218 protein-coding genes, 1 other RNA gene and 1 pseudogene (1 of these 220 only partly in view) are annotated in these 224,914 nt (G+C 63.1%); 100 read left to right on the forward strand and 120 right to left on the reverse strand.

The features are described from left to right. Positions 1-67: 67 nt before the first annotated feature. From WF331_RS07800 to WF331_RS07810, 3 genes are read left to right on the forward strand one after another with little or no spacing between them, the layout of a single operon-like run. On the forward strand, positions 68-1,189 hold the full coding sequence (locus WF331_RS07800) for a glycosyltransferase family 4 protein (RefSeq protein ID WP_016498114.1): 1,122 nt from the start codon (positions 68-70) through the stop codon (positions 1,187-1,189). After that, the gene (locus tag WF331_RS07805; protein WP_340622789.1) at positions 1,182-1,946 is read left to right on the forward strand and encodes a DUF2334 domain-containing protein; all 765 of its coding nucleotides are present in this window, start codon (positions 1,182-1,184) and stop codon (positions 1,944-1,946) included. Before WF331_RS07800 ends, WF331_RS07805 begins: the two co-directional genes overlap by 8 nt. Then, positions 1,943-2,935, forward strand: coding sequence for a lysylphosphatidylglycerol synthase transmembrane domain-containing protein (locus WF331_RS07810; RefSeq protein WP_016498112.1), 993 nt, complete (start codon positions 1,943-1,945; stop codon positions 2,933-2,935). The genes WF331_RS07805 and WF331_RS07810 overlap by 4 nt, the downstream gene beginning before the upstream one ends. A 187-nt stretch (positions 2,936-3,122) precedes the next feature. On the opposite strand, the gene purU is transcribed toward WF331_RS07810, so the two are convergent. Then, complete coding sequence (purU, locus tag WF331_RS07815; protein ID WP_016498110.1) at positions 3,123-3,974, reverse strand: formyltetrahydrofolate deformylase; 852 nt, start codon at positions 3,972-3,974, stop codon at positions 3,123-3,125. A 285-nt stretch (positions 3,975-4,259) separates the two neighbouring features. Here purU and mvaT point away from each other — a divergent pair, with 285 nt between their 5' ends. Next, positions 4,260-4,637, forward strand: a complete 378-nt coding sequence (mvaT, locus tag WF331_RS07820; protein WP_016498109.1) for a histone-like nucleoid-structuring protein MvaT — start codon at positions 4,260-4,262, stop codon at positions 4,635-4,637. A gap of 73 nt (positions 4,638-4,710) precedes the next feature. Here mvaT and sbcB read toward each other — a convergent pair whose 3' ends face one another. The 3 genes from sbcB to WF331_RS07835 form a co-directional block, all read right to left on the reverse strand. Then, positions 4,711-6,144, reverse strand: a complete 1,434-nt coding sequence (gene sbcB / locus WF331_RS07825) for an exodeoxyribonuclease I (RefSeq protein ID WP_041167573.1) — start codon at positions 6,142-6,144, stop codon at positions 4,711-4,713. A 42-nt stretch (positions 6,145-6,186) separates the two neighbouring features. Next, positions 6,187-6,546 (reverse strand): PilZ domain-containing protein, encoded by a 360-nt coding sequence (locus WF331_RS07830; RefSeq protein WP_016498107.1) that lies wholly within the window; start codon positions 6,544-6,546, stop codon positions 6,187-6,189. Between the two features lie 123 nt (positions 6,547-6,669). Next, positions 6,670-7,056, reverse strand: a complete 387-nt coding sequence (locus tag WF331_RS07835) for a tetratricopeptide repeat protein (RefSeq protein ID WP_340622790.1) — start codon at positions 7,054-7,056, stop codon at positions 6,670-6,672. Positions 7,057-7,236: 180 nt separating this feature from the next. Between WF331_RS07835 and pyk the strand changes: the two genes are divergently transcribed. Next, the gene (gene pyk, locus WF331_RS07840; protein WP_016498105.1) at positions 7,237-8,691 is read left to right on the forward strand and encodes a pyruvate kinase; all 1,455 of its coding nucleotides are present in this window, start codon (positions 7,237-7,239) and stop codon (positions 8,689-8,691) included. Between the two features lie 35 nt (positions 8,692-8,726). Here the strand turns inward: pyk and WF331_RS07845 are convergent, their stop codons facing one another. Then, a complete protein-coding gene (locus tag WF331_RS07845) occupies positions 8,727-9,647 on the reverse strand; it encodes an iron-sulfur-binding ferredoxin reductase (protein WP_259140738.1) in 921 nt (306 codons plus the stop codon). A gap of 375 nt (positions 9,648-10,022) precedes the next feature. Between WF331_RS07845 and WF331_RS07850 the strand changes: the two genes are divergently transcribed. Then, entirely contained in the window at positions 10,023-11,546 is a 1,524-nt protein-coding gene (locus WF331_RS07850; protein ID WP_016498103.1) for a fumarate hydratase, read from the forward strand. 43 nt (positions 11,547-11,589) lie between these two features. On the opposite strand, the gene WF331_RS07855 is transcribed toward WF331_RS07850, so the two are convergent. Beyond that, positions 11,590-12,462 carry a carbon-nitrogen hydrolase family protein gene (locus tag WF331_RS07855; RefSeq protein WP_284360575.1) on the reverse strand — a complete coding sequence of 291 codons (873 nt, stop codon included), beginning with the start codon at positions 12,460-12,462 and terminating at the stop codon, positions 11,590-11,592. Beyond that, positions 12,459-13,049: a GNAT family N-acetyltransferase gene (locus WF331_RS07860; RefSeq protein ID WP_016498101.1), complete on the reverse strand. Its 591-nt coding sequence runs from the start codon at positions 13,047-13,049 to the stop codon at positions 12,459-12,461. The genes WF331_RS07855 and WF331_RS07860 overlap by 4 nt, the downstream gene beginning before the upstream one ends. Before the next feature lie 115 nt (positions 13,050-13,164). On the opposite strand from WF331_RS07860, the gene WF331_RS07865 reads away from it, so the two are divergent. Next, positions 13,165-13,563, forward strand: coding sequence for a nuclear transport factor 2 family protein (locus WF331_RS07865; RefSeq protein WP_340622791.1), 399 nt, complete (start codon positions 13,165-13,167; stop codon positions 13,561-13,563). A 126-nt stretch (positions 13,564-13,689) separates the two neighbouring features. Here the strand turns inward: WF331_RS07865 and WF331_RS07870 are convergent, their stop codons facing one another. The 6 genes from WF331_RS07870 to WF331_RS07895 form a co-directional block, all read right to left on the reverse strand. Continuing rightward, entirely contained in the window at positions 13,690-14,268 is a 579-nt protein-coding gene (locus WF331_RS07870) for a DJ-1/PfpI family protein (RefSeq protein ID WP_016498099.1), read from the reverse strand. 44 nt (positions 14,269-14,312) lie between these two features. After that, positions 14,313-15,470 carry a phospholipase D-like domain-containing protein gene (locus WF331_RS07875; protein ID WP_284360572.1) on the reverse strand — a complete coding sequence of 386 codons (1,158 nt, stop codon included), beginning with the start codon at positions 15,468-15,470 and terminating at the stop codon, positions 14,313-14,315. A gap of 1 nt (position 15,471) precedes the next feature. Beyond that, positions 15,472-16,053 carry a YceI family protein gene (locus WF331_RS07880; protein ID WP_016498097.1) on the reverse strand — a complete coding sequence of 194 codons (582 nt, stop codon included), beginning with the start codon at positions 16,051-16,053 and terminating at the stop codon, positions 15,472-15,474. Between the two features lie 44 nt (positions 16,054-16,097). Beyond that, entirely contained in the window at positions 16,098-16,403 is a 306-nt protein-coding gene (locus WF331_RS07885) for an amidase (RefSeq protein WP_284360570.1), read from the reverse strand. Then, positions 16,400-17,482 (reverse strand): serine hydrolase domain-containing protein, encoded by a 1,083-nt coding sequence (locus tag WF331_RS07890; RefSeq protein ID WP_284360568.1) that lies wholly within the window; start codon positions 17,480-17,482, stop codon positions 16,400-16,402. Before WF331_RS07890 ends, WF331_RS07885 begins: the two co-directional genes overlap by 4 nt. Before the next feature lie 188 nt (positions 17,483-17,670). Then, positions 17,671-18,558, reverse strand: coding sequence for a hypothetical protein (locus WF331_RS07895; protein WP_016498094.1), 888 nt, complete (start codon positions 18,556-18,558; stop codon positions 17,671-17,673). 157 nt (positions 18,559-18,715) lie between these two features. Here WF331_RS07895 and olsB point away from each other — a divergent pair, with 157 nt between their 5' ends. Both olsB and WF331_RS07905 read left to right on the forward strand, forming a co-directional pair. Beyond that, entirely contained in the window at positions 18,716-19,471 is a 756-nt protein-coding gene (gene olsB, locus WF331_RS07900) for an L-ornithine N(alpha)-acyltransferase (protein ID WP_284360566.1), read from the forward strand. Continuing rightward, positions 19,471-20,259: a lysophospholipid acyltransferase family protein gene (locus tag WF331_RS07905; RefSeq protein WP_016498092.1), complete on the forward strand. Its 789-nt coding sequence runs from the start codon at positions 19,471-19,473 to the stop codon at positions 20,257-20,259. Before olsB ends, WF331_RS07905 begins: the two co-directional genes overlap by 1 nt. Positions 20,260-20,391: 132 nt before the next feature. Here WF331_RS07905 and WF331_RS07910 read toward each other — a convergent pair whose 3' ends face one another. Beyond that, positions 20,392-20,973, reverse strand: coding sequence for an acyl carrier protein phosphodiesterase (locus WF331_RS07910; RefSeq protein WP_174370232.1), 582 nt, complete (start codon positions 20,971-20,973; stop codon positions 20,392-20,394). Between the two features lie 150 nt (positions 20,974-21,123). On the opposite strand from WF331_RS07910, the gene WF331_RS07915 reads away from it, so the two are divergent. Further along, positions 21,124-21,426, forward strand: a complete 303-nt coding sequence (locus tag WF331_RS07915; protein ID WP_016498090.1) for an ArsR/SmtB family transcription factor — start codon at positions 21,124-21,126, stop codon at positions 21,424-21,426. Between the two features lie 17 nt (positions 21,427-21,443). Further along, on the forward strand, positions 21,444-22,493 hold the full coding sequence (locus WF331_RS07920; RefSeq protein ID WP_016498089.1) for an alkene reductase: 1,050 nt from the start codon (positions 21,444-21,446) through the stop codon (positions 22,491-22,493). 87 nt (positions 22,494-22,580) lie between these two features. On the opposite strand, the gene WF331_RS07925 is transcribed toward WF331_RS07920, so the two are convergent. The 3 genes from WF331_RS07925 to WF331_RS07935 form a co-directional block, all read right to left on the reverse strand. Beyond that, positions 22,581-23,450, reverse strand: coding sequence for an ATPase (locus tag WF331_RS07925; protein ID WP_340622792.1), 870 nt, complete (start codon positions 23,448-23,450; stop codon positions 22,581-22,583). Positions 23,451-23,537: 87 nt separating this feature from the next. After that, positions 23,538-24,533 carry an NAD-dependent epimerase/dehydratase family protein gene (locus WF331_RS07930; protein ID WP_016498087.1) on the reverse strand — a complete coding sequence of 332 codons (996 nt, stop codon included), beginning with the start codon at positions 24,531-24,533 and terminating at the stop codon, positions 23,538-23,540. A 49-nt stretch (positions 24,534-24,582) separates the two neighbouring features. Further along, positions 24,583-25,473, reverse strand: coding sequence for a LysR family transcriptional regulator ArgP (locus WF331_RS07935; RefSeq protein WP_016498086.1), 891 nt, complete (start codon positions 25,471-25,473; stop codon positions 24,583-24,585). A gap of 99 nt (positions 25,474-25,572) precedes the next feature. On the opposite strand from WF331_RS07935, the gene WF331_RS07940 reads away from it, so the two are divergent. The 9 genes from WF331_RS07940 to WF331_RS07980 all read left to right on the forward strand — a co-directional run bounded on the left by WF331_RS07940 (position 25,573) and on the right by WF331_RS07980 (position 39,219). Next, positions 25,573-26,172, forward strand: coding sequence for a LysE/ArgO family amino acid transporter (locus WF331_RS07940; protein ID WP_016498085.1), 600 nt, complete (start codon positions 25,573-25,575; stop codon positions 26,170-26,172). Between the two features lie 238 nt (positions 26,173-26,410). Then, positions 26,411-27,007, forward strand: a complete 597-nt coding sequence (locus WF331_RS07945; protein WP_012312902.1) for a superoxide dismutase — start codon at positions 26,411-26,413, stop codon at positions 27,005-27,007. Between the two features lie 330 nt (positions 27,008-27,337). Then, a complete protein-coding gene (locus WF331_RS07950) occupies positions 27,338-29,392 on the forward strand; it encodes a putative bifunctional diguanylate cyclase/phosphodiesterase (RefSeq protein ID WP_016498084.1) in 2,055 nt (684 codons plus the stop codon). Between the two features lie 158 nt (positions 29,393-29,550). Next, positions 29,551-30,888, forward strand: coding sequence for an imelysin family protein (locus tag WF331_RS07955; RefSeq protein WP_241799585.1), 1,338 nt, complete (start codon positions 29,551-29,553; stop codon positions 30,886-30,888). A 277-nt stretch (positions 30,889-31,165) separates the two neighbouring features. Next, a complete protein-coding gene (locus WF331_RS07960; RefSeq protein WP_016498082.1) occupies positions 31,166-32,593 on the forward strand; it encodes a di-heme oxidoreductase family protein in 1,428 nt (475 codons plus the stop codon). A gap of 20 nt (positions 32,594-32,613) precedes the next feature. Then, complete coding sequence (locus tag WF331_RS07965; protein ID WP_284360557.1) at positions 32,614-33,678, forward strand: imelysin family protein; 1,065 nt, start codon at positions 32,614-32,616, stop codon at positions 33,676-33,678. A 2-nt stretch (positions 33,679-33,680) separates the two neighbouring features. Beyond that, entirely contained in the window at positions 33,681-34,778 is a 1,098-nt protein-coding gene (locus tag WF331_RS07970) for a DUF1513 domain-containing protein (protein WP_049273256.1), read from the forward strand. A 235-nt stretch (positions 34,779-35,013) separates the two neighbouring features. Continuing rightward, positions 35,014-36,162 carry an efflux RND transporter periplasmic adaptor subunit gene (locus tag WF331_RS07975; RefSeq protein WP_340622793.1) on the forward strand — a complete coding sequence of 383 codons (1,149 nt, stop codon included), beginning with the start codon at positions 35,014-35,016 and terminating at the stop codon, positions 36,160-36,162. 12 nt (positions 36,163-36,174) lie between these two features. Continuing rightward, a complete protein-coding gene (locus WF331_RS07980; RefSeq protein ID WP_340622794.1) occupies positions 36,175-39,219 on the forward strand; it encodes a multidrug efflux RND transporter permease subunit in 3,045 nt (1,014 codons plus the stop codon). A gap of 168 nt (positions 39,220-39,387) precedes the next feature. Here WF331_RS07980 and WF331_RS07985 read toward each other — a convergent pair whose 3' ends face one another. The 5 genes from WF331_RS07985 to colR all read right to left on the reverse strand — a co-directional run bounded on the left by WF331_RS07985 (position 39,388) and on the right by colR (position 43,098). Beyond that, positions 39,388-39,621 (reverse strand): hypothetical protein, encoded by a 234-nt coding sequence (locus tag WF331_RS07985; RefSeq protein ID WP_016498076.1) that lies wholly within the window; start codon positions 39,619-39,621, stop codon positions 39,388-39,390. Beyond that, on the reverse strand, positions 39,621-40,319 hold the full coding sequence (locus WF331_RS07990; protein ID WP_016498075.1) for a lipopolysaccharide kinase InaA family protein: 699 nt from the start codon (positions 40,317-40,319) through the stop codon (positions 39,621-39,623). The genes WF331_RS07985 and WF331_RS07990 overlap by 1 nt, the downstream gene beginning before the upstream one ends. Positions 40,320-40,325: 6 nt before the next feature. Beyond that, positions 40,326-41,006: a class I SAM-dependent methyltransferase gene (locus WF331_RS07995; RefSeq protein ID WP_284360544.1), complete on the reverse strand. Its 681-nt coding sequence runs from the start codon at positions 41,004-41,006 to the stop codon at positions 40,326-40,328. 108 nt (positions 41,007-41,114) lie between these two features. Next, positions 41,115-42,425 carry a sensor histidine kinase gene (locus tag WF331_RS08000; protein WP_016498073.1) on the reverse strand — a complete coding sequence of 437 codons (1,311 nt, stop codon included), beginning with the start codon at positions 42,423-42,425 and terminating at the stop codon, positions 41,115-41,117. Beyond that, positions 42,415-43,098 carry a two-component system response regulator ColR gene (colR, locus tag WF331_RS08005; RefSeq protein ID WP_016488935.1) on the reverse strand — a complete coding sequence of 228 codons (684 nt, stop codon included), beginning with the start codon at positions 43,096-43,098 and terminating at the stop codon, positions 42,415-42,417. The genes WF331_RS08000 and colR overlap by 11 nt, the downstream gene beginning before the upstream one ends. A gap of 183 nt (positions 43,099-43,281) precedes the next feature. On the opposite strand from colR, the gene WF331_RS08010 reads away from it, so the two are divergent. After that, on the forward strand, positions 43,282-44,010 hold the full coding sequence (locus tag WF331_RS08010) for a phosphatase PAP2 family protein (protein WP_016498072.1): 729 nt from the start codon (positions 43,282-43,284) through the stop codon (positions 44,008-44,010). 185 nt (positions 44,011-44,195) lie between these two features. On the opposite strand, the gene groL is transcribed toward WF331_RS08010, so the two are convergent. The 5 genes from groL to WF331_RS08035 all read right to left on the reverse strand — a co-directional run bounded on the left by groL (position 44,196) and on the right by WF331_RS08035 (position 48,784). Further along, positions 44,196-45,839 (reverse strand): chaperonin GroEL, encoded by a 1,644-nt coding sequence (groL, locus tag WF331_RS08015; RefSeq protein WP_016498071.1) that lies wholly within the window; start codon positions 45,837-45,839, stop codon positions 44,196-44,198. Positions 45,840-45,887: 48 nt separating this feature from the next. Continuing rightward, positions 45,888-46,181, reverse strand: coding sequence for a co-chaperone GroES (locus WF331_RS08020; protein WP_016488938.1), 294 nt, complete (start codon positions 46,179-46,181; stop codon positions 45,888-45,890). Between the two features lie 242 nt (positions 46,182-46,423). Further along, the gene (locus WF331_RS08025) at positions 46,424-46,885 is read right to left on the reverse strand and encodes an FxsA family protein (protein ID WP_061202727.1); all 462 of its coding nucleotides are present in this window, start codon (positions 46,883-46,885) and stop codon (positions 46,424-46,426) included. Positions 46,886-46,950: 65 nt separating this feature from the next. Next, positions 46,951-47,682 carry a HugZ family pyridoxamine 5'-phosphate oxidase gene (locus tag WF331_RS08030; protein ID WP_016498069.1) on the reverse strand — a complete coding sequence of 244 codons (732 nt, stop codon included), beginning with the start codon at positions 47,680-47,682 and terminating at the stop codon, positions 46,951-46,953. A 91-nt stretch (positions 47,683-47,773) separates the two neighbouring features. After that, the gene (locus tag WF331_RS08035) at positions 47,774-48,784 is read right to left on the reverse strand and encodes a DUF481 domain-containing protein (RefSeq protein WP_041167566.1); all 1,011 of its coding nucleotides are present in this window, start codon (positions 48,782-48,784) and stop codon (positions 47,774-47,776) included. Positions 48,785-48,935: 151 nt separating this feature from the next. Between WF331_RS08035 and WF331_RS08040 the strand changes: the two genes are divergently transcribed. Next, positions 48,936-49,289: an MGMT family protein gene (locus WF331_RS08040; protein ID WP_016498067.1), complete on the forward strand. Its 354-nt coding sequence runs from the start codon at positions 48,936-48,938 to the stop codon at positions 49,287-49,289. A gap of 43 nt (positions 49,290-49,332) precedes the next feature. Continuing rightward, a complete protein-coding gene (locus WF331_RS08045) occupies positions 49,333-50,880 on the forward strand; it encodes an AmpG family muropeptide MFS transporter (RefSeq protein ID WP_016498066.1) in 1,548 nt (515 codons plus the stop codon). Between the two features lie 71 nt (positions 50,881-50,951). Here the strand turns inward: WF331_RS08045 and WF331_RS08050 are convergent, their stop codons facing one another. The 3 genes from WF331_RS08050 to WF331_RS08060 all read right to left on the reverse strand — a co-directional run bounded on the left by WF331_RS08050 (position 50,952) and on the right by WF331_RS08060 (position 53,838). Next, positions 50,952-52,196: an MFS transporter gene (locus WF331_RS08050; RefSeq protein WP_340622795.1), complete on the reverse strand. Its 1,245-nt coding sequence runs from the start codon at positions 52,194-52,196 to the stop codon at positions 50,952-50,954. A 199-nt stretch (positions 52,197-52,395) separates the two neighbouring features. After that, positions 52,396-53,238: a mechanosensitive ion channel family protein gene (locus WF331_RS08055; protein ID WP_016498064.1), complete on the reverse strand. Its 843-nt coding sequence runs from the start codon at positions 53,236-53,238 to the stop codon at positions 52,396-52,398. Between the two features lie 114 nt (positions 53,239-53,352). Continuing rightward, a complete protein-coding gene (locus WF331_RS08060) occupies positions 53,353-53,838 on the reverse strand; it encodes a YajQ family cyclic di-GMP-binding protein (RefSeq protein WP_016498063.1) in 486 nt (161 codons plus the stop codon). Positions 53,839-53,938: 100 nt separating this feature from the next. On the opposite strand from WF331_RS08060, the gene WF331_RS08065 reads away from it, so the two are divergent. Genes WF331_RS08065 through WF331_RS08075 form a run of 3 tightly spaced genes read left to right on the forward strand, consistent with a single transcriptional unit; the run spans position 53,939 to position 57,487 of the window. After that, positions 53,939-54,856 (forward strand): putative 2-dehydropantoate 2-reductase, encoded by a 918-nt coding sequence (locus WF331_RS08065; RefSeq protein WP_016498062.1) that lies wholly within the window; start codon positions 53,939-53,941, stop codon positions 54,854-54,856. 38 nt (positions 54,857-54,894) lie between these two features. After that, a complete protein-coding gene (locus tag WF331_RS08070) occupies positions 54,895-56,919 on the forward strand; it encodes a sensor histidine kinase (protein WP_016498061.1) in 2,025 nt (674 codons plus the stop codon). A gap of 1 nt (position 56,920) precedes the next feature. Next, positions 56,921-57,487, forward strand: coding sequence for a cob(I)yrinic acid a,c-diamide adenosyltransferase (locus WF331_RS08075; protein WP_016498060.1), 567 nt, complete (start codon positions 56,921-56,923; stop codon positions 57,485-57,487). Positions 57,488-57,609: 122 nt separating this feature from the next. On the opposite strand, the gene WF331_RS08080 is transcribed toward WF331_RS08075, so the two are convergent. The 4 genes from WF331_RS08080 to secA all read right to left on the reverse strand — a co-directional run bounded on the left by WF331_RS08080 (position 57,610) and on the right by secA (position 63,387). Then, on the reverse strand, positions 57,610-58,554 hold the full coding sequence (locus tag WF331_RS08080; RefSeq protein ID WP_016498059.1) for a Nudix family hydrolase: 945 nt from the start codon (positions 58,552-58,554) through the stop codon (positions 57,610-57,612). Next, on the reverse strand, positions 58,551-59,183 hold the full coding sequence (locus WF331_RS08085) for a glutathione S-transferase family protein (protein WP_284399150.1): 633 nt from the start codon (positions 59,181-59,183) through the stop codon (positions 58,551-58,553). Before WF331_RS08085 ends, WF331_RS08080 begins: the two co-directional genes overlap by 4 nt. 54 nt (positions 59,184-59,237) lie before the next feature. Beyond that, on the reverse strand, positions 59,238-60,455 hold the full coding sequence (gene argJ, locus WF331_RS08090) for a bifunctional glutamate N-acetyltransferase/amino-acid acetyltransferase ArgJ (protein ID WP_016498057.1): 1,218 nt from the start codon (positions 60,453-60,455) through the stop codon (positions 59,238-59,240). Positions 60,456-60,651: 196 nt separating this feature from the next. Further along, on the reverse strand, positions 60,652-63,387 hold the full coding sequence (gene secA / locus WF331_RS08095) for a preprotein translocase subunit SecA (RefSeq protein ID WP_016498056.1): 2,736 nt from the start codon (positions 63,385-63,387) through the stop codon (positions 60,652-60,654). Between the two features lie 302 nt (positions 63,388-63,689). On the opposite strand from secA, the gene WF331_RS08100 reads away from it, so the two are divergent. Next, a complete protein-coding gene (locus tag WF331_RS08100) occupies positions 63,690-64,145 on the forward strand; it encodes a DUF721 domain-containing protein (protein ID WP_284360535.1) in 456 nt (151 codons plus the stop codon). 52 nt (positions 64,146-64,197) lie between these two features. Here WF331_RS08100 and lpxC read toward each other — a convergent pair whose 3' ends face one another. From lpxC to rsmI, 18 genes are all read right to left on the reverse strand, one after another. Next, positions 64,198-65,109, reverse strand: a complete 912-nt coding sequence (lpxC, locus tag WF331_RS08105; RefSeq protein WP_016498054.1) for a UDP-3-O-acyl-N-acetylglucosamine deacetylase — start codon at positions 65,107-65,109, stop codon at positions 64,198-64,200. Positions 65,110-65,221: 112 nt separating this feature from the next. After that, complete coding sequence (ftsZ, locus tag WF331_RS08110) at positions 65,222-66,418, reverse strand: cell division protein FtsZ (RefSeq protein WP_016488958.1); 1,197 nt, start codon at positions 66,416-66,418, stop codon at positions 65,222-65,224. Positions 66,419-66,473: 55 nt separating this feature from the next. Continuing rightward, the gene (gene ftsA, locus WF331_RS08115) at positions 66,474-67,736 is read right to left on the reverse strand and encodes a cell division protein FtsA (RefSeq protein ID WP_016488959.1); all 1,263 of its coding nucleotides are present in this window, start codon (positions 67,734-67,736) and stop codon (positions 66,474-66,476) included. Between the two features lie 14 nt (positions 67,737-67,750). Further along, the gene (locus WF331_RS08120; protein ID WP_016498051.1) at positions 67,751-68,620 is read right to left on the reverse strand and encodes a cell division protein FtsQ/DivIB; all 870 of its coding nucleotides are present in this window, start codon (positions 68,618-68,620) and stop codon (positions 67,751-67,753) included. Positions 68,621-68,625: 5 nt separating this feature from the next. Continuing rightward, positions 68,626-69,582, reverse strand: a complete 957-nt coding sequence (locus WF331_RS08125; protein ID WP_063422306.1) for a D-alanine--D-alanine ligase — start codon at positions 69,580-69,582, stop codon at positions 68,626-68,628. Then, a complete protein-coding gene (murC, locus tag WF331_RS08130) occupies positions 69,579-71,027 on the reverse strand; it encodes a UDP-N-acetylmuramate--L-alanine ligase (RefSeq protein WP_016498049.1) in 1,449 nt (482 codons plus the stop codon). The genes WF331_RS08125 and murC overlap by 4 nt, the downstream gene beginning before the upstream one ends. Next, positions 71,020-72,099, reverse strand: a complete 1,080-nt coding sequence (gene murG / locus WF331_RS08135; RefSeq protein ID WP_016498048.1) for an undecaprenyldiphospho-muramoylpentapeptide beta-N-acetylglucosaminyltransferase — start codon at positions 72,097-72,099, stop codon at positions 71,020-71,022. Before murG ends, murC begins: the two co-directional genes overlap by 8 nt. Beyond that, entirely contained in the window at positions 72,089-73,303 is a 1,215-nt protein-coding gene (gene ftsW / locus WF331_RS08140; RefSeq protein WP_016488963.1) for a putative lipid II flippase FtsW, read from the reverse strand. The genes murG and ftsW overlap by 11 nt, the downstream gene beginning before the upstream one ends. Next, positions 73,300-74,646, reverse strand: a complete 1,347-nt coding sequence (murD, locus tag WF331_RS08145) for a UDP-N-acetylmuramoyl-L-alanine--D-glutamate ligase (protein WP_174370221.1) — start codon at positions 74,644-74,646, stop codon at positions 73,300-73,302. Before murD ends, ftsW begins: the two co-directional genes overlap by 4 nt. A gap of 6 nt (positions 74,647-74,652) precedes the next feature. Continuing rightward, entirely contained in the window at positions 74,653-75,735 is a 1,083-nt protein-coding gene (gene mraY / locus WF331_RS08150; RefSeq protein ID WP_016498046.1) for a phospho-N-acetylmuramoyl-pentapeptide-transferase, read from the reverse strand. After that, entirely contained in the window at positions 75,735-77,102 is a 1,368-nt protein-coding gene (locus WF331_RS08155; protein WP_284360530.1) for a UDP-N-acetylmuramoyl-tripeptide--D-alanyl-D-alanine ligase, read from the reverse strand. The genes mraY and WF331_RS08155 overlap by 1 nt, the downstream gene beginning before the upstream one ends. Then, complete coding sequence (locus WF331_RS08160; protein WP_016498044.1) at positions 77,095-78,585, reverse strand: UDP-N-acetylmuramoyl-L-alanyl-D-glutamate--2,6-diaminopimelate ligase; 1,491 nt, start codon at positions 78,583-78,585, stop codon at positions 77,095-77,097. Before WF331_RS08160 ends, WF331_RS08155 begins: the two co-directional genes overlap by 8 nt. Continuing rightward, the gene (locus WF331_RS08165; protein ID WP_284399216.1) at positions 78,582-80,321 is read right to left on the reverse strand and encodes a peptidoglycan D,D-transpeptidase FtsI family protein; all 1,740 of its coding nucleotides are present in this window, start codon (positions 80,319-80,321) and stop codon (positions 78,582-78,584) included. Before WF331_RS08165 ends, WF331_RS08160 begins: the two co-directional genes overlap by 4 nt. Continuing rightward, positions 80,321-80,614 (reverse strand): cell division protein FtsL, encoded by a 294-nt coding sequence (gene ftsL / locus WF331_RS08170; RefSeq protein ID WP_041167563.1) that lies wholly within the window; start codon positions 80,612-80,614, stop codon positions 80,321-80,323. Before ftsL ends, WF331_RS08165 begins: the two co-directional genes overlap by 1 nt. Beyond that, complete coding sequence (rsmH, locus tag WF331_RS08175) at positions 80,611-81,558, reverse strand: 16S rRNA (cytosine(1402)-N(4))-methyltransferase RsmH (RefSeq protein ID WP_016488970.1); 948 nt, start codon at positions 81,556-81,558, stop codon at positions 80,611-80,613. The genes ftsL and rsmH overlap by 4 nt, the downstream gene beginning before the upstream one ends. Continuing rightward, a complete protein-coding gene (gene mraZ, locus WF331_RS08180; protein ID WP_019439042.1) occupies positions 81,555-82,010 on the reverse strand; it encodes a division/cell wall cluster transcriptional repressor MraZ in 456 nt (151 codons plus the stop codon). Before mraZ ends, rsmH begins: the two co-directional genes overlap by 4 nt. A 309-nt stretch (positions 82,011-82,319) precedes the next feature. Continuing rightward, positions 82,320-82,695, reverse strand: an RNA gene (gene rnpB / locus WF331_RS08185) — RNase P RNA component class A. Positions 82,696-82,762: 67 nt separating this feature from the next. Continuing rightward, positions 82,763-83,638, reverse strand: a complete 876-nt coding sequence (gene rsmI, locus WF331_RS08190; RefSeq protein ID WP_016498040.1) for a 16S rRNA (cytidine(1402)-2'-O)-methyltransferase — start codon at positions 83,636-83,638, stop codon at positions 82,763-82,765. Between the two features lie 186 nt (positions 83,639-83,824). Between rsmI and WF331_RS08195 the strand changes: the two genes are divergently transcribed. The 5 genes from WF331_RS08195 (at position 83,825) to WF331_RS08215 (ending at position 87,663) form a co-directional block, all read left to right on the forward strand. Then, complete coding sequence (locus WF331_RS08195; protein ID WP_016498039.1) at positions 83,825-85,642, forward strand: penicillin-binding protein activator; 1,818 nt, start codon at positions 83,825-83,827, stop codon at positions 85,640-85,642. Then, positions 85,642-86,013 (forward strand): YraN family protein, encoded by a 372-nt coding sequence (locus tag WF331_RS08200; RefSeq protein ID WP_016498038.1) that lies wholly within the window; start codon positions 85,642-85,644, stop codon positions 86,011-86,013. Before WF331_RS08195 ends, WF331_RS08200 begins: the two co-directional genes overlap by 1 nt. Before the next feature lie 86 nt (positions 86,014-86,099). Further along, positions 86,100-86,693, forward strand: coding sequence for a phosphoheptose isomerase (locus WF331_RS08205; protein ID WP_012274070.1), 594 nt, complete (start codon positions 86,100-86,102; stop codon positions 86,691-86,693). Next, entirely contained in the window at positions 86,690-87,268 is a 579-nt protein-coding gene (locus tag WF331_RS08210; protein WP_016498037.1) for a BON domain-containing protein, read from the forward strand. Before WF331_RS08205 ends, WF331_RS08210 begins: the two co-directional genes overlap by 4 nt. 176 nt (positions 87,269-87,444) lie before the next feature. Beyond that, a complete protein-coding gene (locus WF331_RS08215; RefSeq protein ID WP_016488976.1) occupies positions 87,445-87,663 on the forward strand; it encodes a YgdI/YgdR family lipoprotein in 219 nt (72 codons plus the stop codon). Positions 87,664-87,714: 51 nt separating this feature from the next. Here the strand turns inward: WF331_RS08215 and WF331_RS08220 are convergent, their stop codons facing one another. The 7 genes from WF331_RS08220 to rplM all read right to left on the reverse strand — a co-directional run bounded on the left by WF331_RS08220 (position 87,715) and on the right by rplM (position 92,576). After that, positions 87,715-88,143, reverse strand: coding sequence for a ClpXP protease specificity-enhancing factor (locus WF331_RS08220; protein ID WP_016498036.1), 429 nt, complete (start codon positions 88,141-88,143; stop codon positions 87,715-87,717). A 10-nt stretch (positions 88,144-88,153) separates the two neighbouring features. After that, positions 88,154-88,777, reverse strand: a complete 624-nt coding sequence (locus WF331_RS08225) for a glutathione S-transferase N-terminal domain-containing protein (RefSeq protein ID WP_016498035.1) — start codon at positions 88,775-88,777, stop codon at positions 88,154-88,156. A 117-nt stretch (positions 88,778-88,894) separates the two neighbouring features. Next, positions 88,895-89,674: a cytochrome c1 gene (locus WF331_RS08230; protein WP_016498034.1), complete on the reverse strand. Its 780-nt coding sequence runs from the start codon at positions 89,672-89,674 to the stop codon at positions 88,895-88,897. Further along, a complete protein-coding gene (locus tag WF331_RS08235) occupies positions 89,674-90,885 on the reverse strand; it encodes a cytochrome b (protein ID WP_003251825.1) in 1,212 nt (403 codons plus the stop codon). The genes WF331_RS08230 and WF331_RS08235 overlap by 1 nt, the downstream gene beginning before the upstream one ends. Then, positions 90,885-91,478 (reverse strand): ubiquinol-cytochrome c reductase iron-sulfur subunit, encoded by a 594-nt coding sequence (gene petA, locus WF331_RS08240; protein WP_016498033.1) that lies wholly within the window; start codon positions 91,476-91,478, stop codon positions 90,885-90,887. Before petA ends, WF331_RS08235 begins: the two co-directional genes overlap by 1 nt. A gap of 262 nt (positions 91,479-91,740) precedes the next feature. Further along, positions 91,741-92,133: a 30S ribosomal protein S9 gene (rpsI, locus tag WF331_RS08245; RefSeq protein ID WP_003260797.1), complete on the reverse strand. Its 393-nt coding sequence runs from the start codon at positions 92,131-92,133 to the stop codon at positions 91,741-91,743. Positions 92,134-92,147: 14 nt separating this feature from the next. Further along, positions 92,148-92,576, reverse strand: a complete 429-nt coding sequence (gene rplM / locus WF331_RS08250) for a 50S ribosomal protein L13 (RefSeq protein WP_003251819.1) — start codon at positions 92,574-92,576, stop codon at positions 92,148-92,150. 258 nt (positions 92,577-92,834) lie between these two features. Here rplM and WF331_RS08255 point away from each other — a divergent pair, with 258 nt between their 5' ends. Further along, the gene (locus WF331_RS08255) at positions 92,835-93,875 is read left to right on the forward strand and encodes an NADP(H)-dependent aldo-keto reductase (RefSeq protein WP_016498032.1); all 1,041 of its coding nucleotides are present in this window, start codon (positions 92,835-92,837) and stop codon (positions 93,873-93,875) included. A gap of 190 nt (positions 93,876-94,065) precedes the next feature. After that, positions 94,066-94,986 (forward strand): GlxA family transcriptional regulator, encoded by a 921-nt coding sequence (locus WF331_RS08260; protein ID WP_169725191.1) that lies wholly within the window; start codon positions 94,066-94,068, stop codon positions 94,984-94,986. A gap of 135 nt (positions 94,987-95,121) precedes the next feature. On the opposite strand, the gene zapE is transcribed toward WF331_RS08260, so the two are convergent. The 3 genes from zapE to WF331_RS08275 all read right to left on the reverse strand — a co-directional run bounded on the left by zapE (position 95,122) and on the right by WF331_RS08275 (position 98,311). Then, positions 95,122-96,216 carry a cell division protein ZapE gene (gene zapE / locus WF331_RS08265; RefSeq protein ID WP_016498030.1) on the reverse strand — a complete coding sequence of 365 codons (1,095 nt, stop codon included), beginning with the start codon at positions 96,214-96,216 and terminating at the stop codon, positions 95,122-95,124. A gap of 84 nt (positions 96,217-96,300) precedes the next feature. Further along, entirely contained in the window at positions 96,301-97,650 is a 1,350-nt protein-coding gene (locus WF331_RS08270) for a tryptophan--tRNA ligase (RefSeq protein WP_016498029.1), read from the reverse strand. Positions 97,651-97,675: 25 nt separating this feature from the next. Then, a complete protein-coding gene (locus WF331_RS08275; protein ID WP_049274852.1) occupies positions 97,676-98,311 on the reverse strand; it encodes an alpha/beta hydrolase in 636 nt (211 codons plus the stop codon). Between the two features lie 135 nt (positions 98,312-98,446). On the opposite strand from WF331_RS08275, the gene WF331_RS08280 reads away from it, so the two are divergent. Continuing rightward, entirely contained in the window at positions 98,447-98,884 is a 438-nt protein-coding gene (locus WF331_RS08280; protein WP_016488987.1) for a YhcB family protein, read from the forward strand. A 288-nt stretch (positions 98,885-99,172) separates the two neighbouring features. Here the strand turns inward: WF331_RS08280 and WF331_RS08285 are convergent, their stop codons facing one another. Further along, positions 99,173-100,369 (reverse strand): methionine gamma-lyase, encoded by a 1,197-nt coding sequence (locus WF331_RS08285; protein WP_016498027.1) that lies wholly within the window; start codon positions 100,367-100,369, stop codon positions 99,173-99,175. A gap of 127 nt (positions 100,370-100,496) precedes the next feature. On the opposite strand from WF331_RS08285, the gene WF331_RS08290 reads away from it, so the two are divergent. Then, positions 100,497-100,976 (forward strand): Lrp/AsnC family transcriptional regulator, encoded by a 480-nt coding sequence (locus WF331_RS08290; protein WP_016498026.1) that lies wholly within the window; start codon positions 100,497-100,499, stop codon positions 100,974-100,976. A 75-nt stretch (positions 100,977-101,051) separates the two neighbouring features. On the opposite strand, the gene cysN is transcribed toward WF331_RS08290, so the two are convergent. The 3 genes from cysN to WF331_RS08305 all read right to left on the reverse strand — a co-directional run bounded on the left by cysN (position 101,052) and on the right by WF331_RS08305 (position 104,815). Continuing rightward, positions 101,052-102,953, reverse strand: coding sequence for a sulfate adenylyltransferase subunit CysN (gene cysN / locus WF331_RS08295; RefSeq protein WP_016498025.1), 1,902 nt, complete (start codon positions 102,951-102,953; stop codon positions 101,052-101,054). Positions 102,954-102,969: 16 nt separating this feature from the next. Then, entirely contained in the window at positions 102,970-103,887 is a 918-nt protein-coding gene (gene cysD, locus WF331_RS08300) for a sulfate adenylyltransferase subunit CysD (RefSeq protein ID WP_003251799.1), read from the reverse strand. A 169-nt stretch (positions 103,888-104,056) separates the two neighbouring features. Further along, entirely contained in the window at positions 104,057-104,815 is a 759-nt protein-coding gene (locus WF331_RS08305; protein ID WP_284360517.1) for a Nif3-like dinuclear metal center hexameric protein, read from the reverse strand. Between the two features lie 168 nt (positions 104,816-104,983). Between WF331_RS08305 and algW the strand changes: the two genes are divergently transcribed. Further along, complete coding sequence (gene algW, locus WF331_RS08310; protein ID WP_016498023.1) at positions 104,984-106,144, forward strand: Do family serine endopeptidase AlgW; 1,161 nt, start codon at positions 104,984-104,986, stop codon at positions 106,142-106,144. Between the two features lie 129 nt (positions 106,145-106,273). On the opposite strand, the gene WF331_RS08315 is transcribed toward algW, so the two are convergent. The 4 genes from WF331_RS08315 to WF331_RS08330 form a co-directional block, all read right to left on the reverse strand. Beyond that, complete coding sequence (locus tag WF331_RS08315) at positions 106,274-107,038, reverse strand: amino acid ABC transporter ATP-binding protein (RefSeq protein WP_016498022.1); 765 nt, start codon at positions 107,036-107,038, stop codon at positions 106,274-106,276. Between the two features lie 10 nt (positions 107,039-107,048). Beyond that, the gene (locus WF331_RS08320) at positions 107,049-108,146 is read right to left on the reverse strand and encodes an amino acid ABC transporter permease (protein WP_016498021.1); all 1,098 of its coding nucleotides are present in this window, start codon (positions 108,144-108,146) and stop codon (positions 107,049-107,051) included. Between the two features lie 10 nt (positions 108,147-108,156). Continuing rightward, positions 108,157-109,335: an amino acid ABC transporter permease gene (locus WF331_RS08325; protein WP_016498020.1), complete on the reverse strand. Its 1,179-nt coding sequence runs from the start codon at positions 109,333-109,335 to the stop codon at positions 108,157-108,159. Positions 109,336-109,402: 67 nt separating this feature from the next. Continuing rightward, positions 109,403-110,431 carry an amino acid ABC transporter substrate-binding protein gene (locus WF331_RS08330; RefSeq protein ID WP_016498019.1) on the reverse strand — a complete coding sequence of 343 codons (1,029 nt, stop codon included), beginning with the start codon at positions 110,429-110,431 and terminating at the stop codon, positions 109,403-109,405. A 332-nt stretch (positions 110,432-110,763) separates the two neighbouring features. Here WF331_RS08330 and WF331_RS08335 point away from each other — a divergent pair, with 332 nt between their 5' ends. Together WF331_RS08335 and rhlB are read left to right on the forward strand one after the other, a co-directional pair. Beyond that, positions 110,764-111,420, forward strand: a complete 657-nt coding sequence (locus WF331_RS08335) for an alpha/beta hydrolase (protein ID WP_016498018.1) — start codon at positions 110,764-110,766, stop codon at positions 111,418-111,420. A gap of 100 nt (positions 111,421-111,520) precedes the next feature. Continuing rightward, positions 111,521-112,990 (forward strand): ATP-dependent RNA helicase RhlB, encoded by a 1,470-nt coding sequence (gene rhlB / locus WF331_RS08340; RefSeq protein WP_016498017.1) that lies wholly within the window; start codon positions 111,521-111,523, stop codon positions 112,988-112,990. 136 nt (positions 112,991-113,126) lie between these two features. On the opposite strand, the gene moaE is transcribed toward rhlB, so the two are convergent. The 5 genes from moaE to WF331_RS08365 all read right to left on the reverse strand — a co-directional run bounded on the left by moaE (position 113,127) and on the right by WF331_RS08365 (position 117,304). After that, entirely contained in the window at positions 113,127-113,573 is a 447-nt protein-coding gene (moaE, locus tag WF331_RS08345; RefSeq protein ID WP_016498016.1) for a molybdopterin synthase catalytic subunit MoaE, read from the reverse strand. Between the two features lie 2 nt (positions 113,574-113,575). Continuing rightward, positions 113,576-113,821, reverse strand: a complete 246-nt coding sequence (locus WF331_RS08350; protein ID WP_016498015.1) for a MoaD/ThiS family protein — start codon at positions 113,819-113,821, stop codon at positions 113,576-113,578. Beyond that, the gene (gene moaC / locus WF331_RS08355; protein WP_016498014.1) at positions 113,821-114,291 is read right to left on the reverse strand and encodes a cyclic pyranopterin monophosphate synthase MoaC; all 471 of its coding nucleotides are present in this window, start codon (positions 114,289-114,291) and stop codon (positions 113,821-113,823) included. The genes WF331_RS08350 and moaC overlap by 1 nt, the downstream gene beginning before the upstream one ends. Positions 114,292-114,501: 210 nt before the next feature. Next, entirely contained in the window at positions 114,502-115,896 is a 1,395-nt protein-coding gene (locus tag WF331_RS08360) for a PhoH family protein (RefSeq protein WP_016498013.1), read from the reverse strand. A 271-nt stretch (positions 115,897-116,167) separates the two neighbouring features. Further along, complete coding sequence (locus WF331_RS08365; protein WP_016498012.1) at positions 116,168-117,304, reverse strand: polysaccharide deacetylase family protein; 1,137 nt, start codon at positions 117,302-117,304, stop codon at positions 116,168-116,170. 137 nt (positions 117,305-117,441) lie between these two features. Here WF331_RS08365 and yaaA point away from each other — a divergent pair, with 137 nt between their 5' ends. From yaaA to WF331_RS08445, 16 genes are all read left to right on the forward strand, one after another. Then, a complete protein-coding gene (yaaA, locus tag WF331_RS08370) occupies positions 117,442-118,221 on the forward strand; it encodes a peroxide stress protein YaaA (protein WP_016498011.1) in 780 nt (259 codons plus the stop codon). Positions 118,222-118,330: 109 nt separating this feature from the next. Beyond that, entirely contained in the window at positions 118,331-118,468 is a 138-nt protein-coding gene (locus WF331_RS08375; protein ID WP_158490995.1) for a hypothetical protein, read from the forward strand. A gap of 615 nt (positions 118,469-119,083) precedes the next feature. Then, positions 119,084-120,400 (forward strand): nucleotide sugar dehydrogenase, encoded by a 1,317-nt coding sequence (locus WF331_RS08380; RefSeq protein WP_016498010.1) that lies wholly within the window; start codon positions 119,084-119,086, stop codon positions 120,398-120,400. Between the two features lie 74 nt (positions 120,401-120,474). Then, a complete protein-coding gene (locus WF331_RS08385; protein ID WP_016498009.1) occupies positions 120,475-121,956 on the forward strand; it encodes a glycosyltransferase family 2 protein in 1,482 nt (493 codons plus the stop codon). 37 nt (positions 121,957-121,993) lie between these two features. Continuing rightward, entirely contained in the window at positions 121,994-123,160 is a 1,167-nt protein-coding gene (locus WF331_RS08390; protein ID WP_016498008.1) for an alginate biosynthesis protein Alg44, read from the forward strand. Positions 123,161-123,172: 12 nt separating this feature from the next. After that, positions 123,173-124,600 (forward strand): alginate biosynthesis TPR repeat lipoprotein AlgK, encoded by a 1,428-nt coding sequence (gene algK / locus WF331_RS08395; RefSeq protein ID WP_016498007.1) that lies wholly within the window; start codon positions 123,173-123,175, stop codon positions 124,598-124,600. Further along, positions 124,597-126,075 (forward strand): alginate export family protein, encoded by a 1,479-nt coding sequence (locus WF331_RS08400; protein ID WP_340622796.1) that lies wholly within the window; start codon positions 124,597-124,599, stop codon positions 126,073-126,075. The genes algK and WF331_RS08400 overlap by 4 nt, the downstream gene beginning before the upstream one ends. Before the next feature lie 22 nt (positions 126,076-126,097). Further along, positions 126,098-127,657 carry a mannuronan 5-epimerase AlgG gene (gene algG / locus WF331_RS08405; protein ID WP_016498005.1) on the forward strand — a complete coding sequence of 520 codons (1,560 nt, stop codon included), beginning with the start codon at positions 126,098-126,100 and terminating at the stop codon, positions 127,655-127,657. Positions 127,658-127,670: 13 nt separating this feature from the next. Beyond that, a complete protein-coding gene (locus WF331_RS08410) occupies positions 127,671-129,110 on the forward strand; it encodes an alginate O-acetyltransferase (RefSeq protein ID WP_016498004.1) in 1,440 nt (479 codons plus the stop codon). An 8-nt stretch (positions 129,111-129,118) separates the two neighbouring features. After that, on the forward strand, positions 129,119-130,222 hold the full coding sequence (locus tag WF331_RS08415; RefSeq protein ID WP_340622797.1) for a mannuronate-specific alginate lyase: 1,104 nt from the start codon (positions 129,119-129,121) through the stop codon (positions 130,220-130,222). A 198-nt stretch (positions 130,223-130,420) separates the two neighbouring features. Further along, entirely contained in the window at positions 130,421-131,878 is a 1,458-nt protein-coding gene (locus WF331_RS08420) for an MBOAT family O-acyltransferase (protein ID WP_016498002.1), read from the forward strand. A gap of 10 nt (positions 131,879-131,888) precedes the next feature. After that, positions 131,889-133,046, forward strand: a complete 1,158-nt coding sequence (locus WF331_RS08425; RefSeq protein ID WP_340622798.1) for an alginate O-acetyltransferase — start codon at positions 131,889-131,891, stop codon at positions 133,044-133,046. 20 nt (positions 133,047-133,066) lie between these two features. Further along, a complete protein-coding gene (locus WF331_RS08430) occupies positions 133,067-133,714 on the forward strand; it encodes an alginate O-acetyltransferase AlgF (RefSeq protein WP_041167561.1) in 648 nt (215 codons plus the stop codon). Positions 133,715-133,748: 34 nt separating this feature from the next. Then, positions 133,749-135,203 (forward strand): mannose-1-phosphate guanylyltransferase/mannose-6-phosphate isomerase, encoded by a 1,455-nt coding sequence (locus tag WF331_RS08435; RefSeq protein ID WP_016497999.1) that lies wholly within the window; start codon positions 133,749-133,751, stop codon positions 135,201-135,203. A gap of 142 nt (positions 135,204-135,345) precedes the next feature. Beyond that, complete coding sequence (locus WF331_RS08440; protein ID WP_016497998.1) at positions 135,346-135,810, forward strand: hypothetical protein; 465 nt, start codon at positions 135,346-135,348, stop codon at positions 135,808-135,810. 110 nt (positions 135,811-135,920) lie between these two features. Further along, positions 135,921-136,733, forward strand: coding sequence for an SDR family oxidoreductase (locus WF331_RS08445; protein ID WP_016497997.1), 813 nt, complete (start codon positions 135,921-135,923; stop codon positions 136,731-136,733). Between the two features lie 122 nt (positions 136,734-136,855). On the opposite strand, the gene WF331_RS08450 is transcribed toward WF331_RS08445, so the two are convergent. The 4 genes from WF331_RS08450 to WF331_RS08465 form a co-directional block, all read right to left on the reverse strand. Further along, on the reverse strand, positions 136,856-138,307 hold the full coding sequence (locus WF331_RS08450; protein ID WP_284360500.1) for an efflux transporter outer membrane subunit: 1,452 nt from the start codon (positions 138,305-138,307) through the stop codon (positions 136,856-136,858). Next, positions 138,304-139,365 carry an HlyD family secretion protein gene (locus WF331_RS08455; RefSeq protein WP_016497995.1) on the reverse strand — a complete coding sequence of 354 codons (1,062 nt, stop codon included), beginning with the start codon at positions 139,363-139,365 and terminating at the stop codon, positions 138,304-138,306. The genes WF331_RS08450 and WF331_RS08455 overlap by 4 nt, the downstream gene beginning before the upstream one ends. A gap of 28 nt (positions 139,366-139,393) precedes the next feature. Beyond that, positions 139,394-140,935, reverse strand: coding sequence for an MFS transporter (locus WF331_RS08460; protein ID WP_284360498.1), 1,542 nt, complete (start codon positions 140,933-140,935; stop codon positions 139,394-139,396). Positions 140,936-141,051: 116 nt separating this feature from the next. Further along, positions 141,052-141,957 carry a LysR family transcriptional regulator gene (locus tag WF331_RS08465; protein WP_016497993.1) on the reverse strand — a complete coding sequence of 302 codons (906 nt, stop codon included), beginning with the start codon at positions 141,955-141,957 and terminating at the stop codon, positions 141,052-141,054. A gap of 270 nt (positions 141,958-142,227) precedes the next feature. Here WF331_RS08465 and WF331_RS08470 point away from each other — a divergent pair, with 270 nt between their 5' ends. From WF331_RS08470 to WF331_RS08480, 3 genes are all read left to right on the forward strand, one after another. Next, positions 142,228-142,674: a universal stress protein gene (locus tag WF331_RS08470; protein ID WP_284399181.1), complete on the forward strand. Its 447-nt coding sequence runs from the start codon at positions 142,228-142,230 to the stop codon at positions 142,672-142,674. A 92-nt stretch (positions 142,675-142,766) separates the two neighbouring features. Further along, a complete protein-coding gene (locus WF331_RS08475) occupies positions 142,767-143,093 on the forward strand; it encodes a type II toxin-antitoxin system PrlF family antitoxin (protein ID WP_014859917.1) in 327 nt (108 codons plus the stop codon). Continuing rightward, the gene (locus WF331_RS08480; RefSeq protein WP_340622799.1) at positions 143,090-143,557 is read left to right on the forward strand and encodes a type II toxin-antitoxin system YhaV family toxin; all 468 of its coding nucleotides are present in this window, start codon (positions 143,090-143,092) and stop codon (positions 143,555-143,557) included. Before WF331_RS08475 ends, WF331_RS08480 begins: the two co-directional genes overlap by 4 nt. 72 nt (positions 143,558-143,629) lie before the next feature. Here the strand turns inward: WF331_RS08480 and WF331_RS08485 are convergent, their stop codons facing one another. The 4 genes from WF331_RS08485 to WF331_RS08500 are packed head-to-tail and all read right to left on the reverse strand — an operon-like array spanning position 143,630 to position 148,394. Further along, positions 143,630-144,490 carry an efflux RND transporter periplasmic adaptor subunit gene (locus WF331_RS08485; protein ID WP_284399190.1) on the reverse strand — a complete coding sequence of 287 codons (861 nt, stop codon included), beginning with the start codon at positions 144,488-144,490 and terminating at the stop codon, positions 143,630-143,632. Positions 144,491-144,500: 10 nt separating this feature from the next. Further along, the gene (locus WF331_RS08490; protein ID WP_009685040.1) at positions 144,501-144,701 is read right to left on the reverse strand and encodes a DUF1656 domain-containing protein; all 201 of its coding nucleotides are present in this window, start codon (positions 144,699-144,701) and stop codon (positions 144,501-144,503) included. Next, positions 144,691-146,868 carry an FUSC family protein gene (locus WF331_RS08495; RefSeq protein ID WP_041167558.1) on the reverse strand — a complete coding sequence of 726 codons (2,178 nt, stop codon included), beginning with the start codon at positions 146,866-146,868 and terminating at the stop codon, positions 144,691-144,693. Before WF331_RS08495 ends, WF331_RS08490 begins: the two co-directional genes overlap by 11 nt. Next, complete coding sequence (locus WF331_RS08500; protein ID WP_016497988.1) at positions 146,865-148,394, reverse strand: efflux transporter outer membrane subunit; 1,530 nt, start codon at positions 148,392-148,394, stop codon at positions 146,865-146,867. Before WF331_RS08500 ends, WF331_RS08495 begins: the two co-directional genes overlap by 4 nt. 192 nt (positions 148,395-148,586) lie before the next feature. Here WF331_RS08500 and WF331_RS08505 point away from each other — a divergent pair, with 192 nt between their 5' ends. Next, positions 148,587-149,534, forward strand: a complete 948-nt coding sequence (locus WF331_RS08505) for a LysR family transcriptional regulator (RefSeq protein ID WP_016497987.1) — start codon at positions 148,587-148,589, stop codon at positions 149,532-149,534. Between the two features lie 78 nt (positions 149,535-149,612). Further along, positions 149,613-150,587 carry a 2-hydroxyacid dehydrogenase gene (locus WF331_RS08510; protein WP_340622800.1) on the forward strand — a complete coding sequence of 325 codons (975 nt, stop codon included), beginning with the start codon at positions 149,613-149,615 and terminating at the stop codon, positions 150,585-150,587. Between the two features lie 134 nt (positions 150,588-150,721). Here the strand turns inward: WF331_RS08510 and WF331_RS08515 are convergent, their stop codons facing one another. Continuing rightward, a complete protein-coding gene (locus WF331_RS08515; RefSeq protein WP_284399195.1) occupies positions 150,722-151,624 on the reverse strand; it encodes a DMT family transporter in 903 nt (300 codons plus the stop codon). 273 nt (positions 151,625-151,897) lie between these two features. On the opposite strand from WF331_RS08515, the gene WF331_RS08520 reads away from it, so the two are divergent. Then, positions 151,898-152,773 carry a helix-turn-helix transcriptional regulator gene (locus WF331_RS08520; protein WP_340622801.1) on the forward strand — a complete coding sequence of 292 codons (876 nt, stop codon included), beginning with the start codon at positions 151,898-151,900 and terminating at the stop codon, positions 152,771-152,773. Between the two features lie 28 nt (positions 152,774-152,801). On the opposite strand, the gene WF331_RS08525 is transcribed toward WF331_RS08520, so the two are convergent. The 6 genes from WF331_RS08525 to WF331_RS08550 form a co-directional block, all read right to left on the reverse strand. Then, entirely contained in the window at positions 152,802-155,192 is a 2,391-nt protein-coding gene (locus WF331_RS08525) for a TonB-dependent siderophore receptor (protein WP_340622802.1), read from the reverse strand. Between the two features lie 133 nt (positions 155,193-155,325). Then, a complete protein-coding gene (locus WF331_RS08530; RefSeq protein WP_340622803.1) occupies positions 155,326-156,306 on the reverse strand; it encodes a FecR family protein in 981 nt (326 codons plus the stop codon). Continuing rightward, positions 156,303-156,878, reverse strand: coding sequence for an RNA polymerase sigma factor (locus tag WF331_RS08535; protein WP_059395166.1), 576 nt, complete (start codon positions 156,876-156,878; stop codon positions 156,303-156,305). The genes WF331_RS08530 and WF331_RS08535 overlap by 4 nt, the downstream gene beginning before the upstream one ends. 4 nt (positions 156,879-156,882) lie before the next feature. Further along, positions 156,883-157,209 (reverse strand): DUF3325 domain-containing protein, encoded by a 327-nt coding sequence (locus WF331_RS08540; RefSeq protein ID WP_016497980.1) that lies wholly within the window; start codon positions 157,207-157,209, stop codon positions 156,883-156,885. Next, positions 157,209-158,783 carry a PepSY-associated TM helix domain-containing protein gene (locus WF331_RS08545; RefSeq protein WP_174369738.1) on the reverse strand — a complete coding sequence of 525 codons (1,575 nt, stop codon included), beginning with the start codon at positions 158,781-158,783 and terminating at the stop codon, positions 157,209-157,211. The genes WF331_RS08540 and WF331_RS08545 overlap by 1 nt, the downstream gene beginning before the upstream one ends. Then, positions 158,780-159,085, reverse strand: a complete 306-nt coding sequence (locus WF331_RS08550) for a DUF3649 domain-containing protein (protein ID WP_016497978.1) — start codon at positions 159,083-159,085, stop codon at positions 158,780-158,782. Before WF331_RS08550 ends, WF331_RS08545 begins: the two co-directional genes overlap by 4 nt. A 210-nt stretch (positions 159,086-159,295) precedes the next feature. Between WF331_RS08550 and WF331_RS08555 the strand changes: the two genes are divergently transcribed. The 4 genes from WF331_RS08555 (at position 159,296) to WF331_RS08570 (ending at position 163,900) form a co-directional block, all read left to right on the forward strand. Further along, positions 159,296-159,841: a sigma-70 family RNA polymerase sigma factor gene (locus WF331_RS08555; protein WP_115283644.1), complete on the forward strand. Its 546-nt coding sequence runs from the start codon at positions 159,296-159,298 to the stop codon at positions 159,839-159,841. Continuing rightward, positions 159,838-160,764: a FecR domain-containing protein gene (locus tag WF331_RS08560; protein WP_016497976.1), complete on the forward strand. Its 927-nt coding sequence runs from the start codon at positions 159,838-159,840 to the stop codon at positions 160,762-160,764. Before WF331_RS08555 ends, WF331_RS08560 begins: the two co-directional genes overlap by 4 nt. Positions 160,765-160,956: 192 nt before the next feature. Then, positions 160,957-163,281 (forward strand): TonB-dependent Fe(3+) dicitrate receptor FecA, encoded by a 2,325-nt coding sequence (gene fecA / locus WF331_RS08565; RefSeq protein WP_016497975.1) that lies wholly within the window; start codon positions 160,957-160,959, stop codon positions 163,279-163,281. 271 nt (positions 163,282-163,552) lie between these two features. After that, positions 163,553-163,900: an HPF/RaiA family ribosome-associated protein gene (locus tag WF331_RS08570; protein ID WP_016489041.1), complete on the forward strand. Its 348-nt coding sequence runs from the start codon at positions 163,553-163,555 to the stop codon at positions 163,898-163,900. A 65-nt stretch (positions 163,901-163,965) separates the two neighbouring features. Here WF331_RS08570 and WF331_RS08575 read toward each other — a convergent pair whose 3' ends face one another. Continuing rightward, positions 163,966-164,373 (reverse strand): response regulator, encoded by a 408-nt coding sequence (locus tag WF331_RS08575; RefSeq protein ID WP_174369733.1) that lies wholly within the window; start codon positions 164,371-164,373, stop codon positions 163,966-163,968. 22 nt (positions 164,374-164,395) lie between these two features. Continuing rightward, the gene (locus tag WF331_RS08580; protein ID WP_016497973.1) at positions 164,396-164,566 is read right to left on the reverse strand and encodes a Flp family type IVb pilin; all 171 of its coding nucleotides are present in this window, start codon (positions 164,564-164,566) and stop codon (positions 164,396-164,398) included. A 292-nt stretch (positions 164,567-164,858) separates the two neighbouring features. Between WF331_RS08580 and cpaB the strand changes: the two genes are divergently transcribed. From cpaB to WF331_RS08620, 8 genes are read left to right on the forward strand one after another with little or no spacing between them, the layout of a single operon-like run. After that, positions 164,859-165,809: a Flp pilus assembly protein CpaB gene (gene cpaB / locus WF331_RS08585; RefSeq protein WP_340622804.1), complete on the forward strand. Its 951-nt coding sequence runs from the start codon at positions 164,859-164,861 to the stop codon at positions 165,807-165,809. Between the two features lie 18 nt (positions 165,810-165,827). Further along, a complete protein-coding gene (locus WF331_RS08590; protein ID WP_016497971.1) occupies positions 165,828-167,066 on the forward strand; it encodes a type II and III secretion system protein family protein in 1,239 nt (412 codons plus the stop codon). Continuing rightward, complete coding sequence (locus WF331_RS08595) at positions 167,063-168,253, forward strand: hypothetical protein (protein WP_016497970.1); 1,191 nt, start codon at positions 167,063-167,065, stop codon at positions 168,251-168,253. The genes WF331_RS08590 and WF331_RS08595 overlap by 4 nt, the downstream gene beginning before the upstream one ends. Then, positions 168,250-169,506, forward strand: a complete 1,257-nt coding sequence (locus tag WF331_RS08600) for a CpaF family protein (RefSeq protein WP_016497969.1) — start codon at positions 168,250-168,252, stop codon at positions 169,504-169,506. Before WF331_RS08595 ends, WF331_RS08600 begins: the two co-directional genes overlap by 4 nt. Continuing rightward, on the forward strand, positions 169,503-170,384 hold the full coding sequence (locus tag WF331_RS08605) for a type II secretion system F family protein (protein WP_016497968.1): 882 nt from the start codon (positions 169,503-169,505) through the stop codon (positions 170,382-170,384). The genes WF331_RS08600 and WF331_RS08605 overlap by 4 nt, the downstream gene beginning before the upstream one ends. Before the next feature lie 2 nt (positions 170,385-170,386). Further along, on the forward strand, positions 170,387-171,274 hold the full coding sequence (locus WF331_RS08610; protein WP_016497967.1) for a type II secretion system F family protein: 888 nt from the start codon (positions 170,387-170,389) through the stop codon (positions 171,272-171,274). A 10-nt stretch (positions 171,275-171,284) separates the two neighbouring features. Further along, the gene (locus WF331_RS08615; RefSeq protein ID WP_016497966.1) at positions 171,285-171,986 is read left to right on the forward strand and encodes a tetratricopeptide repeat protein; all 702 of its coding nucleotides are present in this window, start codon (positions 171,285-171,287) and stop codon (positions 171,984-171,986) included. Positions 171,987-172,001: 15 nt separating this feature from the next. Then, positions 172,002-172,265: a DUF3613 domain-containing protein gene (locus WF331_RS08620; protein WP_041167555.1), complete on the forward strand. Its 264-nt coding sequence runs from the start codon at positions 172,002-172,004 to the stop codon at positions 172,263-172,265. Between the two features lie 76 nt (positions 172,266-172,341). Here the strand turns inward: WF331_RS08620 and WF331_RS08625 are convergent, their stop codons facing one another. Next, entirely contained in the window at positions 172,342-172,761 is a 420-nt protein-coding gene (locus tag WF331_RS08625; RefSeq protein ID WP_041167959.1) for a prepilin peptidase, read from the reverse strand. A 75-nt stretch (positions 172,762-172,836) separates the two neighbouring features. On the opposite strand from WF331_RS08625, the gene WF331_RS08630 reads away from it, so the two are divergent. Continuing rightward, positions 172,837-173,280, forward strand: a complete 444-nt coding sequence (locus tag WF331_RS08630; protein ID WP_041167554.1) for a TadE/TadG family type IV pilus assembly protein — start codon at positions 172,837-172,839, stop codon at positions 173,278-173,280. Beyond that, entirely contained in the window at positions 173,277-175,922 is a 2,646-nt protein-coding gene (locus WF331_RS08635) for an ATP-binding protein (RefSeq protein WP_284360457.1), read from the forward strand. The genes WF331_RS08630 and WF331_RS08635 overlap by 4 nt, the downstream gene beginning before the upstream one ends. Here the strand turns inward: WF331_RS08635 and WF331_RS08640 are convergent. Then, positions 175,907-177,865, reverse strand: coding sequence for a pilus assembly protein TadG-related protein (locus WF331_RS08640; RefSeq protein ID WP_340622805.1), 1,959 nt, complete (start codon positions 177,863-177,865; stop codon positions 175,907-175,909). The two genes, WF331_RS08635 and WF331_RS08640, sit on opposite strands and share 16 nt — an antisense overlap. A gap of 142 nt (positions 177,866-178,007) precedes the next feature. On the opposite strand from WF331_RS08640, the gene WF331_RS08645 reads away from it, so the two are divergent. Then, entirely contained in the window at positions 178,008-178,298 is a 291-nt protein-coding gene (locus WF331_RS08645) for a DUF3509 domain-containing protein (protein WP_016489056.1), read from the forward strand. A gap of 3 nt (positions 178,299-178,301) precedes the next feature. Here WF331_RS08645 and WF331_RS08650 read toward each other — a convergent pair whose 3' ends face one another. Further along, complete coding sequence (locus WF331_RS08650) at positions 178,302-178,772, reverse strand: phosphate-starvation-inducible protein PsiE (RefSeq protein ID WP_016497960.1); 471 nt, start codon at positions 178,770-178,772, stop codon at positions 178,302-178,304. A 297-nt stretch (positions 178,773-179,069) separates the two neighbouring features. Between WF331_RS08650 and WF331_RS08655 the strand changes: the two genes are divergently transcribed. Continuing rightward, complete coding sequence (locus tag WF331_RS08655; protein ID WP_016497959.1) at positions 179,070-179,333, forward strand: YebG family protein; 264 nt, start codon at positions 179,070-179,072, stop codon at positions 179,331-179,333. Between the two features lie 125 nt (positions 179,334-179,458). Here WF331_RS08655 and WF331_RS08660 read toward each other — a convergent pair whose 3' ends face one another. Continuing rightward, positions 179,459-180,478: a Leu/Phe/Val dehydrogenase gene (locus WF331_RS08660; protein ID WP_016497958.1), complete on the reverse strand. Its 1,020-nt coding sequence runs from the start codon at positions 180,476-180,478 to the stop codon at positions 179,459-179,461. A gap of 124 nt (positions 180,479-180,602) precedes the next feature. Between WF331_RS08660 and WF331_RS08665 the strand changes: the two genes are divergently transcribed. Beyond that, positions 180,603-181,409 (forward strand): SirB1 family protein, encoded by an 807-nt coding sequence (locus WF331_RS08665; protein ID WP_016497957.1) that lies wholly within the window; start codon positions 180,603-180,605, stop codon positions 181,407-181,409. Here WF331_RS08665 and maiA read toward each other — a convergent pair. Genes maiA through hmgA form a run of 3 tightly spaced genes read right to left on the reverse strand, consistent with a single transcriptional unit; the run spans position 181,403 to position 184,645 of the window. After that, positions 181,403-182,035: a maleylacetoacetate isomerase gene (gene maiA, locus WF331_RS08670; RefSeq protein WP_016497956.1), complete on the reverse strand. Its 633-nt coding sequence runs from the start codon at positions 182,033-182,035 to the stop codon at positions 181,403-181,405. The genes WF331_RS08665 and maiA overlap by 7 nt on opposite strands. Before the next feature lie 12 nt (positions 182,036-182,047). Beyond that, the gene (gene fahA, locus WF331_RS08675) at positions 182,048-183,340 is read right to left on the reverse strand and encodes a fumarylacetoacetase (RefSeq protein ID WP_340622806.1); all 1,293 of its coding nucleotides are present in this window, start codon (positions 183,338-183,340) and stop codon (positions 182,048-182,050) included. 3 nt (positions 183,341-183,343) lie between these two features. Next, on the reverse strand, positions 183,344-184,645 hold the full coding sequence (hmgA, locus tag WF331_RS08680; protein WP_174369727.1) for a homogentisate 1,2-dioxygenase: 1,302 nt from the start codon (positions 184,643-184,645) through the stop codon (positions 183,344-183,346). 174 nt (positions 184,646-184,819) lie between these two features. On the opposite strand from hmgA, the gene WF331_RS08685 reads away from it, so the two are divergent. Continuing rightward, on the forward strand, positions 184,820-185,602 hold the full coding sequence (locus WF331_RS08685) for an IclR family transcriptional regulator (protein ID WP_016497953.1): 783 nt from the start codon (positions 184,820-184,822) through the stop codon (positions 185,600-185,602). 348 nt (positions 185,603-185,950) lie between these two features. Here WF331_RS08685 and WF331_RS08690 read toward each other — a convergent pair whose 3' ends face one another. The 4 genes from WF331_RS08690 to WF331_RS08705 all read right to left on the reverse strand — a co-directional run bounded on the left by WF331_RS08690 (position 185,951) and on the right by WF331_RS08705 (position 189,124). Beyond that, positions 185,951-186,865 carry an SDR family oxidoreductase gene (locus WF331_RS08690; RefSeq protein ID WP_016497952.1) on the reverse strand — a complete coding sequence of 305 codons (915 nt, stop codon included), beginning with the start codon at positions 186,863-186,865 and terminating at the stop codon, positions 185,951-185,953. 114 nt (positions 186,866-186,979) lie between these two features. Continuing rightward, complete coding sequence (locus WF331_RS08695; protein ID WP_041167552.1) at positions 186,980-187,885, reverse strand: alpha/beta fold hydrolase; 906 nt, start codon at positions 187,883-187,885, stop codon at positions 186,980-186,982. 176 nt (positions 187,886-188,061) lie between these two features. Further along, positions 188,062-188,748: an LrgB family protein gene (locus WF331_RS08700; RefSeq protein ID WP_016497950.1), complete on the reverse strand. Its 687-nt coding sequence runs from the start codon at positions 188,746-188,748 to the stop codon at positions 188,062-188,064. Continuing rightward, positions 188,738-189,124: a CidA/LrgA family protein gene (locus tag WF331_RS08705; protein WP_016497949.1), complete on the reverse strand. Its 387-nt coding sequence runs from the start codon at positions 189,122-189,124 to the stop codon at positions 188,738-188,740. The genes WF331_RS08700 and WF331_RS08705 overlap by 11 nt, the downstream gene beginning before the upstream one ends. A gap of 98 nt (positions 189,125-189,222) precedes the next feature. On the opposite strand from WF331_RS08705, the gene WF331_RS08710 reads away from it, so the two are divergent. Beyond that, positions 189,223-190,116: a LysR family transcriptional regulator gene (locus WF331_RS08710; RefSeq protein ID WP_340622807.1), complete on the forward strand. Its 894-nt coding sequence runs from the start codon at positions 189,223-189,225 to the stop codon at positions 190,114-190,116. Positions 190,117-190,247: 131 nt separating this feature from the next. Here the strand turns inward: WF331_RS08710 and WF331_RS08715 are convergent, their stop codons facing one another. After that, positions 190,248-190,703, reverse strand: a complete 456-nt coding sequence (locus WF331_RS08715) for a flavodoxin (protein WP_174369724.1) — start codon at positions 190,701-190,703, stop codon at positions 190,248-190,250. A 116-nt stretch (positions 190,704-190,819) separates the two neighbouring features. Between WF331_RS08715 and WF331_RS08720 the strand changes: the two genes are divergently transcribed. Both WF331_RS08720 and WF331_RS08725 read left to right on the forward strand, forming a co-directional pair. Next, positions 190,820-191,248, forward strand: a complete 429-nt coding sequence (locus WF331_RS08720) for a PAS domain S-box protein (RefSeq protein ID WP_016497946.1) — start codon at positions 190,820-190,822, stop codon at positions 191,246-191,248. A gap of 59 nt (positions 191,249-191,307) precedes the next feature. After that, the gene (locus WF331_RS08725; RefSeq protein WP_340622808.1) at positions 191,308-191,925 is read left to right on the forward strand and encodes a hypothetical protein; all 618 of its coding nucleotides are present in this window, start codon (positions 191,308-191,310) and stop codon (positions 191,923-191,925) included. Here the strand turns inward: WF331_RS08725 and WF331_RS08730 are convergent. Further along, positions 191,910-192,842 (reverse strand): MerR family transcriptional regulator, encoded by a 933-nt coding sequence (locus tag WF331_RS08730; protein ID WP_340622809.1) that lies wholly within the window; start codon positions 192,840-192,842, stop codon positions 191,910-191,912. The two genes, WF331_RS08725 and WF331_RS08730, sit on opposite strands and share 16 nt — an antisense overlap. Before the next feature lie 218 nt (positions 192,843-193,060). Here WF331_RS08730 and WF331_RS08735 point away from each other — a divergent pair, with 218 nt between their 5' ends. The 4 genes from WF331_RS08735 to WF331_RS08750 all read left to right on the forward strand — a co-directional run bounded on the left by WF331_RS08735 (position 193,061) and on the right by WF331_RS08750 (position 195,031). Further along, positions 193,061-193,621, forward strand: coding sequence for a hypothetical protein (locus tag WF331_RS08735; RefSeq protein WP_016497943.1), 561 nt, complete (start codon positions 193,061-193,063; stop codon positions 193,619-193,621). A 77-nt stretch (positions 193,622-193,698) separates the two neighbouring features. Further along, on the forward strand, positions 193,699-194,391 hold the full coding sequence (gene folM, locus WF331_RS08740; RefSeq protein ID WP_016497942.1) for a dihydromonapterin reductase: 693 nt from the start codon (positions 193,699-193,701) through the stop codon (positions 194,389-194,391). A 9-nt stretch (positions 194,392-194,400) separates the two neighbouring features. Further along, positions 194,401-194,697 (forward strand): DUF1244 domain-containing protein, encoded by a 297-nt coding sequence (locus WF331_RS08745; RefSeq protein WP_003260708.1) that lies wholly within the window; start codon positions 194,401-194,403, stop codon positions 194,695-194,697. Continuing rightward, on the forward strand, positions 194,690-195,031 hold the full coding sequence (locus tag WF331_RS08750) for a HopJ type III effector protein (protein ID WP_016497941.1): 342 nt from the start codon (positions 194,690-194,692) through the stop codon (positions 195,029-195,031). Before WF331_RS08745 ends, WF331_RS08750 begins: the two co-directional genes overlap by 8 nt. 43 nt (positions 195,032-195,074) lie before the next feature. Here WF331_RS08750 and WF331_RS08755 read toward each other — a convergent pair whose 3' ends face one another. The 4 genes from WF331_RS08755 to WF331_RS08770 all read right to left on the reverse strand — a co-directional run bounded on the left by WF331_RS08755 (position 195,075) and on the right by WF331_RS08770 (position 198,396). After that, the gene (locus WF331_RS08755; protein WP_284360434.1) at positions 195,075-195,977 is read right to left on the reverse strand and encodes an alpha/beta hydrolase family protein; all 903 of its coding nucleotides are present in this window, start codon (positions 195,975-195,977) and stop codon (positions 195,075-195,077) included. A gap of 161 nt (positions 195,978-196,138) precedes the next feature. Continuing rightward, complete coding sequence (fabV, locus tag WF331_RS08760) at positions 196,139-197,350, reverse strand: enoyl-ACP reductase FabV (RefSeq protein ID WP_340622810.1); 1,212 nt, start codon at positions 197,348-197,350, stop codon at positions 196,139-196,141. A gap of 249 nt (positions 197,351-197,599) precedes the next feature. Next, a complete protein-coding gene (locus WF331_RS08765) occupies positions 197,600-198,133 on the reverse strand; it encodes a cytochrome b/b6 domain-containing protein (protein ID WP_340622811.1) in 534 nt (177 codons plus the stop codon). After that, positions 198,130-198,396, reverse strand: coding sequence for a PepSY domain-containing protein (locus tag WF331_RS08770; protein WP_016497937.1), 267 nt, complete (start codon positions 198,394-198,396; stop codon positions 198,130-198,132). The genes WF331_RS08765 and WF331_RS08770 overlap by 4 nt, the downstream gene beginning before the upstream one ends. 175 nt (positions 198,397-198,571) lie before the next feature. On the opposite strand from WF331_RS08770, the gene WF331_RS08775 reads away from it, so the two are divergent. Beyond that, positions 198,572-199,750 carry an acetyl-CoA C-acetyltransferase gene (locus tag WF331_RS08775; protein WP_041167958.1) on the forward strand — a complete coding sequence of 393 codons (1,179 nt, stop codon included), beginning with the start codon at positions 198,572-198,574 and terminating at the stop codon, positions 199,748-199,750. Between the two features lie 168 nt (positions 199,751-199,918). On the opposite strand, the gene WF331_RS08780 is transcribed toward WF331_RS08775, so the two are convergent. After that, positions 199,919-200,719 (reverse strand): 5-methyltetrahydropteroyltriglutamate--homocysteine S-methyltransferase, encoded by an 801-nt coding sequence (locus WF331_RS08780; RefSeq protein WP_016497935.1) that lies wholly within the window; start codon positions 200,717-200,719, stop codon positions 199,919-199,921. Positions 200,720-200,927: 208 nt separating this feature from the next. On the opposite strand from WF331_RS08780, the gene WF331_RS08785 reads away from it, so the two are divergent. Further along, a complete protein-coding gene (locus WF331_RS08785; RefSeq protein ID WP_016497934.1) occupies positions 200,928-202,415 on the forward strand; it encodes a methylenetetrahydrofolate reductase C-terminal domain-containing protein in 1,488 nt (495 codons plus the stop codon). Here WF331_RS08785 and yjiA read toward each other — a convergent pair. From yjiA to WF331_RS08800, 3 genes are all read right to left on the reverse strand, one after another. After that, complete coding sequence (gene yjiA / locus WF331_RS08790) at positions 202,375-203,352, reverse strand: GTPase (protein WP_340622812.1); 978 nt, start codon at positions 203,350-203,352, stop codon at positions 202,375-202,377. The two genes, WF331_RS08785 and yjiA, sit on opposite strands and share 41 nt — an antisense overlap. 144 nt (positions 203,353-203,496) lie before the next feature. Then, positions 203,497-203,694, reverse strand: coding sequence for a YbdD/YjiX family protein (locus WF331_RS08795; protein ID WP_003251633.1), 198 nt, complete (start codon positions 203,692-203,694; stop codon positions 203,497-203,499). 17 nt (positions 203,695-203,711) lie between these two features. Then, a complete protein-coding gene (locus tag WF331_RS08800) occupies positions 203,712-205,778 on the reverse strand; it encodes a carbon starvation CstA family protein (RefSeq protein WP_016497932.1) in 2,067 nt (688 codons plus the stop codon). Between the two features lie 177 nt (positions 205,779-205,955). On the opposite strand from WF331_RS08800, the gene WF331_RS08805 reads away from it, so the two are divergent. Both WF331_RS08805 and WF331_RS08810 read left to right on the forward strand, forming a co-directional pair. Beyond that, positions 205,956-206,321: a PilZ domain-containing protein gene (locus WF331_RS08805; RefSeq protein ID WP_016497931.1), complete on the forward strand. Its 366-nt coding sequence runs from the start codon at positions 205,956-205,958 to the stop codon at positions 206,319-206,321. Between the two features lie 263 nt (positions 206,322-206,584). Next, positions 206,585-208,102 (forward strand): nucleobase:cation symporter-2 family protein, encoded by a 1,518-nt coding sequence (locus tag WF331_RS08810; protein ID WP_016497930.1) that lies wholly within the window; start codon positions 206,585-206,587, stop codon positions 208,100-208,102. A 175-nt stretch (positions 208,103-208,277) separates the two neighbouring features. Here WF331_RS08810 and radA read toward each other — a convergent pair whose 3' ends face one another. Then, complete coding sequence (radA, locus tag WF331_RS08815) at positions 208,278-209,648, reverse strand: DNA repair protein RadA (protein ID WP_016497929.1); 1,371 nt, start codon at positions 209,646-209,648, stop codon at positions 208,278-208,280. Positions 209,649-209,824: 176 nt separating this feature from the next. Between radA and mscL the strand changes: the two genes are divergently transcribed. Next, positions 209,825-210,244, forward strand: a complete 420-nt coding sequence (mscL, locus tag WF331_RS08820) for a large-conductance mechanosensitive channel protein MscL (RefSeq protein WP_016497928.1) — start codon at positions 209,825-209,827, stop codon at positions 210,242-210,244. Positions 210,245-210,277: 33 nt separating this feature from the next. Here mscL and WF331_RS08825 read toward each other — a convergent pair whose 3' ends face one another. Further along, positions 210,278-211,054 carry a ferredoxin--NADP reductase gene (locus WF331_RS08825; protein WP_026034600.1) on the reverse strand — a complete coding sequence of 259 codons (777 nt, stop codon included), beginning with the start codon at positions 211,052-211,054 and terminating at the stop codon, positions 210,278-210,280. 211 nt (positions 211,055-211,265) lie between these two features. Between WF331_RS08825 and WF331_RS08830 the strand changes: the two genes are divergently transcribed. Together WF331_RS08830 and WF331_RS08835 are read left to right on the forward strand one after the other, a co-directional pair. Further along, positions 211,266-211,973 (forward strand): autoinducer binding domain-containing protein, encoded by a 708-nt coding sequence (locus tag WF331_RS08830; RefSeq protein ID WP_041167551.1) that lies wholly within the window; start codon positions 211,266-211,268, stop codon positions 211,971-211,973. Between the two features lie 95 nt (positions 211,974-212,068). Continuing rightward, positions 212,069-213,193 (forward strand): methyltransferase, encoded by a 1,125-nt coding sequence (locus WF331_RS08835; protein WP_340622813.1) that lies wholly within the window; start codon positions 212,069-212,071, stop codon positions 213,191-213,193. A gap of 88 nt (positions 213,194-213,281) precedes the next feature. Here WF331_RS08835 and WF331_RS08840 read toward each other — a convergent pair whose 3' ends face one another. Genes WF331_RS08840 through WF331_RS08850 form a run of 3 tightly spaced genes read right to left on the reverse strand, consistent with a single transcriptional unit; the run spans position 213,282 to position 215,894 of the window. After that, positions 213,282-213,437: a DUF2474 domain-containing protein gene (locus WF331_RS08840; protein WP_016489104.1), complete on the reverse strand. Its 156-nt coding sequence runs from the start codon at positions 213,435-213,437 to the stop codon at positions 213,282-213,284. 9 nt (positions 213,438-213,446) lie between these two features. Next, positions 213,447-214,454: a cytochrome d ubiquinol oxidase subunit II gene (gene cydB / locus WF331_RS08845; protein ID WP_016497924.1), complete on the reverse strand. Its 1,008-nt coding sequence runs from the start codon at positions 214,452-214,454 to the stop codon at positions 213,447-213,449. Positions 214,455-214,457: 3 nt separating this feature from the next. Next, positions 214,458-215,894, reverse strand: coding sequence for a cytochrome ubiquinol oxidase subunit I (locus tag WF331_RS08850; protein WP_049275004.1), 1,437 nt, complete (start codon positions 215,892-215,894; stop codon positions 214,458-214,460). 345 nt (positions 215,895-216,239) lie between these two features. Between WF331_RS08850 and WF331_RS08855 the strand changes: the two genes are divergently transcribed. The 5 genes from WF331_RS08855 to WF331_RS08875 all read left to right on the forward strand — a co-directional run bounded on the left by WF331_RS08855 (position 216,240) and on the right by WF331_RS08875 (position 221,561). Then, on the forward strand, positions 216,240-217,460 hold the full coding sequence (locus tag WF331_RS08855; protein ID WP_016497922.1) for an MFS transporter: 1,221 nt from the start codon (positions 216,240-216,242) through the stop codon (positions 217,458-217,460). A 222-nt stretch (positions 217,461-217,682) separates the two neighbouring features. Next, the gene (locus WF331_RS08860) at positions 217,683-218,978 is read left to right on the forward strand and encodes an NCS2 family permease (protein ID WP_016497921.1); all 1,296 of its coding nucleotides are present in this window, start codon (positions 217,683-217,685) and stop codon (positions 218,976-218,978) included. Further along, positions 218,975-220,060 carry a tRNA (uridine(54)-C5)-methyltransferase TrmA gene (gene trmA / locus WF331_RS08865; protein WP_016497920.1) on the forward strand — a complete coding sequence of 362 codons (1,086 nt, stop codon included), beginning with the start codon at positions 218,975-218,977 and terminating at the stop codon, positions 220,058-220,060. Before WF331_RS08860 ends, trmA begins: the two co-directional genes overlap by 4 nt. Positions 220,061-220,117: 57 nt before the next feature. Then, positions 220,118-221,023 (forward strand): LysR family transcriptional regulator, encoded by a 906-nt coding sequence (locus WF331_RS08870; RefSeq protein ID WP_340622814.1) that lies wholly within the window; start codon positions 220,118-220,120, stop codon positions 221,021-221,023. 103 nt (positions 221,024-221,126) lie between these two features. Beyond that, positions 221,127-221,561 (forward strand): cupin domain-containing protein, encoded by a 435-nt coding sequence (locus tag WF331_RS08875; protein WP_340622815.1) that lies wholly within the window; start codon positions 221,127-221,129, stop codon positions 221,559-221,561. Between the two features lie 35 nt (positions 221,562-221,596). Here the strand turns inward: WF331_RS08875 and pcaG are convergent, their stop codons facing one another. Both pcaG and pcaH read right to left on the reverse strand, forming a co-directional pair. Continuing rightward, positions 221,597-222,202: a protocatechuate 3,4-dioxygenase subunit alpha gene (pcaG, locus tag WF331_RS08880; RefSeq protein WP_003251601.1), complete on the reverse strand. Its 606-nt coding sequence runs from the start codon at positions 222,200-222,202 to the stop codon at positions 221,597-221,599. Between the two features lie 10 nt (positions 222,203-222,212). Next, complete coding sequence (pcaH, locus tag WF331_RS08885) at positions 222,213-222,932, reverse strand: protocatechuate 3,4-dioxygenase subunit beta (RefSeq protein WP_016489110.1); 720 nt, start codon at positions 222,930-222,932, stop codon at positions 222,213-222,215. Positions 222,933-223,132: 200 nt separating this feature from the next. Between pcaH and ypfJ the strand changes: the two genes are divergently transcribed. Together ypfJ and WF331_RS29285 are read left to right on the forward strand one after the other, a co-directional pair. After that, positions 223,133-224,032, forward strand: coding sequence for a KPN_02809 family neutral zinc metallopeptidase (gene ypfJ / locus WF331_RS08890; RefSeq protein ID WP_086975285.1), 900 nt, complete (start codon positions 223,133-223,135; stop codon positions 224,030-224,032). A 308-nt stretch (positions 224,033-224,340) separates the two neighbouring features. Next, positions 224,341-224,914, forward strand: a pseudogene (locus WF331_RS29285) (methyl-accepting chemotaxis protein) (its annotated part continues 356 nt past the right edge of the window); the annotation flags it as partial.

Raw genomic sequence — 224,914 nt, forward strand, 5'->3', positions numbered from 1 at the left:
TCCACCTTTAGGCGCGTCATCGCCGGCAGTTACCGCCGAATGACAGACCGAAGATGATCCCGGAGGGATGCTGATCGTGCACATCGCCGACATCACCATGTTCTACGCCCCGGCCAGCGGCGGCGTACGTACCTATCTTGATGCCAAACACCGCCGCCTTGACGCCATGCACGGCGTACGCCACAGCCTGCTGATCCCCGGTGCCAGTGCACAGCACGCCGATGGCATCTATCAAGTGCCCGCCCCGCCTCTGCCATTCGGCAAGGGTTACCGCTTCCCGGTACGCCTGGCCCCCTGGTGCAGTGAACTGCGACGGCTCAAGCCCGACCTGATCGAAGTCGGCGACCCCTACCTGACCGCCTGGGCAGCGCTGGAGGCACGGCGTCAACTGGATGTGCCAGTGATAGGCTTTTACCATTCCGACCTGCCGTTGCTGGTCAGCAACCGTATGGGCAACTGGTTCACGCCCAATGTCGAGGCTTATGTCAGCAAGCTCTACGGCAATTTCGACCGGGTTCTCGCGCCCAGCCAGGTAATGGCCGACAAATTGCGCCGCCTGGGCGTTCGCGATGTGCATGTGCAGCGCCTGGGCGTGGACCTGGCCACCTTCAACCCCAGCCAGCGCGACCCGCACCTGCGCGCAGAACTGGGCATTGCCGACACCAGCCGTTTGCTGATCTATGCCGGCCGCGGCTCGCGGGAAAAGAACCTGCCGGTGCTGCTCGACTGCATGAAGCAGCTGGGCGCCCCCTACCACCTGCTACTGGTGGGTTCGAACATGCCGGCCAACGTGCCGCGCAACGTCAGCGTGATCGACCACTTCTGCCCGGCCCCGGAAGTTGCCCGGCTGCTGGCCAGCGCCGACCTGCTGGTGCACGCCGGAGACCAGGAAACCTTCGGCCTGGTCATCCTCGAAGCGATGGCCAGCGCCACCCCCGTGGTGGCCGTGCGCGCCGGCGCCTTCGGCGAAATCGTCAACGAACAGTGCGGGCGCCTGTGCCGGCCCAACGATGGCCAGGCCATGGCAGCGGCCGTGCGCGAAGCGTTCGAGGCCGGCGTACGCCCACTCGGGGCGCAGGCTCGCCGCCACGTGGAGCAGCACTATTCATGGGACAACGTGGTCTGCGGCCTGCTGCAACACTATCAGGCCGTGCTCGGCCACCCGCCGCAGGTGCGCGCCCATGGTTGAGGCACGGCCGGCGTCACGCAGCCTGATGCTGGTGCTGCATGATGTTGCGCCCGAGACCTGGCCGGACTACCAACCCTTCGTCGAAGCCGTCGACAGCCTCGGCGGCGTCCCGATGACCTGGCTTGTGGTGCCGGACTTCCACCAGCGCAACCTGCTGCTGCGTTCTCCCACCTTCTGCCGCTTGCTTGACCGGCGCCTGGCTCAGGGCGACGAACTGGCCTTGCACGGCTATTACCATGCCGACAACGGCCCGCCGCCCCGCACGCCCGGCGACTACTTCATGCGCCGTATCTATACCCACGAAGGTGAGTTCTACGGCCTCGACCAGCAGCAGGCCCTGCAACGGCTGGAGCGCGGCCTGGCAATGTTCCACCAGCAGGGCTGGCCTGTGGCCGGTTTTGTCGCGCCAGCCTGGCTGATGAGCGAGGGCACCCGCCAGGCCTTGCGCCGCCTGCCGCTTCGTTACACCAGCACGCCACAGCACCTGTACCGCTTACCGGACTTCACCGCGATTGAAGCCCCGGGGCTGGTGTGGAGTGCCCGCAGCGCCTGGCGCCGAGGGCTTTCAAGGGTGCTGTGCGACTGGCAATGCCGCCGTTGGCGCGATGCCGAGATCCTGCGCCTGGGCTTGCACCCGGTGGACATGCGCCACCGCACCTCCCGTGAATACTGGCTGAACACCTTGCGCAGCCTACTGGCTCAAGGCCGCGAGCCACTGACCAAATCGGCCTGGCTGGACCGCCAGGCCAGCGCATGAACCGCCTGGCCTGGCTGGGCCTGGCACTGCTCGCGGCATTGCTGGTGCCGATCCTGCTCGGTGGCAGCGAGCTGCTGCCGAGGCTGCAACGCTTCGACCCTGTGCTGATGCTCACTCTGCTGGGCATGATCCTGCTGTGCTGGGCGATCAACGCCATTCGCTTGCGCCTGTTGCTCGGCCAGCAAGGTGCCAGGCTTGGGCCACTGCGCAGCCTGGGCGTGGTCATGGCCACCGAATTTGCCATCTGCACCACCCCCGGCGGCAGCGGCGGGCCGTTGACCCTCATGGCCCTGCTGGCGCGTGACCGCATCAGCCCGGCACGCAGCGGCGCGGTATTCGCCATGGACCAGTTGAACGACCTGGTGTTTTTCTTCTGCGCAATGCTGGCGATAGCCGGTTACGCACTGTTCCACAGCCTGGGCCGCAGCCAGGAAAGCATGTTGCTCGGCAGTGCGCTGCTACTGTGCACAGCACTGGCCGGGGTGGCCGGGCTGCTGCGCTACCGCCGCCAGGTCATGCGCTTGAACGGCAGGCTGCTGCGGCGCCTGGGCATGAGCCAGCAGCGCAAACGCCGCTGGGCCCGCAAGCTGTTGCACTTCATGCACGCGCTGGCGCAGACCTGGCAGTTGCCCAAGCGCACGTTAAGCCTGGTGTTTACCCTGACCTGCCTACACTGGGGCCTGCGCTACAGCGTGTTGTATCTGGTATTGAGGGGGTTGGGGGTGGACCTGGCATGGATCCCCAGCTTTCTTGTGCAGATGCTGTCGCTCAGTGCCGGCCAGTTCAGCCTGCTGCCAGGGGGCGCGGGTGCCGCCGAGCTGACTTCGGCCAGCCTGCTGACGCCATGGGTGGGTAGTTCGACCGCAGCCGCGGCGATCCTGATATGGCGGGCGGTTACTTACTACTTTTATCTGCTGGCGGGCGGCCCGGTGTTCGTGTGCCTGCTGGCGCGTCCGTTGCTGGAGCGCTGGCGGCGTCAGGCGGGTTGAGCTGTTGCCAGAGTTCGGCAGCGCCGGGAAAGTCGGTGCCGTCGGTGTCATCCAGGGCTTCGGGGTCGTAGCGGGCCAGGCAACCTTCGCCGAGAGTGGGAGGCGGTGAGGCGGTAGGGGTGTTGCGTTGTTTGGCCATCAGTGTTCCTTTCAAGATTGCCGGGGGCGCTTTGCGCCCCCTGCATCATCAATCGAAAACGACAGTTTTGTTGCCATGCACCAGCACGCGGTCTTCCAGGTGATAACGCAGGCCACGGGCCAGCACCATCTTCTCCACATCACGGCCAAAGCGGACCATGTCCTCGATGCTGTCGGCATGGCTGACACGCACCACGTCCTGCTCGATGATCGGGCCGGCGTCGAGCTCTTCGGTCACGTAGTGGCAGGTCGCGCCGATCAGTTTCACCCCACGCAGGGAGGCCTGGTGGTAAGGCTTGGCGCCGACGAACGACGGCAGGAAGCTGTGGTGGATGTTGATCACCTTTTCAGCAAAGTCCCGGCACAGTTGCGGCGGCAGGATTTGCATGTAACGGGCCAGCACCACCACATCGGCGGCGTGCTCCTGGACCAGGCGTGACACTTCGGCAAAAGCCGGGGCCTTGTCCTTGGGGTCGACCGGTACATGGAAGAACGGAATGCCATGCCACTCGACCATGCTGCGCAGGTCGTCGTGGTTGGAAATCACGCAAGGGATCTCGCAATCCAGTTCATCGGTGTGCCAGCGGTGCAGCAGGTCGGCCAGGCAGTGCGACTCACGGCTGGCCATCAGTACCACACGCTTTTTCTGCGCCGAGTCGGTAACGCGCCAGGTCATGGAGAACTCTTCGGCGATTGGCGCAAACGCCTCGCGGAAGGCTTCGATACCGAACGGCAGCGATTCGGCACGGATTTCATGGCGCATGAAGAACCAACCGCTCTGCTCATCAGAGTGGTGGCTGGCTTCGTTGATCCAGCCATTGTACAAGGCCAGGAAATTACTGACTTTCGCCACGATGCCTACACGGTCGGGGCAGGCGATCACCAGACGATAGGTGCGCATGAATGAGACTCCAGAACTTCGCAAAGGCGCCTATTCTAGCGGCCCGCCAGAAAAAACGCAGTATTGATCGCAGCGGCGACGGCGTATGCCGTCCCGCATACGCAGCGCAGGCATTGCCTGACAGAGATGACGAAATGCCGGGTTTGTAAGTAAATTTTTGTTCACGTAGCGAAATGTTGTCACAGCTTAATTAACAGTTAATCGCGGAATATCATGTTTACTTGCGAGTATGGCCTGTCTATTATTGCCCCACACATTTCTGAACACGCATTAAAGGAACACTCCATGTCCCTGATCAACGAGTACCGCGCCACCGAAGAAGCCATCAAGGAACTTCAGGCCCGCCTGGCCAACCTGTCGCAGGATGACAAGCTGAAGAAAGAACTGGAGTTCGAAGGCAAACTGCGCACACTGATGGGCGAGTACTCCAAGTCGCTGCGCGACGTGATTGCCCTGCTCGACCCAGAGTCGAAACTGAGCAAGGCACCTCGCGGCGCGGTCAAGCCTACTGCCACCAAACGTGCGCGCAAGGTCAAGCAATACAAAAACCCGCACAACGGTGAAGTGATCGAAACCAAAGGCGGCAACCACAAGACCCTGAAAGAGTGGAAAGCCACTTGGGGTGGTGATGTGGTTGAGAGCTGGGCAACCCTGCTGGACTGATTGTCCGCATTTGCCTTTTGCTTAACGCAACAAAAACGCCGGCACATTGCCGGCGTTTTTGTTTGCGCCGCGGTCAGTCAATTGCAAATTGTGTCTGCAATTGCCGGGCATGCATTTGCCAAGCCTCCAGTACACGCCGGCCAGCCTCGTCAGCGCCTTCCCAGGCTTGCTGACGCGCCTGCTCGAAGTCGCCCAGCGTATTGGGTGCTCCCCACTGCGGGTCACTCAGGCGTTGCTGACAGAAGCCATACCAGCGCTGGCGTTCTTCGCTGGTCAAGGTCTCAGGGAAGTTGCGCGCCCGATAGCGGAACAGCAATTCCGGTAAACGCGGGTCATCGAACATCCACTGGCCACGGCCCAATTGTGCGGGTTCCAGCGCACGCACTTGCTCACATAAGCGGCGGTCTCGGTCCCCCACAAAACCGTCATACAACTGCTGTTCCGGGTCTTCACTCGGGGCGAAGTCTTCCTTGCCGTAGATGTGCTCCAGCTTGTCTTGCCATTGCGCCTGTTGATTAGCCAACTGTTCGCCGCGCAATTGTAACAACGTCAAGTCCAGGCCCAATCGTTGTTGATCGGCCGGACGCAATACCGACAATGGCGCCAGTACCGGGCAGCGATTGATCTGCACCAATTTGAGCGGCACCGGTAATTCACCCTCGGCCAGCGCATCGTGACGGGTATACAAGCGCTGGCGTAGAACCTCAGCACTTTCCCTTAGTAACGGTAGGGATTCCTGATGCAAGTCGCAGACGATCAGCGCATTGCGATTACGCGGGTGCCAGGCTAATGGCAATACGACACCCAGGTAATTACGCGCCGCTGAAAAGCGCCCGGATATATGCACCAGTGGCTGCAACAAACGGATCTGTTCCATCACTTTATGCTTGCTGCGCAACTGGAAGAGCCAGTCATACAACTTGGGCTGTTTTTGCCGAATCAGACGGGCCAGGGCAATGGTTGCCCGCACGTCGGAAAGCGCCTCGTGCGCATGCCCATGGTCAATGCCATTGGCCTTGCTCAACAGTTCAAGGCGCAGGCTGGTGCGCCCATCCTGTTGTGGCCATTGAATACCGTCGGGGCGCAAGGCGTAGGCGGTCCGCACGATGTCGATCAGGTCCCAGCGGCTGTTGCCGCCCTGCCACTCCCGGGCATACGGGTCGAAAAAATTACGGTACAAACTGTAGCGGGTCACTTCATCGTCGAAGCGCAGGGTGTTGTAGCCAGCGCCACAGGTACCCGGCTGCGCCAGTTGCGCATGCACCCGGGTCATGAACTCGGCCTCGCACAGGCCTTGCTCGGCCAGCAACTGCGGGGTGATGCCTGTCACCAGGCAAGCCGCCGGGTGCGGCAGGATGTCGTCGGAAGGCCGGCAATAAAGGCTGATCGGCTCGTCGATTTCGTTAAGGTCGAAATCGGTGCGCACGCCGGCCACCTGCAGTGGCCGGTCGCAACGCGGGTTGATGCCGGTGGTTTCGTAGTCGTGCCAGAAAATGCTTGAGGTCACGGGGTCGTCCTGTATCAAGGTCGACCCGATTCTAGCGCAGCCTCAGACAGAAGCGTTGGCAGGAAGAAAACTGAAATAATCACGCAGTGAGCGCACGAACTCGTCGAATTCGCGGGGGGCCTGCAACAGCATGAAGCCCGAATCGTAGTGCCCGGGCGTCTGGTCTTCGCGGCACCACAGGCAACTGGCGGTCAGGTTGACGAACTGATGCCCGCCGCCGACCAGCGGCAAGCGCAATTGCAGTTCGTAATCGGGCCCTACCAGCACAGGCAGCTGGCTGATTACCATCAGGCCATCCTCGGAGGCATTACCCAGCTGGCCGATTTCTTGACCGGTAAAACGGTTGAATACCTTGAGGACACAAGGCAGTTGATGGCGTTCGATGTGGCGCTTGTTGAACATGATCGCGAGTGTATTCCGTACCTGATGCCAGGAATACAAGGTACTGGCGGTTGTTGTAACAGCTGAGTTACAGATTAGCGCAGGGCGCGCCGCAAATCTCGTGAAATAAACCACACCTTGGTGTTATCGCCAAGGTGTGGTCGTCACCGGGTTGGCCACAGCCGCTTCGCCGCTACGGGCATGGCCAAGTTTTTCAAGAGTCTGCAGGCGCGCCCGGGCACGATAGGCGTACTCGTTGCCCGGGTACTTCTGGATCAGGTACTGGTAAGTCTGCGCGGCATCCACGTAAAGCGCCTGGCGCTCCAGGCACTGGCCACGCAGCAGCGACACCTCCGGATGGATGAACGGCCGCGGACGGCTGGTGCGGTCGACCTGCGACAGCTCCAGCATGACCCGTGCGCAGTCGCCACGATCGTAGGCGCGGTAGGCATTGTTCAGGTGGTGGTCCATGGACCAGCGGGTGCAGCCGACGGCGCTGGCCGCCAGGGCTAAAACGATCAGGGCTCGCATGGGGATCTCCTTTGATGCCTGTGTATCGGCCAACGCCAACAAATCTTCACAGGCTTTTGCAAGGATACCCCCGACCGTTCAAATGCCACCCTGCCTTGGTCGCAGGTAGTGCAACGGAACAATGACTACAGCGAGATTCAGGAGTAGCCTTTCGCTGCGCTTCACTATAGGAGTCTGTGCATGACCATCCGCCGTACCAAAATCGTCGCCACCCTTGGCCCCGCCAGCAACTCGCCGGAAGTGATCGAGCAACTGATCCTTGCCGGCCTGGACGTGGCACGCCTGAACTTCTCCCACGGCACTCCGGACGAGCACAAGGCCCGCGCCCGCCTGATCCGTGACATCGCCGCCAAGAACGGCCGCCATGTCGCGCTGCTGGGCGACCTGCAGGGTCCGAAGATCCGCATCGCCAAGTTCGCCAACAAGCGCATCGAATTGAAGATCGGTGACAAGTTCACCTTCTCCACCGCCCACCCGTTGACCGAAGGCAACCAGGACATCGTCGGTATCGACTATCCCGACCTGGTCAAGGACTGCGGCGTCGGTGACGAACTGCTGCTCGACGATGGCCGTGTGGTCATGCGCGTCGAAACCGCCACTGCAGACGCCCTGCACTGCGTGGTGATCATCGGTGGCCCGCTGTCGGACCACAAAGGCATCAACCGTAAAGGTGGCGGCCTGACCGCACCGGCCCTGACCGAAAAAGACAAGGCCGACATCAAACTGGCTGCGGAAATGGACCTGGACTACCTGGCCGTTTCCTTCCCGCGTGACGCCAGCGACATGGAATACGCACGCAAGCTGCGTGACGAGGCCGGCGGCAGCGCCTGGCTGGTGGCCAAGATCGAACGCGCCGAAGCGGTTGCCGACGACGAGACCCTCGACAAGCTGATCGCCGCCTCCGACGCGGTGATGGTTGCCCGTGGCGACCTGGGTGTGGAAATCGGCGATGCCGAGCTGATCGGCATCCAGAAAAAGATCATCCAGCACGCCCGCCGCAACAACAAGGCGGTGATCGTGGCGACCCAGATGATGGAGTCGATGATCCAGAACCCGATGCCGACCCGCGCTGAAGTGTCCGACGTGGCCAACGCCGTGCTGGACAACACCGATGCGGTGATGCTGTCGGCCGAAAGTGCTGCCGGTTCCTACCCGATCGAAGCCGTACAGGCCATGGCGCGGATTTGCCAAGGTGCCGAAAAGCACCCGACCAACCAGAAGTCCAGCCACCGCCTGCACACCACCTTCGAGCGTTGCGACGAAAGCATCGCCCTGGCGGCCATGTACACGGCCAACCACTTCCCGGGCGTGAAGGCGATCATCGCCCTGACCGAAAGCGGCTACACCCCGCTGATCATGTCGCGCCTGCGTTCGCACGTGCCGATCTTCGCACTGTCGCCGCACCGCGCCACCCAGGCTCGCGTCTCGATGTTCCGCGGCGTCTACCCGATCGCCTTCGACCCGGCCTCGCTGCCGGCCGACAAGGTAAGCCAGGCGGCAGTCGACGAACTGCTCAAGCGTGGCCTGGTGGAACAGGGTGACTGGGTGATCCTGACCAAAGGTGACAGCTACCACACCATCGGTGGCACCAACGGCATGAAGATCCTGCATGTCGGTGATCCGCTGGTCGGCTGATCCACCCCGGGGGCCGCTTTGCGGCCCCTTCTTGTTCAAGCATGCTCGACAAATACATCGGCAAACACCTGGTTCCTGGGCACCCCTGCAATAAACAGCCGCCGTGCAAACTGCTCCACGCTCGCCGGCGAGCCACATACCAGTGCAACCGTCTGCCGTGATGTCGGCCGCAATGCAGCAAGCGCTTCATCCAACTGCTCCGCCAGCACCAGCTCGACACTCACGCCTTCAATCCCTTGCAACGGCTCAGCCAGGTAATGCTGAACGTGGCCATGCGCCACATGCATCACCCTGATTTCCCCCTGATGCCCCTGCCGCATCGCCTCGCGCAAAATGCCCCACAAAGGCGCAAGCCCAGTACCCGCAGCCAGCAACCAGAGCGGTCGTCCTTGCCAGTCCGGGTCGTAATGCAACGCTCCGCCCCTGAGCTCCCCCAAGCGCATCGAGTCGCCAACCTTGAACCCGCGGGCCTTGCTGCAAAAAGCACCGGGCCGCTCGCAGTCGATATGAAATTCAAGGAAGTCGTCTTCACCCGGCAGGCTTGCCAGGGAATAGGGCCGCGCTACCGCCCCGCTCCACAACACCACATGCTGGCCCGCCTGATATCGCACTGCGCGCTCTGGGCGCAGGCGCAGGCGCAGCACGTCACCGAACCAGTCCAGTGCGCAAACCTGTGCGGGAATGCCATCCTGCTGCGGGTCGAACACCGCCACACGCAGGTCACCCACTACCCGGCACTGGCAAGCCAGTCGCCAGCCCTGGGCGTGTTTCTCCAGCGCCAACGCCTCGGGCAAGGCGTCCGCTGGCAGCCCGTCCAGGCAATGCACCAGGCAGGCATGGCAGCTACCGGCGCGGCAACTGTAGGGCACATTCAACCCGGCCTCGTTCAAGGCATCGAGCAGGTTGCTGCCGGTCGGCACCGCCCAGCGGCGCTCGCCCACGCAAATTTCGGGCATTGTCAGCTATCTCTCCTGGCTCTTTATCTTGCCGGGGCCGCTTTGCGGCCCAATCGCCGGCAAGCCAGCTCCCACAGATCAGTGCAAGCTACAGGGCTGGTGCAACCCTGTGAGGGCTGGCTTGCCGGCGATTGGGCTGCAAGCCAGCCCCCGTCAAGCATCCTATCTCTTCAGCCAGACAGCAAGAACAGTGCCTGCCCGCGGCCGACCATGGTCCAGACCGGCCGAAGGTGTGCCCGGCACAGATGCGCGCTATACTGCCGCGCCTTTTTCCGCCGGCCTGACCTGCCGGCGCCTTGCAAGGCGTTTCGACATGCTGGTCGGCACCGTCGAGCGTCTTTATGAATGTTCCCGTCTTTAAGAGGAGCGCGCTGCATGACCGTGATCAAGCAAGACGACCTGATTCAGAGCGTCGCCGACGCCCTGCAATTCATTTCGTACTACCACCCCGTCGATTTCATCCAGGCCATGCACGAGGCCTATCTGCGTGAAGAGTCGCCTGCTGCGCGTGACTCCATCGCCCAGATCCTGATCAACTCGCGCATGTGCGCCACCGGCCACCGCCCGATCTGCCAGGACACCGGTATCGTCACCGTGTTCGTGCGCGTGGGCATGGACGTACGCTGGGACGGCGCCACCCTGAGCGTCGACGACATGATCAACGAAGGTGTGCGTCGCGCCTACAACCTGCCTGAAAACGTGCTGCGTGCATCGATCCTGGCCGACCCGGCCGGTGCCCGCAAGAACACCAAGGACAACACCCCGGCAGTGATCCACTACTCCATCGTCCCTGGCGACAAGGTCGAGGTCGATGTCGCAGCCAAAGGCGGCGGCTCGGAGAACAAGTCGAAGATGGCCATGCTCAACCCGTCCGACTCGATCGTCGACTGGGTGCTGAAGACCGTTCCGACCATGGGCGCTGGCTGGTGCCCGCCTGGCATGCTCGGCATCGGCATCGGCGGTACCGCCGAGAAGGCCGCCGTCATGGCCAAGGAAGTGTTGATGGAGTCCATCGACATCCACGAGCTGAAAGCCCGTGGCCCGCAGAACCGTCTGGAAGAAATCCGCCTGGAGCTGTTCGAGAAGGTCAACCAGCTGGGCATCGGTGCCCAGGGCCTGGGTGGCCTGACCACCGTGCTCGACGTCAAGATCATGGACTACCCGACCCACGCCGCATCGCTGCCGGTGTGCATGATCCCCAACTGCGCCGCCACCCGTCACGCCCACTTCGTGCTCGATGGCTCCGGCCCGGCCGAACTGGAAGCGCCGTCGCTGGACGCCTACCCGGAAATCGTCTGGGAAGCCGGCCCAAGTGCCCGCCGCGTCAACCTCGACGACATCACCCCGGAAGAAGTCGCCAGCTGGAAACCGGGCGAAACCATCCTGCTCAACGGCAAGATGCTGACCGGCCGCGATGCCGCGCACAAGCGCATGGTCGAAATGCTCAACCGTGGCGAAGAGCTGCCGGTGGACCTGAAAGGCCGCTTCATCTACTACGTAGGCCCGGTCGACCCGGTCGGTGACGAAGTGGTAGGCCCTGCCGGCCCGACCACCGCTACCCGCATGGACAAGTTCACCCGCCAGATCCTTGAGCAGACCGGCCTGCTGGGCATGATCGGCAAGTCCGAGCGTGGCCCGACCGCCATCGAAGCGATCAAGGACAACAAGGCCGTGTACCTGATGGCCGTTGGTGGCGCTGCCTACCTGGTGGCCCAGGCCATCCGCAAGTCGAAGGTCCTGGCCTTCGCCGAACTGGGCATGGAAGCGATCTACGAGTTCGACGTCAAGGACATGCCGGTTACCGTTGCCGTAGACAGCAACGGTGAATCGGTACACATCACTGGCCCTGCCCTGTGGCAGAGCAAGATTGCCGAGAGCCTGGCAGTCGAAGTGAAGTAAACCTGATGTAACAGTGGCGCCTGCTTTGCGGGCGCCACTGTTTTCACAGGACTCTGTCAAACTGCTCCGGCCAGTCCCTGCGGGTAAACACCTGCCCTTCCCGCCTCACACGCCGCACTTCCTCCAGGTCCACCTCACACACCAGCCACTGGCTGCACGCCGGCCTCAGTGCCTCGCTCAACGCCACCACTCCATCCCCCGGCATCCCGTGATCCGGCGGAACGAACAACCCTGCCCGCCCGATATTCTCGTCCAACGCAGGCGACCATGGCGCATGCCCCACCGTAGGGCTCTGCAATACGGCAATCTGGTTCTCCAGTGCCCGGGCCTGGGCGCCGATGCGTACCCGGTGGTAACCCGCCTCGGTATCGGTACAGCTGGGCGCCAGGATCAGGTCGGCACCCGCCTCGGCCAGGCCCCTGGCCAGCATGGGGAATTCATTGTCATAACAGATCAAAATCCCCAGGCGCCCCAACTCGGTGTCGAACACCTGTAGCCCCTGGCCCGCCGCGATGTCCCACTGCTCTCGCTCGAACCGGGTCATCATCAGCTTGTCCTGGTAACCCAGCACACCCTTGGGGCCGAACAGCCAGGCACGGTTGCGGTACCGCCCATCGCTGTCCAGCAACGGCACGCTGCCCGGTTGCAGGTAGATTCCCCAGCGCCGGGCAAGGCTCTCGCACAGCGCCCTCCACGGCTCGATCAACGGCTGGATGCCGGCAATCGAAGCCTTCAGGTCACCCCGCTGCTCGGCACTCAGTTGGCCGCTCAATACCAGACCGGCGTATTCCGGCAGCAGCAGCAAGCGTGCGCCCGCCTCCACGGCCTCGGCGCACAGGCCCTGCAGGTGGTCGGCGTAGGCGTCCCAGGTTTCATGCAGTTCGATGGCGTACTGGCAGGCCGCCAGGCGGATCATATCGGCAGTTCCTTCAGCCAGAACGACATCAGCTTGTCGGAGCTTTCCTGTTCATCCAGGTCGCGCCAGGCGTAGGTGGTACGCAATGACGGGTCATGCAGGAAGCCGCGGTTGCGCCAGAAACCGTGCAAAGGTTTGTAGTCTGCCGGCCGTCGCGGGTGCACACCTGGCCGCTCCACCGCGCAGAACGCGCAGTAATCGAACTCGGCCAGTTTGTGCGCATAGGACTCGCGTTCGATGAAGAAGCGCACGCCCAGGCCCTGGCCACGGTACTCCGGCAGCACCAGCGACTCACCGAAGTAATACACGCTGGCCGGGTCGCGGCCCTGGGCCAGGAACGGCTGCTGGAACTCAGGGGCGACATCCACAAGCGGCAGGCCGGTGGAAGCGCCCACCACCTTGCCGTCGTCCAACGCCAGCACCACCAGGCTACGCCCGGAGCGCGCATAGGCGGCCAGGTAGTCAGCCTCGTACTCCGGGGTGCCGTCGTACAGGTAGGGAAACTCGCGAAACACGCTAAGGCGCAGGCGAGCGAGGTCATCGATGTATGGCGCGATAGCGGCGCCGTGCAACAGGCGTATTTCCATGCGTGGCGGTCGTTTTGTCGATGTGGATGACGCGCTCGGCTAAGCCGGGCTTGAAGGGAAACCCTATCATCCGAGGCAGCGACCCGCCTTTTCCCTACACGACAGGTACTGTTCCATGACCGCTACCGAACTGGTAAATGCTTACTACGCCGCGTTCAACGCCGGCGACATGCCGGGCTTTCTCGCCCTGCTGAGCGAGGACGTGATCCACGACATCAACCAGGGCGAGCGGCAAATGGGCAAGGCCCGGTTTGCCGCGTTCATGGACAAGATGAACCGCTGCTACCGCGAACGCCTGGCCGATATCGTGGTGATGCAGAATGCCGACGGCAGCCGCGCGGCGGCGGAGTTCACCGTGCATGGCGAGTACCTGCCGGATGACCAAGGGTTGCCGGCAGCCAACGGGCAGACCTATGTGCTGCCGGCGGGGGCGTTTTTCTATATCCACTGCGGCAAGATTGCCCGGGTGACCAACTACTACAACCTCAATGACTGGGTTGAGCAGGTAGCCTAAGCCTGAGAGAGCTGCATTGCGTGTACCGGCCCCTTCGCAGCACAAGGCTGCTCCTACAGGGCCAGCACAAGACCTGAGTGTTGTGGGGTCCCTGTAGGAGCAGCCTTGTGCTGCGAAGGGGCCCGGTCAGACGATGCGGGTGCCCAGCACCTTCAGAAATGCCGCCAGCCATGCCGGGTGCGCCGGCCAGGCCGGTGCAGTCACCAGGTTGCCATCCACATGGGCCTGGTCCACCGCGATGTCGATGAACGTGCCGCCCGCCAGACGCACTTCCGGCGCACACGCGGGGTACGCGCTGCATTCGCGCCCCTCCAGCACACCCGCCGCCGCCAACAGCTGGGCACCATGGCACACCGCCGCAATCGGCTTGCCGGCCTGGTCGAACGCCCGCACCAGCTCCAGCACTTTTTCATCCAGGCGCAGGTACTCCGGCGCACGGCCACCCGGGATCAGCAGCGCGTCGTAACTCTCGGGCCGCACCCGCACGAAGTCGTAATTCAGGGCAAAGTTGTGCCCCGGCTTTTCGCTGTAGGTCTGCTCACCCTCAAAATCATGGATGGCAGTGCGCACTGTCTGCCCCGCCAATTTCTCCGGGCACACCGCATGCACGGTATGGCCCACCATACTCAAGGCCTGGAACGGCACCATCGCTTCGTAATCCTCGACGTAGTCGCCCACCAGCATCAGAATCTTCTTCGCCGTCATCGCACCCACTCCTTCGGTTAACCGTCAATGCACGATAGCCGCTGTCAGTCACGGCGGTCGAGCACGTTGACCACCAGTCGGTCGATCCAGCCCCAGATCCGCTGCTTCACCCTGCGCCAGAGGGGGCGGGCATGCCAGTGGTCGAGGTCGACTTCCTGGCTCAAGGCAAAGTCGCGCTCGAAGCTGGCCACCACCGCCGCTGTCAACGGCGGGTCCAGCGCCTCGATGTTGGCCTCAAGGTTGAAGCGCAGGTTCCAGTGGTCGAAGTTGCACGACCCGACGCTGACCCAGTCGTCTACCACGGCCATCTTCAGGTGCAGGAAGCACGGTTGGTATTCGAAAATCCGCACCCCGGCGCGCAGCAGGCGTGGGTAATAGCGGTGCCCTGCGTAGCGGACCGACGGGTGGTCGGTGCGTGGGCCGGTCAGCAACAGGCGCACATCAAGCCCCTTGCTGGCGGCACGGCGCAAAGAACGGCGCACGCTCCAGGTCGGCAGGAAGTACGGCGTGGCCAGCCATACCCGTTGCTTGCCACTGTTCAGCGCCCGCACCAGCGAATGCAGGATGTCCTGGTGCTGACGGGCGTCGGCATAGGCCACCCGGCCCATGCCCTGCCCGTGGGCAGGCAACTTGGGCAGGCGCGGCAGGCCGAAGCCTTCGGCAGGGCGCCAGGCGGTGCGGCGATTGTTGGCGGACCACTGGCGGTCGAACAGCAGTTGCCAGTCGGTTACCACCGGCCCTTGAATCTGCACCATCACCTCATGCCATTCGCTGGTCGCGTCGCCCGGCTTCCAGAACTCGTCGGTTACGCCCGTGCCGCCCACCACCGCCCAGCGTTCGTCCACCAGCAAAAGCTTGCGGTGGTCGCGGTACAGGTTGCGCAGGCCACGCTTCCAGCGCAGGCGGTTGTACAAGCGCAGGTACACACCGGCTTCCAGCAGGCGCTGGCGCAGGGCGCTGTTGAAGGCCAGCGAGCCATAGTCATCGAACAGGCAACGCACCCGCACACCACGCCGGGCGGCCTGCTCCAGCACTTCGACCACGGCCTCGGCACAGGCGCCGGCCTCGACCAGGTACAGCTCCAGGTCAACCTGAAACTCGGCACCCACGATTGCCTCCAGCATGCGCGGAAAGAACTCGGGGCCGTCGATCAGCAGTTCGAACTGGTTGCCATCCCGCCAGGGGAAGACCGGCCCCGGCATGTCAGCGGGCGGTGAAAATCAGCACCGCGCTAACCGGCACCGACGGGTTGATGGACTTGAGCCCGGCAAACTTGCGCAGGCTTTCCAGCCCCGGCAGCAAACCGAAATCCTCGGCGCGCAGCAGCAGCGGTTCCAGGGTCACAACCTGGAACCGCCGCGCATCCAGGCGAGTGGCCAAAAGCAAGGCGTTGTAGCTGTGCGACTGGCCATGCAACGTGACCGTCAGCGGCAGGCGCAACTCGATCTGTGCACCATCGGCCAGGTCATTGATCGGCCGCAGATCGATCTGCGCCTTTACCGTGGCCTCGGCGAAGCGCCCGACCTCGAACAGGTTGTCGCGCATTTGCTCGTCACGCAGCGGGATGCCACTGCTGACAGAGTCCATCTCGATGCTCAGCCCTGCCACGCCTTTGCGGTCGACCGTACCGTGCAGCACCAGAAAGCGGTGCACTTCGGCGGTGTCACCGTTCTTGCCGGTAATGAACGACAGGCGCGACGATTCGCCATCTAGGTGCCAATTGGCGTGGGCGGGCAGGCACAAAGCCAGCAACAAGGCGGGCAGTAGACGGGGCAGTTTGAACATGACAAATCTCGTGAAACCAAGCCGCCAACCTTACCCGCCCGCCTTCATGGCAGCAAGCGGCAACCCTCGCGCAGGCCCTGCCAGGCAGCCTGGTTGCGCCGCCCAAGCCCCTCGGCAGTGACTAGCCGCTGCTGGCTGTTTTCCTCCAGCAGGCTCAGCGGCAGCCACTGCTTTACATAACCTTGGCAGTAGGCCTGCTCGAAGCCCATGACGAAGCGGCACGAGCAGTATTCCTTGGCCGAGTAGGCCGAGAGGATGCCGGGGAAATCCGCCAGTGCCTGACGCTCCTGCCAGGCCCAGAACAACAGGCCCAGCAGCAGCACCAGTAGCAGCAACAAGGCCCGCTTCATGTGCCCTCCCGGGCCATGGCCGCCAGTACCCGCTTGAGCAGTTCGTCGTGCTGGTAACTGCCGTCGCGGTCATCGGCATAGCGCACGACCACCAGCTTTTGCGCGGGCAGCACGTACAGCGCCTGGCCCCAGTGGCCAAGGGCGGCGTAGGTGTCGTCGGGCGCACTTGGCCAAGGCCGCGCGGCGCCGGCCAGCGGCTGGTTGAGCCACCAGTGGCCGCCAGGGGTGGCCTCACCCGGCACAGGTTCGGCATGGTCAAACGCTGTGCGGTTGAAAGCCACCCAGGCCTTGGGCAGCAGTTGCCGGCCTTGCCAACGGCCGTCGCGCTGCATCAGCAAGCCGATACGCGCCAGGTCGCGGGCGCTGAGGTACAGATAGGAAGAGCCCACGTAGGTGCCCGCCCGGTCACGCTCCCACACTGCGCTGTCGATACCCAGCGGGGTGAACAGCGCGTGCCAAGGGTAATCGGGATATTGCCCGGCATCCAGCATGCCGCGCAGCGCGGCGGCCAGCAGGTTGCTGTCGCCACTGGAGTAGAGGTATCGCTGACCGGGGCTAGCCGAAGCGCCCCGCGCCGTCGTATAGGCCGCCATGTCCTCGCGGCCGCGGGTATACAGCATGGCCACCACCGAGGACTTGAGCGGGGCGTATTCGTAGTCTTCCTGCCAGTCCAGGCCACTGGCCCAGTGCAGCAGATCGGCCATGCGTATGCCCGGATGACCGCGCATGGCGGGGTAGAAACGGGTGACCGGATCTTCCAGCTGGAAGCGTCCTTCGCCTTGGGCCACGCCCATCAGCGTGGCGAGCACGCTCTTGCTTACCGACCAGGTCAGATGCGCGGTGGCGGCAGTGGTGGGGGCGGTGTAGCGCTCGTGGAGGATACGGCCGTCGCGGATGATCAGCAGCGCGTCGGTGCGGATGCCGCTGCGGTCGGGGGCAGTGCGAGGGGGGAAGGCGTAGGCGTCGACGGCTTGCCAGTCGAACGTGGCAGGGTCGTTCTGCCAGGCAGGATCAGGCCAGCCCTCGGCTTCGGCGGTTGCCAAGGCCAGGCAAAGAACCAGTAGCAGACCTTTCAGCATTGTGTTTCAGCTCGAAATTTTGGGGCTGCGGCGCAGCCCATCGCCGGCAAGCCAGCTCGCCTTCATGACAATCCCGCAGGTACTGCACACACCTTGGGCATTGTGCGATCCATGTGGGAGCTGGCTTGCCGGCGATGGGCCGCAAGGCGGCCCCCGGGATCATCGGTTCACAAAAACCTATCAGGCCTTCATGACAATCCCGCAGCAGCCCAAGCCTTGTTCAGCCGCTTCTCTCTCGCCGCCGCGGCCAGTGTCATCACCCCTTGGTCACGCTGCCAGATTTGTGCCCAATGCACCGGCCCTGCCGCCAGGGCCGCATCGATCGCCCCCCGCAATGCCTGGAACTGCGCAAACAACCCGCCCAGCAACAAATGGCAACTCACGCTATCGGCACACTGCCGACTGCCCTCTGCACATCCTGCCAGCAGCCCAAGCAGCTGCAGCCGTAAATCCTGTGGCCAGGCGCTTTCCTGCCCCACGCCATACAGCCAGGCCGTCAGCGCCGTGAGCACATACAAATCCTCCAGCGAGCGGAACGGCTTCACATAGGCATCCCAGCCGTCACCGGCCAGCAACTCGCACGTTGCCTGCTCCAGCAGCAAGCGCCCGTGGCCCACCTCCGGCATCAGCGGCAGGGTCGGCAATGGCTCCAGCGTCACGCCAGGTTCCCCGGGGTAAACCACCGCCAGGTTCAATTGTGGCGCCGCGCCTGCGGTTTCGCTGCGCGCCGCCACCAGCAGCCACTCCGCCTCCAGCCCGGCTGTGACAAAGTCCTTGCTGCCGCTCAGCCGCAAACCGTCCAGGCGCGTATGCATGTCCGCCGGCCTTACGCTGCGCCGCTCGGTGGCGCACAGGGCGCCGAGGCTGGCCGGTGCACTGGGCCACAGCACGCGCAAGGCGGCCTGGTAACCCACCAGAAAAGCCAGGCCCGGCGTGGCCATCGCGCGCCCGCCCAGTGCCGCCAGTTCGAAGGGGGCAACCGGGCCGAGGCGCTCGAGCAGCGCGGCATAGGTTTCACCCAGAGTGTCCGCCGGCGCGTGGCGAAGCGGGTCGTTCAATCGTTGCAACCAGGCCATCGGACGGCTCCTTGCTGGGGCTTTCTGGTCAAGGTTCGGGGGTGTCACGCAAGCATCACCAAAGATTCACAGGGGTGACACCGCGCCTACCTAGGCTGACTTTGCACAACAAAGCCGACCGGCCGCAACCCTCATGGCTGGCTTATGGAGACTCGTAATGACTCGGATCGCTCACTCTGGCGACAACAGCACTGAACGCCGTCTGCAAGCCGAACGCCTGGTTGGCGCCGCGGCGCTGCAAGAGGCCCAGGCCCTGCGTTTCAAAGTGTTCAGCGCAGAATTCAAGGCCAAGCTCAAGGGTGCCGAGCAGGGCCTGGACATGGACGACTACGACGTGCACTGCCGCCATATTGGTGTGCGTGACCTGAGCACCGGCGAGCTGGTGGCCACCACCCGTCTGCTCGACCACCAGGCCGCCAGCAGCCTGGGCCGCTTCTACAGCGAGGAAGAATTCCGCCTGCACGGCCTGTTGCAGCTGCAGGGCCCGATCCTGGAGCTGGGCCGTACCTGCGTAGCCTCCGACTACCGCAACGGCGGCACCATCGCCGTGCTCTGGGGTGAACTGGCCGAGGTGCTCAACGAGGGCCGCTACAGCTACCTGATGGGCTGCGCCAGCATCCCCATGCAGGACGGCGGCATACAGGCCCATGCCGTGATGCAGCGCCTGCGTGACCGCTACCTGTGCAACGAGCACCTGCGTGCCGAACCGAAGAAGCCGCTGCCAAGCCTGGCCCTGCCGGGTAACGTCATCGCCGAAATGCCACCGCTGCTCAAGGCCTACATGCGCCTGGGCGCGAAGATTTGCGGCGAACCGTGCTGGGACGAGGACTTCCAGGTGGCCGACGTGTTCATCCTGCTCAAGCGCGATGACCTGTGCCCGCGCTACGCCCGCCACTTCAAGGCAGCGGTGTGATGCCGAAGCTGCGGGTAGTAGCCCGCCTGAGCAGACTGCTGCTGGTACTGTTGCTGGGCATGTTGATGGCCAGCCTTGTCGCCCTCGGTGAACGCCTGGGCTTCAAGGCCCCCATCGAACGCCGCCAGCGCTGGACCTGCCTGTTCATGAAACGCCTGGTCGCCGCCCTGCCCTTCGATGTGCGGGTGGTGGGTGAGTTGCCGCAGCGGCCGATGCTGTGGGTCAGCAATCATGTCTCGTGGACCGATATCCCCCTGCTCGGCATGCTGCTGCCGCTGTCATTCCTGTCCAAGGCCGAGGTGCGTCATTGGCCGGTGGCGGGTTGGCTGGCGGAAAAAGCCGGCACGCTGTTCATTCGCCGTGGCGGGGGTGACAGCCAGCGCCTGCGCGAACAGATCGCCGGGCAACTGGGGCTGGCCCGGCCGCTGCTGATCTTCCCCGAAGGCACCACTACCAGCGGTCGCAGCCTGCGCACCTTCCATGGCCGCCTGCTGGCAGGTGCCATCGACCGCGGCGTGGCCGTGCAGCCGGTGGCTATCCAGTATTTGCGTGATGGCCAGATCGACCCGATTGCGCCGTTCATTGGCGATGATGACCTGGTGTCGCACCTGATGCGCCTGTTTGCCCAGCCGCGGGGCGAGGTGTGCATTGAGCTGCTGCAACCGATTGGCAGCGTGGGCAAGGAACGTGCGGTGCTGGCGTTGCAGGCGCAGCAGGCAATTCACCTGGCGTTGTTCGGGGTAGAAGAAGTTGAAGCAGTGCCAAGGCGGCAGGCGCGGGCTGCCTGATTTTTTTGTGCTGTCAGTACTGGCCCTATCGCCGGCAAGCCAGCTCCCACAGGTACTCCACAGGTCTTGAAGCTGTTGCTCAACCTGTGGGAGCTGGCTTGCCGGCGATAGGGCCGGAACAGGCGAATAAAATCAGCTGTCAGGCATGCGCGCCGCTGCAAAGGCCTGCAACTGCGGGTAGAACTCGCGAAAATCCGCCAGCAGCGGCTCATACAGCCGCTCCAGCTCCACCATCACCCCGGCCATGCCCTCAGGTCGCGACAAACGCCGGGCAATGCCGTTGAACACATGCTCCAGGGTGGCAAAATCGCCATACGCCCCTAGCCAGTCATCCGCTGCCATGAACGGTGCAATCCGCGCCAGCCGCCCCGGCAGCTCTGGCTCCGCCAGCAGCACCCGATAAAACGCGCCAGTAAACTGCTCAAGGGGCTGCTCGGCGTAGTTGCCCCAATCCCGCGCCAGGCAATGGTCGAAGAATACATCCAGGACGATGCCGGCAAAGCGCCGCCGCTCACGCGGAAAGCGCGCCAAGGCTGCCAGCACCAATGGGTGCTGATCGGTGTAGCTGTCGATATGCCGGTGCAGCCGGATAGCCGCCTCCAGCGCAGGCGGGAAGCGACCTTCCAGCGAGCCCTTGACAAAGTCGCCATACAGGCTGCCAAGCAGTTGTTGCGGCGCCGGGCCGCCCAGGTGCAGGTGTGCGAGGTAGTTCATGGGCGCAGTCTAGCACCGCTCACCAATATATCGTTATAACGCGATATAGCGATTCGTACTCAGCTCAGAACCTCTTCGTATTTGTATATCGGGATCGGGCGATTTACATTTCGCCCTATCGCGATATACCGCTACAACGAGCCTCACCCCATGCCTCTTGATCTCGACGAAATCATAAAAGCGCTGGCCCACCCGGTCAGGCGAGAAATCCTCAGCTGGCTGAAAGACCCGGCAACGCAGTTCCCCGACCAGTACCACAGCACCGAAAACGGTGTGTGTGCCGGGCAGATCGACCAACGCTGCGGCTTGTCGCAGTCGACCGTCTCCGCTCACCTGGCCACCTTGCAGCGCGCCGGGCTGATCAGCAGCCAGAAGATCGGCCAATGGCACTTCTTCAAACGCAACGAAGCCACCATCGAGGCGTTCCTCGAACAACTGCGCCAAGCACTTTGACAAGGCAGGTAACCGCTATGACCACGCTTTTCGATCCGATCACCCTGGGCGACCTGCAACTGCCCAACCGCATCATCATGGCCCCGCTCACCCGCTGCCGGGCCGACGAAGGCCGCGTGCCCAATGCGCTGATGGCCGAATACTATGTGCAGCGCGCCAGCGCCGGGCTGATCCTCAGCGAGGCGACTTCGGTCAGTGCCATGGGCGTCGGCTACCCGGATACCCCCGGCATCTGGAACGATGAGCAGGTGCGTGGCTGGAACAACGTCACCAAGGCCGTGCATGCCGCCGGCGGGCGCATCTTCCTGCAGCTGTGGCACGTTGGCCGTATCTCCCACCCCAGCTACCTGAACGGCGAACTGCCGGTTGCCCCCAGCGCGATCCAGCCCAAGGGCCATGTAAGCCTGGTGCGCCCGCTAAGTGACTATCCCACCCCGCGCGCGCTGGAAACCGAGGAAATCAACGACATCGTCGAGGCCTACCGCAGCGGTGCCGAGAACGCCAAGGCTGCCGGTTTCGATGGTGTAGAGATTCACGGCGCCAACGGTTACCTGCTCGACCAGTTCCTGCAAAGCAGCACCAACCAGCGTACCGACCGCTATGGCGGGTCGCTGGAAAACCGTGCACGCCTACTGTTGGAGGTGACCGATGCGGCCATCGAAGTGTGGGGCGCGAACCGCGTAGGCGTGCACCTGGCGCCCCGTGCCGATGCTCACGACATGGGTGATGCCGACCGCGCCGAAACCTTCAGCTACGTGGCTCGCGAGCTGGGCAAGCGGGGCATTGCGTTTATCTGCTCGCGGGAGCGGGAAGCCGATGACAGCATCGGCCCATTGATCAAAGAAGCGTTCGGCGGCTTGTACATCGTCAACGAGCGGTTTGACAAAGCCAGCGCCAATGCGGCCCTGGCCAGTGGCAAGGCCGATGCAGTGGCGTTTGGCGTGCCGTTCATCGCCAACCCCGACCTGCCGGCGCGGCTGGCGGCGGATGCGCCGTTGAACGAGGCGCGGCCAGAGACTTTCTATGGCAAGGGGCCGGTGGGGTATATCGATTATCCGCGGTTGTAATCACGGTTGCCGGGGCCGCTTTGCGGCCCTATCGCGACGCAAGGCCGCTTGTGTCGCGATAGGAGGGCAACGCCCTCCCTTGGAGCGTCACGGCCGAGCGTTGATCTGCTGTTGCAGATTCTGAACCTGGCTCTGCAAGGTATTCAGGTTGCGGGTCATCTGCGCCCGGAAGGCATCGAACTCCTGCACCGACGCACCACCGGACGCTGCCGCAGCCGGGCGGTTGTCGATCTGGCTCTTCAACACCAAAATATCCTGTTCCAGGCCCTGGATTGCCGCGCTCGGGTTGCCCTGCTTCTTCAGTGCCGCCACTTCGCTGCCCAGGCTCTTGAGCTGCCCGTCCAGCTTGCCGCCATCCACCTGCGCGGCCTTCAGCGCGGCAACCTGCTCGTTCAGGCCTTTGAACTGGGCATCCAGCTTGCCGCCATCAACCTGACCCGAACGCAACGCGGCCAGCTCGCCGTTCACCAGCTTCAGCTGCGCCTGCAGCTGGGTTTGCAGCTCGGTCACAGCCTTCTGCTGTTCACGGGTATCGGCCAGCACTTGCTCCAGGCGTTTACCCAAGTCACCTGTCTGACCGGCCACTCCCTTCTGCAACTGGCGCAACTGCAGCTTCAGCGCCTCGCTGCTGCTGGTAACGCCGGATTCGCTGGCCTCCACCTTGCCACTGATCGCCTGCAAACGCCCGGCGGCTTCTTCACTGATGCGGGCAAAGCTCTCCTGGGTCGCCACCAGCTGCTGCTCCATCAGCGAGATCTGCTGGAAGCTCCACCAGCCCAGGCCCGCCAACGCGATGAACGAAGCGCCGAGCAGCGCCCACAACGGCGCCGTGCTGGCCCCGCGGGCGGCTTTCTGACGGCTGCGCACCACGTGCGCCGGCATCAGTTCGTCATCATCAACGGTGCCCGCCCGCAAGGTAGGCACGTCATCGTAGTCATCGTGAGCATGGTTACGCATGGATACATTCAACCGCGGTAGTCGCAAAGAGGCACGAGTATAAACCGCAAGCGCGGCGTGTTGATGACCATTGTCACGCCAGCGGCTTTACTGCCCTGGCGGCAAATGCTTCCACCAACCGCAGAATTCATCCAGCGCCGTCCACAGGCTGACCTTGGGCTGGTAGTCCAAGTACTGCCGCGCACGGCTGATATCCAGGGTGAAATCACGGCTCATCACCTGCATCCCCAAGCGCGACAGGGTGGGTTGCGGGCGCCCCGGCCATAACATGCAGGCCGCCTCGTTCACCGCGGCCAGGCTGTAGGCCAGGCCATAGGAACGGTAGCGGGTAACCTGCGGCAGCTGCATCTGGCGCATCACGTAGTTGACCACGTCCCACAGCGGCAGCGGCTGGCCGTTGCTGATGTTGTAGGCCTGGCCCAGCGCACGGTCATCGGCGAACAAGGCGCTGAGCAGCGCCTCGTTGAGGTTGTGCACGCTGGTGAAGTCGACTTTGTTCAGGCCGTTGCCGATGATCGCCACGCGGCCTTTGCGCTGCATCTGCATCAGCCGCGGGAAGATGCTGGCATCGCCGGCACCGGTGACGAAGCGCGGGCGCAGCGCCAGCACTTCAAGGCCGAACTCCTGGGCCCCAAACACTTTTTGCTCCGCCAGGTGCTTGGTTTGCCCATAGTGGTCGTGAAAACGACGCGGCACCTGGTCTTCACGGATGTCTAGGCGCGAGCGGCCATTGAAGTAGATCGACGGCGACGACAGGTGCACCAGGCGCCGCACATGTTCCTTCAGACAGCCCTCGACCACGTTTTCGGTGACGACCACATTGCCCTGGTAGAAGTCCTGGTAGCGCCCCCAGTTGCCCACCGCGCCGGCACAGTGCACCACAGCCTCCATGCCCTGGCACAGGCGGCGGGCCAGCTCGGGATCACCCAGGTCGCCTGGGATGAACTGGGCGCCGCGCTTGACCAGGTGCTCGACCCCTTCGGCGCGGCGGCCGCTGACCCGCACGTCCAGGCCCTGCTCCAGGGCGAAGCGCGCAAAGCGCCCGCCAATGAAGCCACTCGCGCCGGTGACCAGAATTCGCATGTAAGACTCCGTCTTGCCAGATTTCAGATGCAACTGACGCCAGCCGTGGCTACAAGGGCACCAGCCATTGCTGCGCGGTGTGCCGCAGGTGGTCGGTCAGTTGCGCGAGCAATTGCCCGCCATTGCGCCAATGATGCCAGTACAGCGGCACGTCGATGGGGGTATCGCTGCAGATTTCCACCAACTGCCCGCTGGCCAGTTGCTCCCGAGCCTGCAGTTCGGGCACCAGCCCCCAGCCCAGCCCGGCCTCGGTCATGCGCAGGAAGCCTTCGGACGACGGGCACAGGTGGTGCAGGAAACCGTCCTCGATGCCCAGTGATGCCAGGTAACGATGCTGCAGGAAATCATCCGGGCCGTACACGATAGCGGGGGTCCGGGCCAGGCGGCTGGCGACAAAACCCTGGGGGAAATGCCGCGCCATGAAGCCGGGGCTGGCCAACGCCCGGTAGCGCATGGCCCCCAGCAGCAGGCTGCGCGCCCCGGCAACCGGGCGTTCACTGCCACACAGGCAGGCCGCCACCTCGCCGGCACGCATGCGTTTCAGGCCCACTTCCTGGTCTTCTACCACCAGGTCGGTCAGCACGTTCTGCTGCGCACAGAAGTTGCCCACCGCACCGGCCCACCAGGTAGCCAGGCTATCGGCGTTCAGGGCGATGCGCAGGCGCTCCGGCATGCCCTCTTCGTCCAGCGCCGGCACCTGGCGCTGCAAGTCACGTTCAAGCAGGCGCACCTGCTGCACATGGTTGAGCAACTGGCGGCCGACTTCGGTCGGGCTGGGCGGCGTGGCACGCACCAGCACCGGTTGCCCGACCCGCGCTTCAAGCAGCTTGATGCGCTGGGAAATGGCCGACTGCGACAAGCCGAGCACTTGCGCGGCACGCTCGAAGCCACCCTGTTCGATCACCGCCGCCAAGGCGGCGAGCAACTTGTAGTCGAACATCGATTTCCCTAATGCCTGATCAGCTTTATTTGTTTTTCTTATACAGCGCCAACCACCACAATGGCCAGCATCTTTAGTTTCCTTTATGGAGGGCACGCCATGTGGCAAAGCTATCTCAACGGCATGCTGGTGGCCTTCGGCCTGATCATGGCCATCGGCACCCAGAATGCCTTCGTCCTCGCCCAGAGCCTGCGCCGCGAGCATCACCTGCCGGTAGCGGCGCTGTGCATTGTCTGTGACGCGCTGCTGGTGGCTGCCGGGGTATTCGGCCTGGCCACTGTGCTGGCGCAAAACCCGACCTTGCTGGCCGTTGCGCGCTGGGGCGGCGCGTTGTTCCTCATATGGTACGGCGCCAAAGCCCTGCGCAGTGCCTTTTCCAAACAAAGCCTGCAGCACCAGGAAGGCCAAGGCATGCGCTCGCGCCGTGCCGTACTGCTCAGTGCGCTGGCGGTAACGCTGCTGAACCCGCACGTCTACCTTGATACGGTGTTGCTGATCGGCTCGCTGGGCGCCCAGCAGACCGAGCCTGGCGCCTATGTGGCCGGGGCGGCCAGTGCCTCGCTGATTTGGTTCTCGACACTGGCGATAGGTGCGGCCTGGCTGGCACCGTGGCTGGCCCGCCCGGCGACCTGGCGCATGCTCGACCTGATGGTGGCGGTGATGATGTTCGCGGTGGCGGCGCAGTTGATCTTCAACTGAGCTCTGGCCTGCATGGCCCGGCACACATCGGTTGGCCTGGAAACGACCACCACTGGTCGGTACCCGCCAACCGCTGCGGAACCTCTATTCCCTATGTTTGTTGCGTGGTTATGCGCCGGGGCTGGTGCTATGATCGACCCCTTGCGTCGCAAAGAGTACAAACTCGCCGACGCTCATAGGGCCGCCCGTGATCGGCCCTGCGCAAACCGCGAACTAGACCTGAATCAGGAGATCCACCATGGCTTTTGAATTGCCGCCGCTGCCGTACGCCCACGATGCCCTGCAGCCGCACATCTCCAAGGAAACCCTGGAGTATCACCACGACAAGCACCACAACACCTATGTCGTGAACCTGAACAACCTGGTCCCAGGCACCGAATTCGAAGGCAAGACCCTGGAAGAGATCGTCAAGAGCTCTTCGGGCGGCATCTTCAACAACGCCGCTCAGGTCTGGAACCACACCTTCTACTGGAACTGCCTGTCGCCAAACGGCGGCGGCCAGCCTACCGGTGCCCTGGCTGAAGCCATCAACGCCGCTTTCGGTTCCTTCGACAAGTTCAAGGAAGAGTTCACCAAGACTTCGGTTGGCACCTTCGGTTCCGGCTGGGGCTGGCTGGTGAAGAAAGCTGACGGTTCCCTGGCCCTGGCCAGCACCATCGGCGCCGGTTGCCCGCTGACCAGCGGCGACACCCCGCTGCTGACCTGCGACGTCTGGGAACACGCCTACTACATCGACTACCGCAACCTGCGTCCGAAGTACGTCGAGGCGTTCTGGAACCTGGTCAACTGGGCCTTCGTTGCCGAGCAGTTCGAAGGCAAGACCTTCAAGGCCTGAGTCCTTCAGCCCTGAACGTAAAGACCCGGCCATGCGCCGGGTTTTTTTATGCCTGTGCCGGCCTCTTCGCGGGCATGCCCGCTCCCACAGATACGGCGCTGCCGGTGAACTTGATGTTATCCCTGCGGGAGCGGGCGTGCCCGCGAAGAGGCCGGCACGGTTTTGCTTGCTCAGCCCGTATACCGCGCTAACATCAAACCTCTGGAAGATTGACACAGCGCACTCAAGTTGCGGGGTCAGGCAACCGATACACTGCTCATGATCGGCCGGTAGTGTATCGTCATCGTTGATGGCAAAATGATGCCATGCGCATGGATTAAGGAAACCCCATTGAAGCTGGAATTGCGGAACAGCTTGTCGGTCAAGTTGCTCAGGGTCGTGCTGCTGTCGGCGTTGGCGGTTGGCGTCGTGCTCAGCTGTGCGCAAATTGTCTACGACACTTACAAGACCCGCCAGGCCGTGAACAACGATGCCCAGCGCATCCTCGACATGTTCCGCGACCCCTCCACCCAGGCGGTGTACAGCCTCGACCGCGAAATGGGCATGCAGGTGATGGAAGGCCTGTTCCAGGACGAGTCGGTGCGCATGGCGTCCATCGGCCACCCCAACGAAACCATGCTGGCAGAAAAGTCCCGCCCGCTGCAGGACATGTCCATGCGCTGGCTGACCGACCCGATCCTCGGCCAGGAACGCACCTACACCACGCAACTGGTCGGCCGCGGTCCCTACAGCGAATACTACGGCGACCTGAGCATTACCCTGGACACCTCGTCCTACGGCGAAGACTTCCTGATCAACGCGGTGATCATCTTCATTTCCGGCGTACTGCGGGCCTTGGCCATGGGCCTGGTGCTGTACCTGGTCTACCACTGGCTGCTGACCAAGCCGCTGTCCAAGATCATCGAGCACCTCACCCAGATCAACCCCGACCGACCCAGCCAGCACCAGATACCGCTACTCAAGGGCCACGAAAAGAACGAACTGGGCCTCTGGGTCAATACCGCCAACCAGCTGCTCGCATCGATCGAGCGTAATACCCACTTGCGCCATGAAGCCGAAAACAGCCTGCAGCGCATGGCCCAGTACGATTTCCTCACCGGCCTGCCCAACCGCCAGCAACTGCAGCAGCAACTGGACAAGATTCTCGTCGACGGCGGCCGCCTGCAACACCGTGTGGCGGTGCTCTGCGTGGGCCTGGACGACTTCAAGGGCATCAACGAGCAGTTCAGCTACCAGGTCGGTGACCAACTGCTATTGGCCCTGGCCGACCGCCTGCGGGCCCACAGCGGCCGCCTGGGCGCTTTGGCGCGGCTGGGCGGTGACCAGTTTGCCCTGGTGCAGGCCAATATCGAGCAGCCGTACGAGGCGGCCGAACTGGCGCAAAGCATCCTCGACGACCTGGAAGTGCCCTTCGACCTCGACCACCACCAGCAGATCCGCCTGCGCGCCACCATCGGCATCACCCTGTTCCCCGAAGACGGCGACAGCACCGAGAAGCTGCTGCAGAAAGCCGAACAGACCATGACCCTGGCCAAGGCCCGTTCGCGCAACCGCTACCAGTTCTACATCGCCAGCGTCGACAGCGAGATGCGTCGCCGCCGCGAGCTGGAAAAGGACCTGCGCGAAGCCCTGCCGCGCAACCAGCTGTACCTGGTGTACCAGCCACAGATCAGCTACCGCGACCACCGCGTGGTCGGCGTCGAGGCGCTGCTGCGCTGGCAGCACCCGGAGCTGGGCATGGTCCCGCCGGACCAGTTCATTCCGCTGGCCGAACAGAACGGCAGCATCATCAGCATCGGCGAATGGGTACTGGACCAGGCCTGCCGGCAACTGCGCGAATGGCACGACCAAGGCTTCAGCGAGCTGCGCATGGCGGTCAACCTGTCCACCGTGCAGCTGCACCACAGCGAACTGCCGCGGGTGGTCAACAACCTGCTGCAGGCCTACCGCCTGCCGCCACGCAGCCTGGAGCTGGAAGTGACCGAGACCGGCCTGATGGAAGACATCAGCACGGCCGCCCAGCACCTGCTGAGCCTGCGCCGCTCCGGGGCGTTGATTGCCATCGACGACTTCGGCACAGGCTATTCGTCGCTCAGCTACCTGAAATCACTGCCGCTGGACAAGATCAAGATCGACAAGAGCTTCGTTCAGGACCTGCTCGACGACGATGACGACGCCACCATCGTTCGGGCCATCATCCAGCTGGGCAAGAGCCTGGGCATGCAGGTGATTGCCGAAGGGGTGGAAACCGCCGAACAGGAAACCTACATCGTTGCCCAGGGCTGCCACGAGGGCCAGGGCTATCACTACAGCAAGCCGCTGTCGGCCCGAGAGCTGACCAGTTTCCTCAAGCAGGCGCAGCGGAATCAGGTTTCGATGCTCTGAGCCGGCCTGCCGGGTTACAGGCTGTGACCGGCAATTACATGAATTGCGCACCCGCCCCTTTACAGCAAATGCAAATCTTTCGCATGATGTTGCGGTTTCGCGTGCCACGGCGCACGGTCCACCCCTTGGTCCAACCACACGATGCAGGAAAACCAATAATGATTCGAATGCCTCTGGCCTCCGCCAGTCTGCTGGCCATTGCCATCGCTCTCGCCGGTTGCGGTGAAAAGGACGACAAAGCCGCCGCGCCGCAAGCCCAGGCACCTGCTGCTGCCGCCAGCACCACCGCTGCTGCGCCAGGGGCTGTCGACGAAGCCGCCGGCAAAGCCGTGGTCAAGCACTACGCCGAAATGGTCTACGCCGTGTACAGCGACTCGCTGAGCACCGCCAAGGCGCTGCAGACCGCAGTCGACGCGTTCCTGGCCAAGCCCAACGACGAAACCCTGAAGGCCGCCAAGGAAGCCTGGTTCGCCTCGCGCGTACCGTACCTGCAGACCGAGGCCTTCCGCTTCGGCAACACCATCATCGACGACTGGGAAGGCCAGGTGAACGCCTGGCCGCTGGACGAAGGCCTGATCGACTACGTCGACAAGAGCTACGAGCACGCCTTGGGCAACCCGGCCGCCGGCGCCAACATCATCGCCAACACCGAGATCCAGGTGGGCGAAGAGAAGGTCGACGTCAAGGACATCACCCCCGAGAAGCTGGCCAGCCTGAACGAACTGGGCGGTTCTGAAGCCAACGTCGCCACCGGCTACCACGCCATCGAGTTCCTGCTCTGGGGCCAGGACCTGAACGGCACCGGCCCAGGCGCTGGTAATCGTCCTGCGTCGGACTACCTGGAAGGCCAGGGCGCCACTGGCGGCCACAACGATCGCCGCCGTGCCTACCTGAAAGCGGTCACCGACCTGCTGGTCAAGGACCTCGAAGAGATGGTCGGCAACTGGGCGCCGAACGTTGCCGACAACTACCGTGCCACGCTGGAAGCGGAGCCTGTCAACGACGGCCTGCGCAAGATGCTGTTCGGCATGGGCAGCCTGTCGCTGGGTGAACTGGCTGGCGAGCGCATGAAAGTTTCGCTGGAAGCCAACTCGCCGGAAGACGAGCAGGACTGCTTCAGCGACAACACCCACTACTCGCACTTCTATGACGCCAAAGGCATCCGCAACGTCTACCTGGGCGAGTACACCCGCCCGGACGGCACCAAGGTGACCGGCCCGAGCCTGTCGTCGCTGGTAGCCAAGGCTGACCCGGCCGCCGACGCCACCCTCAAGGCCGACCTGGAAGCCACCGAAGCCAAGATCCAGGTGATCGTCGACCACGCCCTCAAAGGCGAGCACTACGACCAGCTGATCGCCGCCGACAACGCAGCCGGCAACCAGATCGTGCGTGACGCCATCGCCGCCCTGGTCAAGCAGACCGGTGCGATCGAGCAGGCTGCAGGCAAGCTGGGTATTGCCAACCTGAACCCGGACACCGCAGATCACGAATTCTGATCTTGCTGTAGCGGTTCTCAGAAAAGGCGGCCTTCGGGGCGCCTTTTTGGCATCTGGCCCTATCGCCGGCAAGCTAGCTCCCACAGGTACTCAACAGTTTTTGAGGCTGCTGGTTTAGCTGTAAGAGCTGGCTTGCCGGCGATAGGGCCCGACCAGGCCACCACAAACACTGGCCAACTGACACCGATTTCATCCAGCAATTGCAAATTGCTCTTATTCAAACACCCCCACTTTGCTAAGCTTGCACGCCGGTTTTCGCTCACGCCCAGGATCCTTGATGTCCTCGTCGCTGTCCCGACTTTCCCCCCTGCTGCTAACCCTTGCCCTCGCCGCCTGTGACGACGCCCCGCGTTTCACCCAGGCCGAGCCCGGCGAAGCGTTGTCGGGTGGCAAGGCGACCGTGCAGCGCAGCGACCGCAACGCCTATTCATTGCCCTCGGCCAACCTCTCGCCCGAGCGGCGCCTGGACTTCGCCGTGGGCAACAGCTTCTTCCGCAACCCCTGGGTGATCGCCCCGTCCACCACCACCGCACGTGATGGCCTGGGCCCGCTGTTCAACACCAACGCCTGCCAGAACTGCCATGTGCGCGATGGCCGTGGCCACCCGCCAGAGCCGGATGACAGCAACGCGGTGGGCATGCTGGTACGCCTGTCGATCCCCGACCAGCCCTACCTCGCCAAGGTCATCGAGCGCCTCGGCGTGGTGCCGGAGCCGGTGTACGGCACCCAGTTGCAGGACATGGCCATCCCTGGCGTGGCGCCAGAAGGCAAGGTGCGGGTGAGCTACACCCAGGAAACCGTGTCGTTCAAGGACGGCCACCAGGTAGAGCTGCGCAAGCCAACCCTGCAGATTACCCAGCTCGGCTATGGCGTGATGCACCCCGACACCCGTTTTTCGGCGCGGGTAGCCCCCCCGATGATCGGCCTGGGCCTGCTCGAAGCCATCCCCGAGGCCGACCTGCTGGCCAACGAAGACCCGGACGACCACAACCGCGACGGCATTCGCGGGCGGGCCAACCGGGTGTGGGACGACGCCCAGGGCAAGACCGTGGTCGGTCGCTTCGGCTGGAAGGCCGGGCAGCCCAACGTCAACCAGCAGAACGTGCACGCCTTTGTCGGCGACATGGGCCTGACCAGTACCCTGCAACCCAAGGACGATTGCACCCCTGCCCAGGCCGACTGCCTGGCCGCGCCCAACGGTGACGGTGCCGATGGCGAAAAGGAAGTCAGCGACAACATCCTGCGCCTGGTCACCTTCTACACCCGTAACCTGGCCGTACCGGCCCGCCGCGATGTGAACGCGCCGCAGGTGCTGGCGGGCAAGAACCTGTTCTACCAGGCCGGCTGCCAGGGCTGCCACACTCCGCAGTTCACCACCGCCGCCGATGCCGCCGAGCCAGAGCTGGCCAACCAGGTCATCCGTCCTTACACCGACCTGCTGCTGCATGACATGGGCCCGGGCCTGGCTGACGAACGCACCGAATTTGCCGCCAACGGCCAGGACTGGCGGACCCCGCCCCTGTGGGGCGTGGGCCTGAACGAAACGGTCAGCGGCCACAGCCAGTTCCTGCACGACGGCCGCGCCCGCAACCTGCTTGAAGCCGTGCTCTGGCATGGTGGCGAAGCCGACGCGGCACGCAATTTCGTACTCACTTTCAATGCCGAGCAACGCGCCGCGTTGCTGGCGTTCCTGAACTCACTTTAAAACGCGCAAAGGAGCCGGGCATGTTCCGACCCAAACTGTTGTTCACCAGCCTCGCCGCACTCGCCCTCGGTGCCTGCTCGCCGCAGGATCCGCAAGCAGTGACCTCTGCCGCCATCGCCAAACAGGTCATTCTGCCCACCTACAGCCGCTGGGTCGAAGCCGATCGCGCGCTGGCCGCCAGCGCCCTGGCGTACTGCGAAGGCAAGGAAGGCCTGGACAAGGCCCGCGCCGACTTCCTCAACGCGCAAAAGGCCTGGGCCGAGTTGCAGCCGCTGCTGGTCGGCCCGCTGGCCGAAGGCAACCGCGCCTGGCAGGTACAGTTCTGGCCCGACAAGAAGAACCTGGTCGGCCGCCAGGTCGAACAGCTGGTCAACGGCGACAAGCCGGTCGATGCCGCCTCCCTGGGCAAGTCCAGCGTTGTGGTACGTGGCCTGTCGGCCTACGAGTACATCCTGTTCGACAGCAAGCCGGACATCGCCACGGCCGAGCAGAAAGCCCGCTACTGCCCGCTGCTGGTGGCCATCGGTGAACACCAGAAGGTCCTGGCCGAGGAGATCCTCAAGGGCTGGAACAGCACCGACGGCATGCTTTCGCAGATGACCAAGTTCCCGAACCAGCGCTACGCCGATTCCCACGAGGCAATCGCCGACCTGCTGCGCTCCCAGGTCACCGCCCTGGATACCCTGAAGAAGAAGCTGGGTGCGCCGATGGGTCGCCAGAGCAAGGGCATCGCGCAGCCGCTGCAAGCCGAAGCCTGGCGCAGCCACAACTCGCTGAAAAGCCTGGAGGCCACCCTCAAGGCCGCCGAAACCGTTTGGGTCGGGGTCGACAACCAGGGCCTGCGCGGCCTGCTGCCCAGCGATCAGAAAGCGCTGGCGGACAAGATCGACGCCGCCTACGCTACCTCGCTCAAACTGCTGGCCGACAACCAGAAAACCCTCGGTGAGTTGTTGGCCGACGACGCTGGCCAGCAAACCCTCAACCAGATCTACGACAGCCTCAACGTCGTCCACCGCCTGCACGAAGGCGAGCTGGCCAAGGCGTTGAACATCCAGCTGGGCTTCAATGCCAACGACGGTGACTGATCATGCTGCGACGCCAGGCACTCAAACTCGGTAGCGTATTGCTCAGCGCCCTCACCTTGGGCGGCTGGAGCCTGTTCCGCAACAAAGGCAGCGAACCCTTGCTGCTCTCGGCGCGTGACGACGGCGACGGCAAGCACTATGCCGTCGGTTTCCGCCTGGACGGCACCGAGGTGTTCAGTACCCAGGTCGCGCAGCGTTGCCATGCCATCATTCACCACCCCGAGCAGCCGATCGCCCTGTTCGTCGCCCGTCGCCCCGGTACCGAAAGCTACCTGGTCGACTTGCGCGACGGGCGCCTGCTGCAAACGGTAGCCTCGCAGCCGAACCGGCACTTCTACGGCCACGCCGTGGTGCACAAAGGCGGCGAATGGCTGTATGCCACCGAGAACGACACCACCGACCCGGGCCGGGGCGTGCTCGGCGTGTACCGCTTCGAAGGTGAACGCCTGGTACACACCGGCGAGATCCCGACCCACGGCATTGGCCCGCACGAGGTGGCCTGGCTGCCCGATGGCGAAACGCTGATCGTGGCCAACGGCGGTATTCGCACCGAAGCCGAAAGCCGGGTGGAGATGAACCTTGACGCCATGCAGCCGAGCCTGGTGCTGATGCAACGCGACGGCACCCTGCTGAGCAAGGAAACCCTGGCCCAGCAGATGAACAGCGTGCGCCACCTGGCGGTGGGCAGCGATGGCACCATCGCTGCCTGCCAGCAGTTCATGGGCGATGCCGATGAAACTGCCGAGCTGCTGGCGATCAAGCGCCCGGGCGAGCCGTTCAAGGCCTTCCCGGTGCCAGAGCGGCAGTTGCAGGCCATGGCCCAGTACACCGCAAGCGTTGCCATCCATAGCGAACTGCGGCTGGTGGCACTGACCGCGCCCCGGGCCAACCGCCTGTTTGTCTGGGACCTGGACAGCGGCGCAGTTCGCCTGGATGCACCCATGCCTGATTGCGCAGGGGTTGGCGCGGTGAAAGACGGCTTTGTCGTCACCTCCGGGCAGGGCCGTTGCCGGTTCTACGATTGCCGCAAGGCCGAACTGGTCGGGCAACCGATGAACCTGCCATCCGGCTTCTGGGACAACCACCTGCATCTCGTCTGATTGATCCGCTGCCTTCACCGGCCCCATCGCCGGCAAGCCAGCTCCCACAGGTACACCGCAGGTTTCAGGACCTGTGGTGTACCTGTGGGAGCTGGCTTGCCGGCGATGGGGCCGGTTCAGACAATTCACTCCCCTTCAATCAAAAAACAGTCAATACTTCCCCCATCCACACGTGGGCAGGATCGCCCGTTGTCGTGTCCAGGCTAATAACAACCGTATCCAAGGAACCGGACCTATGCTGCGCCGCCGCATGCTGATCATGTTGGCCGTGGTTCTGCTGATCGTGCTGGCCCTGGGGGGCTACAAGGCTTTCTCGATCTATCAGCAGATCCAGATGTTCACTGCCCCCAAGCCGCCCATCACCGTAGCGGCAGCCTTGGCCGAACAGCGTCAGTGGCAAGAGCGCCTGCCCGCCGTCGGCAGCCTCAAGGCACTGCAGGGTGTGGAGCTGAGCCTGGAGGTGGAAGGTATCGTCAAAGCCCTGCACTTCAACTCGGGCCAGCAGGTCAAGGCCGGGCAATTGCTGCTGCAACTCAACGACGACCAGGAAACGGCCCTGCTCGGCACCGCCCAGGCAGACCTGGGCCTGGCCAAGGTGGATTTTGGCCGTGGCAGCCAACTGGTCGGCGACTCGGCCATCTCCCGTGGCGAGTTCGACCGCCTTAGCTCCCAGTACCGCCGAAACCAGGCGGTGGTCGAGCAGCTCAAGGCGCAGAAGATCAAGAAGAGCATCAACGCCCCGTTCAGCGGCACTATCGGTATCCGCCAGGTGGACATCGGCCAGTACCTGGCCGCCGGCACGATGATCGCCACCCTGCAGGACACGTCCAGCCTGTACGTAGACTTCAATGTGCCGGAGCAGGCCCTGCCGAAGTTGAGCCTGGGCCAGCAGGTGCTGTTGCAGGTGGCCGCCTACCCGGGCCAGACCTTCCCCGCCAGCCTCAGTGCCATCAACCCCAAGGTCGAGGAAACCACGCGCAACCTGCTGGTGCGTGCCACCTTGGCCAACCCCGACGGCAAGCTGCTGCCAGGCATGTTCGCCAACCTGCTGATCCTGCTGCCCAACCCGCAACCGCAAGTGGTAGTGCCGGAAAGCGCCATTACCTACACCCTGTACGGCAATTCGGTGTACGTCGCCGCGCCGAAGAAGGACAAGGACGGCAAGCCAGAAAACGACGACAAGGGCCAACCCCAGCTGGTCGCCGAACAACGCACGGTCCAAACCGGCGAGCGCCGCGACGGCGTGGTGGTGGTCAGCAAGGGCCTGCAAGCCGGCGAACAGGTGGTCACCGCCGGGCAACTGAAGCTCACCCCGGGCGCCGCGATCCGCATCGGCCAGGACAAAGCCCTCAAGCCCGAACAGGGCGCGACGGGCAAGGACTGACAGGAGGCTGGCATGGCGTTTACCGATCCGTTTATCCGTCGCCCGGTACTGGCCAGCGTGGTCAGCCTGCTGATCTTGCTGCTGGGCTTCCAGGCCTGGAACAAGCTGCAGATCCGCCAGTACCCACAAATGGAAAACGCCCTGATCACGGTAACCACGGCTTATCCCGGGGCCAACGCCGAGACCATCCAGGGCTACATCACCCAGCCGCTGCAGCAAAGCCTGGCAAGTGCCGAAGGCATCGACTACATGACCTCGGTGAGCCGGCAGAACTTCTCGATCATTTCCATCTACGCGCGCATCGGTGCCGACAGCGACCGGCTGTTCACCGAGCTGCTGGCCAAGGCCAACGAAGTGCGCAACAAACTCCCTCAGGACTCCGAAGACCCAGTGCTGAGCAAGGAGGCTGCCGATGCCTCGGCGCTGATGTACGTGAGTTTCTACAGCAAGGAAATGAGCAACCCGCAGATCACCGACTACCTGTCACGGGTCATCCAGCCCAAGCTGGCCACGTTGCCAGGCATGGCCGAGGCGGAAATTCTCGGCAACCAAGTGTTTGCCATGCGTATCTGGATCGACCCGGTGAAGCTGGCCGGCTTCGGCCTGTCGGCCACCGACGTGACCAATGCCGTACGCCGCTACAACTTCCTCTCTGCTGCCGGTGAGGTAAAAGGCGAATACGTGGTTACCAGTATCAACGCCAGTACCGAGCTGAAGTCGGCCGAAGCGTTCGCCGCCCTGCCGGTCAAGACCAGCGGCGACAGCCGCGTGCTGCTGGGCGATGTGGCGCGGGTAGAGATGGGCGCAGAAAACTACGACACGGTCAGCTCGTTCGACGGCACGCCATCGGTGTATATCGGCATCAAGGCCACCCCGGCCTCCAACCCGCTGGAAGTGATCAAGGAAGTGCGGCGTATCATGCCTGAGCTGGAAAGCCAGCTACCCTCGGCGCTGAAGGTGTCGATCGCCTACGACGCCACGCTGTTCATCCAGGCCTCCATCGACGAAGTGATCAAGACCCTCGGTGAAGCGGTATTGATCGTGATCGTGGTGGTGTTCCTGTTCCTCGGCGCCCTGCGCTCGGTGCTGATCCCGGTGGTCACCATTCCGCTGTCGATGATCGGCGTGCTGTTTTTCATGCAGATGATGGGCTACTCGCTCAACCTGCTGACCCTGCTGGCCATGGTGCTGGCCATCGGCCTGGTGGTGGACGATGCCATTGTCGTGGTGGAGAACATCCACCGGCACATGGAAGAAGGCAAGTCGCCGTTCGACGCGGCACTGGAGGGCGCCCGCGAGATCGCCATGCCGGTGGTGTCGATGACCATCACTCTGGCCGCCGTGTATGCACCCATCGGCTTCCTCACCGGGCTCACAGGGGCCTTGTTCAAGGAGTTCGCCCTGACCTTGGCCGGGGCGGTGGTCATCTCCGGCATCGTGGCCCTCACCCTGTCGCCGATGATGTGCGCCCTGCTGCTGCGCCAGGAGCAGAACCCCAGCGGCCTCGCCCATCGCCTGGACAAGATCTTCGAGCGCCTGAAGGTGCGCTACCAGCGCCTGTTGCACGCCACCCTGGATAGCCGCCCGGTGGTGCTGGTGTTTGCGGTGATCATCCTGTGCCTGATCCCGGTGCTGCTCAAGTTCACCCAGAACGAACTGGCGCCCAACGAAGACCAGGCCGTGATCTTCATGATGAGCAGCTCGCCGCAGCCGGCCAACCTCGATTACCTCAACGCCTATACCGACGAGTTCACCCCGCTGTTCAAGGCCTTCCCCGAATACTACTCATCCTTCCAGATCAACGGTTTCAATGGCGTGCAGACGGGTATCGGCGGCTTCCTGCTCAAACCCTGGAACGAGCGCGAGCGCACACAGATGGAGCTGTTGCCACTGGTGCAGGCCAAACTGGAGGAAATCGGCGGCCTGCAGATCTTCGGCTTCAACCTGCCCTCCCTGCCCGGTACCGGTGAGGGCCTGCCGTTCCAGTTCGTGATCAATACCGCAGGTGACTACCCGGCACTGCTGGAAGTGGCCCAGCGCATCAAGACCCGCGCCCAGGAGTCGGGCAAGTTCGCCTTCCTCGACATCGACCTGGCCTTCGACAAGCCCGAAGTGGTGGTCGACATCGACCGGGCAAAAGCAGCGCAGATGGGGGTGTCGATGGACGCCTTGGGCGGCACGCTGGCAACCTTGCTGGGCGAGGCGGAAATCAACCGGTTCACGCTGGAAGGGCGCAGCTACAAGGTGATAGCCCAGGTCGAGCGGCTGTACCGTGACAACCCCGGCTGGCTGAACAACTACTACGTGAAGAACGACCAGGGCCAACTGCTGCCGCTGTCGACCCTGATCACCCTCACCGACCGCGCCCGCCCGCGTCAGCTCAACCAGTTTCAGCAGTTGAACTCGGCGATCATCCAGGGCGTGCCCATGGTCAGCCTGGGCGAAGCGCTGAAGACGGTGCAGGACATCGCCCGCGAAGAGGCCCCGGAAGGCTTTGCCTTCGACTACGCCGGCGTGGCCCGCCAGTACGTTCAGGAAGGCAGCGCGCTGTGGGTTACCTTCGGCCTGGCACTGGCGATCATCTTCCTGGTGCTGGCAGCACAGTTTGAAAGTTTCCGCGACCCGCTGGTGATCCTGGTGACGGTGCCATTGTCGATCTGCGGGGCGCTGCTGCCGCTGTTCCTGGGTATATCGAGCATGAATATCTACACCCAGGTCGGGCTGGTGACCTTGATCGGGCTGATCAGCAAGCACGGTATCCTCATCGTCGAGTTCGCCAACCAGCTGCGTGAGGAACGCGGCCTGAGCGTGCGCGAGGCGATCGAGGAAGCGGCGGCGATTCGCCTGCGGCCAGTGCTGATGACAACGGCGGCAATGGTGTTCGGCATGGTACCGCTGATTCTGGCGACCGGGGCCGGGGCGGTCAGCCGTTTTGACATCGGGACGGTGATCGCCACCGGGATGTCGATTGGTACGCTGTTTACCTTGTTTGTGCTGCCTTGTATCTACACACTGCTGGCGCACAGGGCGGTGGCTAAAGAACCTGCTGTAGCCTGATCCGGCCTCTTCGCGGGTAAACCCGCTCCCACAGGTACTGCACAGGTTCCGTACCTGAGCTTTACCCGTGGGAGCGGGTTTACCCGCGAAGAGGCCGGTGAGGCAGACACAAAAAAGCCAGAGGCCCCGCGATTGCGGGGCCTCTGGCGTTTCTAGCTCACACCGGGTTCAGCCAAATGGCCGCAACCCTTGACGCAGACCAAACAGGAACAGCAAAAGGTCCTGATCCGGCGCGACCTGTGCCTGCTGCTGCGGTTTCGCTTCCCGCGGCAACGCGCACTGGTCGGCCATCTCAGCCTTGCTGAACACGGTCGGCCTCGGCTCTTCCCAGGCAGCCACCGCCACGGTGGTCACGGCCAGGCCGGCTACCAGGAACAAAGCTCGAGCTATTTCTAGTTTCATTACCCTAACCCTTTGACAGCGCTGCCAAACGCCATCTTGTAAAAGTAGAGCAACGTCTGCCATTCCGCGTCATTGAGCGACGAATGGCGGCGCAGCTGGCGCAGGTCGTTACCTGCCGCACGCTGGCAACTGATACGCCGCCGGCACTTTTCCAGGTCCAGCAGCGCCACTTCGACGCGCGCTTGCTCGCCTTCGCCAATCACCTTGATGAATACGTGCTTGCCATACAGGCAGCCGTGCTGCCAGTGCCCCAGGTGCATGCGCGCAAGGTTGTCCGCCAGGTCCTTGAGCATGCGCTCATGCACAACCTGCGGGTAACGCTCACGGGCACCTTCGGCATGCCAGTTGTCGAGTTCGATAAACCCGTCCAATGCTTCGCTCACCAGCAGCGCACGCCATTGGTGGTCGGCATCGCGTTCGGCACCACAGAAGACGATGCGCGGTACACGCACGCCCAGTTGCTCGAAGCTGTTCAGCGCATCGAGTTCACGCAATACGGTCGGTCGGCCAAAAGGGTGCAGCAGGCTGCGGTAGATATGCCCGACCTGACGCTTGGCATACAGCAGCTTGCCATTGGCATCATTGAGACGTTGCACACCACTCTCGCCACCGCGGCGCTGGTTAGGTTCCTCCACCCACTCGCCTTGCTGGCGCCAGTAAAAATCGAACCGCGACTCCCCTTTCTGGGCTACAGCCATCAAACACTACCCCTTACGCAATACGTAAACCCGCCACATGGCATAGAACGGCAGGAAGTCGAGGCGTTCCTGGATTCTGAAGCCTGCGGCCCTGAATTCTTCTTCGACCGTTTCGGCCGGTAACACAAAACGGTTCTGGTAATTGTCCTGGTCAGCCTTGGTACTGCGACGCTCTTCGAGTTTTTTTCGGCGCCAGGCCTTGAAGTTGCCATCCACCCACAGGGACAGAATCACACTATCACGGCTAACCCGCTGAAATTCCGAAAGAATGGTCTTTCTGTGGGCGGATTCGCCAATGTGGTGGAACAGTCGCATACAGAAAATGCTGTCCACCGAGTTGTCCGGCAGGTCAATGGCAAACGCAGAAGTCTGCAAAGGGCGTACCCGTGCCACCACTTCTGGCGGTTGCGCGGCGCACGCTGTCTCGATCATCGCTTCGGAGTTGTCGGCACCGATGATTACCCGATTGGGTTTTTCTGCCAGCAGCGGCCAGAAACGGCCAGCACCGCACGGCAGGTCCAGTACCAGGCCAGGCTCGCCAGCCAATGCCAGGGCGCGACGCGCCAGTTGCTCATCTCGCTTGTGGGAAAGGCGTCGCGCCAGGCCGTCCTGGTGCTTGAGAAAGTACTCACGCGCATGGTCTTTGTCGTACTTCTCGGAAAATTCAAGCTTGATGGGGCTACGCATTGGGCATCTCCTGACTCCAGTGCCGCTCACCTTAGGTAAGCAAGCGTCGGAATCAGGTCATGCCAATGTGAAAAAAATGTTGCGCGCCAATTGACCTGTTACAAACCATTACTCGGCCATGCCGTCCAGGTCGCCTTTGGCCGCGGTATTGCTCAGGTCGACCTGGAAGCGGCAACCATGCGGCAAGGTAGACGTGAGGGTAACGCGCCAGCCCTGGTCATCACAGATCCGCTGCACCAGCGAAAGCCCCAGACCCAGGCCCTCGCCGCGCCGCTCGTCGCCGCGTACAAATGGCTTGAACATGGCCTCGCGCTGCTCTTCAGGGATACCCACACCGCTGTCCTCCACACTGAAGCCGTTGGCTTCCAGGCTCAGGCGGATATAGCCGCTATCGGTGTAGTGCGCAGCATTGCGCAGCAGGTTGCCCATCACCGACTGCAGGAACGTGGCGTTGTACAGCACCGGGCTCGCGCTGACGCGGCCATCGAAGTACAGGGTCAGGCCCTTTTGCTCGATGGTGTCGCGCCACACGCCGATCAGCTCATCAGCCACTTCGCGAAGGGTCGCCTGCGAGGCCACCGCGCCCTCGTCACGCTGCGCACGCGCCAGCATCAGGAAGGTCTTGACCAGCTCGCGCATCTCTTCCGTGGCCCGCGCCACGCGCTCCACCTGGCTGCGCGCGCGGGTGTCGAGATTGGGGTTTTCCATCAGCAGTTCGCAGGAGGTTGCCAGCACCATCAACGGCGTGCGCAGCTCGTGGCTGACATCACTGGTGAACAGCCGTTCGCGGGTCAGCGCATCGCGCAGGCGGCCCAAGGTATCGTCGAAAGCCACTGCCAGCTGGCCGACTTCGTCTGCGGCGTAGTCCGGTGCCAGCGGCGGGGCCAGGCCCAGCAGCTGGTCGCGGTGACGCACCTGGCGGGCCAGGCGGATCACCGGCGCCATCACCCGGCGCGCCACCAGCCAGCCGAGGATGACGGCCAGCACCAGGCTGAGCACGAAGCCCACCACCACCACCGCGAACAGCACGCGCTCGCGTTCTTCGAAGTCGCTCTGGTCCTGCAGCAGTACATACCGGCGGCCATCGACGATCTCGACCATGGCGTGGTACGACAGCTGGTCGCGAAACACCTCGTGGAAGCCTCGGTCGAGGTGGCGCAGGTCCTTGGGCAGCTCGAAGTCGTCACGCCCGCCGCTGAAGTAGAACAGCTGATCGGGGCGTGGCCGGTGGCTCCAGTCGCTGACGCTGTCCATGCGCAGCAGGCGCTGCAGGTCACCGCCCAATACCGAGGAAATCAACCGCTCTTCGACCAGGTGCACAGTGGCAACGATGCCGAAGGCGAACGCCCCGGCCACCAGCGCGCTCATCAAGGCAAAGGCGATGATGATGCGCTGGGCAAGGCTTTGCTTAAACTCCATCGCGGCCCTCGGCGAGGCGATAGCCGACGCCATGCACGGTATGCAGCAACGGTTTTTCAAACGGTTTGTCGATCACCTGGCGCAGCTGGTGCACATGGCTGCGCAGGCTGTCGCTGTCAGGGCAGTCGTCGCCCCACAAGGCTTCTTCCAGCACTTCGCGGCGCAACACGTGCGGGCTTTTCTGCATCAACACTGCCAGCAGCTTGAGGCCGACAGGGTTGAGCTTGAGCAGGCGCCCCTGGCGGGTAACCTCCAGGGTGTCGAGGTCGTAGCTGAGGTCGGACACCTGCAGCGTACGGCGCCCGCCGCCCTGGGCTCGACGCAGCACCGCTTCGATGCGCGCCGCAAGCTCCGACAGCGCGAACGGCTTGAGCAGGTAGTCGTCGGCCCCGGAGCGGAAACCTTGCAGTCGGTCGTCCAACTGGTCGCGGGCGGTAAGCATGATCACCGGGGTGTCGCGGCGGGCGTCTTCACGCAGGCGCTTGCACAGGGTGTAGCCATCGATGCCGGGCAGCATGATGTCCAGCACGATCAGGTCGTAGTGTTCGGTGGCAGCCAGGTGCAGGCCGGACAAGCCATCTTGGGCGCAGTCAACGGTGTAGCCCTTCATGCCCAGGTAATCGGCCAGGTTGGCCAGGATATCGCGGTTGTCTTCAACCAAAAGAATGCGCATCGGTTTCTCCTGTGCGGCGCTTCTCGCTGTGGTGCGCGGCAGGCGCAGCTTAAGGCCTATGCCTGCACGGTGCCAGCCCCCGGAGAAATTCACCGCACTTGACGGTTTTTTCACTGATCCTTCACGGACACAGGATAGCGGGCGGCCGACAATGTCCGATCTTTTTCGTGCCCTGGAGCCGTCATGCAGCAACGAACCCGCCCTCGCCCGATCAATTACTGGCTGTACCTGGGCATACCCTTGGCGACCGCGCTGGCCTTGATCCTGCTGGAGCTGACTTCGGTCGACATGGATGTGGCCAACCTGTTCTTCGACCCCGCTGCCGGGCAGTTCATTGGCCGCCACAGCTACCTGCTGGAAAACATCCTGCACGACCGGGTCAAGCAGGTGGTGATCTTGCTGGGGGTGTTGTCGCTGCTGATGTTTACCGCCAGTTTCTTCTGGAAGCACCTGTTCGGCTGGCGCCGCGAGCTGGGCTGCCTGGTGCTGGCACTGGGCCTGTCCACGGCGTTTGTCACGCCGCTGAAAAAGGTGACCCAGGTGCAGTGCCCGTGGAGCCTGACCCAGTTTGGCGGCACCGAAACCTACAGCAAGTTGCTGGAGCCACGGCCGGCCACCGACAAGCCAGGGCTGTGCTGGCCGGGTGGGCACGCAGCGACCGGGTTCTGCCTGTTCGGCCTGTTCTTCATGCTGCGTGATCGCAAGCCACGGTTGGCGCGGGTGGCGTTCGTAGTGGCATTGGTAGCCGGATCGGTGCTGGGTGTGGGGCGGATGATGCAGGGCGCCCACTTCTTGTCGCACAACGTGTGGACAGCGGTGTTCTGCTGGTTGATCGGGTTGGGGTCGTATTACCTGGTTCTGTATCGGCGGGGCGTGGTGGAAGCGCCAGCTGTCGAGCGTAGCGTCGCCTGACAGAGGGGCCGCTTCGCGGCCCATTCGCAGCACAAGACTGCTCCTACAAGAGTACGCGTCGGTGCCGGACTGTACGCGATACCTGTAGGAGCAGCCTTGTGCTGCGAAGAGGCCCTCACAGGAAAATAAAAAGCCCCGGCTCTCACGAACCGGGGCTTTTTAATGGTGCAGGGGGTAAGGCTGGCTTACATCATGCCGCCCATGCCACCCATGCCGCCCATGTCTGGCATGCCGCCGCCAGCTGGGGCTTCGCTCGGAGCGTCAGCAATCATGGCTTCGGTGGTGATCATCAGACCGCCAATCGAAGCAGCAGCTTGCAGGGCCGAACGGGTGACCTTGGCTGGGTCCAGGATGCCCATCTCGATCATGTCGCCGTATTCGCCGGTAGCAGCGTTGTAACCGAAGTTACCCGAACCTTGCTTGACCTTGTCAGCGACAACGCTTGGCTCGTCGCCGGCGTTGGCAGTGATCTGGCGCAGCGGCGCTTCAACAGCGCGACGCAGCAGGGCGATACCGACGTTCTGGTCTTCGTTGTCGCCTTTCAGGTCAACGATCGCATTCAGGGCGCGAACCAGGGCAACACCACCGCCAGGCACCACGCCTTCTTCAACGGCTGCACGGGTAGCGTGCAGGGCGTCTTCAACGCGGGCTTTCTTCTCTTTCATTTCAACTTCGGTGCCGGCACCGACCTTGATCACGGCAACACCGCCAGCCAGCTTGGCCAGACGCTCTTGCAGCTTCTCACGGTCGTAGTCCGAGGAAGTCTCTTCGATCTGGGCACGGATCTGCTTGACGCGAGCCTGGATGTCATCTTCAACGCCAGCGCCGTCAATGATGGTGGTGTTTTCCTTGGACAGGATGACGCGCTTGGCGTTACCCAGGTGCTCCAGGGTAGCGGTTTCCAGGGACAAGCCGATTTCTTCGGAGATGACCTGGCCGCCGGTCAGGACAGCGATGTCCTGCAGCATGGCCTTGCGGCGGTCGCCGAAGCCTGGTGCCTTGACCGCTGCAACCTTGACGATGCCGCGCATGTTGTTGACTACCAGGGTAGCCAGCGCTTCACCTTCAACGTCTTCGGCAACGATCAGCAGTGGGCGGCCGGCCTTGGCAACGGCTTCCAGAACTGGCAGCAGCTCACGGATGTTGGAGATTTTCTTGTCGACCAGCAGCAGCAGCGGGCCTTCCAGCTCGGCAACCATGGTGTCCGGCTTGTTGACGAAGTACGGCGACAGGTAGCCACGGTCGAACTGCATGCCTTCTACGACGGACAGTTCGTTATCCAGGCCCGAGCCTTCTTCAACGGTGATCACGCCTTCTTTACCGACTTTTTCCATGGCTTCGGCAATGATGTTGCCGATGGAGTCGTCAGAGTTGGCGGAGATGGTGCCTACCTGGGCGATGGCCTTGGAGTCGGCGCATGGCTTGGACAGGTTCTTCAGCTCGGCAACAACGGCGGCGGTAGCCTTGTCGATGCCGCGCTTCAGGTCCATCGGGTTCATGCCGGCAGCGACGGCTTTCAGGCCTTCGTTGACGATGGCCTGAGCCAGAACGGTAGCGGTGGTGGTGCCGTCACCGGCAGCGTCGTTGGCCTTGGAAGCAACTTCCTTGACCAGCTGGGCGCCCATGTTTTCGAAGGCGTCTTTCAGCTCGATTTCTTTGGCGACGGAAACGCCGTCCTTGGTGATGGTTGGCGCGCCGAAGCTCTTGGCCAGTACCACGTTACGGCCTTTCGGGCCCAGGGTCGCTTTTACCGCGTCAGCCAGAACGTTGACGCCAACCAGCATTTTCTTACGAGCGGAATCGCCAAACTTTACGTCTTTAGCAGCCATGATCGTTTAATCCTTGGAATTCTTTGGAGTAACGGGAAGTCGGGGAAATCAGCCTTCGACAACGGCGAGGATTTCGTTCTCGGCCATGACCAGCAGGTCTTCGCCATCGACTTTCACGGTGTTGCTGCCCGAGTAAGGGCCGAATACCACTTTGTCACCCACTTTCACGGCCAGCGCGCGAACTTCGCCGTTGTCCAGGATGCGACCGGTGCCGACGGCAACAACTTCGCCGCGGTTTGGTTTTTCAGCGGCCGAACCCGGCAGGACGATACCGCCAGCGGTTTTCGATTCTTCTTCGCTGCGACGGATGACTACGCGGTCATGCAGAGGACGAAGCTTCATTGTCGATCTCTCCCAAATTGTGGTTTTCATCGGCCGGTATCGACACCGGCGGGTTGATGCTGTCCGGCGTTGCCGGGAAGTGGCCCGCGATGGGCGAACCACTTGTGTAATGTCTGGCGTTGCCACCAGAAACCTTGCGGTGACCACATACATGAGGCCGCCAGATTCAATTACAAGGCTTGATATACAAAATTTTTGATCCGGCTGAAAAGATCGGGGCCGCTTGCGCGGCCCCGGAGGTTTTACTTGTCGCGGCGCTCATACTCGCCTTCGATCACGTTCGGGCGATGGCCGCCATCACGCGGCTGCGCCTGGAACGGGTCATCCTGAAACGCACGTTGGCGCAGGGCCTGCGCCTCGGCACGCTCGCGCATCTTGCGCGCGGCCAGGCGGCGGGTGAACGGCAGCAGGCACAGCAGGCCCAGCACGTCGCTGATGAAGCCTGGCAGCAGCAGCAGGCCGCCACCGACTGCCAGCATCATGCCCTGGAACATGTCCTCGGCGGGCAACTCGCCGCGCTGCAGGCTTTCACGGGCGCGCAGTGCGGTGGCCAGGCCGGCCACCCGCATCACCAGCACACCCAGGGCGGAGCCAGCGATGATCAGCAGCAGTGCCGGGAAGAAACCGATTGCCGCGCTGACCTTGACGAAGACGAAAAGCTCCAGCACAGGAAAAATCAGAAACAGCAGTAGAAAAGCACGCATCAAGGGTTCCTCGACGGAAGATAACCTTCCAATAAGACCTCAAATGGATGCCGACGCTCCGGATTTCAACCCTCGACTTGCGTCGCATGCGGCCATTGGTCGGCCCGAGCCAGCAAAACCAAGGCCTCCCGGACTTGTGTCGGCGTGTTGCAAGTGGCCGGAAAGGGCAGCCAGTGCACGGCCTGACCAATGCGAAGGTGCATGCCTTCGCTGTCGACCCCAGCCATCTGCGCCGGTGCATGCCGTGGCAGGTCGGTCAGTTCGACGTAGTGAGCAATAGCGTTGGCGTGATCGCTGTTCATATGCTCAACCATGCTCGCCTCGGCCTTGCCGGCGAACGGGTTGGCCAAGGTCACCTGATCGAGCCAGTGGATCGCGCCAAAGCCACCAATGTAGCGGTGACGCACTGGCTGCAGCACCCAAAAGTCGAAGTCGTGGGCCTTGTGGTAGTTGGCGGCGTCCGGGAAATAGCGGTAGTAGCGCTCGGCAGCCGCTTCGACAGCAGCCTCGTCGACCAGCTTGTGCGCTTCGGCCATCACGGTCAGGCGCCCTACGGCCTGCACATCCTCAGCCTCGCGCTCACCCACCAGCAGCGAACACTTGGGGTCTTTCTGCAGGTTGTGGGTGTGCTGGGCGATTCGGCTGATGAGGATCAGCGGGTTGCCGTTGGCATCGAGGCAATACGGCACGACCGAGCCGAACGGGTAGCCGGGCATCGACTTGGAATGGGTCGAGAGCACGCCGCGGTATTCCTTGAGGAGCAATTCCCGGGCTGGGCGGATGGCGTTGGTACTCACTTGAGGGCGGCTCCTGGCGGCAGACTGGATGGGCACAAGATAGCATTATCAGGCCCACTGCCAATGGGGCTGCTGCGCAGCCCCCTGCGATCTACCAGGTAACGCCGAACCCTGCGGTGTAGCGGGTCTTGTCCAGGTCGCTTTCACGCGTGCCGGTAATGATGTCCTTCTCGGCCTTGAGGTTGAGCGAGGCCCACTCGGTGACCTTGTAGCGCAGGCCAACCTCGGCATCCAGCGAGTAGTCGGCCACGCCGCCCAGCGGCTTGGCGAACTCGCCATTGGTGAACAGCTGCACGTTCTTGCCGATCAGGTAGCGGGTGTAGTCCCACTTCACCGCCGCGGAATAGAAGTTGTCCTTGCCGCCATCCTGGTATTCGAAGTCGGTACGGTTGATCAGCGAGCCCAGCGAGAACGCCCCCAGCTCATCGTCCCAGAACTGGTAACCCGGGCCGGTACCGACGGTGCGCTGGCGGGCCAGGTCTTCGATGCGGTCACGCTTGTATTCGGCACGCCCCTGCCAGAACCACTTCTCGGTGATGAAGCGGTCCAGGGCGTACTCGGCGCTCCAGTTGTCGGTGGTGGTGACGTCGTCCTTGGTCTCGCGGTTGTATTCGCCTTCGGCATTGTGCCGCCAGCGGCCATGGCGAGCGGTAGTCTTGAAGCCTACGTCGTAATCGTCGGTGTCGTTCTCGGCACGCTTGTAGTCCAGCGCCACATCGACGTTGCCTTTCCACACGAAGTCCTCGACCAGCGGCTTGGGCTTCATGATCTGCTCGATGCTGGCCAGTTCCACGGTCTTTGGCGCTTCGCCATTGGCCAGCGTTACCTTGCCAGGCTCGGCGGCTTTCAGCGACTTGGCTTTTTCACCGGTGTAGGCGTCTTGCTTGACCAGCATCTCCTGGTCGCTTTCCAGGGTCTGGACCTCTTTCCAGTCCAGCGCGATGGAGCCGCCATAAGGGGTTTCCAGCAGCAGCTTACCGCCGTCGAAGACTTTGATCTTGCCGCTGAGCCGGTCACCGTTCTTCATCCACACGGTATCGGCCAACACCGGGGAGGCGCACAAGGAGGCAGCTAGCAGGCACAACAAGGATCTAGAATACATAGGCGGACTACGGGTTCGTTTTGACAAAAAAGCCGGGCATTATCCAGATACCGACGACCAGAGCAAGGACAGACCGGGCATACGCCGTTGAGTTCAACTCTCATTTGCCGAACCACCGGTCCAGTTTCATCTACAGCCCAAGGGGGGCCTGATGTCTGATGGATACGAGCACGCCCTGGACAGCGCCGAGGGCCGACGAACGGTGCTGTATTCGGTACTCGGCCAGGTGCCGCCCGGCAAGGTGGTGAGCTACGGCCAGCTGGCCGAGCAGGCGGGGCTGGGCCGCGCGGCACGCTGGGTTGGCCGCACGCTTGGTCAGTTGCCGGCAGATACCCGGCTGCCATGGCACCGGGTGCTTGGCGCAGGTGGGCGGTTGAGCCTTGCATCAGGGACGCCGTCAGGGGATGAACAACGGGCGCGTTTACGCGCGGAGGGTGTGAATGTAACCAACAATCGTGTGGATATGACGCGCCATGGCTGGCGCCCAATGGAGCACAGCGGTTAGAGTGCGCGCTTTGTTTTCGCAAACTTGAGGCAGATGTTGGCCCATGCCCCGTAAAACCTGGCGCGCTGCGCTTGCTGCCTATGCCAGCCCGTCAACCTTGGTACTTTTGCTGCTTGGTTTCGCCGCCGGCCTGCCCTACATGCTGGTGTTCTCGACCCTGTCCGTGTGGTTGCGCGAAGCTGGCGTTGCCCGTGAGACCATTGGTTACGCCAGCCTGATTGGCCTGGCTTACGCCTTCAAGTGGGTGTGGTCGCCGCTGCTCGACCAATGGCGCCTGCCACTGCTCGGCGGCCTGGGCCGACGACGGTCGTGGTTGCTGCTGTCGCAAGCACTGGTGGTGGTCGGGCTGGTTGGCATGAGCCTGTGCGACCCGCAACAGCACCTGTCGTGGTTGATCGCCATGGCGGTGCTGGTAGCGTTCGCCTCTGCCACTCAGGATATCGCCGTCGACGCGTATCGCCTGGAAATCGCCGACGACCAACGCCAGGCCGCGCTCGCCGCCAGCTACATGGCCGGCTACCGGGTGGCAGCGTTGCTCGCCACGGCCGGCGCGCTGTTCTTTGCCGAGTGGTTCGGCTCCACCGGTTTCAGCTACCTGCACAAAGCCTGGGCCGGCACTTATGTCATGTTCGGGGTGATGATGCTCCCCGCCCTGTTCACCACGCTGGTCATGCGCGAGCCGCCAGTGCCCATGCGCACGCAGTTGTCGGCAGCGCGCTACGGCCTGGTGCACCAGTTGGCGTCGGTGTTCGTGCTGATCATCCTGCTGGTATCGGTACCGGCCAGCTTTACCCAGATGTTCAACACCGGCTGGTCCAGCGTCATTTCCGGTGACGCAACGCCACTCGACCTGCTGCTGGAAGATCGCGCCTTCCTGCGCCTGATCCTTTATGTGCTGCTGAGCTGGGCGTGCCTGTCCAGCCTGGGCCGTCGCGGCCTGGCCCCGGTGCTGACCCCGGTCAACGACTTCATCACCCGCTACCGCTGGCAGGCCCTGTTGCTGCTTGGCCTGATCGCCACGTATCGCATGTCGGACACCGTGATGGGCGTGATGGCCAACGTGTTCTACATCGACATGGGCTTCACCAAGGACCAGATCGCCAGTGTCAGCAAGATCTTCGGCCTGATCATGACCCTGGTCGGCGCCGGGGTCGGCGGCCTGCTGATCGTGCGCTTCGGCATCATGCCGATCCTGTTCATCGGCGGTGTCGCCTCGGCCGGTACCAACATCCTGTTCCTGATGCTGGCCGACATGGGGCCGAACCTGGAAATGCTGGTGGTGACCATCTCGCTGGACAACTTCAGCTCCGGCATGGCCACGTCGGCCTTTGTGGCCTACCTGTCGAGCCTGACCAACCTGAAGTTCTCGGCGACGCAGTACGCGCTGCTCAGCTCGATCATGCTGCTGCTGCCGCGGCTTATCGGCGGGTATTCAGGGGTTATGGTGGAGAAGTTCGGCTACCACGATTTCTTCCTGATCACCGCATTGCTGGGCGTGCCTACGCTTATCCTGATCGCGCTGCAGTGGCGTCAGGAGGCTGGCCGGGGTACGCCGGTGGCAGAGGACAGTTCAGCGGCCGAGCGGCCCTGAAAGAACCCTATCGCCTGTCCCGGCCTCTTCGCAGGTAAACCCGCGAAGAGGCCGGGACAGGCAATCAAACATTACTGCGCGACAGCCCCCTCATCAGGCCGCCCACCTACGACAAACCACAGCGGCCACAACGCCAATGCCCCCGCCACACCCGCCGCCAGGGCAAAGTGCAGCAAGCTGGCCCCGGCGCCCATCATCGCCAGCACCGCTCCGCCCAACCCCAGCAAGGCAATGGTGATCATCCCCAGCATGGCCGAGACCAGGCCTTTGCTCTGCTCGCTGGAGAACAACGTCATGCGGTACAGCACCGCGTTGGCCACACCCAGCCCCAGCGCGTACAGCGACATGCCCGCCACCACACTGGTAACGCTCGGCCAGTACCAGGTTGCCAGCACCATCAGGCACAGGCCAGCCAGGTATGGCCACAGCGCGCCCCGCACCAGGGCAGGCAGCGGGTAGCGGTCGGCGATGCGGTTGATGATCAGGTTACCGAGGATCAGCCCGCCAAACACCGGCAGCTGCCACAAGGCGTACGCCATCGTGCTCAGCCCCTCATCGTGGATGAGCAGCACCGGCGACAGGCCGATCCAGCCAATCAGCGGCAAACCGACCAGGCCCAAGGCAGCACTGCCTGCGACAAAGCGCCGGTTGGCCAGCAACTGACCATAGCCCGCCAGCAGTGGCAGCAGATGAATCGGTGTAAACGCCAGGCGCGAGCCGTCACGGCGTTCCACACCGAGGGTTTCGGGCATCAGGCGGTACAACAGCCCCCACACCAGCACCGCGCCAATGGCAAAGGCCACGAACAGCCAGCGCCAGTCCAGCCATTGCAGCAGCAAGGTGCCCACCAACGGCCCGAGCAGGGGTGACAGCAAGGCGATGTTGGCCAGCAAGGCCATCATGCGCACGGCGTCAGCCTCGCTGAAGGCTTCGTTCAGGGCCGGGTAGCTGACGGTGACGACAAAGCCCAGGCCGATGCCCTGCAACAGGCGCAGCAGGTTGAACAGGCCAATGTCGTGGACCCAGAAGGTGGCCAGGCACGCAAGGCCGAAGAACGCGCAGCCAACCAACAGCAGCGGGCGCCGGCCATAACGATCGGCCAGCGGGCCGATCAACCATTGCAGTACCACGCCCCCCAACAGATACAGGTTGAGGGCATGGGGAATGTATTCGGGGCTGGCGTTCAGGTCGCCCACCACCACCGGCATGGCCGGCATGACGGCGTCGCTGGCCAGGTAGGTGAGCAGTTCGAACAGGGCCAGGGTCAGGCCGAACAGCAAGGCGCGCAGGGGGGTGATGTACAGCAGTGGCTTCATGATGGCATATCGGGTGTGACAGGTGGGGCCAGGGTATATGCCAGAAAAGCCGAGCAATTGCTGTGAACAAGTGTAAAAACTGGGGCCGCTACGCGCCCCTTCGCGGGCTTGCCGCTCCCACACGGATTGCGGAATCTCTGTGGGAGCGGGCAAGCCCGCGAAGGGGCGCGAAGCGGCCCCGGTCGATGACAAAGCGGTATTACTGCGCTGCAGTCTCCTGCACCACACGGATCACCCGCTGTGGAAACGGAATGTCGATCCCTTCGGCCTTCAACCGGTCACGCGCATGCTCGTTGAGCATGAACATCACGTCCCAGTAATCGGACGTCTTGGTCCACAAGCGCAGCGAGACGGTGATCGAGCTGTCGCCCAGCGTCGCCACTACAGCCTGCGGTGCCGGGTCGGGCAGCACACGCGGGTCCTTGGCCAGCTCCAGCAGCACGTTGCGGGCCTTTTGCAGGTCGGCCTCGTAGTCCACACCCACATCGAACACCACCTTGCGCGTCGGCTGGCGGTTGGTGTTGGTGATGATGCCGTTGGACAGGCTGCCGTTAGGCATGATCACAGTCTTGTTGTCACCGGTACGCAGCACGGTGTGGAAGATCTGGATGCTGTCGACGGTGCCGGCAACGCCCTGCGCCTCGATCCAGTCACCGATACGGAACGGGCGGAACATCAGAATCAGCACACCGCCGGCGAAGTTCGCCAGGCTGCCCTGCAAGGCCAGGCCGATGGCCAGACCAGCGGCACCGATGGCGGCAACGAACGAGGTGGTCTCGATGCCGATCATCGACGCCACGCTGACCATCAGCAGCACCTTCAGCACGATGTTCGCCAGGGTGCTGATGAAACCCTGCAGCGCCAGGTCGGCGTTGCGCAGGCCAACCAGCTTGCCGAGGCGGGCGCTGACCTTGTTGATGATCCACCAACCGACCGCCAGGGTCAGCAGTGCCAGCAGCACGCGGCTGCCGTACTCCATGATCAACGGGATCCAGGTCTGGGATTGGCGGACGAGCTGATCGACTTCAGCGTTCAAATCCATATTCATCTCCTGATGCCGAGCGGCAAGTACACGGTAGAACAGGCTGCGCGCATTTACACAGCCCCGGCCCCCATGGACATCATTACGCCATCGGGGTTCCGGGCAGCACCTGCATCAGTCGCGGAAGTTGTTGAACTGCAGCGGCATGTCGAATTCCTTGGTGCGCAGCAGGGCAATGGCTTCCTGCAAGTCGTCACGCTTCTTGCCGGTTACACGCACCTGCTCGCCCTGGATGGCGGCCTGTACTTTCAGCTTGCCATCCTTGATGGTGGCAACGATCTTTTTCGCCAGGTCCTTGTCGATGCCTTCGCGGAACTTGGCTTCCTGCTTCTTTTCCTTGCCGGATGGGTACGGGTCCTGGGTTTCCAGGCATTTCACGTCGATCTTGCGCTTGACCAGTGCAAGGCGCAGGATTTCCAGCATCGCTTCGAGCTGGAACTCTTCCTCGGCGGTCAGCAGAACGGTCTGATCTTTTTCCTTGAACTCGAAGGTGCCCTTGCCTTTCAGGTCGTAACGGCGATCAAGTTCCTTGATAGCGTTATCAACGGCGTTCTGCACTTCGTGTTTGTCCAGTTCCGATACCACGTCGAACGAAGGCATGGTTGTTCTCCAAAAAATAAAGCGCGCTCGGTCTGAAGATGGAGCACGCTGAGTTAGACGGTTAAAATGCGGGCTCATTATAACGGGTTGCGAAACGCATATGAGCAGCACCTGGCATATTCTCGGCGCCGGCAGCCTCGGTAGCCTGTGGGCCTGCCGCCTGGCGCGCGCGGGCAAGGCCGTGCGCCTGATCCTGCGTGACGGGCAACGCCTGCACGCCTATCAGCAGTCCGGCGGCCTGACCCTGGTTGAACAGGACCAGCCCCGCCACTACGCCATCCCCGCCGAAACCGCCCAGGCGCAGGGCCCCATCCACCGCCTGCTGGTGGCCTGCAAGGCCTACGACGCGGCGCAGGCCATTGCCGGTGTGGCACCGCGGCTGGCCGAGGGTGCCGAAGTGCTGTTGCTGCAGAACGGCCTGGGCAGCCAGGACGAAGTGGCCGACCTGGTACCCCACGCACGCTGCATCTTCGCTTCCAGTACCGAAGGTGCCTTTCGCGACGGGGAATGGCAGGTGCGCTTTGCCGGCCACGGTTTCAACTGGCTGGGCGACCCACGCAACCCTGCAATGCCCGCCTGGTTCGATGACCTGCACGAAGCCGGTATCCCTGCCGAGTGGACGGTGGACATCCTCACCCGGCTATGGCGCAAGCTGGCCCTCAACTGCGCCATCAACCCGCTGACCGTGCTGCACGAATGCCAGAACGGCGGCCTGCTGGGGCACCTGGGAGAAGTGGATGCGCTGTGCGCCGAACTGGTCCAGTTGCTGCGGCGCTGCGGCCAGCCGGAAGCGGCAGATGAGCTGAGCGAAGAAGTACAGCGGGTGATCCTTGCCACCGCGGCCAACTACTCTTCCATGTACCAGGACGTGCGCGCGGGCCGACGCACAGAGGTGCACTACCTGCTCGGCCATGCCTGCCGTGCGGCCGGGCGCCATGGCCTGCAATTGCCACTGCTGGAACGCTTGCAACAGCGCCTGGTCGATAACTTGCGCACGCGTGGCTTGCCCTGCGACTGACGCGGCCCTTTCAACCGGATACGGACATTGCCTAGCCCATGACCTTGCGCCAACGCCTGGAAAACCTCCCGGTCGGGCAGAAACTGCTGGCGGCCCTGCTGGTGTTGCTGGTGACCATCCTGCTGGTGGCCAACCTCACCTTCATCAGCGCCGCCTACTGGATCACCCAGGAAAGCATGGCGCCGCAGGCACTGCAGACCATCGGCCGGCTGGTGGCCAACCCGCAACTCGCCGCCCGCGCCGGCGACACCCCGGAAACCGCCAGCGCCCTGCTCAAGGAACTGGACAGCTACACGCCACTACGCGCCGCCGCCGTCTACGGCGGCGATGGGCGTATGCTGGCGCAGTTGCAGCATGGCGAGCCGCTGGCCCTGCCCAAGCGTTTTCGCAACATCGACGGCTGGCGCCTGATGGAGTTTCGCAGCACCCAGCTGATCCGCATACCGCGCGACGCCAACCCGCCGGCGCACCTGCTGCTGGTGGCCAGCAGCGAGCTGCCCACGGCGTTCTACACCGGCACCCTGAGCGCCAGCATGGGCATCCTGGTGTTCAGCATCCTGCTGTGGATTGTGGTCGCCCGGCAGATAAAGCGCCTGATCACCCAGCCAATCAACCAGCTCGAGGAGCTCAGCCGCCAGGTTACCCGCGAAGAGAGCTATGCCCTGCGCGCCAAGCGCGGCAACGACGACGAAATCGGCAGCCTGGCCGAAGCCTTCAACACCATGCTCTCGCGCATCGAAGGCCGCGAGCAGCAGCTGAAACGCGCGCGGGACGAATTCCAGAGCGCCTACGACCAGGCCCAGGGCCTGGCCGAGGAAACCCGCCATACCAACCGCAAGCTTGAGCTGGAAGTACAGGTGCGCAGCAAGATCGAGAAAAAACTCACAGGCTTCCAGAACTACCTCAACAGCATCATCGACTCGATGCCCTCGGCGCTGATCGCCCTCGACGAACAACTTTACGTGACCCAGTGGAACCACGAAGCCACGGTGCTTTCCGGTACGCCACTGGACGAAGCGCTGAACCAGCCGGTGTTCATCGCCTTCGAGCCGCTCAAGCCGTTTTTGCCGCAGTTGAAGGAAACCGTGGAGAAGCACCGGGTGGCGAAGATCGAGCGGGTCACCTGGGCCAAGGGCGATGACCTGCGTCACTACGCCCTGACCTTCTACCCGTTGACCGGCGGCGGTGGGCGCGGCGTGGTCATCCGCATCGACGACATTACCCAGCGCCTGTCGCTGGAAGAGATGATGGTGCAATCCGAGAAGATGCTCTCGGTCGGTGGCCTGGCGGCCGGCATGGCCCACGAGATCAACAACCCGCTGGGCGCCATCCTGCACAACGTGCAGAACATTCGCCGGCGCCTGTCGCCCGAGTTGCCGCGCAACCAGGAGCAGGCCGAAGAACTGGACATCGACCTGGCCACGGTCAACCGCTACCTGGAAAGCCGCGAGGTGCCACAGCTGCTCGATGGCATTCAACAGGCCGGCGCCAGGGCAGCGAAGATCGTCACCCACATGCTCAGCTTCAGCCGCCGCAGCAACCGCCAGCTTGCGCCGTGCGACCTGCCGGCACTGATCGACCAGGCGGTGGACATTGCCGGCAATGACTTTGACCTGACCATCGGCTTCGACTTCAAGGGCCAGGCCATCGTGCGCCAGTTCGACCCTGCACTGGGCCCCGTGCCCTGCACGGCCAACGAACTGGAACAGGTACTGCTCAACCTGCTGAAAAACGCGGCGCAGGCCATCCACGTGCGGCCACAGCCCAGCGAGCCCGGGCGCATTACCCTGCGCACCCGGCTAAACCCGCCATGGGCGGAAATCCAGGTTGAGGACAACGGCGTCGGCATGCCCGAGGCCGTGCGCAAACGCACCTTCGAGCCGTTCTTCACCACCAAGGAAATCGGCCAGGGCACTGGCCTGGGCCTGTCGGTTTCGTATTTCATCATCACCAACAACCACAAGGGGCAGATGGAAGTGCAGTCCACGCCCGGCCAGGGCACCTGCTTTACCCTGCGCCTGCCCCTCGTCCAGCCGGCGACGCCGGCCAACACGGAGAAGTGACATGGGCTATCGCCTGTCGAAGATCTACACACGCACCGGCGACAAGGGCGAAACCGGCCTGGGCGACGGACGCCGGGTGCCCAAGGACCACCCTCGGATCGAGGCGATTGGCGAGGTGGACAGCCTGAACAGCCAGTTGGGGCTGCTGCTGGCGGGCCTGGACGAGCAAGGCCTGGACGAGGTGAGCACCGTGCTGGTGCCGTGTCAGCACCGCTTGTTCGACCTGGGCGGTGAGCTGGCGATGCCGAGCTACCAAGCGTTGACCTTGGCAGAGGTCGAGCGCCTGGAGGCGGCCATCGATGTGTGGAACGAAGAGCTGGGGCCGTTGAAGAACTTCATCTTGCCCAGTGGTTCGGCGCTGGTGGCGCAGGCGCATGTGTGCCGCAGCCTGGCGCGCAGTGCGGAGCGGCGGTGCCAGCAGTTGAATGCCGTGGAGCCACTGGAAGGCGTTGGCTTGGCGTATATCAACCGGCTTTCCGATCTATTGTTCGTGGCGGCGCGGATCATCGGGCGGCGCCAGGGGGTGGCTGAGGTTTTGTGGCAGCCAGCGCCAAAGCCTGAGGGCTGATATTACCGGGGCTGCTTTGCAGCCCATCGCCGGCAAGCCAGCTCCCACCGGTTCATCATGAACCCGAAGACAACGCTATACCTGTGGGAGCTCGGCGATGGGCCGCAAAGCGGCCGCCTTACTCAGACGTCGGGCCAGAGCGCCCGGATCCCGGCAACACCCTGTGCCCCCACTTCCCAGGCTTGCTCGCGCTGATCAGGCCCTACCCCACCCAGCAGGTAAACCGGCTTGTTGAACCCGGCAATCAACCGCTGCGCCTCATCCCATCCCAACGGCACCGCCTCTGGGTGAGTCTGGGTCGCCTGCACTGGCGACAAGGTGACAAAGTCCACGCCCATCTGTTCAGCAAGCGCCAGCTCCTCGGCGCTGTGGCAGGACGCCGCCAGCCAGCGCTCCTTGGGGAACGGCCGGCCCTTGGCAGCGTACTTGCGCAACTGCGCTGCCGTCAGGTGCCAACCGGCCGACGGGAAATCACCCAGCCATTCCAGCGGCCCCTTGAGCATCAGTTGCGCCTTGCCCCCACACAACCCCACGGCATCCACCGCCACATCACGGTACTTGGGGTCATACATGTCCGGCGCCCGCAACTGGATCAGGCGAGTACCATTGGCCACCGCCTTCTGGATGCCCTTGAGCATCTGTGGCACTTCCAGGCCATCCGGGGTAATCAGGTATTGGTCCGGCAGACGCGCGGCAGCCACGATCGGCTTGTTGGCCTCGGGGAACTCGTATTGCGCCAGGTCCCGTGGCGACACCCACTCCAGCGGCTGCCCTTCTGCGCCATGAGGTTCGCCCGTGAACGCTTCGACTTCGCGCACGTCCAGCAGCACCTGTTTGTCCGGGTAGTCATGGCTGACCTTGATCAGCGCACGCGAGCGGGTCACCTCGATGCCCAGTTCCTCGCGCAGCTCACGGGCCAGCGCCGCTTCCACGCCTTCACCCTCTTCCACCTTGCCACCGGGAAACTCCCACAGGCCGCCCTGGTGCTGGGTATCCGCCCTGCGGGCAATCAGAATACGGCCATCAGTACCGCGAATGACCGCCGCTACAACATGTATCCGTTTCACCCTTCACGCTCCGCCAGGCCGGCCTGCTGCCAAGCCTGGAAGGCTGGCCACTGATAAATGGTTTCGATGTAGGCTGCCGCCTCTGCCGGCACCTCCACGCGGTAGGTGCGCAGGCGCACGGCCACCGGGGCGAAGAAGGCGTCGGCCAGGCTCGGCTTGCCGAACAGGAACGGGCCGCTGTCCTTGGCCACCACGCGGCATTCGGACCACAGCGCGACGATACGGTCGATGTCGACCTGCACGTCCAACGGCACATCGTCCAGGGCCTGGTCACGCGACAGGTCGAACGGCATGGCACCGCGCAGGGCGAAGAAACCGCTGTGCATCTGCGCACAAGCCGAACGGGCCTGGGCACGCGCGGCTACGTCGACAGGCCACAGCTGGGCGTCGGGGTGCTGTTCGTTGAGGTATTCGGCGATGGCCAGGGAATCGGCGATCACACCGTGTCCGGTCTTGAGCAACGGCACTTTGCCGGTGGAGGAGAAAGCGAGGATGCGCTGACGGGTATCAGGCTGGTTGAGCTTGATCAGGATTTCTTCGTAGGGCACGCCAGCCAGCTCGAGGGCCAGGGCGCCGCGCAGCGACCAGGAAGAATACAGCTTGTCGCCGATGATCAGGTGATAGCTCATGGTTCGGCTCCATCGGTTTGGAATGCTGGGGCTGCTTTGCAGCCCCATTTTCGATCAGGTACGGTACTCGGCGTTGATCTTCACGTACTCGTGGGACAGATCGGTGGTCCAGATGGTTTCGCTGCACTGGCCACGGCCCAGCTCGATGCGGATGGTGATCTCTTCCTGGGCCATCACTGCCGAGCCCTGAGCTTCGGTGTAGCTCGGGTCACGGCCGCCTTTACTGGCGATGCACACGCTGCCCAGGTACACGTCGATCAGGCTTACATCCAGTTCCGGCACGCCAGCACGGCCAACGGCGGCCAGGATGCGGCCCCAGTTCGGATCGGATGCGAACAGTGCGGTCTTGATCAGTGGCGAGTGGGCCACGGCATAGCCGACGTCCAGGCATTCCTGGTGGTTGCCACCACCGTTGACCTGCACGGTTACGAACTTGGTGGCACCTTCGCCGTCACGGACGATGGCCTGGGCCACCTCCATGCACACTTCGAACACGGCCTTTTTCAGGGCTTCGAACAGCGCGCCGCTGGCTTCGGTCACTTCCGGCAGGTTGGCCTTGCCAGTTGCGATCAACATGCAGCAGTCGTTGGTCGAGGTGTCGCCGTCGATGGTGATGCGGTTGAACGACTTGTTGGCGCCGTCCAGCATCAGGTCCTTGAGCACTGCCGGGGCAACCTTGGCATCGGTAGCGATGTAGCCGAGCATGGTGGCCATGTTCGGGCGAATCATGCCTGCACCCTTGCTGATGCCGGTGACGGTAACAGTCACACCATCGTGCTGGAACTGACGGCTGGCGCCCTTGGGCAGGGTATCGGTGGTCATGATGCCGGTGGCAGCTTCAGCCCAGTGGTTTTCCGACAGGTTGTCGAGGGCGGCCTGCAGTGCACCTTCGATCTTCTCGACCGGCAGTGGCTCGCCGATCACGCCGGTGGAGAACGGCAGTACCGACTCGGCCGGCACGCCAGCCAGCTCGGCCAGCTTGGCGCAGGTACGTTCGGCGGCGGCCAGGCCTGGCGCGCCGGTACCGGCGTTGGCGTTACCGGTGTTGGTCAGCAGGTAGCGCACGGTGCCCTGTACACGTTGCTTGGACAGGATCACCGGCGCTGCGCAGAAGGCGTTGAGGGTGAACACGCCAGCCACGCTGGAGCCTTCGGCACAGCGCATGACCACCACATCCTTGCGCCCCGGGCGCTTGATGCCGGCAGAAGCGATGCCGAGTTCAAAACCCGGAACCGGGTGCAGGGTGGGCAAAGGACCAAGACCAACAGCCATTAGAGCGCTCCTAGAAAAACGGTGAAGTGATGATGGAAGAGCGGGGCCGCTTCGCGCCCCATTCGCGGCACAAGGCCGCTCCTACAGGGGCATCGCAACCATTGGGTCGGGCGCGGTCCCTGTAGGAGCGGCCTTGTGCCGCGAATGGGCCGCAAAGCGGCCCCCGGATGTTTCAGGTTACAACTGCCTGGTCAAATCACTCGATCTGCCCGTGGCAATGCTTGAACTTCTTGCCCGAACCACACCAGCACGGCTCGTTGCGGCCCAGCTTCTGGTCGTTGCGCACTGGCGCTGCGGCGACCGCCACTTCGGCGCCCTCTTCGCTCAGTTGCTCGCTTTCCAGCCCCGGGGCAGGGGCATGCTGGAACTGCATGCGGCTGGCCAGTTCCTCGGCCTCGCGGCGCAGGCGGGCTTCTTCTTCGATCGGATCTTCGCGGCGAACCTGAACGTGCGACAGCACGCGGATGGTGTCGCGCTTGATCGACTCGAGAAGCTCCTGGAACAGGCTGAACGACTCGCGCTTGTACTCCTGCTTCGGGTTCTTCTGCGCATAGCCACGCAGGTGAATACCGTGACGCAGGTGGTCCATGGTCGACAGGTGGTCTTTCCACAGGTCGTCCAGCACGCGCAGCAGAATCTGCTTCTCGAAGGTACGCAGGGCGTCGATACCGGCCTGGTCTTCCTTCTCGGTGTAGGCGGTGGTGATCTCGTTCAGCAGCTTCTCGCGCAAGGTCTCCTCGTAGAGGTGATCGTCCTCGTCGAGCCACTGCTGGATCGGCAGCTTCATGGCGAAGTCGCTGGCCAAAGCAGCTTCCAGGCCGACCACATCCCACTGCTCGGGCAGCGACTGCGGCGGGATGTGCTGGCTGATGGTAGCGTCCAGTACTTCCTGGCGGAATTCTGCGATGGTGTCGCCGATGTTCTCGGCGGCCAGCAGGCTGTTGCGCATGTGGTAGATCACCTTGCGCTGCTCGTTGGCCACGTCGTCGTATTCGAGCAATTGCTTACGGATGTCGAAGTTACGGCCTTCGACCTTGCGCTGGGCCTTCTCGATGGCGTTGGTGACCATGCGGTGTTCGATGGCCTCGCCCGACTGCATGCCCAGTGCCTTCATGAAGTTCTTCACCCGGTCAGAGGCAAAGATGCGCATCAGGCTGTCTTCCAGCGACAGGTAGAAGCGGCTGGAACCCGGGTCACCCTGACGGCCCGAACGGCCACGCAGCTGGTTGTCGATACGGCGCGATTCGTGGCGCTCGGAAGCGATCACGTGCAAGCCGCCCGACTCGATCACTTGCTGGTGACGCTTCTGCCAGTCCGACTTGATCTGGGCGATCTGCTCGGGTGTCGGGTTTTCCAGGGTGGCCACTTCGGCCTCCCAGTTACCGCCCAACAGGATGTCGGTACCACGACCGGCCATGTTGGTGGCGATGGTCAGTGCGCCTGGCGCACCGGCCTGGGCGATGATCTCGGCTTCCTTCTCGTGATACTTGGCGTTCAGTACCTTGTGCTCGATGCCTTCCTTGAGCAGCAGGTTCGACATGTGCTCGGAGGTTTCGATGGTGGCAGTACCCACCAGCACCGGGCGGCCGTGGGTCATGCTTTCCTTGATGTCGGCGATGATCGCGGCGTATTTCTCGTCGGCAGTCAGGTACACCAGGTCGTTGAAGTCTTTACGTGCCAGCGGCTTGTTCGGCGGGATCACCATCACGTTGAGGCCGTAGATGGACTGGAACTCGAACGCTTCGGTGTCGGCGGTACCGGTCATGCCGGACAGCTTGGTGTACAGGCGGAAGTAGTTCTGGAAGGTGGTCGAAGCCAGGGTCTGGCTCTCGGCCTGGATATTCAGGTTCTCTTTCGCCTCGATGGCCTGGTGCAGGCCCTCGGACAGGCGACGGCCCGGCATGGTACGGCCGGTGTGCTCATCAATCAGCAGGACCTGGCCGTCCTGGACGATGTACTCGACGTTGCGGTGGAACAGCTTGTGCGCGCGCAGGCCAGCGTAAACGTGGGTCAGCAGGCCCAGGTTGTGCGAGGAATACAGGCTCTCGCCCTCGGCCAGCAGGCCGGCCTGGGTGAGCATCTCTTCGATGAACTGGTGACCGGCTTCGTTGAGCTCGACCTGGCGGCTCTTCTCGTCGATGGTGAAGTGGCCTTCCTGGGTAACCTGGCCTTCGACTTCTTCGATGTGCTGGGTCAGGCGCGGGATCAGGCGGTTGATCTCGATGTACAGCTTGGAGCTGTCTTCAGCCTGGCCGGAAATGATGAGCGGGGTACGCGCCTCATCGATGAGGATGGAGTCGACTTCGTCGATTACCGAGAAGTTGAGTTCACGCTGGAACTTCTCTTCCTGGCTGAACGCCATGTTGTCGCGCAGGTAGTCGAAACCGAATTCGTTGTTGGTGCCGTAGGTAATGTCGGACGCATAGGCGGCGCGCTTTTCTTCCGGCGGCTGGAAGGCCGAAACGATACCGACCGACAGGCCGAGGAATTCGTAGAGCGGACGCATCCAGTTGGCGTCACGGCGGGCCAGGTAGTCGTTGACGGTGACCACGTGCACGCCCTTGCCGGACAGTGCGTTGAGGTACACGGCCAAGGTACCGACCAAGGTCTTGCCTTCACCGGTACGCATTTCTGCGATCATACCCTCGTGCAGGGTCATGCCACCGATCAGCTGCACATCGAAGTGGCGCATGCCCATTACGCGCTTGCCGGCCTCTCGGGCCACAGCGAAGGCTTCAGGCAGCAATTGGTCCAGTGTCTCGCCTTTGGCCAAGCGCTCCTTGAACTCTGCGGTCTTGCCCCGCAGTTGCTCGTCGGAGAGGGCCACCATCTTCTCTTCGAAGGCATTGACGATACTCACCGTCTTGAGCATGCGTTTCACTTCACGCTCGTTCTTGCTTCCAAAAAGTTTTTTTAACAAAGGCGCAAACATATCGGCAGGATCTTCCACACGTAGGGATGGAGGGCGGCCCCATGAGTCGCCCGTGCAGCCCTGAGGCCGCATGCGAACGAGCATTCTACCCGGAAACGATGGTGAGGAAAGTGGTGGATTTCCACGATGCTATTACAGCGTTTTGGCAGGGGCCTGTCTTAGATAGGGGCATTTTCCCTGAGTTCAAGCCTTGGCAACATGAAAGCTATCGAGAACCAGTCTTATCTTCTATTACCCGGGAAGAGGCCGGCACAGGCTATAGAGGTGTTAGACTGCTGCCCTTGCAACCTCATGCGTACCCCATGGCCTACAAACCCTCCCCTGCCCAGCCACCCTCCGCACTGCTGCGCCAGGTGCGCCCGTTGCGCCTGCTGCTTAACCAGGCCGAACGCCTGGAGCACCTGCAGCGCCTGCTGGAAAGCCAGCTGCAACCGGCTGCCCGGGAGCACTGCCATGTGGCGTCGTGGCGCGATGGCACTTTGTTGCTGGTAGTTACCGACGGCCATTGGGCAACCCGCCTGCGCTACCAGCAAAAGCGCCTGCTGGCAGCATTACAAGCCATGGAAGCATTCGGCAACCTCAGGCGCATCCTCTACAAGGTGCAGCCACCGCTAGTGCCAGCCAAGCGAGGTGGGCATGCTGCAGAGCTGTCGATCAGCGCCGCCGAAAGCCTGCGCGACACCGCCGAGGGCATCACCGACCCCAAGCTGCGCGCAGCGCTGGAACGGTTGGCCGCCCACGCCAGGAACAACCCATAAAAAAGGCCACCCGAAGGTGGCCTTGATACAACACTAGAGAGAGTGTTCGAACTTACACGGCCGCAACAGGGCGCATGTACGAGATCGGTGCCGTGCTGGCATCTTCGAAAGTGACCACTTCCCAGGCATCGGTTTCTGCAATCAGCTTGCGCAGCAGCTGGTTGTTCAGCGCGTGGCCGGACTTGTAGCCCTTGAACTCGCCGATCAGGCTGTTGCCCAGCAGATAGAGGTCGCCAATGGCGTCGAGGATCTTGTGCTTGACGAATTCGTCATCGGAACGAAGGCCGTCTGCGTTAAGCACACCGGTCTCGTCGACCACGATGGCGTTCTCGACACTGCCGCCCAGCGCAAGGTTGTGCTTGCGCAGGTACTCGATGTCACGCATGAAACCGAAGGTACGCGCGCGGCTGACTTCCTTCACAAACGAGGTGCTGGAGAAGTCGACGACCGCACTCTGGGTCTGGCCCTTGAGGACCGGGTGATCGAAGTCGATCTCGAAGCTCACCTTGAACCCTTCGAAAGGCAGGAACGTGGCGCGCTTGTCGCCCTCTTCCACGGTTACCTCACGCAGGATGCGGATGAACTTCTTGGCTGCGTCCTGCTCTTCCAGGCCGGCAGACTGAATCAGGAATACAAAGGGTCCGGCGCTGCCGTCCATGATCGGCACTTCCGAGGCGGAGAGCTCGACGTAGGCGTTATCGATGCCCAGGCCCGCCATGGCGGAGAGCAGGTGCTCGACCGTATCGACCTTGACGTCACCGTTGACCAGCGTCGTCGACATGGTTGTCTCGCCGACGTTGGCCGCACGCGCAGGGATTTCGACCACAGGGTCGAGATCGGCGCGGCGGAAGACGATGCCGGTGTCCACAGGTGCAGGCTTGAGGGTCAGGTAAACCTTCTCCCCAGAGTGCAGACCGATACCTGTGGCACGGATGGTATTCTTCAGGGTGCGTTGTTTAATCATGGCATTGGCCGCTTCAGCGCAAATTGCGAACAGGTATCAACAAAGGCTGGGGATGATAACAGACCCAACCTTTGATGAATACCAATCACCTTTATACCCCTGATAAATTCCATTAATCAGCCTGGCGACGCAGGAAAGCCGGGATATCGAGGTAGTCCAGGTCATCCTGAGGGTTCAGTTTAGCGGCTGCAGCAGCACCTGCATGGGCCTGGTTGCGCATCACAGTCGGGCGCTCCAGGTCACGGTAGTTGACCGCTGGCTGCTCCTGGCGAACCGGTGCAGGGTTGGAAGCTTCGTACGCCTGCTGGGCAGTCTGCAGGGTGTTGTCGACCACTTTGACCGGTTTCTCAATGCGCGCGCCCAGGCCAGTGGCCACAACGGTCACGTGCAGTTCGTCGCGCATGTCCGGGTCGATCACGGTGCCCACCTTGACCATGGCGTGGTCAGAGGCGAAGGCTTCGATGATGCTACCCACATCGGAGTACTCACCCAGCGACAGGTCCGGGCCTGCGGTGATGTTCACCAGGATGCCACGGGCGCCCTGCAGGTTGACGTCTTCCAGCAGCGGGTTGCGGATCGCCGCCTCGGTGGCTTCACGCGCACGGTTCGGGCCGCTGGCACAGCCAGTACCCATCATCGCCATGCCCATTTCACCCATCACGGTACGCACGTCGGCGAAGTCGACGTTGATCATGCCAGGGCGTTTGATGATGTCGGAGATACCGCGAACGGCACCGGCCAGTACATCGTCGGCCTTGGCGAAGGCGGACAGCAGGCTGGCATCCTTGCCCAGGATGGTCAGCAGTTTCTCGTTGGGAATGGTGATCAACGAGTCGACGCTTTCAGCCAGCATGCGGATGCCTTCATCGGCGATCTGCATACGTTTGCGGCCTTCGAACGGGAACGGGCGGGTCACCACGGCTACGGTGAGAATGCCCATTTCCTTGGCCACTTCGGCAATGATCGGCGCTGCACCGGTACCGGTACCGCCACCCATGCCAGTGGTGATGAACACCATGTTGGTGCCCTGCAGCACTTCGGCGATGCGCTCACGGTCTTCCAGCGCAGCCTGACGGCCGACTTCCGGATTGGCACCGGCACCCAGGCCCTTGGTCACACCAGTGCCCAATTGCAGGATGGTGCGCGCGCCAATGCTTTTCAGCGCCTGGGCATCGGTGTTGGCGCAGATGAATTCCACACCTTCGATGCTGCTCTTGACCATGTGGTTGACGGCGTTGCCACCACCACCACCAACGCCGATCACCTTGATGACCGGACTTTGCGGGACGTTGTCTACGAGCTCGAACATTTTCCCTCTCCTTACAGTTCTCTAGTTGTTGCGCCTACCACTACTGCTTTGAAACTTAGAAGTTGCCCTGGACCCACTTCTTGAAGCGCTCAAGCACTGGGGCCTTCGGTTCATCGCCATAGCTGTTGTTGCTGCTGTTGGTGTTACCGGTCAGGATCAGGTCCTCGGACTGCTTCAGCAGGCCGTAAGTGAGCAAGCCCACACCGGTGGAATAGATCGGGTTGCGAACCACGTCGCTCAGCCCCCGAACGCTGTGCGGTACGCCCAGGCGTACCGGCATGTGGAAGATTTCCTCGGCCAGTTCCACGGCACCTTCCATCTTCGCGGTGCCGCCGGTGAGGACGATGCCGGCTGGCACCAGGTCCTCGTAGCCGCTGCGGCGCAGCTCGGCCTGGATCAGGGTGAAGAGCTCGTCGTAACGTGGCTCCACCACCTCGGCCAGGGCCTGGCGCGACAGCTCGCGCGGTGGGCGGTCGCCCACGCTCGGCACCTTGATGGTCTCGCCGGCGCCAGCCAGTTTGGCCAGGGCGCAGGCGTAGCGAATCTTGATTTCTTCGGCGTACTGGGTAGGGGTACGCAGGGCCATGGCGATATCGTTGGTCACCTGGTCGCCGGCAATCGGGATTACCGCGGTATGACGGATGGCGCCCTCGGTGAAGATGGCGATGTCGGTGGTGCCGCCACCGATGTCCACCAGGCACACGCCCAGTTCTTTTTCATCGTCGGTCAGCACCGAGTAGGCCGAAGCCAGCTGCTCAAGGATGATGTCGTCGATTTCCAGGCCGCAGCGGCGTACGCATTTCTCGATGTTCTGCGCCGCGTTGACTGCGCAGGTGACCACGTGGACCTTGGCTTCCAGGCGCACGCCGGACATGCCCAGCGGCTCGCGCACGCCTTCCTGGTTGTCGATCACGTAGTCCTGCGGCAGGGTGTGCAGCACGCGCTGGTCGGCCGGAATCGCCACGGCCTGGGCGGCGTCGAGTACACGTTCCAGGTCGGCCAGGCTGACCTCGCGGTCGCGGATGGCGACGATGCCGTGGGAGTTCAGGCTGCGGATGTGGTTGCCGGCTACCCCGACGAAGGCCGAGTGGATACGGCAGCCGGCCATCAGCTGGGCCTCTTCCACGGCGCGCTGGATCGACTGCACGGTGGACTCGATGTTCACCACCACGCCTTTCTTCAGGCCGCGGGACGGATGGGTGCCGATCCCGACGATTTCCAGGGTACCGTCTTCGCCCACTTCGCCCACCAGCGCCACCACCTTGGAGGTGCCAATGTCCAGCCCGACGATCATTTTGCCGCTATGCGCGTTTGCCATGGTCCTGCCTCTCTCTAATTCTTCGCAACGGCGGGTTGGGCCGTCGTCGGTGCAATCGGTTCCCGCCAACCAACGGCAAGTCCGTTGGAATAACGCAGATCAATGCGGGCGATAGTGGTGATCTGGTCTTTGAGTGTCTTGTCGTAAATGGCAATGAAACGGCGCATCTTCTCCACCAGATGGTCGCGCCCCAACAGCAGCTCGATGCCTGGCCCGGCGCTGCTTGCACCGGTGGTCAGGAACCAGCTGCCTCGCTCGCGCAGCTCCAGGCGAGCAATGGAAAAGCCCATGGGGCGCAGCATCTGGCTCAATACCTGGTACTGCTGCATGACTTGTTGCTGAGCACGCTGGGGCCCGGCCAACTGCGGCAGGTGCTCGTAGTTGGCCAGTTCGCGCGGGGTGAAGGCCTGGCCCTGGTTGTTGAGCAAGGCTTCGTCACCCCAGCGCGCCACCGGCAGCTGTTCTTCCAGGCGGATCACCACCTCGTCAGGCCACACCCGGCGCACTTCGGCGTGGGCGATCCATGGCATCTGTTCGAGCTCCGCACGCATCGCTGGCAGGTCGACGCTGAAGAAGCTCGCCGCCACGTAGGGCGCGATGCGCTGCTGCACCGACTGCTGGCTGATGTAGCTGAGGTCGCCTTGCACGTCGATCTTGGTGATCGGCCGGTCGGCATACGGCATCAGGCGAATGGCGCCTTCGTAGGCACCAAAGCCGGCCGCCACCAGCAGCACCGGCCACAGCAGGCGCTTGAGGCCTCCCAGGCTTGGCCGCGGCAGGCGCGCCGATACGGGCTCGTCGGCCACCAGCCGGCTGGCACCACGCGGCACCGGCTTGCTACGGCCGGTAACGGGTTGCTGCTGACGTATCATCGCGCCTTGCATGGTTGTTAACCTCGCGTCGTCACGCTTTCAGCCAGGATTGCCAGCACCAGTTGCTGGAAGTCCAGGCCAGCCGCGCGGGCCGCCATTGGCACCAGGCTATGATCAGTCATGCCCGGTGCGGTGTTGACTTCGAGCAGCCAGAACCGGCCCTGCTCGTCCTGCATCACGTCCAGCCGCCCCCAGCCTTCGATGCCGATGGCATCACAGGCGCGTGCGGTCAGGTCGATCAGTTCCTGTTCCTTGACGCTATCCAGCCCGCACGGGATGCGGTACTGGGTATCGTTGGCGATGTACTTGGCGTCGTAGTCGTAGAACACGTGCGGCGTACCCAGGGCGATCGGCGGCAGCACCTGGCCGCGCAAGACCGCGATGGTGAACTCCGGGCCGTGGATCCACTGTTCCACCAGTACCTGGGAATCGTATTTGGCGGCGTCCTGCCAGGCGGCGACCAGTTCCTGGGCGCTGTTCACCTTGGCCATGCCGATGCTAGAGCCTTCATGGGCGGGTTTGACGATAAGCGGGAAGCCCAGTTCCGTACTGGCCAACAAACAATCGTTTTCGCTCGCCAACACCGCATGACGCGGGGTCGGAATGCCCAGGCTCTGCCACACCTGCTTGGTGCGCAGCTTGTCCATGGCCAGCGCCGAGGCAAGGATGCCACTGCCGGTGTAAGGGATGCCCAGGCACTCCAGCAGGCCCTGCATGCTGCCGTCTTCACCGCCACGGCCGTGCAGGATGATGAAGGCGCGGTCGATCTTTTCGCTTTGCAGGCGCGTGAGCAGGTCGTCACCGACGTCGATGGCGACCACGTCGACACCGGCAGTGGTCAGCGCGTCGATCACCGCCGCACCGGACTTCAGCGACACTTCACGCTCGGCGCTTTTGCCACCGTACAGCACGGCGACGCGGCCGAACGCCTTGACGTCCAGGGTCGAGTGCAATTTTTCGTAGGCGCTGGTCATTTCGACTTCTCCTGCTTGGCGCCAGCGAACAGCGGGCTTTTCATCAATTGCGGGGCCAGGCCACCGACATCACCGGCACCCTGGCAGATCAGGATGTCGCCAGCGCGCAGCAGTGGCTTGACCAGCGGTGCCAGTTCGGCGCCGCGCTCGATGTATATCGGGTCCAGCTTGCCGCGCTGGCGGATGCTGTGGCACAGCTGACGGCTGTCGGCACCCGGGATCGGCTCTTCGCCCGCCGGGTAGACCTCCATCAGCAGCAGCACGTTGGCATCGCCCAGCACCTGGACGAAATCGTCGTACAGGTCGCGGGTGCGGCTGTAGCGGTGCGGCTGGTAGACGATCACCAGGCGGCGGCTTGGCCAGCCACCGCGCACGGCCTTGATTACCGCAGCCACTTCGGTCGGGTGGTGGCCGTAGTCGTCGACCAGCATCACGCTGCCGCCTTCCACCGGCAGTTCGCCGTACACCTGGAACCGGCGGCCGACACCCTGGAAGCCGGACAGGCCCTGGACGATGGCTTCGTCGCTAATGCCCTCGTCGGTGGCGATGGCGATGGTGGCCAGTGCGTTGAGCACGTTGTGGTTACCAGGCATGTTCACCGACACTTCCAGCGGCTCGCAGTCACGGCGCAGCACGGTGAAGTGGGTCTGCATGCCCTGCTGGCGCACGTTGATGGCGCGGATGTCGGCCTCTTCGCTGAAGCCGTAGGTCACCGTCGGGCGTTTTACCTGTGGCAGGATTTCGCGCACCACCGGGTCGTCCAGGCACATCACCGCCAGGCCGTAGAACGGCAGGTTATGCAGGAACTCGACGAAGGTTTTCTTCAGCTTGTTGAAGTCACCTTCGTAGGTCGCCATGTGGTCGGCGTCGATGTTGGTGACCACGGCCACCATCGGCTGCAGGTGCAGGAAGCTCGCATCGCTTTCGTCTGCTTCGGCGATCAGGTAGCGACTGGTGCCCAGCTGGGCATTGGTACCGGCAGCGGTCAGGCGGCCACCGATAACGAAAGTCGGGTCCAGGCCACCGGCAGCGAACACCGACGCCAGCAGGCTGGTGGTGGTGGTCTTGCCGTGGGTACCGGCAACGGCCACACCATGACGGTAGCGCATCAGTTCGGCGAGCATTTCGGCACGCGGTACTACCGGAATGCGTCGCTCGAGGGCGGTAGCCACTTCCGGGTTGGCCGGGTTGATGGCACTGGACACCACGAGCACGTCAGCGGTAGCGGCGTTCTCGGCGCGGTGGCCGACGAAGATCTCGGCGCCGAACGACTCCAGGCGCTCGGTCACCGGCGAAGCTTTCAGGTCCGAACCGGACACTTCATAGCCCAGGTTCAGCAACACTTCGGCAATGCCGCACATGCCCACGCCGCCGATACCGACGAAGTGAATACGGCGGATACGGCCCATCTTCGGATGGGGCATGGCTTTCTGGCTTTCAACCATGGGCCACCTCCAGGCAGATATCGACCACGGTGCTGGTTGCAGCAGGTTTGGCCAGGCGCCGTGCGGTGCCTGCCATGACGTTGAGTTTCTCGGGTTGCATCAGCACCTCGTTCAGGCGTTCAGCGAGCTGCGCTGCGCCAGTTGTCGCTTGTGGCATCAGGAAGGCAGCGCCTTCGCGGGCCAGATATTGGGCGTTGTGGGTCTGGTGGTCGTCGATGGCGTGGGGCAAAGGCACCAGCATCGAAGGCAGGCCTGCTGCCGCCAGCTCGCTGACGGTCAGGGCACCGGCCCGGCACACCACCATGTCGGCCCAGCCATAGGCTTGGGCCATGTCCTTGATGAACGGCTCTACCTGAGCCTCGACGCCCGCCTCGTGATAACGCTCGGCGGTGATTGGCGCGTGTTGCTTGCCGGCCTGGTGGAACACCTCTGGCCGCAGCGCGGCAGGGACCTCGGACAGGGCCTTAGGCAACAATTTGTTCAATGGTTCCGCACCCAGGCTGCCACCGAGCACCAGCAGGCGCGCACGGCGCTGGGCCAGGGGCGCGCGTTGTGCATCCATGAACAGCTCCGGGCGCACCGGGTTGCCGGTGGTGCGACGCTTGTCGCTGGCCTCGAAGGTGTTCGGGAAAGCTTCGCAGACCCGCGCCGAGAGTGGCACCAGCAACCGATTGGCGGTACCGGCACGGGCGTTCTGCTCGTGGATCACCAGCGGCACGCCGCACAGCCGCGCGGCCACACCGCCGGGGCCGGTCACGTAGCCGCCAAAGCCCAGCACGCAGACCGGCTTGAGCTGGCGAATGATGCGTCGCGCCTGCAGCACGGCCTTGACAAGGGTAAATGGCGCCTTGAGCAACGACAGTTTGCTTTTGCCGCGCAGGCCGCTGACCTGGATAAGGTGCAGTGGCAGGCCAGCCTGTGGCACCAGCTCGTTCTCGATGCCACGTGGGGTGCCCAGCCAGTGCACGGTAAACCCACGCGCCTGGAACTCACGGGCGCAGGCCAGGGCCGGGAATACATGGCCCCCGGTGCCGCCCGCCATGATCAGTATGTTCTTGCCGTCAGCGGCCATGACTGGTCTCCTCGGCAAAATCGCTTTCGCTGAACTCGTGTTCCTCGCTGCCCAGGTGCGTACGGCTCTCCCACTCGATACGCAGCAACAGGCCTACGCAGGCGCAACAGATCACCAGCGAACTGCCCCCGTAACTGAGGAACGGCAGCGTCAGGCCCTTGGTTGGCAGCAGGCCGACGTTTACCCCGATGTTGATCAGGAACTGGCCGATCCACAGGAACGCCAGGCCGAAGGCCACATAGGCGGCAAAGAACTGCTTGGCCTTCTCGGCCCACAGGCCGATGTACAGGGCACGCACGGTCACGAACACGAACAGTGCAATGGTCAGCAGCGAACCGACCACGCCCAGCTCTTCGGCCAGTACCGAGAACACGAAGTCGGTGTGCGCTTCGGGCAGGTAGAACTGCTTCTGCACGCTGTTGCCCAGGCCAACACCCAGCCACTCGCCACGGCCGAAGGCGATCAGTGCCTGGGTCAGCTGGTAACCCGAGCCAAACTGGTCGGACCACGGGTCGGTGAAGGTGATAAGCCGCGCCATCCGGTAGGGCTGCGCCTGTACCAGCACAAACACCGCCAGCACCGCCAACACCACCATGAGGCTGAAGCGGAACAGCCCCACCCCGCCGAGGAACAGCATGGCCGCCGCCGCGCCCATCATCACCACGGTGGCACCGAAGTCCGGCTCCATCAGCAGCAGGGCGGCCATCGGCAGCAGCACGATGAACGGCTTGAAGAAGCCCATCCAGGTTTCGCGCACTTCGGTCTGCCGGCGCACCAGGTAACCCGCCAGGTAGACGACCACGAACACCTTGGCGATTTCCGAAGGCTGGACGTTGAAGAAGCTGAAGCCGATCCAGCGCATGGAGCCGTTCACTTCGCGGCCGATACCCGGCACCAGCACCAGTACCAACAGGCCGAAGGCGCCCAGCAGCATCATGAAGCCCATGCGCTGCCAGGTGGCGATCGGCACCAGCATGGTCGCGCCGCAGGCAACCAGGCCAAGGAACACGTAAACCAGGTGGCGGAACATGTGGTAAAGCGGGTTGCCCGACTGCACCGCGGCCACTTCCGAGGACGCCGAGGTGATCATCACCAGGCCCAGGCCAAGCAAGGCCAGGCAGCCGGCGAGCATCGGGAAGTCCAGGTCGATGCCACGACCGCTGATCAGCGGCGACGGGTAGGGCTTGAAGATGCCGAAGATCATGCAAGACCTCCCGCTGCCTGGGCAAACAGTCGCCCGCGCTCTTCAAAGTTCTTGAACATGTCGAGGCTGGCACACGCCGGCGACAGCAGCACCGCATCGCCGGCCTGGGCCAGTTCGGCACCCTGCTGCACGGCGTCCTCGAGGGTCTTGACCCGTACCAGCGGTACGTCATCACCCAACGCTTCGGCCAGGCGCTCGGCATCACGGCCAAGCAATACCACGGCGCGGCAGAAGCGCTTGACGGGCTCGCGCAACGCAGTGAATTCAGCACCTTTGCCGTCGCCACCGGCGATCAGCACCAACTTGCCTTCGATATCGGCACCCAGGCCTTCGATGGCGGCCAGGGCAGCACCGACGTTGGTGGCCTTGGAGTCGTCGTACCAGTTCACGCCATTACGCTCGCGCACCCACTGGCACCGGTGGGCCAGGCCACCGAACTCACGCAGGGCTTCGAGCATGGGCTCGAACGGCAGGCCAGCGGCATGCCCCAGGGCCAGTGCCGCCAGGGCATTGGACTGGTTGTGGGCACCACGCACCTTGAGCTCGCGCGCCGGCATCAGCGCCTGAAACTCGAACGCCAGGTACTTTTCACCCTCCACTTCACGCAGGCCAAAGGCCTTGAAGTCGGGTTGGTTGAGGCCGAAGGTCCAGCACGGGCGGCCTTCCACCGGCAGTGGCCGACTCAGGGCGTCCTGGCGGTTGACAACCACCTGGCGGGCACCGCGGAAAATCCGGTGCTTGGCCAGGTGGTAGGCCGGCAGGCCGCTGTAGCGGTCCATATGGTCTTCGCTGATGTTCAGCACAGTGGCCACTTCTGCGTTGAGCTGGTCGGTGGTTTCCAGTTGGAAACTGGACAGCTCCAGCACGTACAGCTCGACGTCATCAGCCAGCAAGTCCAGCGCCGGGGTACCGAGGTTGCCGCCCACCGCCACGCGCTTGCCGGCCTTGGCGGCCATTTCGCCGACCAGAGTGGTGACGGTGCTCTTGGCGTTGGAGCCACTGATGGCAACGATCGGCGCCTTGGCGTGCCGGGCGAACAGCTCGATGTCACCGGACAGCTTCACGCCACGCGCGGCTGCCTGCTGCAGGGCCGGGGTTGCCAGGGCCAGGCCAGGGCTCACGTACAGCTCGTTGGCGCGGCACAGGAAGTCCACGTCCAGCTCGCCACAGCGCACTTCCACCTGCGGGTAATCACGGCGCAGGGTGTCCAGTTCCGGCGGTTGCTCGCGGGTGTCGGCGACCGCAAAGGCAATGCCCCGGTTCGCCAGGAAGCGAACCAGGGACATGCCGCTCTTGCCGAGGCCGACAACGATGCGGAATTGGTCGGAAGCGATCAAAGACACGCTCATCTACCTCAGTTTCAGGGTTGCAAGGCCAATCAGCACCAGAATCACGGTGATGATCCAGAAGCGGACGATCACCCGAGGCTCTGGCCAGCCCTTGAGTTCAAAGTGGTGGTGGATCGGCGCCATGCGGAACACGCGCTTGCCGGTCAGCTTGAAGGAGGCGACCTGGATCACCACCGACAAGGTTTCCACCACGAAGATGCCGCCCATGATGAACAGCACGATTTCCTGGCGGACGATCACGGCGATGGTGCCCAGCGCGGCGCCCAGTGCCAGCGCGCCGACGTCACCCATGAAGACTTGAGCCGGGTAGGTGTTGAACCACAGGAAGCCCAGGCCGGCACCGATCAGCGCGCCGCAGAACACGATCAGCTCGCCCGAGCCCGGTACGTAAGGGATCAGCAGGTATTCGGCGAACTTCACGTTACCCGACAGGTAGCAGAAGATGCCCAGGGCGCCGCCGACCATCACCGTCGGCATGATTGCCAGGCCGTCGAGGCCATCGGTAAGGTTGACTGCGTTGCTGGAGCCGACAATGACGAAGTAGGTCAATACGACGAAGCCGACGCCCAGCGGGATGGTGACATCCTTGATGAACGGCAGGATCAGCGTGGTCTCGACGCTGGTCGGCGCGGTCTTGTACAGGAACACGGCCGCAGCCAGGCCAAACACCGACTGCCAGAAGTACTTCCAGCGGCTTGGCAGCCCACGGGAGTTCTTTTCGATCACCTTGCGGTAGTCGTCAACCCAGCCGATAGCGCCGAATGCCAGGGTAACGATCAGCACCACCCACACATAGCGGTTGGACAGATCAGCCCACAACAGTGTGCTGATGGCGATGGCCGACAGGATCAGTGCACCACCCATGGTCGGGGTGCCGGACTTGGACAGGTGCGATTGCGGGCCGTCGTTACGCACGGCCTGGCCGATCTGGCGAATTTGCAGGGTACGGATCATCCACGGCCCCAGCCACAGCGCCAGGGACAACGCGGTCAGTACACCAAGAATCCCGCGCAGGGACAGGTACTGGAAGACCGCGAAGCCTTTGTGGAACTGTTGCAGATACTCGGCCAACAGCAGCAGCATTAATGTTTCTCCCCGCTGGCACCGCACAATGCCACCACGACGTTTTCCATCGCAGCGCTGCGCGAGCCCTTGATCAAGATAGTGGTATCGCTGGCTTTTTCGGCGCTAACCGCGTCGATCAGCTCAGCTTGAGTAGCGAAATGACGGCCATTGGCGCCGAACGCCTTGACCGCATGTGTCATGTTGGAACCCACTGCGTACAGGGCGTCGACCTTGCCACGCGCGTAGTCACCCACCTGACGGTGGCCTTCTTCCGCCCATTGCCCCAATTCGCCGATATCCCCAAGCACCAGGACGGTGCGTCCGGAAAAGCCGGCGAGTATATCAATGGCCGCGCACATGGAGGTGGGATTTGCGTTGTAACTATCGTCGATCACCCGCACGCCATTTGGCGCGACCTGCGCCACGGTGCGGCCCTTGACCGGCTGCACTGCAGCAAGGCCGGCAGCAATGCCGCTCAGGCTCAGACCAACGGCATGGGCGGCGGCGGCGGCGGCCAGGGCGTTGCTGACGTTGTGGGTACCCAGCAGGTTCAACTGCACCGGCACGCTGCCATCAGGCCCGTGCAGGGTGAACGACGGGCAGCCCCGGGCGTCGCGACCGATGGCGCTGGCGTGGAAATCCGCCTGCGGGTTATCCAGAGCAAACGTAAAGATGCGGTGACTGCCGGCACGCTTGTGCCAGGTATCGAAGGCCTTGTCGGCCAGGTTGAGGATGGCGATACCGCCCTCGCCCAGGCCTTCGAGAATCTCGCCCTTGGCTTCAACGATTTTCTCCGGGCCACCGAATTCGCCAACGTGGGCAGTACCGGCGTTATTGATGATGACCACCTGAGGTTGGGTCAGGCCGACGGTGTAGCGGATTTCGCCAATGCGCGAAGCGCCCAGCTCGATCACGGCGGCGCTGTGCTCCGGGGCGATCTCCAGCAAGGTCAACGGCGCGCCGAGGTCGTTGTTCAGGTTGCCACGGGTGGCGTGCACCAAGCCACGGGTGCGCAAGATGCTGGCAAGCATTTCCTTCACCGTGGTCTTGCCACTGGAACCGGTAATGGCCACTACGGGCTTGTCGAAAGCAGCGCGGTTCAGGGCACCGAGCTGACCCAGTGCTGCCCGGCAATCCTTGACCAGCAGTTGCGGCAGGTCGACACCGGCCACTTCACGCTCGACCAGCGCAGCAACCGCGCCCTTGGCTTTAACGTCAGCCAGGTAGTCATGGCCATCGAAACGCGGGCCGGCCAAGGCGACGAACAGTTGCCCGGTGCTGACGCTGCGGCTGTCGATGCTGACGCCGGTGAAGGTGGCGTCGGCACCGACTTGTTGACCACTCAGTGCTGTGGTCAGCTGGCTGAGTGTCATCGGCTTAAGCATGTGGAGCCTCCCAGGCTTCAAGGGCCTTCTCGGCTTCGATCAGGTCGGAAAAGTCATGGCGCTCGCCATTGATCTCCTGGTAATCCTCATGCCCCTTCCCGGCCAGCACGATCACATCGCTGGCAGCGGCTGAGGCGATCAGGTGCGCAATGGCTTCGCCACGGCCGGCGACGAACTCGACGTCGTCAGGCTTGGTGAAACCGGGGCGGATGTCATCGAAGATGCGCAGCGGGTCTTCCGTGCGCGGGTTGTCGTCGGTGACCAACACGCGGTCGGCAAGGCGCTCGGCGACTTCAGCCATCAAAGGGCGCTTGCCGCGGTCACGGTCGCCGCCGCAGCCGAACAGGCACAGCAGCTTGCCGTGAGCATGCGGGCGCAGGGCTCCAAGCACTTTTTCCAGGGCGTCGGGGGTGTGCGCGTAGTCGACCACCACCAGCGGCTTTTGGCCGCCACCCAAGCGCTGCATGCGGCCTACCGGCCCTTGCAGTCGCGGGGTGACCTCCAGGATTTCGTCCAGCGCGTAATCCAGCGCCAGCAGGGTTGCCACGGCGGCCAGCATGTTGCTCAGGTTGAAGCGGCCCAGCAGCTGGCTGCGCAGGGTGCGCTCACCCTGGGCGGTGACCAGCGTGGCGCGCACGCCATCGTCACTGAACACGGCTTCGCGGCAGAACAGCGAGGCATCCGGGTTTTCCAGGCTGTAGCTCAGCAGCCGGGTCTCGACAAGGTCGACACTCGGGCGGCGAGCAAAGTCTTCAGCCAGGCGACGACCAAAGTCGTCATCCAGGTTGACCACCTGGCAACGCAGGTTCGGCCAGGCGAACAGCTTGGCCTTGGCCGCCTCATAGGCCTGCATGCTGCCGTGGTAGTCCAGGTGATCACGGGACAGGTTGGTCATGACCGCGATATCGAACGCCAATGCGGCGACACGCCCCTGCTCCAGGGCGTGGGAGGAAACCTCCATGGCCACGGCCTTGGCGCCCTGCTTTTTCAGGTCGTAAAGGGTCGACTGCACGGCAATCGGGTCTGGCGTGGTCAGCCGACCACTTTGCAGGTCACCGTAGAAACCGGTACCCAAAGTGCCAATAAGGCCGCAGCGCTGGCCGAGCACATCAAGCGCCTGGGCTACCAACTGGGTGACGCTGGTCTTGCCGTTGGTACCGGTCACGCCCACCAGGTTCAGCTGGCGGCTGGGCTCGCCATAGAAGCGCCCGGCGATGTCCGACAGCTGCGCGATCAGGCCCTTGACCGGAATCAGCGGCACATCGGTCAGCGGCAGCACGTTGGCGCCATGCTCTTCATAGGCCACGGCGGCAGCGCCACGGGCCAGGGCATCGGCGATATGCTCGCGGCCATCGACCTTGGCACCCGGCACGGCCAGGAACAGATCGCCCGGGCGCACACTGCGGCTGTCCAGGGTCAGTTCACGAATCAGCGGGTCGCGGCTGGCGTGAGCGAAAAGTTTGCTTAATGGCATTGTCATCATCCACGCCCTCCCTTGGCGGCTGCTGCATTGACTTGCGACTGTTCGGTGGGTGCTGGTGGCGGCAGGTTGTCTGGCGGCACGTTCATCAAACGCAGGGTGCCGGACATGACCTTGCTGAAGACCGGCGCCGAAACCAGGCCACCGAAATAACCACCCTTGCCCGGCTCGTCGATGACCACGACGATGGCGTAGCGCGGGTCACTCATTGGCCCGAAGCCTGCAAACAGCGAGCGGTAGGCGTTTTCGGTGTAACCCTTGGAACCCACGGTGGCTTTACGCGCGGTACCGGACTTGCCGGCCACGTGATAGAACGGCACCTGGGCACGGAACACGCCACGCGGCGCTTCAATCACCTGCTGCAGCATGCCCTGAACGGTTTCGGCGGTTTCCTTCGGAATGGCCTGCACGGCTTCCGGCGCCTTGTCGACCTTGATGATCGACAGCGGCACCATCTTGCCGTCGTTGGCCAGCGCCGCGTAGGCATGCACCAGTTGCAGGGCGGTCACCGACAGGCCGTAGCCATAGGAAAGGGTCGCGGTCTCGGCCTTGCGCCACTCGCGGTGGTTGGGCAGGTTACCGACACGCTCCCCCGGGAAACCAAGGCCGGTGTACTGGCCCAGGCCGACCTGGGACATGACCCGGTAGATGGCCTCGCCGCCGATGTCGAAGGCGATCTTGCTCATGCCGACGTTACTGGAGTTGATCAGGATGCCGGTCAGGTCGAGGATCGGGCCCTCGCTGCGCGACACGTCCTTGATGGTGTAGCGGCCGATCTGCAGGCTGCCCGGGTAAACCTCGACCTTGTCGGTCGGCTTCCAGCGGCCGCTTTGCAGTGCCGCACTCATGGAAATCGGCTTGACCGTGGAACCGGGCTCGAACACGTCGATGATCGCCCGGTTGCGCATCGCTGCCGGGAACATGCTGCGACGGTTGTTCGGGTTGTAGGTTGGCTGGTTGACCATGGCCAGAACTTCACCGGTCTTGACGTCCATGATCACCAGGCTGCCGGCCTTGGCGTCCTGTTCGGCAATGGCGTTGCGCAGCTCGCGGGTAGCCAGGTATTGCAGGCGCAGGTCTATCGACAACGCCAAGGTCTTGCCGGCCTTGGCGTTCTTGGTTACCTGGATGTCCTTGATCAGCCTGCCACGCCGGTCCTTGATCACCTGGCGCTTGCCGGGCACGCCGGCCAGCCACTCGTCATAGGCCAGTTCCACCCCTTCGCGACCGTGGTCGTCGAGGTCGGTGAAACCAACCATGTGCGCAGTGACATCACCGGCCGGATAGAAGCGGCGGAATTCTTCCAGGCCGTACACACCTGGCACCTTCAGGTCGAGTACGTGCTGGCCCTGCTCCGGGGTCAGGCCGCGGACCAGGTAGATGAACTCCTTGCTGGCCTGCGCGGTCAGGCGTTCGACCAGTTGCTGGGGATTTTGCCCCAACGCTGCAGCCAGCTGTGGCCAGCGGTCTTTGGACGCCTGCATTTCCTTGGGGTTGGCCCACAGGGTAGTGACCGGGGTACTCACGGCCAATGGCTCACCGTTGCGGTCGGTAATCAGCCCGCGGTGCGCCGGGATAGGGATATGACGCAGGCTGCGCGCATCGCCCTGCCCCTTGAGGAAGTCACGGTCGACCACCTGCAGGTCGATGATGCGCCAGCAGATGGCACCCACCATGATTGCCAGCAAGCCGATCACCACGCGGAAGCGCCACGGGTAGAGTGCGCCTTCGAGCTTCATCATGGCGCCACCATCCGCACTTCGTCAGCGGCAGGCACGCGCATCTTCAACTGCTCGGAAGCCAGGTTTTCGATACGGCTGGCGGCGGTCCAGGTGCTCTGTTCCAGAATCAGCCGGCCCCACTCGGCCTGGGCCTTGTCACGCTCGTTCAACTCGCCGTAAAGGGTGTTGAGCAACTGACGGTTCCAGTGCGCGCTATAGGACACGGCGACGGCCGAAACCAGCACGCCGACAAACAGCAGAAGCATCAGGAAGCTTCCGCCTGGCAATGGCTTGGCGAACAGCCTGCTCACCGCAGCTTCTCCGCCACACGCATCACGGCGCTACGCGACCGCGGGTTGGCCTTGAGCTCGGCTTCGGAGGCGAACTGGGCCTTGCCGATGAGCTTGATTTTCGGCTCGAAGACCTTGTGCTGTACCGGCAGGTTACGGGGCAGGTTGTCGGCCTCGCCCTTGACCAGCTTGCGCATGAACAGCTTGACGATACGGTCCTCGAGAGAGTGGAAACTGATCACTGCCAGGCGACCACCGACCTCGAGCGCATCGAGTGCGGCCTCAAGGCCAGCCTCCAGGTCACCCAGTTCGTTGTTGACATGGATCCGCAGCCCCTGGAAGGCACGGGTAGCCGGGTTCTTGCCTTTTTCCCAGGCAGGGTTGGCAACCTTCAGCACTTCAGCCAGGTCGGCAGTGCGGGTGAACGGCTCCTTTTCGCGGCGCTCGACCACGGCACGCGCCATGCGGCCGGAGAAGCGCTCTTCACCGTACTCCTTGAAGACGCGGGCAATTTCTTCGACAGGCGCCGTGGCGATGAACTCGGCGGCACTGATGCCCTGGTCCGGGTTCATGCGCATGTCCAGCGGGCCATCATTGAGGAAGCTGAAGCCACGCTCGGGGTCATCCAGTTGCGGGGAGGACACGCCCAGGTCCAGCAGTACACCGCTGACCTTGCCGTGCAGGCCGCGCTCGGCCACTTCCGCGCCCAGCTCGGCAAAGCTGCGCTGCACAATGACAAAGCGGCCGTCTTCGGCCGCCAGCGCTTGCCCCGTGGCAATCGCCTGTGGATCTTTGTCGAAGCCCAGCAGCCGCCCTTGCGGCCCCAGCTTGCTGAGAATCAGCCGGCTGTGTCCGCCACGGCCGAAGGTGCCGTCCAGATAGCAACCGTCGGCGCGCAGGGCCAATGCCTCGACAGCTTCGTCGAGCAGGACGGTAATGTGGTTGAAGCCGCTATCTATGGTCACAGGATCAGGTCACGCAATTCGTCGGGCATGGCGCCCGGTTGTTGAATAGCTGCAAGGTCGGCTGCCGAAACCGTGTTCCAGGCATCTTCATCCCACAGCTGGAATTTGTTCAGTTGCCCCACCAGCATCGCCTTCTTGTCGAGCTTGGCGTACTCACGCAGGCGGGGCGGCACCAGGAAACGCCCACTGCCATCGAGCTCCAGGTCAACCGCATTTCCGATCAGCAAACGCTGCAGACGGCGGTTTTCCTCACGCAACGATGGCAAGGCTCGCAACTTGGCTTCTATCTGTTCCCACTCATCGAGGGGGTATACGCACAAGCAGGGGTCAACGGCGTCAATGGTTACGATCAGCTGGCCATTGCAACGCGAATCGAGCTCGTCACGGTACCGGCTCGGCATGGCGAGACGTCCCTTGGCATCGAGGCTGACGGCGTTGGCTCCGCGAAACACGGCTGCGATTCCCCACAATGTTAGCTTTTTTGTGCCAGAAAACCCACTTCATCCCACTTTCTGCCACTTGCGCACACTATAGGAATCCGCCCGCAGCACCGTCAAGGCACGTTCATAAGGAAAAGCCTTACAGGACCGAGATTTAGCGTGATAAGGGAATGTGGAACGATTACCAAGGAGAAGAAAACACGAGAAAAATCAAACCCACGCAAGCAAATGGAGTTCGAAGTTAAAGTGATTTATGAAGAGTAAGATTTTTTCGGTATTACCAGAGAGGATCTGCTATCGAATCAAGCAGGGGAGGAAAAGGTGGAGAGTCGATCTGTAAGCCGGGTTTTGTCGAGGACAGTCATTCCTCTACGACGGCCATCACTGGACGCCTCTAGCAACCTACCCGGTTCCGACGCGGGCCACGCCTGATGGAACCCTATTTGGTCTTGCTCCGAGTGGGGTTTACCTAGCCACGAACTGTTGCCAGCCGTGCGGTGCGCTCTTACCGCACCTTTTCACCCTTACCGGCACCGAAGTGCTTAGGCGGTTATTTTCTGTGGCACTTTCCGTAGGCTCGCGCCTCCCAGGCGTTACCTGGCACTCTGCCCTATGGAGCCCGGACTTTCCTCCCCCTGCTGCTCACACAACAAAAAGTTGCGGAACGAAAACAGGCAGCGACTGTCCGATCGACTCTCCGCCGCCAAGGTTACCGGCACGCGCGCACAAGAACAAGCGATACCGGCATTTATATCAAACTGCCACTACTCGGCTTTCTGCTTTTCCAGTGCAAGTTGATACAAAAGGTTCTTGCGCACCCCGGTAATTTCCGCCGCCAGCGCCGCCGCCCGCTTCAGTGGCAACTCGGCCAATAGCAGGTCGAGCACTCGCTGGGCCTCGGCACTGATGGCCTGCTCGCCTTCCGGCGCGCTCCAGCCGCCCACCAGTACTACGCATTCACCGCGCTGCTGGTTGCTGTCGCCGGCAACGAACGCGCGCAGTTCGGCCAGCGGCAGGCCCTTGAGGGTCTCGAAGGTCTTGGTCAGCTCACGTGCCAGCAGTGCCGGGCGTTCGCCACCGAATACCAGCTCCATGTCTTCAAGGCATTCGAGGATGCGGTGCGGGGCTTCATAGAAGATCAGCGTACGCGGCTCTTCCTTCACCTGCTCGAGGCGCGCGCGGCGCCCTGCCTGCTTGGCCGGCAGGAAGCCTTCGAAGATGAAGCGGTCCGACGGCAAGCCGGCCGCCGACAGTGCAGCGATCAAGGCGCAGGCGCCCGGCACCGGCACCACGCTCACCCCCGCAGCCCGCGCCTGGCGCACCAGGTGGTAGCCCGGGTCGGAAATCAGCGGCGTGCCGGCATCGGAAACCAGCGCCACGTTCTCGCCAGCCAGCAGCTTGGTGAGAAAACGCCCGCCCTCGTCACGCTCGTTGTGCTCATGACAGGCCGCCAGCGGTGTGTCGATGCCGAAGTGTTGCAGCAGGCGGATCGAATGGCGGGTATCTTCGGCAGCGATCAGCGCCACATCTGCCAGCACCTTCAGCGCCCGGGCGCTCATGTCGTCGAGGTTGCCGATGGGGGTTGCCACCACATACAGCGTCCCCACCGTGGATTTCGAAGCCCCTGCCACATCAGTCACTGCGCACACCTGTCATTCGGATCAAAGGCGCCATTGTAGCCCGAGCGCCTGCAACAGGGCGCAAAGAACTTCGCCGGCGATCAGCTGCAAGCCACCTATAGTGAAGGATCAGCACAGCAACATCGCGCCCCGGCCAGTGCTTGGGTACAATTGCCGGCCAACTTGATCGAGTAACAGGACCTTTACATGATCGCTTGCCTGCGGCTGCTCACAGCCCTCTGCCTCGCTGCCCTGCTGGCAGCTTGCGCCAGCTCGCCCTCATCCAGCCTGGGCGAACTGCCGCGCACCCCGGACGCCAGCATCGAGCAACTGCTCGAAAAGGCCGCTTCCAGCAAATCTGCGGAAGACGCCGCACTGCTGCGCCTGAGCGCGGCCGACCTGGCCTACAAGCAGAAGGACTTCCCACGCGCCGCACGCATTCTTGAGCAAGTCCCGCTGGACACGCTCAAGCCGGCCCAGCAAGTGTTCGCCAGCACCCTCGCGGCCGAGCTGGCCATGAGCCGCAACCAGCCCAAGGCGGCCCTCACCGCCCTGGCTCACCCCAGCCTGCAACGAGTAGCCGAGCTGCCGGCAGAGCAGCAAGCGCGCACCTACAACGTGCACGCCGCCGCCCTGGAAGCCGACGGCCAGGCCCTGGCTGCAGCGCAACAGCGCATGCTGCTGGCCCCGCTGCTCAGCGGCCAGGCTGCCAGCGCCAACAATGACGCTATCTGGGCCCTGGTCGCCTCGTTGCCGGCAGAGCAACTGCAGCAGCCCGCCAACGACCAGACCCTGGCCGGCTGGACCAGCCTGGCCTTCGCCGTGAAAAGCGCCGGCACCCTGGAACAGCAACAAGCGGCCATCGACACCTGGGTCAAACAGCACCCGGGCCACCCTGCTGCCCAGCAACTGCCGCAGGCACTGACCAAGCTCAAGGAACTGGCCAGCCAGCCACTGACCAAGATTGCCCTGCTGCTGCCCCAGGAAGGCCCACTGGCCGGTGTTGCCCGCGCCCTGCGTGACGGCTTCATGGCCGCCCACTTCCAGGCCCAGCAAGCCGGTCAGCCAGCGCCTGCGGTGCAGGTGTTCGACAGCTCGCGCATCGGCTCGCTCGACGATTTCTACAACCAGGCCCAGGCCGCCGGCGTGCAACTGGTCATCGGCCCGCTTGAGAAGCCACTGGTCAAACAACTGGCCGCCAAACCACAACTGCCGATCACCACCCTGGCCCTGAACTACGCCGACGCCGGTCAAAAGGCCCCGCCGCAACTGTTCCAGTTCGGCCTGGCTGCCGAAGACGAAGCGCGCGAAGTAGCCCGCCGCGCCCGCGCCGACGGCATGGTCCGCGCCGTGGCCCTGGTGCCGAGTGGCGAATGGGGTGACCGCGTGCTGGCCGCCTTCCGCCAGGACTGGGAAGGCAATGGCGGCACCCTGCTCGCCGCCGAGCGCATCGCCCAGCCGGTTGCCCTGGCCCAGCAGATCGCCGACCTGTTCCAGCTGCGCCAGAGCGAAGGCCGCGCCAAGAGCCTGCAAAGCACGGTAGGCGGCAGCATCGCCGCACAACCGTCGCGCCGCCAGGATATCGATTTCATCTTCCTGGCCTCGACCCCGCAACAGGCCCAGCAGATCAAGCCGACCCTGAACTTCCAGTACGCCGGTGACGTACCGGTATATGCCACCTCGAACCTGTACAGCGCCAGCGGTGACGTCAACCAGTACAACGACATGAACGGCATCCGCTTCTGCGAAACGCCGTGGCTGCTCGACACCAGCAACAGCCTCCGCCAGCAGGTGGTACAGCAATGGCCGCAGGCCGCTGGCAGCCTTGGCCGCCTGTACGCCATGGGCGTCGATGCCTACAGCCTGGCGCCGCGCCTGGGGCAACTGAAAGCGCTGCCGGACAACCGCGTCCAGGGCCTTTCGGGCAGCCTGAGCATCAACGCCAACCAGCGTATCGAGCGCCAGCTGCCATGGGCCGAGTTCGCCGGCGGCCAGGTCAAGCGCCTGCCTGACACCGCACGCTGATGGCAACAGCGTCGCCCACCAGCGCCGGGCAAGCAGCAGAAACCCAGGCCCTTGAGTACCTTCAAGGGCAGGGCCTGCAGCTGCTGGCGCGCAATTGGCGATGCAAAGGCGGTGAGCTTGATCTGGTCATGCTTGACGCCGATACAGTAGTATTCGTCGAAGTCCGCTACCGGTTGCACGCGTGCTTCGGTGGCGCCCTCGAAAGCATCGACGGGCGCAAGCAGAAACGGCTGGTGCTCGCCGCCAGCCTGTACCTGCAGAAGGCGCCCCACTGGGGCAACCACCCCTGCCGCTTCGACGTAGTCGCCCTGCAGGGCAGCCACCATGCAGGCAGACCGCTTCAATGGCTGAAAAACGCCTTCGAATGCTGAACCCACTTCGTTTTTTTTGCTCTATGTTTCGCGGGCTGGTCGTTGATGCGCGCAGCAAAGGCCACCGCCCCACTTAAGGTCACCAGATGGACATGCAATCCCGAATTCGCCGGCTGTTCCAGGCCAGCATCGATACCAAGCAACAGGCAATGGACATCCTGGCACCGCACATCGAGCAGGCCAGCCTGGTCATGGTCAATGCGCTGCTCAACGAGGGCAAGATGCTCGCCTGTGGCAACGGCGGCTCGGCCGGTGATGCCCAGCACTTTTCGTCGGAACTGCTCAACCGTTTCGAGCGCGAGCGCCCGAGCCTGCCAGCCATCGCGCTGACCACCGACAGCTCGACCCTGACCTCGATCGCCAACGACTACAGCTACAACGAAGTCTTTTCCAAGCAGATTCGCGCCCTGGGGCAGCCCGGCGACGTTCTGCTGGCGATCTCCACCAGCGGCAATTCGGCCAACGTGATCCAGGCGATCCAGGCCGCACATGACCGCGAAATGATTGTCGTAGCATTGACTGGCCGCGACGGCGGCGGCATGGCTTCACTGCTGCTGCCCGAAGACGTGGAAATCCGCGTACCTTCGACGGTTACCGCACGCATCCAGGAAGTCCACCTGCTGGCGATCCACTGCCTGTGCGATCTGATCGACAGCCAACTGTTCGGGAGTGAAGAATGACCCCTATGCGCCTCGGCCTGATGGCCCTGACCCTGTGCCTGAGCGTCACCGGTTGCAGCTCGGTACTCACCTCTACCCGCAATTCGCCGATCGAAGACGATCGCGGTACGCGCACCATTGGCAGCAAGATCGACGATTCGCTGATCGAGACCAAGGCTTCGGTGAACATTTCCAAGGCCAGCCCTGACCTGGACAAGGGCTCGCACATTGTTGTCAGCAGCTACAACGGCATCGTCCTGCTGGCCGGCCAGACCCCACGTGCCGACCTCAAGAGCCTCGCCGAGCAGACCGCCGGCCAGGTACAGCGCGTCAAGAAAGTGCACAACGAGCTGCAGGTGATGCAGCCCTCCTCCATCCTGGCACGCAACAACGACGCCTGGCTGACCACCAAGATCAAGACCCAGATGCTGGGTGACAGTGCCGTGCCAAGCTCGCGCATCAAGGTGATCACCGAGAACGGTATCGTCTACCTGCTCGGCCTGGTAACCCAGAAGGAGGCCAACTCGGCCACCGCAGTGGTGCAGGGCGTGTCGGGCGTGCAGAAGATCGTCAAGCTGTTCGAGTACATCGACTGATTCATTGCTGCCTGCACCGGCCTCTTCGCGGGTGAACCCGCCCCCACAGGGATCTCACAGCTTTCAAGCCTTGTGCATGCCTGTGGGAGCGTGTTTATCGAAGCGTCGAACCGCCGCGAAAGGGCCAGTACAAGCAACAACAATGCCCCACCTTTCAGAAACCCAGGAAACACCGCATGAAAAAGCTTCTGCTGCCTGCCCTGCTGATCGGCACCTTCGCCACTCTGGCCGGCTGCTCTACCCCAAGCCTGATCACCCTCAACGATGGCCGTGAAATCCAGGCTGTCGACGCACCGAAGTACGACCGCGACGCCGGCTTCTACGAGTTCCAGCAACTCGACGGCAAGCGCACCCGCATCAACAAGGACCAGGTACGCACTATCAGCGACCTGTAACCCGAAGTTGGCTGCAAAGAAAAAGGCGATCCGGTTGGATCGCCTTTTTTGTTACTTGACCACTTTCAGGCTTGGCCGACCACTTGGGCGCGGCGGCTGGCCCCCACCTTCTGGCGGGCCATCGTCGTCCGGCTGTACCTCATCGTCTTCCAGCTCGTCGCCATCCATTGGCGACTCCAGCTCGAAGACCATGCCTTGGCCATTTTCGCGGGCATAGATGCCCAGGATGGCGCCAACCGGCACAAACAGCGAATGGGCCACGCCACTGAAGCGGCCCTCGAAGCTGACCGCGTCGTTATCCATGTGCAGACTGCGCACGGCACTTGGCGAAATATTCAGGACGATCTGGCCATCGCTGGCGAAACCATCCGGCACCTGCACTTTCGGGTATTCGGCATTGACCAGCATATGGGGCGTGCAATCGTTGTCGACGATCCACTCATACAGTGCTCGAACCAGATAGGGGCGACTGGAGTTCATCAACAGCTCCTTAAAGCTTGCGCATTTCACGTTCTACGGAGGACAGGCTCGCCAGGAAAGGCTCCCGGGCAAACTGCCGCTCCATGTAATCCAGCAGCGGCTTGGCTTGCCGCGGCAACTCGATACCCAACACTGGCAAGCGCCAGAGTATGGGCAATAGACAACAATCGACCAGGCTTTGATCCTCACTCATGAAACAGGCGTACTCACCGAACAAAGGCGAGACGCCGGTGAGGCTTTCGCGCAGGGCCTTGCGCGCCTCCACACGGGCGGCCTCGGTACTGCGCGAGTCCAGCACGGTGTCGGCCAGGGCGCACCAGTCGCGCTGGATGCGGTGCATCAGCAAACGGCTGTTACCCCGTGCAACCGGGTACACCGGCATCAGCGGCGGGTGCGGGTAACGCTCCTCGAGGTATTCCATCACCACGGTCGACTCATACAACGCCAGGTCACGGTCGACCAGGGTCGGCACACTGCCGTAAGGGTTTACCTCGGCCAGCTTGGCCGGCAGGCGACTGGGGTCGACATCGATGACCTGCACGCTGACACCCTTCTCGGCCAGCACAAGGCGTACCCGATGAGAATAGTGATCAGCGGGATCGGAATAGCAGGCTAACCTGTTGGTTGCGCCCATGTAGCGGCTCCTCGCACGGGATGCTTGTGCAACTGTAAATGAAAACGCGCCTGGGGCGCCCTGGCAAAAATGCCAGGGCGCCCCAGGCGCGTTCAACAACCAGAAACTACTGCGTGATCAGTGCACGTCCTTCCAGTATTCACGCTTGAGCAAATAGGCGAATACGAAGAAGAAAGCCAGGTACAGCAACACGTAGGTACCAATGCGCTGGCTTTCCAGTTTGACCGGGTTGGCCGAATAGGCCAGGAAGGTCACCAGATTCTTGACCTTCTCGTCGAACTGCTCGGTGGTCAGGGTACCGGATTTCGGCGTGACGGTCAGCTGGTCACAGGCTTCGTGGGTGATCGGGCTGCCGGTCAATGGGTCGAATTGCTTCTTGCCATCGGTTACCGTCTGCACCTGCTTGCAGCCAATCACCTGGTTACCCTGCAAGCCAACCAGCACGTTAGGCATGCCCACGTTCGGGAACACCTTGTTGTTCACCCCGTAAGGCCGCGACGGGTCCTCATAGAAGCTGCGCAGGTAGGTGTACAGCCAGTCGGTGCCCCGCACACGGGCGACCAGGGTCAGGTCGGGCGGCGCGGCACCGAACCAGGTCTTGGCGTCACTGGGCTTCATGCCGATCTGCATGTGGTCACCGATCTTGGCACCGGTGAACACCAGCTTCTCGAGCATCAACTCGTGGGGGATGCCCAGGTCATCGGCCACCCGCTCGTAACGCTGGAACTTGGCACTGTGGCAGCCCATGCAATAGTTGGCAAAGGTGCGCGCACCGTCCTGCATGGCGGCCTTGTCGGTCAGGTCGATATCGGCCTTGTCCAGCTCCAGGCCGTGTTCGGCAGCGAAGGAAAAGGCAGGCATCACTGCCAGCAAAAATACTGCAATAAACTTTTTCATCAGCCAGTCACCCTTTCCGGAACCGGTTTGGTCTTCTCAAGCCTTGTGTAGAACGGCATCAGCAGGAAGTAGGCGAAGTACAACACCGTGCACACCTGCGACAGCAAGGTACGCCCAGGTGTCGGCGCCAGTACGCCCAGCACGCCGAGGATGACGAAGGCCACGCAGAACACCAGCAGGAAGACCTTGCTGATCCAGCCCTTGTAACGCATGGAACGCACCGGGCTGCGGTCGAGCCAGGGCAGTACGAACAGCACGGCGATGGCCGCGCCCATGGCAATGACGCCCATCAGCTTGTCAGGCACCGCCCGCAAGATTGCGTAGAACGGTGTGAAGTACCACACCGGCGCGATGTGCTCAGGCGTCTTGAAGGCGTTGGCCTGCTCAAAGTTCGGTTTTTCCAGGAAGTAACCGCCCATTTCCGGGAAGAAGAACACCACGGCGCAGAACACGAAGAGGAACACCACCACGCCGACGATATCCTTGACGGTGTAGTACGGATGGAACGGAATGCCGTCCAGCGGAATGCCGTTTTCATCCTTTTTCTTCTTGATGTCGACACCATCGGGGTTGTTCGAACCCACTTCGTGCAGGGCGAGGATGTGCAGTACTACCAGGCCAAGAATCACGATTGGCAGGGCAACCACGTGCAGGGCGAAGAAGCGGTTCAGGGTAATGCCCGAAATCAGGTAGTCACCACGGATCCACTGGGTGAGATCGTCACCGATCACCGGAATGGCACCGAACAGCGAGATGATCACCTGGGCACCCCAGTAGGACATCTGGCCCCACGGCAGCAAGTAGCCCATGAAGGCTTCGGCCATCAGCGCCAGGTAGATCAGCATGCCGAACAGCCAGACCAGCTCGCGCGGCTTCTGGTAGGAGCCATAGAGCAGGCCGCGGAACATGTGCAGGTAGACCACGATGAAGAACGCAGACGCACCGGTGGAGTGCAGGTAGCGCAGGATCCAGCCGTATTCCACGTCACGCATGATGTACTCGACCGAGGCGAACGCCTCTTCCGCCGAGGGCGTGAAGCTCATGGTCAGCCACACACCGGTGACGATCTGATTGACCAGCACCAGCAATGCCAGCGAGCCGAAGAAGTACAGGAAGTTGAAGTTCTTGGGCGCGTAATACTTGCTCAGGTGGTCTTCCCACATCTTGGTGGCGGGGAAGCGAGCATCAATCCAGTCCATGAACTTGCTCATCATGCGTTCTCCTGATCGACGCCGATGACAATGATGTCGTCCGTCTCGTAAGAGTGCGGCGGCACTGGCAGATTGAGAGGTGCCGGCTGCGACTTGTAGACACGGCCAGCCAGGTCGTAGTGGGAACCGTGGCACGGGCAGAAATAGCCACCCACCCACTTCGGACCAAGGTCAGCAGGCGCAACTTCCGGGCGGAAGGTGGGCGAACAGCCCAGGTGCGTGCACAGGCCGACGAGAATGAGGATTTCCGGCTTGATCGAGCGAACCTCAGGGTCGACGTAGGTCGGCTGCACCGAGGCCTTGGACTCGGGATCAGACAGGTCACCCGTGATTTTTTTCAGGTTGCCGAGGATTTCCTGCGTTCGCCGCACGATGAATACCGGCTGGCCACGCCATTCGGCCACCATCTGCTGCCCGGCCTCGACCTTGGCGATATTGACCTTCACCGGTGCACCCGCGGCTTTCGCCTTGGCACTGGGAAACCATGACCCCACGAACGGTACCGCAGCCCCCACTGCCCCCGCCGCCCCGACCACGGATGTCGCGGCTACGAGGAAGCGGCGCCGGCCTGCGTTGACGCCGTCATTGCTCATTCAGTCCTCTCCCATCAGCTTGCTTGGCCTGTTGAACCAGGCTCGTACTTAGGTTGTGTCAATGGCACTAAAATTTGGCCGTCATGGTAAGAAACAAATCCACACACTGACAAGGTGATTACCCTGGCAAGGGCGACAACCCGCGCTTTGCTTGATCTGCGTCTATGCGACAAGCGGCCACTGACATGCTGACAGGTTAGTTCAAGCCAAAAAAAAAGCCCGGTTCCAAGGAACCGGGCTTTTTTCGACTGCCGAAGCGGTATTAACGCTTGGAGTACTGAGGACGCTTACGCGCTTTACGCAGACCCACTTTCTTACGCTCGACTTCACGAGCGTCGCGGGTGACGTAGCCAGCACGACGCAGAGCGCCACGCAGGGTTTCGTCGTATTCCATCAGAGCGCGGGTGATACCGTGACGGATCGCACCGGCTTGACCGCTGACACCACCACCGGAAACGGTGACGTAGATGTCGAACTTCTCAACGGTTTCGGTCAGCTCGAGTGGCTGGCGAACAACCATGCGAGCGGTTTCGCGACCGAAGAACACGTCCAGAGAACGGTTGTTGATGGAGATGTTACCAGTACCCGGACGCAGGAATACGCGAGCGGTTGCGGTCTTGCGACGGCCAGTGCCGTAATTTTGAGTCGCCGACATAATGAACTATCCCGTTAGATCTTCAGTTCTTGAGGCTGCTGAGCAGTGTGTGGGTGAGCAGCACCCGCGTACACTTTCAGCTTGCGGTACATGTCGCGACCCAGCGGGTTCTTAGGCAGCATGCCTTTGACCGCGGTTTCGATAACACGCTCAGGGGCCTTGGCGATCAACTTCTCGAAGTTGATTTCCTTGATACCGCCCGGGAAGCCGGAGTGGGAGTAGTACATTTTGTCGGAAGACTTGGCACCAGTCACACGAACCTGCTCGGCGTTGATAACGACGATGTAGTCGCCGGTGTCAACGTGAGGGGTGTATTCTGGTTTGTGTTTGCCACGCAGACGGGTAGCGATTTCAGTAGCCAGACGACCCAGGGTCTGGCCAGCGGCGTCGACTACGAACCACTCGCGCTTTACTGTTTCCGGTTTAGCAGTAAAAGTTTTCATTCTCTAAAGCCTCAGAGGCCGCCCAGCGAAAAATAGACGGCGAATCTTACTGGATAGTGCACACGTTGCCAAGAGCAAGCGCGCAGCCGAACACAGACGCTTTTGGGGGCTCGGGTCGGGCACGCCAATGTTCGACGGGGTTCTTCCTGCGTGATGGTGCATCACTTCCGCCACGCGGAGAGGGGCTGAATTATCCAGATTGCGAGAAAAATTTCAACCTGCTTTGATAGCTATCTATTGCCAAGGAGTGTCTAACCGATGGAATACCGCCAGCTCGGCCGTACCGACCTCAATGTCAGCGCCCTGTGCCTGGGCACCATGACCTGGGGCGAACAGAACGTTCAGGCCGAAGCCTTCGAACAGATTGCCCGGGCCAAGGTCGCCGGGGTCAACTTCATCGACACCGCCGAGATGTACCCGGTGCCGCCCCGCCCGGAAACCTACGCAGCCACCGAGCGCATCATCGGCAACTGGTTCCGTGACAACGGTGATCGCGACGACTGGGTGCTGGCCAGCAAGGTTGCAGGCCCTGGCAACGGCATCAGCCACATCCGCGACGGCCAGCTCAAGCACAACCGCCAGCACATCGTCGCGGCGCTGGAGGAGAGCCTGAAGCGCCTGCAGACCGACCGTATCGACCTGTACCAACTGCACTGGCCGGAACGCAGCACCAACTTTTTCGGCAAGCTGGGCTACCAGCACCTGCCCCAGGACCACTTCACTCCGCTGGAAGAAACCCTCGAAGTACTCGACGAACAGGTGCGGGCGGGCAAGATCCGCCACATCGGCCTGTCCAACGAAACGCCGTGGGGCACCATGAAGTTCCTGCAACTGGCCGAAAGCCGAGGCTGGCCGCGGGCGGTATCGATCCAGAACCCGTACAACCTGCTAAACCGCAGCTTCGAGGTAGGCCTGGCGGAAGTGGCCATCCGTGAGCAGTGCGGCCTGCTGGCCTATTCACCGCTGGCATTCGGCATGCTCTCGGGCAAGTACGAGAACGGCGCACGGCCGGGCAACGCGCGCCTGACCCTGTTCAGCCGCTTTGCCCGCTATTCAAACCCGCAGACCGTGGCAGCCTGCAGCCGGTACGTGCAACTGGCCCGCGAGCACGGCCTGGACCCGGCGCAGATGGCCCTGGCGTTCGTCACCCGGCAGCCGTTCGTGACCAGCAACATCATTGGCGCGACCAGCCTGCAACAGCTGGACAGCAACCTGGCAAGCCTTGATCTGAGCCTGAGCGATGAGTTGCTGGCGGCGATCGAAGCCATTCACCAGGAGCAGCCGAACCCGGCGCCTTGATCGCCAGAGGGGCTGCTTTGCAGCCCCTCTGTTACATAGGCTAGACACAATCGCCAAAAAATAAGACGATCCAGCCGGTGATTGACCACTCTACCCTATAAGAACAATGACAATGATGTTTACCCAACCCTCCGCGTCGCTGCGGCGCGTCAGCATCCTGGCCATTGACAAGGTATTTGCTTCGACCTTGATGCAGGCCAAGGATTTCTTCCATCTCGCCAGCCTGCGTTACAGCAAGCAGCTGGGCCTGGGCTTGCAGCCCATGTTCGAGATCCACCTGGTGAGCCCCGACGGCCAGCCCGTGGACAGCTTCAGCAATGTTCAGCTACCGGTCGACGGCGGCCTGGACGACGCCGATGTGATCATCCTCCCGGCCTACTGGGACGATTTCGACAACCTCCTGCAACGTTATCCACAGGTGCTGCCATGGCTGCGTGAACAGCATGCCCGCGGTGCGGTGCTGTGCGCCGAGGCCAGTGGTGTGTTCTGGCTGGCCGAATCCGGCCTGCTCGATGGCAAGGAGGCGACGACCTACTGGCGCTTCTTCACCAGCTTTGCCGAACGCTTTCCCAAGATCCGGCTGAACCAGGACAAGCACCTGACCGACGCCGACAATATCTATTGCGCCGGCGGCGCCACGTCGGCCTGCGACCTGTACATCTACCTGATCGAGCGCTTCTGCGGCGCCAACGTGGCCCGCGCCGTGGCCCGCGACATACTCTACGAAGTGCAGCGCAACTACACCCCGGGGCGCATGGGCTTTGGCGGGCAGAAGCTGCATCAGGACCTGATCATTCTGCAGATCCAGCATTGGCTGGAGGAACACTTCGCCGACAAGTTCCGCTTCGAGGATGTGGCCCGCAACCACGGCATGAGCATCCGCAACTTCATGCGCCGTTTCCAGGGCGCGACGGGTGACAAGCCGCTGCACTACCTGCAACGGCTGCGGATCGAGACCGCCAAGGGGTTGCTGTCGAGCACGCGCAAGAGCATCAAGACCATCAGCTACGAAGTTGGCTATGACGATGCCAGTTTCTTTGCGCGGCTGTTCCGCCAGCACACCGAGCTGTCGCCGAACCAGTATCGGCAGCAGTTCATGCAAGAGGCTTGAGCGCCATGGGGCTGCTTTGCAGCCCATTCGCGGCACAAGGCCGCTCCTACAGGGGAACGCGATTCCATGCGGGTACGCGATCTCTTGCAGGAGCGGCCTTGTGCCGCGAATGGGCCGCAAAGCGGCCCCAGGTTCTTATGGCTTGTGCGCGCGCGACAGGAATTCGTGCGACTGCATCTCCAGCAACCGGCTCAGGGTGCGCTGGAACTCGAAGCTCAGGCGCCCGCCGGTGTACAGGTCCTTGAGCTCCACCTCGGCCGAAATGATCAGCTTGACGTTGCGGTCGTAGAACTCGTCCACCATGTTGATGAAACGACGGGCGATGTCGTCGGTGGCGACACCCATCTGCTCCACATTGCTCAACAGCACGGCGTGGAAGATCTTGCCCAGTTCGATGTAGTCGTTCTGGCTGCGCGGTCCATCGCACAGGGCGCGGAAGTCGAACCAGGCGACATCGTCACAGGTGCGCAGGGCATTGATCGGACGGTTCTCGATCATCAGCACATCGTTCTCGACCGCCTGGGTGCACTCAGGCGTCAGCGCCTTGAAGCTGGCGCGCATGCTCTGGTGCGCCGCATCGTTGAGCGGGTAGTGGAACAGTTCGGCCTGCTCCAGGTGACGCAGGCGGTAGTCGACCCCACTGTCAACGTTCACCACGTCGGTGAACTGCTTGATCATGGCAATGGCTGGCAGGAAGCGTGCGCGTTGCAGGCCGTCCTTGTACAGGCCGTCCGGCACGATGTTGGAGGTGGCTACCAGCGACACGCCGTTCTTGAACAGCTCTTCCATCAGGGTGCCGAGGATCATGGCGTCGGTAATGTCCGACACGAAGAATTCGTCGAAGCAGATCACCCTGGCTTCGTCGCTGAAGCGCTTGGCGATGATGGTCAGCGGGTTCTTCTCGCCCTTGAGGGTTTTCATTTCCTCGTGCACACGCTTCATGAAGCGGTGGAAGTGCGTACGCATCTTCTGCTTGAACGGTAGCGCTTCGTAGAAGGTATCGACCAGGTAGGTCTTGCCTCGCCCTACCCCACCCCAGAAGTACAGGCCCTTGACCGGGGTCTGCTCCTTCTTGCCGAACAGCTTGCCGAACACGCCCGGCTTGTTGTTCTGCGCCTGTACCAGGTCGTCGTACAGGCGCTGCAGGTGACGCACCGCAGTTTCCTGCGCCGCGTCATGGAAGAAGTCGGGACGTTTCAGATCTGCTTGATAGCGTTCTAAGGGAGTCATGATTCGTTAGCGAGGCAACAAAAAACGGGCCGTCACTGTAGCGACAGGCCCGCTTAATGGCAATCAGACTTGCGTCAATATGCCTCAGTCCTGCTGTGGTGCCAGGGCATCACGCAGGCTTTGAATGGCCGCATCACGGGCTTCGGCGCTGTCGAACTGCGGCCCGTCGGCAACTTGCTCGCCGTTGAGCCACAGGCCGAAGCTCAGGCCTTCGACCCGCACATCGGCCTCGCCACCCTGCTGCAGCTGCTTGCTCACGGCGCCGGCGCTCTTGCCGTCGGCGAAGCTGCGCGACAGCAGCAGTTGCTCGCCGTCAGCGGCCAGCAGGCGGAAGCGGAAGCTGCCGTCTTCGTCGCGGAAGCTGACGAAGCGTGCGCTCTTGGCGGCCTTCTTCTTCACCTCGGTGCCGGCTTGCACACCGCTACGGAACGAACGCAGGCCAACGGCTTCGCGCAGTTGCTCGAGGAACGGCGTGGCAATCTTGCGTGCCTTGGCGGCGCCGGCCAGCAGGATGTCTTCCAGGTCCGCCGGGCGGGCGATCAACTGGTGGTAGTACTCGCGTTTTTCGGCAAGTTGGCCATCCAGCAGCTGGAACAGGCGCTGCTTGGCATCGCCCCAGCCCAGGCCCTGCAGCAGCTCTTCGCGGAATTCGGCGCATTGCTGCGGCGTCGAGAAGGCCTGGTACAAGGTGAACAGGTGCGAATTGTCCGGATCTTTCGCTTCGCCTGGCGCGCGCGAGTCAGTGACGATGCGCGAGATGGCGTCTTTCATGTCCTTGGCGCTGGTGAACAACGGGATGGTGTTGTCATAGCTCTTGGACATCTTGCGCCCGTCCAGGCCTGGCAACGTGGCCACGCTTTCCTCGATCACCGCCTCCGGCAGGGCGAAGAAGTCCCGGCCCTGGCCGAACAGGTGGTTGAAGCGCTGGCCGATGTCGCGGGCCATTTCCACGTGCTGGATCTGGTCACGGCCGACCGGCACCTTGTGGGCGTTGAACATCAGGATGTCGGCGGCCATCAGTACCGGGTAGCTGAACAGGCCCATGGTCACGCCGGCATCCGGGTCTTCGCCGTTCTCGACGTTCTTGTCCACCGAGGCCTTGTAGGCATGCGCGCGGTTCAGCAGGCCCTTGGCGGCAACGCAGGTCAGCAGCCAGGTCAACTCGGGGATTTCCGGGATGTCGGACTGGCGGTAGAAGGTCACCTTGTCCGGGTCCAGGCCACCGGCCAGCCAGGTGGCGGCGATTTCCAGGCGCGAACGCTGGATACGCAGCGGGTCGTCGCACTTGATCAAGGCGTGGTAGTCGGCCAGGAAGTAGAACGAGTCGGCACCGGGCTGCTGGCTGGCACGGATCGCAGGGCGAATGGCGCCGGCGTAGTTGCCCAGGTGCGGAGTGCCGGTGGTGGTGATACCGGTAAGAATGCGCGTGGTCATGGGTGTTCGCTTATTCAGGCTTGGCTCAGTTCGAAAGGCGCGGCAGCAGCAGATCCTTCAGATCGGTCAGCTTGCCATGGAAGAAGTGTCCGCATTCTGCCACTTTCAGCAGCTCATGGGGGCGCGACAGGCTACCGGACCATTCGTAAACCAGCTGCGGCGCGACCACTTCGTCGGCATCTGGCTGCACCACGGTGATCGGGCAGTGCTGTGGCAGCGGGAATTCGGCGGTCAGGCGCATGACTGCCGGGGCAATCATGAACAAGTGTTGCAGCGTTACCCCGGCGGCTTCCAGGCGGCCGGCCAGGCTGGTGGCAACGAAACCGCCGAACGAGAAGCCCATGAGCACCAGTGGCAGGTCGGGGTGCCTGGCACGCAGCCAGGCGGCGGCGGCCTCGGCATCGGCCACTTCGCCGGCCCCCATGTCATGGCTACCGGCGCTCTGGCCGACACCACGGTAGTTGAAACGCAGGGTCACATAGCCGGCATCGCGGGCGGTGCGTTGCAGGGTCGAGACCACCTTGTTGAGCATGGTGCCGCCCTGGACCGGGTTGGGGTGGCAGATCAGCACCGCGCCACGGGCATCGGCCACGTCCAGGTACAAGGCTTCCAGCTGGCCGCTGGGGCCATCGATGAACAAGGGGGTTTCGCGGACAAGCAAGGCACTACTCCGTGACCTCGGGAAGGGTCGATTCGTCTAGGTGAGGAATTCTGTTCTGATTTGCGATCGCTCGCGGTATACAGCGCAGGTCTGAGCCGTTAACGTAAAGCAAAGCCGTTTATAGAGGAAGGACTCGTGGAACTCTCGCTCCTTGTTTGGTTGTTGCCAACCCTGGCCCTGGTCATCGGTGTGGCGGTCGGTTTCATTGTTGCCCGCCTGCTGCCCAACGCGGCGCCGAGCAACACCCAGCGCCAACTGGATGACATCCAGAAACGCTTCGACAGCTACCAGAACGAAGTGGTCACCCACTTCAACAGCACCGCCATGCTGGTCAAGAAACTGACCCAGAGCTACCAGGACGTACAGGATCACCTGGCCGAAGGCGCCAACAGCCTGGCCCTCGATGAAGTCACTCGCCAGCGCCTGCTGGCTGCATTGCATTCCGAAGCGCCCCAAGGCCCGCGTGACCGCCTGACCCCACCGAAAGACACCGCCGAAGTGCCGCGCGACTATGCGCCAAAAGCGCCAAATTCGCCGGGCATGCTCGATGAGAGCTACGGGCTCAAGCGTTGATCTGCTGAACATGAAAAAGGCCTCGCAAGAGGCCTTTTTTGTGCTTTGAATCGCCAAGAGAACCCCGCCAGTGCAGGGTTCCCGGTTCAGATCAAGGCTTGCGCCAGGACTGGCCACCCTCATCATCGTCACCGCCACTGCGGCAAATGAACAGGTCGATGTATTTCGGGAATACGGTCATTTTCAAACTCCTCTTGGATAAGCCGGCCAATTCACCAGCTCATCCAAAGTGCCATCGCCTGATCCCGTGAGGCATTGGGCAAGTGTTCCCGATCCTGCAAGGCAAGTTCATGCACACGCCTCCAACGCCACCTCGATATCTGCCAGCAGGTCCTCCACATCCTCCAGCCCCACTGACAACCTCACCAGCCCCTCTGATATCCCGTGATGCGCCCGCTCTTGTGGCGTGTAACTGGAGTGCGTCATGCTCGCCGGGTGCTGTGCCAGCGACTCGGCATCCCCCAGGCTCACCGCACGGGCAAAAAGCTGCAGGGCATTCATGAAGCGCCGCCCGGCCTCGATACCGCCCTTGAGCTCAAAGGCAATCATCCCGCCCGGCAAACGCATCTGCCGCTGTGCCAGTTCGTACTGGGCAAACGACGGCAAGCCCGGGTAGTGGATCAGCTCCACCTGGGGCTGCCCGGCCAGGAACTGCGCGACCTCCAGGGCGTTGGCGCAATGCCGGTCCATGCGCAGCGCCAGGGTCTTGATGCCGCGCATCAACAACGCAGCGTCATGCGGTGACAAGGCTGCCCCGGTCATGTCTTTGAGCCCCTCGAGGCGAATCCGGTCGACCAGCGCCTTGCGCCCCACCACCAGGCCTGCGGTGATGTCGCCATGGCCACTGAGGTACTTGGTCGCCGAATGCACCACCAGGTCTGCCCCCAGTTCCAGTGGCCGCTGCAGGTAGGGCGTGCAGTAGGTGTTGTCGACCACCACAAGCACATCACTCCCCCGCACTGCCTCGACGACCGCCGCTATATCCACCAGTTGCATGTTGGGGTTGGCCGGTGTTTCGAAGTAGATCATCCGCGTTTTGCTGTTGATCGCCGCTTTCAGGGCCTTGGCATCGTTAAGGTCGACATGGTGGATCTTGACCCCGAACTCGCCAATGCCATGGTGCAGGAACGCAAAGGTGCAGCCATACAAGGTGCGCCCCACGATCAGCTCATCACCAGGCCGCAGCAGGGTCCAGAGGGTCGAAGTAATGGCTCCCATCCCCGACGCCAGCGCCAATCCCGCCTCACCACCCTCCAACGAGGCCATGCGTTGCTCGAGCAAGGCCAGGGTGGGGTTGGAGATGCGGCTGTAGAAGTGCCCCGCCTCCTCCCCGGCGAAGCACGCAGCGCCGTATTCGACAGTCGGGAAGGCATAGGTCGCGGTCTGGTACACCGGTGGCACCAAGGCACCACCGTGGGAAAGCGGGTCGTAGCCGTGGTGAATGGCCCGTGTGGAAAAACCGGTGTTGTTATGGGAGTCGCGCATGGCAACAGCCTCTTGTGGTTTGTTATAAGCTTATGCCACCGAGCTGCCCGATTTTTTCCAAAATTGCCCACGCATCTGCGTGCTTGCTGGAACAAAAACAATAATTAACGGACCAGGAGGGCAAAACATGCCTTCAAGCCTCGACCGCACCGACCGCGCCCTGCTCGCCGCCTTGCAGGACAACGCCCGCCTAACCGTCGCCGAACTTGCCGACCAGGTGGCATTGACCACCTCGCCCTGCTGGCGCCGGGTCAAGCTGCTGGAAGACAACGGCTATATCACTGGCTACCAGGCCATCCTCTCGCCCAAGTCGCTGGGGTTCGGCGTGACCGCATTCGTCAGCATCATGATGGACTCGCACACCAAGGACATGGCGCTGGCGTTTGAGCAGCGGCTTATGGAAATCCCCGAAATCGTCGCCTGCCACAACATCTCCGGGCGCTATGACTTTTTGCTGGAGATCCTGGCCCGGGACCTGGAGTCGTTCGGGGAGTTCACCCGCGAAGTGCTGCAGCGGTTGCCAGGGGTGAAGGAGATCTATTCGAGTTTTTCCTACAAGGCGGTGAAGGAGCGGCGGGTGATTCCGGTGTCGGAAAAACATATCTGAACCGGATACGCAGCACCTGCGGGAGCCAGAAATAAAAAACCCCGCCGAAGCGGGGTTTTTCCTGCTGGCCAGCGCTTAGATAGCGCCACGCTGGCGCAGTACGTCCAGCACCAGTTTCACACCTTCGTCCACGCTAGTGGCCTGGGTGTCGATCACAAGGTCTGCATCCAGCGGCACATCGAACGGGAAGCTTTCGCCCGGGATGTTTTCGCCACCGGCAGCGTACAGGCCTTGCGGGTCGCGCTCGCGGCAAGCCAGCGGCGAGGCCTGGACGTAAACGGTCACCAGGCGCTCTTTGCCGATCAGGGCCTTGGCCTGTTCGCGGCCTTCGGCATCCGGGGCCACGAACGCAGCCAGGGTCAGCAGGCCGGCTTCGTTGAACTGGCGCGCCACATGGGCGGCGCGGCGCCAGTTTTCGGTGCGACCGGCGCGGTCTTGCGGCAAGCCCTTGTTCAGGTCGTGGCGCAGGTTCTGGCCGTCAAGCACGTATACCGCACGGCCCATGTCGAACAGCTTGCGCTCCACGGCATAGGCCAAGGTGCTCTTGCCAGCGCCGGACAGGCCGCTGAACAGCACGGTGGCTGGCTGCTGGCCGAAGCGCAGGGCGCGCTCTTCGGTAGACACGTGGGCCTGCTTGCCATGCTGGCCGGTGCTGCCGTGTGGCAGAACAGGCGGAGCGATGATCATGCCGGCGCCGACGGTGCCGTTGGTCAGGCGGTCGATCACGATGAACGCACCGGTGGTGCGGTTGCTGTCGTAGCCGTCCAGGGCGATCGAGGCGTCCAGCGCAACCTTCACGCGGCCGATCTCGTTCAGTTGCAGTGCGCTGGCAGCGCCCTGCTCCAGGGTGTTCACATCGACCTTGTGGGTGATGCTGGCAATCGAGCCCGGCACGTAGCTGGTGGCGCGCTTGATGTCGTACTTCTTGCCCGGGAGCATTGGCTCTTCGGCCATCCACACCAGCATGGCATCGAACTGGTCGGTCACCGGCGGTACGTTGTCGGCATGTACCAGCAGGTCGCCACGGGAGATGTCGATCTCGTCTTCCATGGTCAGGGTCACGGCCTGGCCTGGGCCGGCGTTTTCCAGTTCACCTTCGTAGGTGACGATGGATTTGACGCGGCTGCTCTTGCCCGACGGCAGCACGACGATTTCATCACCCTTGTGCACTACGCCACTGGCAATGGTGCCGGCGAAGCCGCGGAAGTTCAGGTTCGGGCGGTTCACGTACTGCACCGGGAAGCGCAGGTCGGTGAAGTTGCGGTCGGCCGCAACCTCGACGGTTTCGAGGATTTCCATCAGCGTCGGGCCGGTGTACCACGGCGAGCGCTCGCTGTGGTTGACCACGTTGTCGCCCTTGAGCGCCGACATTGGCACGAACTGCAGGCTGCTCGGGGTCAGGTTGATGGCCTCGGCGAACTGCAGGTAGTCGGCCTTGATCGACTCGAACACGCCCTCATCGAAGCCCTTGAGGTCCATCTTGTTGACCGCGACCACGATGTGCTTGATGCCCAGCAGCGAGGCAATGTAGCTGTGGCGACGGGTCTGGGTCTGCACGCCGTAGCGGGCATCGACCAGGATGATAGCCAGGTCGCAGGTGGACGCACCGGTGGCCATGTTGCGGGTGTACTGCTCGTGGCCCGGGGTGTCGGCGATGATGAACTTGCGCTTGGCGGTGGAGAAGTAGCGGTAGGCGACATCGATGGTGATGCCCTGCTCACGCTCGGCCTGAAGGCCGTCGACCAGCAATGCCAGGTCGATTTCTTCGCCGGTGGTGCCGACTTTCTTCGAATCACGGGTGATGGCTTCGAGGTGGTCCTCGTAGATCATCTTCGAATCGTGCAGCAGGCGCCCGATCAGGGTGCTCTTGCCGTCATCCACGTTGCCGCAGGTGAGGAAACGCAGCAGTTCTTTGCGCTCGTGCTGAGCCAGATAAGCGAGGATGTCTTCGCTGATCAAATCGGATTGGTGCGACATGGAGTAACCCTGAAAATTAGAAGTAGCCCTGACGTTTTTTGTCTTCCATGGAACCGGCACCATCGTGGTCGATGACCCGGCCCTGGCGCTCGGAAGTGCGCGTCAGGAGCATTTCCTGAATGATGTCGGTCAGCGTTTCTGCTTCCGACTCGACAGCACCCGTCAACGGGTAGCAACCGAGGGTACGGAAACGCACCTTCTTCTTGACGATACGGGCCTTCTCTTCCTCGGAAAGGTGCTCGAGGATGCGCTCGTCGTCGATCATGATCAGGGTGCCGTTCTTCTCGATGACTTCCCGCTCGGCGGCGAAGTACAGCGGCACGATCGGGATGCCTTCAAGGTAGATGTACTGCCAGATGTCCAGCTCGGTCCAGTTCGACAGCGGGAAGACGCGGATCGACTCGCCCTTGTTGACCTTGCCGTTGTAAACGTTCCACAGCTCGGGGCGCTGGTTTTTCGGGTCCCAGCGGTGCTTGCTGTCGCGGAACGAATACACACGCTCTTTGGCCCGCGACTTCTCTTCGTCGCGGCGCGCGCCACCGAAGGCGGCGTCGAAACCATGCTTGTCCAGTGCCTGCTTCAGGCCCTGGGTCTTCATGATGTCGGTGTGCTTGGAGCTGCCATGGGTGAACGGGTTGATGCCCTGCGCCACACCCTCAGGGTTGACGTGGGTGATCAGTTCCAGGCCCATTTCCTCGACCATCTTGTCGCGGAAGCTGTACATCTCCTGGAATTTCCACTGGGTGTCGACGTGCATCACCGGGAACGGCAGCTTGCCCGGGAAGAAGGCCTTGCGCGCCAGGTGCAGCATCACGGCGGAATCCTTGCCGATCGAGTACAGCATCACCGGGTTGTCGAACTCGGCGGCCACCTCGCGGATAATGTGGATGCTTTCCGCCTCCAGCTGTTTCAAGTGCGTCAGTTTGTCGACCATGGCTACTCACGAAAAACGATCTTATGGACGGCCTGCGGGCCGTGTTCGAGCGAGCCACTTTATCACAGCGGCTGCTTCTATTTAGGAGGCGGGCTAGATCGAAAAGGTCTAACGATATGACTGCGGGTTTGGCCTGCCAGGCCCGGCCCTTTCGCGGGCAACGCTGATATCAGATGGGATTGGGGCAATCGATGAACAGGTGCTCAACGGCAAACCGCCGCGCCAGGTAATCGCCCAGCGCCTGCACGCCGTAACGCTCGGTGGCATGATGCCCGGCAGCAATGAAGCTGACGCCATTCTCGCGCGCGCTGTGGTAGGTCTGCTCCGACGCCTCGCCGGTCAGGTACAGGTCCACCCCGGCGGCAATCGCCGTCTCGATGTAACCCTGCCCGCCACCGGTGCACCAGCCGACCCTGCGGATCATCTGCTCGCCGTCCACCAGCAACGGTTCACGCCCCAGCACTTCCTGAACCCGCCGGGCAAAATCGCGCGCAGTCACCGGTTCGGCCAGTGAGCCGACCAACCCCACCACCTTGGGGTTCTCCGGGTCCAGCGGGCCTTCGACGGTGATGTCCAGTTGCCGCGCCAACTGCACGTTGTTGCCCACCTCCGGGTGCACATCCAGCGGCAGGTGAAACGCCAGCAGGCTGATGTCGTTGTTCAGCAAGGTTTTCAGGCGACGCTGGCGGATACCGGTAATGCACGGGTTCTCACCCTTCCAGAAGTAACCATGGTGCACCAGCACCAGGTCGGCCTGGGCCTCGACCGCAGCATCCAGCAACGCCTGGCTGGCAGTAACGCCGCTGACGATACGGCTGACCTGCGGCCGGCCCTCCACTTGCAGGCCATTGGGGCAATAATCCTGGATCTTCGCGCTGCCCAGGTAACGCTCGGCTTCCTCGACCAGGATGTTTAGAGCGACGGCCATGAAAATCTCCTCGAAAACTGCGCTTTTCTCGGGCACAACACCAATGGAACGCCCGTATAATGCCGGCCATTATGGGCCGTCGCCGGCACTGGGGGAACCGGTGTATGATCCCGCGCGCTCATGCCCCACTGCGCGGCCACTGGCCCTCGCTCTTTCCAGGATTCGTTCATGTTCAAGGCTTTGCGTTACTTTGGCTGGCCCCTGCTTACCGGCGTACTGATCGCCATGCTGATCATCCAGCGTTTCCCGGAATGGGTCGGCCTGCCCAGCCAGGACGTCAACCTGCAACAGGCACCGCAGACCACGCGGATCATGCAGGGCCCGGTGTCGTATGCCGACGCTGTGACACTGGCCGCCCCCGCCGTGGTCAACCTGTACACCACCAAAGTGGTGAACAAAAGCGCCCATCCGCTGTTCGAAGACCCGCAGTTCCGCCGTTTCTTCGGCGACAACCTGCCCAAGCAACGCCGGTGGGAATCGAGCCTGGGCTCGGCGGTGATCATGAGCCCCGAGGGCTACCTGCTGACCAACAACCATGTCACCAGCGGCGCCGACCAGATCGTCGTGGCCCTGAAAGATGGCCGCGAAACCCTGGCCCGCGTGATCGGCAGCGACCCGGAAACCGACCTGGCGGTGCTGAAGATCGACCTGAAGAACCTGCCGGCGATCACCATCGGCCGTTCCGACACCATTCACATTGGCGACGTGTCACTGGCCATCGGCAACCCGTTCGGTGTCGGCCAGACCGTGACCATGGGTATCATCAGCGCTACCGGCCGTAACCAGCTGGGCCTCAACAACTACGAAGACTTCATCCAGACCGACGCAGCGATCAACCCCGGCAACTCGGGCGGCGCACTGGTCGATGCCAGTGGCAACCTGGTCGGCATCAACACCGCGATCTTCTCCAAGTCCGGCGGTTCGCAGGGCATCGGCTTCGCCATACCGGTGAAGCTGGCACTGGAGGTGATGAAGTCGATCGTCGAGCACGGCCAGGTGATCCGTGGCTGGCTGGGCATCGAGGTGCAGCCGCTGAGCCAGGAACTGGCCGAATCGTTCGGCATGAAGGACCGCCCGGGTATCGTGGTGGCCGGTATCTTCCGCGAAGGGCCGGCGGCCAAGGCCGGGTTGCAACTGGGTGACGTGATCCTGAGCATCAACGGCGAACCGGCCGGTGACGGGCGCAAGTCGATGAACCAGGTGGCGCGGATCAAGCCCACCGACAAGATCACCATCGAGGTGATGCGCAATGGGCAGCAGCTGAAGCTGATTGCCGAGGTGGGGCTGCGGCCGCCACCGGCGCCGGCTGCCAGCCAGGAAGAGAAATAAACCCAGGGCCGCGTTGCGGCCCTTCGCGGGCACGCCCGCTCCCACAGGAATTACGCAGGCTCCAAAGCCAGCGCTAAACCTGTGGGAGCGGGCGTGCCCGCGAAGGGCTGCCGCGCAGCCCAAACAGCATCAATGCAGGATCTGGCTCAGGAACAACCTGGTCCGGTCACTGCGCGGCCGGTCGAAGAAGTCATCCGGCGCCGCCTGCTCCACGATCTCCCCCTTGTCCATGAAGATCACCCGGTTCGCCACGGTGCGGGCAAAGCCCATCTCGTGGGTCACGCAGAGCATGGTCATGCCGTCTTCGGCCAGGCCCACCATGGTATCGAGCACTTCCTTGACCATTTCCGGGTCCAGCGCCGACGTCGGCTCGTCGAACAGCATGATCTTCGGCTTCATGCACAGCGCACGGGCAATGGCCACACGCTGCTGCTGGCCACCCGACAACTGCCCCGGGTACTTGTGTGCCTGCTCGGGAATACGCACACGCTCCAGATAATGCATGGCAATTTCCTCGGCCTTGCGCCGCGGCATCTTGCGCACCCACATGGGCGCCAGGGTGCAGTTTTCCAGAATGCTCAGGTGCGGGAACAGGTTGAAGTGCTGGAACACCATGCCCACTTCGCGGCGGATGGCCTCGATCTGCTTGAGGTCGTTGGTCAGCTCGACGCCATCGACCACGATGCGCCCCTGCTGGTGCTCTTCCAGGCGGTTGAGGCAACGGATGGTGGTGGACTTGCCCGAGCCGGACGGCCCGCACAGCACGATGCGCTCGCCCTGGCGCACGTTCAGGTTGATGTCCTTGAGCACATGGAACTGGCCGTACCACTTGTTCACACCCTGCATCTGGATGATGCCTTCGGGGCCGGCAGGCTGCTTGATCGCTTCACTCATTTCGAAACTCCTAACGCTTGTGGCCAGTGTCCAGCTTGCGCTCCAGGTGCATGGAGTAGCGGGACATACCGAAACAGAAAATCCAGAACACCAGGGCGGCGAACACATAGCCCTCGGTAGCCATGCCCAGCCAGGCCGGGTCGGCGGCGGCTTGCTTGACGCTGTTCAGCAGGTCGAACAGGCCGATGATGATCACCAGGCTGGTGTCCTTGAACAGGGCAATGAAGGTGTTGACGATGCCGGGGATCACCAGCTTGAGCGCCTGCGGCAGAATCACCAGGCCCATCGAGCGCCAGTAGCCCAGGCCCATGGCCGCAGCGGCTTCGTACTGGCCCTTGGGGATGGCCTGCAGACCACCGCGCACCACCTCGGCGATGTACGCCGACTGGAACAGGATCACGCCGATCATTGCCCGCAGCAGCTTGTCGAAGCTCATGCCTTCGGGCAGGAACAACGGCAGCATCACCGACGACATGAACAGCACGGTAATCAACGGCACGCCGCGCCAGAACTCGATGAAGGTCACGCACACCACCTTCACGGCCGGCATCCTCGAACGCCGGCCCAGGGCCAGCAGGATGCCCAGCGGCAAGGCGCCGACAATACCCACGGTGGCGATCACCAGGGTCAGCATCAGCCCGCCCCACTGGCTGGTCGGTACGCTTTCCAGGCCCAGGTACCCTCCGTGCAGCAGGGTGTAGGCCAGTATCGGGTACAGCACCAGGAAGCCCAGGCCGTAGAAGGCCTTGCGCGGGAAGCGCTTGATGAACAGCGGCGCAGCGCCGATGACGGCAAGCCACACCGTCAGGTCCACGCGCCAACGCAGCTCGGCCGGGTAGTAGCCGTACATGAACTGGCCAAAGCGCTGCTGCACGAACACCCAGCAGGCGCCCTCCTTGGTGCAGTCGGCGCGGGTGGTGCCGACCCAGTTGGCGTCGATCAACGCCCACTGCAGCAGCGGTGGCACGATCAGCCATACCAGGTAGATGGCGAGCAGGGTCAACAGCGTGTTGAGCCAGCTGGAGAACAGATTGGCACGCATCCATGCGAGCACGCCGACGGTTTTCACCGGTGGCGGCATATCGGGTTTGAAAACATGGGCATTCACGGGCGTATCCTCACCGCTCGATCAGCGCTATGCGCTTGTTGTACCAGTTCATCAGCAGCGAAATGCTGATGCTGATGGCGAGATAGACACTCATGGTGATCGCAATCACCTCGATGGCCTGGCCGGTCTGATTGAGCACGGTGCCGGCAAACAGCGAGACCATCTCCGGGTAACCGATACCGGCCGCCAGCGACGAGTTCTTCGCCAGGTTCAGGTACTGGCTGGTCAGCGGCGGAATGATCACCCGCAGTGCCTGGGGAATGATCACCTTGCGCAGGGTCGGGCCCTCGCGCAGGCCCAGCGAGCGCGCGGCTTCGGTCTGGCCATGGCTGACCGAACGGATGCCGGAACGCACGATTTCAGCAATGAAGGCTGCCGTATAGATAGTCAGCGCCAAGGTCAGCGCCAACAGCTCGGGGATCAGCACCCAGCCACCGACGAAGTTGAAGCCCTTGAGCTGCGGCACTTCCCAGCTGACCGGGCTGCCGAACAACAGCACGCTCAGGCCCGGGATGACCAGCAGCAGGGCCAGCCCCACCCAGAACTTGTGGAACGGCACGCCAGTCTCGTCGAAGCGCTTGTTGGCCAGGCGCACCATCACGACAATGGCGACAATGGCCACCACCAGGGCAATGATGAACGGCCAGAAGCCATCGGCCATGGATGCGCCAGGCATGTTCAGGCCACGGTTGCTGATGAAGAACATATCGTCGATGTTGATGCTGCCCCGCGGTCCCGGCAGGGTCAGGAACACGGCGAAGTACCAGAACAGGATCTGCAGCAACGGCGGGATGTTGCGGAAGGTTTCCACATACACGGTCGCCAGTTTGTTGATCATCCAGTTCGGTGACAGGCGAGCCACACCGATGATGAAGCCCAGAATGGTCGCCAGGATGACGCCGATGAAGGTCACCAGCAGGGTATTGAGCAGGCCGATGACGAACACCCGCGCATAGCTGTCGGATTCCACATAGGGGATCAGGTGCTGGGCGATGCCGAAGCCTGCACTGCGGTCGAGGAAGTCGAAGCCTGAGGTGATACCCCGGTGTTGCAGGTTGGTTTGTGTGTTGTGGAACAGGTACCAGCCCAGGCCGACCACGAAGACGATCGTGAGGATCTGGAACAGCCACGCGCGCACACGCGGATCGTTAAGGGACAAGCCCTTGGGTGCGCCGATTTGATTTTGCATGAAGTGCCCCGGACAGTAGGGATTCGAACAGCCTGCGGCGGCGGGATGCCGCCGCAGGGTGCAACCATCAGCGCACAGGTGGCGCGTACTGGATGCCGCCGTTGTTCCACAGGGCGTTCATGCCACGGTCGATCTTCAGGTCGGTGCTCTGGCCCAGGTTCTTCTCGAACACTTCGCCGTAGTTGCCGACTTGCTTGACGATCTGGACTACCCAGTCTTTGGGCAGCTTGAGGTCCTTGCCGTACTCACCATCCGCACCCAGCAGGCGGGCGACGTCCGGGTTTTTGGTGCCTTTGGCTTCGGCCTCGACATTCTTCGAGGTGACGCCCGCCTCTTCGGCGTTGAGCATGGCGAACAGGGTCCACTTGACGATGCTGAACCACTCCTCGTCGCCTTTACGCACCACCGGGCCCAGGGGCTCCTTGGAGATGGTTTCCGGCAGTACCACGTAGTCGGTCGGCGCGGCCAGCTTGGAACGCTGGGCGAACAGCTGCGACTTGTCCGAGGTCAGCACGTCGCAACGGCCCGACTCCAGCGACTTGGCGCTTTCGTCCGAGGTGTCGAAGGTGATCGGGGTGTACTTGAGGTTATTGGCGCGGAAGAAGTCCGACACGTTCAGCTCGGTGGTGGTACCGGCCTGGATACAGATGGTCGCACCATCGAGCTCCTTGGCACTGGAGACCCCCAGCTTCTTGTTGACCAGGAAGCCTACACCGTCGTAGTAGGTGACCCCGGCGAACACCAGGCCCATGCCGGCATCGCGCGAGCTGGTCCAGGTGGTGTTGCGCGACAGCACGTCGACCTCGCCCGACTGCAGGGCGGTGAAGCGTTCCTTGGCGTTGAGCTGGCTGAACTTGACCTTGGTCGCATCGCCGAACACGGCGGCGGCCACGGCGCGGCAGACATCGGCGTCGATACCGACGATCTTGCCCTGCGCATCAGGTACCGAGAAGCCCGGAAGACCGTCGCTCACGCCACACTGGACGAAGCCCTTCTTCTTGACCGCATCATAGGTGGCGCCGGCCTGGGCATTGCTCACGGCGCCCAGTGCGGCGGCAGCGGTCAGGACTGCCAGGGTGGTTTTCAACATCTTCATTCACAACCTCCAAATCGCTCTTGTTGTGTCGAGCCGGAATTGCACCGCACCCTTTTGAGGCGTATCCGACCCGTATTGGCTTGTTATTGGGTCAATTGGCGCAATGGACTGTTCTGTGACAGCCTTCGCGTACAAAGGGTGTTACCGTCTCGGCCTGCCCTTTGCATCACAGATTGAATTGCAAAGCGCGTACCAGATTCTGTGGCTGTAGCGTTTAAGCGCTCGTCAAGTAGGGAAAGTTGTATCGTTGCGACATTCTTTTTCCGACAATCATTTCCAGCGCCTTCTTTTCACGCACGCCATAACAAGACCCGCACACTTTCGGAGCAGTCATGACCAACCCGCTGATTCTCGAACCACAGAAAACCGCTGACGCCTGTGTGATCTGGTTGCACGGTCTGGGGGCCGACCGTTACGACTTCCTACCTGTGGCCGAATTCATGCAGGAGCGCCTGCTCAGCACCCGGTTCATCATGCCCCAGGCCCCGACCCGTCCAGTCACCATAAATGGCGGGTATGCCATGCCCAGCTGGTATGACATCAAGGCCATGACCCCGGCCCGCGCCATTGACGAAGCGCAGCTGGAAGCGTCGGCCGAGCAAGTGGTTGCCTTGATCAAGGCCGAGCAGGCCAAAGGCATCAACCTGTCGCGGATCTTCCTGGCTGGCTTCTCCCAGGGTGGCGCGGTGGTGCTGCACACTGCCTATATAAAGTGGCAAGAAGCACTGGGTGGGGTGATCGCCCTGTCCACCTACGCCCCCACCTTCAACGACCAGCACCAGTTGACTGCCTGCCAGCAGCGCACCCCGGCCCTGTGCCTGCATGGTGTGCATGACCCGGTGGTGATCCCGTCCATGGGGCGCACCGCCTTTGAGTACTTGAACACCTGGGGCGTCGCCGCCCGCTGGTACGAATACCCGATGGAACACGAAGTGGTGGTCGAAGAACTGAACGACATCCACAACTGGCTCAGCGAGCAGCTGCAATAGGCTGGCTCTCTTGTAGTTGTGGGAGTATTCCCCTACGCCGCGCCCGGATCTTGCATTACACTGCCCGGCGTACATTCCTTAATCAGTTGATGAGACGATCGTGCTCAAAGCACTCAAGAAAATATTCGGCAAGGGAGACGCCGCGCCACAGGCCGTCGCTCCTGCTGCCAGCGTGACGCCGCCTGCGCGCGCACCCGCCAGCGAGGCCCGGCCCGCAGCAAAACCGGCCGTACCGCGCGCCAACACCGCCCCCGAGGCTGAACAACCCGCAACCGCTACCGCTATGCCACTTGCCGACAAAGCGGCCAAGGACAAACCGCGTCGCGAGCGCAAGCCCAAGCCGCAGGCCAGCCTGTGGAAGCCGGAAGACTTCGTGGTCGAGCCGCAGGAAGGCAAGACCCGCTTCCACGACTTCAAACTGTCCAACGAGCTGATGCACGCCATCCACGACCTGGGCTTCCCGTACTGCACGCCGATCCAGGCGCAGGTGCTGGGTTATACTCTGCGTGGCCAGGACGCCATCGGCCGCGCACAGACCGGTACCGGCAAGACTGCTGCGTTTTTGATTTCGATCATTTCCCAGCTGCAGCAGACGCCACCGCCCAAGGAACGCTACATGGGCGAACCGCGTGCGCTGATCATCGCGCCTACCCGCGAGCTGGTGGTGCAGATTGCCAAGGACGCCGCTGCGCTGACCAAGTACACCGGGCTGAACGTCATGAGCTTTGTCGGCGGCATGGACTTCGACAAGCAGCTGAAGGCCCTTGAAGCACGCCACTGCGACATCCTCGTAGCTACCCCAGGCCGCCTACTGGACTTCAACCAGCGCGGCGAGGTGCACCTGGACATGGTCGAGGTGATGGTGCTGGACGAAGCCGACCGCATGCTCGACATGGGTTTCATCCCCCAGGTGCGCCAGATCATTCGCCAGACACCACCAAAAAGCGAGCGCCAGACCCTGCTGTTCTCCGCCACCTTCACCGACGACGTGATGAACCTGGCGAAGCAATGGACCACCAACCCGGCCATCGTCGAGATCGAACCGGAAAACGTGGCCAGCGAAACGGTCGAGCAGCACGTGTATGCGGTGGCTGGCAGCGACAAGTACAAGCTGCTGTACAACCTGGTAACCCAGAACAACTGGGAACGGGTGATGGTGTTTGCCAACCGCAAGGATGAAGTGCGGCGCATCGAGGAAAAACTGGTGCGCGACGGCATCAATGCCGCCCAGCTGTCGGGCGACGTGCCGCAGCACAAGCGCATCCGCACCCTGGAAAACTTCCGCGAAGGGCGCATCACCGTGCTGGTGGCCACCGACGTGGCCGGGCGTGGCATCCATATCGATGGCATCAGCCACGTGATCAACTTCACCCTGCCGGAAGACCCGGACGACTACGTGCACCGCATTGGCCGTACCGGCCGGGCGGGGGCAAGCGGCGTGTCGATCAGTTTTGCCGGGGAGGATGACTCGTATCAGCTACCAGCGATCGAAGAGCTGCTGGGGCGCAAGATCAAGTGCGAAATGCCACCGGACGAGCTGTTGAAGCCGGTGCCGCGCAAACACCACTGACGCTGGGGCTGCTTTGCAGCCCAATCGCCGGCAAGCCGGCTCCCACAGGTACTGCAAGGCTTCAGTAGCTGCGGATTAGCTGTGGGAGCGGGTTCACCCGCGAACCGGGGCGAAGCCCCGGCCATCAAACCCTCATTTACCAGCGCCCCGCCGCATCCTGGTCACTCTGCTTGCCTTCAACCCACCGCGGCCCTTCCTCGGTATTCTCCTTCTTCCAGAACGGCGCCCGGGTCTTCAGGTAGTCCATGATGAAGTTGCAGGCATCGAACGCCGCCTGCCGATGGGCACTGGCCACACCGACAAACACGATCGGTTCGCCCGGCTCCAGCGCCCCGATGCGGTGCAGCACCTCCACCTTGAGCAACGGCCAGCGCTGCTCGGCCTCGACCACGATCTTGGCCAGCGCCTTTTCGGTCATGCCCGGGTAGTGTTCAAGGAACATCCCCGCTACTTCACGGCCATCGTTGAAATCCCGCACATAGCCGACAAAAGCAACCACCGCGCCCACGCCAACATTGGCCGCATGCATGGCATTCACCTCGGCGCCCGGGTCGAACGCGCCTTGCTGCACTCGCACTGGCATGGTCAGCCTCCAGTCACCGGCGGGAAGAACGCCACTTCATCACCCTCCGCCAGTGGCTCATCAAGCTTGCACAGCTCTTCGTTGCGCGCGCACATCAGGTTCTGCTCAGCCAGCAGCGCATAGTGCCCACCCTTGCCCACCAGGGCCTGGCGCACATCGTCCAGCACCTTGAACGTGCCTTCTACATGCTCGCCATCCACACCCAGCAGTTCGCGGTAGCGGGCGAAGTACATCACCTTGACCTTCATCATGCCTGCACCTTGTAGTGGCCACTCTTGCCGCCGAGCTTTTCCAGCAGGCGCACCTGTTCGATGACCATGCCCTTGTCCACAGCCTTGCACATGTCGTAGATCGTCAGCGCGGCAACGCTGGCAGCGGTCAGTGCTTCCATCTCCACGCCGGTCTGCCCGGCCAGCTTGCAACGGGCGACAATACGCACGGCGTCCTCGCCCTCGGCGCTGAGCTCGACCTTGACGCTGGTCAGCATCAGCGGGTGGCAAAGCGGGATCAGGTCGCTGGTCTTCTTCGCCGCCTGGATCCCGGCAATGCGTGCCACGGCGAACACGTCGCCCTTGGGATGTTCGCCGTCGACGATCATCTGCAGGGTCTGCGGCAACATGCGCACTCGCGCCTCGGCGATGGCCTCACGCTCGGTCACGGCCTTTTCAGTGACGTCGACCATGTTGGCCCGCCCCTGGGAATCAAGATGTGTCAGCACTGCTCTGCTCCTGTGAAGGGAACAGCCAGTGTAAACCTGTGGGTCAGGTTTGAGCAGAGGTATGAGGCATGCACATCACCTGCAGGAGCAGCCTTGTGATGCGAAAGGGCCGGCATGACTGGAAAATAGCTATGCCTGTAATGGCCTCTTCGCAGCACAAGGCTGCTCCTACAAGGGAAGGCCGGGCGGCGAACCGCCCGGCAGTGAAGGTTACAGATGCGACTCGGCGTACTCGGCCAGCACCGAGCGTGGCACGCCCTGCAGGGTGATGTGCACGCCATGGGGGAAGTCCTTGAAGCGCTCGGTCAGGTAGGTCAGGCCCGAGCTGGTCGCGGACAGGTAGGGGGTGTCGATCTGCGCCAGGTTGCCCAGGCAGACCACCTTGGAACCGGAGCCGGCACGGGTGATGATGGTTTTCATCTGGTGCGGCGTCAGGTTCTGGCACTCGTCGATCAGGATCAGGCTTTGCTGGAAGCTACGGCCTCGGATGTAGTTCAGCGACTTGAACTGCAACGGCACGCGCTCAAGGATGTACTCGACGCTGCCATGGGTGCTTTCGTCATCCATGTGCAAGGCTTCGAGGTTGTCGGTGATGGCGCCCAGCCAAGGCTCCATCTTCTCGGCCTCGGTGCCCGGCAGGAAGCCGATTTCCTGGTCCAGCCCCTGCACGCTGCGGGTGGCGATGATGCGCCGGTAGCGCTTGCTGACCATGGTCTGCTCGATGGCCGCGGCCAGGGCCAGGATGGTCTTGCCGGAACCGGCCGCGCCAGTCAGGTTGACCAGGTGGATATCCGGATCGAGCAACGCGAACAGCGCCAGGCTCTGGTGGATATCGCGTGGCTTCAGCCCCCAGGCCTCCTGGTGCAGCAATGGTTCCTGGTGCAGGTCGAGCAGCAGCAGTTCATCGTTGCGGATACCCTTGATCCAGCCGACGAAGCCCTGTTCGTCGATGATGAACTCGTTGATGTGAACCGCAGGCAGGTTGTCGATCATCTGCACCCGATGCCAGGTGCGGCCGCGCTCCTGACGGGTATCGACCTTGCTGACCCGGTCCCAGAACGAGCCGGTGACCGAGTGGTAGCCCTTGGACAGCAAGGACACGTCATCCACCAGCTGGTCGGTGCTGTAGTCCTCGGCCGCAATGCCACAGGCGCGCGCTTTCAAGCGCATGTTGATGTCTTTGGTAACCAGCACCACGTCCAGGTCGGTGCGCCGCGCCCGTACTTCAAGTAGCTGGTTGATGATGATGTTGTCGTTGAGGTTTTCCGGCAGCAGCTTGTTCGGCTCGTTGCGCGGGGTCATCAGGATGGACAGGAAGCCTTTGGGCCCGCTCTTGTTGCGCTGGATCGGCACCCCCTGCTCGACATCGTTGGGCGAGGCGTCGCCCAGGGTCTGGTCGATCAGGCGGATGGCCTGGCGGCATTCGGCGGCGATGGTCTGTTTGCCGGTCTTGAGCTTGTCGAGTTCCTCCAGCACCGTCATCGGGATGGCGACATGGTGCTCCTCGAAGTTCAGTAACGCGTTGGGGTCGTGAATCAGGACGTTGGTATCGAGCACATACAGGATTGGCTTGCTGGAGGAAGGGTTGCGTCCTTGGTCATCCATACTCGGTCACCTTATGTCGAAGCCACACGGCGCGGTCTGTTGCGCCGCAGAGTGACTACCGGTCTCCCCTGCACCGCGTTGTTACGGGCGGGAAGCGAACCTGGCTAGGTGGGCCTGGATGACGCCACCTGTGCTGCAGGAATCGGCTGTCTGGTTTCTTCATACCGCAAAACCGATGAACGAAAAAAGTATTTTTATGTGTTTTGAAGTTTATTTTTCTGATTGATGAAGAAGCCTTGGCGGCGAAGCCAGAGGGGACTACGCTCAGAAGTCATACCCCCTCTTCGCGATAAGCATATTCCCGGCAATCCGCCCAGCCAATGCCACTCTGGGCAGTGTTGCGCAGCAACCACTCCACCGCCGGCTGGGCCTTGGGCAGGCTGTCATGGAGCTGGATCACGCCCTTGCGCCACAGCAGCATCAGGGTCAGCACCCGCTGCGCAGAGGCCTCTGCGCTCAGTGCGCCATCGTCCAGGGCATCGATATCCCACAACGACACCCGCAGCTGCTGGCTGGCCATGAACGCCTCGCCATCGGCACGACGCTGCCCGTAGGGGGGCCGAAACAACGGCACATACTCTGCCGGCAGGTCGGCCTGCACCCGTGCCTGGCTGCGCCGCAACGAGTCCTGCCAGTCCGTCCACTGGGCATGGGAACGGTATTCCCAACCCTGAATGCCCACACACTGGCCGCGGTAGACCTGGCGCAAGGCATTTGCCGCCCCGGCGTCACGGCGTTGCTGTAAGCGGTTCCCCAACACGAAGAAGGTGCCTTCAAGCTTCTGCCGGCGCAGGTAGTCGGCAAGCGAATCGGTGTTGCCACCCTCTGGCCCCGGGCCGCCGACGAAGGTCAGCAGGAACATACGGTCGTTCAGTTCATCGCCATTACGCTCACGCGCAGAAAGGCGCTCCACCTCGCTGCTGGTTTGCGGCAGCAAGGCGGCTTTGCGCAGTTGTTCGTCCAGGTAACGCACATGGAACTGGTGGCTCGGCTCGATCCAGTTTGTATAGAACGTGCCGACATCGGCGGCGAACGTCGCGGATTGCATGCGCAGATCCGCCATTGATGTTACCGGGTAGCAGAATGAGGCATCCTGCTCGCAGCTGCGCTGCGCCTGTTCATACCCTTCCCACAGCCGCTGCCACATGCGCGCACGCACAAGGCGTACCTTCTGCAGGTTGATCTGTCGTAACCCAAGCCGCGCCGCCAACGCCGCGTCGTCCAGCAATTCACTTTCATGCAGCACCTGGGCAAACGAGAGAATCTCGGCCCGCGAGGCGACATCGAACAGCGCCGGGCTGTTCAGTTGCTCGGGCCACAGGCTGCGGTCCAGGCTCACCTGGGGTAAAGGGGCGGCTTGCACGGCCAGGCTCAGCAGAGCGGCCAGCAAGGCAAAGGCAATGCGCACGGTGGAAGGCTCCGTAACGGCAAAACGCGAACTATAGCGCCTGCACCGGGCATGGTCTGTGACTATCGTCGCCATAGTTTGGAGTTGCACCGCCCGGCCCGTAGAATCTGTGGCCAACGATGCCAGGAGCCGACCCGATGCTGACGGTGATTTCCCCCGCCAAGACCCTCGACTACGACACCAAGCCTGTAACCGAGCGTTTCACCCTGCCCCAGTACCTGGACGACTCCCAGGAACTGATCCAGCAACTGCGCGAACTGTCGCCGGCGCAGATCAGCGAACTGATGCACCTGTCCGACAAGCTCGCAGGCCTGAACGCCGCCCGCTTCGGCAGCTGGACCCCGGACTTCACCCCCGCCAATGCCAAGCAGGCCCTGCTGGCGTTCAAGGGTGACGTGTACACCGGCCTTGACGCAGAGAGCCTGGGCGAGGACGACTTCAGCTACGCGCAAGACCACCTGCGCATGCTTTCGGGCCTGTACGGCCTGCTGCGCCCGCTCGACCTGATGCAGCCCTACCGCCTGGAAATGGGCACCAAGCTGGCCAACGCCCGCGGCAAGGACCTGTATGCCTTCTGGGGTACACGCATCAGCGAATGGCTGAACCAGGCCCTGGCCGAACAAGGCGATGACGTGCTGCTGAACCTGGCCAGCAACGAGTACTTCAGTGCAGTGAAACGCAGCGCGCTGAAGGCCCGGGTGATCAATGTCGACTTCAAGGACCTGAAGAACGGCCAGTACAAGATCATCAGCTTCTACGCCAAGAAAGCCCGCGGCATGATGAGCCGCTTCGTCATCCAGCAGCGCATCAGCGACCCGGAACAGCTCAAGCAGTTCGACGTGCAGGGGTACTACTACAGTGCCGAGCACTCCAGGCAGGACCATCTGGTGTTTTTGCGGGATCATCCCTCGGACTGACCCTGTGACGCCCTCTTCGCGGCTAAAGCCGCTCCCACAGGATGCGCGATGAGCTACCGGCCAGCGCCACACCTGTGGAAGCTTCTTTAACTGCGAAGAGACTGCTGCCATGAAACGTCCCCCCGCCCTGCAATGGGGCTCGCTGCAAATTGCCACTATGTCACTATTTCGACGCCAAAAAACCACCACCCACACATTTATCGCCAAACGCCATAAGACCGTTCATACCTTTTTTGACGAATTCTGAAAATTTTTTTCGGATGCTGGCATAAAAATATCTCGTAACAGTTTCACCCTTGATACACGGGGGTGAAACACCCGCGTGCTATCAATTTGAAACTGCCCATAACTGAATAAATATTTAGAAATCTTTCATTCGGGCGAAACCCGCTCAGGAACTTCTCCTGCGGGAGATCGCTCATAGTGCCGTAACGATTTTCCTGCCTACGGGCTGTGAGAGATGACTTACAGATGACAACGGCAGGTATCTACTACCCGCCCTGGTAACTTCGACAGGTAGCACGGGATCCCCCGAAAACCTTGTCCCATGCAGGAGACGCGTCCCTTACACATCGTCCTAGTGGTTGATTTCAAAGGATTTATCCACTTGAAAAAACAAGCACAGCAACGCGCCAAGTAGCGCATTGCAATAAAGACGGCTGCATTTCAGGGCACGTTTTTTAATTACTGGCTTTTTACTGCCAACTTTGAGTGCATAACTTTTTGCGCTCCGGATTTATTTTGCCTGCGCTCGGCGAAGTGTGCATTCGCCATGGACCCGTGCGCCTGAAAACTGATGTTAATCAACCCAGCCCGGCTCTCTGCGGAGGCGCCGGCGTGATAAACACATGAGGTGATAGCGATGCGTATCAGCATCTTTGGTTTGGGTTATGTAGGTGCAGTCTGTGCAGGCTGCCTGACGGCGCGTGGCCATGAAGTGATCGGTGTGGACGTGTCCAGCACCAAGATCGACCTGATCAACCAGGGCAAGTCGCCCATCGTCGAACCTGGCCTGGAAGCACTGCTGCAACAGGGCATCGCCAATGGCCGCCTGCGCGGCACCACCGACTTCGCCGAAGCCATCCGTGCCAGCGACGTGTCGATGATCTGCGTGGGCACGCCCAGCAAGAAGAACGGCGACCTGGGCCTGGAGTACATCGAGTCGGTGTGCCGTGAAATCGGCTACGTACTGCGTGACACCACCCGCCGCCACACCATCGTGGTGCGCAGCACCGTGCTGCCGGGTACCGTCAAGAACGTGGTCATCCCGATCCTCGAAGACTGCTCGGGCAAAAAAGCCGGCGTCGACTTCGGTGTCGCAGTCAACCCGGAATTCCTGCGTGAAAGCACCGCGATCAAGGACTACGACCAGCCACCGATGACCGTCATCGGCGAACTGGACACCGCCAGCGGCGACATCCTGCAAGCCCTGTACGAAGAACTCGACGCCCCGGTCATCCGCAAGCCGATCGAAGTGGCCGAGATGATCAAGTACACCTGCAACGTGTGGCACGCCACCAAGGTCACCTTCGCCAACGAGATCGGCAACATCGCCAAGGCGGTAGGCGTTGATGGGCGTGAAGTGATGGACGTGGTCTGCCAGGACACGGTGCTGAACCTGTCCCAGTACTACATGCGTCCTGGCTTCGCCTTCGGCGGTTCGTGCCTGCCAAAGGATGTGCGCGCCCTCACCTACCGTGCCGCCAGCCTCGACGTGCGTGCACCGCTGCTCGACTCGCTGATGCGCAGTAACGAATCGCAGGTGCAGAACGCCTTCGAGCTGATCGAAGCCCATGACAAGCGCAAGGTCGCCCTCCTCGGCCTGAGCTTCAAGGCCGGTACCGACGACCTGCGCGAAAGCCCCCTGGTAGAGCTGGCCGAGCGTCTGATCGGCAAGGGCTACCAGCTGGACATCTACGACGAGAACGTCCAGTACGCCCGTGTACACGGCGCCAACAAGGACTACATCGAGTCGAAGATCCCGCACGTGTCGTCGCTGCTCAATGCCGACTTCCAGCAGGTGATCGACAACGCCGACATCATCGTCCTCGGCAACCGTGACGAGCAGTTCCGCGCGCTGGCCCAGCAAGCGCCAGCCGGCAAGCAGGTGATCGACCTGGTCGGCTTCATGAGCAAACCGACCTGCACCACCAGCCGTACCGAAGGCATCTGCTGGTAAGCCCTCGGCCGGGCGGTGCAGGCCTCACAGCCTGCGTCGCCCACCCTTTCCCGAATTCTCGACGGATGCTGAACATGCAAAGGCTCCAGACCGTGCTGTTGCAGTGCGCCGGGTGGCTGCTCTACATGAGCCTGCTCATGCTGATCGCCCTGGCCCTGCCAGCCGATATCTTCGACTCGCAGTCGAAGCACTTCATCTTCCTGGTCGGCGCAGTCGGCATCTGGCGCTATTCCATGGGCGCCACCCATTTCATCCGCGGCATGATCTTCCTCTACGGCGTGTACCCGTACCTGCGCCGCAAGGTGCAGAAAATGGGCGATGCCACCGACCCGTCGCACGTTTACCTGATGGTGACCAGCTTCCGTATCGAAGCGCTGACCACCGCCCAGGTGTACAGCTCGGTGATCCGCGAGGCGATCAACTGCGGCTTCCCCACCACCGTGGTCTGCTCGCTGGTGGAAATGTCGGATGAACTGCTGGTTAAGAGCCTGTGGGCCAAGTACAACCCGCCGGCCCATGTGAAGCTGGACATCGTGCGCATTGCCGGTACCGGCAAGCGCGATGGCCTGGCCTACGGCTTCCGCGCCATCTCGCGCATGCTGCCGGACGAGAACGCCGTGGTGGCCGTGATCGACGGCGACACCGTGCTGGCCGATGGCGTGGTCCGCAAGACCGTGCCGTGGTTCAAGCTGTTCCCCAACGTTGGCGGCCTGACCACCAACGAGTTCTGCGAAGTACGTGGCGGCTACATCATGAGCGAGTGGCACAAGCTGCGCTTCGCCCAGCGCCACATCAACATGTGCTCGATGGCCCTGTCCAAGCGCGTGCTGACCATGACCGGGCGCATGTCGATGTTCCGCGCAAGCGTAGTGACCAACCCCGAGTTCATCGCCGACGTCGAAAGCGACTCGCTGATGCACTGGCGCCTGGGCCGCTTCAAGTTCCTTACCGGTGACGACAAATCCAGCTGGTTCAGCCTGATGCGCCTGGGTTACGACACCTTCTACGTGCCGGACGCCGCCATCAACACGGTCGAGCACCCGCCAGAAAAGAGCTTCTTCAAGGCCAGCCGCAAGCTGATGTACCGCTGGTACGGCAACAACCTGCGGCAGAACTCCCGTGCACTGGGCCTGGGCCTGGGCCGTCTGGGGCTGTTCACCAGCATCGTGCTGTTCGACCAGCGCGTGTCGATGTGGACCAGCCTGCTGGGGCTGACCGTGGCGGTGATCGCCAGCCTCAAGTTCGGCCTGGCCTTCCTGCTGGTGTACCTGCTGTGGATCGGCATCACCCGCCTGATCCTCACCATCATGCTGCTGTGCTCCGGCCACAACGTGGGCCCGGCCTACCCGCTGATTCTCTATTACAACCAGATCATCGGCGCGCTGATGAAGATCTACGTGTTCTTCCGCCTCGACAAGCAGTCCTGGACGCGTCAGCCCACTGCCCTCAAGCGTGACCTCGCCAGCTTTCAACAATGGTTCAACACCTGGTCCTCGCGGACCATGACCTTCTCGGCTGCCAGCATCTTCGTTGCTGTGCTGTTCATGGTCGTGTGAGCCCAACCCGGATCGGATCTAACAGGAACAAACCACCATGAATACCGCCGTGAACGTCAATGTCGTGCATGAGTCCGAAGCCCAGCGCCAACACGCCCGGGTACGCATTCCCGCCAAGCTGCGTTTCCTGGACGCCCAGCGCCAAACCCACGAAGTGAAGGTCGACGACCTTTCCGCCGGTGGCCTGAGCTTCCACACCAAGCAGCCACTGTCGGTGGGCGATGTGCTGCGCGGGCGCCTGCAGTTCGTGGTCGACAACCTGGGCCTGTCGATCGACATCGAGTTCCAGGTGCGCTCGTACAACCCGGACAATGGCCGTACCGGTGCGCAGTTCCAGAACCTTGAACCACGCGACATCGCCACGCTGCGACACATCATCACCAGCCACCTGTCGGGTGAGCTGATCAGCATCGGCGATGTGCTCAGCACCTTGCAGCGCGACAACTTCACCAAGGCACGCAAGCAGAAGGACGGTGGTTCGGGCCTGAGCGCCTTCGGCCGACTCAAGGCGGTTACCGTCACCCTCGGCGTGTTCGTGGTTGGCGTTGCGGCGTTCGGCTTCGTCGCCAAGTCGCTGTACGGCATGTACTTCGTCAGCCACGCCGAAGCCGGTGTGGTCGCGGTACCGACCACCACTATCACCATGCCGCGCGACGGCACTGTGAGCAGCCTGGTCGAAAGCGGTGGGCAGATCGCCAAGGGCGCACCACTTGCCAGCTTCACCACCAGCATGCTGGACATGCTCAAGGGCAACCTGGACGACGCGCAGCTGGAACCGGCGAAGATCGAGGAACTGTTCGGCAAGCAGCTGTCAGGCACCCTCACCAGCCCCTGCGATTGCGTGGTCGCCCGCCAGTTGGTGGACGATGGCCAGTACGCGGCCAAGGGTCAGGCGATCTTCCAGCTGATCCCGCGCACCACCACGCCGATGGTCGAGGCGCGCTTCAGCTACCGCCAGTTCGACGAGGTCAAGCCAGGTACCCGGGTCAACTTCCAGGTCGCCGGCGAAGACGAAGTGCGCACCGGCCAGATCGTCAGCAGCACCAGCCTCAACAGCGAAGACCTGTCCTCCGACATCCGCGTGCAGATCAAGCCTGACAGTGGCATGCCCGCCGAACTCGCCGGCCGCCCGGCAGCGGTCAACAGCGACCGTGGCCCGTCAATGAACTGGCTGATCGACAAAGCCGTGGCCCGTGGGCTGTAAGAGGATCACCGCATGATTCCCTACAAGAAGCGCGCAAACCTGGGCCTGTGTGCCCTTGCTGCTGCCATCACCCTGGCCGGCTGTGCCGGCCTGCCTGACCAGCGCCTGGCCAACGAAGCCCTGAAGCGTGGCGACACGGCATTGGCCGAGCGCAACTACAAGGCCCTGGCCGACCTGGGCTACAGCGAAGCGCAGGTGGGCCTGGCGGATATCAAGGTGGCCACCCGCGACCCGTCGCAAATCAAGGAAGCCGAGGCCACCTACCGCGCCGCGGCCGCCACCTCGCCCCGCGCCCAGGCGCGCCTTGGCCGCCTGCTGGTAGCCAAGCCCGACAGCACCCAGGCCGAACGCGAGGAAGCGGAAACCCTGCTCAAGCAGGCCGCGAAACAGGGCGAAAGCAACACCCTGATTCCGCTGGCCATGCTCTACCTCAGCTACCCGCAGAGCTTCCCCAAGGTCAACGCGCAGCAGCAGATCGACCAGTGGCGCGCCGCCGGCAACCCCGAAGCGGGCCTGGCCCAGGTGCTGCTGTACCGCACCCAGGGCACCTACGACCAGCACTTGGGCGACGTGGAAAAGATCTGCAAGGCCGCGCTGAGCACCACCGACATCTGCTACGTCGAACTGGCCACCGTGTACCAGAAACGTGGCCAGGCCGACCAGCAAGCCGCCCTGCTCGGCCAGCTGAAATCCGCCTACGCCCGTGGCGCGGTACCGGCCACCCGGGTCGACAGCGTTGCCCGGGTACTGGCCGACCGCAGCCTGGGCCAGACCGACGAGAAAACCGCCAAGGACCTGCTCGAACAGGTAGCCCCGGCCAACCCGGCATCCTGGGTCAGCCTGGCGCAACTGGTGTACGACTTCCCCGAACTGGGCGACACCGACCAGTTGCTGGCCTACATCGACAAGGGCCGCGAGGCCGAACAGCCACGCGCCGAACTGTTGCTGGGCCGCCTGTACTACGAAGGCAAGACCCTGCCGGCCGACGCAAAAAAAGCCGAGCAGCACCTGCAAGCCGCCGCCGACGCCGGTGAAATCAGCGCCCATTACTACCTGGGCCAGCTGTACCGCCGCGGCTACCTGGGCAATGTCGAGCCGCAGAAGGCCGTCGACAACCTGCTGGCCGCCGCCCGTGGCGGGCAGAACAGCGCCGACTATGCGCTGGCCCAGTTGTTCAGCGAAGGCCACGGTATTCGGCCGCAACCGGGCAATGCCTGGGTGTTCGCGCAGTTGTCCCAGGCCAACCCGACGCCGCAATCGACAGAAATGCTCCAGCAGCTCGACCAGCAACTGACCCCTGACCAGCGCAGCCAGGCCCAGCAACTGCTGGCGCAAGAGAAACAGGCGCGCGGCAGCATGGCGCAGGGGGCCAACAGCACCCTGGCCATCGAAGCCCTGCAAGACGACGAAAAAGAAGTAGACGGTGAGGACTCGCTATGACGCTTAATCCCTTCGTGAAAGCTGGCATCGGCCTGAGCTTCGCCCTGCTGTGGTCCTGCCCGACCCTGGCGGAAATGACCGCCGAGAAAAACTTCGGCCTGGACGTGAAAATCACCGGCCAGTCGGAAGACGACCGTGACCTGGGCACCCGCCCTGGCGGCGACGTCAACGGCCTGGGCCTGGACCTGCGCCCCTGGGTGTACGGCGAGCGCGGTAACTGGAGTGCCTATGCAATGGGCCAGGCAGTCGCCGCCACCGACACCATCGAAACCGACACCCTGCGCCAGAACGACGACGGCACCAGCACCGAAACCGGTGACGACAGCCGCCAACCTGACAAAAGCTACCTGGCCATGCGCGAGTTCTGGGTCGGCTACAGCGGCCTCACCGCCTACCCAGGCGAGCAACTGCGCCTGGGTCGCCAACGCCTGCGCAGCGACGATGGCATGTGGCGCGACACCAACATCGAAGCGCTGAACTGGACCTTCGACACCACCCTGCTCAAGGCCGACCTGGGCGTGGCCCAGCGCTTCAGCGAGTACCGCACCGACCTCACAGAACTGGCCCCGGAAGACAAGGACCGCACGCACATCTACGGCAACGTAGCCACGCAGTGGACCCCTGGCCACTGGGTAGGCGTACGCGCCCACCACACCCATGACAGCGGCAGCCTGAAGAACCCGGGCGAAACCGTGGATGCGCTGGACAAGACCCGTACCGGTGACCTGACCTGGCTGGGCCTTGAGGCCAACAGTGACGCCTATAACTGGCGCAACGACCACACCGTCAACTACTGGGGCAGCATCACCTGGCTGACCGGTGACCGCGACACCCTCAGCAGCCAGGCCGTAGGCAACGAGCAGGTTGCCACCGGCAAGCAAAGCGGCGACGTGAATGCCTGGGCCACCGACCTCGGCATCCGCCTGCGCCTGGACCCGCAATGGCAGGTCGGTGCGGCCTACGCCCGTGGCAGCGGCGGCGGTGGCGACGACGGCTCGAACAACTTCGAGCAGACCGGCCTTGAAAGCAACCGCTCCAACTTCACCGGCACCCGCTCGCGCGTGCACCGCTTCGGCGAAGCCTTCCGCGGCGAGCTGGGCAACCTGCAGGCGGCCACCCTGTTCGCCTCGTGGCAGCTGCGCGACGACTACGACGCCAGCCTGATCTACCACAAGTTCTGGCGTGTCGACGGCAACCAGAACATCGGCTCCAGCGGCATCAACGCGGTGGTCAACGACAACGGCGTGAACCGCCCGCTGGTCGATGGCGAAAAAGACCTTGGCCAAGAGATGGACGTGGTCGTGACCAAGTACTTCAAGCAAGGCCTGCTGCCAGCTTCCATGAGCCAGGCCATCGACGAACCGTCCGCCCTGGTGCGCTTGCGTGCCGGTGTATTCAAGCCGGGCGACGCTTACGGCAAGGAAGCGGACTCGTACATGCACCGCGCCTTCGTCGATGTGATCTGGCGCTTCTGAGGCCGGTAGGGGACTGACCGTTATGAACCTTCACCCGCACTTACGTCACAGCCTGTTGGCCAGCGCCTTGCTGCTGGCCAGCGGCCTGGTCGCTGCCGCAGAACCTAAGGTGATCGCCAAGGAGCTGCAGCAGGCCAAGACCTACACCGTGGCCAGCGCACCGATCGAGCCGCTGCAGATGGACCCGCCAAAGCTGCCCGACCTGACCGGCTTCACCGCCGAAGCGGTGCAGAAGAAAATCGACCGCCGCCACAAAGGCAAGGTCAGCCTGCGCCGCATGTTCCAGGAGGACACCCTCAAGGAGTTCGTCGGCGGCGACAACAAGGCAGCCGAGTGGGTGCAGCGCCAGCACGGCATCCCGCAGGCGATCTTCGTCGATGACGGCCATATCGACCTGGTCGAGCTGAGCAAGAAGGTGCCCAAGCAATACCTCAGCGAGGTCGAGCCAGGGGTTTACCTGGCACGTCTGCCGATCGTGGTCGGGCAAAAGGGCATCCTTGAGATCGACGGCAAGGTCAAGCAGCTGCGCCTCTCCCAGGAGGGCGGTTCGTTCCTGGTCAATGACGGCAAGCTATTCGTCACTGACACCCAGGTGACCGGCTGGCGGGAAAAGGACAACGGCCCGGCGACCTTCCGCTCGCCCAAGGAATTCCGCCCGTTCCTGTTGTCGTGGGGCGGTACCGAGACCTACATCGTCAACACGAAGATGGCCAGCTTCGGCTACGCCAAGTCCAAGTCGTATGGCGTGAGCATTTCGCAGTACACGCCGAACATGGCCAAGCGCATGGGCCGCCCGGAACCTACCGGCTGGATCATCGGCTCGGAGTTCAGCGACATGTGGTACGGCTTCTACTGCTACGAGACGCAGGACTTCGTGGTCAAGGACAGCACCTACCGCGACAACATCGTCTACGGCATCGACCCGCACGACCGGTCGCACCGCCTGATCATCGCCGGCAACACCGTGTACGGCACCAAGAAGAAGCACGGCATCATCGTTTCGCGTGAGGTGAACGACAGCTGGATCATCAACAACAAGAGCTACGACAACAAGCTCTCGGGCGTGGTGATCGACCGTAACAGCGTCAACAACCTGATCGCCTACAACCAGATCTACCGCAACCACACCGACGGCATCACCCTGTACGAAAGCGGCGACAACCTGATCTGGGGCAACAAGCTGATCAACAACCGCCGCCACGGCATCCGCGTGCGCAACAGCGTGAACATCCGCCTGTACGAAAACGTCGCCATGGCCAACGGCCTGGTGGGCGTGTACGGCCACATCAAGGACTTGTCCGACACCGACCGCGACATCGCCCTTGACCCGTTCGACACCAAGGTGTCGCTGATCGTGGTGGGTGGCGAGCTGGCGGCCAATGGCTCCGGCCCACTGTCGATCGACTCGCCGCTGTCGGTCGAGCTGTACAAGGTGTCGATGCTCGCCCCGCGCAAGGCCAGCGGCATCAGCCTCAACGGCATCCTCGGCGAGCGCCAGGACGAAATCCTCGACCTGCTGGTGCGCCAGCAAAAGGCTGTGCTGATCGACCCGGTCGAACGCCAGACCGAAATGATCGATTAAGGAAGCCCAGACCATGACTCCACACCTGATGAAACTGCTGGGCCTGTCCGCCGCCCTCCTGGCGATCAGCCAAGGCGTGCGCGCCGAAGAAGTGAAGGCCCCCACCTTCAGCGCCGAGCCCTGCTGCCAGCTGTGCCCCGAAGCGCACGACGCCAGCCGCTACACCACCCGTTACCAGCAGAACTTCACCACGCTGGTGCAGGCCAAGGGCGACTGGCTGTTCCGTACCCGCGAAGACCTGCGCACCGAGTTCAACACCACCCCGGCCGGCTACAAGCGCCTGCAACAAGTGCATGACGCCTTCAAGAAGCGCGGCGTGGAACTGGTGGTGGTGTACCAGCCGACCCGTGGCCTGGTGAACCGCAACATGCTCAACCCGGCCGAGAAAGCCGCCTTCGACTACCAGAAGGCCTTGGGCAACTACCAGGCCATGCTCAAGCGCTTCGCCAGCATGGGCTACAACGTGCCCGACCTGTCGCCGCTGACCAACGAGCAACTGGCCGCCGCCGACCAGGGCAAGGACTTCTACTTCCGTGGCGACCAGCACTGGACGCCATATGGCGCCGAGCGGGCTGCCAAAATCGTGGCCGACACCGTGCACAGGATGCCGGCCTTCGAAGGCATCCCGCGCAAGGAATTCGAAACGAAGAAATCCGGGCGCATGGGCAAGACCGGCACCCTGCACAACGTCGCCGGCCAACTGTGCGGCACCAGCTACGCGGTGCAGTACATGGACCAGTTCGCCACCGAGCCGAAAGGCTCCAGCGGCGGCGACGACCTGTTCGGTGACAGCGGCAACGCGCAGATCACCCTGGTCGGCACCAGCCACAGTGGCAAGAACTACAACTTCTCGGGCTTCCTCGAGCAATACATCGGCGCCGACGTGCTCAACGTCGCCTTCCCTGGCGGCGGTCTGGAAGGCTCGATGATCCAGTACCTGGGCAGCGAGGAATTCCAGAAGAACCCGCCGAAGATCCTGGTGTGGGAATTCTCCCCGCTGTACCGCCTGGACCAGGAAACCATCTGGCGGCAAATCCTTGGCCTGCTTGATGACGGCTGCGACGACCGCCCGGCCCTGATGAGCGCCAGCACCACCCTCAAGCCCGGCAAGAACGAACTGATGGTCAACGGCAAGGGCGGCGTGATCAAAGACCTGATCAACCGCAACCTGCAGATGGACGTCAAGTTCGAAGACCCGTCGGTGAAGGTGTTGCAAGCCACCCTGTGGTACCTCAACGGGCGCCATGAGGACATCAAGCTGGAAAAACCGGAAACCTCCGACACCGACGGCCGCTTTGTCTTCCAGATGCGCGAAGACGAAGACTGGGCCAGCCAGAGCCTGCTGGCGTTCGAGGTACAGGGGCCGGAAAACGGCACCCAGAAGGTCGAGGCCAAGCTCTGCAAACGCAACAACTTCGCCGTGCCTGCGCAAACCGCGCAGGCCGGCCAGTGAGGCGACCCATGACCCATCTGAAGCACATCTTTCGCCCCGCCCTCCTCGCGTTGGCCCTGTTCGGCGGTGCCGCGCACGCCGCGCTGGTACCGCCCCAGGGTTACTACGAGGGGATCGAAAAGCTCAAGACCGGTGACGGCAACTTCCGCTGTGAAGCGGCGCCCAAGCCATACACCGGCGCACTGCAGTTTCGCAGCAAGTACGAAGGCTCGGACAAGGCACGGGCGACGCTCAACGCAGCCTCGGAAAAGGCCTTCCGCAAGTCGACCGAAGACATCACCACCCTTGAGAAAGGCGTGAGCAAGATGGTTGGCCAGTACATGCGCGACGGCCGCCCGGCGCAGCTCGACTGCACCCTGGCGTGGCTGGGCACCTGGGCCCGCGCCGATGCGCTGCTGTCCACCGATTACAACCACACCGGCAAGTCGATGCGCAAATGGGCGCTGGGCAGCATGAGCGGTTCGTGGCTGCGCCTGAAGTTCTCCAATTCGCAGCCACTGGCCGCACACCGGACCGAGGCCGAGCTGATCGAAAAATGGTTCGCCCGCCTGGCCGAACAGACCGTGCGCGACTGGAGCGACCTGCCGCTGGAGAAGATCAACAACCACAGCTACTGGGCCGCCTGGTCGGTCATGGCTACCGCCGTCGCCACCGACCGCCACGACCTGTTCGACTGGGCCGTGAAGGAATACAAGGTCGGCGCCAACCAGATCGATGACCAAGGCTTCCTGCCCAACGAAATCAAGCGCAAGCAGCGTGCGCTGGCTTACCACAACTACGCCCTGCCGCCGCTGGCGATGATTGCCAGCTTCGCCCAGGCCAATGGCGTCGACCTGCGCGCCGAGAACAACTTCGCCTTGCAGCGCCTGGGTGAAGGCGTGCTGGCCGGTGCCCGCGATCCCAGCCACTTCAAGGCGCGTGCCGGTGAAAAACAGGACATGACCGACCTCAAGGTCGACGGCAAGTACGCCTGGCTCGAGCCCTGGTGTGCGCTGTACCACTGCGTCGGCGACACGCTTGAGCGCAAGCACGACATGCAACCGTTCAACAGCTTCCGGCTGGGGGGCGATGTGACCCGGGTCTACGACCCGAGTGCAGAGAGCAAGAAATGAATTGACCCCCATTGCGGGGGCGGAACCTGTGGGAGCGGGCATGCCCGCGAAGAAGCCACCGCGGTGCATGGCAAGGGCTTCGCCCTTGTTCGCGGGCTTGCCCGCTCCCACAGGGATCTAAGTTGCCTTCCAGTCTTGCACTGGGGGGTTTGGGGGGCGCTTTGCCCTGGATGCTGTGAACAAATTAGGAGAACCGGGATGGTCTTCTCGTCCAACGTGTTCCTGTTCCTGTTCTTGCCGATCTTCCTCGGCCTGTATTACTTGAGCGGGCAACGCTATCGCAACCTGCTGCTGCTGGTCGCCAGCTACATCTTCTATGCCTGGTGGCGGGTGGACTTCCTAGCCCTGTTCGCCGGGGTCACCCTGTGGAACTACTGGATCGGCCTGAAAGTGGGTGCCGCCGGCGTACGCACCAAACCCGCCCAGCGCTGGCTGCTGCTCGGCGTGGGCGTCGACCTGGCAATCCTTGGCTACTTCAAGTACGCCAACTTCGGCGTCGACAGCCTGAACGCGATCATGACCTCGTTCGGCCTGGAGCCGTTCATCCTCACCCACGTGCTGCTGCCGATCGGTATCTCGTTCTACATCTTCGAGTCGATCAGCTACATCATCGACGTGTACCGCGGCGACACCCCGGCTACCCGCAACCTCATCGACTTCGCAGCATTCGTGGCGATCTTCCCGCACCTGATCGCCGGCCCCGTACTGCGCTTCAAGGACCTGGTCGACCAGTTCAACAACCGCACCCATACCCTGGACAAGTTCTCCGAAGGCTGCACCCGCTTCATGCAGGGCTTCATCAAGAAAGTGTTCATCGCCGACACCCTGGCCGTGGTCGCCGACCACTGCTTCGCCCTGCAAAATCCGACCACGGGTGACGCCTGGCTAGGCGCGCTGGCCTACACCGCGCAGCTGTACTTCGACTTCAGCGGCTACAGCGACATGGCCATCGGCCTGGGCCTGATGATGGGCTTCCGCTTCATGGAGAACTTCAAGCAGCCGTACATCAGCCAGTCAATCACCGAGTTCTGGCGGCGCTGGCACATCAGCCTGTCGACCTGGCTGCGCGACTACCTGTACATCACCCTGGGCGGTAACCGCAAAGGCACCTTCAACACCTACCGCAACCTGTTCCTGACCATGCTGCTGGGCGGCCTTTGGCACGGTGCCAACTTCACCTACATCATCTGGGGCGCCTGGCACGGCATGTGGCTGGCCATCGAGCGTGCGCTTGGCCTCGACACCAACCCGCAGCGCTTCAACCCGGTCAAATGGGCCTTCACATTCCTGCTGGTGGTGGTCGGCTGGGTGATCTTCCGCGCCGAAAACCTGCACGTGGCCGGCCGTATGTATGGCGCCATGTTCAGCTTCGGCGACTGGCAGTTGTCTGAACTCAACAGCGCCCAGCTGACCGGCCTGCAGGTGGCCACCCTGGTAGTCGCCTATATCTCCCTGGCGTATTTCGGCCTGCGTGATTTCTACCGCAATGCCAAGCCAGCGCCCCAAGCCACGCCGGTGCAGGTCAACAACGACGGCTCGATCGGCCTGGACTGGACCCGGGTGATGACCCGCGCCCTGGTGCTGCTGCTGTTCGTGGCCTCGATCCTCAAGCTTTCGGCGCAAAGCTACTCGCCGTTCCTGTACTTCCAGTTCTGAGGCCGATGACATGAACCGCACATTACGCATTACTTACTCCCTGTCGTTCCTCGGCTTGCTGGTGGGCATGGGCGTGTGGTCCACCGGTGGCCTGCAAAGCTTTCAGCGCACCGAGCAGATGACCCTGCTCAACGGCAAGCTGGCCAAGGCCGCCGAGACCCACTACGACGCCGAGTTCCCGATCAAGCGCCTGGGCACCAACCTTTGGGCGGCCATGGACTTCAAGCTGTTCAACGAGGGCCGCCCCGGTGTGGTGCTGGGCCGCGACCAATGGCTGTTCAGTGACGAAGAGTTCAAGCCCACGGCTGGCGCCGAACAGCTGATGCAGGAAAACCTGGCGCTGATCCGTGGCGTGCGCGACACCTTGCAGCAGCACGGCAGCCAGCTGGTGCTGGCGATCATCCCGGCCAAGGCGCGCCTCTATTCGGAATACCTGGGCAAGGAGCAGCCGGCCAGCCTGCACGATGACCTGTACAACCAGTTCCATGCCCAGGTGCGCCAGGCCAACGTGTTCGCCCCGGACCTGCAAGCGGCCATGGAACAAGCCAAAGCGCGTGGCCAGGTATTCCTGCGCACCGACACCCACTGGACACCGATGGGCGCCGAAGTCGCCGCCCAGGCGCTGGCCGAGGCTGTTAGCCGGCAGAACCTGCTCAACGGTGACCCGCAAACCTTCGTCACCGAAGCCGGCAGCACGGCGCCCTACAAAGGCGACCTGACCAACTTCCTGCCACTGGACCCGCTGTTCAGCAACCTGCTGCCGGCCCCGGACAACCTGCAACAACGCAGCACCCGCCCGGCGCAAGCCGAGGGTGAAGGCGACGATGCACTGTTCGCCAACAACGAGATCCCGGTCGCGCTGGTAGGTACCAGCTACAGCGCCAACCCGCACTGGAACTTCCTTGGCGCGCTGCAGCAGGCCCTGCGCAGCGACGTCGCCAGCTACGCCGAAGACGGCCACGGCCCATTGCTGCCGATGCTCAAGTACCTGCAAAGCGATGCCTTCAAGAACGCCGCACCGCAAGTGGTGGTGTGGGAATTCCCCGAACGTTATCTGCCGATGAAAAACGACCTCAGCAGCTTCGATCCGCAGTGGATCGCCCAGCTGAAAAACTCCCGTAAATCCGAAGAAAACCTGGCCTTGTCGTCCACCCGGACGAACCACTGAACGATAGAGAGGAAATGCACATGACTACCAAGACTTCCATTGCCAAAGCCCTCACCCTCGCGGCCGGCCTTTCCCTTGCTTCCATGCAGGCCTTCGCCGGTGCCGACGCCGCCCTGTACGGCCCTAGCGCACCGAAAGGCTCGACCTTCGTGCGCCTGTACAACGCAGCCAGCGCACCGGCCGCAGCAAAGGTCGGCAACACCCAGATCAAGCAGGTTGGCGCCCAGGCCAGCAGCGACTTCAGCTTCCTGCCAGGCGGTGACTACACCGCCCAGGTCGGCGGCAAGAGCGTGCCGGTGAAGCTGGCCTCGGACAAGTACTACACCCTGGTCAACAGCGGCACCGGCAACCCGCAGCTGATCGAAGAACCACCGTTCAAGAACAAGCAGAAAGCCCTGGTGCGCGTGCAGAACCTGAGCGACCAGCAGCTGACCCTGAAAACCGCCGACGGCAAGACCGAAGTGGTCAAGCCGGTGGCCGCCAACGGCCGAGGCGAGCGCGAAATCAACCCGGTCAAGGTCAACCTGGCGCTGTACCAAGGTGACAAGAAAGTGGGTGACGTGAAACCCGTCGCTCTGGAGCGCGGCGAAGCCGCCGTGCTGTACGTAACCGGTTCCGGCAACGCCTTGTCGCCGGTGTGGGTAACTCGCCCCGTGGCTAGCAACTGATCCCCCTGCCTTTAACGACTATTGGAGAAACATGATGATCCCGGTAATTCTTTCTGGTGGTAGCGGTTCGCGTCTGTGGCCTCTGTCGCGCAAGCAGTTCCCCAAACAGTTCCTGGCCCTGACCGGCGAACACACCCTGTTCCAGCAAACCATCGAGCGCCTGGCGTTTGAAGGCATGGACACACCAATCGTGGTCTGCAACAAGGACCATAAATTCATCGTCCAGGAACAGCTGGCTGCGCTGAAGCTGGAAACCCAAGGCATCCTGATGGAGCCGTTCGGCCGTAACACCGCGCCGGCCGTGGCCATGGCCGCCATGAAACTGATCAACGAAGGCCGCGACGAGCTGATGCTGGTGCTGCCCGCCGACCACGTGATCGACGACCAGAAGGCCCTGCAGCGCGCCCTGGCCCTGGCCACCATCGCCGCCGAGCGTGGCGAAATGGTGCTGTTCGGCGTGCCGGCGACCAAGCCGGAAACCGGCTACGGCTACATCCGCTCCAGCCAGGACGCCCTGCTGCCCGAGGGCGTGGCGCGCGTGGCGCAATTTGTTGAAAAACCCGATGAGAAACGCGCCGCCGAGTTTGTCCAGGCCGGTGGCTACTTCTGGAACAGCGGCATGTTCCTGTTCCGCGCCAGCCGCTTCCTCGAAGAGCTGAAAAAGCACGACGGCGATATCTACGACACCTGCGTGCTGGCCCTGGAGCGCAGTGAGGAAGAGGGCGATGTGCTGAGCATCGACGAAGCCACCTTCGCCTGCTGCCCGGACAATTCCATCGACTACGCGGTGATGGAAAAGACCCAGCGCGCCTGCGTGGTGCCGATGTCGGCCGGCTGGAGCGACGTGGGCTGCTGGTCGTCGCTGTGGGATGTGCATGAGAAGGACGACAACGGCAACGTCACCAAGGGCGACGTGGTGGTGCAGGACAGCCGCAACTGCATGATCCACGGCAACGGCAAGCTGGTGTCGGTGATCGGCCTGGAAAACATCGTGGTGGTCGAGACCAAGGACGCCATGATGATTGCCCACAAGGACAAGGTCCAGGGCGTCAAGCAGATGGTCAAGACCCTCGACGAGCAGGGCCGTACTGAAACCCAGAACCACCTGGAAGTGTATCGCCCGTGGGGCTCGTACGACTCGGTGGACATGGGCGGCCGCTTCCAGGTCAAGCACATCACCGTCAAGCCGGGTGCCAGCCTGTCGCTGCAGATGCACCACCACCGCGCAGAGCACTGGATTGTGGTGTCTGGTACTGCCGAGGTCACCTGTGACGAGAACGTGTTCCTGCTGACCGAGAACCAGTCGACCTACATCCCGATCGCTTCGGTGCACCGCCTGCGCAACCCGGGCAAGATCCCGCTGGAGATCATCGAAGTGCAGTCCGGCAGCTACCTGGGCGAGGATGACATCGAGCGCTTCGAAGATGTGTACGGGCGCACTTCCACGCCGGTCGAGCGTGGGGTATCGGTCAAGACCATTGCCCAATAAGTGAACCTTGGGGCCGCTTTGCGGCCCTTTCGCGGGACAAGCCCGCTCCCACAAAGGCTGGGAGCGGGCTTCGCGCTTTTGAGCCCTCCCCCATTTCAGGCTACGATGGTCAGACCCCGCGCATTCAAGGTCTGCAAGCCCCATGATCATCGGTGCCTTCCTCATCCTTACCTGGCTGGTACTGCTGTTGCGCTACCCGGCCAAGGCCCTGCCGATCTCGCTGGCCGCCGTGTTTGGCCTCGGCCTGGTGGCGCTGTTCGTCGCCTGGCAAGACAACCGCGAAACCTCGCAACTGGCCCGGCTGGACCTGCGCCTTGCCTATGCCCCCGAACAATGCCCGGCCGACCGTGCGTTGCAGGTACACATGAAAAACGGCAACAAGGCCCCGCTGACCGAACTGCGCTGGCGAGTGGCAGCATACGCACCAGGCGACACGGTGAACCTGGCCGAAAGCACCTACAACGCCCCGCGCTACCGGGGGCCGGGTGATTTGCAGCCGGGGGCCGAGTGGAAGGACTGCCTGCCGCTGCCCCCCCTGCGCGCCGGGTACCGGCCACAGACCCTGGAATTTCGTGCCGAGCACCTGCAAGGTACATTTGCCAATTGATATATCGCCTGTACCGGCCCTTTCGCGTCTGTGGGGTACCTGTGGGAGCGGGTTCACCCGCGAAGAGGCCGGCACAGGAAAACCAATCCTCCTTACAACAGGCCCCAACCATGCCCACCGTCCTGATCACCGGTTGTTCCAGCGGCATCGGCCGCGCCCTCGCCGACGCCTTTCGCGATGCCGGCCACCACGTCTGGGCCACTGCTCGCAAGGCAGAGGATGTTGAAGTGCTGAACGCCGCCGGCTTCACTGCCCGGCAACTGGATGTGAACGACAGCGAGGCCCTCGCCCGCCTGGCCGAAGAACTCGAAACCCTGGATATCCTGATCAACAATGCCGGCTACGGCGCCATGGGCCCGTTGCTGGACGGTGGTGTGGAGGCCCTGCGCCAACAGTTCGAAACCAACGTGTTCGCCGTGGTCGGCGTGACCCGCGCGCTGTTCCCGCTGCTGCGCCGCTCACGCGCAACGGTGGTGAACATCGGCAGCGTTTCCGGTGTGCTGGTCACGCCATTCGCCGGTGCCTACTGCGCCTCGAAAGCGGCCGTGCATGCGCTGAGCGATGCCTTGCGCCTGGAACTGGCACCGTTCGGTGTGCAGGTGATGGAAGTGCAGCCGGGGGCGATAGACACGCAGTTCGCCAACAATGCCCAGCGCCAGGCCGAGCAGGTACTGGCGGCGGACTCACCATGGTGGCCGTTGCGTGAACATGTCCAGGCGCGGGCGCGGGCTTCGCAGGACAGGCCGACTTCGGCGGCGGTGTTTGCCCAGGGTGTGTTGGCGGCAGTCGGCAAGTCGCCGGTACCGGGGGTGGTGCGGTTGGGGAATGGCAGTACGGCGTTGCCGATGATGGCGAGGTTGCTGCCACGGCGGTTGCTGGATTGGGCACTGCGCAAGCGCTTTGGCCTGCTGCGCCCGCTCTGAGATCTCGGCTGCCCTGGGGCTGCTTTGCAGCCCATCGCGGCACAAGGCCGCTCCTACAGGGGACCGCGATCGCCTGTAGGAGCGGCCTTGTGCCGCGATGGGCCGCAAAGCGGCCCCTGCCTTTACGCTTTTTTCGCGGGCTGCTCATCAAACGCCTTCCAGCCACCACCCAAGGCCTTGTAAAGCCCCACCAACGCCTGCGACACCGCCGCTGAGCTGTCGATCCACTGCTTCTCGCTGGCCAGCAATGCGCCCTGCACCGTCAGCACATTGAGAAAGTCCACCGCCCCTTCCACATACTGGCGCTGGGCAGTTTCCAGGGCGATGCGGTTCTGCCGCACGGCCTCGGCCAGGTGGTCACGGCGCAACTGGCTGGCGTTGTAGAGGCGAAGCACATCGTCAATTTCATGCCAGGCACCCAGCACCACCTTGCGGTAGTTCAGCGCCGCTTCCTGCTGCTGCGCCTCGCGCAGTTCCAGGGTGCCCTTGAGCCGGCCGCCCTCGAAGATCGGCAGCGACAGCTGCGGCCCGAAGGCAAAACTGCGCGAATCCCAGCCACCGAAATCAGACAACTGCATGGCCTGGAAGCCAACACTGCCCGACAGCCGGATGCTCGGGTAGAAATCCGCCTTGGCCACGCCAATGCTGGCGGTGGCGGCATGCAGGCGGGCTTCGGCCTGGCGGATGTCAGGGCGGCGCTCGGCCAATTCGGACGGCACGCCGATGGCGAACTTCTGCTGCGGCGCGGGCAGCTCGCCGCCCTGCACCAATTCGGCCTGCAAGCTGCGCGGTGGTTCGGCGGCAAGCAAGCTGAGCGCGTTGATCAGGTCATCACGACGGGCTTCAAGGCTTGGCAATCGCGACTCGATCGAAGCAACCTGGGCGCTGGCCTGGGCGACGTCCAGGCGCGTGGCAACGCCTTCGGCCTGGCGGTTCTGGGAAAGCTTCAGGCTGTGCTGGGCAACCTTCAGGTTGTCCTGCGTCACATCCAGAGTGTGCTGCACGGCGCGCAGCTGGATGTAATTGCCGGCGGTTTCCGAAAGCAGGGCCAGCAGCACTCCCCGACGGTCGTTCTCGGCCACTTCGACGGTGGCATCGGCAGCCTCGACCTGGCGCCGCACGCGCCCCCACAGGTCCAGCTCCCAACCGGCCACCAGGTCGCCCTGCCAAAGGTTGTACGCCGCTTTGCCCGCCTTGCCAGACGGATCGCTCAGGCCTTCGGCGCTGTTGCGGGCGCGGCTGTAGCCGGCGTTTGCATCCACCGACGGCACTTCATCGGCGGCCACGGTACTGCGCAGGGCGCGGCTTTGCAGCAACCGTGCACTGGCCATTTGCAGGTCGAGGTTGCGCTCGGCAACGCGCTGGATCAAGGCACTGAGCTGTGCGTCATGGAAGGTTTCCCACCAGCGCAGTTCCAGCGGTTCGGCCTGCGGCTGGCTGGCCGCCGCTTCGCCTTGCAGCGGCGCCCACTGCTGCGGTGCCTGGCTGTCGGGGCGCAAGAAGTCCGGGCCCATGGTGCAGCCGGCCAGCAACACGGCCAGCAGCAACGGGCTCAAGCGTAATGCCGGTTTCATCGTGCGCTCACCTCTTTGCCGTCCAGCTTGTCGCCATGGGTATCGATGGTCGCTTCTACCGACATGCCCACACGCAGGCGGGTGAGCAACGGCTGGCCGTCATCGAAGACGATCTTCACCGGAATGCGCTGCACCACCTTGGTGAAGTTGCCAGTGGCGTTGTCCGGTTTGACGGCGGCGAAGGTGACGCCGGTGGCCGGGGCGATGCTTTCCACATGGCCTTGCAGCTTTTCGCCGGAGAAGGTGTCGACGCTGATGCTCACCGGCTGGCCAGGCTGCACGTGGGTCAGCTGGGTTTCCTGGAAGTTGCCGACCACATAGGCCTGTTGCAACGGCACCACCGACAGCAGGCGGGCACCCGGGTTGACGTAGGCGCCTATGCGCAGTGCGCGCTCGCCGACCATGCCGTCCACCGGCGCAGTAATGCGTGTGTAGGACAGGTCGAGCTGGGCCTTTTCCACGCCCGCTTCGGCACGTTTCAGCTGGCCATCGGCGCTGGCCACTTGGGCCGTGAGAATGTCCACCTGCTTGCGCGCCGCCACTAACGCTGCCTGGGCATTTGCCAGGCGTGCACGGGCCTGGTCTACACCGCTGCGCGCCTGCTGGGCGTTCTGCACGGTACCGGCGCCCTGCTCGGCCAGGCGGCTGTAGCGGTTGACCTCGTGGTCGGCGAACGCCGCTTCGGCCTGGGCGGCTTTGACAGCAGCCTCGGCCTGGGCAATCAACGATGCCTGGCGCTCAAGGGTGGCGCGGGCATCGGCGCTTTGCGCCTGGGCCACCAGCAACTGCGCCTGTGCGGCGTCCAGGGCGGCCTGGTAATCGCGGGGGTCGATGGTCGCCAGCAACTGGCCGGCCGTAACCTGCTGGTTGTCCTCCACCAGCACTTCCTTGATAAAGCCGGCCACCTTGGGCGCGACCACGGTGTAGTCGGCGATCACATAGGCGTCGTTGGTGCTCTGGCGATGGTCGCTGCCAAACATCCAGGGGCCGACGATGCCAGCCAGCACGGCCACGGCCAGCACCGAGCCGATGAACAGGGTTTTGCGGTTGTTGGTCATTTCAGGTGTTCTCGAATTCATCCAGGGTTCAGGCCACCGCACGCGGCGGATAGACCCGGGTAGGCACGAAAGGAATCAGGCAGATCAGGGCCACGGCAATGCAGGCCATGACCAGGTACAGGTCGGCGGAAGTGAGTACCAGCGCCTGGTCGTGGATGCGCCTGGCCAGGCCGGCAGCGCTGTCGTCAACCAGCGGGGCATTGCCCAGGCTGTCCACCAGGTGGTTGGAATGGAAATGCCGGCGCAAGGTGCCAAGGGCATCCAGCAGGCCACCGGCGATCACTGCGGCCAGGCCTTTCACGGTGTTGAACCAGCTGGAGGCGAACGGACCTTCCTGCGGGGTCATGCCGTTGGTGGACAGCATCAGCAACGGCAGCACCGCCATTGGCTGGCCGAACACCTGCAGCAGGTAGAACGGGTAGAAGTCGCCACGGATCCACTCGCTGGTCATCAGGCTGCTGCCGACACAGGACACCGCCAGCATCGCCAGGCCGATGCCCAGCACCCAGCGGCAGTCCACCGCGCGGATGTTGCACAGCGCTGCGGTCAGCGGCAGGGCGATCAGCTGCGGCATGGCCACCAGCATCATCAGCGGGCTGGTCTGCGCAGGGCGGTAGCCCTGGATCTGCGCCAGGTAGGCCGAGGGGATGCTGCCCACACCCGACAGTACGATCAGCACACCGGCCAGGGTCACCAGGGCAAAACTCAGGTTGCGCCGCTTTAGCATGCGCAACTGGAAGAACGGCAGCGGCTCGGACCACTCGTTGTACATGAACAGCACCAGCAACAGCAGGCCACCGCCCAGCAGCCAGCAGATCAGCGGCGAATCGAACCAGCCCCAGCGGTCGCCCAGCGACAGGCCCAGCACGATGCAACTGATGGCCGGCAGCCCGAGCAGTACGCCACGCCAGTCAAACTGCTTGAAACGCTCCAGACGCAGCGGGTCTTGCGGCAGGCCCCAGCCGACGCAGACGATGGCCAGCAGCGAGGGCAGGATGATCTGCCAGAACGCCCATTGCCAGCCGACGTACTCGGTCCACAGCCCCGCCAGCGGCGTGCCGAGGTTGGGGCCGAAGGTGGCGGTCAGGGCATAGCAGGCCAGGCCGTAAACCTTTATACCCGGCGGCAAAAAGCGCAGGGCCACGCTCATCAGCATCGGTGGCAAGGCCCCCGAGGCAAAGCCCTGCAGCACCCGCAGCAACATCAGGCTGTGCAGGTTGGGGGCGAACGGTTGCAGCAGGCCAAGTACGGCAAACAGGGCGATGGCGCTCATGGTGAAGCGCCGCAGCGAGAAGGTGGTGGCCAGCCACGGCGCAAAGGCCATGGCCGAGACCGAGGCGGCGCTGTACACCGCCAGCAACCAGGCGCCTTCGTCGGCACCGATGCCCATTGCACCGCGGATATCGGCAAGGGAAATCTTGGTGACCGACTCGTTGAGGCCTGCACACAGCACGGCCAGCAACACACCGAACAGCCCGACCACCACCTGCAGGCCAAACGCCGTCTGCGCAGGCGCGGCCGGCGCGGGGGCGGCGGCCAGCGCCGCAGAGGGCGCCGTCAGGGAAGTCATGAGAATACATCTCCAGCAACAATTTCAGGGCTGGGGCAAGTTTAAGAAGGTCGAATGCTGACGAAAACTGACTTGTCGGTAGTTTTATATTGCGTCAGACGCAATCCATGCCTGAATCACGGATCGATGCGGCCACAGGCTTTCAACGTCTGGCGCAACCAACGGTGCGCGGGGTCGTTGTCGAAGCGCGGGTGCCACGCCTGCATCACATTGACCTTCTCCAACGGCACCGGGATCTCGAACGAGCGCAATGGCAACTTCAACCGCTGCACACTGTTGAGGATATTGGCGGGTATCGGCAGGATCAGGTCCGAATCCGGCAGCGAGAACATCGCCGAGTGGAAGCTGGTGGTGATCAGGGCCACGCGCCGCTCCACCTTGTGGTTGGCCAACGCCACATCGATCGGCCCGTTGGCACGGCCGCGTCGAGACACGCTGATCTGCGGGTAGGCGGCAAAACGCTCAGGGGTGATCGGGGCATCGAAGATCGGGTGCCCCACACGCGCCAGGCCTACAAAGTAAGTATTGAACAGGCTCTGCACCTTGATTTCCGGGCCCAGCTCAATGGCCGAGCTGATGATCAGGTCGATATGCCCGTTGCGCAGCACTGCATCATCGTCACCACTGCCCTCCGGGACAAACCGCAACACCGTACGCGGCGCCTGGGCCAGCATCATGCGCAGCAGCTGGGCGCCGTAAAGGGCAATGAACAAATCATTGGTGCGGATGTTGAAGGCACGGTCCAGGTTCACCAGGTCGACATCGTCACGGCTGCGGAACACCTGCCCGGCCTGCTCCACCAGGCCATGCACCTGCTCGCGCAGGGCCAACGCACGGGGCGTAGGCACCAGGCCACGGCCGGCGCGCACCAGAATCGGGTCACCCAAGGCATCGCGGATACGCCCCAATGTCCGGCTCATGGCCGCCGGGCTCAGGTTCATGCGCTGCGCTGCGCCCACCACGCTGCCCTCGTCGAGCAAGGCATCGAGGGCGACGAGCAAGTTCATGTCCGGGAGTTGCATGGCCGTTTTCCGTTACAGCTGCGGGAAACGCGATGGTAGCAGGTTGGTGGATTGCATCAGACGCAATGCGCTCTTGCGTGGTGGGGCATTTATTCACTGAGTGGACTGAGCCAAGAATGTGGCATGGCAGGTTCACCCTCTTCGCGGGTAAACCCGCTCCCACAGGGACGGCGCAGGTTTGAAATACTGTGGAGTAACTGTGGGAGCGGGTTTACCCGCGAAGAGGCTAGAACAGGCACCCATTCAGCCAGCCTTGTACAAGGATCCCCAATGCCCAGCCCCGTCCTGATCGCCATCGACGCCTCCCCCGCTTCCAGCGCCCTGCTCACCCTCGCCCGCCGCTTCTGCCGCCCCGTTCAACACGAACTGCACGTGCTGCTGGCCATCGATTCCACCTTCGCCGTGCATGAGCAACCTGCGCCCTACACCGCCGAGGAACTGGAAGAATACCCCGCCGCCTGCGAGGAACAGCAGCATGCCGACCACGCCGTAGCCGAGGCCGTAAGCGAGCTGCAGCACGCCGGCTTCACCAGCCAGGGCTGCATGGTGGCCGGCCAGCCGGTTGAAGCGATTGTGGCCAAAGCGCGGGAATTGAACTGCGAACTGATCATCATGGGCCACCGCCACCTGTCGCGGTTGGGGCGGTTGCTGGACCCGTCAATCAGCGCGAAGGTGATTGACCGGGTAGACATGCCAGTCTTGGTGGGCTCTGCCTGACCGCTCATCACCGTGGTAATGCACCTGCATTGACAAGGCAATGCAATCGCATTACCTTGCACTGTATCGCTGTCACCCACAGGACATTACCCATGGCTGCCACCTTCGACGTCGAGTCCACGCTGACCGATCGCTATCAAACCACTGTTCCCGAAACGGTGCGGCGCGCCTTGGGCTTGAAAAAACGTGACAAGATCCATTACTCGATTCGCCCCGACGGTGGGGTGATACTCACCCGCGCAGAAGCAACCGAGGACGATCCGGTACTGGGCAAATTTCTGGATTTCCTGGCGCACGATATCGCTACCAACCCTCAACGGCTGCAGGTTGTCGATGCTGGCCTCATCGCGCGCCTCGACAAGCTTGTCGGCGACGCGGAGGTCGACCTGGATCAACCTCTGTCGGCGGACGATGAATGAGTGATGCGAGCAGGAAGCCTCTGGTTATTCATGGATGGACTGTAATTGCCCACCCGCTGTTCCTGGCCAAACTGGACGCGCTAAGCGCTCAAGTCGAGGCTCAACGGGACAAAGACCCAACGGGTTATACGAAAAGAAATGCCTTTAAAAGGCTGGCCGCCATCCGGCGGTTGGCGTTCGATGTAATCCCTCAAGACCCGACCAAACCCGAATACCGGCAAGGGGCAACACTTGGCGGTGACCACAAGCACTGGTTCAGAGCAAAGTTCTTCCAGCAGTACCGGTTGTTCTTCCGCTACCACACCCCCAGCAGGATCATCGTGCTGGCCTGGGTCAATGACGAGTCGAGCAAGCGGGCCTGCGAAAGTAGCGACGATGCTTACAAGGTCTTTCAAAAGATGTTGCATAGCGGCCACCCACCGGACGATTGGGACCAGTTGCTGCAAGAGGCTGCCGCAGATTGAGCCGACTGGCTAATACGCATGCATCAGCAGGGCTCTCACAGATGATGCGGGAGGCCGGGATGGTTGCGAAGGTCAACCTTTGCCAGGCTTGACTACCACCGTGCACGTCGTCCCCGCCGCCAGCAAAAACCCTTCCGGCACTTCATCGATGTGAATACGTACCGGCACCCGCTGCGCCAGGCGCACCCAGTTGAAGGTGGGGTTCACGTCGGCGATCAGCTCGCGGCTTTGTGGGTTGTCGCGGTCATAGATACCACGGGCGATGCTCTCTACATGCCCTTTGATGCGCTCGCCGCTCATCATCTGCAACTCGGCCTGGTCACCCACCTTCACGTGGGGCAGCTTGGTTTCCTCGAAGAACCCGTAGACCCAGAACGAATTTTCGTCGACCACCGCCATCACCGCCTCACCCGTGCGCGCATAGTCGCCCCTGTGGATGTTCAGGTTGGTCACGTAGCCATCCACCGTGGCGACGATATGGGTGCGCTTGAGGTTCAGCTCTGCTGCAGCCAGTTCGGCAAGGGCTTGCTGGTAATCGGCCTGGGCGGAGTTGGCGATATTGCTGGCGTCGTCGCGGTTTTCCTTGGAGATCACCAGGTTGTCCATGTCGGCACGGCGCTTGGCGTTGACCTTGCGCATTTCCCAGGTGGCCTTGCGCGAGGCGACCATGGCTTTGGCCTGGTCGACCGCCAGTTGGTAGTGCTCGGGGTCGATCTGGATCAGCAGGTCGCCCTTCTTCACCCGCTGGTTGTCCTTGACCGGCACATCCACCACGTAACCCGGTACGTCGGCGGCGACGTTGATGATGTCGGCGCGCACGCGACCGTCGCGGGTCCATGGCGTGGTCATGTAGTGCAGCCACAGCTGGCGACCGATGGCCACGGCAGCGACCAGCACCAGCAGGGTGGCGATCAGGCTGAAGAACTTTTTCATCGAAGGTTTCTCACCAGTAGACAGTAAGCGCCATGGCGCCGAACAGGCAGACGAACAGGCTCAGGCGCAACAGCGCCGGGTGCCAGAAGAAGCGGTAGCCATCATGGCTGGCGATGAACCGGTCCAGGCCCCAGGCCAGGCCAAGGGCGAACAGGAACATCAAGGTCATGGTGGGCATGTACACGCCATGGAAGGCGATTTCACGGGGCATGGTGCAATCCTTTCGCCGGTGCCAGTGGCGACTGTGGGTCCAGCAAGGAGGAACGGATGAAGTGCAGGTAGCTTTGCGCGCGGCGCAGTACCGAAGTGTCGAAGTGCCGGGCGAACGGTTCGTCGGTGGCCTGCACGCGGGCAATGGCATGGTCCACGGCGACCAGGGCGCGTTCGTGGTTGCTCGCACTGGGCTGCAAGAACAACCGCGTCAGGGCACGGCCCATGACGCGGATGGCCTGGCGCCACGGCTGCGACTCGGCGTAGGCCGGGTGCACCGGTGCGCGGGCTTGTTCCTTGCGCAGCTCGATCACGGCGTGGCCGATTTCCAGCACGGTGAACATCCAGCCCATCAGCTGGCTCTGCACCTGCGGCTTGCCGGCCGCCAGGCCATAGGCCTGGTGCAACAGGTCGCGGGTGCGGCTTTCGAAGGCCGTGCCGATGCCGCGCAGGCGCCCGCTGATGGCAAACAGCACCTGCTCGCGCAGCTCTTGCTCCAGGCGGCTCCACAACCAGCGGCTGTTGGGCGGCAGGATGATCGCCCCGGCGGCGGCGCAGACAAACATGCCGATGACCATGCCGATGTAGTCGTTGATGAAGGTGTACGGGTCATACACAGTGAGGTTGTTCGGCACCGAGCCAATCGCAAAGAACACCAGCAGGCCGATGCCGTAACCGGCATAGGCCGGGCGTGACGAGAGAAACGCGCCCAGCACGAACACCGGCGCCAGCACCATGCACAGCAGCGGGAAGCCGTCGATCCAGGGGAACACGAAGAAGGTTTCGAAAAAGCCGATGAAAGCACCGATGGCGGTGCCGCAGGCCATCTGGAACGACATGCGCTTAGGGTTCGGCGAGGCCGCCGAGAGGCCCACGGTGACGGTGGCGATCAGGGTCATCATGGCGCCACTGGGCCAGTCACTGAGCAGCCAGTAGCTGCCCAGCAGCAACAGCACCGCCGAAGCGCGGATACCTGCAGCCAACGACACCAGCCAGCTGGTCTGCGCCACGTAGGGCTCGTCCCACTGCTCGCGTTCGTGCTTGTGCGCAGCCAGCGAGGCGTGGGTTTCGGCGTAGCTGTACATCTCGTCGACGAAGCGGTACAGCAGTTCGAACGCAGTGTGGAAGTCGAGCAGGTCGGATTCGCTGGGCTCGGTCGCCAGGTACTCGGCGCGCAGCCCGCGCACTTGGGCTTGCAGGCCTTCCTTGTAGGCCGCCAGCTCCAGGGTCAGGCGCAGTGCATCGGCGTCGGTCAACGCCCGGCCCACGTAAGGCTGCAGCAGCTCCACCAGGGTGTTCAGGCCCGGCTCGATGGCACTGACGATCTGCAGCGGGCCACGGGCACGCAGGCGTTCGAGCAGGCGATGCAGGGCATTGAAGCGCGTGGTAATGGCCATGAACTCGCTGTTCATCCGTACCAGCCGGCCACTGCGGCGGCGCATGTGCGGGTCTTCGAAGGCGGTGACGTTGCGCAGGCTCTCAAGGCCCACGGCCTCGGCAACGAAGCGCACGTTGCTGCTCTCGAAACGGTCCTTCTGGCTATCGCCACGCAGGGCCTCGACCACCACCCCGGCGAACACGCCAAAGCGCTGGTACAAAGCGTTGCGCATGGCAGCACTGGCCGACTGCGGCAGGATTGCGGCGCTGACGAAGGTCGACACCAGAATCCCCAGGGCAATTTCCAGCACCCGCCATACCGCGGCCATGAATGCCTGGTCAGGGTGCTGCAGCACTGGCAGGCCGATCATCGCAGCGGTGTAGCCGGCCAGCACAAAGCCATAGGCGCGGAAGGTGCGGTAGCGCATGGCGCCGGCCGAGCACAGGCCCACCCACAGCGCCAGGCTAGGCAGGAACAGCTCGGTGTTCTGCGGGAAGATGGCGATCAGGGCCACCATCATCGCCGAGCCGGCCAGGGTGCCGAGCACCCGGTAGAAGCTCTTGGCGAACACATGCCCGCTTTGCGGCTGCATGACGATGAACACGGTGATCATGGCTGTGCGCGGTTGCGGCAGCTCCAGGCGCATGGCCAGCCACAGGGTGATGAACGCGGCGGCCAGCACCTTGAAGATGTACACCCAGGTCACGCCGTCGGTGCGTGCCCAGGCAAAGAAGCCCCGGCGCCACTCCAGGCTTTGCAGCCAGCGCACGGGCAAACTGGAAGTGCTCATTCGGCGTTATCCGGCTTCTTGTCGAAAATGGCCAGGGTGGCCGGGGTTTTCGGCGCGGCCTGGCGTTCCTCTTTCGGCGCATCCTGACCGGCCTGCAGGCCACCACCCAGGGCGGTCACCAGCTCGGCATGGGCGATCAGGCGGGCGGCCTGCACCTGCTGCTGCACCTGTTGCTGGCGGAACAGCAAGGTCTGCGCGTTGAGCACGTTCAGGTAGTCGGTAAGGCCGCGCTGAAAGGCGACCATGGCGATGTCATAGGTTTTCTGCGCGGCGGCAACCGACTCGGCAGCGAAGTGCGACTGTTCTTTCATCGACTCGCGGCGGATCAACTGGTCGGAGATGTTCTTCAGTGCCCCCACCACGGTCTGGTTGTAACGGGCCACAGCCACGTCATACCCCGCCGAGGCCACACCCAGTTCCGAGCGCAGGCGGCCACCGTCGAAGATCGGCAAGCTGATGGCCGGCCCGACGTTGTAGTTGAACTTGCGCCCGGTCAAGAATTCCAGCGGGCCACCGCCGGTGGCCATGAAGCCGAGGCTGCCAACCAGGTCGACGTTGGGGAAAAAGCCGGCGTGGGCGACGTCGATACCTCGCGCCTGGGCGGCCACCTGCCAGCGGCTGGCGACCACGTCGGGACGCTGGCCGACCAGTTCGGCAGGCAGGTTCGATGGCAGTTTCAACGGCGCGGCCAAGGCCAGGGCCGGGCGCTGCAATTGCGCGCCCTCCCCCGGGCCCTTGCCGGCCAGTGCGGCCAGCTGGTTGCGGGTCAGGGCAATGTCTTCGTTCAGGCTGTCGAGCTGGCGGTGGGTTTCCGGCAGCGGCGCTTCGGCCTGGCTGACTTCGAAATGGGTACCGATGCCGGCATCCAGGCGGCGTTTGGCCAGGGCCAGGATCTGCTCCTGCTGCTCCAGTTCGGCCTTGACGATATCGCGCTGGGCAAAATGCAGGCTCAGCTGGATATAGGCGCGCACCACGTTGTTCTGCAGCTCCAGCTGCGCCTGGCGGGCTTCGGCCACGCTCATGTGTGCCTGGTCGACGGCCTGCTCGCTGGCATTGCGTTCGCGGCCCCAGAGGTCGAGGGCGTAGCTGAAGCCGATGGCGGCGTTGTTGTCCCAGGTGTTGGCGCCCGACAGCGCGCCCGGGCCGTAGAACTGGTCTTCAGGCCAGTTGTGGCGCTTGAGGGTGGCCTGGCCGTTGGCCTGGAGCTTTTCCGCCGACTCGACCACGCCGGCCATGGCCTTGGCCTCACGTACCCGCGCTGCTGCCATCGCCAGGCTCGGGCTGCCGGCCACGGCCAGGGTAATCCAGCGATCCAGCTGCGGGTCGCCATAGGCGTGCCACCACTGCTGGTCGGGCCAATGGGCGTCGGTCGCGGCTTCGCGTATGGCCGCGTCGGTGGTCAAGGTATTGGCTTGCAGCGTCTTGCTTTGCGGGGCGATGCCCCAGGTTCCGATACAGCCACTCAAGGTGAGGGCAAGGGCACAGGCACTGAACGCATTGAGCGTTCTGATGATGCGACGCGGCACAGCTGCGATTTCCCGAGGAAGAGGTGAAGGGGGCTGGGCAATTCTAGGGGGCGGCAGCACTGGCGATAAGCGCAGATTCCTGCGAATCTTTGTTACCAAAACAGCGATAATCCGCCTTTGGTCGAAGGCAACTTTTCAGCTTTTCTGCGTTACTTCGTGACACAATTTTGTCCTCTACATCGAGAGTGACCCATGGACACCCTGCAAAACATGCGTGCTTTCAGTTGCGTAGCCCAGCTTGGCAGCTTTACCGCTGCTGCCGCGCAACTCGATACGACCACCGCGAACGTGTCGCGGGCGGTCTCCAACCTGGAAGCCCATCTGCAAACAAGGCTGCTCAACCGTACCACCCGCCGCATTGCGCTGACCGAGGCCGGCAAGCGCTACCTGATGCGCTGCGAACAGATTCTTACCTATGTGGAAGAAGCCGAAGCCGAAGCCAGCGATGCCCATGCCCGCCCGGCCGGGCAGCTGAAGGTGCACTCGATGACCGGGGTGGGCCAGCACTTCGTGGTCGATGCCATTGCCCGCTACCGCGAATCGCACCCGGACGTCACCTTCGACCTGACCATGGCCAACCGCGTGCCCGACCTGCTTGACGAGGGCTATGACGTGTCCATCGTGCTGGCCACCGAACTGCCCGACTCCGGGTTCGTGTCGCAGCGCCTGGGCATCACCTACAGCATCGTCTGCGCCTCGCCCGACTACATCGCTCGCCACGGCAGTGCGCAAAAGCCCGCCGACCTGCTCAAGCACGCCTGCCTGCGCATGGTCAGCCCGGTGATCCCGCTGGAAAAATGGCTGTTCGACGGCCCGGAAGGCCAGGAGATGGTCAACATCACCAGTTCGCCGTTCATGGTCAATACAGCTGATGCCATGAAGACTGCCATCCGCAGCGGCATGGGCGTAGGCGTGCTGCCGATCTATTCGGCCATCGACGGCCTGCGGGATGGCAGCCTGGTGCGGGTGCTGCCCGAATACCGCCTGCAGGAGCTGAACCTGTACGCCATCTACCCGTCGCGGCAGTACCTGGATGCCAAGATCAAGACGTGGGTCGAGTACCTGCGCAACTCGCTACCGGAGATTCTCGCGGCCCATGAGGCGGACCTGAAAACCCATCAGGTGCTGATCGCCAACTAAAAAGCTGCTGCATTGCGGGGGTGGACAATGGTAGGTTGCTAACCATTACCTACCCCCGCCTTGCAGAGAAGTTGCCCGATGAAAAAGACCGTCCTGGCCTTCAGCCGTATCACCCCGGCCATGGCCGAGCGCCTGCAGCAAGACTTCAACGTGATTTTGCCCAACCCCAAGCTGGGCGACATCAACGCCCAGTTCAACGAGGCCCTGCCGGAGGCCCACGGCCTGATCGGTGTCGGGCGCAAGCTGGGCCGTGCGCAGCTTGAAGGCGCGGCCAGGCTGGAGGTGGTGTCCAGTGTGTCGGTCGGCTACGACAACTACGACCTGGACTACTTCAACGAACGCGGCATCGCCCTGACCAACACCCCCGATGTACTCACCGAAAGCACCGCCGACCTGGGCTTCTCGCTGGTCATGGGCTGCGCCCGCCGCACTGCCGAACTGAATGCCTGGACCAAGGCCGGCAACTGGCAGGCCACCGTGGGCCCGGCCCTCTTCGGCAGCGATGTGCATGGCAAGACGCTGGGTATCGTCGGTATGGGCAACATCGGAGCCGCCATTGCCCGTCGCGGCCGGTTCGGCTTCAACATGCCGGTCATCTACGCGGGCAACAGCCGCAAGACCGCGCTGGAGCAAGAGCTGGGCGCGCAGTTCCGCAGCCTGGAGCAGTTGCTGGCAGAAGCGGACTTCGTCGTCATTGTGGTGCCATTGTCCGACGCCACCCGCAAGTTGATCAGTGCGCGTGAACTGAAGCTGATGAAACCAAGCGCGTTCCTGATCAACATCGCCCGCGGGCCGGTGGTGGACGAAGCCGCGCTGATCGAAGCGCTGCAGAACGGCACCATTCGTGGGGCAGGCCTGGATGTGTACGAGAAAGAGCCGCTGAGCGATTCGCCGCTGTTCAAACTGCCCAACGCGCTGACCTTGCCGCACATCGGTTCGGCCACTGCCGAAACCCGTGAGGCCATGGCCAACCGCGCGATGGAGAACCTGCGCGCGGCTCTGCTGGGTGAACGGCCGCGGGACCTGGTGAACCCGCAGGTGTGGAAGGGCTGATAGTTATTCGTTGCCTGCACCGGCCTCTTCGCGGGTAAACCCGCTCCCACAGGTACCCCACAGCCCTCAGGACCTGTGCAATACCTGTGGGAGCGGGTTTACCCGCGAAGAGGCCGGTACAGGCAACAGATTATCTATTTGGCCACCAAAATACCGTCAGCCACCTTGGCCTTGGGCTTGCGAAACACCAGCACATTCCCCGCCATCACCGTCACCAGCCCCAACAAGGCCGGCGCCGTCCACTGATACCCCTCGGCCACCGCCGACACATTCAAAGCCACCAACGGGAACAGCACCGTGCAATAGGCTGCCCGCTCCGGCCCCATGCGCCCGACCAGGGTCAGGTAGGCAGTGAAGCCGATCACCGAACCCGGAATCACCAGGTACATCAGCGAACCGATGTAGCGGGTGTTCCACTCCATGGTGAAAGGAATGCCGCTGAACAGGCAATAAACCATCAGCATGGCTGCCCCGTAGACCATGCCCCAGGCATTGGTAGTCATGGGCTTGAGCCCGGCCTTCTGCTGCATGCTCGACAGCATGTTGCCTGCCGAGAAACACAGCGTGCCGAGCAGGGCAAGGCCAAGCCCGAACAGGGTCTCGCGGCTGGCGGCATGGTGGGACAGCTCTGGCCAGAACAGCAGCCCCAGGCCGAGCAGGCCCAGGGCACCGCCGCCCAGTACATTGGCGGCGATCTTCTGGCCGAAGAAGACCCGCGCGTTAAGTGCGTTCCACAGGGTTGCAGTGGAGAACACCACGGCGATCAGGCCACTGGCAATCCACTGGCTGGCAGTGAGGAAGCACATGAAATTGACGCAGAACAGGCACAAGCCCTGGGCCAGGCAGATCTGGTGGCCGCGGCGGTTCATGGGCTGCAGGCGGCGGGTGAGCAGCAGGATGGCGAACAGGATGAGGCCGGCCAGGGCGAAGCGATAGACGATCGAGACCGGGATGGCGACAACGCCCAGCTGGAGCTTCAAGGCGATCCAGGTGGTGCCCCAGATCAGGACGGTAAGCAGGTAGAGTGACAAGTTCATGGGTAGGGCTCCTCAGCGGTCGTCCATTCACACCGGGGCCGCTTCGCGACCCATCGCCGGCAAGCCAGCTCCCACAGGTACAGTGCCCGGCTTGAGGCAGATGCTGTACCTGAGGGAGCTGGCTTGCCGGCGATCGAGGGTGCAGCCCTCGCCAGTGCCACCAGTATTTGCCCTATGCGGCGCCTGGCGCTTGCACAAACTTGCGCTTTTCCTTTGCCGGTAGCTGTCACTCGATGCAAGGCGCAGTAGGATGGCTGGCAAGAGGAGCCCCCCATGACGCCACTCACCCAACTGCAAGTGTTCAACGCCATGCATGCCTCGCCCCACGCCAGGCTGGAGCTGAGCGCGCACCTGGGCGATGGGCTGGCGGCGGCGCTGTGGAGCAACCGCGACGATGCCCGCGACTATCACGCCCCGACCCACCACACCCTGTCGTGCTACATCGCCGACGGTACCGGCACCTTTCGCCGCCAGCGCCCGGCCGACAAGGGCGCGCCCGGCAAGCTGTGCGTGATGCCAGCCGGGCAGGAGTCGAACTGGGTGGTAAATGGTGCAATCCGCCTGGCGCACCTGTATGTCAGCGAGGCGCAGTTCGCCCTGGGTTGTGTGCGCCTGCTCGACCGGGAACCGCGTGAACTGCAGTTGCAGGAAGCGACTTTTCTCGACGACCCGCAACAGGCCGTGCGCTTTCGCCAACTGATCCAGCTGGACTGGGACGAGCCCGGCGAGCGCTTGCTGGCCAGCAGCCTGGCCCACGAGATCGTCGACCATGCGCTGCTCAACCAGGTCGGGCTGCGCCAGGGCCTGCGCCTGAAAGGCGGGCTGGCGCCGAACCTGCGCCGGCAGCTGGTCGATTACATCGAGGTGCACCTGGACCAGCCGATTACCCTGGGCGAACTGGCCTTGCGCTGCAACCTGTCCGAATACCACTTTGCGCGCATGTTCCGCAGCAGTTTCGGCCTACCGCCGCACCAGTATTTGCTGGCCCGGCGACTGCACCGGGCCTGCCAACTGCTGCAGCTGGGCGTAATGCCGCTGGGGGAGATTGCGCTGCTGTGCGGGTTTGCCAGTGCCAGCCATTTCAGTAACCGGTTCAGGCAGGCGCTTGGTGCAACACCCGGGGAATACCGTTCGGCATTCAAGTCGTGAAACGGGGCCGCTTTGCGACCCCAAATACCTAGAATTCGAAGGTGCTGGACAGGCTCACCTGCCGCGCATCCCCGATAGCCACGAAGTACTGGTTCACCGCCGAGCTGTAGTAAACCTTGTCGAACAGGTTCTTTACGTTCAGCTGCAAACGCACGTTGTGCTCATCCAGCTTGGTCTCGTAGCTGGCGAACGCATCGGCCACGGTGTACGACGGCAGGTCGAAGGTGTTGGTCGAGTTGCCCGCCCGTTCACCCACATAACGCGCGCCTGCACCTACACGCAGCTTGTCGCCACCGAACAGGCTGCCGAAGTCGTACACAGCCGACAGCGAACCACTGTGTTTGGCAACGTTCTGCAAACGGTTGCCCTCAAGGTCCGGGTCTTTTGTAACCTTGGCATCGGTGAAGGCATAGCTGCCGATCAAGCTCCAGTGATCGCTGAGCTGGCCGGTCAGGTCAAGCTCCACACCTCTTGAATTGACCTCACCGGCATTGCTGTAGACCGTCTCGCCAGTCCCGCTGTCGAAATTGGCAACCAGCACATTACGCTTGGTGATATCGAACAGCGCCAGCGTACCGGTCAGCCGACCGGGCATGTCCAGCTTGGCGCCCAACTCCCACGACTTGCCTTCCTCAGGTGCAACGGACGCGTCCAGCACCACACCGCCAGTCAGCGGCGCAATGCTGGAGTTGGGCTTGAACGACTCGCTGTAACTGCCGTAGAACGACAGCTGCTCATCAAGCTTGTAGACGATGCCGGCATGCGGCACCCAGGCCTGGCCGCTGTTATCGGTATTTGCCGTGAACGGGCGGCCGCGGCCGGCGTACTGGTCGAACTGCTGGAAGCGTGCGCCGGCCACCAGGATCCAGTGGTCATCCAGGTGCAATGCGTCCTGCACGAACAGTGCATCGGTGCGCAGCTTGTCGGTCTGGTCGCTGTCGCTGGCACGCACCGTGCTGCCTTCCACTTCCTGGCCGTAGACCGGGTCCACATAGCTGAAAATGGACTTGGCAGTCTGGCGAATCAGGTCGCCGCGATACACCTTGCGGTCTTCATGGTCGACGCCGAACAACAGGTCATTCTGCAGGCCGGCCAACTCCACATTACCGGCCAGGCTCAGGGTAGCGAACTGGTCACGGCTCATGGCGTTGTGGGTGCCATCGATGCTGCGTGTCAGCGTGCCTTTGGCTTCATTGACGCCGGTCACCCGTACCTGGCTGGCATCATAGGTCTCGCGGTTGAAGCTGTAGCCAAAGTGCAGCTTCCAGTCATCGGCCAGCTGATGGTCGACTTCCAGGCGATACAGGTCGGAGCGCCCTTCCATGTCGTTGAACGGCTCGTCCAGGCGGCGCGTGGCGGGGATGTTCAGCGGGTGGCCATTGCTGCCGAACGCTGTGCCCCGGTCGAAGGGGTAGAGAAACTCGCGGTGCTCGTAGGCCAGTACCACCTGGGTGTCTTCGCCCAGCCAGGCCAGCGACGGCGCCACCAGCGATTCGCGGTGCACGCCGTAGTTGCGCCAGTAGTCTTCGTCTTCATGGTCGACGATCAAGCGGTAAGCGAAGTTGCTGTCGCCCAGCGCACCGGTACTGTCGAGCCCGCCGCCACTGCCATTCTTGCCGCTGCCATAGGTCGAGCCGCGCACGTTCAGGGCGTTGTACTGTTGTAGTTGCGGGCGCTTGCTGACCACGTTGATCACCCCGCCCGGATCCTGGATGCCGTACAGCAGCGAGGCCGGGCCCTTGAGCACTTCAACCCGTTCGGTGCTGGCGTTGAGGCTACGCCCCTGCACGATGGGCATGCCATCGCGCATGATCGAGCCGTCGCGGTTGTCGCCAAAGCCGCGCTTCATCACCGTGTCGGACGTGCCGCCAAAGTTGTTGCCCTGGGTGATGCCGCTGACGTTGGCCAGCGCATCGTCGAGGTTGCGCGGTGCCTGGTCGCGGATGACCTGGGCCGGTACCACGTTGATGGCCTGGGGGATGTCCTGGTTCGGCCCCTGCCCGCGCATGATCGAAGCGCTGGCCGGGGGCTGGTAGCTGTAGTCGTCCAGCTGCGAGGTTACGTTGGTGGCCTGCAGGTTGAGGGCGCCTGAGGTGTCGGCGGGTTCGAGGGTCAGGGTGCGTGCGTCGACGCGACGCCAAGCCAGCCCGGTGGTGCCCAGCAGCTGTTGCAGTGCCTGCTCGGCGCTGAAACGGCCATTCAACGCGGGCGCCTGCCCGCCCGGCAGTTCGAGGGTGTAGACCACGCTCTGGCCGGTGGTGCGGCTGAAAGCGTTGAGGGCCTGGGCCAAGGGTTGGGCCGGCTGGGCGAAGGCATAGGCCTGCAACTGCTCGGCGGCGCTTGCCAGAGGGGCGACAGCCAAGGCCGGGACCGCAGTCAGGCCGAGCCAGAGAGGGACGCAACGCGAGGAGAACTTCATGGACGCTGACCTGTGAGAGGGTGACGATTGCGAATGAATCGCACTTTCACTCATTACACGGATGCCACGTCCTGTTACCTCACCCGTTGATGAAATTATTTTTCCTGTGCTGCGAAGAGGCCGGCACAGGCAGTTACCGGACCAGGGTCAAACGCCCCAACACGGTCTGCCGCGAAAAACCCATCACCTTGCCCAGCGAATCCAGCGCCAGCAGCGGCTCGGTCACCGGGAAGCTGCCGCTGACCTTGCGCTGCCCCAGTTCGCCATCCAGCAACAGGATGCGCCCCGGGTAATAGCGCCCAAGGTCTTCGACCACCTGCGCCAGCGGCACCTGGTAATAGTTCAGCCACCCCTGGCGCCAGGCCAGGCGGTTTTCACTGTCCACCGCCAGGGTGTCGCCTACCCTGCCTGCGCTGTAGGCCACCTGCTGGTTGGCCGTCAGCTCACGCGCAAGAGTGCCTTGCGCAGGGCTCACGCCCACACGCCCGCTGCGCACCGTCACCTGGGCGCCGTCGCCTTGCTCACGCACCTCGAACTGAGTGCCGAGCACCCGTACTTCGCCACCGCCGGCTTCGACCAGGAACGGCTCGCCGGTATGCGTGACCTCGAAGAACGCTGCGCCATGCAACAACCGCACACGGCGCTCTCCCTGGGCAAAATCGACCGCAATGGCGCTGCCGGCATCAAGCGTCACCCGCGACTGGTCGGCCAAAGTCACCTGGCGAACCAGCCCGGCACTGCTGTAGTCCGCCTGCAGGTCCTGCAACCAGTACGCCGGGTGCCAGCCACCGGCAACGCCCACGGCCAGCACCAGGCAGGCCGCCATCGCCAGTGCTGCCAGCTGCCGCCACGGGCCGCGGGTCGGCGGCTTGGCCATGGCATCCAGGTAGCGCTGCAGGGCGTCCTGTTCTTCGTCCGCCAGGCGCGCCGCCGGGGCGGCGCTTTTCTGCCACAGCGCCTGGGCCTGTTGGTAGGCGTCACGGTGCACGGGGTCGGCCAGCAACCAGCGCTTGAACGCAGCCCCTTCGGCTTGCGCGGGCTGCTCATTGATGCGGCTGAGCCATTGCAGGGCGGCCTGGGACTGCGCCTCGGTGATCGGGGGCAAACGGCTCATCGACGGGCACTCCCTGGCCGGCGTGGGGTGGACGCGGGCTCGGCAACACTCGCCTTGCACGCTTCAAGGGCGCGCATCATATGCTTTTCCACGGCGCTCTGGGACAACTGCATGGCCTTGGCAATTTCGCCGTACTTGCAGCCGTGGATGCGGTTGAGCAGAAAGATCTGCCGGGTGCGCTCGGGCAAGGCGCGCAAGGCAGCTTCGATGCGCTGCAGGTCGTGGTCGACCTCCAGCGCCTGCTCCGGCGCCTGAGCCATGGCCGCCTCGTCCATGGGCAAAGCGGCTTCTGCCACGCGTTCGCGGCTGCCTTCACTGCGCAGGTGGTCGATGGCCAGGTTGCCGGCACAGCGCAACAGGTAGGTGTCCAGCGCCTCGACCTTGACCTCGGGGCGGCGCCAGAAACGCAGGAACAGTTCCTGTACCAGGTCTGAAGCCGTGGCGCGGCAGCCAACGCGCCGGCTGACCAGCGCCTCCATGCGCGCCCGTTGGGCCAGAAACACCTGCACGAAACGTGCGCGCCCGCCACTGCTGTCGGCTTCGGGCTCGATGATATCCCCCTGCTCGCTCACAGGTTCACACGGCAAACACGGCCAGCAACGGGCCCAGCACCACGCTGGCGGCGGCCAGGCCCAGCAGCAGACGTGGCTGGTACGGCAGGCCGAACACCCACACGGTCACCCCGGCCATCATCACTGCCGTCCATTCCACCAGGCCATGGGCCCAGCCACGCAGGTGCACGCTGAGGATCAGCGACAGCATCAGCAGCAGCCAGCCGGCAACGCGCAACTGCTGTAACTGCCCGGGGCGCGGCTTGCGCCCGAGCAAATCGCTGAAGTGCTTTTCCATGGCCAGGCACAGGGCGACAAAACCTGCGAATGCAATCAGTGCGTTACCCAGCATCAGCTCACCTGCGCCGTTTCAGTGCCCGCTTTTTTTGCCGCGCGTGGCCGCTTGGCAACCGGTTTGGGGCTGCGCAGCATCTTGCCGGCCAGCCAGGCCAGGAACAGGCCAGTACCCAGGGCCGTCAGGTCGAAGCCGGCCATGGCCCAGTCACCCGCCTGCAACGAATGGTTCAAACCCCGGTCGGTGCTCAAGCCATTGAGCAGAGGCAGCAGGGCAAAGGCCAGCGCCCCCAGCGCCAGTTGCTCGCCCCATGCCCGGCGCCCACTGCGCAGCACGGCATGCACCAGTGACAAGCCCCAGGCGATGAAGAAGGCATTGACCTCCCAGCCGGCGCGGCCCTCGACACCCACCGGGATCAGGCGGTTGGCCCAGAAGAAGCCCGCCACCGCCAGCAGCAGGCCGCTCATGCTGGCGATATTGAGCACCTCGACCAGGCGCAACTCACCCGGCATGTGCGCGCTCTTGGCATGCTTGAGCTGGCGCTTGCCCAACCACATCACCAGCCCGGTGCCGATCACCGCAGTCCCGGCGACGCCAAAGAAGAAGTACAGCCAGCGCAGCCAGGGCCCGGCAAAATTGCCCATGTGCAGCCCGGCAAAACTGAAGGCAGTCATCATCGCCCCGCTCTCTGGCTTGCCCTGGCTCAGCAGCGCACCGCTGGCGCCGTCGAACGTCCAGTTGGCACTGCGCCGATAAGCCACGTGGTCGGCAGCCGACTGGGTGAAGGTGACGCGGGCATTGCTGTCGCCGGGGTTCTGCACCTGGATGAAGCCGATACGCGCGCCCGGTTGCAGTTCCTGGACCTTGGCGTACAGGGTTGGCAGCGCAACCAGCGGCGTGGCCACCTGGGCCGCTTTGGGCGAATCGTCGCGGCCGAACAGGTCGTTGAAGTACTTGCCCGTGTCATTGCCATAGCTGGCCATGATGCCCGCCGGCATCACCATGTACATGAACAGCACCAGGCTGCTGTAACTGATCATCAGGTGGAAGGGCAGCACCAGCACGCCGATAGCGTTGTGCCCGTCCAGCCAGGAGCGCTGGCCCTTGCCGGGGCGGAAGGTGAAGAACTCCTTGAAGATCTTCTTGTGGGTGATGATGCCGGTGACCAGCCCCAGTAGCATGATGAAGGCGCAGAAGGTCGACAGCCAGCGGCCAAACGGGTACGGCATCTGCAGCTGGAAGTGGAACCGGTAGAAGAACTCGCCACCCCGGCTGTCGCGTGCTTCCACCGGCAGGCCGGTCTGCGTGTCGAGGGTTTTGTTGACGAAGCCACGCGGCCCGCCGTTGGGGTCGCGATAGCCCACGCTCAGGGCCGCCTCACGCTCGTTGGGCATGTCGATGAACCAGGAAGCGGAATGCCCGGCATTGTCCTGCAGGTATTGCTGGGCCTTGTCCAGGCTAAGGGCCGGGTCCAGGGTATGACGGCGCACTTCGGGCTGCGCCCAGTGGGTGATTTCATCCTTGAAGTACGACAGCGTGCCGGTGAGGAAGATGGCAAACAACAGCCAGCCAAAGATCAGGCCGGTCCAGGTGTGCAGCCAGGCCATCGCCTGGCGGAAGCCTTCTTTCATGGGTTTTTCATCCAGTAGGCAACGCCGCTGATCATGCCCAGCAACAGGCTCGGCGCCAACACCCCCAGCCAGGCACGCCAGGCGCTGCGACAGGCGAAGCACCAGATGAATGCCAGCAGGTAGAAGACGAACGACAACAGCAGGCCAGTCAGCGTGGCGTCGACCTTAGGCAGTGGCGCCACCAAGGCAATGCAGACGCTGGCCATGGACGCCAGCAGGTAGCCGCCCAACAGCGCGGCCAGGCTGCGTGAGGCAACGGCCAGCCGATAGCTGAGCGAGAGGCCGGCGGTTTTGCGCGTCATGGCGAAGGTCCGGGCGTTTTTGGGGCTGCAATAATAATGATTTCAATTCTCATAGGCAAAGAGTTAGCGATGTGTTGCCTGTTCTGGCCCTATCGGCAAGCCAGCCCCCACAGGTATTGCACAGGGCTTGAAGACAGCGGGGTTATGTGGGAGCTGGCTTGCCGGCGATAGGGCCGGTGGAGATTGCCGAGCATTCTGCCCTGCAATACAATGCGAACAATTCTTACTACCAGTTGCGCTACCCGGCGCCGGAGTATCACGGTGCCCAGCGCGCTTACATCCACGGTCGAAGGCCTCTACCACGCTCATCACAACTGGCTCACTGGCTGGTTGCGCCGCCGCCTGGGCTGCCCGCAGAGTGCCGCCGACCTGGCCCAGGACACCTACCTGCGCCTGCTGCAGGCCCGCGAGGCGCCACAGTTGGTCGAGCCGCGTGCGTTCCTTGCAACGGTAGCCAAGCGCGTGCTGTGCAACCACTTTCGCCGCCAGGAACTGGAGCGTGCCTACCTGCAGGCACTGGCACAGGTGCCAGAAGAAGTAGCACCGTGCGAGGAGCAGAAGGCGATCATCCTGGAGACCCTGCTGGAGCTGGACCGCCTGCTGGACGGTTTGCCGTCACTGGTCAAACGCGCCTTCCTGCTGGCCCAGGTCGATGGCCTTGGCCAGGGTGAAATTGCGCGTGAACTGGGCATCTCGCTGGCCACGGTCAAGCGCTATCTGACCAAGGCGGCCATGCGCTGCTACTTCGCCCAATGAACGCCGCGTTTTCCCCACAGGTGGCGGAGCAGGCCGTGCAATGGTTGATCGAGTCCCAAGGCGATGATTTTGACCAGGCGCAGCGGTTGGCGCTGGAACACTGGCTGCGGGCCGACCAGGAGCACCAGCGTGCCTGGGCCCATATCCAGCAGGTAAACCAGCGCCTGCATGGGGTGCCCTCGCCGGTGGTGCACGCGACACTGCAAGCCCCCCACTCGCCCGCCCGGCGACGCGCGCTCAAGGCATTGCTGCTGGTGGGAGTGGCCAGTGCCACCGGTCTGGGGCTGCAACAGCACAACCCGATGCCCGGCCTGATGGCCGACTACCGCAGTCCGGTGGGGCAGCGCCGGCGCATGGGCCTGGAAGATGGCAGCGTGCTGCAACTTAACACCCGCAGTGCCGCCGACGTGCGCTTCGACGGGCAACAGCGCCGGGTGCGTTTGTTCGAGGGCGAACTGGCGCTACAGGTGGCCAGCGATGCCCGGCCGTTGCTGCTGCGCACCGGCGAAGGGGCCTTACGCCTGGACAGCGGGCGCTTCAATGTACGCCAGTTCGATGGCTACAGTCTCGTGTCGGTATTCGAGGGGGTGGCCAGCGTTGCAGGGCAACCGTTACTGGCTGGGCAGCAGGCACGCTTCACGGGTGCCTGGCGGTCGACTTCTGCGCTCGACCGCAATGTGGGCGCCTGGGTCGACGGCATGCTGGTGGCCTCGCAGATGCGCCTGGCGGATTTCCTGGCAGAGCTTGGGCGCTATCGCCACGGGCAGCTGGGGTGCAGCGAGCGGGTCGCCGACTTGCGCATCTCCGGGTCGTATCCGCTGGATGACAGTGAGCGCATCCTGCAAATGCTGGAGGTAGCACTGCCAGTGCGGGTGCGACGGTTCACCCGGTACTGGGTGACGGTGGAGCCAACAATGAGCTAAAGCAGGCCTGGCCTCTTCGCCGGCAAGCCAGCTCCCACCTTGAGCGCATAGGCCTTACGTCATGTGCATTCCCCGTGGGAGCTGGCTTGCCGGCGATGAGGCCGGTACAGGCAAATTATTTTCAATCAAGTGAGCCATTTTCCCAACCTTGCGTGACAGACATGGCAGAACCCCTCTCTCAGGACCCGACCCATGCCGTTGCGCCCCAGCCCCCTCCTCCACGCCCTGCTGCTCACCACCACGCTCGGCCTGGCCATGCCCGCCGCCCATGCCGAAACCCGCAGCTACCATATCGCCGCCGGCTCGCTTGAAGACGCACTCAACCAGTTTGGCCGCGAAAGCGGTGCGTTGATTTCGTTCGGCTCGCAACTGACCCAAGGCATCAGCACCCAGGGGCTGGACGGCCAGTACGATGTGCGCCAAGGCCTCGACGCGTTGCTGCGCGGCAGCGGCCTGCAGGTGCGGCAGGAAACCGACAATGCCTTCAGCTTGCAGCCAATCGGTAGCCCCGTTGCTGGCGCCCCGGTCGAGCTCGGCGCTTCCACCGTGGTCGGCGACTGGCTGGCAGAAGCGCAGCAGGACAATGTGTTCGAGCACCCAGGCGCCCGCGACGTGGTACGCCGTGAAGAGTTCGAGCGCAGCGGCGCGACCACCGCCCGCGAAGTGCTCAACCGCATCCCCGGGGTGAATGCCCCCGACAACAACGGCACCGGCAGCCACGACCTGGCGCTCAACTTCGGCATTCGCGGCCTCAACCCGCGCCTGGCGTCGCGTTCGACCGTGCTGATGGATGGCATCCCGGTGCCGTTCGCCCCGTATGGCCAGCCGCAGCTGTCGCTGGCACCGCTGAGCATGGGCAACATGGACGCCGTGGATGTGGTGCGCGGTGGCGGCGCGGTGCGCTACGGCCCGCAGAACGTCGGCGGCATCGTCAACTTCGTCACCCGGGCGATCCCCGAGCAGGCCACCTTCAAGGCCGCCATGCAAAACCAGATCAGTCCCTCCTCCAGCCACGACGGCTTCAAGAACAGCGCCAACCTGCTGGTCGGCGGTACCAACGACAACGGCCTGGGCGGCGCACTGCTGTACTCCGGCACCCGTGGTGGCGACTGGCGGGAACACAGCGACACGCAGATCGACGACCTGATCCTCAAGGGCAAGCTGCAACTGGATGAAGCCAACAGCCTGCATGCCATGGCCCAGTACTACGAGGGCGAGGCCGACATGCCCGGTGGCCTGAGCACCGCCGACTTCGCTGCCGACCCGTACCAGTCGACGCGCCTGAAGGACAAGTTCTGGGGCCGCCGCACGCTGTTCAACTTCGGCTACGACTACAAGCAGGACGACCGCCAGTTCAGCGTCAACAGCTTCTTCACCAAGACCCTGCGCAGCGGCTACCTGGACCAGGGCAGCTTCGTTTCGCTGTCGCCACGCGAGTACTGGGTGCGCGGCATCGAAACCCGCTTCTCGCAGGGCCTGGCGCTGGGCGATAGCTGGCACGAACTGGGCGTTGGCTATCGGTATGTCAACGAAGCCGGCCACGAATTGCGCTTCCGCGAGCCGGTGAACGGCAACCTGCCGACCACTGCCAGCCGCAACGACCGCGACACCCGTGGTAGCACCGAAGCCCACGCCATCTACCTGGATGACCGTATCGACATCGGCCGCTGGACCATCACCCCGGGCGTGCGCTACGAGATGATCGACTCCGAGCAGAGCAACAAGCTCAACGGCCAGCGCTACCAGGGCAGCTACAACACCGCGCTGCCGGCGCTCAACGTGATGTACCACCTGACCGACAGCTGGAACCTGTACGCCAACACCGAGGGCTCGTTCGGCAGCGTGCAGTACAGCCAGATGCCCAACCGCGTCAGCAGCGGCGAGGTAAAACCGGAGAAGGCACGCACCTGGGAAGTCGGCACCCGCTACGACAACGGCGACCTGCAGGCCGAGATTGGCGCGTTCCTGATCAACTTCGACAACCAGTACGAAAGCAACCAGACCAACGACTCGGTAATTGCCCGCGGCGAAACCCGTCACCAGGGTATCGAAACCAGCGTCCGCTATGCGCTGGATGGCCTGAGCCCGGCCCTGGCCGGCTTCGATGTGCACGCCAGCTATGCGTTCGTTGACGCCACCATCCGCGAGGACGGGCCGAACAAAGGGAACCAGGTGCCGTTCTCGTCGCGGCACAAGGGCAACCTGGGCGTGGGCTACACCGATGGCCCTTGGCAGCTGAACCTGGACGGCAGCTTCCAGAGCAGCCAGTACGCCGACAACGCCAACACCGGCACCGAAAGCGCCGATGGCAGCACCGGGCGCATTCCGGGTTACATGCTGGTCAGCACCCGCGCCGGGTACGACTTTGGCGCGCAGCTGTCGAACCTGAAGGTGGCGGTGGGCGTGAAGAACCTGTTCAACCGCGAGTACTACACGCGCTCCTACGATGACAACAACAAGGGCAAGTACGTGGGTGAGCCGCGAACGCTGTATGTGCAGACGTCAGTGGAGTTCTGATCAATTGTAAGGGGCCGCTATGCGGCCCTTCGCGGGCATGCCCGCTCCCACAGCAACCGCGCCAGCTCAAAGTCTGTGTAAACCCTGTGGGAGCGGGCGTGCCCGCGAAGGGCTGCACAGCAGCCCCATTTGCAACAAGAAATTTATTTTCAAAAAGGGCTTGAATTCGGTCCGCGGTTGCCTGACCTTAGAGTCAAGAGGCGCAGAAATTCCAAGGGTCTCAAAGGCCTAGGCGCGTCTCCATGCGAGCAAGCTGAATAAGGATTGAATCATGCAAATCCAGGTCAACAGCAGCAACCATTTCGAAAGCAACGCCCGTCTCGATCAGTGGGTCCGCAGTACCCTGCAGAGCTCTCTGGAACGTTACGAAGAAGACCTCACCCGCATCGAGGTTCACCTGCGCGACGAGAACGGCGCCAAGCCCGGACCGCATGACAAACGCTGCCAGATGGAGGCTCGCCCCAAAGGCCACCAACCGATTTCCGTGACCCATACTGCCACGTCTGTAGACCAGGCAGTCGACGGTGCCGCCACCAAGCTCAACCACGCGCTGGAACACTTCTACGGCAAGCTGCGCAGCAAGCGCGGCGCCCTGGAACTGAGCGACCCGGACGCCTGACCCCAGCAATGAAAACGCCCGGCCAAGTGCCGGGCGTTTTTATTTAAGGCCATTCAAGGGCTCCCTCAATTCACTACCCTCAGCCTTGGCACGGGGAACAGGTTCTCCAGGGTTGTCAGCAAACGCTTGTGATAAAGCGGCTTGCGAAAAAAATCCACCACCTGCAGGTGCATCAGTTCGCTGACATCATCCAGGTCGGCCTGCCCGGACATGACAATCACCGGCAGGTGCAGGCGGGCCGTATGCTCGCGCATGCGCCTGATCAAACCGATGCCGCTTTCCTCGGGCATACGCAGGTCGGTGATCACCAGGGCAACGTCCGGATGACGGGTAAGCTGTTGCAAGGCAGCCTGTACCGATGTCGCGGTCAGGCAGGCGAAGCCTTCGTTCTCTAAAAGTTCGGCCAGCTCCAGCAGAACGTCCTGCTCGTCATCCACCAAAAGGATCTGCTGGCGCGAGGAGGCGTTCTGCATGGCGTTGGCTCCTGTTCAATGGTCAAAGGGCATTTTTGATCGTGGTGAAGGTGGCGTTGACGGCCGTGGAGATGTCCCCGACGAATGCGGCCAACACCACTGCAACCATCGTCGCGATGACCGCGTATTCGATACCGGATGCTCCGTCCTTGCGATGCAGGAAGTTCATGCAGTGCAAAATGAACAGTTTCATGGCTCAGCTCCTTGCGGCATGCATGCCGGCGATGGCGGTATCAAAGTGACACCTATTTGCCATCAGCATCGTCAAGCTGGAGAGGTCTGCAAATGTATTAAAGGATTAATTACAAAGTATTAATTCCCGAGAATTAACACCCGTAAAGATGCTAACCCGCTGTATTTCCTCGACTTACTCACAATCCCTAAAAAAACCGCCTTGGCTCATGGCAAATGGTGAGGGCTGGGCTACCGTCCTATAGCGAAATAGTGACTTTTTGCCATCAGTCGACGCGTGCAGGGAGGCCGGGATGAGTAGTCGCTTGACCCTGATACTGGCGGCATTCTTCCTGCTGGCAGCACTGCTGGCAGGCTACTGGGGCATTGTGCTCAGCCGCCCTGCTGCTGTGCCTGCACCGGTTCCCCCTGCGGGCGAACAACCGGTTGTCGCCGTCGCCCCACCCCCCGCCGCTCCACCGGAGCCACTGCGTACAGCCGTCGTCGTCCTGCGCAAGGCACTGCCCGCCAATACGCCGATCACTGAAGACGATGTGCTGATCGAGCGCCTGCAGGTAGCCCCCGCCGGGGCCTACCAGCAAACCGCCCAGGTGATCGGGCGAACCAGCGCCAGGCCACTTGCCGCGGGCACCTGGCTGGATGAGTCCAGCTTCCAGGCCGGCGGCCCGCTGGCGCGGATGATCCGCGCCAACGAGCGCGCCGTGGCTGTCGGTGTGGACGAAGTGGTCGGTGCCGCCGGCCAAGTGCGCCCGGGTGACTACGTGGATGTGTTGCTGTTCCTGCGTGAAGAGCCCAACAACCCTCAGTCCTCCGCCCAGGTGGTGCTGCCGGCCTTGCGCGTGCTCAGCGTCGGCGAGCAGACGGGCCTGGCCAACGATGGCCGCCCGGCGCAGACCACCGAAGAGCAAAAGGCCCGGCGCGAACAGGCCAGCATGAGCGGCAACGGCACCCGCACGGTAGCGCTGGCAGTACCCGAGGCCTTCGCCAGCCGCTTGATGCTGGCTGCACAGGCCGGCACGTTGCGCCTGGCCGTGCGCAGTGCCGATGAACAACGCCTGGCCCGGTACTGGAACGAACCCGATGTAAAACCGCAGGTAGAAGCCGCCAACCGCGAACTCTATCGCTTCAGCCAGCTGTCCCAGTCGCCGGTGGTCAACGCTGCCAGCCTGGCGACCCGTAACCCCACACCCGCCATGCACATCATCCGTGGCGCACAGGCTGACGATACGAATAAAACCCCCTGACCCGGCAAGGATGCAGCGATGCGTAGTTCCTTTTTGAGACAAGCATGTTGTACCGGGCTGCTGGCCGCGCTGTTGCCCCAGGCGCAGGCGGCGGGCAAAGGCTGCGAAGCGATCAGTCAGCTGCCGTCGGTCATCGAGATAGACCAGGGCCTGCAGCAGGAACTACGCCTGCCGCTGGCGATCAGCCGGGTTGCCGTGGGTGAGCCGAAGGTGGCCGATGTGCAGGCCAGCGGCGAGCGCGGCGTGGTAATTACCGCGGTGGGCCAAGGCAACACCACCCTGATGCTGTGGACGGCATGCGCCCCGTCACCGCACCGGGCCATGGTATTCGTCAAAGGCCGGGCCAGTGCCGACATGGCCGAAGACAGCTTTTTGCCGTCGCAGGATGCGCAACTGATAAGCCAGGTGCAGGCCGACATCCGCTTCGTGGAAGTACGCCGCACCAAATACAAGGAGGCCGGTGCACGGTTGTTCTTCAAAGGCTCCAACAATAGCCTGATCGGCTCGCCGGGCACCGTGCCCGGCACGTCCGTCAGCCCCGGTTCGGTCCCCAACGTAACCCCGTCGATCCCCCTCGACGACACCGTCTTCAACATCGTCTGGGGCGGCGGCAGCAGCCGCTTCCTGGCCATGATCAACGCCCTGGAAAACAGCGGCTTCGCCTACACCCTGGCGCGCCCCAGCCTGACCGTGCTCAGTGGCCAGACTGCGAGCTTCCTGGCGGGCGGCGAAATCCCGATCCCGGTGCCCAGCGCGGGCAGCGACAACGTGTCGATCGAATACAAGGAATTTGGCGTACGCCTGGCGCTGACACCAACCGTCATCAGCCAGGGCAGGATCACCCTCAAGGTGGCGCCGGAAGTCAGCGAGCTGGACTACAGCAACGTGGTGACCATCGCCGGTACGCAGGTGCCGGGTTTGACGGTAAGGCGCACCGACACCAGCATTGCCCTGGCCGATGGCGAGAGCTTCATCATCAGCGGCCTGGTCAGCAACAACACCCGTTCCGCCGTAGACCGCCTGCCTGGCCTGGGTAGCCTACCGGTACTGGGCGCGTTCTTCCGCAACTCGGCCATGCGCCGCGAAGAAACCGAACTGCTGATGATCGTCACCCCGCACCTGGTCCAGCCGCTGGCCGCCAACGCCCGGCTGCCGCAACTGCCGGGCGAGAACCTGCGCACCTACGACCCCAGCTGGGGGCGCCTGTTCTTCCTGGAGAACGGCAACTTCGATGGCCAAGGCGGGTTATCCCAATGAACGAGAGCCTGAACCCCACCTTCCTCGCCATCACCCGCAACGAGGAGGACCTGCACTGGCTGCAAGGCGCACTGGCGCCGCAAGGCCAGGTGATCGGTGCCAGCGCCGGCAGCCTCGACGAGCTGCTGGCGCTGGTCAACGCCACCTTCAGCAACCTGATGTTCATCGGCCTGGACCGCGAACAACTGGTCAGCCAGTGCGCCTTGATCGAAGGGGTGCTGGAGGCCAAGCCGATGCTGGCGATCGTCGCCCTCGGCGATGGCATGGACAACCAACTGGTGCTGCACGCCATGCGCGCTGGCGCCCGCGACTTCGTCGCCTATGGCTCGCGCGCAAGCGAAGTGGCCGGGCTGGTGCGCCGCCTGGGCAAGCGCATGCCGGCGGTGGCCAGCAACCCCGCCCTCGGCGGGCTGACGGTGCTGTTCGGCGTACAAAGCAGTGCCGACGGGGCATTGCTCACTACCCACCTGGCCCGGGTGGTGCAGGAGAGCGGCCAGCAAACCCTGTTGCTGGACCTGGGCCTGCCGCGTGGCGACAGCCTGGCACTGCTCGGCCTGGAAGCGTCGTTCTTCTTCGGCGACGCCCTGCGCCACTTGCGCCGCCTCGACACCACACTGATCGACAGCGCATTCACGCGCGACAAGAAAGGCTTGCGCCTGCTGACCTACGCCGAGGCCGACGACCCGCTGCAGCAGACCAGCGCCGCCGAGCTGTACATGCTGTTGAGCGCCCTGCGCCAGCATTTCCAGCACATCGTCGTGAACCTGACCGGGCATGCCGACAGCGAAGCCCTGCGCACGTTGGTGAGCCATTGCGACAAACTGATCGTCTACACCGACCAGAACATCCTCGACTGCCGGCGCAACCTTGAAGTGCTCGACCTGTGGCGTGACCACGGCATGAAACTGGAGCACGCCAGCCTGTTGGTGGACCGTTATCTGAACAACGTTGCACCCGACGCCGATACCCTGGCCAAACGCTACGGGCTGCCCTTGCTCAAGGCCATCCCCTACAGCCCGGAAGTGCGCCTGAACGTGAAAAACCAAGGCCTGAGCCTGTTCGAACTGGCCCCGCGTGAAAACCTCACTCAAGCCCTGCGCAGCCTGGGCGAACGCCTGGCACGGCGCTCGGAAAACCTCGCACCACCCGCCTTCACCTGGCTGCGTCGGCTTTGGGGGAGCAAATGAGCAATGACCAACCCTTTGGTGGCCCGCAACACGCCTCCGGCGACCCCTACGCGCTAAAGCGTGCACTGCACCGCTTTGCCATCGACGCCATCGAGGACAGCGGCCGCAACCTGCTCGAAGGCGCCCGTCCAGCGCTGACCCAGTTCGTGCTGGAGCAGGTGGGCGACTACGTCGCGCGGCTACGCCTGGCCATGTCGCGCTACGAAATGGAGCGCCTGGCCGAAGAGCTGGTGGATGAGCTGACCGGTTTCGGCCCGCTGGAAGTGTTGCTGCGTGACCCCACCGTCACGGAAATCCTGGTCAACGGGCCGCACCGGGTGTTCGTCGAACGGGCGGGCCTGTTGCAGCAAACCGACCTGCGCTTTATCGACGCCCACCATGTGGAGCGGGTGATGCAGCGCATCCTCGCCCCACTTGGCCGGCGCCTGGATGAATCCTCGCCAATGGTCGACGCGCGCATGCCCGATGGCAGCCGGGTGAATGCGATCATTCCGCCTGTGGCACTGGACGGCCCGTGCCTGTCGATCCGCAAGTTCCGCCAGGACATGCTCAAGAGTGCCGACCTGCTGGCCACCCGCGCCATCGACCAGCACATCTTCGACTTCTTCGAGCGCGCCGTGGGCAAACGTTGCAACATTCTGGTCAGCGGCGGTACCGGCACCGGCAAGACCACCCTGCTGAACATCCTCAGCCAGATGATCGCGCCCCGCGAACGCCTGGTGACCATCGAAGACGTCGCCGAACTGAATTTGCACCATCCCCACGTGGTGCGCCTGGAAACCCGCCCGCCGAATGCCGAAGGGCATGGCGAAGTCAAAGCCAGCGAACTGATCCGCAACGCCCTGCGCATGCGGCCCGACCGCATCATCCTGGGTGAGATACGCGGCAGCGAAGTGCTCGACGTGCTCACCGCAATGAACACCGGCCACGATGGCTCGATGAGCACGGTGCACGCCAACACCGCCCAGGATGCGCTGCTGCGCCTGGAAACCCTGGTCGGCCTGAGCGGCCGGCAGATTGCCGAAAAGACCATGCGGCAAATGGTTTGCGCGGCGCTGGATGTGGTGATCCAGCTGACCCGCCTGCCCGATGGCCGACGCTGCGTCAGCGAGGTGCTGGAAGTGGTCGGCGTGCGCGATGAGGTGTACGTGACCAACACCCTGTTCCGCCTCGATCGTCGTGGCGGCGATACCTTTCTGCGCGAAGCCCCCAACCCGGCAGGCAGCAAGCTGCACGCAGAGGGCCTGCTGTGACCGGCCCCGTGCTGCTGGCACTGTCCCCACTGTTGCTGGGCGTGGCCTTGCTGCTGCTGCGCCGTGGCCTGTACAAGCGGCAAGAAGAGCGCATCCTGCAACGCCTGGGGCGGGCGTTCAGCATTGTGCGCAATGGCACCGCCCGGCGCGAATGGCTCGACGCCCTGCTGCAACGCGCCGGTTTGGGGGCTATCGACTTTGAGCCACAACGCTGGTTGCTGGCGTGGCTGGCCGTGGTGCTGCTGGCGCTGATCGTTGCCGGCTGGGTGGCCGCCTTGATGCTGCTGGTCGGCCTGCCGACCCTGGCGTACCTGATCCTGAGCTGGCAAAGCCGCCGGCGGATGCGGCAAATCGTCGACCAGTTGCCCAGCCTGCTGGACTACAGCGTTCGCAGCCTAAAGGCCGGCCGCACCCTCAACGACGCGGTGCTGGGCGGTATCGACAGCAGCCGCGACCCCCTGCGCTCCGCCATGGCGCGGGTGCGGCGCAACGTACAGTTGGGCGTGGCGCTGGAGGATGCCGTGAGCGAGCTGGCCGAACTGCACCAGCAGGACGAACTGCGGCTGTTCGCCCTCGGCTTGCGCATCAACCAGCGCTACGGCGGCAATGCCAGCGAACTGATGGAAAACCTGATCAAGCTGATCCGCGAGCGTGAACAAGGGGCACGTCAGCTCAAGGCGATGACCGGCGAAACCCGCATTACCGCGATCATTCTCGGGTCGTTGCCGCTGGCCATGGTCGGCTACTTCATGATGGCCAACCCGCATTACCTGTTGGCCATGTGGCGCGACAGCAGCGGCCAGATGATGCTGTTGCTTGCCTTTGCCCTGCAGGTGCTCGGTTGCCTGGTGCTGTGGCGAATGATGAGGAGCCTGTGACCATGGCCTTGCTGATCTGCGCCCTGTGCCTGTTCATCGCCGCCAGCCTGTTTGGTCTACAGGTTATTCGCCAATGGCGAGCGCGGGTACTGGTGACCCGACGTCTGCAAGGGCGACTGACCCGCGACGAACGCCTGGGCGACTGGCTGCAGTGGCTGGGCAACAGCGTGTGGGGGCAGCGGCTACAGAAATTCGACGGCGAAAGCCAGGCCCTGCTTGAGCGGATCGGCTGGCGCCGCAGCCGCCAGCGCGCCCTGTTTGCCGCTGTTCAGCTGGGCCTGCCGCTGCTGGCCGTGGCGCTGACGCTGTTGTTGCAACAGGGGTTCAAGGGCAGCGCCGCGGCCGGCTGGATGGTCTGGCCATTGTGCGCACTGGGCGTCGGTTACCTGTTGCCCAAACGCCTGCTGGCCGTGGCTGCGGCCCGTCGCCAGCGGCGCATCGCAGAAGAGGTCAGCCTGATGATCCCCTTGCTGCGGATTCTCTTCGAGACCGGCCTGGCCGTTGAACAGGCACTGCGCGTGCTGAGCCACGAAGGCCGGACGCTGATCCCGCACATCAGCGCAGAGCTGCGCCAGGTGCTGCAGCGGGTGGATTCGGGCATGGCGCTCGGCCCGGAACTGGAAAAGGTCGCCCGGTTGCTGGCTGTGGATGAGTTCACCGATACCTGCGTGATCCTGCGCCAGTTGCTGACACAAGGCAGCGGCGCGATGAAGTCGTTGCAGGCACTGAAGGCGCTGCTCGACGACCGTCGCCTGACCCGTCTGCAAGAACGGGTATCGATGATGTCGGCAAAGATGTCGGCAGTGATGATGGTGTTCCTGTTTCCGGCCTTGCTCATTGTCCTTGCCGGGCCAGGCTTTTCTGCATTGGCGCGGGCGTTGAGCCCATGAGGACTGATTGATGAAGACAATCCTGTTGTGCGCAAGCCTGGTGTTGCTGACCGGATGCGCCGGGCAACAGCCCGAAGGCCTGCGCCAGTTGTTCGCCACCGCCAGTTGCAGCAAGCCGGACGCCGACCAGCAACTGGCACTGAACCTGGCAGACGAAATGCTCAACGACGGGCGCCCGCACGCCAGCCTTGCCCACCTGCAGCAACTGCCGGACACCTTCGACCAGGTGCGCCTGCGCAAGGCCAAGGTGTCACGGCTGCTTGGCCTCAGCGAGGCCGAGCCCTTGTACCGCAGCCTGCTCGGCGGTTGCCTGGCTGCCGAAGGCGAGCACGGCCTGGGCCAACTGGCATCGGCCCGCGGTGACGACGTACAGGCCCTGCAAAACCTGCAACGCGCCGTACGGCTCGCGCCTACCGACGAGCGGGTGCGCAACGACCTTGGCGTGGTGCTGATGAACCTGGGGCGCTATGACCAGGCGCGCTTCGAGTTGCTGACGGCAATCGAACTGAAGGACGACAACACGCTGTCTGCGGTCAACCTGGTGACCTTGGCGCTGGTGCAGGACAACTGGCAGCAGGCCACCGACCTGGTCGGCCGGCTGCAGCTCAAAGCCGGGCAATTTGCCGAAGCCCAGGCGCGGGCCGGCAAGATCAAGGCCGGCGGCCGAGGCCCCATTGCATCGGCCAGGGCCCCGGACATGATGGTCAATTGATACGCGGAGGTGATCATGATCAGGTACGTGATGCTACTGGCCTGCTGCTTAGGCAGCGCGACGTTGATGGCCGAGGAATACCCGCGCCATGCCGCTGCGGATGAGACGGCCACCGAACGGCTGTTGCGCGTGCAGTCCAGCGGCGAGCAGGCATCCACGCGCCTGCAGGTGCAAACCGCGCGGGAGCGTGACCAGTCCATGCAGCGCTGGCTGGATACGTACAAGTACGAAATCCCCGACTTCTACCGCTGGACCAAGATGACAGAGCGGAATAATTAGTTCGCGGGTATTTTTGCGTCGCTTGGGAGATCGAGCGCCGCCCGCGCGGCGCTCGATCTAACAGGCGACGCGATACTCAAAGCCAGGCAAGCGAAACGGCAAAACCGGCCAGCAAAAAAGGCGCAAACGGCCTCTTCTCCCCCGGCTGGCGTGCCCTGCGCCGCATCATCTGCCATGCCACCAGTGCCACTCCGGCACCAATGAAGGTACCGAGAACGTGGTCCACGCTGGTAGCCAGCGCCAGCGCGCCAAGCAGCTTGACGTCCCCAGCCCCGAACTGGCCGAGCATGTAGCCAGGCAGCGTCAGTAGCAAAACGATGACGAAAGCCAGTGCCGCATCGCTGCCCTTGGCACCTAGCCAGCTGTGCCCGGTGGCCAGCAACCAGGCCAGCGCACAGGCGGCAACACCGAGCGTAAGGACATTGGAAATCTGCCGCTCCCGGGCATCCTGACCGGCGCACAACGCAAGCCAGACAAGCACTGCAAGGCTGTGTATAGGCAATTGGCCATCCCTGTTCGTCGATCGGTTCTATGCTGTTACTCAGGATTCATGGTCAGGGTAGACGCAATCATGAAAGCAGGCCCGGCAAAACGGCAAAACGGCGCAGCGGCCATTGAGTTCGCGGCCGTATTCATGATTTTTTTCGCGGTGTTCTACGGCCTGGTCAGCTACACCTTGCCCATGCTGATGCTGCAGTCATTCAACCAGGCCAGCGCCGAAGCCGTGCGGCGCTGCGTGGCCCTGGACCCGAACAGCGCCAGCTACACCACCGATGTGCAGAACCTGGCCCACCAGGTCATCGGCCAACAGTTGCAGTGGATGCCCGCCGCGTTCAACTTCCAGCCCGCCAGTGACGCGCAGGTAACCCTGGGCGCCAACAAATTGCTGACCGTGACCATCAATTACCCCAAAACGAAACTGACCAACGTGCTGCCAATGCTCGTCCTGCCGCTGATCGGTGAAGTGCCGCGCCTGCCCGATCGCCTGCGGGCCGAAGCGAGCTTGCAGCTATGAGCGGCCTTTTCGATCGCTGGCTGGGCGGCCCGGCCACCGCGCAGGCCGAGCCGGCCCCGCAAGCGGTGGGCCTGCAACTCTGGCTGGATGACCAGGGGCATGTGCTGCGCCTGGCCGGGCCCCTGCGCACGGTGCTGCCTGCAAATTCACACAGCGCCCCGCGTGTGCATGACTACCTGCAACAGCAAAGCTGGCTGGTACTTGAAGGCCCCCCCGCCGACTGGCAGGGGCAACCGCTGGACCTTGATTTTGCGACCGTGCACGGCCCTGCCCTGCACACCCGTGGCTGGCTTCAGCGACAGGCCGATGGCTGGCTGCTGCAGGTGTTCGATATCGGTGACCTGCTGGGCGAACGCGAGCAGCACGGCCATCGCCTCACCCAGCAGAAGCTGGCAACGGAGCTTGGCCGCAGCCTGCGCGACTGCGACGAAGAACGCCTGCTGCTGACAGCCACCGAACAACTGCAGCAACTGGCCGAGCACTGGCATGCCGGCTCTGTGCGCCTGATGCTGCCGGGCGATAGCGGCTGGTACACCTACACCTGCAGCGACAACGACTGGCCCTGGGCCGAGGACGAGCGCTTGCGCCCCTGGCTGCAAACACTACCGCCTCGGGGCCGCGAAATAGCTGCTGGAAACCCGCTGTTGCAGCCATCGTGCGCCGGTTTGCCATTGTTGGCCGTGCCCTACCTGCACGGCCATACCGTGCAGGCCTGGTTGCTGTGCGCGGGCGCGCCACGGCCGCCGACCAGCGAAACGGTCGCTGCCTTGCTGCAGGCGCTGATCGAGCCCCTGCTCACTCGCCTGCGACAGCAGCAGTTGCGGCAACGCTCACGCCACCTGGATGAACTGCAACAGCAGCTGGGCGCTGGCTGGTGGTCATGGCCCCTGCAGGGGCCGCTGCAGTTTGACCCGGCCCTGGCCTTGCGCCTGGGCGTACCGCCGGAAGCCACCGCCGAGCAATGGTTGGGGCGCTTGCACCCGGCCGACCGCGAAGCCGCACGCATGGCGCTGGAGCAACTGCGCGAAGGCATCGCCTTGAACCTGAGCCTGCGCCTTCTGCCAGCCAACAGCCTGGCAAGCCCGCGCTGGCTGCAGTGGGTAGGCCAGTTGCAAGGCCGTCAGGTCCAAGGATTTCTGCTCGATATCAGCGCGCTGAAGGCCCAGGAGCTGCAGGCCGGCGCCGCACGCGCGCGGCTGGAAAACCTGATCGCCAGCTCGCCCGCAGTGATTTACGTCCAGCGCTATGCCGAAGGCGCACTGCACAGTGAATTCTTCAGCGCCAGCCTGACGCCACTGCTGGGCTGGGAGCAGGACAGCGAACAGGCCCGCCAGCCAGGCCAGACGCTGCACCCCGACGACCGCTGGTTGTGGCTGGAACGCACCCGCACGCTGTTGCGCGACGGCCAGGCCCGCAGCCGCTACCGCCTGCGCGACCACCTTGGCCGCTACCACTGGATACTGGACGAAGCCCGCCTGCTGCGTGACGACCTGGGCCAGCCTGTCGAGGCAGTCGGCCTGTGGCTGGACGTCAGCGAAGCGACCGAGGCGGCCGAGCAAGTGCGCCAGAGCGAGGAGCGCTACCGCGTGCTGGTAGAAGACTCGCCGGCCATGATCTGCCGCTACCGCCCAGACCTCGAACTGCTGTTTGGCAACCACCCGCTAGCCGAACAGCTGGAGTGCGCACCACAACAATTGACGGGCATGAACCTTGGTCAGTGGCTATCCGACAGCCAACGTGCGGCCTGTCTCCAGCGCCTGGCGCGGTTGACGCCGGCGCAGCCCTTGGCCAGTGCCGAAATCTGTCTGCAACTGCCCGGGCGCAGAACAGCCTGGTGGGTGTGGGCCGAGCGTGGCCTGTTCGATGAGCACGGCCAGTTGCAGGAAGTGCAGGCGGTGGGGCGCGACAATACCGAGGTACGCCACAGCCAGCAGCAACTGCTGCAAGGGGCCAAGATGGCCACCTTGGGCGAATTGGCAACGGGCCTGGTGCATGAAATCAACCAGCCGTTGAGCACCATGCGCCTGGCGCTGGTCAATACCCTCAAGCGCCTGGAAAGCGGTGAGGTCGATGCCGAGTACGTGACGGGCAAGCTGCAACGCATCGACGCCCAGGTGGAGCGCGTGGCGCACCTGGTGGAGCACCTGCGCACCTATGGACGCCGCTCCGAGGTCGAACAGCATGTGTTCGCGGCGTGGGTAGCAGTGCACGGTGCGCTGGGGTTGCTGGCGGAAGGGTTGACCGGCAAAGGCGTGGCATTGCACATCGAAGAGCCCGACCTGTGCCCGGAAGTACTGGGCCATGAGGACCAGCTCGAACAGGTGCTGATCAACCTGCTGGTCAATGCCCGTGATGCGCTGCTCGAACGGCGGGTTGCCAAGCCGCGGATCAGTGTGAGCCAGCGCGTCGAGGAAGGGCAACTGTGCCTGCTGGTGGAAGATAACGGCGGCGGCATCGACCCGCGCCTGCTCGAGCGCATCTTCGAACCGTTCTTCACCACCAAGCCCGCCGGCATGGGCACCGGCCTCGGTTTGTCGGTCAGCCACAGCATCGTCGAAGCAATGGGCGGCCGGCTGGAAGCGCACAACGGCAACGAGGGGGCATGCTTGCGGGTGTGGTTGCCGCTCTACAACGCCAGCTGAGCGCGGCCGCCAGAGCAACTGAGGTTGGCGCCGACTTCCGCGTTGACCAGGTCGATGCCCAATACTTTCAGCAGCACGTTCACCAAGGGGTCAAGCAAGGGGCTCAGCAGGTTTTTGATCAGGGGCTCGACAATGCCCTTGACGCCGCTAAGCACGCTGCCAACGATAACCAGCACGTCGCCGAGGCCGCTATTGACGGTGGGTTTGTAAGCTTCCAGTTGTATGCCTTGCAGCGTGTCGGTGAGGCTGCCAACCACGTTGCTGTTGGCGGTTTGCATGCTTTGGTAAGCGGGGGTAAGGCCAATGTTTGGCGGGGTGCTGTTGGGCGCCTGGAAGATCAGCGGGCGCTCCACGGCACCGCTGCCCAGCAGCTTGCTGTTGACCCGCAGGCCGAGGCCGCCGCCGACGAAGGGAATACGGGCCTCACAGGTTGCAGGCAGTATCAAAAGCCGAGTGCATCGCTTGGAACCGATGTCTACCAACGGCAAAGCCTTTACGGCCGTGGTGCCATTGGTGAAGAACGCATTGGCGGACTCAAAACGCCCGACTGCAACCTTGGCCGCTGAGCTCTGGGTTTGCGTCGTCAGACGCTTGGGTGAGCAACTGAACGTATCGGGTGATTGGGGGTTGAGACGCGTGGTGGCCTCGGCAACCTCCAGCCCTATATCCAGCGACAGTTTATCTGGCACCAGAATGATGTCACTGACCGTGCAGGGTATGCCCACCAGGCAGAGCACCGATTGCAACGTGCTGGCCAGGTTCAGGCTGAGCAGGTTATTGATCACGTTGGTCAGCGGCGACACCAGGTCGAGCACTGCGTTGGCGAGCCCGAACACCGAATCCAGCAATGGCAACTCTAGCGAAATCATCGCCCGCACCTGTGCGGTATGCACCCGCAACTCATTCGTGCGCGGGTCGCCCACCGCCGAAATCTGCTGAGGCTCGATCACCTTCAGACGCACCCGGCCATTGACCAGCCCTAACACGGTTATGGGTAAATCCACCGTTGCCGCACTTTCGCTGACCGCCAGCTGAATGACTCCCTGCACCAATTGCAGCAACTGAATACTGGCGTCCAGCCCGGCCTGCGCCGTACCGTTCTGAATATCGAGCAAGTCGCCCAGCTGCAGCAACGTACTGTTGCTGGCACCGAGGGCCAGCTTGCCAAGGTTGGTCACCACATTTGCCGCTGCACCGCTCTGCTGCAACACCTTTACAGCCGCTTGCAGCAATTGCGTAGCGGTGGCGTTGGCAGTGAGCAATTGCTGGTAGTCGCCTGCCTTGAGCTTGAGGTCGATGGCCAACTGATCGAGATAGCGGAGCAAATTGAGTTGGCTGCTGGCGATGCCTTGCCAGCCGGCTACATCAAGCTGAACGGAACCGCCCAAGGCGCCGAGCAGTGCATTGAGCAAAACCGACTGCCGCGAATCGACGGTCGCCAGCGTGGTCCGAATGGTCAACATCGCCTGCGGCGGCAGCGGCGACGATGCCACCGCGTGCGCCTGCAAGGTCGTGGTCAACGGCACACCACTGCCCTGCGCCAGGCTATACACCCCCGCCGCAACACTGGTGGGCACCGTGTTGCTCACATCCACGCGGATGGCTTCATTGCGATTGTTGTCACTGGTGAAGGTGCGCAAGCTGTTGGCGCCGGTCTGCAAGTACCCGCAACTTGTGGTCAGCGGGTTGCTGGCCGCGTGGCCGTTGCGGGTGGCGGCGGTGCGGGCAATCGCGTTGGCCTGGGGCCCGCTGCCGGTGCACACGGCAAACTGGCCTGCCGCCTCCAGCGCCGACATGTCGGCAATGCGCTGCAGCTTGCGCTGCTCCAGGTACAGGCGGCCGCTGTCGATCACCACCAGCATGAACAACAGGGCAAGGCCCAGGGTTATCACCGCCATGAGGCCAATTGCGCCACGTTGACGGGCTGCAGATGAGGGAACCACGGGCACTCCTTTGCCGGCCACTGGCCATGCGTCGCGGCTGCGATTCAAGGAGTGTAGTTGCGATAATGGCTAATTGCCTTGCAGGAACCAACCTGGCATCGCCCGGTCAACTTCTGCAGACATTCTTAGCAGGGCCCCAGGCATGAACAACCCTTTCGACCGAATCAGTGCTGCATTCGCCCCCGAATACCGGGTCAACCTGAGCATCGCCAACCTCGACGGCAGCATCATGCTGACCCTCTCGGACGACGCCGGCGTAGTCGCCAAGCGCCTCATCACCCAGGCTCAGCGCAACGACCCGGTGCGCCTGCAACGGGTGATCGACAGCATCCGCCTGGGCCTTGCCATCGAACTCAGCCAGAACCCCATGCAGGTGCTGGCCGCGCTCACCCGTGACGCCCGACACGAGCCGCGCCATTTCGTTGCCAACTGAGGGCTACTTGCCCTCCTCCACTGCCTTGCCATTGGCATCCAGCACCTTGGTCGAGGGGTAGCGGTACGAGGCGTAGCGCACCACCAGGATCGAGAACGCCAGCAACAGGATGCCCCCGCACAGGTACAGCAACCCTTCGTCCGGTGCCTTGTGGTGCGAGACATCGCCGATCAGCAGGCGGGTAAGCGCGGTGATGGCCACGTACAGCAGGAAGCGGATCGGCATGTGGTTGGTCTTGAAGTAGATACCGACCATCGCCCCCAGCTCCAGGTAGATGAACAGCAGCAAGATGTCATCGACGCTGATCCCGCCCTTGCCCAGCATTTCCAGGAACGTCGCCACCGCCGCGTAGGCGGTGATCGCGCCAATGCCGAACAACGCCAGGTAATGGAACGCCTCGACGCACAGGTTGCCCAGCGAGTCGGCCGAGCCGTGCAGGCCCTTGCGCAGTTTTTCTGCCCATTTGATGTTCACGATGTTCCATTCCCCGATACGACTTTAAGGATGATGCGTCACCCGTGTGACGCTTGTGCCATGCAGTTAAAGGGCCAGGCCCCTGTCTTGGAAGGCGACCGATTGCCGCAAGGCACTTTGGGCATGGCAAGAAGCCAGGTCGCCTGGGCCGGCCCTTCGCGGGTGAACCCGCTCCCACAGGTACTGCTTCCCTTGGCCACGCTACAATTTCTGCTTGCGAACCAACCAATATTGCCATTACTGTATATAGATACAGTAAATCGCAACACAACCAGCAAAAAGGCATAGAGGTGATGAATGGCCGTCGAAGTGGTGTACCGCAGCAGCCGCGACCCGGAGCGCTTGTTTATGGATAAGGCCGAAGCAGACCGTCACGACAAGATGCTCGAACTGGCCGAGCGCCTCGCTGAAGTGCTGCACAAAGCGGTGCCCTCGCTGACCGAGCAGCAGGTCGAGGAAGCCGGTATCTACATGGCCAAGAATCGCGATGTGTTCGCTCGGGCGTTCAAGAGCCAGCCGGATGCGTTGGCCGAACTGCTCGAAGCGCCCGCAGCAGAGTAAATACCTGCACCGGCCTCATCGCCGGCAAGCCAGCTCCCACAGGTACAGCGCACAGCCAAAAGATGGCACCCTACCTGTGGGAGCGGGCAAGCCCGCGAATAGGCCAGCAAAGCCAGTATCAACCTTCAGCCATACAACAACCGCTCCGCCAGCATCTGCGCCACCCGCGCCGGCGAACGCTTTTCCGCCTGCGCATGGCCAAATACTTCGGTCAGCCGTGAAGGAATGCGCGCCAGGTGCGCGGTAATGGTGCCCAGGTCCTCGCCCCGGTGGGTCAGCGCCACGTAGATAAGTCCGCCGGCATTTATCACGTAGTCTGGCGCATACAGTATCCCGCGGGACTCCAACTGGTCTGCCACCTGCAAGGTGGTCAGCTGGTTGTTGGCCGCCCCCGCCACTGCCGCACAGCGCAGCTGCATCACGCTCTGCCCGTTCAATACCGGCCCCACGCCGCAGGGTGCGAAGATGTCGCAAGGGGTGCTGATCAACGCATCGTTGGTCACAGGTTTTGCATCGAACTGCTCCATCGCCAAGCGCACACGCCCTGGGTCCAGGTCGCTGACCAGCAGCTCCGCGCCCACCGCATGCAGTTGCTCCGCCAGCGCATACCCGACATTGCCCAGCCCCTGTACCGCTACCCGCAGCCCTCTTAGGTCATCGCTGCCCAGCCGGAACGAGGTGGTGGCACGAATGCCGGCGAACACCCCCATCGCCGCATGTGGCGAGGGGTCACCGGAGGCCGTGGTGCTGGTCACATGGGGGGTGCTCTGGGCGATGCAGTCCATGTCCAGGGTCGAGGTGCCACTGTCCACAGCGATGATGAAGCGCCCATGCAAAGTATCGATGAAGCGGCCAAAGGCCTCGAACAGCGCGGCGCGGTTCTCCACATGCGGGTTGCGCATGATCACCGCCTTGCCCCCACCCAGCGGCAAGCCCGCCAGCGCCGCCTTGTAGCTCATGCCTTGGGCCAGGCGAATGGCGTCGGTCATGGCGCTTTCGTCATCGGCGTAAGGCAGATAGCGGCAACCGCCCATGGCTGGGCCCAGCTGCTCGCTGTGGATCGCCACAACCGCTTTCAGGCCCGTCGCCGGGTCGTTGAACAGGTGCAGTGACTGGGTACGGGTGCTTTGCATCAGTGCGAACATCGACAGGCTCCCCCACGAGGTGCTCCTTCCAGTATAGGCACGGCCCCGAAGCTGGCGTGGCCGCCGGACCACTGGACGAAACCGCCCGCCACAGCTAATACTCAAGCGTGTGTGGAGATACCCCATGAAGCCACGTCAAGCCTGCCTGGCCTGCCTGGAACGCGAGCCTGTCGCCCTGCTGGAAGCCGCATTGTGGATGGCCGCCGAGCACGACCGCAGCGTCGAGCCCGCGGCCAGCCTTGCCATGCTGCATGACCTGCAGCGTGAGATCAGCGCCAACCTGCCGATGCTGCCACTGTGTGAACTGGCCCAGCCACTGCTGCGACAACTCAATGCCCTGGGCTTTCAGCAGGATGAGTACCACCCCCTGCGCCCGCAGGCCGCGATGATGGACAAGGTGCTACAACGCCGCCGTGGCCAACCACTGACCTTGGCCATCCTTGCCCTGGAGCTGGCCCAGCGGCTGTCCATCCCGCTGGAGGGTGTGGGCTTCCCTGGCCATTTCCTGCTGCGCGTGCCGGGTGCCGACCACCTGCTTGACCCCTGTGGTGGCCGACGCCTGTACCCCAATGATTGCCGTGAGCTGCTGGCGCGCCAGTTCGGCCCGCACGTTGCGCTGACGGCGGAGCACCTGCGCAGCGCCAGCCCGCTGCAGATGCTGCAACGGCTGTCACGCAACCTGCGTCAGCTGCACATCAGTAACGACAATCACCTGGCGGCCTTGATCGATGCCGAGCGGATCATGCAGCTGGGCCCGGTTCAAGTCAGCGACTACGTGACCCGCGCCTCGCTGTACCAGCACCTGGACTGCCCACAGGCCGAGCGCTTCGACCTGGAGCATGCGTTACTGCTGACAGATGACCCGGTCCAGCGCCTGAAGCTGTCCGAGCGGATCGGCAAGCTTCCGACGGCGAACCGTTCCCTTCACTGAGCCGGGCTGTCCGGCTGCTGGGCTGGGTGGGCCTTGGCGAATGCCGGGTGCACGGCCGCCAGGGCGGCAACCCGGAGGATGCGCGGGAAGCTGTCGAGGTCGATATTGAAGCGCTCGGCGGCATAAAGCTGCGGGATCAGGTACACATCCGCCAGCCCGGGTTGCTCACCGAAGCAAAAGCCATGGTCACCGATCAGTTGCTCCACCGCTGCCAACCCCTGGCTGATCCAGTGGCCGATCCACTGGTTGACCTGGCCTTCGTCCTGGCCGGCCTGGCGCAACCGGTTGAGCACGCTGACGTTGTGTAGCGGATGAACGTCGCAGCCAATGATTGCCGCCACGCCGCGTACCTTGGCGCGCGCTTCGGCCGTGGCCGGCAGCAGTGCAGGCTGTGGATAAACCTCTTCCAGGTACTCGATGATCGCGGGTGACTGCACCAGCAATTCGCCGCCGTCGGTACGCAAGGCCGGCACGCGGCCCTGCGGGTTGACGGCGACATAGCCCGCACCCCGCTGCTCACCCTGTAGCAGGTTGACCGGCAGGGACTGGTAAGCCAGCCCCTTCAGTGCCAGGGCAATGCGCACCCGGTAGGACGAAGTGGAACGGTAATAAGTGTACAGCTCCATGCCCCTGCCTCCTCAGTTGGCCGCGATGACCGTGCCACGGCATTCGCCGAAGCCGATGCTGGCCACGCCGTCACGGCTGCAGCGGGCACGCAGGATGATCTCGTCGCCGTCTTCGAGGAACTTGCGCACCTCGCCGCTGGCCAGTTCAACTGGCAGCTTGCCGCCTTCGGTGATCTCCAGCAGGCTGCCATGCGAACCCGGCGTGGCGCCCGACAATGTGCCCGAACCGAACAGGTCGCCCGGCTGCAGTTGGCAGCCGTTGACGCTGTGGTGCGCCACCAGCTGCGCCACGGTCCAGTACATGCTGCGGGTGTTGCTCAGGGTCAGGCGGTGCGGGGCAGCGCCCTGCTCGCGCATGCGCTCGGTCAGCAGCAGCACTTCGAGTTCGATATCGAATGCACCGGCGGCCTGGTCGCGCTTGTCCAGCAGGTACGACAGTGGCTGCGGGTCGCCATCCGGGCGTGCCGGCTGGGCGCAGCGGAACGGCTCCAGCGCTTCAGCCGTGACCACCCAAGGCGAGATGGTGGTAATGAAGCTTTTGGACAGGAACGGCCCCAAGGGCTGGTATTCCCAAGCCTGGATATCACGCGCCGACCAGTCGTTGAGCAGGCACAGGCCGGCTACGTGCTCGGCAGCATCGCCAATCGGGATCGCCTGGCCCATGTCATTGCCCTGGCCAATCCAGATGCCCAGTTCCAGTTCGTAGTCCAGCCGCGCGCAAGGGCCGAAGCTCGGCTCGGTGTGCCCGGCCGGCAAGGTCTGGCCCTTGGGCCGGCGTACATCGGTGCCGGACGTGCGGATGGTCGAGGCGCGGCCGTGATAACCGATCGGCACGTACTTGTAGTTGGGCAGCAGCGGGTTGTCGGGGCGGAACAGCTTACCCACGTTTTTTGCGTGCTCGATGCCCACGTAGAAGTCGGTGTAGTCACCGATCTGCGCAGGTACATGCAACTGGCAGGCACTGGCCGGGTACAGCGCGGCTTGCAGCGCCGCCTGGTGTTCGCTGTGTTCGCCAAGCAGCACCTGCAAGCGCTCGCGCAGGGCGACACGGGCGCTGCGGCCCAGCGCGAAGAATGCGTTCAGTGCACCACCACAGGTGGCTTCCACGGCGGCCTTGGCGGCGCCGTCGAACAGGCCGGCGGCCAGTACCGCCTCCAGGTCAAGGATCGCGTCGCCGATGGCCACGCCACAGCGCCTGGCTTCACCCGGTCGGCTGAAGATACCCAATGGCAGGTTCTGCAGCGGGAAGTCGCTGTGCCCGTTGGCGTGCTCGACCCAGCTACGGGCATTGGCAGTGTGGTTCATCGGTTATCTCCGGTTCGGGTTGAAGGTGCTCGGCAAGGTGGCCCAGCAACTATCGTAGTCGGCCTGCAATTGCGGGCATTCAAGGGCCCGCTGGCTCGGGCGCAGCACTTGGCTGGTCTCGAACATGAAGGCCATGGTGTTGTCGATCTTGTGCGGCGCCAGGTCGGCGGCAATGGCTTTTTCGCAGGTTTCGGCGTCGGGGCCGTGGGCGCTCATCACCCCGTGCAGCGAGGCACCACCGGGCAGGAAACCCTCGGCCTTGGCATCGTAGGCACCGCTGATCAGGCCCATGAACTCGTTCATGAGGTTGCGGTGGAACCATGGCGGACGGAAGGTGTTCTCGGCCACCATCCAGCGCGGCGGGAAGATCACGAAGTCCATGTTGGCCAGGCCATGCACGCTGGTCGGCGAAGTCAGCACGGTGAAGATCGACGGGTCCGGATGGTCGAAGCTGACGGTACCGATGGTGTTGAAACGGCGCAGGTCGTATTTGTACGGCACGTTGCTGCCGTGCCAGGCAACCACATCCAGCGGCGAGTGCTGCAGTTCGCAGGCCCAGTGCTCGCCGAGGAACTTCTGCACCAGTTGCACCGGCCCTTCGGCCTCTTCGTAGTGCGCCACCGGGGTGAGGAAGTCGCGCGGGTTGGCCAGGCCGTTGCTGCCAATCGGGCCCAGCTCCGGAATACGCAGCGGTGCACCGTGGTTTTCGGCGATATAGCCACGGGCCTGGCCGTCGAGCAGTTCGACGCGGAACTTCATGCCGCGCGGAATCACCGCGATTTCCAGGGGGCCGACTTCCATTACACCCAGTTCGGTGGCAATGCGCAGGCGGCCCTGTTCCGGCACCAGCAGCAGTTCACCGTCGGCGTTGAAGAACACTCGCTCCATGGAACGGTTGGCGCAGTAGATGTAGATGCTCACGCCGGCCGGTTTCTGCGCCGGGGCGTTGGCCACCATGGGCAGCCAGCCTTCGATGAAATCGGTGGGCTCGGCAGGTATGGGCTGGGGGCTCCAGCGCAAGCGGTTGGGGTTGATGGCCCCCAGCGGCGCGGTCAGCGGCTGGCGCGCCAGCCGCTCGAAGCGCGGGTGCAATGCAGACGGGCGAATGCGATACAGCCAGGTACGGCGCAGCTCGCTGCGGGCCATGGTGAACGCCGTGCCCGAGAGCAATTCGGCGTACAGCCCATAAGGCGCCTTCTGCGGCGAGTTCTGCCCGACCGGCAAGGCACCCGGCAGCGCTTCGCTGGCAAACTCGTTGCCGAAGCCGCTGAGGTAGTGAAGGTCGGGTGATGTGTCGCGAATCATCGATGCCTCCGGGCTCTGACCGAGCCGTTGCTGGCAGCTGGCTGCTGGCCCGATGCGGGGTGACAGCGCGTCTGCATTGTTTTTATCGTAATCAGATTACGAATAACGTAATTTGCTACGGGCATGGCGTCAAGCTATAAAGGCGCGACTCGAAGAATCCGGAAGCAGATGTCCATGACCAAAGCCAGCTCCTCCGCCGACAACGGCAAGCAGAAAGTCCGCTCGGCGGAGGTTGGCACAGACATCCTCAAAGCCCTTGCCGAACTCTCCCCCTCCACCTCGCTGTCGCGCCTGTCGGAACATGTGCAGATGCCGGCGAGCAAGGTGCACCGCTACCTGCAGGCGCTGATTGCCAGCGGCTTTGCCGAGCAGGATGCGGCCACCAACCATTACGGCCTGGGCCGTGAGGCCTTGCGGGTGGGGCTGGCGGCGCTGGGCAGCATCGATGTGCTGAAGATTGCCGCACTGCCGCTGTCGCAGCTGCGCGATGAACTGAACGAGAGCTGCTTCATTGCGGTGTGGGGCAACCAGGGCGCAACCGTGGTCAGCATCGAACCTGCGGTGCGTGCAGTTACCGTGGTCACGCAGATGGGCTCGGTGCTGCCGCTGCTCACCTCGTCCACCGGCCTGGTGTTCGCCGCCTACCTGCCGGAACGCGAGACCGTGGAGCTGCGTGACCGGGAACTGGCCGCCCTGCAGCAGAGTGCCGACGATTACCAGGCGGTATTGGCGGGCATTCGCGAACGCGGCCTGCACCATGTGCACGGGCTGCTGATGCCGGGCGTGGATGCGCTGTCGGCGCCCGTGTTCAATGCCATGGGGCAGGTTGCGGCGGTGATGACCGTGGTCGGGCCGACGTCGATCTTCCACGCCGACGAACATGGCCCTGCGGCGCAACGGCTGCTGGCGGCTGCGCGGGAAACCAGCTGGCGCATGGGCTACTCGCCCGCTGCCTGAGCGCCTGCGGCACTATTGCCCGATACGTAAAGGTGAATGTCATAAGCCGCTATTTTTCCCATGGGATCAAGCGCTTATTCTTGACTCACTGGCCGGCATGAAGGGCTCTCCCCCCGCTTTTCATGCCTGCGAGGTTCACCGACGTAGATTTTGAAGCTCCTTGATCTGACGTCTCGATTGGCCGCTGCGGCTTGCAGCGGCCTTTTTTTTGCCTGAAAAATCTTCCGCCTGTGCCGGCCTCTTCGCGGGCTCGCCCGCTCCCACAGGGAATATCACCAGACCTGAGGGCAGTGAGATCCCTGTGGGAGCGGACAAGCCCGCGAAGAGGCCAACACAGACAGTAGAACTTCAGCTCAGCGGGTACTTCTGCAGGTTCGCCATCATCTGCTGCAGCGCCTGCAAACTGTCCTGCGGATGCACCGCCCCGTCAAAGTCACCGATCCGGGCCCAGTTCTCGGCCACCTGCTCCGGGGTAAAGCCTTCGCGCGGATCGAAGCCCACCCCCAGGCTGCGCTCCCAACGCACCTTGCCCACCCAGCCGCCGCCTACCTCGAACAGCTCACCCGTGCCCTGGCACTGCTCGCTGCCCAGGTACACCACCAGCGGGCTGACCAGCTCGGGCTTGAGCCGCTCGAATACCTGGGGCGGGATCAGCCCTTCGGTCATGCGCGTGCCACCGGTGGGGGCGATGGCGTTGACCAGGATGCCGTGCTTGCGCCCTTCGATCGCCAGGGTGCGGGTCAGCCCGTATAAGCCCAGCTTGGCCATGCCGTAGTTGGCTTGGCCGAAATTGCCGTAAATGCCAGAGGTAGAAGCGGTGAAGATCACCCGCCCCCAGTTCTGCTCGCGCAGGTGTGGCCAGGCAGCCCGGGTGACCTTGTAGGCCCCTTCGACATGCACCTGGTAAACCTGCTCCCAGTCGCTGTCGTCCATTTTATGGAACGTCTTGTCACGCAGGATACCTGCATTGTTCACCAGCACATCAACCCGGCCAAAGCTGTCCAGGGCCTGCTCGACAATACGTGCACCCTGGCTGACCGAGTCGTGGTTGGCGATGGCGATGCCACCAGCGGCGCGGATCTGCTCCACCACACGATCGGCGGCCGAGGCGCTGGCACCTTCACCGTGGGTAGAGCCGCCGAGGTCGTTCACCACCACCTTGGCGCCACGTGCGGCGAACAGCAGCGCATGGGCACGGCCCAGGCCACCTCCGGCTCCGGTGACGATCACCACGCGATCTTGCAGACGGACAGGCTCGCTCATGCTCATGGCTCCAGGCAGGTTCAGGTAAGCCGAGTGTCCGCCGCAAACAACGGGCGGACAACAAAGCTCACGCAGGCTGAATGCCTGGCAATAACGCAGGGCGATGCGGCCCGGTCAGGACCACGCCACTTTCTGCGGATAGAAGCTCACAGGCTGCTCACGAAACGCCAGGTAGTGACGCAGCACTTGCACTGGCGCTTCGGTGTGCGGGTAATGGCCGATGCCTGGTAGCTGCACGGTGTCCGCCTCCGGCACCAGTTGCCGGTAGCGCTCGAGCATGTGCGCGCCGGACAGCGGGTCGACCACGCCATTGATCAGGCGCAGTGGCACGCCTGTGCGCTGCATCGCCCCGACCCAGCGCTCGCGGTGCAATCTGCGTTCGGGCATGTAGCTCACCAGCTTGTGCAGGATACGTGTGCCCCGGTTGGCGGTGATCAGGCTCCAGAAATCATCCAGGGCACTTTCGCTGGGGTGGGTGCAAGGGCCATAGACCTGGGTCACGTTGCGCACCAGGTCGTCACGCCCGAACGAACGCCCGACCAGCCAGCCGAACCGGCTGAGCAGCAGCTTCTGGATCAGCAGCATGCGGCAGCTTTCGGGGAACAGCCCGCTGTTGAGGAACACACAGCTGGCAACCTCGGCACGCTGCTCATGGTGCCGCGCCAGCAGCTCCTGGGCGACGCTGCCGCCGTAGTCGTGGGCCAGCAGGTGCACCGGCTGGTCGACCTGCAGGTGGCCAAGCAAAGCCTGCTGCAAGTCTGCCTGCTCCATCAGGCTGTAGGCGTGATCGACCGGCTTGGCCGAATCGCCAAAGCCCAGCATGTCGCACGCGATCACCCTGAAGCGTTGGCTCAAAGGCCCCCACAAATAGTGCCAATCCCAGCTGGCGGTGGGGAAACCGTGTAACAAAAGCAGGGGCTCTCCTTGCCCTGCGGTCCAGTAGCGGATGCTCTGGCCCCGGAAAGTGAAACTCTGTCCCCGGGTTCGCCAGACGCACAATGGAATTTCGGCCATAGGCATCAGAACGGTCCCGGTGAAGTGGTGTTGGCGGAATAGGGCAAGGCTGCGGTCATTGCATGTCACCTCGGCACATACATGTGCTCTCTATGTCGAGGCAGAGTCTAGCCAGCAGGCCATGGGCTGAAACTTGCGTTGCCAGCCAGCTTGATGACTGAGCGAGTCAGTGGCACGAACGGTCAGAGCAGCATGGCCAGCAGCGGTGCCGCGAACAGGTTCAACAACCCGGTCAGGACCATGACCAGGCCGGCCACCGAGCCTTCCTCACGGCCCACCTCCTGAGCCCGGCTGACCCCGGCACCGTGCGCCCCGACGCCAAACAGTGCACCCCGTGCCAGGGGCGTGCGCAGCGGCAACCAGCGCAGCAGCACGCCACCGAACATGGCGCCGAGCACGCCGGTGAACATCACGAACACCGCCGTCAGCTCCGGCACGCCCCCCAGGTCATGGGCCAAGGGCATGGCAAACGGCGTGGTGATCGAACGTGGCACCAGCGACAGGCTGGTTGCACTGTCCAGCGCCAGCAGGTGCGCAAGGCCCCAGGAGCTGGCGATCGAGGCACTGCTGCCTGCCACCATGCCCACCATCAGGGCCGGCCAATGGCGCGCCAGCATGGCCCGCTGCTGCCAGATCGGCACCGCGAAGGCCACAGTCACCGGGCCGAGCACGCTCATCAACCAATGGGTATTGCGGGCATACTCTGCATAGGCGGTATGCAGCGGCACCGCCACGGCCAGCAGCAGCACAGGTACCAGGATCAACGGCGACAGCAGGTAGCGCTTGCTGCGCCGGTACAGCCAACGGCTGCCCAGGTAAGCCAGCAAGGTCAGGGCCAGCCAGAACAGCGGCATGGGTTCAAGGCTCATGGCGCAAGCTCCAGCGGCACACCAGTTCCACGGTCAAGGCAGTCACCACCATCACCATCAGCGTGCTCACGGCGATCACCAGCAGGATGCGCCAGCCCTCTTCACGGATGAGCGAGCCGTAATCCAGCAGGCTCATCAGCGCCGGGATGAAAAACAGCAGCATCTCGGCCATCAGCCAGCCCGCGCCCAGTTGCAACATGGCCGGCTTGAGCACACCTGAAGCGAACAGTATCAACAACAGTGCCAGGCCCATCACGCCGCCGGGGATTGGCCAGCCCAGCCAACTGGCAAGCTGGCCTCCGAGCAGGAACAAAGAACAAAGGATCGCCAGCTCGACAAGCAAGCGCAGGGCTTTTTTCAATAACGCGGGTTTCATGATGAGGGTTCCTCGACAGACCCTTATTTTAAGATTCGGCTGCCTAGGCCAGAAGCGAATTGTTAGACTGATCGCCATTCCATAATGGAATTCAGAGCATGGAATTCAAACAGCTACGCAGCTTTATCGAAGTGGTCCACCGCGGCGGTTTCACCCAGGCGGCGCACACCCTGCACATCAGCCAGTCGGCTGTAAGCAAGCAGGTGGCCCAGCTGGAGCAAGATGTGGGCCAGCCACTGCTGGAGCGCCAGGCCTCGCAGCTGCACCTGACGGCAGCCGGGCGCATTGTGCTGGAGCGTGGCGAGGCCCTGCTGCGTCAGCGCCAGGCACTGCTCAACGAGCTGGACGACCTCAGCCTGATGGAGCGTGGCGAGCTGCGCCTGGGCTTGCCCATGCTGGGCAGCGACGCCCTGTTCGCCGGTTTGTTCGCCGAATACCGCCGGCGCCACCCGAATATCGCGATTCAGTTGCTCGAAGGCGGCAGCCGTAGTGTCGAGCAGGCAGTCAGGAGTGGCGAACTGGAATTGGGTGGCAGCCTGACGCCCAGCGACGAAGCGTTCGACTACCAACCGTTTTGCAACGAACCGCTGGATGCCCTGCTGCCGGCTGGCCATGCCTTGGCGGGCCTGGACGAGGTGGACCTGGGGCAACTGGCCGTTACCCCGTTCCTGCTGTATCAGCGCAGCTTCGTGCTCAATGACCGGCTGCTGAAGGCGTGCCAGCAGCACGGTTTTACCCCGAAGGAAGGCGGGCGCAGCGGCCAGGCGGATTTTTTGGCAGCGCTGGTGGCGGCGGGCCAGGGCGTGGTGCTGCTGCCCCGGGTGGTGGCAAAAGCGCTTGAGCGCCCTGGGGTGGTGCGTTTGCCGCTGCGTTCGCCGCAGGATTTGCGTTGGGATATTGCCTTTATCTGGCGGCGCGGGGCGTACCTGTCACGAGCGGCGCAGGCGTGGTTGGCGTTGCTGCGCGAGTGGCCGGTGCCGGGCAGTAGCTAATGCTTGAGCCTGCGCCGGCCCTTTCGCGGGTGAACCCGCTCCCACAGGGACACCACAGTTTGGGAAAGCTGCGCCCTACAGGTGGGAGCGGGTTTACCCGCGAAGAGGCCAGGACAAGCGAAAATGCCCCGTCAGGCTTTCAACGCTTGAACAAGCTCCGCCAACCACGGTTCGGCATCGGCTTCCGGGGTCACGGTCTCGCTAGCATCCAGGCGCAGCATCGGCTGCACTTCGCGCACACCCAACTCGGCAAACAGCTCGCGCATTTGTTCGCCACCACCACAGTAGGTGTCACCGTAGCTGGCATCGCCCAGCGCAATGACTGCACCCGGCAGGCCACGCCAGGCCGCAGGCAGGGTGTCACGAATGGCGCAGTACAACGGCATGAGGTTGTCCGGCAGCTCGCCCATGCCGGTGGTCGAGGTCACGGCCAGCAAGGCGTCTGGGGCAAAACCTTCAAGATCCTGCAGGGTGGCACGCGCCGCATGCCAGGCCTCCAGGCCTCCAGCCTTCAACAGCGATTCGGCGTGACGGGCGACTTCTTCGGCGGTGCCATAGACCGATCCGGAAATAATGGCGACTTTCATCGGGTAGAGGATTCCGAAACTGAGTGAAAACGTAGGATACTAGCATCCAGCGCTGGCAAAAGGCCGCCTCTACCAAAGTCGCCGCCTTCAGCCTTTCTTTGCTCAATGGCCCAGACATGATCAACGCGCAATTGCTGCAATCGATGGTCGATGCGTCCAATGACGGGATCGTGGTTGCCGAACAGGAAGGCGACGACACCATCCTGATCTACGTGAACGCCGCCTTCGAACGCCTGACCGGCTATAGCCGCGACGAAATCCTCTACCAGGATTGCCGCTTCCTGCAGGCAGACGACCGTGACCAGCTTGGCCGTGCCCGCATCCGCAGGGCCTTGGCCGAAGGCCGCCCCTGTCGCGAAGTGCTGCGCAACTACCGCAAGGATGGCAGCGCGTTCTGGAACGAGCTGTCGATCACCCCGGTAAGGCTAGACGCTGAACAGCGGACCTATTTCATCGGTATTCAGAAGGACGTCAGCCGCCAGGTCCAACTTGAGCGGGAGCTGGCCGAACTGCGCGTTTGTCCGAAACCCGACGAACGCGCCTGAACCAAGTACGCCACGCACGGTCAATTCCGTTGAAGAAATCGCCACCACCGAGTTCGATCATGCAAGCAGACGCGCTCCTGACCCAGGACGAACTGGATTTCATCCAGAGCATGCAGCATTCGCCGCAACTGAACCTGGCAGACTCCATGTCGAGCCTGCTGGTCAATGGCGACCGTCGCATCCAGAGCTTGCTGACCCGCCTGGTGGCCAACGAACAGGTGACTTTGCAGGCCCAGTTCAACAACCAGCAGATCAGCTTCCCGCTGCAGTTGGTGGAAGACGAGTTCCACGCCCTGCACCTTCAAGTGGGTTCACCCGAAATCTACGAAGACGGCCCCATGCTGCGCGCGTGGCGCCTGTCGATGGAAACCCCCAGCCCGTTGCTCGATAGCCATGATCAGCAAAGCGGCCTGTGGGTTCGCGATATTTCGTTCAAAGGTGTACTGGTGGAGATACGCGGCTTGCCAGCGGCGCCCATACGTTTCGAGTTGCGCTTCGCCCCGGGCGATATCAGCCCGATCGAATTGCATGGTGTACTGGGCCGGCGCATCGGCCCGGACCTGGCGGCCTACGACCTGGGCCAGAGCCCGGCCGAAGAGATCGACCGCCTGCGCGACTATATCCTCCAGGCCCATCGCCAGGCGCACCCCGAACTGCACACTCAGGTATCGAGCTGACCGGCCAGAAACTGCCGCAAGCGCTGGCGCATCACACTACCCTGCGCCCCAAGGCACGCTACCAGGCTGCCTGCCAGGTGGTCCTGTGCCACTTCTGCAGCTTCGCCGGCCAGCAACAACGGGCATTCCAGTACCGCAGCCATGCGCACCAGTCGTCGGGTGAGTTCCGCCGTGGGTGGGTGGTGGGAAAACAGCACCAGGGCATCGGGTTTCAGGCGTTCGCAGACCAGCGCCAGCTCCTGCAGCGGCTGCCCGCTCGCCAAGGGCGTCACGCCAATATCGTCGCTGCCCAGGCTCAGGCCGGTCACCAGTAATTCCAGTTCATGGCATTGCCCTGGCAACGCTGCCAGCAGCACTGTGCGACCACGCGGCACATGGGCGAGCTGCAAACGGGCAAATACCCGGCCACGCAAGAACTGGTCAAGGAACAGCCACTCGCTGGCCTGCCCATAGCCGCCCTGCCCGGCCGCCAGGTCGTGCCAAACCGGCATGAACACCTCGGCGAACACCTGGTCCAGGGTGTTGGCAGCAAACACCTCGTCGAACAGCCGGTCCAGGCCGGCCATGTCAAACCGCTGCACGGCCTGACGCGCCTGGTGCTGCCAGCGCAACCACGTGTCCGTCGCCCCGCTGACCTGCTCGGCAAGGGCATGACCGCGAGCGAGGATGCTGCCCACTTTACTCACCGCCACACCGCGCTCAAGCCAGCCGAGGATACGGCGGATGTCATCGATGTCCGCTTGGGAATAAAGGCGGTGGCCACTGTCGGTGCGGGTTGGCTGAATCAGCCCGTAGCGGCGCTCCCAGGCACGCAGGGTCACGGCGTTGACGCCCGTCAGTCGGGAAACTTCGCGGATCGGAAACAGCTCCTGCTGCTCAAGACCCACTTCGATCAGCGGACGTCCCTGTTCGTTCATCTGCACAGCGTACCCTGAGTGCGGAAGTTGAGCGCTCATTCTACTACGCCGACACCGATCGCAGGGTGCAACCGTTTGCCGGCTGACATTTGCCGAAGATCACACATGCGCGATAATCCGCGCCCGATTCTTGCATGCACACCTGCGTCGCCCACCACCCCGGGCCACGTAGCCAAAGGGGCCAGCTACCCGCCAGCCCCGTTGCCAGGAGATACACGATGTCTACCCCACCCGTCACCTTGATGGTGTCGCGCCGCGCCGCCCATGGCCGCTACCAGGACCTGCTGGCCTGGCTGCATGAAGGCGAGCAGCTGGCCACCGACTTCCCCGGCTACCTCGGTTCGGGCATCCTCGCCCCGCCCCGCGATGGCGACGAATTCCAGATCATCTTCCGCTTCAGCGACGAACCCACCCTGCATGCCTGGGAGCATTCCGCCTCGCGCCGGGCTTGGCTGCAACGCGGCAACGGCCTGTTCGAACGCCCCAAAGAAGCGCGCGTCAGTGGCATCGACGACTGGTTTGGCACCAATACGGTGCAAAAACCACCGCGCTGGAAGCAGGCGGTGGCCATCTGGCTGGCGTTCTTCCCGGTGTCGCTGGCGTTCAACCTGCTGCTTGGCCCCTGGCTGGCCACGCTGGACCTGCTGCCTCGGGTAATGCTCAGCACCCTGGCCCTGACGCCGGTCATGGTGTACCTGTTCATCCCCCTGTCCACCCGCCTGCTGGCCAGTTGGCTGCATGCCTCACCTGCCACCACTGGCGCCCTGCGCAGCCGCTGAGGCCAGGCCATACAACTGGGAAACAGTTCGGGTATGCTGGGCGGCAACCAAACGACAGACAAGTTGACCGCCCCGAAATGAACAGCCCCATTCTCGTTACCGGAGCCAGCCAGCGCGTCGGGCTGGCCCTGGCCCTTGAACTGGCAAAGGCCGGCCATACGGTGGTCAGTGCCAGCCGCAGCGTCCAGCCACACACGGCCCACCCGAACATCGTGCAGTTTCAGGCCGACCTGTGCCTGGCGGCCGACCGCCAGGCCCTGATCGATCACCTGCACAGCCATTACGACGGCCTGCGCGCCATCATCCACAACGCCTCGCTGTGGCTCGATGACGGGCTCGACAACCTCGATACCATGTTCCGCCTGCACGTCGAAGCGCCCTACCACCTCAACCTGGCCCTGGGCGACTTGCTTGCCAAAGTGGAAAAGGCCGACATCATCCACATCTGCGACGAAACCTCTTCTCGCGGCAGCAAAAGCCACATTGGCTACGCCGCCACCAAGGCTGCGCTGCAGAACATGGTGCTGTCATTCGCTGAAAAATATGCGCCCACGGTGCACGTGAACGGTATCCTGCCCGGGCTGCTGATCCTCAAGGAAGGGGGCGACGAAGCCTACCGCCAGCAAACCTTGAAAAAGGCCCTGCTGGAGTTCGAACCCGGCGCCGGCCCGCTGATCGAGACAGTCAAATACCTGCTCGCCAGCCAGTACAGCACCGGTAGCCAGGTGGTCATCAATGGTGGCCGCCACTTGAAGAACCGCATGACCTGAGAGAAGCCCATGACCCCACAGCAACAGCTCGAACTCGAAGCCGCCGCGTTCCGGCGCCTGGTCGAACACTTGCAAAAGCGCACCGACGTACAGAACATCGACCTGATGAACCTGTCCGGTTTCTGCCGCAACTGCCTGTCCAAGTGGTACAAGGCTGCGGCCGACGAGCGCCAGCTCGACCTGAGCCTGGACGACGCCCGCGAAGCGGTATATGGCATGCCCTACGCCGAGTGGAAAGCCCAATACCAGAAAGAAGCCAGCGCCGACCAACAGGCGGCGTTCGAAAAAGGAAAACCTCGTGACTGATCTGAACACCCTGCGCGCCAGCCTGGCCAGCGGCCAACATGTATTTGCCGATACCCTGGCGTTCATTGCCGACAACTACAGCTACCAGCCGCAGGCCTTCAACAACGGCGGCGTGGAGAACGCGGCCGGGCAGAACGAAGGGTCGTGCAAGACCTTGGGCCTGGCTTTGCTGGAAGGGCTGAGCGACCAGGAAGCGCTGCTGGCCTTTGGCGAGCACTACCGTGATGTGGTGGCCACGCCTGAGGGCAGCGACCATGGCAATATCCGTGCGCTGATCGAGCATGGTTTGGCCGGTGTGAAATTTGCCGGGCAGCCGCTGTCGCGCAAGGCTTGAGATAGTCGGGGCCGCTTTGCGGCCCCAAAATCCTGCCCCCCCCTCAATCGATGAGGGTGCCGGGTACCCCGTGGTCCAGCGCTCCTCGTTGCAACCACTGCAAGGCCACCGGCCACAGGCTCTCGCGAAACCGGTCATGGAAAAACGCGAAATGGCCAATCTCCTCGACCGAGATATCCACAGGCGCGATACGCAGGTGCCGGGCACCCTGTAGATAACTCAGCAACCGCTCGGTCGCCGCCACAGTGCCAAACGGGTCATCGGTCAAGCTGATGGCCAGCGTCGCTGCCTGGACGTGTGCAAACGGTACCCTCTCCAGCCGGCGCCCACTTGGCCGATGCTCATAGCGTGGCGTACGGGTGGTCCAGTCATCCACCACCCCTGCCGGGGTGTCTTCCATCCAGCCCAGACGCTTGCCGGGGAAGTAGCCCAAAGCGCGGGTAAGCAAAGGCATCACCACATGCCATTTGCCGAACAGCCGCCAGCGTTGATCAGCCGCATAATCGCGCCAGTAGGCAAACTGTGCGCCTACCATCACTACCCTGCGTATCTGGCCGGCCGATGGTGCCAGGCCGACTGCGCAACCGCCAAAACTGTGCCCCACCACGTCTATTGGCTGGCCGGGGAAACGCTCGGTCGCATGCGCCAACATCGCTTCGAAATCCAGACGGCCCCAGTCGCTCCAAGATGCCTGGAAACCGCGCAACGAAACCGGGCGGGATTCGCCGATGCCACGGTAGTCGTAGGTCAGCACATCGCAGCCCTGGGCAAACAGGTAGTCGGCAAAGCGGGAATAGTATCGGCAGCGTACCGAAGTGGCCGCGTTGATGATCACCAGTGGGCGCTGGGGGTCAGGCTGGGCGTGACGCCAGCAGAAGCCGCCGAGGCTGTAGCCATCGGCTGTGGCCTGGCGAAAGGGGGTGGCGGGTTGGGTGAGGCTGCTCATGGCGCATTCCCTGTTGTTGTGCGCCAAAACTAGCAAAAAATCTTGAACCTGTGCTGGCCTTATCGCCGGCAAGCCAGCTCCCACAGGATTTCACAGGCCATGAGGCTTGTGGTGTACCTGTGGGAGCTGGCTTGCCGGCGATAGGGCCAGCCCGGTTCGGCTTACAGCTCGATGCAGTCGAACTTCACATCGGTGGCCACGTCGTCGTCATAGTTGACGTCAGCGCGCTCGAATCCGAACAGGTTGAGGAACTGCTTCTTGTAACCGGCATAGTCGGTCAGGGCGAACAGGTTCTCGGTGGTGACCTGTGGCCACAGGGCCTTGCACTCGTTCTGCACATCATCGCGCAGTTCCCAGTCGTCCAGGCGCAGACGGCCCTTCTCGTCGACTTCGGCCGGCGCACCATCGGCGCGATACAGGCGGTCGCGGTACATGCGGTCCAGTTGGTCCTGGGTGCCTTCGTGAACGCCTTTCTCCTGCATGATCTTGACGACCATCGACAGGTACAGCGGCATTACCGGAATGGCCGAGCTGGCCTGGGTAACCACCGATTTCAGCACGGCCACGTTGGCGCCGCCTTTCACTTCGCCGGCCAGCTTCTGGTCCAGGCGCAGGGCAGTTTCGTCCAGGTCCTGCTTGGCCTGGCCCAGTGCACCGTGCCAGTAGATCGGCCAGGTGATGTCGCTGCCGATGTAGCTGAAGGCCACGGTGCGAGCGCCTTCGGCCAGCACGTTGGCGCCTGCCAGGGCGTCGATCCACAGCTGCCAGTCCTGGCCGCCCATGACGGTCACGGTGTCGGCAATTTCCTGCTCGGTGGCCGGCTCGATGCTGGCCTCGATGATGGTGTCCTTGTTGGTGTCGATGGCGGTCGACTTGTAAGGCTCGCCGATCGGCTTGAGTGCCGAGCGGATGACTTCACCGGTCTGCGGCAGTTTGCGCACAGGCGAGGCCAGCGAGTAGATGACCAGGTCGACCTTGCCACCCATCTCGTTCTTGATCAGCTCGATGACCTTGGCACGGGCCTCGTCGGAGAAGGCGTCACCGTTGATCGACTTGCTGTACAGGCCCTCGGCCTTGGCAAACTTGTCGAAGGCAGCGGAGTTGTACCAGCCAGCAGTGCCGGCCTTGGTTTCGGTGCCTGGTTTTTCGAAGAACACGCCCAGGGTGTCGGCCTTGAAACCGAACGCTGCGGTGATACGCGCTGCCAGGCCGTAGCCACTGGAAGCACCGATGACCAGGACCTTCTTCGGGCCATCCTCGCGCACGCCCAGCTTGCGGGTGGCTTCGATCTGGTCACGGACGTTGAGCTCGCAGCCCTTCGGGTGAGTCGTGGTGCAGATGAAACCGCGAACCTTAGGATGAATGATGGCCAATGTCTGTACCTCGTCAGGTTTATGCCGGGGAAACGCCGCTTGGGGCGATTCCGATTTTCAGAGGGTGAGACTACCCCCGCAGGTTATCCGACACATATTACGGGGTGATCAAAAGGATGCAAAACCAAGGTTCTCCTGTGCCGGCCTCTTCGCGGGCTCGCCCGCTCCCACATGGACCGCACAGGTTTTGAGATTTGTGGCATACCTGTGGGAGCGGGCAAGCCCGCGAAGAGGCCGGCACAGGTCTACTCAATCCCGACGTCGACGACGCCCGGTGATCATCGACAACGGCAGGTTCTCGCGAAGGCGCACACTCTCGTAGATGGCCGCCAGCACATGCACACACACCAACGCCAACACCGCATCGGCCAACCAGCTGTGCAGGTCGGTCAGCCAATCGGCGCCCCACAGCGCATCCACCTCCTGGGACGCCCAGCCGGTCAGGACCAGCCCTGCGATACCGGTCAGCATCAACAGCATCACCAACGCGCCAATCGGCGAATGCCCCAGGCGATGACAAGGCTCGCCGCGCAGCAGCGCACGGGCATGCCCTGCCAGGCGCGCCGGGGTTGGCCAGAAATCGGCCCAGCGCGCGCTGGGTGGCCCGACAAAGCCCCAGACCACGCGCACCACGACACAGGCCAGTGCGTAGTAACCCAGCCACTGGTGCCAGTCGTCCCCTTCTTCGTTGAAAAAATAGTCGGCGAAGAACACACCGGCGATGGAGAGATGGCACAGCCGCAGGAGCGGGTCCCACAGCTGCACAGTGCCGTCGCTGTTCAATCGTGGTACTCGGACTTGACCGCCTTGCCGCTCACCGGGTCATGGTAGATCTCGACCTTGCGGCCATCCTTGTCGAGACCATAGATCTCGTAGCAGTTGCCCTTGGTAACCTTGAACTTGTTGATCTTGTAACCCTGCTCCTTGAGCTGGGCCTGGAACTTTTCCTGGTCTTGCCAGGTGCTTTTGTCTGCGCTGGTGCATTGGGTGGCGGCGAATGCTGTGCTGCTGCCGATCAGTAGCATCAAGGCGATGAGGGTGCGCATGGGTATGGGCTCCATTCAGTTGAGTGAAAACAGCACGGAATTCAGCTTAGTTGGATAGGACGCCGAGCGCCCATTGATTTATTTTTCACATCAATCCGAAAGAAAAACAAACTTAACAAATGAGCCAAAGCCACCGATGCTTGGGCATTACGCCCATCGCACGGAGAACAACAACATGAACGACGTGGTCATCGTCGCCGCTACCCGCACCGCCATCGGCAGCTTCCAGGGCGCCCTGGCCACGGTACCTGCGGTCGACCTCGGTGCCGCCGTGATCAAGCGCCTGCTGGAGCAGACCGGGCTGGACCCGGCGCAGGTGGACGAAGTGATCCTCGGCCAGGTGCTCACCGCCGGCGCCGGGCAGAACCCGGCACGCCAGGCCGCGATCAAGGCCGGCTTGCCCTACAGCGTACCGGCGCTGACCCTGAACAAAGTCTGCGGCTCGGGCCTCAAGGCCTTGCACCTGGCCGCCCAGGCCATTCGTTGCGGTGATGCCGAGGTGGTGATTGCCGGTGGCCAGGAGAACATGAGCCTGGCCCCCTATGTGATGCCTTCGGCCCGCACTGGGCAGCGCATGGGCCATGGCCAGCTGATCGACAGCATGATCACCGATGGCCTGTGGGATGCCTTCAACGACTATCACATGGGCATCACCGCCGAGAACCTTGTGGACAAGTACGGCCTCAGCCGTGAGCAGCAGGACGCTTTTGCCGCCGAATCGCAACGCAAGGCCGTGGCGGCCATCGAGGCCGGCCGCTTCCTTGATGAGATCACCCCAATCGTGCTGCCACAGAAAAAGGGTGAGCCCAGAGTGTTCGCCCAGGACGAACAGCCACGCCCGGACACCACCGCTGACTCCCTGGCCAAACTGCGTCCTGCGTTCAAGAAGGATGGCAGCGTTACCGCTGGCAACGCCTCCAGCCTGAATGACGGCGCCGCTGCCGTGCTGCTGATGAGTGCCGCCAAGGCCAAGGCCCTGGGCTTGCCAGCACTGGCGAAGATCGCCGCCTATGCCAGTGCAGGGGTAGACCCGGCAATCATGGGCATCGGCCCGGTTTCAGCGACTCAGCGTTGCCTGGACAAGGCCGGTTGGCAACTGGCCGAACTGGACCTGATCGAAGCCAACGAAGCCTTTGCCGCACAGGCGCTGGCAGTGGGCAAGGTGCTGGAATGGGATGCTGCGCGGGTCAACGTGAATGGCGGGGCCATTGCCCTGGGCCACCCGATTGGCGCTTCCGGGTGCCGGGTGCTGGTGACCTTGCTGCACGAGATGATCAAGCGGGACGCCAAGAAAGGCCTGGCGACCTTGTGCATCGGCGGTGGGCAAGGCGTGGCGCTGGCGATCGAGCGCTGATCAGCAGGCCCCGCCTATTCGCGGGCTTGCCCGCTCCCACAGGGACCGCACAAGTTTCAAGGTTTATGCTGTACCTGTGGGGCCAGGGGCCACATGAATTTTCAAGGCTTGCACTGTACCTGTGGGAGCGGGTTCACCCGCGAAGGGGGCGGCACAGGCTGCCGAAAATCAAGCGGCAGCCCGGTTCTCTTCCAGTGCAGCAACCAACACCGCCACTTCCTGGCACTTCTGCACGGCCACTTCCAGCGGGCTGCGCGTCAACGAGCAGGATGGCGCCAGCCACAGCCGCTCTCCCAGGCGCTCATGGGCATCGTGCAGCAGGTCCAGGGTCGCGCCCAGATTGCAAGGCGCGGCGTTGTCGCCGTCGACCAGGCCCAGTGACAGCACTTTGTAGGCCGGCAGGCGGTCGAGAATGGTCACGTACTGGTCGGGTGCCTGAACCAGGTCGATGTGCAAGCCATCGACCGGCAGGTTCGCGGCCAGGCCGAGGTTGCCTCCAAGGCCACCAGAGTATGTGGCAATCAGCTTCTTCAAAGGCGCGCGCTGAAGGATGTTATAGACGCGCTCGAAAGCGTTTTTCCAGTCCTGTGGAAGGTCTTCGGCGAGAATCGGCTCATCGATCTGCACCCACTCGACGCCCAGGGTAGCCAGGCGGTTGAGATGCTGGTCATACAGCGGCAGCAGGCGTTCGAGGCGCTCCAGCGTGTCGATGCCGTCGTTGGTTTCGCCCTGCCACAGATAGGTCAATGGGCCGATCACCACTGGCTTGACCGCATGCCCCAAGGCCTTGGCCTGTGCCACTTCGTCGAAAAGTTGCGCCCAGCTCAGGTCGAACGGTTGGTCAAACCAGGCAAAGTCGCCCACTGGCAGCAGTTCGATGCCGGCCTCTCTCTGCACCTGCCAGTGGCGGGCACGCAGCTCGCTGTCGTGGTCGATGCGTGGAAAGCCCAGGTTGTGTGCCAGTGCCATGTCTTGTCCCTTCAGCCTGCATAAATGAATGAGGCGATTGTCCGGTTGAGACCGGTTTGAGACAAACTCATTAAATTTGAGATGAACCCAAGATTTTTTCATGATCATGATGATGTCTCATTCAGAGCACCGCCCTGCGCATCCGGACATGACCCCGCCCGCCTTCTGCCGCACAATGCCACCCTGACCACACCAGGTGCCCGGCCACATGAGCCTGCTGAAAACCGCGCTGCGCGAACAGAACTTCGTCTGCGTCATGGAGTTCGTCCCCAAGCCTTCTGCAGAACGCTTCGCCGCCATGGAAGCGATCATGGCCCGCGCGCACCTGTGCGGCTGGCCAATGACCGTGGCCATCGGCGATCGCGTCGGGAGCCCGCTGGACATGTCGCCGCTGGACGCCCTCGCCTCGTTCAGCAACCCGGTACCTGCCCTGCCGCATTTTTCCGGCAAGGACCGCGAGCGTCACCACCTCCTTGCCCAACTGCAGCGCATGGACGCCGCGGGCCTCGACCAGCTGTTGCTGCTGACGGGCGACCGCCTGCCCGGCCACGAGCCCGGCCAGCGCCCGGTGCGCTATCTGGAATCGGTCGCCGCCCTGCTGATTGCCCGCCAGGCTTGCCCGCACTGGCTGCTGGGCGCTGCACTGAACCCGTTCAAGTACTGTGAGGAAGAAGGCGGCGCCCAGTATTTCAAGGCCGAGAAAAAACTCGCAGCAGGCGCCGACTTCCTCACCCTGCAACTGGGTTTCGATGCCGCCAAGCATCAGGAAGCCATGCACTGGATGCGTCGCCAGCCCACGCCCAAGCCGATGCTGGCCTGCCTGATGAGCCTCACCCACGGGCGCGCGGCAATGCTCGACCACGTGGCCGGGGTCACTGTCACACCGTCCATGCGTGGCATGCTCGAAGCGGAGACTGCGCAGTCCAAGGCCTTTGCCCAGGCACGCAGCGTCGACCGCCTGGCGTTGCAGATCATTGGCGTGAAACTGATGGGCTACGCCGGTGTGCACCTGTCAGGGGTTCACGAACTGAAACAACTGCTTGCCCTTGAAGGCCGTATCGAGCACTGGCAAAACCAGGTCCACACGCTGGAGCAGTGGGCGCCCGCCTGGCAGGCCAGTTGGCAGATGCCCGGGCTGCCGGCAGTGATATTCCACCCGCCACAAGCGGCCTGGCGCCAGGGCGAGTCGCGGGTCGATGCCTCGTTCAAAGAGAAAGCACGCTATCACCTGATGCACGGCATGCATTCACTGCTGTTCAGCCGCCGCAACAGCCTGAGCAAGGCATTTGGCTGGGCGGTACGCCGGCCGCTGTGGGCTACGCACCTTGGCGCACAAGTGCTGCACAAGGTGGAACGTGCGGTGAAACGGCCGCTGGTGGGTTGCGATACCTGCGGCCGCTGCCGCCTGGAAGACACCCTGTACGTCTGCCCGGAAACCTGCCCCAAAGGCCTGGCCAATGGCCCCTGCGGCGGTACCGCGCTGAACCGCTGCGAATTCGGCGACCGCGAGTGCATCCACAGCGTCAAATACCGCACGGCAAAGGCAGTGCGGCAAACGGCGGTGCTGACCGAACGCCTGATCCCGTGCATCGAGGTGGAAACCCGCCACCGCAGCTCATGGCCGCAGTGGTTCCAGGCCGCAACGCCGCGCCGGCTCAGCCCGCAGCCAGCGCCTCGAAACCAGCCCGAATCGTAGCCTCGGGCAGTTCATCGGCGATGAACACCATTACACTCTCGCGGGCTTCACCCTCGGCCCATTCTGCATCCCAGTCGAAACCGTAAAGCTTGAGCACGCCCTGAAACACCAGCTTGCGGTCTTCACCGGCAATGTTCAGCACGCCCTTGTAGCGCAGCAGCTGTTTGCCGTGGGTTTCCAGCAGCTCATTCATGAAGCCGCTGAGGCGGTCGATGTCCAGCGCGGTTTCCGTGCGCAGCACCATGGTGGAGATACGGTCGGGGGTGGCGGACTTGAGCACCGGGCGAAGCATCGGTTTCAGGTTCGCGCCCAGGTCGGGGTTGAGGTTGAAACCACGCACATCCAGTAGCTCCGCCAGGTCGATACGGCCGTGCTCGACCACACGGATTGCAGCCCGGCCATTGATGCGGGCCAAGCGTTCGCACAGGGCTTCTACCGTAGCCGGCTCGACCAGATCGGTCTTGCTCAGCAGCAGGCGATCGGCAAAGCCGACTTGGGCCTGGGCGATGGTCTGTGTCAGGTGCAGTTCGGCATGAACAGCGTCGACCAGGGTGATGATGCCGTCGAGGATGTAGCGCTCACGCAAGTCCTCGTCGATGAAAAAGGTTTGCGCCACCGGCGCCGGGTCGGCCAGGCCGGTGCATTCGATTACCAGCCGGTCAAAGGCGATCTCGCCTGCGTCAATGCGCTCAAGCAGCAGGTACAAGGCGCGGGTGAGGTCACCATGGATGCTGCAGCACACGCAGCCATTGGCCAGGGTCATCACCTGCACCGGCTCGTCGCCCAGCAACTGGCTGTCGATGCCGGCCTCGCTGAATTCGTTTTCGATCACGGCAATCTTCAGGCCGTGCTCGGCCTTGAGCATGTGCTTGAGCAAGGTGGTCTTGCCAGCGCCGAGGAAGCCTGTGAGTACGGTTACGGGAATAGGCGTCTGCACGCAGAACATCTCCTGTGCGGAAAAAACAGTGGCCCCATCGCCGGCAAGCCAGCTCCCACAGGTACTGCACAGACTGGTGGCCTGTGGAGCACCTGTGGGAGCTGGCTTGCCGGCGATGAGGCCGGACAGGTCAACGCTTAGGGTTCAACAGCATTTGGGCCCGGACTTGCCGCCGTAACGGGCTTCCTGGCGTTCGCGGAAGAACGCCTCGTAGCTCATCACCGGCTTGTCCGGATGCGTCTTCTGCATGTGTTCGACATAGTTGTCGTAGTCGGGCATGCCGACCATCAGGCGGGCTGCCTGCCCCAGGTATTTCCCCAGTCGACCCAAGTCGTTGAACATAACTGCAGTCCTCTCGATTACGCGTCAGGCAGGGCCTGGAACGGGGTTTCCTTGTCGCTGCGCTCCTTGCGGCCCCAAGCGCCGTAGCCGACCTTGAGGGCGAAGAACAGGATGCTGAAAACCACCAGCAGGAACAGAATCGTCAGGCCCGCGTTGGTGTAGGCGTTGAAGATAACGTGCTGCATCTGCCCGATGTCCTTGGCCGGGGCCAGGACCTGGCCGGCGTCCAGCGCAGTGCTGTACTTCTTGGCCAGGGCCAGGAAGCCAACGGCCGGGTTCGGGTCGAACAGCTTGATCAGCCCTGCAGCAGTGGTGCAGATCAGCAGCCAGACGGCCGGCAGCAGGGTGACCCAGATGTAGCGTTGACGCTTCATCTTGATCAGCACCACAGTACCGAGCATCAAGGCGATACCGGCGAGCATCTGGTTGGAGATGCCAAACAGCGGCCAAAGGGTGTTGATGCCACCCAGCGGGTCGATCACGCCCTGGTACAGCAGATAGCCCCACATCGCCACGCAGCCAGCGGTGGCGAGCAGGTTGGCCCCCCACGATTCGGTACGTTTGAGTGCCGGTACGAAGCTGCCCAGCAGGTCTTGCAGCATGAAGCGCCCGGCACGGGTACCGGCGTCGACTGCGGTGAGGATGAACAGTGCCTCGAACAGGATCGCGAAGTGGTACCAGAAGGCCATGGTGTTTTCACCTGGCAACACCTGGTGCAGGATCTGCGCGATACCGACTGCCAGGGTTGGCGCACCGCCGGCACGGGCCAGGATGGTGTGCTCACCAATGTCACGGGCGACGGCTTCAAGCTGCTCAGGGGTAATCAGGAAGCCCCAGCTGCTGACCGTCTGCGCCACCGACGCAACGTCTGCGCCCACCACGGCGGCCGGGCTGTTCATGGCGAAGTACACGCCCGGTTCGATCACCGAAGCGGCGACCATGGCCATGATGGCCACGAACGACTCCATCAGCATGCCGCCGTAGCCGATGTAACGGGCGTTGGTTTCGTTGTCCAGCAGCTTGGGCGTGGTGCCCGAAGAGATCAGCGCATGGAAGCCCGACACCGCACCACAGGCGATGGTGATGAACAGGAACGGGAACAGGGTACCCTTCCACACCGGGCCTGTGCCGTCGGTGAACTGGGTCAGCGCCGGCATTTTCAGCTCGGGCGCAATGATCAGGATACCGATGGCCAGGCCAACGATGGTGCCGATCTTGAGGAAGGTCGACAGGTAGTCACGCGGCGCCAGCACCAGCCACACCGGCAGCACTGCGGCGACGAAGCCGTAGCCCACCAGCATCCAGGTGATCTGCACGCCGGTGAAGGTGAACGCCGGGCCCCAGACCGGATCCGCAGCGATCACGCCGCCCAGCCAGATCGAGGCCAGCAGCAATACCACGCCAACCACCGAGATCTCGCCAATGCGGCCCGGGCGGATGTAGCGCATGTAGATGCCCATGAACATCGCGATCGGGATGGTCGCCATCACCGTGAACATGCCCCACGGGCTCTCGGCCAGGGCCTTTACCACGATCAGCGCCAGCACCGCAAGGATGATGATCATGATCAGGAAGCAGCCGAACAAGGCGATGGTGCCCGGAATGCGGCCCATCTCCTCGCGCACCATGTCGCCGAGCGAACGGCCGTTGCGGCGGGTGGACATGAACAGGACCATGAAGTCCTGCACCGCACCGGCCAGCACCACGCCGGCGATCAGCCACAGCGTGCCGGGCAGGTAGCCCATTTGCGCGGCGAGCACCGGGCCGACCAGGGGGCCTGCGCCGGCGATGGCAGCGAAGTGGTGACCGAAGAGGATATGTTTGTTGGTCGGGACGTAGTCCAGGCCGTCGTTGTTGAGCACCGCCGGGGTGGCGCGGCGCGGGTCCAGTTGCATCACCTTGGTGGCGATGAACAGGCTGTAGTACCGGTAGGCAACCAGGTAGATGGCCACCGCCGCGACCACGATCCACAAGGCGTTGATTGCCTCACCGCGACGCAGGGCGACCACACCCAGCGCGCAGGCCCCTATGACTGCCAGCGCCAGCCACGGAATGTGGCGTAGCAGGCTATTATTGTTGTTCATGGTTAGCTTCCAGCTGGTGGATTGGAAAGACCGCCCACCGAGTCTAGGGCGAGTCAAGGCGCATTGCCACACTTGCTTTGGTCTAGAGCCTCTGCGGCCAGATTGCGGTACCTGATGCACATACCCTTCTAACTATAGTCAGGATGTCACTTTAGGACCTACCCGAGGATCCACGCCATGAGCGATCACGACGAACGCCGCCGTTTCCAGCGTATCCAGTTCGACGCCCCGACCAGGCTGTGCCAGGGCGAGCGTTGCTGGGAGGTGAAACTGCTCGACCTGTCCCTCAAGGGCCTGCTGGTCGAAAGCCCTAAACCCTGGGATCCCGACCTGAGCCAGGATTTTGAAGCCTACATCCTGCTCAACGACGAAGTGACCGAGGTGCAGATGCAGGTCGAACTGCGCCACGAAGAACCGGACCGGCTGGGCTTCATCTGCCTGTACATCGACATCGATTCGATGAGCCACTTGCACCGTCTTGTGGAATTGAACGTGGCCGACAGCACCGAAATGATGCGTGAGCTGCGCGAACTCATCGAATAATGAAATCTCTTAGCTAGCTAATAGCCTCCTCGCGATGTGTTTCCTGTCTACCCAGACAGCTTTAAGCCTGGGTAGCAGCACTTTGTACACACCCCTCTAATACAGCATTTGATGAGTTGGTACGCCTTCTGCATTGGGTTTTCGCACATCCGGCGGCCGCCCTTGTGCGCGCTCCGATCAAAATATTGTATACAATTCTTGTGGTAATCATTTGCCGGAACTGTCTACAGTAGCGACACAAAAATAAACAGAGAGCCTGCTCCATGACTACGTCCCCTAGCACGTCTCCCGCCAAGCGCCCCGAGGATGAAAATCTCGGGCTTGGTGCCAACCTGGCTTACGGTCTGCAGCATGTGTTGACCATGTACGGAGGGATCGTCGCGGTACCCCTGATCCTGGGGCAGGCCGCAGGCCTCAACGGCGCCGAAATAGGCATGCTGATTGCTGCCTCGCTGTTTGCCGGTGGCCTGGCCACCCTGCTGCAAACCCTCGGCCTGCCGTTCTTCGGCTGCCAGTTGCCGCTGGTGCAGGGCGTGTCGTTCGCCGGTGTGGCGACCATGGGGGCGATCCTCAGCAGCGAGGGCGGCGGTGGCCTGCCAGGCGTGCTCGGCGCCGTCATGGCAGCATCGCTGATCGGCTTCCTGATCACCCCGGTGTTCTCGCGCATCACCAAGTTCTTCCCGCCGCTGGTGACCGGTATCGTCATCACCACCATCGGCCTGACCCTGATGCCGGTGGCTGCACGCTGGGTGATGGGTGGCAACAGCGCCTCGCCGGAATTCGGCAGCGTGGCCAACATCGGCCTGGCGGGGCTGACCTTCGCCATCGTGCTGCTGCTGAGCAAGCTGGGCAGCGCGACCATCTCGCGCCTGTCGATCCTGCTGGCCATGGTGCTCGGTACCCTGATCGCCTGGGCGCTGGGCATGACCGACTTCAGCAAGGTCACCGAAGGTGCGATGTTCGCCTTCCCCACGCCGTTCCATTTCGGCATGCCGGAATTCCACATCGCCGCGATCCTGTCGATGTGCATCGTGATCATGGTCACCCTGGTGGAAACCTCGGCCGACATCCTCGCCGTGGGTGAGATCATCGACACCAAGGTCGACTCCAAGCGCCTGGGCAACGGCCTGCGCGCCGACATGGCATCGAGCATCCTGGCGCCGATCTTCGGCTCGTTCACCCAGAGCGCGTTCGCCCAGAACGTTGGCCTGGTGGCCGTGACCGGGGTCAAGAGCCGTTACGTGGTGGCCACGGGCGGTGTGATCCTGGTGGTGCTCGGCCTGCTGCCGGTCATGGGCCGGGTGATTGCTGCAGTACCGACCCCGGTACTGGGCGGTGCGGGCATCGTGCTGTTCGGCACGGTGGCGGCCAGTGGTATCCGCACCCTGTCCAAGGTCAGCTACAAGAACAACGTCAACCTGATCATCGTCGCCGCTTCGCTGGGCTTCGGCATGATCCCGATTGCCGCGCCAACCTTCTACCACCACTTCCCGAACTGGTTCGAGACCATCTTCCACTCGGGCATCAGTTCGGCGGCGATCATGGCCATCCTGCTGAACCTGATCTTCAACCACTTCACCACCGGCAACTCGGAAAACCAGTCCGTGTTCGCCGCAGCGTACGAACGCACCATCCAGTACTCCGACATTTCCGCACTGCGTGATGGCGACTACTTCAAGGATGGCAAGCTGTTCGATGCCGAAGGAAACGAAGTGCCATTGCTGGAACTGGACGAGCATGGCAACCAGACGGTCAGGCGTGCGGCAGTTGCCGAACATTGACCGCTGACTGAGCGGTGAGAGGGGGGCCGACGCGCATCGTCGGCCCCTTTTTCGTTTGACTGTACTGGCCCTATCGCCGGCAAGCCAGCTCCCACAGGTGCTGCACAGGATCTGGAAACTGTGGTCCTTCTGTGGGAGCTGGCTTGCCGGCGATAGGGCCGGGCCTGACTACGAATTACTCGAACAATGCATCCAGGGCCTGTTCCAGGCGGGTGACGGCAATAACCTGCAGCCCCGCCGGCGACTCTTTCGGCGCATTGCCCTTGGGCACGATGGCGCGCTTGAAACCATGCTTGGCCGCTTCCTTCAACCGCTCCTGGCCACTGGGCACCGGCCGCACCTCGCCCGACAGGCCGATCTCGCCAAACACCAGCAGCCCATGGGCCAGTGGCCGGTTACGCAAGCTGGACATTACCGCCGCCAGCAATGCCAGGTCCGAAGCCGTCTCCAGCACCTTCACACCGCCCACCACGTTGAGGAATACGTCCTGATCATGGGTGGGAATACCGCCGTGGCGGTGCAGCACCGCCAGCAACATGGCCAGGCGGTTCTGATCCAGGCCCAGGGTTACCCGGCGCGGGTTTGCCAAGTGGCTGTCGTCGACCAGTGCCTGTACCTCGACCAGCATTGGCCGGGTGCCCTCCCAGGTCGCCATCACCACACTGCCCGGCACTTCTTCCTGGGTACGGTTAAGGAAGATAGCCGACGGGTTGGACACCTCTTTCAGGCCCCGGTCGGTCATGCCGAACACGCCCAGTTCGTTGACCGCGCCAAAGCGGTTTTTCACCGCTCGCAACAGGCGCAGGCGGCCGTCGGACTCACCTTCGAAATACAGCACGGTATCGACCATGTGCTCCAGTACCCGCGGGCCGGCCAGCGAGCCTTCCTTGGTCACGTGGCCGACCAGGAAGATCGCCGTGCCGCTCTGCTTGGCGTAACGCACCAGCAGCGCCGTGCTCTCACGCACCTGGGCCACGCCGCCGGGTGCCGACTGCAATTGCTCGGTGAAGATGGTCTGGATCGAGTCGATCACCATCACCCGCGGTTTCTCGACGCGTGCCGTGGCAATGATGGTTTCGATGCAGGTTTCGGTCATCACCTTGAGCTTGTCCTGGGGCAAGCCCAGGCGCCGCGAGCGCATGGCCACCTGCTGTTGCGACTCCTCACCCGTAACATACAGCGCCGGCATGCCCACGGCGATGTTGCACAAGGTCTGCAGCAGGATGGTCGACTTGCCGATGCCCGGGTCGCCACCAATCAGCACCACCGAGCCATCCACCAGGCCGCCGCCCAACACGCGGTCCAGTTCGGTGCTGCTGGTGGTGAAGCGCGGGATTTCCTCGACGCTGACTTCGGCCAGGGTCTTGATCTGCGCTTGCTGCCCGGTCCAACCGGCGCGGCCAGTACTGGGCGCCGCGGCACCGCCGCTCTCGATCATGGTTTCGACCAGGGTGTTCCAGGCCCCGCATTCACCGCACTGGCCGGCCCATTTGGGGAAGGTCGCGCCGCACTCGGTGCAGCCATACAAGCGCTTGGCCTTGGCCATGGATGGGGTCTCCTGGAAAAAACCGCCATGATAGCCGAGCCGGACGTGTCTCGAACGCTTCGGGATGCGACAAAACTATTCGTTCTAACCGCAGTCACTACCCCTGAACACGACGCATGAAGCGTTTAAGTGGCTTACACTGCGTTAACCTTACCTTTTGTTACAAGGAACCAAACATGGGCATGATCAGTGAGTTCAAGGCCTTCGCGGTCAAAGGCAATGTCGTCGACATGGCGGTCGGTATCATCATCGGCGCAGCCTTCGGCAAGATCGTCTCGTCCTTCGTCGGAGACGTGGTCATGCCGCCACTGGGTCTGTTGATCGGTGGGGTGGACTTCAGCGACCTGGCCATTACCCTGAAGGCTGCCGAAGGTGACATTCCGGCAGTGGTGCTGGCCTATGGCAAGTTCATCCAGACCGTGATCGACTTCTTGATCGTTGCCTTTGCCATCTTCATGGGGGTGAAGGCAATCAACAGGCTCAAGCGCGAAGAAGCTGTGGCACCGACTGTGCCGCCAGTGCCTTCGGCTGAAGAAACCCTATTGACCGAGATTCGCGATTTGCTCAAGACGCAAAACCAGAATCGGCTGCCTTGAGGTTGCCGGGGGCGCTGTGCGCCCCCAACAGCATTACCAGTAGTTTTCCACAGCCACCTGCCCCGGCCGCTTGCTCAGGCTCAGTTGCAGGTCACGCGCCTTCAGCACCTTGCGCGTCTCGTCGATCATCTCCGGGTTGCCGCACAGCATCACCCGCGAATGTTCCGGCGACAGCTCCAGCCCTGCTGCCTTCTCAAGCTCGCCATTCTCGATCAGCGTGGTAATGCGCTCATTCAGTGCCCCCGGGTGCTGCTCACGGGTCACCACCGGAATGAACTGCAACTTGCCGGCGTACTCAGCCAGGTAATCGCGCTGCTCCAGCCCGGCGATTTCATCCACGTAGGCCAGCTCTTTCGCTTCGCGCACCGAATACACCAGCTTGATGCTGTCGAAACGCTCCCAGGCCTCGAAGTCCTGCAGGATCGACATGAATGGCGCAATTCCGGTGCCGGTCGCCAGCAGCCACAGGTCGCGGCCACCCACGAAGCGGTCAAGGGTAAGGAAGCCAAAAGCCTGGCGGTCGATCAGCAAGGTATCACCCGCCCCCAGGCGGCTCAGCTCACTGGTGAACTCGCCGCCTGGCACCACGATGGAGAAGAAGTCGAGGTGCTCGTCATGCGGTGCGCTGACCATGGAGTAGGCGCGCCACACCACGCTGCCATCGGCCTTGGTCACGCCCAGGCGGGCGAACTGGCCGGAACGAAAGCGGAACCCTGCATCGCGCGTAACCCGCAGGCTGAAGAGGTTCGGCGTGAGCGGCTGAACATCGAGCAGGGTCTGGCGGGTGAACTTTTCGGCGCTAGCGGTCATATCGGGCTCCAGGTTTGACGTGCGCACAGTGTCGCGCAAAGTGGCCCGGATAAAAACCACTGCTTTGTAGGGCCTCATCAAGGGTGATCGTGCCGAAGTTGCAGAGAAACCTGATCGCTATAACAAAATATTCCCAACGCCATGGTAGGTCTTTTCCTACAATGACCCCGGTACTCAAATGGATTGGATCCGACACCCCGAGGAGTTTCAGATGCTTCACTGGAATCCCGAACACCTTCAGGCGTTCGTCAACGAGCGCAGCCCACGGAAGCTGTTCGACATCGCGGTCCATCTGGCACAAGACCTGGGCATGGAATACCTCGGCTTGAACATGCGCATCCAGATCGCCACTCAGACACCCAGGGTGTACCTCTACAGCAACTATCCGGCTGAGTGGATCGAGCGCTACCAGCGCGATGAGTTCTACAAGCAGGACCCGGCCGCAAACGTCAGCCATAGCTCGACCATGCCGGTGCTGTGGACCGACGAACTGTATCGTGAAGCCCCGCAGTTTCGCGAAGCGGCCTGCCTGTACGGCTTGCGCCATGGCTGGACGCAATCACTGCACGACCTGCAGCACAACGAGAGCCAGATCAGCGTGGCCAGGCCAGCCGAAAAGATCGACATTGTCGAGCTTTACGGCAAGGCCGGCAGCGTGCAGTGGCTGTGCCATACCCTGCATGCGGTACTCGGCGAACACCACCTGAATGCACTGTGCCCATCGCAACCGAAAATGAGCGAGCGTGAACTGGAAGTGCTGAAATGGTCGGCCGCCGGCAAGACCGCAGCCGACGTGGCCTGCATTCTCTCACTGTCGCAGAGCACGGTGAACTTCCACATTCGCAGCGTCATCACCAAGACCAACGCCGCCAACAAGGCCGGCGCCATCGCCATCGCCGCCCTGCGTGGCTGGATCTGACCTTCAAACCTGCGACCTTGGGCAAAGCCCTGTAGAATTGCCCGGCAAAGCCCGGGGCGAACCGCATCGGGCAGTTTATACCCGAGCCAGACGCCATGCCCCTGTTGACCACCCCCTACGCCGAACTCGACCTGATCCGCCAGCCGGAACAGGCCAACGACCCGTTGCAGGCTTTCGATGCCGCCGACGAGTACCTGCTTGCGCAGTTGCACGCACAGGCGCCCGACGCCAACTGCCGGGTGCTGGTGCTCAATGACAGCTTCGGTGCCTTGGCGGCCAGCCTGGCAGGCCGGCTGCAGGTGGTCAGCAGCGGCGATTCGCACCTGGCGCACCTGGCCCTGGAAAAGAACCTGGCGCGCAACGGCTTGCCGTTCGACAGCGTGCCCTTCGTACCGGCCAGCGAACGCTGGCAAGGCCCGTTCGACCGGGTGCTGGTGCGCGTGCCCAAGACCCTGGCCTTGCTTGAAGAACAACTGATCCGCCTGCAGGGCCACCTGGCGCCTGGCGCGCAAGTGATTGCCGGGGCGATGATCAAGCACTTGCCACACGCAGCCGGCGACCTGATGGAAAAGTACATTGGCCCGGTGCAGGCCTCGCTGGCCCAGAAAAAGGCCCGTCTGCTGACCGCAACGCTCGCCGAACGGCCGGTAGCCCGCTCGCCCTACCCGAGCCGCTACCGCCTCGACGCGCCAGCACTGGAGCTGGTCAACCACGCCAACGTGTTTTGCCGTGAAGGCCTGGATATCGGCACCCGGGCATTCCTGCCGCATTTGCCACGCGACCTGGGCAACGCGAGGGTGGCAGACCTGGGCTGCGGCAATGGCGTGCTGGCCGTTGCCAGCGCCCTGACCAACCCGGATGCCCAGTACACGCTGGTCGACGAATCGTACATGGCGGTGCAATCAGCGCAGGATAACTGGCAAGCCGCGCTGGGCGAGCGCCCGGCGACTTTTGTCGCGGCTGATGGGTTGGCAGGGGTGGAGAAGCAGTCGCTCGATGTGGTGCTGTGCAACCCGCCGTTCCACCAGCAGCAGGTGGTGGGCGATTTTCTCGCCTGGCGCATGTTCCAGCAGGCGCGTGAGGCGTTGGTGGTAGGTGGGGCGTTGTACATCGTGGGTAACCGGCACCTGGGCTATCACAGCAAGCTGGCGCGGTTGTTCCGGGGCGTGGCGCAAGTGGCGGCCACGCCCAAGTTCGTCATCCTGAAAGCCCGCAAGTAAGCCTGTACCGGCCCTATCGCCGGCAAGCCAGCTCCCACAGGTTCAGCGTTGCCCAAGGGCAGTAGCCAACCTGTGGGAGCTGGCTTATTCAATGGGTGGTAAGGCCCGCAGCCCCCATGAAAAGCCGCATCACCCATGCTGCCACCCCCAGGGCCGCAACGCTCATTGCCCAGATCAGCACCAGCCAACCCAGTCGCTGCCACAGCGGTTTCTTCTCTTCCAGGCCATGTTTGCCGGTCATCATGCGGCCCTCCTAGTGATAGCCGTCTTCATGGGTCACCTTGCCGCGGAACACGTAGTAGCTCCAGAAGGTGTACATGAGGATGAACGGCAGGATGAACAGTGTGCCCACCAGCATGAAGCCCTGGCTTTGCGGTGGCGCTGCGGCATCCCAGATCGAAATCGACGGCGGGATGATGTTCGGCCACAGGCTGATGCCCAGGCCGCTGTAGCCGAGGAAGATCAGCACCAAGGTGAGCAGGAACGGCGTGTAGTTCGCATTGCGCGCCACTGCCTTGAGCAGCCCGTAGAAGGTCACCACTACCAGCAGCGGCACCGGCATGAACCAGATCAGGTTAGGCATGCTGAACCAGCGGTCGGCGATCTGTGGATAAGCGATCGGCGTCCACAGGCTGACGATACCGATTACTACCAGCAGTACCAGCGCCAGAGGCCGGGCCAGGTCATGCATCTTTTGTTGCAGCGGCCCTTCGGTCTTCATGATCAGCCAGGTGCACCCCAACAGGGTGTAGGCAACGATCAACCCCACGCCACAGAACAGGCTGAACGGGGTGAGCCAGTCAAGGGTACCACCGGCAAAATGACGGTCGACCACTTTGAAGCCCTCGAGGAAGGCACCCAGGGCCACGCCCTGGAAGAAGGTGGCGACCAGGGAGCCGCCGATGAACGCCTTGTCCCAGATATGCCGCTTGTCGGCCGTGGCCTTGAAGCGGAACTCGAAGGCCACGCCGCGGAAGATCAAGCCCATCAGCATCAGGATCAGTGGCAGGTACAGGGCTTCGAGTACCACGGCATAGGCCATAGGGAACGCCCCGAACAGCCCGGCACCACCCAGGATCAGCCAGGTTTCGTTGCCGTCCCACACCGGGGCGACGGTGTTCATCATTACATCACGGTCCTGCTCGCCCTTGACGAAGGGGAACAGCATGCCGATCCCCAGGTCGAACCCGTCCATCACCACGTACATCATGACGCCGAAGATGATGATCACGGCCCAGATCAGCGGAAGGTCGATACCCATGGCTCAGTCCTCCTTGCTCAGGCTGGCAGTTTTGGCCTCATGGCCATCATCGGCGGCAGACAATGGCCGCGCCGGCGTGCGTTTCTGGCCAGGGCCGCCCGGTGTGTGCTCGTCGCCTTCGCCGGTCTGCGGCCCTTTGCGCACCAGGCGCATCATGTAGCCAAGGCCGGTACCGAACAGGGCGAAGTACACCACCACGAAAGCCACCAAGGTGAAACCAAGCTGGGCGTAGCTGTGGTTGGACACACCGTCCGCCGTGCGCATCAGGCCATACACCACCCAGGGCTGGCGGCCGATCTCGGTGGTGAACCAGCCGGCCAGCAACGCAATCAGCCCCGAAGGCCCCATCCATAGCGCCACATACAGGAACGGGCGCGAGGTGTAGAGCGTGCCGCGCTTGCGCAGCCAGAGGCTCCAAAGGCCAACGAAGATCATCAGCAAGCCCAGCCCGACCATGATTCGGAACGACCAGAAGACAATGGTCGAGTTAGGCCGGTCCTCAGGCGGGAATTCCTTCATCGCCGGCACCTGCTTGTCCAGGCTGTGAGTCAGGATCAGGCTGCCGAGCGCCGGGATCTCGACCTTGAAGCGCGTAGTCTCGGCCTTCATGTCGGGGATACCGAACAGGATCAGCGGCGTCGGCTCGCCAGGCACATTCTCCCAGTGGCCTTCGATTGCCGCGATTTTCACCGGCTGGTGCTTGAGCGTATTGAGGCCGTGGAAGTCGCCGATCACCGCCTGGATCGGGGCAACGATCAACGCCATCCACATGGCCATCGACAGCATCTTGCGTACCGCCGGGTTGTCACGCCCGCGCAGCAGGTGCCAGGCCGCCGAGGCGCCAACGAAGAACGCCGTGGAAACGAACGCGGCCGTGGCCATGTGCATCAGCCGGTAGGGGAACGATGGGTTGAACACCACCGCAAACCAGTCCACCGGCACCACCCGGCCATCGATGATTTCGTGGCCTTGTGGGGTCTGCATCCAGCTGTTGGAGGCCAGGATCCAGAACGTGGAAACCAGCGTACCGATTGCCACCATCACCGTGGAGAAGAAGTGCAGGCCGCGGCCGACACGGTTCCAGCCGAACAGCATGACGCCGAGGAAACCGGCTTCAAGGAAGAAGGCAGTGAGTACTTCGTAGGTGAGCAGCGGGCCGGTGACGGCGCCAGCAAAGTCGGAGAAGCGGCTCCAGTTGGTACCGAACTGGTAGGCCATGACCAGGCCCGAGACCACGCCCATGCCGAAGTTGACGGCAAATATCTTTGACCAGAAATGATAGAGGTCACGGTAGACCTGCTGGTGGGTCCGCAGCCAGAGGCCTTCGAGGACTGCCAGGTAGCTCGCCAGGCCAATGGTGATGGCCGGGAACAGGATGTGGAACGAAACGGTAAAGGCAAACTGCATTCGGGCGAGCTCTAAGGCCTCTATTCCGAACATGGTGCTTCCTCTTCAGATAATCCGGCGTCCGGGCTTGTGGCCCCAGTCGCCCACTGCCCCCACTTGGTCGAGTACGGCGCGTTGGAATTGTTCTGTTCGATCGCAGGGATTCCGGCCCAGAGGGCCAATTCGTTGAATCTGGAACGATTGACCCAGATCAACGAATGCTAGGAAGCATAGTCCCGAATAGACCGGCGGGCCGTGTGGCTGTTTGCCGCGTGACCGGTTGCCCCACCCTCTTTCATAACGCGTGAAAAAGTGCAGATCCGGGCAAACAGTAACCGCTTGTTACAAACAGGTGATACGCTGCGCCCCCCTCTACTGCGCCGAGGCCCCTGGTTTCCGATGTCCGATTCCGCACCGCAGTTGTTGCGTCACCACCGCCCCTTCCTGGCCTTCTGGCTGGCCCGTGTATTCACCGCCAGTGGCTTCCAGATGCTCACCGTGGCCATTGGCTGGCACCTCTACCAGTTGACCGGCAATGTGCTGGACCTGGGCCTGGTCGGCCTGGTCGAGTTCGCCCCGCGAGTGCTGTTCATGCTGCACACCGGGCATGTGGCCGACCGCTATGACCGGCGCAAGGTTGCCGCCCTGTGCCAGAGCCTGCAGGGGCTGATCGCCCTGGCGCTGGCGGTGGGCAGCGCCACCGACAACGTCACCCGCGAGCTGATCTTCGCCCTCGCCTTCCTGCTGGGCGCCACGCGTTCGTTCGAAATGCCGGCGACCCAGGCGCTGTTACCTAACGTGGTGCCGCCCGGGCTGTTCCCGCGGGCGGTGGCGGCCTCGGCGTCGGCTACCCAGTCGGCAACCATCGTGGCGCCGGCGGTGGGCGGCTTCCTGTATGCCTTTGGCAGCCTCTGGGTGTATGGTCCCACCGTGGCCCTGTATGCCATCGCCTGCGTGCTCACCCTGAGCCTGCAGGCGCGCGGCCAGGTGGTGCAGCGCGGGCGTGCCAGCATCGAATCGCTGCTGGCCGGCATCCGCTTCATTCGCAGTCGTCCCGACATCCTCGGCGCCATTTCGCTGGACCTGTTCGCCGTACTGCTGGGTGGGGCCACCGCGCTGCTGCCGGTGTTCGCCAAGGACATCCTGCTGACCGGCCCACTGGGCCTGGGCCTGCTGCGCTCGGCGCCAGCGGTGGGGGCGTTAGCCATGTCGCTCTGGCTGGCACGCTTCCCGTTCGAGCGCAACGTCGGGCGAACCATGTTCACCGCAGTCGGCGTGTTCGGCGTGGCCACCATCGCCTTCGGCCTGTCGACCTCGTTCTGGTTCTCGCTGGCGGTACTGGTGGTGCTGGGCGCGGCGGACATGATCAGCATGGTCATTCGCAGTTCGTTCGTGCAACTGGAAACCCCGGACGAAATGCGCGGGCGCGTGAGCGCGGTCAACGGCTTGTTCATTGGTGCCTCGAACCAGCTCGGCGAGTTCGAATCGGGGGTGACGGCGCACTGGTTTGGCACAGTGCCGGCGGTGGTGATGGGCGGGGTGGGCACACTGGTGGTGACGGGGCTGTGGATAAAAATGTTCCCGACACTGGCCAAGCGGGACCGGTTGCATAACGGTTGATCAGTTGCCTGTGCCGGCCTCTTCGCGGGACAAGCCCGCTGCCACAGGGCCGGTACCGGCTATGGAAACCCATTCCCCAACGGCCATAGGCCCCTGCCAAGCATGCTGGTATGATGCGCGGCTTTTTTCCTCCCCACACAAAACCACGGCAACCGGTACGGTCTGTGCTTTGCTGATGGGGTCGATACATTCATGGCGCCGGGGGCGCCTTGGGGAGCGGGCATGCTGGAAAGGCTGTTTCAACTAAGAGCACACAACACCAACGTGCGCACCGAGATTCTCGCGGGCGTCACCACCTTCCTGGCCATGGCCTACATCCTGTTCGTCAACCCGAGCATCCTCGGCGAGACCGGCATGGACAAGGGCGCGATCTTCGTCGCCACCTGCCTGGCAGCGGCCATCGGCTCTGCGACCATGGGCCTGATTGCCAACTACCCGATCGCCCTGGCGCCGGGTATGGGCCTGAACGCGTTCTTCACCTACACCGTGGTGCTGCACATGGGCCACACCTGGCAAGTGGCGCTGGGCGCGGTGTTCCTGTCGGCGGTGATGTTCTTCCTGTTGTCGATCTTCCGCATCCGCGAATGGATCGTGAACAGCATCCCGCTGCCGCTGCGTTCGGCTATTGCCGCCGGCATCGGTCTGTTCCTGGCATTGATCGCCCTGCATAACGCCGGCATCGTCGTTGATAACCCGGCCACCTTGGTGGGCATGGGCGACCTCAAGCAGCCGTCGGTGATTCTCGCCACCCTGGGCTTCTTCCTGATCGTCGGCCTTGAGTCGCTGAAGGTGCGCGGCGCGGTGTTGATCGGCATCCTCGCCGTCACCGTCGCGTCGATCGCGATGGGCGTCACGCCGTTCGGCGGTATCGTGTCGATGCCACCTTCGCTGGCACCTACCTTCCTGCAACTGGACATCGCCGGAGCCCTCGATGTAGGCCTGATCAGCGTGATCTTCGCGTTCCTGTTCGTCGACCTGTTCGACAACTCCGGCACCCTGATCGCCGTGGCCAAGCGCGCCGGCCTGATGGGCAAGGACGGCCACATGCCGAAGATGGGCCGCGCCCTGATCGCCGACAGCACCGCCGCCATGGCCGGTTCCCTGCTGGGCACCTCGACCACCACCAGCTACATCGAGTCCGCTGCGGGCGTGAGCGCCGGTGGCCGCACCGGCCTGACTGCCATCGTGGTTGCCGTGCTGTTCCTGCTGGCGCTGTTCTTCGCCCCCCTGGCCGGTAGCGTGCCGGCGTTCGCCACCGCGCCGGCGCTGCTGTTCGTCGCCGTGCTGATGGCCTCTGGCCTGGCAGAAATAAACTGGGACGACGTCACCGAAGCCGCACCTGTGGTGGTGACCGCCCTGGCCATGCCGCTGACCTACTCGATCGCCAACGGCATCGCCTTCGGCTTCATTTCCTGGACCGCCGTCAAGCTGATCTCCGGCCGCCACCGCGACCTGAACCCGGCCCTGGTGATCCTTTCCATCCTGTTCGTCATCAAGCTGGGCTGGTTCAACGCATGAGTGCTGCTTTCGACCCCTCCTCCTACGCCACCCAGCTGGACGCCAAGGTGGCCCGGCTGCGCGAGCTGCTGGCGCCATTTGGCGCGCCGGAACCGGCTGTTTTCGACTCGCCGCGCGAGCACTACCGCCTGCGCGCCGAGTTCCGCCTGTGGCGCGAGGATGGCCAGCGCCACTACGCCATGTTTGCCCCGGGCGACAAGCACAAGGCGATCCTGATCGAGGATTTCCCCATCGCCAGCCAGCGCATCAATGCACTGATGCCGCGCCTGAAGGCGGCATGGCAGGCCAGCGAGGAACTGGGCAACCGCCTGTTCCAGGTGGAGTTCCTCACCACCCTGGCCGGCGATGCGATGATCACAATGTGCTACCACCGCCCGCTGGACGAGGCCTGGGAAGCAGAAGCGCGGCAACTGGCTGAAGCGCTGGGCGTGAGCGTGATCGGCCGCTCCAAGGGCAAGCGCCTGGTGATCGGCCGCGACTACGCGGTTGAAAAACTCGACGTGGCTGGCCGTGTGTTTAGCTATCGCCAGCCGGAAGGCGCGTTCACCCAGCCCAACGGCGCGGTGAACCAGAAGATGCTGAGCTGGGCCTTCGAGGCCATTGGCGAGCGCCAGGACGACTTGCTGGAGCTGTACTGCGGCAACGGCAACTTCACCCTGCCGCTGGCCACCCGCGTGCGCCAGGTGCTGGCGACCGAAATCAGCAAGACCTCGGTCAATGCCGCGCTCAGCAACCTCGACGAGAACGCTGTGGATAACGTGCGCCTGGTACGCTTGTCGGCCGAAGAGCTGACCCAGGCGCTGAATGAGGTGCGGCCGTTCCGTCGCCTGGAAGGCATCGACCTGAAAAGCTACGACTTCGGCACGGTGTTTGTCGACCCGCCGCGCGCGGGGATGGACCCTGACACCTGCGAGCTGACCCGGCGTTTCGAGCGGATCCTGTACATCTCCTGCAACCCCGAGACACTGGCGCAGAACATCGCCCAGCTGCAAGATACCCACCGTATCGAACGCTGCGCGCTGTTCGACCAGTTCCCGTATACCCATCACATGGAAAGCGGCGTGTTGCTGGTCCGGCGCTGATCCGCTACCCGGTGGGGCCTGAAAGGCTCCACCGGGCGCTTCAGGAGAGCTGTACCGATGGACCAGTTGAACGCCATGCAGGCCTTTCGCCGGGTCGTCGACCTCGGCAGCTTCAGTGCCGCCGCCAGTCAGGCAGGCCTGTCCCACACCGTGCTGTCACGCCAGGTGAAACAGCTGGAACGCCAGCTGGGCGCGCAACTGCTCACCCGCACCACCCGCCGCCTGCACCTGACCGAAGCAGGAACACTCTTCTACCGCCACTGCGTGCAGATCCTCGAACAGATGCAGGCAATGACCCTGGAGCTTTCAGAGCATCAGCAGCAACCCACGGGTACCCTGCGCCTGGGCGTGGCAACTGCGTTCGGCGAACTTGAACTGGGGCGCTGGCTACCGGACTTCGTCGAGCGCCACCCACAGCTGCAGGTCGAGCTCAATTGCAGCGATCGCTTCATCGACCTGCTGGAAGAGCAAATCGATGTCTGCCTTCGGATTACCAATCATCTGCCCGACTCCAGCCTGGTAGCTCGCCTGCTGGCCCACAGCGAGGTGCTACTGGTGGCGGCACCTCGCTACCTGGAACGCCACGGCACGCCAACTTCCCTCGACACACTGGTTGATCATCCCCTGCTCGGCTACAGCAACCTGCCTCAACCACAGCGTCTGTCTCTGACCAACCCAGAGGGTGAACAGCGCGATATCCTGATGCCCCGGCGCCTAAGCGCCAACTCGCCGATGGCCCTGCGCGCTGCTGCCATTGGCGGGCTGGGCATTGCCAGCTTTGATCGTTTTATCGTGCATGACGCCTTGCTGGACGGGCGCCTGGTGCCGGTGCTCCAAGACTGGAAACTGCCCCCACGCAACCTGTATGCGGTGTACCCCCAAAGCCGCTACCTGGCGCCCAAAGTGCGAGCGTTGCTGGATTATGCGCAAACCTACTACGCGCAGCCGAGGTGGCAGGCCTGATCTGTGCAAATTATGAACAAGTCATGCGCACCGAGACCCGTATTTGTGCAGAAAGTGTTTGGTTAGGCTTCGTTGCACTGTCACTCAACGAAGGAACACCACCATGAAGGCATTGCAGGCAATCATTGCGGGCGTGGCGCTCGCCACCCTGGCCGTTGGCATCAACGCAGCAGAAAAAACCGTGTCAGTACCCGATAGCGCAGCATTGAAGTGGCAGGACGTACCCAACACCAACGGCGCAGTCAGCTACGCCAACGTTGAGGGGGACATTTTCGGCAAGGGGCCTTACTCGGCCTATGTGAAATTCAGGAAAGGGACCGACAACGGCCTGCACCAGCACAGCCAGGCACTGCCGACCGTGGTGCTGAAGGGTACTTTCTACGCGGTAATCGATGGCACACGCACCGAGTTTTCAGCCGGGTCCTACTACAGGCTGCCGGCCGACCTGGTGCATGAAAGCGGATGCACTGCGGCGGCCGATTGCCTGCTGTTCCAGTACCAGGCCGATGCGTTTGACCTGAAGCCTGTGAACGGCTGATAGCCCCGGGGCCGCTGTGCGGCCCCGGGTTTCCATCAGAAGTCGAAGAACACCGTCTCGCCTTCCCCCTGGATACGGATATCAAAGCGATACGCCGTCTTCCCGTCCACTTCGCAACGCTTGGCAATCAAGGTTTCACGCCGCTGTGGCTGCTCGATCAGGTTGAGCACCGGGCACTTGGCGTTGGCCTGGGCTTCGTCATCGAAATACAGGCGCGTGTGCAGGTGGATGTTGATACCACGGGCAAACAGGCTGATGTTGATGTGCGGCGCCATCGGTACACCAGCCGCGTTGTTCACCACACCCGGCTTGACCGTGTGCAGGGTCCATTCACCGGCATCGAAGGTGGTAGCGGTGCGGCCAAAGCTGTTGAAGGCGTTTTCCAGGTTGTAGGCATCCTGGTACTCGCCATTGGCGTCGGCCTGCCACACTTCCAGGAACGAGTCGCGCACCAGGTGGCCGTTACCGTCATAGACCTGGCCGAGCAGCAGGATGTGCTCGCCTGGCGCGTCTGGCTTGGCCAGGCGGTTCCAGATTTCCTGATCGCGGGTCGGGTTGCCGGCCGCTTCCAGGGCCAGGCCGATGTGCACGTAGGGGCCGGCGGTCTGCGAAGGGGTTTCCGGCAGCAGTTCGATTGGCATGGCGGGTTCCTCAGCAGTTTTCGAAGTGGGTCTTGCGCTGGCCGCGCAGCACGATGTCAAAGCGGTAGGCCAGGCAGTCCATCGGGTTGGCGTTGCTCATGTCGAGCTTGGCGATCAACTGCTGTACAGCTTCAGGATTGGCGATCGACTTGACGATCGGGCACATCGGGATCAGCGGGTCACCCTCGAAATACAGCTGGGTGATCAGCTTGGTGGCAATCGACGGGCCGCTGATGCCGAAGTGGATGTGCGCCGGGCGCCAGTCGTTCGGGCCGTTGCGCCATGGGTACGGGCCCGGCTTGATGGTGCGGAAGCTGTAATAGCCGTCACTGTCGGTCAGGCAACGGCCGACACCACCAAAGTTCGGGTCCAGCGGTGCCAGGTAACGGTCGTTCTTGTGCCGATAGCGGCCACCGGCGTTGGCTTGCCACATCTCCACCAGGGTGTTCGGCACAGGCTTGCCGTACTGGTCGACCACGCGGCCGGCAACGATGATGCGCTCGCCGATTGGCAGGCCACCGTTGTTGAAGTTCAGCAACAGGTCATGGTCGTGGGCGCCAAAGCCCAGGTGGGAGAAGTTCGGACCAGTGGTTTCGCTGATCGACTGTGGAATGCTGACCAGTGCCTGACGCGGCGAGCGGGCAATGGACGTTTTGTAGTCAGGCGTAAGGGCTTTGGGGTGCCAGTTGCGATCACGGATCACGAAGCGGCTGTTGTCCTGTGCGGGCATGCCGGTTTCCTCTCTTGGAATTATGTGAACGCCTGGGCGTGGCAGGCGGACTTACAGTTTCCGGCAGGTCGCGCGCGATGAATATTGAAATCGACCACCTTATACATAACCAAATGGTTATGGGTTAACACTTTGGCCTGACGCCTGCCGCCGTCGTGGACTAATCTTTGTCTTCTTGTTTCACGCTCCGGAGAGCATTCATGGAATGGCGAAAAGGCCGACGCAGCGACAACGTGGTCGATGCCCGAGGCGAAGGTGGCAGTGGCGGCGGCGGTGGCATGCGTTTCGGCGGCGGCAAAGGGCTGGGGCTCGGGGCGATTCTGCTGATCGTTGGCATCGGCTGGCTCACCGGGCAGGACCCGTTGCAGATTCTTGGCCAGCTCACCGGCCAGATGGAACAGCAGCAACAGCAAACGGCACCCAGTGGCACAGGCGCCAAGGCGCCACCGGCCAACGACCAGCAGGCGGAGTTCGTTGCCTCGGTGCTGGGCGATACCGAGGACACCTGGAAAGCGCTGTTTGCCGAAGCCGGCAAGCAATACCGCGACCCCAAGCTGGTGCTGTTCAGTGGCCAGGTCAATTCGGCCTGTGGCTTTGCTTCGGCGGCGGTGGGGCCGTTCTACTGCCCGGCTGACCAACGGGTGTACCTGGACATGTCGTTCTTCCGCGAAATGGAAACCCGCTTCGCTGCGGCGGGCGACTTCGCCCAGGCCTACGTGATCGCCCACGAAATCGGCCACCACGTACAGACCCTGCTGGGAGTTTCGGCCAAGGTCGATGCCGCACGCCGCAACGGCCAGCGCATGGAGGGCGACAACGGCCTGTTGGTGCGCCAGGAACTTCAGGCCGACTGCCTGGCCGGCGTGTGGGCCTACCAGGCGCAAAAGCGCCTGAACTGGCTGGAACCGGGTGACGTCGAGGAAGCGCTGAACGCCGCCAACGCCATTGGCGATGACCGCCTGCAGCAGCAAGGCCGCGGGCGCGTGGTGCCGGACTCGTTCACCCATGGCACCTCGGCACAGCGAGTGCGCTGGTTCAAGGCCGGGTTTGCCCAAGGTGAGGTGAACAGCTGCGATACCTTCAGCGCACGCAGCCTCTGAAACTGCAGGGGCTCCTTTGCAGCCCCTGATTATCCAGTTACAAATCTGCTGAAAAAGCGTTTCAGCTTCCCTGATCATTGCCGATAACCCCTGCACGAATCAGCGGGCAGCCAGAACAACAACGCCTTGCGATCGAAGATCAAGAGAGCGAAAACTACTTCTGGAGAGCGTGCATGAACAGCTGGTTCGCTAACATCAGCGTCAACCTCAAACTTGGACTGGGCTTCGGCCTGGTGCTGATCCTCACCGGCCTGCTGGCCCTGACCGGCTGGACCAGCCTGGGCAGCCTGATCGACCGCAGCAACTGGATGGGTGACATCGGCCAGCTCAACAAAGACCTGACCGACCTGCGCATCGCGCGTCTGCAGTACATGATCGCCAACGGCGACGATGCTGCCGCCGCCAACACCCAGACCAAGCTGGATGCCTTCAGCAAGCAGCAGGCCTACCTGGCCAGCACCTTCAAAAGCCCGGACAACGTCAAGCTGCTGAATGAGCTGGGCGCAACCATCAGCGCCTACAAGGTGTCGCTGAACAAGATGCGCCAAGGCTACGACGCCACCCGCGCTGCGCGCGTTGCCATGGACGGTTCGGCCACCCGCGCCGACCAGGCCATGGACGCCCTCAGCCAGGAAGTCATGGCGCGCCCAGAGGCCGACAGCGTGCGCCTGGCCCAGTACCAGCTGATCAGCAAGGCCCGCCAGCAACTGCTGCAGGTGCGCATCGACGTACGCGGCTACATTGCCGACAACAGTGCCGCCAACGAGCAGGCCGCCCTGCGCCAGCTGGATGCAGCGCTAGCCGATATCGACAACCTCAAGCGCCGGCTGCCCGCCGAAGACGCCCGCCTGCAACAGTTCGAAAGCTCGGTACTGGCCTACC

Origin of the sequence: Pseudomonas sp. YNh (genome assembly GCF_037993085.1) — a bacterium.
Lineage (GTDB): Bacteria > Pseudomonadota > Gammaproteobacteria > Pseudomonadales > Pseudomonadaceae > Aquipseudomonas > Aquipseudomonas putida.

What these genes read in the sequence shown, in the direction of transcription:
- WF331_RS07860 (WP_016498101.1), bottom strand. Translation starts at nt 13,049, where the DNA reads ATGGAAATACGCCTGTTGCACGGCGCCGCTATCGCGCCATACATCGAT.
- WF331_RS08350 (WP_016498015.1), bottom strand. Translation starts at nt 113,821, where the DNA reads ATGAAGGTCAAGGTGATGTACTTCGCCCGCTACCGCGAACTGCTGGGT.
- groL (WP_016498071.1), bottom strand. Translation starts at nt 45,839, where the DNA reads ATGGCTGCTAAAGACGTAAAGTTTGGCGATTCCGCTCGTAAGAAAATG.
- WF331_RS08205 (WP_012274070.1), top strand. Translation starts at nt 86,100, where the DNA reads ATGGACATGCAATCCCGAATTCGCCGGCTGTTCCAGGCCAGCATCGAT.
- WF331_RS08415 (WP_340622797.1), top strand. Translation starts at nt 129,119, where the DNA reads ATGACCCATCTGAAGCACATCTTTCGCCCCGCCCTCCTCGCGTTGGCC.
- WF331_RS08555 (WP_115283644.1), top strand. Translation starts at nt 159,296, where the DNA reads ATGCGAACAATTCTTACTACCAGTTGCGCTACCCGGCGCCGGAGTATC.
- WF331_RS08755 (WP_284360434.1), bottom strand. Translation starts at nt 195,977, where the DNA reads ATGAGCAGCCTCACCCAACCCGCCACCCCCTTTCGCCAGGCCACAGCC.
- WF331_RS08125 (WP_063422306.1), bottom strand. Translation starts at nt 69,582, where the DNA reads ATGACCAGCGCCTACGAAAAATTGCACTCGACCCTGGACGTCAAGGCG.
- WF331_RS08270 (WP_016498029.1), bottom strand. Translation starts at nt 97,650, where the DNA reads ATGACCACGCGCATTCTTACCGGTATCACCACCACCGGCACTCCGCAC.
- WF331_RS08210 (WP_016498037.1), top strand. Translation starts at nt 86,690, where the DNA reads ATGACCCCTATGCGCCTCGGCCTGATGGCCCTGACCCTGTGCCTGAGC.
- WF331_RS07805 (WP_340622789.1), top strand. Translation starts at nt 1,182, where the DNA reads ATGGTTGAGGCACGGCCGGCGTCACGCAGCCTGATGCTGGTGCTGCAT.
- WF331_RS08600 (WP_016497969.1), top strand. Translation starts at nt 168,250, where the DNA reads ATGAGCAATGACCAACCCTTTGGTGGCCCGCAACACGCCTCCGGCGAC.
- WF331_RS08385 (WP_016498009.1), top strand. Translation starts at nt 120,475, where the DNA reads ATGCAAAGGCTCCAGACCGTGCTGTTGCAGTGCGCCGGGTGGCTGCTC.
- argJ (WP_016498057.1), bottom strand. Translation starts at nt 60,455, where the DNA reads ATGGCTGTTGGTCTTGGTCCTTTGCCCACCCTGCACCCGGTTCCGGGT.
- WF331_RS08840 (WP_016489104.1), bottom strand. Translation starts at nt 213,437, where the DNA reads ATGATGACCGGCAAACATGGCCTGGAAGAGAAGAAACCGCTGTGGCAG.
- WF331_RS08810 (WP_016497930.1), top strand. Translation starts at nt 206,585, where the DNA reads ATGACTACGTCCCCTAGCACGTCTCCCGCCAAGCGCCCCGAGGATGAA.
- olsB (WP_284360566.1), top strand. Translation starts at nt 18,716, where the DNA reads ATGACTCGGATCGCTCACTCTGGCGACAACAGCACTGAACGCCGTCTG.
- WF331_RS08200 (WP_016498038.1), top strand. Translation starts at nt 85,642, where the DNA reads ATGGCAACAGCGTCGCCCACCAGCGCCGGGCAAGCAGCAGAAACCCAG.
- rpsI (WP_003260797.1), bottom strand. Translation starts at nt 92,133, where the DNA reads ATGTCGGCGACTCAAAATTACGGCACTGGCCGTCGCAAGACCGCAACC.
- WF331_RS07855 (WP_284360575.1), bottom strand. Translation starts at nt 12,462, where the DNA reads ATGATCCGCCTGGCGGCCTGCCAGTACGCCATCGAACTGCATGAAACC.
- purU (WP_016498110.1), bottom strand. Translation starts at nt 3,974, where the DNA reads ATGCGCACCTATCGTCTGGTGATCGCCTGCCCCGACCGTGTAGGCATC.
- WF331_RS07850 (WP_016498103.1), top strand. Translation starts at nt 10,023, where the DNA reads ATGACCGTGATCAAGCAAGACGACCTGATTCAGAGCGTCGCCGACGCC.
- WF331_RS07920 (WP_016498089.1), top strand. Translation starts at nt 21,444, where the DNA reads ATGACCACGCTTTTCGATCCGATCACCCTGGGCGACCTGCAACTGCCC.
- WF331_RS08100 (WP_284360535.1), top strand. Translation starts at nt 63,690, where the DNA reads ATGGCCTACAAACCCTCCCCTGCCCAGCCACCCTCCGCACTGCTGCGC.
- cpaB (WP_340622804.1), top strand. Translation starts at nt 164,859, where the DNA reads ATGAGTAGTCGCTTGACCCTGATACTGGCGGCATTCTTCCTGCTGGCA.
- WF331_RS08805 (WP_016497931.1), top strand. Translation starts at nt 205,956, where the DNA reads ATGAGCGATCACGACGAACGCCGCCGTTTCCAGCGTATCCAGTTCGAC.
- yaaA (WP_016498011.1), top strand. Translation starts at nt 117,442, where the DNA reads ATGCTGACGGTGATTTCCCCCGCCAAGACCCTCGACTACGACACCAAG.
- radA (WP_016497929.1), bottom strand. Translation starts at nt 209,648, where the DNA reads ATGGCCAAGGCCAAGCGCTTGTATGGCTGCACCGAGTGCGGCGCGACC.
- WF331_RS08315 (WP_016498022.1), bottom strand. Translation starts at nt 107,038, where the DNA reads ATGAGTGAAGCGATCAAGCAGCCTGCCGGCCCCGAAGGCATCATCCAG.
- WF331_RS08435 (WP_016497999.1), top strand. Translation starts at nt 133,749, where the DNA reads ATGATCCCGGTAATTCTTTCTGGTGGTAGCGGTTCGCGTCTGTGGCCT.
- WF331_RS08360 (WP_016498013.1), bottom strand. Translation starts at nt 115,896, where the DNA reads ATGGATGACCAAGGACGCAACCCTTCCTCCAGCAAGCCAATCCTGTAT.
- WF331_RS08460 (WP_284360498.1), bottom strand. Translation starts at nt 140,935, where the DNA reads ATGACTTCCCTGACGGCGCCCTCTGCGGCGCTGGCCGCCGCCCCCGCG.
- WF331_RS08440 (WP_016497998.1), top strand. Translation starts at nt 135,346, where the DNA reads ATGATCATCGGTGCCTTCCTCATCCTTACCTGGCTGGTACTGCTGTTG.
- WF331_RS08375 (WP_158490995.1), top strand. Translation starts at nt 118,331, where the DNA reads ATGAAACGTCCCCCCGCCCTGCAATGGGGCTCGCTGCAAATTGCCACT.
- WF331_RS08060 (WP_016498063.1), bottom strand. Translation starts at nt 53,838, where the DNA reads ATGCCTTCGTTCGACGTGGTATCGGAACTGGACAAACACGAAGTGCAG.
- WF331_RS08330 (WP_016498019.1), bottom strand. Translation starts at nt 110,431, where the DNA reads ATGAAGATGTTGAAAACCACCCTGGCAGTCCTGACCGCTGCCGCCGCA.
- algW (WP_016498023.1), top strand. Translation starts at nt 104,984, where the DNA reads ATGTTCAAGGCTTTGCGTTACTTTGGCTGGCCCCTGCTTACCGGCGTA.
- WF331_RS07925 (WP_340622792.1), bottom strand. Translation starts at nt 23,450, where the DNA reads ATGCGTAACCATGCTCACGATGACTACGATGACGTGCCTACCTTGCGG.
- WF331_RS08560 (WP_016497976.1), top strand. Translation starts at nt 159,838, where the DNA reads ATGAACGCCGCGTTTTCCCCACAGGTGGCGGAGCAGGCCGTGCAATGG.
- WF331_RS08710 (WP_340622807.1), top strand. Translation starts at nt 189,223, where the DNA reads ATGGAATTCAAACAGCTACGCAGCTTTATCGAAGTGGTCCACCGCGGC.
- WF331_RS08630 (WP_041167554.1), top strand. Translation starts at nt 172,837, where the DNA reads ATGAAAGCAGGCCCGGCAAAACGGCAAAACGGCGCAGCGGCCATTGAG.
- rplM (WP_003251819.1), bottom strand. Translation starts at nt 92,576, where the DNA reads ATGAAAACTTTTACTGCTAAACCGGAAACAGTAAAGCGCGAGTGGTTC.
- WF331_RS08520 (WP_340622801.1), top strand. Translation starts at nt 151,898, where the DNA reads ATGACGCCACTCACCCAACTGCAAGTGTTCAACGCCATGCATGCCTCG.
- WF331_RS07965 (WP_284360557.1), top strand. Translation starts at nt 32,614, where the DNA reads ATGTTCCGACCCAAACTGTTGTTCACCAGCCTCGCCGCACTCGCCCTC.
- WF331_RS08780 (WP_016497935.1), bottom strand. Translation starts at nt 200,719, where the DNA reads ATGGCACTGGCACACAACCTGGGCTTTCCACGCATCGACCACGACAGC.
- petA (WP_016498033.1), bottom strand. Translation starts at nt 91,478, where the DNA reads ATGAGCAATGACGGCGTCAACGCAGGCCGGCGCCGCTTCCTCGTAGCC.
- WF331_RS08545 (WP_174369738.1), bottom strand. Translation starts at nt 158,783, where the DNA reads ATGAAAGAAGGCTTCCGCCAGGCGATGGCCTGGCTGCACACCTGGACC.
- WF331_RS07875 (WP_284360572.1), bottom strand. Translation starts at nt 15,470, where the DNA reads ATGCCGGGGCCGGTCTTCCCCTGGCGGGATGGCAACCAGTTCGAACTG.
- WF331_RS08445 (WP_016497997.1), top strand. Translation starts at nt 135,921, where the DNA reads ATGCCCACCGTCCTGATCACCGGTTGTTCCAGCGGCATCGGCCGCGCC.
- colR (WP_016488935.1), bottom strand. Translation starts at nt 43,098, where the DNA reads ATGCGCATTCTTTTGGTTGAAGACAACCGCGATATCCTGGCCAACCTG.
- WF331_RS08470 (WP_284399181.1), top strand. Translation starts at nt 142,228, where the DNA reads ATGCCCAGCCCCGTCCTGATCGCCATCGACGCCTCCCCCGCTTCCAGC.
- WF331_RS08730 (WP_340622809.1), bottom strand. Translation starts at nt 192,842, where the DNA reads ATGAACGAACAGGGACGTCCGCTGATCGAAGTGGGTCTTGAGCAGCAG.
- WF331_RS07910 (WP_174370232.1), bottom strand. Translation starts at nt 20,973, where the DNA reads ATGAACTACCTCGCACACCTGCACCTGGGCGGCCCGGCGCCGCAACAA.
- WF331_RS08400 (WP_340622796.1), top strand. Translation starts at nt 124,597, where the DNA reads ATGACGCTTAATCCCTTCGTGAAAGCTGGCATCGGCCTGAGCTTCGCC.
- WF331_RS07995 (WP_284360544.1), bottom strand. Translation starts at nt 41,006, where the DNA reads ATGCGTAGCCCCATCAAGCTTGAATTTTCCGAGAAGTACGACAAAGAC.
- murC (WP_016498049.1), bottom strand. Translation starts at nt 71,027, where the DNA reads ATGGTTGAAAGCCAGAAAGCCATGCCCCATCCGAAGATGGGCCGTATC.
- WF331_RS08450 (WP_284360500.1), bottom strand. Translation starts at nt 138,307, where the DNA reads ATGAAACCGGCATTACGCTTGAGCCCGTTGCTGCTGGCCGTGTTGCTG.
- ftsW (WP_016488963.1), bottom strand. Translation starts at nt 73,303, where the DNA reads ATGATCTTCGGCATCTTCAAGCCCTACCCGTCGCCGCTGATCAGCGGT.
- WF331_RS07810 (WP_016498112.1), top strand. Translation starts at nt 1,943, where the DNA reads ATGAACCGCCTGGCCTGGCTGGGCCTGGCACTGCTCGCGGCATTGCTG.
- folM (WP_016497942.1), top strand. Translation starts at nt 193,699, where the DNA reads ATGAACAGCCCCATTCTCGTTACCGGAGCCAGCCAGCGCGTCGGGCTG.
- WF331_RS08530 (WP_340622803.1), bottom strand. Translation starts at nt 156,306, where the DNA reads ATGAGCCGTTTGCCCCCGATCACCGAGGCGCAGTCCCAGGCCGCCCTG.
- mvaT (WP_016498109.1), top strand. Translation starts at nt 4,260, where the DNA reads ATGTCCCTGATCAACGAGTACCGCGCCACCGAAGAAGCCATCAAGGAA.
- WF331_RS07990 (WP_016498075.1), bottom strand. Translation starts at nt 40,319, where the DNA reads ATGGCTGTAGCCCAGAAAGGGGAGTCGCGGTTCGATTTTTACTGGCGC.
- WF331_RS08165 (WP_284399216.1), bottom strand. Translation starts at nt 80,321, where the DNA reads ATGAAGCTCGAAGGCGCACTCTACCCGTGGCGCTTCCGCGTGGTGATC.
- WF331_RS08830 (WP_041167551.1), top strand. Translation starts at nt 211,266, where the DNA reads ATGCTTCACTGGAATCCCGAACACCTTCAGGCGTTCGTCAACGAGCGC.
- WF331_RS08795 (WP_003251633.1), bottom strand. Translation starts at nt 203,694, where the DNA reads ATGTTCAACGACTTGGGTCGACTGGGGAAATACCTGGGGCAGGCAGCC.
- pyk (WP_016498105.1), top strand. Translation starts at nt 7,237, where the DNA reads ATGACCATCCGCCGTACCAAAATCGTCGCCACCCTTGGCCCCGCCAGC.
- WF331_RS08635 (WP_284360457.1), top strand. Translation starts at nt 173,277, where the DNA reads ATGAGCGGCCTTTTCGATCGCTGGCTGGGCGGCCCGGCCACCGCGCAG.
- WF331_RS07870 (WP_016498099.1), bottom strand. Translation starts at nt 14,268, where the DNA reads ATGACGGCGAAGAAGATTCTGATGCTGGTGGGCGACTACGTCGAGGAT.
- WF331_RS08290 (WP_016498026.1), top strand. Translation starts at nt 100,497, where the DNA reads ATGCCTTCAAGCCTCGACCGCACCGACCGCGCCCTGCTCGCCGCCTTG.
- WF331_RS08390 (WP_016498008.1), top strand. Translation starts at nt 121,994, where the DNA reads ATGAATACCGCCGTGAACGTCAATGTCGTGCATGAGTCCGAAGCCCAG.
- WF331_RS08655 (WP_016497959.1), top strand. Translation starts at nt 179,070, where the DNA reads ATGGCCGTCGAAGTGGTGTACCGCAGCAGCCGCGACCCGGAGCGCTTG.
- WF331_RS08380 (WP_016498010.1), top strand. Translation starts at nt 119,084, where the DNA reads ATGCGTATCAGCATCTTTGGTTTGGGTTATGTAGGTGCAGTCTGTGCA.
- WF331_RS08550 (WP_016497978.1), bottom strand. Translation starts at nt 159,085, where the DNA reads ATGACGCGCAAAACCGCCGGCCTCTCGCTCAGCTATCGGCTGGCCGTT.
- WF331_RS08455 (WP_016497995.1), bottom strand. Translation starts at nt 139,365, where the DNA reads ATGACCAACAACCGCAAAACCCTGTTCATCGGCTCGGTGCTGGCCGTG.
- WF331_RS08860 (WP_016497921.1), top strand. Translation starts at nt 217,683, where the DNA reads ATGCTGGAAAGGCTGTTTCAACTAAGAGCACACAACACCAACGTGCGC.
- WF331_RS08070 (WP_016498061.1), top strand. Translation starts at nt 54,895, where the DNA reads ATGACCTTGCGCCAACGCCTGGAAAACCTCCCGGTCGGGCAGAAACTG.
- WF331_RS08735 (WP_016497943.1), top strand. Translation starts at nt 193,061, where the DNA reads ATGTCTACCCCACCCGTCACCTTGATGGTGTCGCGCCGCGCCGCCCAT.
- WF331_RS08720 (WP_016497946.1), top strand. Translation starts at nt 190,820, where the DNA reads ATGATCAACGCGCAATTGCTGCAATCGATGGTCGATGCGTCCAATGAC.
- ftsA (WP_016488959.1), bottom strand. Translation starts at nt 67,736, where the DNA reads ATGGCAAACGCGCATAGCGGCAAAATGATCGTCGGGCTGGACATTGGC.
- WF331_RS07975 (WP_340622793.1), top strand. Translation starts at nt 35,014, where the DNA reads ATGCTGCGCCGCCGCATGCTGATCATGTTGGCCGTGGTTCTGCTGATC.
- WF331_RS07845 (WP_259140738.1), bottom strand. Translation starts at nt 9,647, where the DNA reads ATGCCCGAAATTTGCGTGGGCGAGCGCCGCTGGGCGGTGCCGACCGGC.
- WF331_RS08835 (WP_340622813.1), top strand. Translation starts at nt 212,069, where the DNA reads ATGCCCCTGTTGACCACCCCCTACGCCGAACTCGACCTGATCCGCCAG.
- WF331_RS08000 (WP_016498073.1), bottom strand. Translation starts at nt 42,425, where the DNA reads ATGGAGTTTAAGCAAAGCCTTGCCCAGCGCATCATCATCGCCTTTGCC.
- WF331_RS08610 (WP_016497967.1), top strand. Translation starts at nt 170,387, where the DNA reads ATGGCCTTGCTGATCTGCGCCCTGTGCCTGTTCATCGCCGCCAGCCTG.
- WF331_RS08430 (WP_041167561.1), top strand. Translation starts at nt 133,067, where the DNA reads ATGACTACCAAGACTTCCATTGCCAAAGCCCTCACCCTCGCGGCCGGC.
- WF331_RS08220 (WP_016498036.1), bottom strand. Translation starts at nt 88,143, where the DNA reads ATGAACTCCAGTCGCCCCTATCTGGTTCGAGCACTGTATGAGTGGATC.
- WF331_RS08595 (WP_016497970.1), top strand. Translation starts at nt 167,063, where the DNA reads ATGAACGAGAGCCTGAACCCCACCTTCCTCGCCATCACCCGCAACGAG.
- WF331_RS07960 (WP_016498082.1), top strand. Translation starts at nt 31,166, where the DNA reads ATGTCCTCGTCGCTGTCCCGACTTTCCCCCCTGCTGCTAACCCTTGCC.
- secA (WP_016498056.1), bottom strand. Translation starts at nt 63,387, where the DNA reads ATGTTTGCGCCTTTGTTAAAAAAACTTTTTGGAAGCAAGAACGAGCGT.
- WF331_RS08505 (WP_016497987.1), top strand. Translation starts at nt 148,587, where the DNA reads ATGGACACCCTGCAAAACATGCGTGCTTTCAGTTGCGTAGCCCAGCTT.
- WF331_RS07905 (WP_016498092.1), top strand. Translation starts at nt 19,471, where the DNA reads ATGCCGAAGCTGCGGGTAGTAGCCCGCCTGAGCAGACTGCTGCTGGTA.
- WF331_RS08540 (WP_016497980.1), bottom strand. Translation starts at nt 157,209, where the DNA reads ATGCTGGGTAACGCACTGATTGCATTCGCAGGTTTTGTCGCCCTGTGC.
- WF331_RS08045 (WP_016498066.1), top strand. Translation starts at nt 49,333, where the DNA reads ATGCCCCGTAAAACCTGGCGCGCTGCGCTTGCTGCCTATGCCAGCCCG.
- WF331_RS08705 (WP_016497949.1), bottom strand. Translation starts at nt 189,124, where the DNA reads ATGAAACCCGCGTTATTGAAAAAAGCCCTGCGCTTGCTTGTCGAGCTG.
- WF331_RS08225 (WP_016498035.1), bottom strand. Translation starts at nt 88,777, where the DNA reads ATGGGCGCAACCAACAGGTTAGCCTGCTATTCCGATCCCGCTGATCAC.
- WF331_RS08020 (WP_016488938.1), bottom strand. Translation starts at nt 46,181, where the DNA reads ATGAAGCTTCGTCCTCTGCATGACCGCGTAGTCATCCGTCGCAGCGAA.
- hmgA (WP_174369727.1), bottom strand. Translation starts at nt 184,645, where the DNA reads ATGATTCGCGACACATCACCCGACCTTCACTACCTCAGCGGCTTCGGC.
- WF331_RS08570 (WP_016489041.1), top strand. Translation starts at nt 163,553, where the DNA reads ATGCAAATCCAGGTCAACAGCAGCAACCATTTCGAAAGCAACGCCCGT.
- WF331_RS08335 (WP_016498018.1), top strand. Translation starts at nt 110,764, where the DNA reads ATGACCAACCCGCTGATTCTCGAACCACAGAAAACCGCTGACGCCTGT.
- WF331_RS08825 (WP_026034600.1), bottom strand. Translation starts at nt 211,054, where the DNA reads ATGACCGCTAGCGCCGAAAAGTTCACCCGCCAGACCCTGCTCGATGTT.
- mscL (WP_016497928.1), top strand. Translation starts at nt 209,825, where the DNA reads ATGGGCATGATCAGTGAGTTCAAGGCCTTCGCGGTCAAAGGCAATGTC.
- WF331_RS08580 (WP_016497973.1), bottom strand. Translation starts at nt 164,566, where the DNA reads ATGAAACTGTTCATTTTGCACTGCATGAACTTCCTGCATCGCAAGGAC.
- WF331_RS08230 (WP_016498034.1), bottom strand. Translation starts at nt 89,674, where the DNA reads ATGAAAAAGTTTATTGCAGTATTTTTGCTGGCAGTGATGCCTGCCTTT.
- WF331_RS07980 (WP_340622794.1), top strand. Translation starts at nt 36,175, where the DNA reads ATGGCGTTTACCGATCCGTTTATCCGTCGCCCGGTACTGGCCAGCGTG.
- WF331_RS08660 (WP_016497958.1), bottom strand. Translation starts at nt 180,478, where the DNA reads ATGTTCGCACTGATGCAAAGCACCCGTACCCAGTCACTGCACCTGTTC.
- WF331_RS07985 (WP_016498076.1), bottom strand. Translation starts at nt 39,621, where the DNA reads ATGAAACTAGAAATAGCTCGAGCTTTGTTCCTGGTAGCCGGCCTGGCC.
- WF331_RS08715 (WP_174369724.1), bottom strand. Translation starts at nt 190,703, where the DNA reads ATGAAAGTCGCCATTATTTCCGGATCGGTCTATGGCACCGCCGAAGAA.
- lpxC (WP_016498054.1), bottom strand. Translation starts at nt 65,109, where the DNA reads ATGATTAAACAACGCACCCTGAAGAATACCATCCGTGCCACAGGTATC.
- WF331_RS08425 (WP_340622798.1), top strand. Translation starts at nt 131,889, where the DNA reads ATGAACCGCACATTACGCATTACTTACTCCCTGTCGTTCCTCGGCTTG.
- cydB (WP_016497924.1), bottom strand. Translation starts at nt 214,454, where the DNA reads ATGGGTATCGACCTTCCGCTGATCTGGGCCGTGATCATCATCTTCGGC.
- fahA (WP_340622806.1), bottom strand. Translation starts at nt 183,340, where the DNA reads ATGAACCACACTGCCAATGCCCGTAGCTGGGTCGAGCACGCCAACGGG.
- WF331_RS08745 (WP_003260708.1), top strand. Translation starts at nt 194,401, where the DNA reads ATGACCCCACAGCAACAGCTCGAACTCGAAGCCGCCGCGTTCCGGCGC.
- algG (WP_016498005.1), top strand. Translation starts at nt 126,098, where the DNA reads ATGAACCTTCACCCGCACTTACGTCACAGCCTGTTGGCCAGCGCCTTG.
- ypfJ (WP_086975285.1), top strand. Translation starts at nt 223,133, where the DNA reads ATGGAATGGCGAAAAGGCCGACGCAGCGACAACGTGGTCGATGCCCGA.
- zapE (WP_016498030.1), bottom strand. Translation starts at nt 96,216, where the DNA reads ATGACTCCCTTAGAACGCTATCAAGCAGATCTGAAACGTCCCGACTTC.
- WF331_RS07940 (WP_016498085.1), top strand. Translation starts at nt 25,573, where the DNA reads ATGTGGCAAAGCTATCTCAACGGCATGCTGGTGGCCTTCGGCCTGATC.
- WF331_RS08305 (WP_284360517.1), bottom strand. Translation starts at nt 104,815, where the DNA reads ATGGCCGTCGCTCTAAACATCCTGGTCGAGGAAGCCGAGCGTTACCTG.
- WF331_RS08725 (WP_340622808.1), top strand. Translation starts at nt 191,308, where the DNA reads ATGCAAGCAGACGCGCTCCTGACCCAGGACGAACTGGATTTCATCCAG.
- algK (WP_016498007.1), top strand. Translation starts at nt 123,173, where the DNA reads ATGATTCCCTACAAGAAGCGCGCAAACCTGGGCCTGTGTGCCCTTGCT.
- moaE (WP_016498016.1), bottom strand. Translation starts at nt 113,573, where the DNA reads ATGCCAGTGCGAGTGCAGCAAGGCGCGTTCGACCCGGGCGCCGAGGTG.
- WF331_RS07970 (WP_049273256.1), top strand. Translation starts at nt 33,681, where the DNA reads ATGCTGCGACGCCAGGCACTCAAACTCGGTAGCGTATTGCTCAGCGCC.
- WF331_RS08785 (WP_016497934.1), top strand. Translation starts at nt 200,928, where the DNA reads ATGAGCCTGCTGAAAACCGCGCTGCGCGAACAGAACTTCGTCTGCGTC.
- WF331_RS08215 (WP_016488976.1), top strand. Translation starts at nt 87,445, where the DNA reads ATGAAAAAGCTTCTGCTGCCTGCCCTGCTGATCGGCACCTTCGCCACT.
- WF331_RS07830 (WP_016498107.1), bottom strand. Translation starts at nt 6,546, where the DNA reads ATGTTCAACAAGCGCCACATCGAACGCCATCAACTGCCTTGTGTCCTC.
- WF331_RS08065 (WP_016498062.1), top strand. Translation starts at nt 53,939, where the DNA reads ATGAGCAGCACCTGGCATATTCTCGGCGCCGGCAGCCTCGGTAGCCTG.
- pcaG (WP_003251601.1), bottom strand. Translation starts at nt 222,202, where the DNA reads ATGCCAATCGAACTGCTGCCGGAAACCCCTTCGCAGACCGCCGGCCCC.
- WF331_RS08050 (WP_340622795.1), bottom strand. Translation starts at nt 52,196, where the DNA reads ATGAAGCCACTGCTGTACATCACCCCCCTGCGCGCCTTGCTGTTCGGC.
- WF331_RS08490 (WP_009685040.1), bottom strand. Translation starts at nt 144,701, where the DNA reads ATGCCCCGTGAAATCGCCTTCCATGGCGTGTACATGCCCACCATGACC.
- WF331_RS07895 (WP_016498094.1), bottom strand. Translation starts at nt 18,558, where the DNA reads ATGGCCTGGTTGCAACGATTGAACGACCCGCTTCGCCACGCGCCGGCG.
- WF331_RS08690 (WP_016497952.1), bottom strand. Translation starts at nt 186,865, where the DNA reads ATGAGCGAGCCTGTCCGTCTGCAAGATCGCGTGGTGATCGTCACCGGA.
- WF331_RS08075 (WP_016498060.1), top strand. Translation starts at nt 56,921, where the DNA reads ATGGGCTATCGCCTGTCGAAGATCTACACACGCACCGGCGACAAGGGC.
- WF331_RS08255 (WP_016498032.1), top strand. Translation starts at nt 92,835, where the DNA reads ATGGAATACCGCCAGCTCGGCCGTACCGACCTCAATGTCAGCGCCCTG.
- WF331_RS08770 (WP_016497937.1), bottom strand. Translation starts at nt 198,396, where the DNA reads ATGCGCACCCTCATCGCCTTGATGCTACTGATCGGCAGCAGCACAGCA.
- WF331_RS07800 (WP_016498114.1), top strand. Translation starts at nt 68, where the DNA reads ATGCTGATCGTGCACATCGCCGACATCACCATGTTCTACGCCCCGGCC.
- WF331_RS07865 (WP_340622791.1), top strand. Translation starts at nt 13,165, where the DNA reads ATGACCGCTACCGAACTGGTAAATGCTTACTACGCCGCGTTCAACGCC.
- WF331_RS08260 (WP_169725191.1), top strand. Translation starts at nt 94,066, where the DNA reads ATGCAGGCCAAGGATTTCTTCCATCTCGCCAGCCTGCGTTACAGCAAG.
- WF331_RS08685 (WP_016497953.1), top strand. Translation starts at nt 184,820, where the DNA reads ATGACCAAAGCCAGCTCCTCCGCCGACAACGGCAAGCAGAAAGTCCGC.
- WF331_RS07930 (WP_016498087.1), bottom strand. Translation starts at nt 24,533, where the DNA reads ATGCGAATTCTGGTCACCGGCGCGAGTGGCTTCATTGGCGGGCGCTTT.
- WF331_RS08010 (WP_016498072.1), top strand. Translation starts at nt 43,282, where the DNA reads ATGCAGCAACGAACCCGCCCTCGCCCGATCAATTACTGGCTGTACCTG.
- cysD (WP_003251799.1), bottom strand. Translation starts at nt 103,887, where the DNA reads ATGGTCGACAAACTGACGCACTTGAAACAGCTGGAGGCGGAAAGCATC.
- WF331_RS08515 (WP_284399195.1), bottom strand. Translation starts at nt 151,624, where the DNA reads ATGAACTTGTCACTCTACCTGCTTACCGTCCTGATCTGGGGCACCACC.
- WF331_RS08085 (WP_284399150.1), bottom strand. Translation starts at nt 59,183, where the DNA reads ATGAGCTATCACCTGATCATCGGCGACAAGCTGTATTCTTCCTGGTCG.
- WF331_RS08325 (WP_016498020.1), bottom strand. Translation starts at nt 109,335, where the DNA reads ATGCAAAATCAAATCGGCGCACCCAAGGGCTTGTCCCTTAACGATCCG.
- WF331_RS08645 (WP_016489056.1), top strand. Translation starts at nt 178,008, where the DNA reads ATGAACAACCCTTTCGACCGAATCAGTGCTGCATTCGCCCCCGAATAC.
- WF331_RS08575 (WP_174369733.1), bottom strand. Translation starts at nt 164,373, where the DNA reads ATGCAGAACGCCTCCTCGCGCCAGCAGATCCTTTTGGTGGATGACGAG.
- trmA (WP_016497920.1), top strand. Translation starts at nt 218,975, where the DNA reads ATGAGTGCTGCTTTCGACCCCTCCTCCTACGCCACCCAGCTGGACGCC.
- WF331_RS07915 (WP_016498090.1), top strand. Translation starts at nt 21,124, where the DNA reads ATGCCTCTTGATCTCGACGAAATCATAAAAGCGCTGGCCCACCCGGTC.
- WF331_RS08055 (WP_016498064.1), bottom strand. Translation starts at nt 53,238, where the DNA reads ATGGATTTGAACGCTGAAGTCGATCAGCTCGTCCGCCAATCCCAGACC.
- WF331_RS07945 (WP_012312902.1), top strand. Translation starts at nt 26,411, where the DNA reads ATGGCTTTTGAATTGCCGCCGCTGCCGTACGCCCACGATGCCCTGCAG.
- WF331_RS07955 (WP_241799585.1), top strand. Translation starts at nt 29,551, where the DNA reads ATGATTCGAATGCCTCTGGCCTCCGCCAGTCTGCTGGCCATTGCCATC.
- WF331_RS08475 (WP_014859917.1), top strand. Translation starts at nt 142,767, where the DNA reads ATGGCTGCCACCTTCGACGTCGAGTCCACGCTGACCGATCGCTATCAA.
- WF331_RS08615 (WP_016497966.1), top strand. Translation starts at nt 171,285, where the DNA reads ATGAAGACAATCCTGTTGTGCGCAAGCCTGGTGTTGCTGACCGGATGC.
- WF331_RS08235 (WP_003251825.1), bottom strand. Translation starts at nt 90,885, where the DNA reads ATGAGCAAGTTCATGGACTGGATTGATGCTCGCTTCCCCGCCACCAAG.
- WF331_RS08875 (WP_340622815.1), top strand. Translation starts at nt 221,127, where the DNA reads ATGAAGGCATTGCAGGCAATCATTGCGGGCGTGGCGCTCGCCACCCTG.
- WF331_RS07880 (WP_016498097.1), bottom strand. Translation starts at nt 16,053, where the DNA reads ATGTTCAAACTGCCCCGTCTACTGCCCGCCTTGTTGCTGGCTTTGTGC.
- fecA (WP_016497975.1), top strand. Translation starts at nt 160,957, where the DNA reads ATGCCGTTGCGCCCCAGCCCCCTCCTCCACGCCCTGCTGCTCACCACC.
- WF331_RS08855 (WP_016497922.1), top strand. Translation starts at nt 216,240, where the DNA reads ATGTCCGATTCCGCACCGCAGTTGTTGCGTCACCACCGCCCCTTCCTG.
- WF331_RS08850 (WP_049275004.1), bottom strand. Translation starts at nt 215,894, where the DNA reads ATGTTCGGAATAGAGGCCTTAGAGCTCGCCCGAATGCAGTTTGCCTTT.
- WF331_RS08155 (WP_284360530.1), bottom strand. Translation starts at nt 77,102, where the DNA reads ATGCTTAAGCCGATGACACTCAGCCAGCTGACCACAGCACTGAGTGGT.
- WF331_RS08160 (WP_016498044.1), bottom strand. Translation starts at nt 78,585, where the DNA reads ATGATGACAATGCCATTAAGCAAACTTTTCGCTCACGCCAGCCGCGAC.
- WF331_RS08665 (WP_016497957.1), top strand. Translation starts at nt 180,603, where the DNA reads ATGAAGCCACGTCAAGCCTGCCTGGCCTGCCTGGAACGCGAGCCTGTC.
- WF331_RS08035 (WP_041167566.1), bottom strand. Translation starts at nt 48,784, where the DNA reads ATGTATTCTAGATCCTTGTTGTGCCTGCTAGCTGCCTCCTTGTGCGCC.
- cysN (WP_016498025.1), bottom strand. Translation starts at nt 102,953, where the DNA reads ATGTCGCACCAATCCGATTTGATCAGCGAAGACATCCTCGCTTATCTG.
- WF331_RS07935 (WP_016498086.1), bottom strand. Translation starts at nt 25,473, where the DNA reads ATGTTCGACTACAAGTTGCTCGCCGCCTTGGCGGCGGTGATCGAACAG.
- WF331_RS07835 (WP_340622790.1), bottom strand. Translation starts at nt 7,056, where the DNA reads ATGCGAGCCCTGATCGTTTTAGCCCTGGCGGCCAGCGCCGTCGGCTGC.
- ftsZ (WP_016488958.1), bottom strand. Translation starts at nt 66,418, where the DNA reads ATGTTCGAGCTCGTAGACAACGTCCCGCAAAGTCCGGTCATCAAGGTG.
- WF331_RS08775 (WP_041167958.1), top strand. Translation starts at nt 198,572, where the DNA reads ATGAACGACGTGGTCATCGTCGCCGCTACCCGCACCGCCATCGGCAGC.
- WF331_RS08590 (WP_016497971.1), top strand. Translation starts at nt 165,828, where the DNA reads ATGCGTAGTTCCTTTTTGAGACAAGCATGTTGTACCGGGCTGCTGGCC.
- WF331_RS08480 (WP_340622799.1), top strand. Translation starts at nt 143,090, where the DNA reads ATGAGTGATGCGAGCAGGAAGCCTCTGGTTATTCATGGATGGACTGTA.
- WF331_RS08620 (WP_041167555.1), top strand. Translation starts at nt 172,002, where the DNA reads ATGATCAGGTACGTGATGCTACTGGCCTGCTGCTTAGGCAGCGCGACG.
- WF331_RS08285 (WP_016498027.1), bottom strand. Translation starts at nt 100,369, where the DNA reads ATGCGCGACTCCCATAACAACACCGGTTTTTCCACACGGGCCATTCAC.
- WF331_RS07885 (WP_284360570.1), bottom strand. Translation starts at nt 16,403, where the DNA reads ATGAAGCGGGCCTTGTTGCTGCTACTGGTGCTGCTGCTGGGCCTGTTG.
- WF331_RS08025 (WP_061202727.1), bottom strand. Translation starts at nt 46,885, where the DNA reads ATGCGTGCTTTTCTACTGCTGTTTCTGATTTTTCCTGTGCTGGAGCTT.
- WF331_RS08870 (WP_340622814.1), top strand. Translation starts at nt 220,118, where the DNA reads ATGGACCAGTTGAACGCCATGCAGGCCTTTCGCCGGGTCGTCGACCTC.
- mraY (WP_016498046.1), bottom strand. Translation starts at nt 75,735, where the DNA reads ATGCTGCTGCTGTTGGCCGAGTATCTGCAACAGTTCCACAAAGGCTTC.
- WF331_RS08465 (WP_016497993.1), bottom strand. Translation starts at nt 141,957, where the DNA reads ATGCAACTCCCGGACATGAACTTGCTCGTCGCCCTCGATGCCTTGCTC.
- WF331_RS08410 (WP_016498004.1), top strand. Translation starts at nt 127,671, where the DNA reads ATGACTCCACACCTGATGAAACTGCTGGGCCTGTCCGCCGCCCTCCTG.
- WF331_RS08420 (WP_016498002.1), top strand. Translation starts at nt 130,421, where the DNA reads ATGGTCTTCTCGTCCAACGTGTTCCTGTTCCTGTTCTTGCCGATCTTC.
- WF331_RS08695 (WP_041167552.1), bottom strand. Translation starts at nt 187,885, where the DNA reads ATGCCTATGGCCGAAATTCCATTGTGCGTCTGGCGAACCCGGGGACAG.
- WF331_RS08510 (WP_340622800.1), top strand. Translation starts at nt 149,613, where the DNA reads ATGAAAAAGACCGTCCTGGCCTTCAGCCGTATCACCCCGGCCATGGCC.
- WF331_RS08485 (WP_284399190.1), bottom strand. Translation starts at nt 144,490, where the DNA reads ATGAAAAAGTTCTTCAGCCTGATCGCCACCCTGCTGGTGCTGGTCGCT.
- pcaH (WP_016489110.1), bottom strand. Translation starts at nt 222,932, where the DNA reads ATGCCCGCACAGGACAACAGCCGCTTCGTGATCCGTGATCGCAACTGG.
- WF331_RS08040 (WP_016498067.1), top strand. Translation starts at nt 48,936, where the DNA reads ATGTCTGATGGATACGAGCACGCCCTGGACAGCGCCGAGGGCCGACGA.
- WF331_RS07890 (WP_284360568.1), bottom strand. Translation starts at nt 17,482, where the DNA reads ATGCTGAAAGGTCTGCTACTGGTTCTTTGCCTGGCCTTGGCAACCGCC.
- maiA (WP_016497956.1), bottom strand. Translation starts at nt 182,035, where the DNA reads ATGGAGCTGTACACTTATTACCGTTCCACTTCGTCCTACCGGGTGCGC.
- WF331_RS08800 (WP_016497932.1), bottom strand. Translation starts at nt 205,778, where the DNA reads ATGAACAACAATAATAGCCTGCTACGCCACATTCCGTGGCTGGCGCTG.
- WF331_RS08495 (WP_041167558.1), bottom strand. Translation starts at nt 146,868, where the DNA reads ATGAGCACTTCCAGTTTGCCCGTGCGCTGGCTGCAAAGCCTGGAGTGG.
- WF331_RS08525 (WP_340622802.1), bottom strand. Translation starts at nt 155,192, where the DNA reads ATGAAGTTCTCCTCGCGTTGCGTCCCTCTCTGGCTCGGCCTGACTGCG.
- WF331_RS08195 (WP_016498039.1), top strand. Translation starts at nt 83,825, where the DNA reads ATGATCGCTTGCCTGCGGCTGCTCACAGCCCTCTGCCTCGCTGCCCTG.
- WF331_RS08700 (WP_016497950.1), bottom strand. Translation starts at nt 188,748, where the DNA reads ATGAGCCTTGAACCCATGCCGCTGTTCTGGCTGGCCCTGACCTTGCTG.
- murG (WP_016498048.1), bottom strand. Translation starts at nt 72,099, where the DNA reads ATGGCCGCTGACGGCAAGAACATACTGATCATGGCGGGCGGCACCGGG.
- WF331_RS08120 (WP_016498051.1), bottom strand. Translation starts at nt 68,620, where the DNA reads ATGCAAGGCGCGATGATACGTCAGCAGCAACCCGTTACCGGCCGTAGC.